This window comes from Streptomyces sp. NPDC051315 (assembly GCF_044455165.1).
Classification (GTDB): domain Bacteria; phylum Actinomycetota; class Actinomycetes; order Streptomycetales; family Streptomycetaceae; genus Streptomyces.
Window position 1 is genome coordinate 466,559 of sequence record NZ_JBITEN010000001.1, and the last position, 197,492, is coordinate 664,050.

Below are 197,492 nucleotides of genomic sequence, written 5' to 3' on the forward strand. Positions count from 1 at the left end.
ATTTGAAAGGTAGGCCAGACCGGTAGCTGCGTCAAGCGCAACCTTGAAAGGACTCGAAATGGCCCCTACTCTCAGGTCATGGCCCAGACCCTCGAGACCGCTATCGCCGCCGTCGCCAACGCCATTACCGAGCCCGACGACCCGGCCATGCAGTTCGAGAGGTTGCGCGAAGCCGAAGCCAAGATGAACCAGGCCTTCAAGGAAGCCCGACAGGTCATCGCCAACGGCTTCTACGCGCAGGGCAAACCCTGGCGAGAGGTCGGCGAAGCCATGGGGGGAGTCTCGGCCCAGAGGGCCTGGCAGATCGCCCGCGGCGAGTGAGGGTGCGTCCATGTCTTTGAGTCAAGCCGCGCCGTAGCCGGGCTGCCATGACCGCCCGGTGCAGTGCCGGTGCAGCAGCAGTGCAGCCGTGATGCAGTCCGCCCGAATCGATCACACAAGGGGCGCAAAGTGGACGTCATCGACACCTGGACAGGCCGGACGGCGTGCGCGCTCCAGTCGGCCCTCCGGATGACGAACGACGGCTTCGCCGACCACCTCGGCGTCGCGGTGCGCACGGTGGCCGGCTGGCACTCCTCGCCGGACATCGTCCCCCGCACTGAGATCCAGTCCGCCTTGGACACCGCCTACGAGAGGGCCTCCGCATCGGTGCAGCGCCGCTTCAGCCTCCTGACCCGCCCGAGCCCGGCCGCCATCGAAGCGCAGGCCCTGCGGGTAGCAATCGCCGTAGTCCTGCGCGGGGACGACGTTCTCCTCGTCTGCCGCCGCGGGGACGGTGAGCTGCACTGGCAGTTCCCGGCCGGCATGGTGAAACCTGGCGCAGACCCGGCCACGGTCGCGGTGCAGGAAACCCACGGCGAGACGGGGGTGCACTGCCGGGTCCGCGAACAACTGGGCGAGCGCGTCCACCCAGTGACGGGCGTGGTGGCCTCGTACTACCTCGCTGACCATCTCGCCGGCGACGCCACCAACCGTGATCCGCTGGAGAACGTCGACGTCGCATGGGCTCCACGCTCGTCCCTGACCCGCTTCATCCCCGAGCAGTCCATCTACCCGCCGATCCTGGAGGCGCTGGCATGACCGAGACCACCACCGAGAAGCCCGGCATCTCCGCGGCGATCATCGTCCACGAGGGCCGTGTTCTGTTGGTGCGACGCCGCGTGAAGGAGGGGGAGCTCTCCTGGCAGTTCCCCGCGGGCGCGATCGAGCCCGGGGAGGCGGCAGAGGTTGCGGCCGTGCGGGAGACGGTCGAGGAGACGGGTCTCGTCGTCGCCGCGGTTCGACTGCTCGGCGAGCGAGTCCACCCGAAGACCGGCCGGTCGATGAGCTACACGGCGTGCGAGGTACTCCAGGGCGAGGCCAAGGTCGCGGACGAGGACGAGCTGGACGCGGTCGCCTGGGTCACGCTCGACGAAATCCCCCAGTACGTGCCCTACGGGCTGTTCGAGCCGGTACAGCAGTACCTGGACCAGGCGCTGCAAGTCTGACCCTCCGCACGCGCGCCCCCGCTTTGCGCCCTTGTGGCCGCACTCCCCTCCCCCCGACCGTTGCTTGCAGGTGCAGTTGCACGGCGACGACAGGGGGACTTCTTGCGGCGTTGGTGGAACGACACGGCGGGCCGACTGCTACTCGCGCTGGCGGTGGCGTTGGAGCGGTCGACGGCGAGCAAGCAGGCAGTGAAGGCCTGGAAGCTGCGGCGGAATGAGGCGCTGCGGGCGGCGCACCGGAGAGGGGTGCCGGTCGAGGTGCTGGCCGCACGGCTGGGGCTGACGCAGTCCTGGGTCAGGTACGTGATCAAGAACCCGAAGAAGGCGGCCATCGAGGAGGCCGCCTGACCCCACCTTCGGCCCGGCCGACCACTAGGCTGGCCGAGCCCACCCCGAGAGGACTTTGACCCCGTATGCGCCCGTTGGACTACCGCGACCGCCTCGTGGACCTGCTGAAGAACACTCCTGACGTGCAGCGGGTGGAGGTGTTGGATTCCGGCCCGTACCCGTATGCGCTGGCTGCGACGGTGGCTGGCCGGGAGCAGCGGTGGCAGGTGATCGGGCAGCTGGCGGACGGCGCGAAGCACGACACGCCGACGCCGCCGGTCACGGCTGGCCCGCCCGCGTTCACGGCCGCCCCGGTGACTGCGGCGCCGGATGCGTGGCTGGCCGGGGCGATCGGCGCGTCAGAGCCGGCGGACACGGAGCGGCTCGAGGTGTGGTCGGCCGGTGGCGGCAAGGGCGGCCAGGGTGTGACCGTGTTCTTCCACAACGGCGAGCGGGCGTTCATTCGCCTGGCCTGACAGCATGCGTGAAGGCCCCACCCGTGTGATCGGGTGGGGCCTTCATACCAGGGCTCTGAGGACTTCCATCGTTCGTTCAGGGTCTCGCTGGTAGGCGCGACGTGCCATCGCCTCGACTAGGTCGACCAGTTCGTCGGGCATGAGTCGATCTTCCAGGATCTGGACGGATGCCTTGCTGTCGTCGTAGGGGAGCTTGGCGTAGGTCCCGTCGGTGCGCTCGTAGTAGATGTCGTCGTTGATGATGGTGAGTCCGTGCATGCCTGATCAACGCCGCGGGTGATCTGCCGTCACGCGGCTCGTGTGGCGAGTGCGAGTTCGATGAGGGCTTTGTGTCCGTAGTCGGTGCCGCAGCCTTTGCAGTGCCGCATCTGGGAGTCGAGGTGGAAAACGATTCGGGTGCCGCAGGGGCAGACCGCGGAGAGGTCGCGGGGCGGCCTGGCTCCGATGATCATCGCTTCGCAGGTGCTGCGGATGGTGCGGATGTCCTCTGCGAAAGCGTTGATCGCCTCGTGCTGGCGGACGGCGGTGTCGAGGTTGAAGCGGAGCGTGGCGACGGCCTGGTCCATGCGGTACTGGGGGCGGACCGCCCTGCAGCGGGTGGCGTAGCCGCGGTGCTCCCAGTCACGGACCCACTCTTCGAGGTCGTTGACCAGGCCTCCATTGGCGGAGTCGCTGAGTGGGCCCATGCGGGCGGGTATCGGTGCGCTCTTGCTGCCGGAGACGCGGGGCCCGTTGCTGCGGCTGCTCGGTTCGAGCTCGGTGGGGAGGGCGGCGAACAGGCCGGAGACGAGTCGGCGTTCCCGCCCGGTGCCTTGCCAGGTGACGGGTCCGGCGAGGGCTGCGAGGTCGGCGTCGATGCGCTGCTGGCAGGGGCGGCAGCAGTATCGGTCCCATTCGTCGGTGAACAGGTCGTGGTGGCAGACGATGCAGAGCGGCGGCTGGGCGTCGTTCACGGCTTGCTCCTTGCTGCGGTGCGGGCTAGCGGGGCTGGGCGAGGGCGGGTCGTCAGTCGTCGGCGATGATCAGGCTGGCGATGCCGAGCCAGGTGAGGACGGCTGCTATGGCGCCGACGATCGCGGCGAGTTGGCCGTCGGCGCTGAGGCCGTAGGTGACGCCTCCGGAGATGGCGCCGAGAACGATGCCGAGGATGAAGACGGGCATGATCACTGCTCCTTGCTGCGGTGCGGGCGGCGCGGGTCAGGCGGGGCGCTGCCAGCTAGGGCAGTTGGCGCGGAGTCCGCTGCTGATGTCGTGGCTTGCGGTGCAGCCCTCCGGCCATCCCGGGTGCTCGGGGTAGGGGCCGTCCTCGGCGGGTTCGAGGTGCCAGCAGGTCTTGCAGGCGCGGGCGGCGGGGTTCTGCCAGCAACGGGGGATGTGGGCGGTGGCTGCGGCCTTTTTGGCCCAGGTGCGGCGGCAGTGGGGGCACTGGTGTCGGGTGACGACAATCGGCGTGGGCAGGTCAACGCTCACGGTGTCTCCCGGTAGCGGTGGTCCCAGGCGAGGTGGGGGCGGAGGATCTCGACGGCGCGTTCGATGGGTGTCGGCCCGGGCGGTTCAGCGGGGATCAGCCCCCAGTCGATGGCGATCTCCCGGGCGAGGTGGACGGGCTGGGCGATGTGCTTGGCGTCGCAGGGGGTGGCGCTGGGCCCGATCCACAGTTCGGCGGGTCCGGTGTGGCCGTCGAGGGTGATGTCGGCGGTGCCGATGCTGGTGAGTTCGGTGACGCGGAGGCCGCCGCAGTCGGGGCACAGGTCGATTTCGGTGCGGTCGCTCACCGGGTCTCCTTCGAGGCTGTCCGGTCGGCGGGGCTGGTATCGGTGCACCAGGGGCAGCCGTGGACAGGCGTGCGGTGGTGCTGGGTGTGGATGTTCCGGTCGTGGGTGCAGCGGTCGCGGCCGAGGACGGCGACGGCGGCCTGGACGGCGGCTTCGACGGCGGCCGGGTGGTTGATGCCGTGGTCGGCGAGCGCCGCAGTGATCGCGGCGTGGAGGGCTGTCATTGCTCGCCCGCCTTCTCGGTTTCCCACCAGCGGCGGTCGTTGGCGGCTGCCTCACGGACAGTCGGGCCGTCGTTGTGGGCGGGCTCGGTCGCTTGGGCCGCTGCCGGGCCGGCCGAGGCGGCCTCCTTCACCGGGTTGGGGATGATCCCCTGCCGGATCGCGGCGCGGACGGCTGCGGGTCGGCGTTGGTGGCGGGGCAGGTGGGTGACGTCGAGTCGCCGGTAGGCGTGGGACAGGAGCATGGACACGTGTTCGCGGGTGATGCCGAGTTGGTAGCCGATCTCGGTGAGGGTGGCGCCGGTCGCGGCTGCGGTGAGGGCTTGGGTTTGTCTGGGGCTGAGAGGCATTCCGGCGCGGCTGGTCACGGCTTCCTCCGGTTGCGGTACAGGTGTACGACGAGTGCGAGTGCGGCGGTGAGGCTGATGCCGGGGCAGATGAGGCCGGCGGCGGTGGCGAGGGTCATGGGGTGGTCCCGAGGATCTGCCGGGCGACAGCGAGGGCGTGCCGGGTGCGGCCTCGGAGTTCAGCGCCAGGCATGCGGTCGATGAGGTCGGCTTCGAAATCGAGCCAGTCGGCGAGCGGATCTGCGAGCTTGAGAGTGAGGTGGCTGTTAGCGGCGCGCAGGCCGGTTGCTGCTGCGCGGAGTTCGTCGGCGGCGCTCATTCGTGGTCCTTCGTGGGCTCTGGCGGCCGGTGTGGCGGCGTGCGGGCGGGTGGCCGGGGCTCGGGTGGTGCGAGCCCCGGCGAGGCGGTCAGGCGGGCGTGTACGGCTTCGGGGGTGCTGCGCTGGCCTGTGAGGCTCTGTCAGGGCATGGAGGCTCCGGGAGTGCCCGGAGCGCCCGAACAAGCGGGAGAGCGCCACTGAGCGCCTTCTAGGGCCGCCCTGCGGTCACTGCGCCGCTTCCGTCGCGAACTCGATGACGATCTCGTCGTCGCGGACGTGGAACCGGAGCGCGTCACCGGGCAGGGCCTCCGTGTCGGACAGGCCGTGCGCCTTCCGGTAGGCGTCTGCGGCTACGACCCACGCTTTGTTGATCTCCTCGGCTGCCACGCCCCACGGTTCGGCGGCGGGAACAATCCACCGGCGGATGGTGCGGGTGACGGTCTCGGACGTGAACTCAGCCACGGCCGGCCTCCTGGGTAAAGCCGGGGCAGTGGACGGGGTCCATGCCGGGCTGCGGTTCCCAGCCGTGCGGGAGGTGCTCGGTTCGGGTGCGGGCCCAGTTGCACGGCAGGACGGTCCGATCCTCCTTCGGCTGCTGCGCCCCGCCAACGGCAGGCGCGTCGCGGTGCTTAGGTAGGCCCGACCACCAGCTCGAGTCCTTTCCCAGCTCGTCCAGATCGTCGCCCGGGTGGTCTTGGACGAACCAGCCCCAGCAGGACGGGCACTTGCACCATTCGCGCGCCTCGCCCGGCGTCTCGTCGGTTGTGCGGCCCGGCACGGCGGCCTCGTCGGCGGCGCGGCGCAGGCGGTGCTCAACGATGTTCGTGACGGTGTTCCAGATGGAGACCGCGTCGCTGGGCCAGTCGGCCGGGGCGATCGTGGCGCGGATCTCGTCGGCAGCGAGACGGTACGCGGCCGTCTGTTCGGTGGCGGGCGCCTGCCCGGCAGACGACACGGCGGGGGACGGTGCGGCCGGTTGGCTCGTGACGGTCAGCCGGGCGGCCAGCCAGCGAGCGGCCTTGCGGTAGTCGTCCTGGACACGGCGGCCGGGCTCGGCGCCCAGTTGCTGCCAGGTCGGGTGGGCGTCGCCGTACACGTGGACGTCGGCGGCGCACAGCAGGCGGGCGAGCACCTCGACGTAGGCGGTCTGGTCGGTGGTCATCGGGTTCCTCTCGTGGCCGGCCGCACGAGACGGCCGGCCGGGGATGGGGTGGTCAGGCGTGGTTGGGGCAGAGGTCGCGGCCGTCGCGGGTGCGGCGCCAGCCGCGGTGCTTCTTGAGGAGGCGGCGGAGTTCGCGATGCGTGTGCGGCTCGAACCGGACCGGCCAGTGGCCTTCGGGCTCCGGGCAGTCGGCGCCGTCGCAGAGGATCACGAGGTACGCGTCCGCGGTCACGGGTTTCCTCCGGGGTGTGTGGGATGGTGGGGCCGGCCGCCCCGCAACTCGACTGCGGGGCGGCCGTCGAACTTTCAGGCGGTGGGCTTGCAGCGGCAGGTGTCGTCCCAGTCGTCCGGTTCGCCTGCCGGGTAGAAGTCGGCGGGCATGGGGTGGCCGCGGTCGCAGTGGAAACGGGCGCCCTGCGAGTCACGGCAGAACGGGCCGTCGGCCTCGTGCCACTCCATGGCCGGGTTGCGGCGCGCGCCGTGGTCGGGGCAGTCGAGGGCGGGGATGATCCCGTAGCAGGCCTGCTGGGGGCAGAGGCAATCCGCCGTGGGGGCCGTGTAGGGGATGGCGTGGCGGATCATGCGGGCTTGCCGGTGGTGAGGAGCAGGTGGACGCGGGCGGCGATCTCCAGCGGGGTGGTCGCGTCCAGCGTCTGCGGGTCGCCGACCTGGTCGACGGCACCGAGGCCCCAGTCGACGCCGTGGCGTTCGGTCCAGCCGATGACGAGCTGCTCGCCGGGGTCGGCGTCCAGAACGCGCATCGCGTGCAAGTCGAGGTCGATGACGATCGCGGACTCGTGGCAGTCGACGACCTTGTGGTCGAACAGCTCGATGGCGGCAGCAACCTGAGCGACCCAGGTGTCGGGCATCTCATCGACGATGCTGGTCATGTTTTCTCCTAGTTGGCGTGGGTTTGGGAGGGTAGAGGCGGCCGGTGACAGTGACCGCGGCGTGGGATGGTGGGGTCGGGCCGCCCTCCTGATAGCTGCAGGAGGGCGGCCGCTTGTCGTCATGCGGCAGGCAGGGTCAGCGCGGACAGCCGTCGGGCCGCGGCCTCGCAGTACTCCTCGCGGGCCTCGATGCCGATGGCGCGTCGGCCGGACTGGCGGGCCGCGTCGAGGGTGCTGCCGGATCCGGCGAACGGGTCGACGACGAGACCGCCGGGCGGGCAGGCGTAGCGGATCAGCGGGTCGAGGACGCCGAGCGGCTTCTCCGTGGGGTGGATCGCCCCGTGATGCATGGACCGGACGCGGAGAACGGACGTCATGAGCCGACTGCCGTCGTCCGTCCACACGGTGCGCTCGGTGAACTTGCCGAGGTGCTCGGCTCGACTGTCCGGGCTGTGGCCGACGCGGCTCCGCCGGTCGACGCCAGTGACGACGCGGGGCGTGTCGTGGTGGACGCTGGCCCAGTCGCCGCGATACCAGTGCGTGGCGTACTCGTGGACGCGGCGGAATCGGTCGTTGGACCGGGAGCTGCCGTTGTGCTTCTCCCACACGACGTCCTGGCTCAGCTTCCAGGCGGTGAACTCGCTGGCCCTGTCGAGGAACATGCGCATGCTGCCGAAGCACCACATCGACGAGGTGACGGTGGCGGCGAGGGTGGGCCAGCCGTCGGGCCAGCGATCCCACACGAGGCTCGTCTCGGCGTAGGGCGGGTCGGCGACGACCAGGTCGGCCTGCAGGCCGAGCGTGGGGAGGATCTCCCGCACGTCGCCGTGGTAGAGCCGCAGGCCGGCTTCCTCGTCCTGCCAATACGGGGCGGGTGTGGTCATGTCGTCTCCTGGGTGTGTGTGGCGGGCGGGTGGGGTGTGCAGGCGGGGCAGGGGCGGGGCGTCGGACCGGTGGCGGCGGTCATGCGGCCTCGCCATCGATGACCCGCAGCTGCGGTCGCCGGTGGCGGGCCGGGGCGAGGGCAGCTTCAAGTTCGGCACGGTGCGCGGCCTGCTCCTCGGGCGTCCACGCGGGCGCCGTCTCGGCGTTGCGCAGGGTCGATGCCCGGGCGCGGCCGAACGTGCCGGTCGGGATCGCCTCCGCCATCAGGCGCTCGTAGGGGGTCATGCGGCGGTGGCCTCAGCTTCCTGGTAGCGGCGGGCGTGGACCGTCTGCCGGGCGCGGCCGTCCTCGTGACACGGGACGCCGGGAGTGACCTGGCACTGCGGGCAGCAGGCGGTGGTCTGCGCCCACTCGGACACCCGCTGCGGGTGCGGCTGGATGAGGACCTGGTTGCGGGTACGGAGGACGCACGGCCGGTGGGCGGCGGCCCCGCAGTGCGGGCAGGGCACGCAGCGGGCCGGGTGCTGCTTGGCGCGCAGGGCGTGGCGGATCGAGTCCGGCATCGGGGCGGCGGGGCGTCGGGTGGTCATCGGGTCTCCTCGGGGCAGTTGCCGCAGTCGCACGGCTGGTCGGGGCGGTGGATTTCGTTGCTGTGGTGGCGGGCGGCCGCGGCCCAGACGTGGGCCGGGATCTTCCAGTCGGGTGGCGGGCCGGGCGGGGAGCTGCCGGTGGGCCAGGCGCCGGGCCGGTGCCCGGGCGGCTTCGGTGCGGCCGGCTTCGGGGGCGGGGTGCGGCGGGCGCGGCCGATGTCGATCTGGGCGCGCATCAGGGCCCGCAGTTCGGCGCGGCCTTCAGCGCGGACGGCCTTGATGTCGTCGATGCTGATCTCGTCCGGTTCGCTCACGACGCGGCCTCCTCGTCGACGATCTCGGCGTCCGGGATGTCGTCGTGCTGGCGGGCGAGGTGCCGGGCGGAGGCGGCCTTTCGGCGCTCGGCTTCCGCCTGCTCGTCGCTGTTGCCGCCGTTCTGGCGGGCGGAGTGCGGGGCGCGCTCCTTTCCGCCGGGCGTCCGACACGGCCGGCCTATCGCCGCACCGCAGTTGGGGCACTCGATGCCGAGGGGGCCCGGCCGCTTCACCTCGGCGACCTCGTCCGGGATGGCGCGGCCGACGCCAGCGAGCAGCTGGGCAACCGGGCGGCGTTTCATCTCCAGGCCGTCGGCGGCCCGGGTGCGCTGGCCGCGGAGGGCGGCGAGGTAGGCCTGCACGTCGTCGGGGTCGGCGTCCGGCACCTCGGCCGACAGTCCGGGCCCCTGGAAGGCGGAGGCTCGGGCGTCGCGGACCTTTCTGATCTCGTCGATGATCTCGGCGGGGCTGACGAACGGCTGGCGGCGGGCGACAGCAGCCGCGGCGGCCCGGGCGTCAGCGAGGGCGAAGTCGCCGAGGACGTCATGCCAGGCGTCGGGCGTGTACTCGTCGAACTTCTGCTGGGGGCAGAGGGCTTTCACGTAGCGGGCGAGCACCACGGTCTCGTCGGGGGTCATGAGGACTCCTGGTTCATGCGGGCCTTGGCGCGGGCCATGGCGCGGTCGAAGAGGTCGTCGCTTGCCTGCTGCTGGCGGTCGCGGAAGGGGATGACGTCGCCGCCTGAGGTCGGCTTGCGGATCTCAGCGAGGGCGAACTGGAGCGTGCCGCCGGTGACAGGCTTGGAGAGGTCGCCGAGGCGTTCGAGGGCCTGCCAGAGTTCGTCCGCTTCGATGCCGTTGCCGAGCGCCTCGTCGATGGCGCGGCGGATGGTGCGCTTCCCCTGGGCGGTGCCTCGCCCGTACTGCTCCCACCACTTGGTGAAGATCCGCTCGCCGAGCGGCTGCTCGTCGGTGGGGGCTGGGGGGTGGTTCTCTGACGGTTCTGTTGGTGGTTCTACTGAGGGTTCGGGTGAACTTTGGACGGGGTTTCGTGTCGCAAAGTTCGGGGTTTCCGCCTCAAAGTTCGGGGTTTCGGGCGCAAAGTTCGGGGTTTCCGCGTTCGATACCCCGTCAGATGTGCGGGGTTCCTGGCCAGTAACCCCGTCAGATGTGCGGGGTTTCGGGACGATCCGATAGCGGTTCGATCGGTGCCGACCGCCCCCGTTCTCGACGTCCAACTCGCCGATCTCGACGAGCGCCAGAATGGCCTTCTGGACCGCTCGGGGGCTCAGCTTCGTGCGAGCGGCGAGGTCATCAATCGACGGCCAGGCGCAGCCGCTGTCGTCCGCCCGGTCGGCCAGGGCGAGCATCACGAGCCGGGCCCCGTTGCGGGACTCGGACCGGGCCCACACCCAGTTGGTGACCTTGAAGCTCACGGAAGCCTCTTCTCGATGTGCAGGGGCGGACGGGGATCAGGAGGCCGGCGCGAGAGGGCGGGCGGCGATCTCGAACACGGAGAGGTGGCGGGTCAGGCAGGTGCTGATGTCGGGGTCCTGGTAGGAACCCGCTGCCGCTGCGGCCGGATAGACGTCCTCGATGTAGATGTCGCCGTCAGTGCCGATACGACGGATGCTGTCGAGGAGGGCGGAGTGTTCGGCCTCGTTAGGCCAGCGCCGGGCCGCGGCATGGAAGGCTTCCCGCCATGTCTCGATGACCTTTGCGAAGTACTCGGTAACCCCAGTCACTTCGCGTTCGTCGTCGCTCAGGCCGAAATGGAGGAGGGCCGAGCGTCGGGATCCGGCGTAGGCGGCGGCCCGTTCAACACGAGTGACATACACGCCAGCGCCGAGCAGCTGATCGACCTGTTGGCGTACCCGCTCGCTGCGCTGTTCGTCCGGGTATTCGCCCGTGGTAGTGAGCCAGGACATCGTCCATGCCTGGGCAACGCGGTCGACTTCCAGCTCGCCGATGGCGTCCCCGATCTTGCTGAGGCCGTACCAGGCGGCGTACTGGGCGGCCTCCAGGATGAGGTGGGCGTCGACGTCTCGCTCGCGAGCCGACTTGGCAGTGGCGAGAATGCTTGCGCGCGTCTCGCCGCTGGCCTCATCGCCGGCGGCATCGGCCCAGATATCAAGGGCCGCCTGCACGACGGAATCGAGCGGGGCTGCTGCGGCACTCGGCTTGCCCCCGGCGATGGCCTTCGCTCGGTCCTGAAGTTCGCGCACCATGCGCCAGCCGATGCCGCAGCAGTAGCGGAAGGTGTTGCTGGCCGTGACCGTCTTGTTGGTCATGGCCTTCTCGATGATGTCCGGCCAGACCTCGACCGGCAGGCCGGCCTCGCGGAAGTTGTCGAGGCTGGTCTTCCACCCGTCGGGCAGGTCGAGGGTGTGCCGCTTCCCGCCGTTCTCGTAGGTCCACCCGTTCCAGGCCTGCTCGAAGGCGTCGCGGTAGGCGCGCTTGGGTTCGTTCTGGGCCCGGAGTTCCTCGGCGGCCTGCTGCATGGCGGCTGACCAGCGGAGGGCGTCGTCAGCCACGTCGGCAACGTGATGGGCGTCGGGGCTGGCGCTGCTCTTTCCGCTGTTGCAGGGTTCGCAGCTGGTGACGAGGTTGCTGGGTTCGTCGGTGCCGCCGAGCGCGATGGGGATCACGTGGTCGACGCGCAGCGGGGTGTCCGGGGCGGAGGCGCCGCAGTAGCGGCAGGTGTGGTTGTCCCTGCGGAGGATCTCGTAGCGGAGGCGTTTGGAGACGGCCATCGGGGCTTCTTTCGCTTGAGCTCGGACACGTCGGAGTGGTGCTGGGTCTGGCGATGCCGGGCCTGCATCTGCCACATTACTTTAAAGATTGGAAAGAATGGAAGGATTGGTAATGGCTTACACTCTGGACATGGCCTCGGACCTGGAACCCCGCATCGCCGACGACGGCGTGCAGGAAGTGCCGCTCACCAAGGCGCGCGCACTCCTGACGCGCCTTATCGAGCAGGCGCGAGAAGAAGGCCTTGTCAGCGCCCTCACCGTCAGGGGCCGGCGTCGGATCTACCTCGTCACACCCGACTACGTGCGCCGGGCGCAGCTGCACTCGGAGGTGACCGAACGGCTCCGGCGCTTGTCGGACAACAAGACGTTCATGGAAGGGCTCGAACAGGCAGACCCGGACCTGCACTATCTGCTCGACACGGGAACCATCTGACTCCATCTCTCCTCCTCTCCTCCGGGCCCCGCCGTGTGGCGGGGCCTTTGTCGTGGCTGGTGGTGTGGCGGGTCAGGGTCCGGCGCGCGGCCGGTGGGCGGCGGTCACGCGGCGGCTCGTCGGGCGCGGGCGTAGTAGACGGTCTGCCTGGTGCATCCGACGCGTGCGGCGATGGTTCGGGCAGGCAGGCCCCACTGGTCGCATTGGGCGATGGCTGCGCGCCGTTCGACCCAGGTCAGGGTTTCGGGAGGGTCTCCGGCAGCGGCTCGCTCGATGGCCGCCTCGTCGGGCTCCGGGGGCGTCCAGGTCCAGTCGTCTCCGGCGGCCCGGCGCTTGCTGCGGGCTCGGTGGACTGTGCGCGGGGAGCAGCCGAGCTGGTTGGCGATGATCCGGGCGGAGAGTCCCTGCCGGTCGAGCTCGGCGATGGCGTCGTGCAGCTGGGTCGGGATGAGGGTGCTCACGCCGCCTCCCTCATCCGCCGGTCGTCGCGCTGCTTCTTGCTGAGTGCGCCCCAGACGCCGGCCACGGCGATCCCGTCGTAGGCCTGGAGGGCGGCGGCGTGGGCTGCGCAGTCGGGCTGGACGGGGCAGCGCTGGCAGATGCGCTTGGGCACGGTCTGGCTGCCGCTTGCGCTGGTCCACTGGTCGGGGTCGGATTGGGCGCCCAGGGCGGCGCCCATCCACGCGTAGCGGCTCACGCGGCCACCTCCACGGCGTACTGGGGGTGCTCACGGAAGGCGTGGTCGAGGTAGGACTTGTGGACGCCGAGGCGGTCGGCAGCGGCCTGCCGGTCCAGGCCGCTGAAACGCATCAGCTCGTTGGCGTCCTGGGCGACGATCTCCCTCTTCGTGACGCCGTACAGGGGCTCGAAGTAGGGGTCGTCGATGTCGTCGGGGTGCTGGTCCCAGTAGGCGGGGGTGGGCCAGCGGTTGGCCTTGGCGCGGGCCCGGGCCCGGTCGGCGTGGCCGGGGTGGACGCCGTGCTTCTCCGGCTTCACGTGGCGCAGCTCGCCGTAGGCTGCGACGATCTTCTCGGCGTAGCTGATGAGGATGACGGCGTCGGGCCGCAGCTCGATCACCCACCGGTTGGACACGCCGGCATACGCGGCCACCCTGCGGGATGGCCAGCCGACGGCGACAAGGGCCTGGATGCGGCGCATCGTTCCGACGGTGGTGAGGGGCTTGACGGCGAGGATCTTCGCGGCGGTCTCGGGGGTGGTCTGCCGCTGCCGTCCCCGACGGCTGGAGGGGCGGCCGTGCAGGAAGTTGCCGACGGTGGTGTGTGCGACGCCGGCCAGGCGGGCGATGCAGGTGATGCTGTGTCCGATGGTCTGAAGGTCGAGGATGTGCTGGCGGACGGGTTCGGCGTCGACCAGGACGCGGGCGGGCTGGATGATTCCGGCCCGGATGGCGCGGCGGCGGGCGTTGTGGCGGTCCCGGCAGGCGGGAAGCTGGCACCCGTAGAGCTTGATGCAGACGGAGTTGTTGTGGTGGGGGGCTTCGTTGGTTGCGGTGGTCACGGCTTCTCCTTCCGGGCGTCGTTGTTGGCGATGTGCTGGCAGGCCGACAGCAGGTGGGGGTCGCGGCCGGGGGTGTTGTCGGGTGCGGCGGGCACGTTGTGGCGGGAGCCCCATCCGGTGATGAGCCGGTAGGAGAGGGCGGAGGCGCCGCACATGACGGCCAGGCAGGCGAGGAGCAGGACGACGTCGTTCACGCGGCCCTCCGCTGCTGGATGCGGGCGAGGTCGCGCTGGGCGGCTATGGCGAGGCCGCGCGGGGTCAGCTGCCAGACGGCGATGCGGTGGGCGTGGGTGTTTTCCTGCGTGGACGGCACCGTGCGGCCGGTGTGCTCGATCACCCCGCCGTTTCGCAGGCCGTTGATGGCGGCCCCTAGGAAGCCGTGGCCGAGCTCGGGGAGAACGTCGCGGAGGTCGTTGCAGCTGAAGGGTCCGCGCCGGCCGAACAGCAGGACGGCCTGCTCGACGAGGAGCAGAGACCACTCCGACTGCTTCACGATGTCGTCTAGGAGGAGGTTCTTCTCGTCGGCGGCGAGACGCTCGGCGAGAGACAAACGCTTCGTCACTGGTCGTCCTCCTCGTCGTCTTGGGCGGCCTCGGCGGCGGCCTGGGCGCAGCGGGATTCGTCGTCGTCGAGGAAGTCGAGGTCGCAGCCGGTGCCGCAGTCGGGGCAGCCCCAGCCGTTGCATCCCGGGGACTCGCATCCGGAGTCGTAGGCGGGTTCTCCGCAGTCGGGGCAGCCGCGCTCGTCTGGCACGGTGTGCGGGCGGTTCGGGTCAAGGAAGACGATCTCGGTCACGGTCCCGGCCGTGAGGTTGATCGGCTCGATGGGAATGCGGATCTCATCCATTGCGTGGTTTCCTTGCCGGGTGATGGGGCCGGCCCGATTCCCGCGGGCCGGCCTCCGCTGCGTGCGGGCTAGTTGGTGCCGGGGCCGAGTTCGGGGCGCTGCGGCTCGCTGAGGTACTCGGGCGGGACGTCGATGGCGTCCGGCTGCCAGTCGGTGCGCACGGTGCCGTCGTGGGCGAGGGCGCGGGCCAGCTCGGCGCTCTTCGGCAGGGCCTTGAAGTGGTTGCGCAGGACTGTCTTCTTGGCCATCTCGTCGTAGTTATTGCGCCAGGCCGGGCTGTTGGCGGACGGCATCTTCTCTCGCCGCTCTTCGATCTCCGACGGGTACATGACCTTGAAGGTCCGGCCGCCGTTGATCAGTCGGGCGATGGAGTAGTAGGCGACCGGGCGACCGCGCGGACCCGTCTTGCAGGGGCGGTGGACGAGCTTCTCCTCGAGGCCTTCCTCGTGTTCGAAGTAGTCGTTCTCGCGGACCGTCTCGACCTTCACCGACGACGCCATCGGGTGCTGGTAGAAGAGCGTCACCATGCCTTGGTAACCAAGCTGGAATTCGGCCTGGCCCTTGCGGGGGATGATGAACGCTTCCTGTGTCGGCGAGCCCGGCTCGAAGCCCAGCTGCGAGCACGTCATCAGCGCGCCGAGGAAGGACTCGGTGGTGCATTCGGCGAGGTCGGGGTTCTTGCGGATCAGCGTCAGGGCGATGCGGGCGATGCGGTCCGCGTCCATGTGCTTCGGGAGGGCGCGGGCGATCTCCGGCTTCATGCGCTCGATCTGCTGCGCCATGGTCGGCTTAGGCTGCTCGCCGGCCTGCTCGACCTGGCCGACGATCTCGGCGCGGCGGGCCACGGCGTTGCGGGCGGTGTTGGTCACTTGCTGCTCCTTGCTGCGTTCTCGCGACGGGTGTTCTCGGCTCGCGTCACGGGTTCGAGATGGGCTGGGTTGATGCACATGGGGACCCGACAGAGGTGATCGATGGTCAGGTCCGCCGCTATCGGGCCGACGAAGGTCTCGTAGGCGACGCGGTGGGCGTAGTGGAGGGTGTCGTTCAGGGAGATCCGGCCGTAGCCGTTCTTGCCGGTGCGTCCCTGCCAGATCCAGCAGCCGCCTCGCTTCACGTGGCCGGCCTGGAGTCGTTCACGGACCGAGAGGACCGGCTCCAGGTCGAGGTAACCCTTGCGCTGGACCCGGCGGTAGTGAGCGGTGCACAGGCCGCTTGAGTAGACCGGCTTGTCGCAGTCGACCGCCGCGCAGGTCGCCTTGACGCGGGGCTTCAGCTCGACGCTGCCTGTGGTCTTCCATCGCTGGTAGTGGGTGCCGCACCAGTTGCGGGCATGCACCCGGCGGGTGCATCCGGTGATGGAGCACAGTCGCTGGCCGGTCTTCACCGCTCCCCCATCACGATGTTGAGGACTCGGGTGTCGTCGCCCCGGTACGGCTCGGGGTCGAGGTCGGGGTCGAGGGCGAGAGCGGCGGTCTTCCAGCTGATCTGGCCTTTGCGGGGCCGCCACGTGTAGGCGAGTTCGCCGCGGATGTAGACGTCGGTGCCGTCGCCGGCCAGCGCTTTGAGGTGGTTGTCGGCCTCCGTCATGGCGATGTCGGCGGCCTGCATCTGCTCCTGGGCGGTGCGGCGGATGGTCAGCCACTTCTCGACCTCGGCGGCGTCGGCGACGACGTCCTTGCGGGTCGGGTGGGCGTGGAGCCGGTCGAGGAGCTGGCCGGTGGCGTGGCTGCCGTCGAGGGGCGGCTGGAGGCCGGTTTCGACCCGGCCCCAGAACTCGGCGGCGATGGCGAGGAGGTCTTCGATGAGCTTCTCGTCGCGTTCGATGCGGTGGACGATGGTGCGCTGTCCGCCGATGAGGGCGGCGGTGTAGCCGAACGACCAGCCGGTGACGAGGAGCTGCCACTGGGTCTGGACCTGGACGTCGACGGGCGGCTCCTCGAGCCACTCCTGCAGGGCGTAGCTGGAGCGCGTCTTGAGTTCGACGACGCCGGGCAGGCCGCCGTCCTCGGTGGTGCGGTCGAGGTTGACGAGCGCCCACGGGATGTCGGGGAGGCGCAGGGTGCCGGGGTTGTCGAAGATCGGCAGGCCGGTCTTCTTGGTGAAGCGGCTGGCCACGAACGGCTCCAGCTCGTGCCCGTGCTCCGCGGCCTCGCTGAGTACCTCGTCGATGCGCGGCGGGACGGTCTGGCCGGTCTTCTTCAGCCAGATTTCCAGCGGCGACGTCCACGGGTTGAGGCCGCAGATCGCGGCGATGTCGGAGCCGCCGATACCGGACTTGCGGACGGCGTGCCACTCCTCGCGCGGTGCATCCGGGCCGAGGACGACGGTCGCGCCGGACGGGTACGTTGTCGCGGTGGTCATGCCGCCGCCTCGCCGTTGGCGATGGCCTGCAGTTGGGTGACGATGCCCAGGTCGCCGTCTTTCAGGGCGGCGACGTAATCGGGGTAGATGATGCGGAGCTTCTCGGCGTGGACGCGGTCGGCGCGCTCGATGGTGGTCATGAGGCTCTGGGTGAAGCTGCCGGGCTGGCAGCCGCCGGGCTGGCCCCAGTGCCACAGGACGTGGCGGGCGGTTTCGGCGGGGATGGTGGGGCTGCTGGTGCTCATGTGAGGCTCCTGAGGGTGTGCTGATGGGCGGGACTCCGCCCCGGCAGGGGGGAGGGGCCGGAGTCCCTGGGATGCCGCGACGTGGGGGCCGCCAGCGGCGGGCTTGGTGCGCCGCCTCGCCGGCCGGTGTCATCCGGCGCGGCGGCGGGTCAGTGGGTGGCCAGCTCGGTGGTGAGGCTCACGACGCGGCCAGTCCCTCGCGGTCGACGTAGCCGGCGGCGAGGCTGTCGGCGAAGTCGCGGGCGACGACCAGTTCGAAGCGGCGTTCCCGCTGGAACTTGAGCTCCGCTTCCAGGCCGGCCGCGCGCTCCTCGAGCCGCTGGATCGCCGCCCGCACCTCGCCGTTGGACAGCGGCCTGCGGGTGGTGAGGGTGTTCGTCTCGGCGTGCCAGGTCTGGGGCCGGTTCCAGTCGGCGGCCGGGTAGGCGCCCTGGAGGAGGGTCGCGATGCGCTGGGAGCCGCCCGCGGCGAACTTGATGATGCGGCCCCGCCGGTCGAGGGCGCGGGCGAGGTAGTGGCGGACGCTGTCGCCGGTGCCGTCGGTCCAGATCGGGGTGACGAGGATGGTGGCGGCGCCGGGCGCGATCTGGTTCAGGCGGTAGGGCAGCTGCTGGATGTGGCGGCGGCGCCGGGAGGCGGACGCTTTGCGGGGGCGGACGGGCAGGTGCTCGACGACGGTGGCGGTCACGGCGTCTCCAGCGGTGTCGGGTAGGGGAAGGCGGGGGTGGTGGCGTCCTCGTCGGCGTCGTAGAGGAGGTGGCCCCACTCGGCGCGCTCCCCGACCGGCGCGGGCGTTCCGGCGGTCGCGTACTCGGGGTGGGCGAGGAGGTCGTCGAGGCGGGCCATGCGGTTGGCGAACTTCTGCCGGGCGATGCGGCGCCGCAGCTCGTGCAAGTCGACGTCCAGCTGGGCGATTGGCCGGGCCGGTCCGGCGGGCATCGGCAGGGCGGCCACGGCAGCCTCGACGGTGGTGATCGGCTCGGTCATGACGCCTCCCCGAGCCGCTGCTGGGCGGGGTAGCGGTCGGCGTAGAACTCGCCCCAGACCTTGTCGAACATGGGGCGGTCCGCCTCGGTGTACGACTTCACCGTGCGCTCCCGGCCGTCGACCAGCCCGATGGAGTCCTTCGGCTTCTCGCCGTGCTGCATCTCGTAGGCCAGCGACACCCGCCGGCCGAACGAGGAGCGGACGGAACGGCGCTCGTCCTTCGACAGGCCGCGGTCCTTCAGGTACATCTCGACCAGCAGGGCGCGGTCCTCGGGTGCGATTTCCGCGATCTCGCCGGCGGCTTCCGCGTAGTGGTGCAGCTGCCGAGACCGCTTCCACTTCGGGTCGACGGTGTCGTCCATCGCGGCGATCAACTGGACCAGTCCGAGCGCGCGGCGGATGCGGCGCTCCTCGATCTGCTGCTGCAGCGTGTCGAGCTGCTCGTCGGTGGCGCGCTCGTTGATGGCGCCGCCCTTGGTCCAGTACGCCTCGATTGCGTCCGCGGTCTCGTTCTGGAAGGCGATGAGCGTCGGACGGGTCTCGGCCTTGACGCGGTTCTCGTTGACCGTGGCCAGCAGCATCAGAAAGGTGCGGACTGGGGCGAGCGAGTGGACGCGGGCCTGCGTGTCGCCGGGAAGCTGCATGGTGCTCTGCACCACGGAGGCCCACGAGCGGGTCTTCAGCTTCTCGTGCTGGTTCTTCCAGTCGAGGCCGAGCGCCTCAATGGCCGGACGGAGGATGACGTGCGGCTGGCCGTCGACCAGCGTGGTGTGGATGGAGCCGGCCGACAGGTCGAGCTTGGCGACCTTGGTCGACTCGTGGGGCAGAATGGACACAGGCGGTCCCTTTCGCTTCGTGCGTTCTGGATGGGGGATCGCGAGGTCGTCCCTGGCTTGGCGGTAAGGGGCGGCCTCTTTGCTGCCGTCAGGCGGCAGCGCGGGCCGGCTCAGGCGGCGACGCGGGTGTGCGTCTTGGAGAACGGCTTGACCGTGTAGCGCTCGTTCAGCGAGAGGATCTGAGCGCCGGTGAGGTAGTTGTCGCGGCCGTTGAAGACGTACTCGATCTCGCGCGCAGCGATCCGGTCGCGGAGCGTCCGAGCCGAGAACGGAGTCCACTGCGCGGCCTCTTCGGGCGTGTAGTGGAAGAAGAGGCCCTCGGCGGTCTGCGGGGCGGGGAGGTTCTCGCGGATCTTCGGCGTCCGCGTCTTGGTGGCCCTGGGGGCGGTCACTGTCTCTCCTAGGGGTGGTCGTCGTGGGTGATGTCGTCGGGGGTCACGCCGTACACCTCCGCGAGCTTGTTGATGTTCGTGTCGCTCAGGCCGGCCTTGCCGTTCTCGACCCTGGACAGCTGGCCCTTGTCGATTCCGGTCAACTCATGGACTCGATCAAGGCTCAAGTTGCATGCCTTGCGAGCCGCCCTTATGGCGTAGGCGTGCGGTCTCACGCTTGAAAACTTAGCCGCCAGTTGAGCGCTAGGCAAGCCTTAGTCGCCCGCCAATGCTCGCCTTTTAAGCGCCAATTACGGGGCGCACGCCCCGTACTGCCCGGTAAGCCCGGTGCGCCTCATGCAACCCAAAAGCTCTGTTTAAAAGCTCAACCGCAGGTCAAAAGGCTGAGACTTAACTAGGGGGTTGAACGGAAGTAGTGCATGATGAGGGTCATGACGCGTGAGCGAGACTGGGAAGCACTCGGCAAGGCCTACGCCGAGGCTCGCAAGGCCGCCGACCTGACCCAGGCCGACGTGGCCGAGCAGCTTCACGTCAGCCGCACAACCGTCCAGGCGATCGAACGGGGCGCGCTGCCGAACAGCAGCCCCTTCACGAAGATCACGTCGACCATGAGGGCCTACGCCCGACTCGTCGGCTGGACTGAAACGTCCCCCGACCGCATCCTCAACGGGGAGGGGCCAGAACCGGCCACTCAACCCGTTTCAGCTCCAGCCCCGGAATCAAGCTCAGGCCTACCGACGGCCATCGACCGGGAGCTGCGCGCCGGCAAGACCCTCGACCACACCGTGGTCCATCTCGGCAGCGAGAGCGACGACGACACCCGCATCATCGTCGTCCTCAAGGGGGCCGAGGACATCAGCGAGGACGAGCTCGACGAGTTGTGGCACAAGTGGCGCCGGACGCGTCGGCACCTTCAGGCAATCCCCGGCGAATCAGACACCTCGCAGGAGACGTGAGGGTTTTCGGCCTCAACTGGTCGACTGTGACTCAAAAGTGTGCTTCGATCGACATACCGTCACCGAGGGGGGGCACTGCTCGGATCGGGGTTGCACGTGTGGGTTATGCACGTTGAGCGTGTCAAGGGTAAGTACGTAGAGCCCGAGATCATCGATCTTGAAGACGGTAGTGGTTGCCTGTTCCGGCTGCACGAAAGCGACATCCACGAGGACGGGCCGGCCTACCTGTCCCGCCTCCTCACCGACCAGGCGCAGCGCTGGGCTCCGCGCCCGCCTGGCTCGCCTATCGGCCCCGTGATCCCGGTCAGGTGGACGCGCACACCGGACATGCCGAATCGTTTCGCCATTGGCGTCGAGGACGGCGTCGGCTCCATCACCTACAAGTGCCACACCGAGCTGATCAGCCAGCGCGCCGCGGACTATCTCAGCCGTCTCGACACGGAGCGATCTCCGTACTGGCAGCGTGTACCCGAGGGCTACCACGAAGACGGCGCAGACGGCGCCGAGTAGCCGAGCGCAAGGGGGCACCGTGGCCTACGCCGAGAAGGTCTACAAGGTCCGCAACGGCAAGCAGACGAAGCAGTACACCTGGCGGGCCAGGTACAAGAAGCCCGACGGCACCTGGGGGAGCGAGCCCGGATTCCCGACGAAGAAGCTGGCCGAGGACTGGGGCGACCAACAGGAAGTCTCCATCCGGTCGGGCACGTGGATCGACCCGGAGAAGCTGCAGACGGCGTTCGGCAAGTGGGTGGAGATCTGGAAGACGGCGAACAAGAAGCGCCCTCGGACCCAGTCCAGCCGGGCATATCTGCTCGACAAGCTGCTGCTGCCCGAGTGGGAGCACACGCCGCTGACCGAGGTCAACAACGTCTTCGCCGTGAAGGCCTGGGCCACGCGGATGGCGAAGCCGCACGGCAAGCACGACCCGGACACCGTGGCGCAGGCCCGCAGCCTGCTCTCGACCATTCTGTCCGGCGCCGAGGATGCCGGCTACATCCCGGCGAACAAGTTGTACGGCAGGCGCATCCTCGTCGGCACCGACCATCACGAGGAAGAGGAGGAGGTGTGGGCCCAGCCCGACGAGATCTACCGAATCTACCGGCGTCTGGACGGCGTGCATGCGCTGATGCCGCTCGTCGACTGCTACCTGGGCCTGCGGTGGGGTGAGCTGGCCGGCCTACACCGGGACAACTGCCTCCTCAAGCGCGAGGACAGGATCGACGGAAAGCCGTTCGTGCGGCACGTCGTCCGCGTGGACGCCAAGCTCGGCTCGCTGCACGAGGACACCTTCGAGCTCGACGAGGACGGGCTGGCCGACTGGCACCGGGCGGAGGACGCCCGGCTTGAGGAGTGCCGGGCCAAGGGGTGGAAGGCGAACCGCCGCAAGCCGCCGAAGAACGTCGTGAAGCTTTACCTGGGCCCACCGAAGAACAAGTACTCGGCTCGGGAGGTCGACGTGCCGGAGTTCCTGGTGCGGCTGCTCGGCGAGCACCTCGAGGCCTGGCCGCATGAGCATCCGTTCTCCACTCCGGGCGGGCAGTTCTGGCGGCGCGGGAACTTCACCCGGGCGCAGCTGCGGCCCGCGGCGGACGGGCGGGAGGCGGTGGCCCGCAAGCGGGGGTTCGCGGGCCGGGAGGCGTGGGAGCCGATCCTGCCTGGGTTCACGATGCGGGGTGCGCGGCACACACACGACACGTGGATGAAGGACGACGGCGTGGACCGGGCACTGAGGTTCTTGACGATGGGGTGGGTGCCGAAGGACATTGAAGGGACCTACGAGCACGTGACGCCGGAGATGCGCAGGCACCGTCTTCAGCGCCTGGAGGCCAGGTGGGAGCGCGGGAAGCGCGTGGCGGGGCAGGGCTCGGCGGGAGACCCCAAGAAGAGTTGATCTCCTAAGAATCCCCTAAATGATCTATCAGAGGCCCCTTACGGATCATGTAAGGGGCCTCTGACCTGGGGTGGGCGCGGACGGTTTCGAACCGCCGACATCCTGCTTGTAAGGCAGGCGCTCTACCCCTGAGCTACGCACCCAGGACGAGTCGACAGCCTACCTTGCCCGGGGCACTGCCCCGCAAACCCGTCACGGGGGTTACCCCCACCCCGGATCCGGGAGGCCACCGGATCGTCCCGCGGACGGCGGCTCCCTACCGTCACAAGCGTCAGGAACAGCGGCGTCGACACGGACCCGCGGTCCGTCCAGGGGGAGCCCACCATGACCCGTCTCACCGTCCCGGCACGCGCCACGCGCGCCGCCCTCGTCACCGGTGCCGTGGTGGCGCTCGCCGCGACCGCCACCGCCTGCGCCTCCGCGGGCGACGACGAGCACCCCGACCGCAGGTCCTTCGCCCTGCGGGGCGACACCCTCACCGTGGACTCCGACGACTCCGCGCTGGAGATCGTCGCCTCGGACGCGCACACGGAGGGCACCGTCGCCGTCACCCGCTGGTTCGACGGGTCGGTCGTGGCCGGCGAGGCGCCGGAGGTGACCTGGGCGATGAAGGGCGACCGGCTGGTGCTGCGCATGCACTGCTCCGGCCTGGTCGCGGACTGCTCGGCCAGGCACCGCGTCGAGGTCCCCCGGGGTGTCGCGGTCACGGTCGAGGACGACGACGGCAGCGTCCGCGCGCGGGGCTTCCGGGACGCCCTGAGCATTCGCACCTCCGACGGCTCGGTACGGGTCACGGACTCCAGCGGGCCGCTGGACCTGCGCACCGACGACGGTTCGGTGCGTGCCGAGGTCGCCTCACGGAAGGTGAGCGCGCGGACCCGCGACGGTTCGGTCCGCCTCGATCTGAGCGCCGTACCGGACCGGGTGGAGTCGGTCACCGGCGACGGTTCGGTGACGATCGCGCTGCCCCGGGCCGCCTACCGCGTGACGACCCGCACCGGCGACGGCGCGGTCGATGTCTCGGTGCCCCGGGACGACTCCAGCGCGCACGTGGTGACCGCGCGGACGGACGACGGCGAAGTCACCGTCAGGAACGCGAACTGACGGGCCCGTGTGTTCGTCCCTAACCGGTGGGAGAATGACTCCGGGCAGGGCGAATCACAGCACGGGAGAGGGATGTGACGGCGACACCAGCGCAGCCGTACTCGCCGTCGGTGCCGCGTGCACGCCTCCGGGTGCTCGGGGACGCCCTCGCCCTGGTCGCCCTCCCGCTCGTCGCCGCCCTCGCGCTGCCCGCCGCGTTCGCCGGCGGCGGTACGCGGCGCTGGTTCGGCGGGCGGGCGGAGGGCCAGCGGGCGGAGGCGCAGGCAGCGAAGGACGCCGCCGCGGCCGCGTTCTACGAGCTGGACACCGCGCAGCGGGATCTGCGGATCTCCATCGAGACGATCATGGCGGTCGACGACTCCCCGGCCGCCCGGCGCGCGGTCGCCGACTTCGCGGCCATCGGCCGGCGCATCGACGAGGCCAGCCACCAGTACATCGAGGCGGTCGACGCCCATGACCTCGACCGGGACGACCTGGAGGCCTCGGCCGCCACGCGGGCGCGCGCCGAACTGACCCGGGCCAAGGACGAGCTGGGCCGCGTCAAGCGGGAACTGGACCGGTTCACCGACGGGCTCGGACCGCTGCTCGGGAAGGCCGAGACCCAGCTGGCCCGGCTGGCGCCCGCCGTGGAGCGGGCCCGGCAGGCACTGCTGGCCGCGTCGAACGCGCTGGACGCCGCACGGGGCACGGGACTGAAGGCCGACGACCTAGCGGCCCGGCTGGCGGCGCTCGCGCCCGAGCTGACCAAGCTCAACCAGGGCGCCGGGCAGCACGGCGTGCCGCAGACGCTGGAGCGGGCCGAGCGGGTATCGCGGGAGGCCGAGGCGGTCCGGGCGGAGGCCGAGCGGCTGCCGGAGCGGGCCGCGGAGATCGACCACCGGCTGGTGTCGCTCCGCACCCGCGCGCAGGCGCTGACGACCCGGGCCGGGCAGGTCGAGCCGGTGCTGAGCGAGCTGCGCCGGCGGTTCACCGCGGCCTGCTGGCAGGACCTCCAGCGCGTCCCCGACCAGGCCGTGGAGCACGTACGGCAGGCCGAGGCGAAGCTGGCCGAGGCGCAGGCCGCGCGGGACGCGCAGCGCTGGCCGGACGCCACCGCGCTGCTGTCGACGGCGCGGGCGCTGCTGAACTCCACCGACGAGGCCGTCTCGGCCGCCGGAGACCGGCTGACCAGGCTGAACGCCGTGCAGAAGGATCCGCGGCAGGAGATCGAGCGGACCCGGTTCGCGATCCGGGACGCGCAGCGGCTGGCCATGGCCGGACGCAACACGCCCGACCCGCGGCACGCGCGTCCGCTGGACGACTCGGTGGCCCGCCTGGAGCGTGCGGTCGCCACGCTGGAAGGCCGTCACCCCGACTACTGGCACTTCCTGACGGAGACGGAGGCCGTGCGGCGCACGGTGGCCGAGGTGGTGGCCCACATCCGTGAGGAGCGTGGGGCGGCGGCCGGCCACTGAGCCACCCCAGCCGTTGCCGCCGGGGCGGGTCGGGCGGATATTTGAGGTACGGACGGCCCTGCGCCGACGGCGGGAAGCCGACGGCACGGACGGCGTCCGCCCGCACGTCCCATCCACCGGGAGGCGTCGATGGCCACCCACGCAGCGCGTTCGAAGCAGCGGCGGAGGATCAAGTTCGACCAGCACCTTCCCGTCGACCACCGCCTGAACACGGTCTACCGGATCGGCGCCGGTCTGATGGGCCTCGGGCTGCTCGCCTTCGGGATCTTCGGCATCCTCGACAGGATCGGCTTCTTCGACACGGGCGGCGACACCGTCTGGGGTCTGAACACCAACGGCGCGCTCAGCTGGCTGTCGGTGGCCGTCGGGCTGCTGCTCCTCGTGGGCATGGTGATCGGCGGGAACTTCGCGTCCACGCTGAACATGACCCTGGGCGTCCTGTTCATCCTCAGCGGCTTCCTGAACATGGGCCTGCTGGAGACGGACTACAACTTCCTGGCCTTCGAGATCCAGAACTGCATGCTCAGCTTCGTGATCGGCATCCTGCTGCTCGTCTTCGGGATGTACGGCAGGGTCGGATCGGCCCTGCCGCACGACAATCCCTACTGGCGGGCCCGCCACCCCGAGCTGGCGGAGGAGCGGGACCCGGACCAGGAGCGGCGGCGGAACTTCCCGGCCTGATCAGGTGCGGTAGGCGTAGTACAGGGCGTTCGGGTACGACGCGATGATGCTCGCCACCGACCTGCTGTAGGTGTTGGTGGAGTGGTACGTCAGGTACGGCACGCCCCGGCTGCGGGACGTGACGATCATCGTGTGGTCCTTCGAGCCGTCCCGGTCGAAGTCCACCTGGAGCACGTCGCCGACGTCCATCTGGTAGACGTTGGTGAGGCTGGTCGTCCGCTTGGAGTTCTGGGCGAACCAGGACCACTCGTTGACGCCGACGAACGAGTGCGACTGGATGTCGGCGTTGCCGAACCACCTGGTGTAGTCGTACACGTAGCCGGGGACGTGCTTCCAGCCGCCCGCCTTCAGGGACTGGCTGACGAAGTTGGTGCAGTCGCCGCCGGCGCCCTGCCCGTTGAAGTCGGGGTAGGCGGGGTTGTAGTTCGACCAGTACTGCTTCGCGTACGCGGCCATCGCCTTGTAGTCCAGGCCGCTCGCGGTGAAGTTCTTCGCGTTGGCCGGGCCGGGGTACGACGTCGACGCCTTGGGCGCCGAGGGCGTGGTGCTGGTGGTGGTCGCGACCATGGGCGCGACGGACGGCTTGGCCGTCTGGTTCACGGCGAGGCCCTCGTCGGTGTCGCGGATGCCGGTCAGCTGCCAGTCGCCCTGCCGGTCGGCGGTGAACGTCAGCTCGTGGTGGGCCTGGAAGCCGGTGGTCTTCGGCTCGTCGCCCCGGACCTTCGCGTAGGTCAGGGTCGTGGTCTCGGTGACCGCGACCGTGGCCTTGCGGCCCTTCACGCGCGTGGCGTCCAGGGTGACGCGGGTACTGGCCTTGCTGTACTTCTCACCGAGCTGCGCGAGGCGGTCCTTGCGCCGGTCCAGCGCGGACAGGGCGGCGTCCTCGCCGCGGGCCGCGCCGGAGGACAGCCGGACGTCCCCGGAGAAGCCATCGGTCAGCGGCTTCTCGCGGTCGTCCTGTCCGTCGTCGACCAGGGCCTCCGTGCGGTCGGTGAAGAGCGCGTCGGCCAGCCGCTGGAAGGTGGCCTTGGTCCTGGCGTCCACGGTGGGGTCGTCGACGACCGCGGCGCCCGCGCTCCAGTTGGGCAGCAGCGCCACTCCGGCGACGAGGGAGGTGGCGGCCGCTCCGAGTATGGCGGCGCGCCGGCGCGTACGGCTCAATTTCCTTGACTTCACTGATGTTTCCCCTCTTGCCCCGGCGGAGGGATGCCGGGGTAGCGCATCCTTGCATGCCATGTGTGGCTGGTGTGAAGGGGGATGCGCCCATGAACCGCGGACGTTACTGAAGCGTCACTGCACCACCGTCGACCAGTCCGGCGACTGGGCCGGGTCCAGGGTACGCAGCCGCTCCAGGGTCTCGGGTTTCTGCACGTCCATCCAGTCGGCGAGCTCCTTGAAGGACACGCACTTGACGTCCTTCTTGGTGCAGACGGTCTCGATGACCTCGTCGACGGCCTTCATGTAGATGCCGCCGTTCCACTCCTCGAAGTGGTTGCCGATGAACAGCGGGGCCCGGCTGCCGTAGTACACGCGGTTGAAGCCGGCCATGTAGGCGTCGACGGTCTCCTGCTGCCACTGGGGGTACTGCGCCGGGTCGCCCTCGGTCTCGCCCTCGGACTGGTTGTAGAGGAAGTTGAAGTCCATGGACAGGCCCTGGTACTTGCCGCCCTCGTACGGCAGCATCTGGAGCGGGAAGTCCCAGATGCCGTTCTTCTTCGTCGGCCAGATCTGGAAGTCGCCGGCGGAGCTGGCGTCGTAGCGCCAGCCGTAGCTCTTGGCGGCCTTCAGCAGGTTCGCCTGGCCCTCCAGGCACGGGGCGCGGCCGCCGACGACCGCCTTCTTGAAGTCGAAGGGCAGCGGGTCCATGTCGGTGTAGCCGGTGTGGGTCTTCCACTTCTCCCCGAAGGCGAAGAACTGGTCGATCTCGCTCTTCCACTCCTCGACGCTCCAGTCGCCGCCGCCCTTCTCGCCGCAGAAGTGGCCGTTGAAGTGGGTGCCGATCTCGTTGCCCTCCTCCCACGCCTTGCCGAGTTGCTCGATCGTGGTGCGGATGTGGTCGTCGGTGGGGAAGCTGATCGCCGCCGAGCCCTTGGGGTGCTGGGGCGGGGCGTAGAGGTCGGCCTTGCTCTTGGGCAGCAGGTAGATACCGGTGAGGAAGAACGTCATGTGGGCGTCGTACTGCTTCGCCATCTCGCGGTAGTGCTCGAAGAGCCCGTCGTCCCCCGCCAGCGCGCCGTCCCAGGAGAAGACGACGAACTGGGGCGGCTTCTCACCCGGTTTGAGCGGCTCGGCCTTCAGCCCGCCCTTCTGCGGGCCGGTGTAGGAGGTGGAGCCGTCCCCCAGCACCTTGGTCTTGCCGTCCCACTCCGGCTCCTTGGTGGCCGTCGCCGCCGCCCTCTTCTGCTCCCCCGAGGAGGCGGTCGGCGCGGTGTCGTCCGTGCCGTTCAGCACCAGGTACCCCGCCGTCAGCGACGCGACGACGAGGAACGCCGCCAGGGTCAGGAACCCCGGATGGGCGGCGGCGGGGCGGCGCGGTTCCGGGGCCTTGCGGCGGCGGCCCGACGGTGACTTCATGTGCGGCTCATTCTCCAGGCGGTCGGTGGTCAGCCGAGCGGGCTCATGGCCCCGGACCAGATGCCGTAGGGGACGCTGTCGTCGGCGGTGCCGGCGACGCCCTCCAGCGGCAGTGGTTCGAGGCTCTTGGCCAGGTCGATGCGGTAGACGACGACCGCGGTCGAGACGGACTTGTGCGTGCCGACGTACCAGGCGGCGGTGTCGTTCTGCGTGGTCCCGGCCTTCCCGGCCACCTTCGCGGTGGCGGGCGCGGCGTCGGGGTGGGCGGTCCGGAAGGAGTCGGTGAGCGCTGAGGTGACCTCCTCGGCCACGTCGGCGCCGACCGCCCGGCGCGGGGTGGGCAGGTCCAGCGGGACCTTCGTGCCGTTGTGGGTGACCTGCCGCACCGAGTACGGCTCGGTGTGCTTGCCGGCCGCGGCGAAGGTGGAGTAGCCGCTGGCCATACGGATGGCGCTGGGTGTGGAGCTGCCCAGGGACAGCGCGGGCACCCGCGCCCCGATGCTGGAGGACAGCAGTCCGGACGCCACGGCGGTGGCGCGCACCTTGTCGAGGCCGGTGTCCATGCCCAGTTGCATGAACGGCGTGTTCACCGACAGCTCCAGCGCCCGGTGCAGGGAGATCTGCCCGTAGGACTTGTCGCCGTCGTTGCTGGCGGCCACCTTCCGGCCGCTGCGGTCCCAGTACGGCCCCTCCGGCGTGGTGACCGGCACGTCGTCGTCGCCGTTGTAGAGCGACTCGCCGGTGACCGGGGTCGCCTCCCCGTCGCGGGACTTGTGGACGCCGTGCTCCAGGCCGGCCGCGTACACGAACGGCATGAAGGCCGAACCGGCCGGGACGGTGGTGGCGTTCGACTCGTTGTAGCCCTGCGTACGGTGGTCGGGGCCGCCGTAGACGGCGAGGATCCGGCCGTCGGCGGCCACCGAGGCGGCCCCGTAGTGCGCGGTCTTCGCGGTCTTCGGGTCGTCCTTCAGTGCCTTGTCGCGGGCCTTGGTGACGGCGTCGGTGAGCTGGGCCTCCCGCTCGCGGTCGAAGGTCGTGTAGATCTGGTAGCCGCCGAGGTCGAAGTCCTTGTCGGAGATCTTCGCGGCCTTCTTGGTGTACTGCGAGGCGAGTTCGACCAGGTAGTCGCTCTGCTCACCGGTGTCGTACAGCGGGTTGCTCTTCAGCGGCTCCGGGAACTTCCGGTACGTGGCCCGCTCGGCCTTCGACAGCTTGCCGATGGCGACCATCCGGTCCAGGGTCCACGTCCAGCGCTCCACGACCCGCTCGCGGTTGGCGCTGCTCAGGGTCGGGTCGTACAGGCCGGCGCCCTTGAGCAGGGCCGCGAGGAACGCGGCCTCGCTGGCGTTGAGCTCGCTGACGTCCTTGCCGTAGTAGGCCTGGGCGGCGCGCTGGATGCCGTAGGTGCCGCGGCCGAACCAGCTGGTGTTGAGGTAGCCCTCGAGGATCTCGTCCTTGCTCATCTGGTTGTCGAGCTTGAGGGCGATCATCGCCTCGGTGAACTTGCGGCGGACCGTCTGGTCCTGGTTCAGGTACACGTTCTTGACGTACTGCTGGGTGATCGTGGAGCCGCCCTGGGTGTCGCCCTGGCCCAGTGTGCGGAACAGGGCGCGGCTGATGCCCTTGAAGGAGATGCCGGGGTCGCTGTAGAAACTCTCGTTCTCAGCGGCCAGCACCGCCCAGCGGACGTCCTCGGGTATGTCCTCCAGCGGCATCGCCTGCCGCTGCACCCAGCCGGTCCGGGCCATGGGCGTCCCGTCGGCCCAGAAGTACACGTTGTCCTGCTGGGTGGCGTACGTGTTGAGGTTGTCCGGGATGTCGGTGGCCGCGTAGGCGACGACCAGGAAGAGGGTGCTCAGCCCCAGGGAGGCCAGCACGCCGCCCAGCCACTGGCGCCAGGAGGGCATCCAGCGGCGCCAGCCGGTGTGTCCCGGCCGCGGGTACTGCGGCCGCATCCGGCGGACGTACGGCGTGACGCGTGCCGTCAGCGGGGCGAGGACGGCGAGCAGGGGGTCGAGACGGTCACGGAATGAGGGCCGGGGCGCTTTGCGCCGGTTTCCCGGAGCACGGGATGTTTCCGGTATTCGGCGGCCTTCCACCTCATCGGATATGCCTTGCCCAGGTATACCCTGTTCAGGTATGCCCTGTTCGGGTATGACCTGTTCGGGTACCCGCAGCTGCATGGTCTCGTCGGCCTTGAAGCCGGCCGGGACCTTCAACTGCATGGTGGCTTCCGGCTCCTGGGGCTCCTCCCCATGCCCCGCCTGGGTCACGATGCCTCCCTCCGCACTCGGTATTGCTCGCGTAGGCAGACGTACAGACGTACGAGGGTTTGACATGGTTGCCGTGAAAACGGCCGCAAACCCTGAATCCCCCCGACCTCGCGGTTCATCGCGGCCCCCTCAAATTACCAGCGCCCTTCGCAAATCCTCCACATAAGAAATCGACAGAAGCCAACACAGTCCAAACTGCCGGGCTCGCACCCGGCCGCACGGGGATTAACCTGGGGTCATGCCTCGTTACGAGTACCGCTGCCGGACCTGCGGCGACACCTTCGAACTGAGCCGTCCCATGGCGGAGTCCTCCGCCCCGGCCGCCTGCCCCGTCGGCCACGACGACACGGTCAAGCTTCTGTCAACAGTAGCTGTAGGTGGCACTGTTTCCGCCCCCGCGCCCAGGACGGGCGGCGGGGGCGGTGGCGGCGGCTGCTGCGGCGGGGGCTGCTGCGGCTGACGGCAGGAGCGCCGAGGGCCGCTGACGGGACGGTCCGGCGGCGGCTATCTCTCGCGGGCGGCCCTCAGGAACTCCCGCAGGATCCGCTCCCCGGCCAGGACACCCCGCTCGGGCAGGGCCGTGATGTGCGGCGCCGCCCAGGCGGCGTCGGCCAGCTCGCCGTGCCCGGGCCGCCAGCCCCGGTCCGCCGCGAGCAGCAGGTCGGCGTCGAGGAGGGAGTCGCCCGCCGCCAGCGTCAGCTCGGCGCCCGTGCGGCGGGCCACCTCGCGCACGGCCGCGCTCTTGGTCAGCGGCTTCGGCACGGCGTAGATCTTGCGGCCCTGCAGGGACACCGTCCAGCCGCGGTTCTCCGCCCAGACCGCCAGCTCCTTCACCCACTCCTCGGGCAGCAGCTCGCGCTCGACGACGAGGTAGGCGAACAGGTCCTCGGCGATGCGCTGCTTGCGCAGCCACACCGGGTCGGCGAAGGCCGCCAGATGGGCCTGCACCTCCGCGAGCGGCGCGCACTCGTCGGCGAGGCGCGCGGTCACGGACGCGTGCCAGTCCGGGTCGGAGACGCCGTCGACCAGCAGATGCCCGCCGTTCGCGGTGATGGCGTACGTCGGCGCCGGGCCCGGCAGATTGATCCGCAGGTACTGCTTGCGGGTCCGGGTGGTCGTCGGCACGAACACCGCCGCGTCCCCGAGTTCGGTGAGCAGCTGCGCCCCCGTCTCCGTCAGGTACGACAGCGGCCGGCTCTCGTGCACCTCCACACTCAGCAGCCGGGGCGCCCGCGCGTCCGGCATGGTCAGCGCGAGGGCCGCCGCGGAGTAGATGAGCGTCCGGTCGAGGTCGCTCGCCACCAGGACCGGCATCAGACCGCCACCGCCTTGCCGTCGGCACCCGTCGCACCGCGCGTGTAGCGCGGGTGGATCAGCCCCACACAGGTGTACGGCAGCTCCGTGACCTCCTCCACCGGTACCCCTCTCTGCCCGGCGAGCAGCCGGACGTGGTCCAGGTCGGCGCCCGCCCCGGCCCGCGCCAGGATCTTCCAGGGCACCCGGCGCAGCAGCACGCGCGTGGTCTCGCCGACGCCCGGCTTGACCAGGTTCACGTCGTGGATGCCGTACTCCTCGCTGATGCGCTCCACCGCCGCCCAGCCTTCCCAGGTCGGTGTGCGGTCGCTCGCCAGCAGTTCCTTCACCGCGCCGTCCACCGCGTCCGCCACCTCCGGGAAGCGGACGGAGACGGCGTCCAGGAAGACGTTCGAGAGGTCCGCGCCGGCGAGTTCGCGGTAGAACTTCGCGCCGTGGAAGTCGTCCGGGCCGACCAGGTCGGCGCGCAGCACCGTCCGTGAGATCAGGCCCGACACGGTGGAGTTGAGGCAGGCGGAGGGGATGAGGAAGTCCTCCCGGGTGCCGTACGTGCGCACACAGGAGCCCGGGTCGGCCAGCACCGCGATCTCCGGGTCGAAGCCGGCCGCGCCGCCCGCCGCCTCGAACTCCTCGATCGCGTCGGCCAGTTCCCGGGTGATGGCGCCCTTGCCGGTCCAGCCGTCGACGAAGACGACGTCGCGCGGGTCGTGGTGGTCGGCCAGCCAGCGCAGCGCGTTGGCGTCGATGCCGCGGCCGCGCACGATGGAGACGGCGTAGTGCGGCAGGTCGAGGCCGTGCCGGTGCTGGGCCCAGCGGCGCATCAGCACACCGATCGGGGTGCCGGCGCGGGCGAGGGAGACGAGCACGGGCCGGGGCGACCGCTCGGCGATCACGGTCTCCGTCACCACGCCCACCGCCTGCGCGAGCCGCGCCGCGGACGTCTCCAGGGCCGCGTGGAACAGCTCCTGGTACTGCTCGCTGGGCTGGTACTCCACCGGCAGCGACTCCGCGTAGTGCGCGCCGCCGCTCTGGATGGCCTCCTCGCGCTCCTCGGTCGGCGCCTCCAGCGTCACCTCGGAGAGGTCCTGGAGCAGCCAGCCGACCTCCTGCGGCGCGTACGAGGAGAAGGCGGGACCGCGGAGGGGCTCGGGCAGCATGGCTGGCCTTTCGGGTACGTACAGCGGCTCGGGGACGTACGAGGGGACGACCGCGAGGACGACATGCGGGGTGTGGGCGGTGAGCTGGGACAGCAGGCCGTCCGGGGCGTGCAGTTCCCCGGTGTCGGCCACGGAGTCCACGACGGCGACGACGGCGTCGAAGCCTCCGCCCGCGACGTTGTAGGCATAGCGCTCGCCGGGGCCGTCGGCCGGGTCGTCGTGCGCCGGGAAAACGATGCGGCTGCGTATCGCGTAGCCGGGGTCGTCGACGGCGAGGACGGGCGAGCGGGTGGTGGTGGAGTAGCGCACCTCGGCCGCCACGACCCGCTCCAGCTCACGCGCCAGCCGCAGCGGCGCGTACATCAGCTCCTCGAAGCCGAGGACGAGCACGCGGCGGGCGCCCTCGGGTATCGCCCCGGCGAGCCGGGCCGCCATCGCGGGCAACGCGCTCTCCAGCCGGGCCCGGTGGCGGGGCGTGAACCCGTGCCGGCCCCCGTCGGGCAGCCCACGCGGCCAGCACAGGTCGACCCGGACGACCCGCCCGCCGCCCGCGGGCGGCGCGCCGTCGGCGCAGGACGCCCCCACAGGCCGGTCGGCCGCCTCCTCGCCGGCGGTGGCCGACTCGTGGCGGGCCACCAGTTCCTGGCCCTTCTCCAGGACGCCCTCCGGAAGGATCACCGTGCCCGAGGCGGCCGCCACCAGGTCCACCCGGGCACCGATCTCGCGGGCGAACGCCTCCAGGCGGCCCGCGTCGGCCGACGAGCGCATGTCGACCAGGGCGACCACGACGTACCGGCGCCGGGGGTAGCGCTCGTGGAGGTCACGGATGGTGTTGAGGACCGTGTTGCCGGTGGAGAACTCGTCGTCGACCAGGACCAGCGGGCCGTCGCCGACCAGCAGCGCCGGGTCCTCCGGAAGCAGCAGGTGGGACGTGGCGTGCGAGTGGGACTCCTCGAAGCCGCCGGCCGGGGCCACGCCCGGCACCGGGCGGCGGGTGGAGTGCAGGTAGGGGGCCGAGCCGATGCCGTCGGCGACGGAGTGGCCGAGCCCGGTGGCGGTCTCCGCGTACCCGAGGACGACCGCCGTCCCGGCCTCCTCGCCCAGCAGGTCGCGCACCCGGCGGCCCAGGGCGAAGCCGTGGCCGTACACCACGGACGGCGACTGCGGGACGTGCTTGCCCAGCACGTGGGAGACGAGCAGGTGCGCCCGCTTGGGGTTGCGGCGCAGCGCCAGCCCCAGCAGGTCCGTCAGCCTGTCGTCGCCCACGAGCCGGACCCCGAGCCGCTCGGCGACCCAACTCCCTGACCAGACCCCGTTGTTCACTGCGTTGTTCATGCGTCCCTATGTCGTGAGGCCCTGTGTGGTGCCCTGTGTCGTGAAGCCCTGTGCCCTGAGGTGTTCAGCCGGGCAGCCCCGCGGCGAGCAGGTCGACGAAGCTGATGTCCTCGCGGGCGACTCCGAAGACCTCCGCGCGCAGCATGGTCCGCTCGGCCCATGCGCGGTGCGGCTTCACCTCGTTCATCTTGTTCGTGTACGCCGACCTCAGCACTCCCCCGCCGCCGCGTTCCGGCCGCAGGATGTCCGCCGCGTCGCTGTACTCCTCGTGACTGACGACGGACAGCGCGTGCACCGCCGGTACGTGCGAGGGGTGGATGCAGGTCTTGCCGAGCAGGCCGTTGGCGTGGTCCAGGGAGATCTCGCGCAGCAGCCCGTCCATCGCGTGCTCGATCAGCTTCTCACGCAGCTCCACGGCCTGTCCCTCCAGGAAGGGGCTGTGCCGCAGCATCGGCTTGAACATGCGCTCGGGGACCCGGAAGTACTCCCACACCGGCCCGGTCACCGTGAACCCGCTGCCGTCGGCCCGTCCCAGCATGTTCACCACGTCCGCTATCACGGAGGCGACGATCTGCACGTCGTAGGCGGTCATGTCGGGGGCGCGGCGCAGACCGTACGAGGAGCAGAAGTCGGTCACTCCGAGGCGCAGCGCGAGGACCCGGCTGCGGTACTTCTCGACCGCGCGGGCTATGCCCTCCAGGGCGTCCACCCGCGACTCGCGGTACATCAGCTCGGGCGTCTCCAGCACGGGCATGCCGAACAGCCGCCGCCCGCTCGCCACCTCGGCGCCCGCCAGCGCCTCCAGGAACGGGATGCCGCGCTCCTCGGTGAACTTCGGGAACACGAAGCCGCTCAGCAGCCGCACCGTGGGCCCGAGACGCCGGACCAGGTCGGGGATCTGCTCGGGCGTGCGGACCCGGATGAAGAGCAGCGGCGGCTCCGCGTCCGTACGTCCCGCGAGGTCGGTGAACTGCCGGACGAGGTTCTCCTCACCCTCCGCCACGTCCTCGTCACCGATGGAGTCCTCCAGGCAGAGCACCATGGACACCACGCCACGCCCGGCCTGCTTGAGGATGTCGTCGGCCAGCCGGGGCCGGGTGGCCGGGCTGTAGAGCGTGGCGCCCAGGGCCGCGGAGAGCAGACGGGCGGGGGAGTCCGCGTCGAAGACGCACGGCTCCCGGTGGAAGAGGCGCTCCCGCACCTCGGGGTCGAGGTGCCCGAAATGACGCATGAAACTCCCCGTGGCGCAAGGTGAGGCGGTGGATTCGGCAAGAGGTGGCCGGTAATAGTACGTAGATACCCGTGTCAGGGGTTCCCACCGGTCATGAATTCCAGGTAACGCGGGCCGGCACAACTGGGTTGGCCGTCGTGCAGCCCGTGTACCCCGCGTTGTCGTGAGCAGAACCGAGAAGGCAGGATGGCCGCATGACGCACGCGATGCTGAAGGGGTCGAACGTCCCGCTGAAGGCCACCACGGTGCGCGCCGTGCTGCGCTGGACACCCGGGCAGGGGGTCCCGGACGTCGACGCCTCCGCGCTGATCCTCGGCCCCGACGGTCGTGTGCGCTCCGACGAGGACTTCGTCTTCTACAACCAGCCCCGGCACCCCTCCGGGAAGGTGTGGCGGCTCGGCAAGAAGCGGGGCGCCGAGGGCCTCACCGATACGATCCAGACAGATCTGGCCGGTGTCGAGCCCGGCGTCAGCCAGATTCTCCTGGTCGCTTCGGCGGACGGCGTCACCTTCGACCGCGTACGTTCTCTCAGCATCCTGCTGTACGACGCGGCGGTCGCCGAGGGCGAGCCGCTGGCCACCTTCGACATCCGTCCGGAGACGGGTGAGGAGACGGCGCTGATCTGCGGCGAGCTGTACCGCCGCGGGGAGGGCTGGAAGTTCCGCGCTCTCGGCGAGGGCTACTCCAACGGTCTCAAGGGCCTGGCGACCGACTTCGGCATCTCGGTGGACGAGTCGGAGGAGGCCGGGGCCGAGGCCCCGGAGCCCACGCCCAGCCTCTCGCAGCCCCTGCCCCCGGAGCAGCCGACCACGACGGTTCCCCCGCAGCAGCCCCCCGCGTCCTACGGCTACCCGGCGAACCTGCCGACGTACGGCTACGGCTACCCGGACGCGCCCCAGCCCACGGGGGCGCCCGCCCAGGAGTTCCGCATGCCGCCGCAGGGGCCGCAGTTCATCGGCCGCTAGACGTACTGGTCACGCCACCCGGCGGCTCACGGGCGGCGGGCGGGCGCGGGCGCTACTTCTCCACCTTCGTCTTGTAACCCCGCCCCCACTGCAGTCCCCACCCGTACAGCCGGTCCAGCTCCGCCTGGAAGCCGTACACGAACTTCACCTCGCGCCGCACCAGCATCTCCCCCTTCACGTTCTCGATCATCACCACCGCGCAGGACCGGGCCTGTGGATGCCGCTCGTCGAGGCCTATCTCGATGCGCGGCCCGTTGCTCGGGTACAGCGTGACGATCGCGTGCGTACGGTCGAACGCCGGCGTCTGGTCGTAGATGTAGACGAACACCAGGAGGCGTTTGATGGTGTCCCGGTGGTCGAGGTTGACGTACATCGTCTCGCCGGACCCCGAGCCGAACCGGTCGTCCCCGCTGAGCTTCACGTACGGCGGTGCGTTGATGTCGCCGAGCAGTCCGCCCAGCGGCTGTACGACGCCCTTGGTGCCGTCGGCCAGCTCGTACAGGCAGCCGAGGTCGAGGTCGACGTTGACCATGCTCTGGCTGTGTCCCATGACCTCCGGCGGGCGCAGCGCCTTGAAGGGGTGGCGCAGCAGGCTCTCCCGGTGGGCGCCGCCGATGTCGGACGTGCGCATCCGCCAGGTCAGGTTGATGCGCAGGTGCCCCGTGGCGGCGTCCTGCTTGGTGAGGGAGACCTGGCTGTGCCGTTTGGTCAGCTCGATCGCGTTGGTCGCCGCGTTGCCCGAGTCGAAGTCGGCGGCCCGGCCGGGCCGCAGTCCGTCGAAAAAGCCCATTCCCGCCCCCAGTTGCGCTGACAAAGACCGGCGGGGCGGCCCGAGGACACGTCCTCGACGGCCGCCCCGCACAGAGCGTTCCTCATCGGAAAGCTGATCACACCCCGGACGAGACCTCAGTCTTGTCGTCCGAGTCGGCTTTTCCCTCGGCCGCCGCGAGCGCGCGGTTGCGGCGCACGGAGGACCAGAAGGACCAGCCGATCAGGACGACGCCGATCATGCCGGTGATGAGCTCGTGGATCTCGTACTGGATGGTGACCAGGAGGATCAGGGCGAGGGCGCCGATGGCGTAGTGCGCGCCGTGCTCCAGGTAGACGTAGTCGTCGAGGGTGCCCTGGCGGACCAGGTAGACCGTGAGCGACCGGACGTACATGGCGCCGATGCCGAGGCCGAGGGCCATCAGGACGATGTCGTTGGTGATGGCGAAGGCGCCGATCACACCGTCGAAGGAGAAGGACGCGTCCAGGACCTCCAGGTAGAGGAACATGAAGAAGGCGGCCTTGCCGGCCAGGACGACCGCCGACTTGGGCTTGCCCTCGCGCTCGGCCTTCTCCTCGGCCTCGTGCTCGCGCTCCTCCTCCTCTTCGAGCTTGTCCTCGAAGAAGCCGGAGAGGCCTCCGACGATCATGTAGGTGATCAGACCGGCGATGCCGGAGATGAGGACCGTCTCCGCCTTGTCGACGTGCGTGCCGCCGTGCTGGTGGGCGTGGGTGGCGAAGGTCATGGCGGAGATCATCAGGATGATCAGCGCGATGCAGACCGACAGCATGTCGATCCTGCCGAGCTTGGCGAGCGGCCGCTCCAGCCAGCCCAGCCACTTGATGTCCCGGTCCTCGAAGATGAAGTCGAGGAAGATCATCAGCAGGAACATGCCACCGAAGGCGGCGATCGACGGATGGGCGTCCGTGACCAGCTGCTGGTAGCGGTCCTTGTCGGTGAGGGCGAGATCGACGGCCTCGATCGGGCCCATCGAGGCGCTGACCGCGACGATGACGACGGGGAAGACCAGTCGCATGCCGAAGACGGCGATGAGAATGCCGATCGTGAGGAAGATCTTCTGCCAGAAGGCACTCATCTTCTTCAGGATTCCGGCGTTGACCACTGCGTTGTCGAAGGACAGCGAGATCTCGAGGACGGAGAGGATCGCCACAACACCGAAAGCGGTCCACCCCCCGTAGAGAACCGCCGCGACGAGGCCGAGCGCGGTGACCGCGAACGACCAGCCGAAGGTTTTCAGAACCACTGGCTACCCAATCCTGTATGTACGGGTCTCCCCCGCGCCGTACTCGGCTTTACGAAACGTTGACTCCGAAGTCTAGAGCGATGCCCCGCAAGCCCGACGCGTACCCCTGTCCGACCGCACGGAACTTCCATTCGCCCTGGTGGCGATAGAGCTCGCCGAAAATCATGGCCGTTTCGGTGGAGGCGTCCTCGCTCAGGTCGTACCGCGCGAGTTCCTGGCCGTCGGCCTGGTTGACGACCCGGATGAAGGCATTGCTGACCTGGCCGAACGTCTGGCCGCGCTCGTCGGCCAGGTGGATGGAGACGGGAAAGACGATCTTGTCACAGTGGGCCGGGACCTTGGACAGGTCGACCAGCAGCGACTCGTCGTCACCGTCGCCCTCGCCGGTGAGGTTGTCGCCGGTGTGCTCCACGGAGCCGTCGGGGCTCTTGAGCTGGTTGTAGAAGACGAACCACTCGTCGCCCAGGACCCGGTTGCCGGCACCGCACAGCAGCGCGCTGGCGTCGAGGTCGAAGGGGGCTCCGGTGGTGGAGCGCGCGTCCCAGCCGAGGCCGACCATCACCTGAGTGAGGTTCGGCGCGACCTTGGACAGGGAGACGTTTCCTCCCTTGGCGAGCGTGACGCCCATGATGCTGGTCCTCCCCTAGGTCTTGCCTCTTCGGTTGTCCTGCGCGTCCGGCGCCGCCCGTAAACGGTGCGGCGCCGGACGGTGAGCGGTCGGCTCGGGATCAGACGTTGACGCCGAAGTCCTGCGCGATGCCGCGCAGGCCCGAGGCGTACCCCTGGCCGATGGCGCGGAACTTCCACTCCGCGCCGTGCCGGTACAGCTCGCCGAAGACCATCGCGGTCTCCGTCGAGGCGTCCTCGCTCAGGTCGTACCGGGCGATCTCGGCGCCGCCGGCCTGGTTGACGACGCGGATGAACGCGTTGCGCACCTGGCCGAAGGACTGCTGGCGGTTCTCGGCGTCGTAGATCGAGACCGGGAAGACGATCTTCTCCACGTCGGCCGGGACACCGGCCAGGTCCACCTTGATCTGCTCGTCGTCGCCCTCGCCCTCACCGGTGAGGTTGTCGCCGGTGTGCTCCACGGAGCCGTCGGGGCTCTTGAGGTTGTTGAAGAAGATGAAGTGCGCGTCGCTCGCGACCTTGCCGGAGTTGTTCAGCAGCAGCGCGCTCGCGTCCAGGTCGAAGTCGGTGCCGGTCGTGGTGCGCACGTCCCACCCCAGACCGACGATGACCGCGGTCAGGCCCGGGGCCTCCTTGGTCAGCGATACGTTGCCGCCCTTGCTGAGGCTGACTCCCACGAGTCCTCCATTGGTGTCCAGGGGCGGGGAGCCCCGTCGTGCGTCGGATATCGGATCAACGAGTCGATCCTAGTGACGGGTTCCCGCCCCTCGCAGGCCCTGGAACCGAAGAATCCCAGGGTGTCGGGCTCGGCGCGAAGGGCCGGGTGTCAGAGGGAGTCGAGCGCCGAGACGTACTCGTCGAGGTCGCGCGCGTCGGGCAGCGCGTTGACGACGGTCCAGCGCACGACGCCCTCCTTGTCGATGACGAAGGTGCCGCGCACCGCGCAGCCCTTGTCCTCGGCGAAGACGCCGTAGGCGCGGGAGACCTCGCCGTGCGGCCAGAAGTCGCTCAGCAGGGGGTACTCCAGACCCTCCTGCTCGGCGAAGACGCGCAGGGTGTGGATGGAGTCGTTGGAGACGGCGAGCACCTGGGTGTCGCGGTCGGAGAACTTCGGCAGGTTGTCGCGCACCTCGCACAGCTCGCCGGTGCACACGCCGGTGAAGGCGAAGGGGTAGAAGAGCAGGACGACGTTCTTGCTGCCGCGGAAGTCGGACAGCTTCACGGTGGCGCCGTGGTTGTCCTTGAGCTCGAAGTCAGGGGCCTTGTCGCCGACCTGGATCGCCATCGTCGTGGAACCCTTTCGCTGGGGTTTCGCTGGGGCCGTTGCGGCGTTCGGGTGAGACCGCCACCCGGGCACGCCGGAGACAACCCTACGCAGCGCTCACGACGCACTCGCGGACGGGCCGACTGCCGGTCGGCCCGTCCGCGGCGATGAGACCGGGGTTTCTACCTCGACGAGGTCACTTCTTGGACTTTGCGGCCTTGGGCGTCACCAGCCGGCTGCCGCTCCAGTCCTTGCCCACGCTGACGCTCTTGCTGGCCGACAGACCCGCCGTCGTCGCGGCTTCAGAGATGTCACTCGGCTCCACGTACCCCGCACGGCCTGTCTTCGGCGTGAGGAGGAGGATCGAGCCGCCTTCTTCGATGTACGTGGTGGCGTCCACCAGCGCATCCGTCAGGTCGCCGTCCTCGTCGCGGAACCACAGCACCACGGCGTCGGCCACGTCGTCGTAGTCCTCGTCCACCAGGTCGCTGCCGATGACTTCCTCGATGGACTCGCGGAGCTCCTGGTCGACGTCGTCGTCGTAGCCGATCTCCTGGACCACCTGCTCGGGCTGGAACCCCAGCCTGACGGCAGGGCTAGTCCGCTCCTCCGCGTGGTCCGCGGTCGCGCTCACGGGTTGCCTCCTGATCATGTTTCGGGAATAACTCAGCCACGCGCGTGCGCGAAGCATTGGCCGTAGTCCACACGGGCGGGGCGGATCGCGCAAGTACCCGGCGGTTCAGACCGCCGAAACGGTGACGATCCTGGCCGTGTCGACGCAACTCCAGGCACGCGATCAGGGCCTCGGGTGACGTGCACCACACCCATCTGCCCTGTTTGCGCGTTTGGGAATCGTGTGGGGGTACGAGTTTCGAACTGATACCGGTTACCTCTCGGTAGAGATGACGTTTGCGCGCCCGAGGTACACGATGGGGATCGGTGCAGGCAGACGGAAGAAGCAGTGGAACCCCCATCAGACCACCGAGCGGGACATCCAGCGAGACAGAGCCCCACCCCCAGCCCCACACAGCCCTCTGACAGGTAAGGAACAGCGTGGCTTCCGGATCCGATCGCAACCCGATCATCATTGGCGGCCTTCCGAGTCAGGTTCCTGACTTCGATCCCGAGGAAACCCAGGAGTGGCTCGACTCCCTCGACGCCGCCATCGACGAGCGCGGCCGGGAGCGGGCCCGCTATCTCATGTTGCGCCTGATCGAGCGGGCCCGCGAGAAGCGCGTGGCCGTGCCCGAGATGCGCAGCACGGACTACGTCAACACCATCCCCACCAAGAGCGAGCCGTTCTTCCCCGGCAACGAGGAGATCGAGCGGAAGATCCTGAACGCGACCCGCTGGAACGCGGCCGTGATGGTCTCGCGCGCCCAGCGGCCGGGCATCGGCGTCGGCGGCCACATCGCCACCTTCGCCTCCTCCGCGTCGCTCTACGACGTGGGCTTCAACCACTTCTTCCGCGGCAAGGACGAGGGCGACGGCGGCGACCAGGTCTTCTTCCAGGGCCACGCCTCCCCGGGCATCTACGCACGCGCGTTCCTGCTCGACCGGCTCGGCGAGCAGAACCTCGACGCGTTCCGCCAGGAGAAGTCGAAGGCGCCGTACGGCCTGTCCAGCTACCCGCACCCGCGGCTGATGCCGGACTTCTGGGAGTTCCCGACCGTGTCGATGGGGCTCGGGCCGATCGGCGCGATCTACCAGGCGCGGATGAACCGCTACATGCACGCGCGCGGGATCGCCGACACGTCGAAGTCGCACGTGTGGGCGTTCCTCGGGGACGGCGAGATGGACGAGCCGGAGTCGCTCGGCCAGCTGACCATCGCCGCGCGGGAGGGCCTGGACAACCTGACCTTCGTCGTCAACTGCAACCTCCAGCGCCTCGACGGCCCGGTGCGCGGCAACGGCAAGGTCATCCAGGAGCTGGAGTCGGTCTTCCGGGGCGCCGGCTGGAACGTGATCAAGCTCATCTGGGACCGTACCTGGGACCCGCTGCTCGCGCAGGACCGCGACGGCATCCTCGTCAACAAGATGAACATCACGCCGGACGGCCAGTTCCAGACGTACGCCACCGAGACCGGCGCCTACATCCGCGAGCACTTCTTCGGCGACGACCACCGGCTGCGCGCCATGGTCGAGAACATGACCGACGACCAGATCCTGCACCTGGGCCGCGGCGGTCACGACCACCGGAAGATCTACGCGGCGTTCAAGGCGGCCGTGGAGCACAAGGGCCAGCCGACGGTCATCCTGGCCAAGACCGTCAAGGGATGGACGCTGGGCCCCAACTTCGAGGGCCGCAACGCCACGCACCAGATGAAGAAGCTGACGGTCGCCGACCTCAAGGGCTTCCGCGACCGGCTGCACCTGCCGATCTCCGACAAGGAGCTGGAGTCCGGACTGCCGCCGTACTACCACCCGGGCCGGGACTCCGAGGAGATCCAGTACATGCACGACCGGCGCCGGTCGCTCGGCGGGTACGTGCCGACCCGTGTCGTGCGGGCCAAGCCGCTGCCGCTGCCCGACCCGAAGACGTACGCGACCGTGAAGAAGGGCTCCGGTCAGCAGTCGATCGCCACCACTATGGCGTTCGTGCGGTTGCTCAAGGACCTCATGCGGGACAAGGAGCTCGGTAAGCGGTTCGTGCTGATCGCGCCGGACGAGTACCGCACGTTCGGCATGGACTCGTTCTTCCCGAGTGCGAAGATCTACAACCCGCTGGGCCAGCAGTACGAGTCGGTCGACCGTGAACTGCTGCTCGCGTACAAGGAGTCGCCGACCGGGCAGATGCTGCACGACGGCATCTCCGAGGCCGGCTGCACGGCCTCGCTGATCGCCGCGGGCTCGGCGTACGCCACGCACGGCGAGCCGCTCATCCCGGTCTACGTCTTCTACTCGATGTTCGGCTTCCAGCGCACCGGCGACCAGTTCTGGCAGATGGCGGACCAGTTGGCACGCGGTTTCGTGCTCGGTGCGACGGCCGGCCGGACGACGCTGACGGGTGAGGGGCTCCAGCACGCGGACGGCCACTCGCAGCTGCTCGCCTCCACGAACCCGGGCTGTGTCGCCTACGACCCGGCGTTCGGCTTCGAGATCGCGCACATCGTGCAGGACGGTCTGCGGCGGATGTACGGCGAGACCGCCGACGGCAAGCCGGGCGAGGACGTCTTCTACTACCTCACCGTCTACAACGAGCCCATCCAGCACCCGGCGGAGCCGGAGGACGTGGACGTCGAGGGCATCCTCAAGGGCATCCACCGCTTCAGCGAGGGCACCTCCGGCGCCATCCCGGCGCAGATCATCGCCTCGGGTGTCGCGGTGCCGTGGGCGGTGGAGGCGCAGCGGATCCTCGCCGAGGAGTGGAACGTGCGCGCCGACGTCTGGTCGGCGACCTCGTGGAACGAGCTGCGGCGCGACGCCGTGGCGTGCGAGGAGCACAACCTGCTGCACCCGGAGGAGGAGCAGCGGGTGCCGTACGTGACGCGCAAGCTCACCGGGGCCGAGGGGCCGTTCGTGGCCGTCTCCGACTGGATGCGGTCGGTGCCGGACCAGATCGCGCGCTGGGTGCCGGGCACGTACCAGTCGCTGGGCGCGGACGGGTTCGGCTTCGCGGACACCCGCGGGGCGGCGCGGCGGTACTTCCACATCGACGCGCAGTCGGTGGTCCTCGCGGTGCTGACCGAGCTGGCGAGGGAGGGGAAGGTCGACCGGTCCGCGCTGAAGCAGGCCGTCGACCGGTACCAGTTGCTGGACGTCGCGGCGGCCGACCCCGGGGCGGCGGGCGGCGACGCCTGACGCCGCGGTCCCGGCTCCCGGTCGAGGGGCGGTGAGGTCCGGCCTCGCCGCCCCTCGGCGTACCCGGGTTCCTTACGATGCGGGCATGCGCGAACCAACTGCTCAGGCCCGGTGGGAACAGCGGACCCAGCAGCCCCTGCTGGCACTCGCCGCGGTGTTCGCCGTCGCCTACGCCGTGCCGATCGTGGACCCGTCGGCCGGGCGGACGCTGACCGCCGTGTGCGTGGCGGTCGAGTGGGTGGTGTGGGCGGCGTTCACGGTGGACTACGCGGTGCGCCTGGCGCTGGCGGAGAACCGGTGGCTCTTCGTCCGGACGCACTGGCTGGACCTGTGCGCGGTCCTGCTGCCGCTGGTCCGGCCGCTCAAACTGCTGCGGCTCGTGTCGACGCTGCTGCTCGTGGGGCAGCGGGCGCGGATGGCCTCACAGATCCGGGTGACGACGTACGTGGCGGGGGCGGTCCTCGGACTGCTGGTCTTCGGGTCGCTCGCCGTGCTGTCGGTGGAGCGGGACTCGCCGGACGGGAACATCCGCACGTTGGGTGACGCCCTGTGGTGGTCGTTCACGACGATGACCACCGTGGGGTACGGGGACCACGCGCCGACGACCGGGCTGGGGCGGATGATCGCGGTCGGGCTGATGCTGTCCGGGATCGCGCTGCTGGGTGTGGTGACCGCGAACATCGCCGCCTGGTTCATCGAGCGGTTCGAGAAGGACGACGTGGAGGAGCGGCAGCAGACGGAGGCGATCCAGGCGCTGACCGACGAGGTCCGGGCGCTGCGGGCCGAGGTGGCGGCGCTGCGGCGGCCCGTCGAGAAGTGATCCGGGCGCCGCCGGGGGTGTCGGTCGGCACCCCCGCGGCACTCCCGGCCGGGATCGACGGCCTACAGCAGGCCGTTGCCCGGGCCGGCCGCCCCCACGAGCCAGATGAGCGCCAGCAGCGTGTCGATGGCACCCAGCACGAGGGCGACCAGGGCCGGGACCGGGCGGTCGCCCGCCCAGGTGCGGCCCATGGCGAGCCAGCCGCAGACGATCGCCACCGGGCCGAGGATGATCCCCAGCACGAAGAATCCGGCGATCGCGCAGATGACTCCGATGATTCCGAGCGTCGCGCGATCCGGCCCGGTCCGTGACCCCATCCGGCCACGTGAGCGGGGGTACCTGCGCGTTCCGTGTCCGAAGCCCGCCATCATCAACTCCCAGAACCCCGGGGTTGGTTGGAAGTGACTCGGGGTTCGGTGTCCGGGTACCCCGCGTGCGGCGGTTATGCCCGCGGCCGGCCCGGGCCGTCGGCGCGCTGTCCCCCTCCGGCAGCGCGCCGCAGCCCTGGCCGCCCTCCCATCCGGAGGGCTTGACCCACTGTGACCTGTGGCGCGTGCCGGAGGCGAGGGACCTTTAGCCTTGTCACCCTGATAGGGGAACTTGGTTGAAATGCCGTCAGGTTTCCCGGTCGTCCGGCCCCCCGGATCCGGCGGATCCGGCGGATCCACCGGCCCTCCAAGATCCCCGGATCCCCCGGGTTCCCCGGATCCCTCGGATCCGCCGGGCTCCGGACCCGGGATCCCACGGATCCACCCGACGGTGCGGGCCGTCAGATGTGGCCGACGCCCGCGCCCGCCTCCGCGTTCTCGCCGCGCTTGGTGAGCAGGGCGACGAGGACGGCCACGACCGCCACGCCGGCCGCGACCAGGGACGCGAGGCTCATGCCGGAGATGAAGGTGTCGTGGGCGACGTCCGTGATCTTCGCGGCGATCGCCTCCGGGGTGCCCTTCTCCACCGGCGCCACACCGACCTGGACGGCCTCGGCGGCCTGGTCCAGTTGGGCGGGGGTGAGCTCGGGCAGGCCCGCGTCCTTCCAGTTGACGGGCAGGTCGCTGTCGACCTTGGAGGCCATCACGGCACCCAGGACGGCCGTACCGAGGCTGCCGCCGATCTGCATCGCGGCCTGCTGGAGACCGCCGGCCACACCGGAGAGCTCCATGGGGGCGTTGCCCACGATGACCTCGGTGGCGCCGACCATGACCGGGGCGAGGCCGAGGCCCAGGAGGGCGAACCAGACGGACATGATGCCGCTGCCGGTGTCCGTCTCCAGCGTGGACATGCCGTACATGGCGATCGCGGTGGCCGCCATGCCGCCGGCCAGCGGGATGCGCGGGCCGAACTTGGTGATCATCGCGCCGGCCAGCGGGGACCCGACGATCATCATGCCGGTGAGCGGGAGCAGGTGCAGGCCCGCGTCGATCGGGCTCATGCCGTGCACGTTCTGCAGGTAGAACGTCACGAAGAACAGGCCGCCCATGAAGGCGATGGCCATCAGCACCATCAGCACGACACCCGCGGACAGCGGGACGGAGCGGAAGAGCCCCAGCGGGATGAGGGGCTCCTTGACCTTCGTCTCCCAGACGGCGAAGAGGGCGAAGCCCACGACGGAGGCGAGGATGAACGCCCACGTCTTGCCGTCGCCCCAGCCCCACTCCGGGGCCTTGATCAGGGCCCAGACCAGGCAGAACATCGCCGCCGACAGCAGGGCGATGCCGAGCAGGTCGAAGGAGCGCGGGGCGTTCTCGGCGCGGTGGTCGAGCAGGATCAGCACGCCCAGGACGAGGGCGATGGCACCGACCGGCACGTTGATGAAGAACACCGACTGCCAGTTGACGTGCTCGACGAGGACGCCGCCGAGGATCGGGCCGCCCGCGGTGGAGGCGCCGATGACCATGCCCCAGATGCCGATGGCCATGTTCAGCTTCTCGGCCGGGAAGGTCGCGCGCAGCAGGCCGAGCGCGGCCGGCATCAGCAGCGCGCCGAACAGGCCCTGGAAGACACGGAAGGTGACGACCAGCGCGATGCTGTCGGACAGGCCGATCGCGCCGGAGGCGGCGGCGAAGCCGACGACTCCTATCAGGAACGTCTGGCGGTGGCCGAAGCGGTCACCGAGTTTGCCCGCGGTGATCAGGGAGACCGCGAGGGCGAGGAAGTACGCGTTGGTGATCCACTGCACCTCGGCGAAGGTGGCACCCAGGTCGCTGGCGATCGCCGGGTTGGCGATCGCCACGATGGTGCCGTCGAGGGCCACCATCATGACCCCGACGGCGACAGTGATGAGCGTGAACCACGGGTGGCCGCGCAGCCCCTTGGCCGGTGGCTGGTCCGACGGAGTGAGCGGCGGCTTGCCGCCCGGCCCCGTCGTGTCGATGGTGGTCTGACTAGTCATACGATCGAGGCTAGTGACAGCCACTGACAGTTGACAAACCAATTCACTAGTCGGTAACTGTCACGTCACTCGCCCTTGGGCGCGAACCGGGCGAACGGCAGGAGTGAGGGCCGCCATGGAAACGAAGGCGCCAGGGGCGGCGGGCCCGCGGACCACGGACCCGGGAACGGGCCTGCGGGAACGGAAGAAGCGGCGCACGCATGACGCGCTGCTGCGGGCCGCCCTCGAACTGTTCACCTCGCAGGGGTACGAGGAGACCACCGTCGACGAGATCGCCGAGGCCGTCGACGTCTCGCAGCGCACCTTCTTCCGCTACTTCGCCGGCAAGGAGGAGGCCGCGCTCGCGCTGGTGGAGATGACGGTGGAGCGGTTCGTCGAGGCGGTGCGGGCCCGCCCGCCCCACGAGCCCCCGATGGAGGCGCTGCGCCAGGCCGTCCTGGAGGGCTGGTACTCGATCAACCAGGTGGTCGAGTCCGTCGTGCCGATCGAGCTGCACCTGCGCATGTACCGGGTGATCGAGTCGACCCCGGTCCTGCTCGCCGCCCATCTGCGGCGGTCGGTGGAGAGGGAGGAGGAGGTCGCGCGGGTGCTGGCGGAGCGCGAGGGGCTCGACGTGGACACCGACCCCCGGCCCCGGGTGGCGGTGGCCGTCTTCGGCGGGGTGATGCGGGTGACGGAACGTCAGTGGAGTCTCGGCGAGGACTTCAGCGTGTCGGGCATCCACGCGCTGACGTCCCGGTATCTCGACCAGGTGGGGCCGGCCCTGCTGGGCAGCTGGCGCACGGCCTGAGCGCCCGGTGGCCATGAGGGGCACCGGCGACTATGAGGACTCTCTTACCCCTTCACACGGTTATCGAAACGTGATCCCCGTCACTCAGGCCACGTGAGACCTTCTCGTTCTCCTAGTGTGTCCTCCCAGTGACTTCCTTCGACACCTCCCCGCAACTCAATATGTGGCGCGCGTTGCTCGCGCTCGCCGTGGTGTTCGTGATGCTGGCGACCACCGGCTGGACCGCCGTACGCCAGGACCGGGGAAGCAGCGCCCTGCGGGCCTCGCTCTCGGCCTGGGAGGACGGCCGGATCGGCGGGCGCCGGCTGCCGGACCCGCACGCGGCGCCCGCCCGGCTCGCCCGGTTCTTCGCCTCGCTCACCGCACCGCAGCGCACCGCGCTCGCCGAGCGCTACCCGCTCGCGGTCGGCAACATGAACGGCGCCCCCGTCGAGCTGCGCTACCGCGCCAACCGCCGCGCGCTCCGCGAGCAGGCGGAGATCGAGCGCACCCGGCTGCACGACCACCGCCTCTCGCCCGCCGGACAGCACGAGGCCGGCCGGCGCATGCACCGCTTCGAGGCCATGAGCGGCGCCGGCCGGCAGATCCTCGCCTTCGACCCGGAGGGCTCCGGACGTGCCGCCGAGGTCTTCGGCGATCTCGGCCGGGCCGAGCGGATCTCCGTCGTCGTCCCCGGTGTCGACACCGCGCTCCTCACCTTCCAGCGCACCCACCGCAAGTACTCGGCGCCCGTCGGCATGGCGCAGGCCCTGTACACGGCCGAGCACGAGGTGCGGCCCTGGACGCGGACGGCCGTGATCGCCTGGGCCGACTACACCTCCCCCGCCGGCCTCGGCATCGACTCGGCCACCGCGATGCGCGCCGAGTACGGCGCCGTACGGCTCAACGCGCTGCTGCGCGCCCTGCCCGGCGGCGCGCCCGTCTCCCTGTTCTGCCACAGCTACGGATCGGTGGTGTGCGGGGTCGCCGCGCACACGCTGCCGCGCCGGGTGACGGACATAGCCGTGGCCGGCAGCCCCGGCATGCGGGTGGAGAGGGCCGCGCAGCTGCGCACCTCCGCCCGGGTGTGGGCGATGCGGGACGCCGACGACTGGGTGCAGGACGTGCCCTACCTGGAGCTCGGCGGCCTCGGGCACGGCGCGGACCCGGTGTCGTCCGCGTTCGGCGCGCGGGTGCTGTCGGCGCGGGACGCCAAGGGGCACGGAGGTTACTTCGAGCCCGGCACCGACAGCCTGCGCAACTTCGCCGGCATCGGGACCGGCGCGTACCTGTCGGTGCGGTGCGCCGACGGGGTCGGCGCCTGCCGGGCCGGTTTGTCCGACACGACGGCGGCCGGACGCGCGTAGAGGCGCAGGAATTGCGGCGGGTGCGAGGAGGCGACGGAGGAGCGTGTGCCGCATACGATGAGCCGCATGGGTGACGTACTGGCCGGATTTCATGCCGCCTGGGAGTTCGAGTCCGACTCCGTCCTCATCCGCTACGAACGGGGCATGCGCACGCCCAAGCTGTTCCCGGCGCTCCGGGAACGCCGGATCCCCCTGGCCGCGATCGCGGGTGTGACGCTCGAGCCCGGCAGGCGGGGCACCGTGGTGCTGCGCGTCGAGCCGCGGCCCGGGGCCGATCCGCTGATCGAGGCGGCGGCGGGGCAGCTGAGGGAGACCAGCGACCCGTACCGGCTGGTGCTGCCGGCCGAGCGGGAGGTCCTCGCCGAGTACTACGCCGACGAACTGCGGGCGGGGCTGGGCGAGACCGGTCCGGCGGACCGGTTCCTGGTGGCCGCGCCCGAGGCTCCGCTGTCGTTCAAGGCGTACGACGCGAAGGCGTCCTTCGACGGGCGGACCGTGCGGTTCAGATGGTTCTGGACGGGGGCGTCCTCGGCGAAGTGGAAGGCCGGCGACCAGAGCTTCCCGGTGTCCGAGCTGAGCGGGGTGGAGTGGCGGTCACCGGAGGTCTTCGAGGGGCATCTGCGGTTGCTCCGCGGTGACGGCGCGCCGGAGCCGGTGGACCAGGATCCGGCGGCCGTGGTGTTCGGGCTGGGGTACGGGGCGGTGCACGAGTCGCTGCCGTTCGCGGCGGCCGTGCTGGCGGCGGTCCGCGGGACGCGCGGGGCGCCGGCGACGGTCCCGGCCGCGCCGCGCCGGGACCCCGCCGACGTCGCCGAGCGGATCCGTCACCTCGGGGAGCTGCACCGGGCCGGACTCGTCACCGACGAGGAGTTCTCCGTGAAGAAGGCGGAACTGCTGGCGGAGCTGTAGTCATTCGCGTCCGGCGGAGGTGAACGTCATGTCCGCGTACCGGTCGCCCGACACCTTGCCCGCGATCGGCTCCAGCAGGGCCAGGTCCTCCTCCGTCAGTTCGACGGCCGCCGCCCGCACGTTCTCCTCCACCCTTCCCGGCTTGCGCGTGCCCGGGATCGGGACGACCGGGAGCCCGTGCACCCGGGCCTGCTGCTGGACCCAGGCCAGGGCGATCTGGGCCGGCGTCGCGTCGTGGGCCCGGGCGACCGTGCGGACCGGCTCCAGCAGCGCGGCGTTCGCGGCCGCGTTCTCGCCCGTGAAGCGGGGCTGCTGACGCCGGAAGTCGTCGGGGGTGAGGTCCTGCTCGGCGTCGGCGAAGGAGCCGGTGAGGAAGCCGCGCCCGAGCGGGGAGTACGGCACGAGCGCCACGCCCAGTTCGCGGGCGGCCGGGACCACCCGCTCCTCGATGTCCCGGCTGAACAGCGACCACTCCGACTGCACGGCGGCGATGGGGTGGACCGCCTGGGCCGCGCGCAGCTCGGCGGCGGTGACCTCGCTCAGGCCCAGGTGCTTGACCTTGCCCTCGCGCACCAGCTCGGCCATCACGCCGACGGTGTCCTCGATCGGCACGTTCACATCGCGCCGGTGCATGTAGTAGAGGTCGATGACGTCGACGTCCAGGCGCTTCAGACTCGCCTCGACGGCCTGGCGGATGTAGGGGCCGTCGTTGCGGATGACGCGCCGGGTCGGGTCGTCCGGCGGGATGGAGAGGGCGAACTTGGTGGCGATGACCACCTCGTCGCGGTGCGCCTTGAAGAACGGGGAGAGGAACTCCTCGTTGGCCCCCGCGCCGTAGGCGTCCGCCGTGTCGTACAGGGTGACCCCCAGTTCCAGGGCGCGGTCGAGGGCGGCCCGGGACTCCTTCGCGTCCGAGGGGCCGTAGGCGAAGCTCATGCCCATGCAGCCGAGGCCCTGTACACCGACCTCCGGGCCGCCGTCGCCGAGTCGTGCCGTCGGGATCCTGCTGTCGGTCATCGGGTCCTCTCCGCTTCCAGGGGGTGGACGCGCGCGGCGTCCGAATAGAACGTGATCTTCCGGTCGAGCACCGCGAGCGTGTCCTGGAGTTCGGCGATCCGGGCCTGGACGTCCCGTCGGGTCTCCTCCAGCAGCTCACGCCGCTCGTGGTACGTGCCCTCGCCCTCGCGGACCAGCTCGGCGTACCGGACCATGTCGGCGACCGGCATGCCGGTCAGCCGCAGCTTGCCGACGAGGTCGAGCCAGTCCAGGTCGCGGTTGCTGTAGCGGCGCTGGCCGGTGTGCGAGCGGTCGACATGGGCCATCAGCCCGATCCGCTCGTACCAGCGCAGCGTGTGCGCCGTCAGGCCGGTGAAGGCGACCACCTCGCTGATCGTGTAGCTGTCCTGCCCGTCGGGGCGGGGATGCCGCCGCGGCGGGGCGGAGCAGACGTCTGCGGGGCTCGGGGCTTGCTCGGTGGTCACGGGCGTGGTCTGCAACACCGTCATGGCCTCCACGCTAGGACCTTGGAGTGCGCTCCAAGCAAGCGAAAACGGCAAGAAGTCCGAAGGTAGGCTCATGGGCATGTCGCTGAAGAGCTTTGCGCTGATCGAGAACTGGCCGGTTCCCTCCGCCGCGGCGGGGGTCGTCCGGGGCGACGGTACGGTCCTGGGCACCCACGGCCCGGCGGGGCGGCGCTTCCCGCTGGCCTCGGTCACCAAGCCGCTCGCCGCGTACGCCGCGCTCGTCGCGTACGAGGAGGGGGCGATCGAGCTGGACGAGCCGGCCGGGCCGCCCGGGGCGACGGTCCGTCACCTGCTCGCGCACACCTCCGGGCTCGCCTTCGACGAGCACCGGGCGACGGCCGCCCCCGGGGAGCGGCGACTGTACTCCAACGCCGGGTTCGAACAGCTCGGGGACCACATCGCGAAGGCGACGGACATCCCCTTCGCGGAGTACCTGCGGCAGGCCGTCCTGGAGCCGCTCGGCATGACGGCGACCTCGCTGGAGGGGTCTGCGGCGAAGGACGGGGTGTCGACGGTCGAGGACCTGCTGCGGTTCGCGGCGGAGGTGCAGGCGCCGCGGCTGCTCGATCCGCGGACGGTCGTGGAGGCGATGTCCGTGCAGTACCCGGGCACGAAGGGCGTCCTGCCGGGGTACGGGCACCAGAACCCCAACGACTGGGGGCTGGGCTTCGAGATCCGCGACTCCAAGTCGCCGCACTGGACGGGGAGTTCGTCCTCACCGCGGACGTTCGGGCACTTCGGGCAGTCCGGTACCTTCCTGTGGGTCGACCCCGACGCCCGGGTCGCCGCGGTGGCGCTGACGGACCGGGCGTTCGGGCCGTGGGCGATCGAGGCGTGGCCCGGGTTCACCGACGCGGTGCTCGCCGAGGTGAGGGGCTCGGGCACGGCACACTGATCCGCTCGGCTAACCTCCCTCTGCACAACACCCATACGGATCTCGGGGGAGAGCCATGGCAGGGGCACGACCGGGCGGCCAGTTCCGTCCCTTGGAGAGCGGCGACCCGACGGCGGTGGCCGGCTACCGCCTCGCGGCGCGGCTCGGCGCGGGCGGCATGGGCACGGTGTACCTGTCGTACACGCCCGGCGGGCACCCGATCGCCCTCAAGACCATCCGGCCGGAGCTGAGCGAGGACCCCGAGTTCCGCCGCCGGTTCCAGCAGGAGGTCAAGGCCGCCCAGCGCGTGCAGGGCCTCTACACCGCCCCCGTCATCGACTACGACACCGAGGGCACCCAGCCGTGGCTGGCCGTCGCCTACGTGGCCGGCCCCTCGCTGGCCTCGGCCGTCGCCGAGCACGGCCCGCTGCCCGTGCCGTCGGTCCTGCTGCTGCTCGCGGGGATGGCCGAGGCGCTGTCGGTCATCCACGGGGCGGGCATCGTCCACCGCGACCTCAAGCCGTCCAACGTGCTGCTCGCCTCCGACGGCCCGCGCGTCATCGACTTCGGCATCGCGCGGGCCGCCGACGCCACGGCGCTCACCGGTACCGGCGTCTCGATCGGCACCCCCGCCTTCATGTCGCCGGAGCAGGCCGCCGGGAAGCCGGTCACGCCCGCGTCGGACGTGTTCGCGCTCGGCCAGGTGGCCGCGTTCGCGGCGCGCGGCACCGGAGCGTACGGGGACGGGCCCTCGCACGCCGTGCTGTACCGGATCGTCCACGAGGAGCCCGATCTCACCGGCCTGCCGGAGCAGCTCGGGTTCATCGCGCGCTGCCTGGCCAAGGACCCGGCCGGCCGCCCCTCCCCCGCCGAGATCATCTCCCTGTGCCAGGGGGCGTCACCCACGCCGCTGCGCCAGTCCGGGTCGTGGCTGCCGGAGGCGATCGCCGCGCAGATCACCCAGCGGGTGTCGGCCTCGGCCGCGCTCGCGGGAGCCCCGACGGCCGCTCCGGCCGCCCCCTCGCCCACGGCGCCCGTCACCCAGCCCGACCTGACCCCGCCGCCGGCGCCGATACACGCGGCTCCCACGGCGGCGGCCACCCCCGTCCCGCCGGTGCCCTCGTTCGGGCCCCCCGTCCCGCCGCCCCAGCACCAGCCCCGGCCGCAGCCCACGTTCCAGCCGTCGTACGGCCCGCCGGCCCCGACCGCGCCCCGGCCGCCCTTCGTCCAGCAGCCCGCCTGGCGGCCGCACCCGCTGCCGCCGCCGAAGCAGAACAAGGCCGGCAAGTGGATCGGGATCACCGTCGGGGTGGTGGCCGGGCTGTTCTGGCTCGGCAGCTGCGCGTCGTTCATCCAGGGCCTCGACGACTCCTCGGACAGCTCCTCCTCCAGCGGCGGGAGCGACGGCACCGGCTCCTCCAGCGCCGAGCCGCTGCCGGACCCGAAGCCGGTCACCTACCAGGGCGTCAACATCCCCGACGGCTACTACGTGCAGTTCGCGGACTCCCCGCCCAAGCCGCTGAACGACGACGTCGACATCTACTACAGCGACCTGTACTACTACGACGACGCGCTGCGCAGCTCCGACGACAAGATCGTCCTGCTGAACAACGCCCAGCAGGGTTCCCTGCAGACCTGCCGCGAGGAGACCCGGTACGCCGAGAGCGTCTCGCTCTCCCAGCTCTCCAAGGGCTCGCAGTTCTGCGTGCACACCGGCTCCGGTCACATCGCCCTGGTCACCTTCCGGGGCACCGCCCCCCAGAGCGACCCGAGCGACTACGTCTCGCTGGACCTCACGATCTGGCGCAACGCGGAGGAGCCCAGCTCCGCGGGGTGAGCGCTCAAGCGGACATCTCCCAGACGAGCACCTCGGCCGGGCCCGCCCCGGCCACGAGCTCCAGGTCCCTCTCGTCCACGGCGCGCACCGCGTCCCCGGGCGCCAGCTCGTGCGGGCCGATCCGGGCGGTGCCGCGCACCACGTGCGCGTACACGTGGGCCCCGGCGGGCACCGCGCTCCGCTCCCCCGCCGCCAGCCGCCGTACGTGCAGCAGCGCGCCCGCCTCCGGGACGGCGTACGGCGTGGAGTCGGCGATGCCGCGCACGAGGTCGTAGGCGGGGTCGCCGCCGGGCTCCAGCGGGGCCAGCCACATCTGCACGAAAATCAGGGGCGCGTCGCCGTCGTTGCGCTCCACGTGCCGGACCCCGCCCGCCGCGCTGAGCCGCTGCACGTCGCCGGGGCGCACCCGCGTCTCGTGGCCCTCGGAGTCGCGGTGCGTGAGCTCGCCCTCGACCACCCAGGTCACGATCTCCGTGTGGCTGTGGGCGTGTTCGTCGAACCCGGCGCCGGGGGCCAGGCGTTCCTCGTTGCAGGCGATCAGCGCGCCGAAGCGGAGGTTGCCGGGGTCGTAGTGCGGGCCGAAGGAGAAGGCGTGACGGGTCTCGATCCCGGCCGCCGGGTCCCCGCCGCGGTAGCGCTCGTCGGCGCGCCGTACGTCCATCACGCTGACCACGGTAGACCCGCGGCCGTCCGCGCGAGGCCCCACCTGTGACCCTCCCCCGCACGCTCACGTCCCGATAAGGCAGTCTTGTCCCCGTGCCCGAACCCGAAGTCAGCAACACCCGAGCCACAGCGCACCCCGTCCACGCGCACTCCGCGACGCTGAAGCGGCTGGAGAGGTCCTCCGGCAGCCTCGCCGCCCAGGCGATCGCGCGCATGGACGAGACCCTGCCGTGGTACCGGGCGATGCCCCCGGAGAACCGTTCCTGGATCGGGCTGGTCGCCCAGGCGGGCATCGCCGCCTTCACCGAGTGGTTCCGGCGTCCCGACGCCCCGCAGGCCATCTCCACCGACGTCTTCGGCACCGCGCCCCGCGAGCTGACCCGGGCCATCACCCTGCGGCAGACGGTCGAGATGGTGCGCACGACCATCGAGGTCATGGAGTCCGCGATCGACGAGGTCGCCGCTCCGGGCGACGAGAGCGTGCTGCGGGAGGCGCTCCTCGTCTACGCCCGCGAGATCGCCTTCGCCACCGCCCAGGTCTACGCCCAGGCCGCCGAGGCACGCGGTGCCTGGGACGCGCGGCTGGAGTCGCTCGTCGTCAACGCCGTGCTCAGCGGCGAGGCCGACGAGGGGGCCGTCAGCCGGGCCGCGGCGCTCGGCTGGAACTCGCCCGAGCACGTGTGCGTCGTCCTGGGGACCGCCCCGGACGGGGACTCCGAGCTGACGGTGGAAGCCATCCGGCGGGCCTCGCGCCACGCCAAGGTGCAGGTGCTCACCGGGGTGCTCGGCTCGCGGCTCGTCGTCATCGCGGGGGGCAGCGACAATCCGCTCGCCGTGGCCAAGTCGCTGATCGGGCCGTTCGCCGCGGGACCGGTCGTCGCCGGGCCGGTCGTGCCCGACCTGCTCGCCGCGACCCGGTCCGCGCAGGCCGCCGCGGCCGGGCTGAAGGCGTGTTCCGCCTGGCAGGACGCCCCGCGGCCGGTGCTGGCGGACGACCTGCTTCCGGAACGCGCCATCGCGGGTGACCCGAGCGCGCGCGAGCAGTTGGTGGAGGAGATCTACAGACCGCTGGAGGAAGCGGGGTCCGCGCTCCTGGAGACGCTCTCCGTCTATCTCGAACAGGCGTCCAGTCTGGAGGGGGCGGCCAGGATGCTGTTCGTGCATCCCAACACCGTGCGCTACCGGCTCCGACGTGTGACTGACGTCACCGGTTGGTCGCCTTCGGATGTACGCTCGGCGTTCACCTTGCGCATCGCGCTGATCCTGGGGCGTCTGGTCGATGGAGATCCCCAGAGCTAGCGTTTTGTCGGGGGCCAACAAATCCCCCTGCCGTTCTTCGTCCTTGTCCCCACGGGCGGCCCGGGCCGCCCTCAAGAGAGAGTGTGAGAGTGCTCGTACTCGTCGCTCCCGGCCAGGGCGCCCAGACGCCCGGCTTCCTGACCCCTTGGCTCGAACTGCCCGGTGCCGCCGACCGCGTCGCCGCGTGGTCGGACGCCATCGGACTGGACCTCGCCCACTACGGCACCCAGGCCGACGCGGACGCCATCCGCGACACCGCGGTGGCCCAGCCGCTGCTCGTCGCCGCCGGGATCCTGTCCGCCGCGGCACTCGGTGAGGTCGCCCCGGGCGCCGTCGCGGGCCACAGCGTCGGCGAGATCACCGCCGCCGCCTTCGCGGGCGTCCTGGACGACACCGCCGCGCTCACCCTCGTCCGCAAGCGCGGCCTGGCGATGGCCGAGGCCGCCGCGATCACCGAGACCGGCATGTCGGCGCTGCTCGGCGGCGACCCCGAGGCCTCCGTGGCGCACCTGGAGAAGCTGGGCCTGACCCCGGCGAACGTCAACGGCGCCGGTCAGATCGTCGCCGCGGGCACGCTGGAGCAGCTCGCCGCGCTGAACGAGGACAAGCCCGAGGGCGTCCGCAAGATCGTCCCGCTGAAGGTCGCCGGCGCCTTCCACACCCACCACATGGCCCCCGCGGTCGAGACGCTGGCCACCGCGGCCAAGGAGCTCACGCCCGCCGACCCGGCCGTGCCCTACGTCTCCAACAAGGACGGACGGACCGTCGCCACCGGCGCGGAGGTCCTCGAGCGCCTCGTCGGCCAGGTCGCCAACCCCGTCCGCTGGGACCTGTGCATGGAGACCTTCAAGGAGCTCGGCGTCACCGCGCTGATCGAGGTGTGCCCCGGCGGCACCCTCACCGGTCTCGCCAAGCGCGCCCTGCCCGGCGTGAAGACGCTCGCGCTGAAGACCCCCGACGATCTCGACGCGGCCCGCGAGGTCATCGCCGAGCACAGTGCCTGACAAGGAGCCGACGATCATGTCGAAGATCAAGCCCAGCAAGGGCGCCCCGTACGCGCGCATCCTCGGCGTGGGCGGCTACCGGCCCACCCGTGTGGTGCCCAACGAGGTGATCCTCGAGACGATCGACTCGTCCGACGAGTGGATCCGCTCGCGCTCCGGCATCGAGACCCGGCACTGGGCGAACGACGACGAGACCGTCGCCGCCATGTCGGTCGAGGCGGCCGGCAAGGCGGTCGCCGACGCCGGGATCACCGCCGAGCAGGTCGGCGCCGTGGTCGTCTCCACCGTCTCGCACTTCAAGCAGACGCCGGCCGTGGCCACCGAGATCGCCGACAAGCTCGGCACGAACAAGGCCGCCGCCTTCGACATCTCGGCCGGCTGCGCGGGCTTCGGCTACGGCCTCACCCTCGCCAAGGGCATGATCGTCGAGGGCTCCGCCGAGTACGTCCTGGTCATCGGCGTCGAGCGGCTGTCGGACCTGACCGACCTGGAGGACCGGGCCACCGCCTTCCTGTTCGGCGACGGCGCCGGCGCGGTCGTGGTCGGCCCCTCGAAGGAGCCGGCGATCGGCCCGACGGTGTGGGGCTCCGAGGGCGACAAGTCGGAGACCATCAAGCAGACCGTGCCGTGGACGGACTACCGCACCGGCGAGGTCGCCAAGTTCCCCGCGATCACCCAGGAAGGCCAGGCGGTCTTCCGCTGGGCCGTCTTCGAGATGGCGAAGGTCGCTCAGCAGGCGCTGGACGCGGCCGGGATCACCTCCGGTGACCTGGACGTCTTCATCCCGCACCAGGCCAACGAGCGGATCATCGACTCGATGGTGAAGACACTCAAGCTGCCGGAAACGGTCACGGTCGCCCGTGACGTGCGCACCACCGGCAACACCTCGGCCGCCTCGATTCCGCTCGCGATGGAGCGGCTTCTGGCGACCGGCGAGGCGAAGAGCGGCGACACCGCGCTCGTCATCGGATTCGGGGCGGGTCTCGTGTACGCCGCGACGGTGGTTACCCTCCCCTAGGCACTCCGTGCCGGATCATGCGGTCCGGTGCGGCAAATGCACCACCTGCCGCTGCCGCGGCGGGCGCCACACCCTCTGGAACATCAACGAAGGAGCGCCAACATGGCCGCCACTCAGGAAGAGATCGTCGCCGGTCTCGCCGAGATCGTGAACGAGATCGCCGGGATCCCGGTTGAGGACGTCCAGCTGGACAAGTCCTTCACCGACGACCTGGACGTCGACTCCCTGTCCATGGTCGAGGTCGTCGTCGCCGCCGAAGAGCGCTTCGACGTCAAGATCCCGGACGAGGACGTCAAGAACCTCAAGACGGTCGGCGACGCGACCGACTACATCCTCAAGCACCAGGGCTGAGTGACCTCTCGGCCCTCGGGCCGAATGGCCCCGCCACCCGGCGGTGGCGCCGCTGAATCCCGATCGTTGGAGAAAGAATTCCCGTGAGCCCGACCAATCGCACCGTGGTCGTCACCGGTATCGGCGCAACCACACCGCTGGGTGGCGACGCAGCCTCTACCTGGGAGGGCCTGATCGCCGGCAAGTCCGGCGTCAAGCCCCTGGAGCAGGAGTGGGCGGCCGACCAGGCCGTCCGTATCGCGGCCCCGGTCGCCGTGGAGCCCACCGAGGTCATCCCGCGGCCGCAGGCCCGCAAGCTGGACCGCTCGGCGCAGTTCGCGCTGATCGCGGCTCAGGAAGCGTGGAAGGACGCCGGTTTCGAGGCCAAGGCCGGCGAGGACGCCTCGGTCGACCCCGACCGGCTCGGTGCGGTCATCGCCTCCGGCATCGGCGGTGTGACGACCCTGCTGGACCAGTACGACGTGCTGAAGGAGAAGGGCGTCCGCCGCGTCTCCCCGCACACCGTGCCCATGCTGATGCCGAACAGCCCGTCCGCCAACGTGGGCCTCCTCGTGGGCGCCCGCGCGGGCGTGCACACGCCGGTCTCCGCCTGCGCGTCGGGCGCCGAGGCCATCGGCTACGCCATCGAGATGATCCGTACGGGCCGTGCCGACGTCGTCGTCGCCGGCGGTACGGAGGCGGCGATCCACCCGCTGCCCATCGCCGCGTTCGGCAACATGATGGCGATGTCGAAGAACAACGACGACCCGCAGGGCGCCTCGCGTCCCTACGACACCGCGCGCGACGGCTTCGTCCTCGGTGAGGGTGCCGGTGTGATCGTCCTGGAGTCCGCCGAGCACGCCGCCAAGCGCGGGGCGCGGGTGTACGCGGAGGCGGTCGGCCAGGGCATCTCCGCCGACGCCCACGACATCGTGCAGCCGGAGCCGGAGGGCCGGGGCATCGCGCACGCCCTGCAGAACCTGCTGGACCGCACCGACCTGGACGCGGCGGAGATCGTGCACGTCAACGCGCACGCGACGTCGACGCCCGCCGGTGACGTGGCCGAACTGAAGGCGCTGCGCAAGGTCTTCGGCGACGACGCCGACCACATGGCGGTCTCGGCGACGAAGTCGATGACCGGTCACCTGCTGGGTGGCGCGGGCGGCGTCGAGTCCGTCGCGACCATCCTCGCGCTGTACCACCGGGTGGCTCCGCCGACCATCAACGTCGAGAACCTCGACCCCGAGGCCGAGGCCAACGCGGACATCGTGCGCGGCGAGGCCCGGAAGCTGCCGGTCGACGGCCGCATCGCGGCCCTGAACGACTCGTTCGGGTTCGGCGGGCACAACGTGGTGCTGGCGTTCCGGACGGTCTGAGACGCGCTGACACGTACGGGAAGGGGCCCCACCGCTCGGGTGGGGCCCCTTCCTGTGTACGCCCGTCTGTGGACGACCGCGTGTACGCCGTCCTGAGGACGGCGCGGCTCTCACACCACCTGGTGCAGCCAGCGCACCGGCGCTCCCTCACCCGCGTACCGGAACGGCTCCAGCTCGTCGTCCCAGGGCTTGCCGAGCAGCTTGGAGAGTTCGGCCTCCAGGTCGGTCTCGCCGCGCTGGCTGCGCAGCAGGGCGGCGCGCAGACGGTCCTCGGGGATGAGGATGTCGCCGTGGATGCCGGTGACGGCGTGGAAGATGCCGAGGTCGGGGGTGCAGCTGTAGCGCTCGCCCTCGGCGGTGGCGCAGGGTTCGGCGGTGACCTCGAAGCGGACCAGGTGCCAGCCGCGCAGTGCGGAGGCGAGCTTGGAGGCGGTGCCGGCCTCGCCCTGCCAGGAGAACTCCGAGCGCCAGGTGCCGGGGGACGCGGGCTGCCGGATCCAGTCGAGGTTGACGCGCGTGCCGAGCACCCCGGCGACGGCCCACTCGACGTGCGGGCACAGCGCGCGCGGCGCGGAGTGCACGTACAGAACTCCACGTGTCGTCACCGGGACCTCCGGGCAGAGCGGGACAGGCTTGCAGGCTGGCATGGCGGCGGTGGCAGGGCAGCCACGTTGATGGCGAGGCTACCGTGCGGCGGCGCAAGGAGTGTGACGTACCGTCGGTCCCGGTGCCGCGAAAGGCCCGCCATTCACCCGGCAGGACGCTTGTGCGGGGGCGTTCAGTTGCTTCGTGTGGGCTTCGGGAACTCCCGGACGTTGTCATGGATGGGGCCGGCGACTCGTCCGGCCGGGCACGTGCCGGACGACCGAGGGGACTCCAGGGATGCGGAAGCGAAGCCACGGCTCGCGGGCCGTCGTCGCCGTCACGGCTGCCGCCGTGCTGGGCGCGGCCGGCTGTGACGTCGTGGGCGGGGACGGTCCCGAGGCGTCGGACTCGCGGACGCGCCGGGCGACGCCCTCGCCGACCCCGGTGTGGGACAGCAGCCCGGCCTCGATCGCCGCGGTGGGCGACTCCATCACGCGCGGCTTCGACGCCTGCTCGGTCCTGTCGGACTGCCCGGAGGTGTCCTGGGCGACCGGCGGCAGCGCCGAGGTGAACAGTCTGGCCGTACGGCTGCTGGGGGCGTCGAAGGCGGCGACGCACAGCTGGAACTACGCGGCGACCGGGGCGCGGATGGCGGACCTGCCGGCGCAGATGGCGCTGGCGGCGACCCGGAAGCCGGAGCTGGTGACGGTGATGGCGGGGGCGAACGACGCGTGCCGGGACTCCACGGACGCGATGACGTCGGTGGTGGACTTCCGCGCGGGGTTCGAGGAGGCGATGCGCACGCTGCGCCGGGCGGCCCCGAAGACGCAGGTGTACGTGGCCAGCGTGCCGAACCTGAAGCGGCTGTGGTCGCAGGGCCGGACCAATGTGCTGGGCAAGCAGGTGTGGAAGCTGGGGATCTGCCCGTCGATGCTGGGCGACGCGGACGCGCTGGACGCGGCGGCGAACCTGCGGCGGGAGACGGTGCAGAAGCGGGTGGAGGACTACAACGCGGTGCTAAGGGAGGTCTGCGCGAAGGACCCGCGGTGCCGTTTCGACGGCGGCGCGGTGTACGCGTACCGGTTCGGCACCGATCAGTTGAGTCCCTGGGACTGGTTCCATCCGAGCAAGAACGGTCAGGCCCGGCTCGCCGAGATCGCCTACCGGCAGGTCACGGCCCGCAGCGCGTGACTTAGGGTTTCGCTCATGAGCGAACACTTCGGAACACTTTCCGACGGCACCCCGGTGCGCCGCTGGACCCTGGAGCGGGCGGGCGTACGGGTGCGGATCCTGTCGTACGGCGGGATCGTGCAGTCGGTGGAGGTCCCGGACCGGGCAGGGCGGACGGCGAACGTGGTGCTGGGGTTCGCCGATCTGGACGGCTATCTCGCGCATCCGGAGCCCTACCTCGGTGCCCTGGTCGGGCGGTACGCGAACCGGATCGCGCACGCCCGCTTCCCGCTCGACGGGGTCACGTACCCGCTCGCGCCGAACAACGCGCCCAACTCCCTGCACGGCGGTGAGCGCGGCTTCGACAAGCGGGTGTGGGAGGTGGAGCCGGTCGGGCACGGGCTGCGGCTGACCCGGGTCAGCCCGGACGGCGAGGAGGGCTTCCCGGGCCGCCTGGAGGTCTCGGTGACGTACCGTCTGGAGGCGTCGGGGGCGCTGCGGATCGCGTACGAGGCGGTCACGGACGCGCCGACGGTGGTGAACCTCACCAACCACAGCTACTTCAACCTCGGCGGTCCCGGCAGCGGCGGCGCGGGCGGGCACGAGCTGCGGCTGGCCGCCTCCCGGTACACGCCGGTCGACGCGGACCTGATCCCGACCGGGGTGGCGGAGGTGGCGGACACCCGCTTCGACTTCCGTACGGCCCGCGAGGTCGGCGCCGGCTACGACCACAACTTCGTGCTCGACAAGGGCGTCACGGACACGCCCGTCGAGGTGGCCGAGCTGCACGACCCGGTGTCCGGGCGGGTGCTGACGGTGGCGACGACCGAGCCGGGCGTGCAGGTGTACACGGCGGACCATCTCGGCGAGCCCTTCGCGCCGGGCGACGGCGTCGCGCTGGAGACCCAGCACTTCCCCGACTCCCCCAACCGCCCGGAGTTCCCCAGCACCGAGCTGCGGCCGGGCGAGGTCTACCGGTCGGAGACGGTGTACGGGTTCTCGGCGCGGTAGGCGCCGGCGGGAAGAGGATGAGCCCCGGTCCAGGGGTCAGGTCCCGGACCGGGGCTGTTCGTGGGGCGAGGAGTCCCGCGTCAGACGTTAATCGTCGCGGTGATCCTGCGGTCCGCGATCGACCTACCCACCTGGATTTCGTACGAACCCTTCACAAAGACCCACCGGTGGGCGGCCTCGTCCCAGACCTCGAAGGCGCGCCGCGGGAGGTCGACGACGGCCTCGGCGCTCTCCCCCGGTCCGGCCTCGACGCTCGCGAAGCCGGCCAGCAGGCGCGCCGGGCGGTCGGGGCCGGGCTCGCCGGGGGCGAGGTAGACCTGGACGACCTCGCGGCCGGGCCGGTCGCCGCGGTTGCGGACGCGGATCGTCAGGGACGTGCCGTCCGTCTCGACCGACTCGTACGTCCAGTCGGTGTAGCCGAGGCCGTGGCCGAAGGGGTAGGCCGGGGTGCGGCCCTCCTTCTCCCAGGCCCGGTAGCCGATGAAGACACCCTCCGTGTAGGGGAGTTCGCCGTCCTCGGGGGTGACCCGGGTGACCGGGGCGTCGGTCAGGGAGCCCCAGGTGGTGGGGAGGCGGCCGCCGGGCTCGTGGGCGCCGGTGAGGACGTCCGCGAGGGCCGCGCCGCCCTCCTGGCCGGGGAACCAGCTCAGCAGGACGGCGGCGACGTCCTCGCGCCACGGCAGCTCCACCGGGGAGCCGGAGTTGACGACGACGACCGTGCGGGGGTTGGCGGCGGCGACGGCCCGGACCAGGTCGTCCTGGCGGCCGGGCAGCCGGAGGTCCTCGCGGTCGAAGCCCTCGGACTCGACGCGGTCGGTGGTGGCGACGACGACCACGGCCGTGTCGGCGGCTCGGGCCGCCTCGACCGCCTCGGCGATCAGCTCGTCCGGGTCGCGCTGCGGCTCCTGGTGGGCGAGGGCGAAGGCGACGACCTTCAACGGGATGTCCTCGGGGAGCCGGAAGACATGGGTGAGGGAGACGTCGACCGGCTCGCCGGCGGTCAGTTCGGCCTCGGCGCGGGGCACCGGGGAGCCGAAGAACGCCTCGAAGGGGTCGCTGACGTCGGCGGGGAGCTGGACGCCGTCGTAGTACGTGGTGCCGGCGACGGTGAGGGTGAAGGCGCCGACGCCCTTGATGCCGAAGGCGTGCCGGCCGGTGGCGCGGGGGGTGAAGGTGCCGGTCAGCTCCACGGTGTGGAGGGTGTCGTGGGTGACGCCCTCGGGGAGGTCCGCGCCCATCCACTGGATCTGGCCGTTGGGCGCCGAGCCGGTGCCGATGACCCGGCCGTCGGCGTCCCGGCAGACGGCGCGCAGGGTGAACCCCTTGTCGGCGACGGCGAGTTCGGTGGTGGGGTCGGCGCCGACGGCGTAGGTGAGGGTGCCGTCGGGAAGGGCGGCGGTGAGGCCGTCGAGCGGGGAGACCGTACGGGCCGGGAAGACGGTGGCGGAGCCGCCGCCGAGGATGCGGGCGTCGCGGGCGGCGGCGCCGATGAGGGCGACCGTCCCGGACGTCAGGGGGAGGGTGTCGTTCTCGTTGCGGACGAGGACGAAGGAGCGGCGGGCCAGTTCGCGGGCCAGGGCCTCGCCGTCGACGGGGGCGGGCGGTGCGGCGACGGCGGGTTCGGCGCCTTCGAGGGCGCCGACGCGGGCGGCCAGGCGCAGGACGCGGCGTACGGCCCCGTCGACCTCGGACTCCTCGAGCCGGCCGTCCCGCACCGCCTGGGCGAGGGCCTCGCCGTACACGGTCCGCGGGCCGGGCATGGCGACGTCGAGGCCGCCCCGGAGGGCGCCCACGGTGTCGCGGGCGGCCATCCAGTCGGAGACGTTGAAGCCGTCGAAGCCCCACTCGCCGCGCAGGACCTCGTTCACCAGGTGGTGGTGCTCGGTCATCGTGGTGCCGTTGACCGTGTTGTAGGCGGTCATGACGCCCCACGGGTGCGCGTGCTCGACGATGGCCTCGAAGGGGGCCAGGTAGAGCTCGCGCAGGGCGCGTTCGCCGACCAGGTTGTTCACGGTGAAGCGGTCGGTCTCGGCGTCGTTGGCCACGAAGTGCTTGACGGTGGTGCCGACGCCGCCGGACTGGACCCCCTGGACGTATCCGGTGCCGATGCGGCCGGTCAGGTACGGGTCCTCGCTGTAGGCCTCGAAGTGGCGGCCGCCGAGCGGGGAGCGGTGGAGGTTGACGGTGGGGGCGAGGAGGACGTGGACACCCTTGCGGCGGGCTTCCTGGGCGAGCAGCACACCCGCGCGCCGGGCGAGGCCGGGGTCCCAGGTGGCGGCGAGGGCGGTCGGGGAGGGCAGCGCGACGGACGGGTCGTCGGCGGTCCAGCGCACCCCCCGCACGCCGATCGGGCCGTCGGACATCACGAGGGACGCGAGGCCGATCTCGGGCAGGGCCGGCAGGGACCACATGTCCTGGCCGGCCAGGAGCCGGGTCTTGGCCTCCAGGTCGAGCTTGCCGAGGGCCGCCTCGACGACCGCCTCGTTCTCCGCCATCGCGGCGCCTCCTCGTTGAGTCCGTGCAGTGCAGTGCCTCCATCGTGCATCGGTTACCTGTAGTTCGGTAGGTTTCGTTATCTTGCCGTTACAAGAGGGTCGATCGGATGTCGTACCGTGGCGCCATGAGTGCCAGGGTCAGGAGCGAGGCGCGGCGCGCCGAGATCGTGCGGGCGGCCCTGGAGGTGATCGCCGAGCGGGGTTACCGGGGGGCGAGCCTGGCCGCGGTGGCCGAACGGGTCGGGCTGACGCAGCAGGGGTTGCTGCACCACTTCCCGACCAAGGACGCGCTGCTGGTCGCCGTCCTGGAGGAGCGCGACCAGTGGGACGCGGTACCGGACACCCGGTGGCGGGTCGACCTGCTGGCCTCACTGGTCGAGTACAACGCGATGCGCCCCGGCATCGTCCAGACCTTCTCGGCGCTGCTCGGTGAGAGCGTCACCGAGGGGCATCCGGCCCGGGAGTACTTCACCGAGCGGTACGCCCGGGTGCGCGAGAACATGGCGGCGGTGTTGCGCACCGAGTACGGCGAGCGGCTGCCGAACGGCCTCACCCCGGAGCGGACCGCACCGCTGCTGGTGGCGGTGATGGACGGGTTGCAGTACCAGTGGCTGCTCGACCCGGAGTCGGTGGACATGCCGGGCGCGTTCCGGGACTTCCTGCGCCTGCTGGGCGAGCCGGTGGATTGAGGACGCGGCGGTGTCATCCGCCGGCCGCCACCGCCGCGACGACCTCGACCTCCACCAGGGCCTCCGGCCGGAAGAGGCGCGGTACCTCGAAGGTCATGCTGGTGGGCGGGGTTCCGGTGAGGAACCGCCGTCGTACGGCGCCGTATTCGTCGAGCCGGGTGATGTCGGTCAGGTAGGTCCGGACGTTGATGACGTCCGCGAGACCCGCGCCGTGGGCCTTCAGCAGGGCGTCGATCGTCTCGAAGACGCCCCGGGTCTGCTCGGCGAGGGTGGCGCCCTCGGCGATCTGACCGGAGAGGAACAACAGGGCTCCGCCGTCGGCCTGTTCGACGCGGGCGACCTGGGAGTAGTACGGGCTCAGGGGCTGGGGCGCGGAGGCGGGGCTGCCGAGGGTGATCTCCATGCGGCCGACGCTAGGACCGGCCCGGCGATGCGACAAGCGAATGTCTAGCATGGCCGCCATGCCGAAACCGCATGACGAGGTCTTCCCCGTGCCCGACCTCTCCACCGTCTGGCTGCGCGCGTTCCTGGAGGTCGCCCGGCACGGCTCGTTCACGGTCGCCGCGCGGACGCTGGGCTGGACGCAGTCCGCGGTCTCCCGGCAGATCTCCTCGCTGGAGGCGGCGTGGGGCGGCGGCCCGCTCTTCGACCGGCTGCCCCGGGGCGTGCGGCTGACGGAGGCCGGGCGGGTGCTGAAGCCGCACGCGGAGGCCGTCGCCGAGACACTGCGGGAAGCCGGGCGCGAGCTGGCGGCGCTGCGGGAGGGGACCGGCGGCCGGCTGCGGTTCGGGGCGTTCGCGACGGCCGACGCGGCGCTGGTGCCGCATGCCCTGGCCGCCTTCCGCGCCCGCCGCCCCGGCGTCCGTCTCACCCGCGAGGAGGGCCTCACGCCCGCCCTGCTGGACCGGCTGTCCGCGGGCCACCTGGACGTGGCCGTGGTGTCGACGACGGGCCGCGCCCCGCTGGAGGCGTACACCCTGCACCACCTCCTCGACGAGTCCCTGTACGTCGCCGTCCCGGCCGCCCACCCCCTGGCCGGCCACCCGGGACCGGTCCGGCTCGGCCGGCTCGCCGACGCCGACTGGATCTCCGGCGCCGCCCACCCCGAGGGCACCCTGCTCGACGCGGCCCTGCGGGAGGGCTTCCGGCCGCGTGTCGCCCATGTCGTCGGCGAGTGGACGGCCAAGCAGGGGTACGTGGCCGCCGGTCTCGGCGTGACCCTGGTCCCGGCGCTCGCCGCCACGGCCGTACGGCCGGACGTCGTCCTGCTGCCGGTCCTGGACGAGGGCGCGCCGGCGAGGGCGGTCTACGCGGCGACGGTACGGGGGCGGTCGACGACGCCGGCGCAGGAGGCGTTCGTGGCCGCGCTCCGGGAGGCCGCGGTGGCGCTCCCACGCCCCATGGCGTAGACCACACCCGTCACGCGATACTTCCGCCGTCCCGCACCACGCGCCCCACAGCGACGGAAGGACCCCAACCCCCATGTCTGCGACACGAGTTCGCGTCGGCGTCCTCGGCCTGGCCCTGGCCGCCTGCCTCTCGGCCCCCGCGACCGCGACCGCCGCGCCGCCCGCGCCCACCGTCGAGGAGCAGCGGCTCGACCGGGCGGTCCCGCGGGAGATCCTCGCGGCCTCCGGATTCGACACGGCCGCCCCGCGGTTGGCCCGGCTGCTCGGGGCCGCGCGCTCCTGTGCGCAGGCGCGCCGCGTGGTCGCCCGCGAGGGGGCGGCGCTGTGGCGGCGGGCCGTGGACCGGGCGCAGGGACGGGGGCCGGCGGGCGGGGAACTCAGCCGGGACGACGACCGGCCGCTGTACTGGGCGCGGCTGGCCATGGCGCGCGAACTGCGCGCGTGGCAGCCGGATTTCGGGTTGACCGATGCCGAACGGGCGGCTCTGCTGGCCGACTTGGAGCGCACCTCGCGCGGGCAGAGCGACCTCGGCCTCCGCCCCGCCGACAAGGGGCTCAAGCGCGTCCTCGTCACCGGCTTCGACCCGTTCACGCTGGACCGCGACCTCCGCATCTCCAACCCCTCCGGGGCGACCGCGCTCGCCCTCGACGGCACGGTGGTCGAGACGGCGGACGGGCCGGCCCGGGTGGAGACGGCCGTGTTCCCCGTGCGCTGGCAGGACTTCACGGACGGGACGGTGGAGCGGACGCTGCGGCCGTACCTGGGGCACGTGGACCTCTTCGCGACGGTGAGCCAGGGACGCGTCGGCCGGTTCGACGTCGAGCGGACCAACGGGGCCTGGCGGGGCGGCTTCCCGGACAACGACAACGTGAGCCGGACGGAGACGGTCCCGGTCGCCGACCCGGCCTCGCAGCCCCAGTGGACGACGACGACCCTGCCGTACGAGGAGATCGTGGCGGCGGACACCGGCCGCTTCCCCGTCTACGACAACACGAGCGTCACCGAGATACCCGCGGGCGGCTCCGCGGCCGTCGTACGGCCGGACGGGCCCACCGCCGGGTCGACCGCGCGGGCCGGGGGCGGCGGGAACTACCTGTCGAACGAGATCGCCTACCGGGCGACGCTGCTGCGGGACCGGCTCGGCCTGCACGACACCCTGCCGGGCGGGCACGTCCACACGCCGGTCCTCCAGTTCGGGACCGGGAACACCGATCCGGCGACCGGGACGGTGACCGATCCCGAGTTCGTGCGCAACCGGCTGTACATCATCGCCCAGGTGCGGGCGATCCTGGCGGTGGCGGTCGGCGCGACGGAGCCGGCCCGGGGCTGACGCCCGTACGGGCGGCTCGGTCGGTGCGCGTGAGCCGCCCCGGGGCCGACACCGGTGCGGGCGGCTCGGTCGGTGCGCTGGGGCAGGCCCGGGGCTGACGCCGGTGCGGGCGGCCTCGTCTCACACGCCGGACGGGCTGTCCTCACGACGCTCGTCGGCCGCCTCGGCGTCCCTGGTCTCCTCCCCGAGCAGTTCCCGCGCCATGAGCGTCGCGCCCGCGACCGCGCCCGGCATCAGGAACACCGCCACGAAGGGGACCAGGAAGGCCAGGCCCAGGGGGGTGCCGAAGCCCCAGACCAGGGCCCTGCGGGAGCGCAGGAGGGCGAGGCGGGCGCGCAGGTCGACGTTCCGGCGCTGGAGGGCGACGGCGGTCAGCTCCTCGGTGAGGAAGAAACCGGTGACGAAGAAGCCGATCACCGGGACGACCGTCTGCCCGAGGAACGGCACGAACCCGAGGGCGAACAGCAGCACACCCCACAGCAGCGCCCGGACCACGATGCGCAGACTGTCGCGCGCCGAGATCCACAGCTCGCGCCAGAGCGGCAGCCCCGACTCCGGTGCCGTGCCGTCGGGCGAGACGTCACGGTCGACCGTCTCGGAGAGGCTCTCGTAGAAGGGCTGCCCGAGGAGCAGCGTGACCGCGGTGAAGGTGATGACGGAGAGGAGCAGGCCGAGGGCGAACAGCACGACCGTGAGGAATCCGCGGAACAGTCCCGGCCACGGGCTGGACCAGTCGTCGGCGAAGGGCGTCGCCCAGGCCACGAAGTCCGCGCCCCACACCGCGAGCGCCACCAGCGCGCCCACGTACAGGACGAGGGTGATCAGCCCGGGCAGAAGCCCGAAGCCGTACTGCTTGCCGTGCCGGGCCACCCACCGCTGGCCCTCCAGGAGAAACGTGAAACCCGCCCCGAGATCGCGCATGCCGGAACTCTACCGGGCGTGTGCACATCATCCGCGGTCACGGACGGTCAGGCGTCCACCGCGCCCTGCGCCCCCAGCATCCGCCGCAGCAACTCCCGCAGTGCCACCCGCTCCTCCTCCGCGAGCCCCGCCAGCGGCTCGCGCGCGAAGCGCAGGGACTCCCGCAGCCCCTTGGCCACCCGGCGGCCCTCGTCCGTCGCCGCCGCCAGCTTCACCCGGCGGTCGGCCGGGTCGGGGCGGCGCTCCACCAGGCCCCGGGCCTCCAGTCGGTCGACGATGCCGGTCACGTTGGACGGTTCGCATCTCAGCCGGTTCGCCAGCTTCCGCATGGGCAGCGGCTCCAGGGACAGCAGGCTGAGCAGACGGGCCTGCGCGCCGGTGAGGGCGTACGCGGCGGCGGCCTCCTCGTAGTCCTCGTGGAAGCGGGCCACGACCTCGCCGATGAGTTCGAGGACTTCCATGGTCACGGCGTCGGGACGGGCGGTGTGAGGTGAGGTGGCCATGATCTCAGGGTACCCCGCTTACTTGACATCCTGAAATATTCAGGAGCATGGTTGTTTCAGGTAGTGAAGCATTTAGAAAGGCAGCCCCATGACCGACTCCGCCCTCCCCGCCACCGGCCGCGAATGGCGTCTGCTCAGCCGCCCCGTCGGCTGGCCGAAGCCCGAGGACTTCGAGCTGGCCGAGGCGGAGATCCGGCAGCCCCGCCCCGGCCAGGTGCTCGTGCGCAACGAGTACCTCTCCGTCGACCCCTACATGCGCGGCCGGATGAGCGCCGCGAAGTCCTACGTGGCCCCCTTCGAGCTGGGCAAGGCCATGCAGGGCGGCGCGGTCGGCGAGGTCGTCGCCTCCGAGGCCGAGGGCATCGCTCCCGGCGACCACGTCCTGCACTTCGGCGGCTGGCGCGAGTACGCCACCTTCGACGCCCAGCAGGCCGTCAAGGTCGACCCCGAGGCCGCGCCCCTCTCCACCTACCTCGGCGTCCTCGGCATGACCGGCCTCACCGCCTACGCCGGCCTGCTGCGCACCGCCTCCTTCAAGGAGGGCGACGCGGTGTTCGTGTCGGGCGCGGCGGGTGCCGTCGGCAGCCAGGTCGGCCAGATCGCCCGGCTCAAGGGCGCCTCCCGGGTCATCGGCTCCGCCGGCTCGGACGAGAAGGTCAAGCTGCTCGTCGAGGAGTACGGCTTCGACGCGGCCTTCAACTACAAGAACGGGCCGGTGGGCGAGCAGCTGCGCGACGCCGCGCCGGACGGTGTCGACGTCTACTTCGACAACGTCGGCGGCGACCACCTGGAGGCCGCCATCGGCAGCCTCAACGAGGGCGGGCGCATCGCGGTCTGCGGCATGATCTCGGTCTACAACAACACCGAGCCCGCCCCCGGCCCGAGGAACCTCGCCCGTCTCATCCAGACCCGCGGCCGCATCGAGGGCTTCCTGGTCGGCGACCACTACGACCTCCAGCCGCAGTTCGTCCAGGAGGTCGGTGCCTGGGTCCGCTCCGGCGAGCTGAAGTACCGCGAGACGGTCGTCGAGGGCATCGAGAACAACCTGGAGGCGTTCCTCGGGGTCCTGCGCGGCGACAACACCGGCAAGATGATCGTCAAGCTGTAGGACACCGGAGGGCCTTCCTCACGGTTTCCGACATGCGGTAACTTCTTTTCGGAATCCGCCGCGATCGTGGGCGCGAGTCGCGGCGGACCGAGGAGGAAGACAACCGCATGCCCATCCAGCAGACCGACGTCCTCTACACCGCCGTCGCCACCGCCGAGAACGGTCGCGACGGCCGGGTCGCCACCGACGACGGCAGGCTCGACGTGGTCGTGAACCCGCCCAGGGAAATGGGCGGCAGCGGCACCGGCACCAACCCCGAGCAGCTGTTCGCCGCCGGTTACAGCGCCTGCTTCCAGGGCGCCCTCGGCGTGGTCGCCCGCCAGGAGAAGGCCGACCTCACCGGTTCGACGGTGACCGCGAAGGTGGGGATCGGGAAGAACGACGACGGCTTCGGGCTCATCGTCGAGATCTCGGCCCACCTCCCGAACGTCGACGCCGGCACCGCGCGCGCCCTGCTCGAGCGGGCCCACCAGGTCTGCCCCTACTCGAAGGCGACCCGGGGGAACATCACCGTGACGCTCGTCTGACGGCGCTCGTTGCGTACGGCGAAGGCCGCACCCCTGGACGTGGGGTGCGGCCTTCACCCGTACGGGCCTGACCCGTACGGGCCTAAACCCGGACACGCCTCCGCCCCTAGGCCTTCACCCAGGGCGGTCGGCGCGCCGGGACCACCGCGGTCGGCGCGCCGGCCGTGCGGCGGTCAGCTCGCCGACGCCGCCCTGTGCACCGCCGCCACCAGGCGTTCGTTCTCCGGTGCCGCCCCGCCCGGGAAGGCGAACCGGCGCCGGGTGTAGCCGTAGGCGAGCCCGCTGCGCGGGTCCGCGAAGGCCTGGCAGCCGCCCGCCCCGCTGTGCCCGAACGCGCCGGCGCCCAGGAACGGGTACCAGGTGTCCGCGGTCGCCTGGAACCCCAGCCCGTACGACCTGTGGGCGCGGGCCACCAGGTCGTGGCCCACGGAGTGGAACTGCCCGAACTCCGCCGCCGTGTCCTCCTTCAGCAGCGGTGCCTTCCCGTCGACCTCGCTGATCGCCGCCGCGTACATCCCGGCGAGTCCGCGCGCCGACGCCACCCCGCCCACCGAGGCGGGGCCGTTGGCCCGGATCAGGGGATCGTTCGGCAGGAGCTCCAGGTCGGTCGGCTCGTCGCCGTGCCGGTTGAAGGCGATGGCGGCGAGCGTGTGCGGCCCGGCCGGCAGGGAGTCGAGGAGCGCCCGCTGCTCGGCGGTCGGCGCCATCGGCTGCGCGCTGCGGAACCGCGGCTCGTGCGCGGCCGGCAGTCCCAGGAAGAAGTCCAGCCCGTACGGGGCGCGCACCCGCTCCTCGTACACCTCCTGGAGCGTGCGGCCGGTCGCGCGCCGCACCACCTCGCCGGTGAGCGCGCCGATGACCAGCGCGTGGTAGCCGAAGGCGGTGCCCGGACGCCAGAACGGCCGCTGGTCGGCGAGCCGTTCGGCGATCTGCCGGTCGTCGGCCAGCTCCCGCGCCGAGAACCCGGTGTCGGCGCCCACCACCCCGGCCCGGTGCGCGAGCAGCTCGCGCAGGGTCAGCGCGCCCTTGCCCTCGGAGGCGAACTCCGGCCAGTAGTAGGTGACCTTCCGGTCCAGTTCCAGGGTGCCCTCCTGGACGAGGAGCGCGGCCACCAGGTGCGCGGCGCCCTTGGTGGAGGAGAACACGCCGTAGACGGAGTCGGCGTCCGTACCGTCCCCGGCCCACAGGTCGACGACCCGGCGGCCGTGCACGTACGCGCACAGCTGGCCCTCGTAGTCCGGTCGTTCCTCCGCCACGAACGCGGCGAACTCCTCCCGCACCGCCTCGTAACCGTCCGCGACGGTGCCGTGGATCTCTTGCGTCATCCGCTCTCCTCAACCAGACCGCTGCTTGCGTGTCCCATGGTGATCAAAGCCTGTGCGACCTGAGCGAACTCCCCCTTGGGATGGTCCCGGAAGAGGGGTTCGGTGCCGAACAGGACGGCGTGCGGCCCGCTCACGACCGCGGGCCGTCCGGCGGCGGCCGCGGGACCGCCCGAGCCGTCGGCCAGGGCCCGCCAGTGGCCGGAGACGAGCGGGTTCCCGGCGGCGTACGACTGCTCCACGCGCACCCCGGGTCCGAGACCGGTGAACCACACCGGCGCGTAGACGAAGCCGTGGTCCGGGGCGCCGGCCGTCACCGGGCCCGAGTTCACCACGCGCACCACGCCGTTGGCGTCCTCGTTGCCCTCGACGGCCGTCACCTCCAGCAGCCCGGCGCCGGTGCCGACCGCGGCCCCGGTGGCGCCCCGCCCGACCAGGCCGTGCCCGGCGAGGAAGGTGTCGAGGGCGGTCCGGGCCGCGCCGGTCAGGGCGGCCCGGTCCAGCCCGGTCGACACGAACAGCACGTCCACCGACGACCAGTCGAAGCCGGCGTTGAGGACGGCCGTGGAGACCGGTGTGACGTCGAAGTCCATCTCGCGCAGCGCGAACAGCTCACCCGGCGTGACGGCCGCGGCGACGCGGACGCGGTGCAGGGGGGTGGTGCCGGTGGGAGGAGCCACCGGGGCCGCCGTGAAGGGGACGTCGTACGTGCGGGCGAGTCCGGCGGCCCGGGAGCGGGCCGACGCGGGGACGATCACGCTCCCGTCCGCGGCACGCCGTACCGCGATTCCCTCCCGCAGCAGGGAGTTGAGGGCCGCGACCGCGTTCGGGTCGTCCAGGCGCAGCCGCAGGTCTCCCCGGGCGGCGACGGTACCGGCCGGCGCGGCCTCGGTGACCGGCCGCAGCGGGAGCCCGGCCGGGGAGCCGCCCGGGACGGCCACGACCTCCGCCCCCCACAGCCGGCCCAGGCTCCAGCCCGAGATGTCGTACATCACCGACACCTTGTCGCTGATGTCCCGCCCGTCCGCGAGCAGCGCGTTCGCCAGTCCCCGCTTGGGCTGGCGCATGTCCACGACGTAGGAGCCCCTCGGGTACGTCCGGCCGGCGAGCCGGAAGGGGAGGGCGGCGCGGGCGACGCGGACGTCGTTGGCGAGGAGGTGGTCGACGAGGCGGGCGGTGGCGGTCGTGCCCGCCGGGAGGACGTAGGCGCGCGGGAAGGTGGTCGTGTAGACGTCCTCCGGGCCGATGCCCGGCACCCCCGGAACGGTCTGTGCCGACACCGGCACCTGCGCGGCGCCGGCGGCCCCGCGCCGGAACACCTCGATCTGGTCGGCGATCAGGGAGGTCCGCCTGGTCCGGACGAAGTCGAGGGTGGCGCGCAGGGCGGCCCCCGCCACGGCCACGTTGACGGCGGAACGGCGCCGCAGCTCGCTCTGTGGCAGGCCGGTGTACGCCGCGTTGTTCACCTGGAGCGGGATCTCGACGGTGTGCGCGGCGACCGTGCCGTGGAAGGCCGCGTACTGCGGGGTGAAGATCGGGGGCCAGTCGTCCCAGCCCTCCTCCTGGTCCCGGAACGGGATCTGCGCGGGGCGCACGCCGTCCTCGCCGGGGGTGTACCCGAGGCCGTTGACGGCGGCCTCCATGCCGAGGGCGTTGGCGTAGGTGTTCTTCAGGAAGAGGTCGTACTCGTAGTTCTCGCCGTGCGGCGGGGTGGTCGGCTCGATGAGGGTGCCGTTGACGTAACCGTGCAGGTCGAGCATGACGGCCGGCTGCTTGTCGACCTCGATCTGCCGCAGCGTGCGCGTCTCGGGCTGCGAGGCGGTCACCAGGTCCCGGTTCAGGTCGAAGCCGTTGGCGTTCGGGCGGGTGCCGGCGATACGGCCGTCCGGGTTGGCGGTGATGTTGAAGTACAGCCGGCTGTGGGCGAGGAGGTCGCGCGTCCTGGTGTCGTTCGCGGTGGCGAGCTGCTCGATGAGCTTCAGGGAGGCGTCGGTGCCCTCCCACTCGTTGCCGTGGATGTTGCTGTTGAAGAAGACGGGCGTCTTGTACGCCGACTTGAGGACGGGGTCCTTGGCGGCGACGGCGGGCGCGTTCTCGATGAGCTCGCGCATCCGCTCCTGGTCGCGGGCCTGCCGGGCGGTCTCCGGGGCGGTGACGGTGACGAGGTAGAGCCGGCGCCCGCCCGCCGAGCGGCCCGCCACCTCGACGCTCACCCGGTCGCCGAGGGCCTGAAGGGCGTTCAGCTTCGGGGCGATCGCGTGGTACGGGACGAGGCCGAGCCTGAGGGACTTGTCGTCGGGGTTCTCGGGGTCGGGGGCGAGGACCTGCTGCCGGGGGTAGCCGAGGGGGGCGGAGAAGGCGGGGGCGGGGGCGGCGAGGGCCCGGTGGGCGGCGCTCACCGGGGTGACGGCGGCGGTGCCGGTGGTGTCGCGCTCGCGCGTGGGACGGGGTTCGGTGGCGGTGGCGGTGTGGGGGGTGAGGGCGAGAGCGCCCGTGATGAGGGCGAGGGCGGCGGTCAGGACGAGTCGGGCCGGGGTGGTTCTCGTGGAATGCACGCGTACCTCCTCTGACTTCCTGTGATCGGTGCTGCCGGAGATCGGTACGGCGAGGTGTACCTGTTCGACTCAACTGCAACAAGAGGGGGTTGGTGTCACCGATAGCCCGGATGGTCCAGGAGGGCTCCCGGAAAGGCCTGCGGGGGTGCCGGGGCGGGGTGCGCGGTGGCGGAGTGCGCGGTGGCGGGTTGCGCGGTGGCGGGTTGCGCGGTGACCGTGGCCGGTGCGGTGGGTTGTTCAGAAGGGCGGATGTCGCTCCAGCGCACCGCGGTGGGGTCGACGCGTCGCCCCAGGGGTTCCGACGCCCCCTGCACCTGCCCCTGACGCACCATCAACCCCCGCCGATCGAGAGGGTCGGCGGGGTCGAGGGCGAGGAGCCCCAGGACAGCCACGGCCTCGATGACAGGTGCGCGCCCCTGCGCCCCGCCCCCCGGCGCCTATGCTCCCGATATGACGGCGCAGGCAGGCTTCGGTGTGCTCCTCGGGCGGCTGATGGACCACCGGGAGCTCGGCGTCGGGCTGCTCTCCCGGCAGGCCGAGTTCGGGGAGGCCGGGCTCCGGGCCGTGCTCAAGGGCACGGCGCCGGATCCGATGCTGCTTCGGCGGCTCGCGCCCGCGCTCGGTTGGCGCACCGCGGACCTCTTCGCCCTCGCCGGTCCGCCGCTGCCGGAGGACCTCGCGCCGCTGGACGCGACGGCCGGGCGGCTGGTCCCGCACTTGGTGAAGCGTGCGGTGTCACTGGCCCCGGAGCGCAGACGCGAGCTACTCCGCCGTGTGCGCTCGTGGCCGCGCGAGAACCGCACGGTGCCCGTGCGGTCTCCGCGACCGTCCGAGCAGTACCCGCCGCTTTTCGGCGCCGCGCTGCTGCGCATGCTCGCCAACCGGAATCTGGACTGGACGGGCTCCGCCAGGGTTCTGCACCTGGTGTCGGGCCTGTACGTGAGTGCGGCCACGATCGGTGGGGTCGGCCACGGCAGGGTGGAGCCGACCCGCGACCTGCTGGCCGATGTCGCGGTCGTCCTGGGTATCCCCGTCGGCGACCTGGTGGCCATGGCCGGCCCGGTGGGTGAGGCCGGTCTGCAGTGGGGCGAGCGGCTCCCGGGGCGGCACCCGGCAGGGCCCGACGTGGCCGAACTGCTCGTGGAACTCGCCCGCCTGAGCCGCGACCAGATCCTCCGGCTCGGCGTCGAGACGGAAGCCGGGCTGCGCTGAGAGCCCGGCGACCGGGGACAGACCCCGGTACGGCACCGGCACCTCGGGCGGAGGGCTGCGGCACACGCAGCACAGCCTCCGGGAGATGACCGGGCGGCCCCTCCCCCATGGTCCTTCCGGTCGGCTGCGGCACGGTACCGGCGTGCGCTCACGCGCTTGCGCACTCATCCACGCGTTGACTCGCTCGCACGACATCCGCGCGAGGAAGCCGGCCCGTCTCCTCGCGCTCACGCGTTTAGCGGCCGTGAGCAGCGATGTCGACCTCGCGCTCGACGTGGCCGGAGTCGTAGCCGACCTGCGATCACTCGGCCCGGAACTCGTACTGCAACTCGTAGAGATGGCCCGCCTTCACCATGACCGTCACTTCGACGGGCTCCTCCCGATCGCTGTGCAGGACACGGAGGGTGCGCAGTACCGGCATGCTGCTGGTGAGGTGGAGCGCCCGGTACTGCTCCTGGGTCGGAACCCTCGCGGAGATCCGGTCCACGCTGCGGCGAGGAGGGTGACCGAGTTCCGTGAGCAGCGCTGGAGTTCCGCCCTTGATCCTGCGGCGGTCCGTCAGGGGCGTGGCTCGGGCGATGTCCCACGGGTAGTACGAGTCGACCAGTTCGGCGGGCTCGTCGTCGATCAGGAGGATCTGGCTGCGGAGCAGGGCCGTGCCTTCCTCCGGCAGGCCCAGGGCGGCCCGGACGTCGGCGGGTGGGCGGGTCTCGGCCACGTCGAGGATGACGCTGCGGGCGTGTGTGCCGTACCGGGCCGCCTCGGTGAGCCAGCGGTAGGGCTCGTCCGGGGCGCCGGGCGTCACGAGGTCGGCGGGGCGGACGGTGCGCTGCCGGTGCTCGCGGACCGTGACGGCGGCGCCCGCCCTGCCGACCACCAACTCCTCCTCCTTGAGGAGCTGGAGAGCCTTCTGCACCGTGGCGTTCGAGGCGTCGAAACGCTCCTTGAGCTGCGCGGTGGAAGGCAGCCTGGCGCCCGGTGCCAGTTCGCCGCTCATGATGTCATCGCGCAGATCGGCCGCGATCCTCTCGTGCAGCGAGCGGCGGTCGGCTGCTTCCGGTTCTGCCTTGGGCACGGTCATCCGATCCTGATCTGGTAGCGCAGTCTCTGCCGTAGGGCAGGCATCACCATACGGTCGACCTGGATGGGCCGGTCGTCGCGGTCCCGGGTCAGCCGAGCGATGCGCAGGACAGGCTCGCCTGCGGCCGTCCGGAGAGCCTCCGACTCCTCCTCGTCCGGGATCCCAGCGGTCACATCCTCGCTCACGAGGACCCCCACGTAACCGAGTTCGGCGAGGAGTGTGACGGCTCCGCCCGGAATCTTCGCGGCATGCGCGAGGCGGGTGCCCCGGGCGATGGCGGTCGGGTAGTAGGTGTCGGTCAGTTCGTTCGGCTGATCATCGAGGAGGATCAGGCGGCGCCGTACTACGACCGGCTCCCCTTCCGTGATCCCGAGCAGCTCCGCCACGTCCGCCGGAGCCGGCACCTCACCGGCGTGCACGATCCGCTGAGTGCCACGCCGGCCCTGGGCCGCCGCCTCCTCCGCCCAGGCGTCGCCCTGCCCTTGCCCCCTCGGCGTCAGGTACGGCAACGAGGTGCTGACCCATGTACTCGCGCTCACGACGTCCTCCTGTGCGGCCAGCCGTCCATTCGACCCTGGGCTCTACACGTTAGGCGACCGCACGCAGGACCTCCCCGAGAGCACCTTGCCGCTTTTCGCGAATAGCGGTACCGTGCTCGACGCCTGGCGCCCCGGATGTGCGGAGGTGGCCAACCGTGCCCTTGCCACAGCAACGTGGTTTCCCCCGCTCGCGCGCTTCGGTGCGTGACGCCCGCGCCTTCGTCCATCAGGTCCTGGTGGACTGGGGCTGCGTCGACCGGCTGGACGACATCGAGCTGTGTGCGTCGGAACTCGCCACGAACGCGCTGCTGCACGGAGTTCCGCCGGGCCGGGAGTACTGCCTGAGCCTTGAGCATGAGGGCACAGTGATGCGTCTCGGGGTCCGGGACACTGGCGACCGGCTGGTCGCCCCTGAAGCTTCGGAGCTTGACGCGTGTTCAGGACGAGGGTTGCACCTGACCAGAGAACTGGCCGACGACATGGGCGTCACAGAGCACGTCATCGGCAAGACCGTGTGGGCGACCTTCGCACGGAGTGCCGCCCCGAGACGCTCTGACGCCGCCCACCGCTGTCCAGCGGCAGCCACGAACGCCCATGAGCCCATCAGCGGACTGGAGTGCCGGGCCCGCGCAGGTCACGTACGCAGTCGGGACGGAAGCGAAGAAAGCGGTCCGGCGCGCGGGGTGTCGCGTGTGCCGGACCGCTGTGCGGGGGACGACGTCCCTGCCGGCTCAGGTCTTCTTGCGGCTCGTCATGAAGCGCTGGATCAGGATGAACGCGCACAGCAGCACACCGGTGGCGATCTTCGTCCACCAGGAGCTGAGCGTGCCCTCGAACTGGATGATGCTCTTGATCAGGCCCAGGACGAGGACACCGAACAGGGTGCCCAGGACATAGCCGGAGCCGCCGGTCAGCAGGGTGCCGCCGATGACGACCGCGGCGATCGCGTCGAGTTCCATACCGGTGGCGTGCAGCGGGTCACCGGACTGGATGTACAGGGTGAAGAGCAGTCCGGCCAGCGCCGAGCAGAACCCGCTCACGGTGTACACGGCGATCTTCGTGCCGCCCTGCGGGAGACCCATCAGCAGGGCCGACTGCTCGTTGCCGCCGATGGCGTACACCCGGCGCCCGAAGCGCGTGTAGTGCAGGACGTAGAAGGCCACGGCGAGGACGACCAGGGCGACGATCGCACCGATCGACAGGAAGCCCATCCCCAGTGACACCTGCGTCTGGGCCAGGCTGCTCACCGAGGAGTCACTGATCGAGATCGACTCCTTGCTGATGACCAGGCACAGGCCGCGGAAGAGGAAGAGGCCGGCGAGGGTCACGATGAAGGGCTGGATCTCGAAGTTCTGGATCACGTAGCCCATCAGGAACCCGCCGAAGGCGCCGACCGCCAGCGCGATGGGGATCACCACCGGGAGCGGCAGCCCCTGACGCTCCACCAGCCAGGCCGTGAACATCGTCGTGAAGCCGATCACCGAGCCGACGGAGAGGTCGATGCCGCCGGACAGGATCACGAACGTGACGCCGACGGCGGCGACCAGCAGATAGCCGTTGTCGATGAACAGGTTCAGGAAGACCTGGGGTTCGGCGAACCCGTAGTACTGGTACCGGGTCAGGCCCCCGATGTACATGGCGAGGAAGAGCAGGGCCGTCGCCACGACGGGCAGGCGCCGGTCGCCGAGCAGCCGCCCGGCCCTGGACGGGGTACGCCGGTCCGGTGCCGTGGGATTCTGGGTGGTCGCGCTCATCACGACACCTCCATCTTGGGAGCGGCCTCGGTCGCCGCGGCGGTGTCCGCCGGGGCCGGGGCCGGCCGGGCGCTGCCCTTCGCACCGGACCCGGCGCCGAACCTGGCGCCGAAGACCTTGGCGCGGAACTTCGGGGACTGCAGCAGGCAGACGACGATGACGACGGCGGCCTTGAAGACCAGGTTGGTCTGGGTCGGCACGCCGATGGTGTAGATCGTGGTGGTCAGGGTCTGGATGACGAGCGCGCCGACCACCGTGCCGCCGATGGAGAACCGGCCGCCCAGCAGTGAGGTGCCGCCGATCACCACGGCGAGGATCGCGTCGAGCTCGATCCACAGGCCGGCGTTGTTGCCGTCGGCGGCCGAGGTGTTGGAGCTGATCATCAGGCCCGCGATGCCCGCGCACAGCGCGCAGAACATGTAGACCATGATCTTGATGCGCCGGGAGCGGATGCCGACCAGCCGGCTGGCCTCGGCGTTGCCGCCGACCGACTCGACGAGCAGGCCGAGCGCCGTGCGGCGGGTCAGCGCCACGGTGACGGCCACGACCACGGCCACCACGAAGATGGAGAAGGGCAGCGTCAGCCAGTAGCCGCCGCCGATCAGCTTGTACGGCTCGCTGTTGACGGTGATGATCTGGCCGTCGGTGATCAGCTGGGCGACACCGCGTCCGGCGACCATGATGATCAGCGTGGCGATGATCGGCTGGATGCCCATCCGGGCGACCAGGAAGCCGTTCCACAGACCGCACACGACCGCGGCCAGCAGGCCCAGGCCCATGGCGAGCAACACCCCGGACAGGGCGCTCTGGTCGGCCTGGTCGCTGATGTAGGAGCAGGCCAGGGCCCCGGTGATGGCGACCACGGCGCCGACCGAGAGGTCGATGCCGCCGGTGGCGATGACCAGGGTCATGCCGACCGCCACCAGGATGAGGGGCGAGCCGAACAGCACGATCGAGACGAGGCTGCCGTAGAGGTGGCCGTCCGTCATCCGGACCGAGAAGAAGTCGGGCGTGAAGGGGACGTTGACGAGCAGCAGGACGACGAGCACCGCGACCGGCCAGAACAGGTGGTGGTGCGTCAGTGCTCGCCATCGGGACGGGGTGGTCACTGAGGGGGTGCTCACTGGTGCTCTCCGCTCGCGATGGTCTCCATGATCCGGCTGGTGGTGATCTCGGGCCCGTTGGTGAGCTGCGCCACCAGCCGGCGGTCGCGCAGCACTCCGATGGTGTGGCTGAGCCGGAGCACCTCCTCCAGTTCGGCCGCGATGTACAGCACGGACATGCCGTCCTCGGAGAGGGAGACGACCAGTTTCTGGATCTCCGCCTTGGCGCCGATGTCGATGCCGCGCGTCGGCTCGTCCAGGATCAGCAGCTTCGGCTGGGTGATGAGCCAGCGGGCCAGCAGCACCTTCTGCTGGTTGCCGCCGCTGAGCTGGCCGACGCGGGCCTCCGGGTTGGCGGGACGGATGTCCAGCGCCCTGATGTACTTGGCGACGAGTTCGTCGCGCTGGGCGGCGGGGATGGGCCGGGTCCAGCCGCGGGCCGCCTGGAGGGCGAGGATGATGTTCTCCCGCACGGTCAGGTCGGGGACCAGGCCCTCGGTCTTGCGGTTCTCCGAGCAGAACGCGACGCCGGCGCCGATCGCGTCGTTCGGGGCGCTCATCGAGATCTGTCTGCCGCCGATGGAGACCTTGCCGCTGTCGGGCTGGTCGGCGCCGAAGAGCAGCCGGGCGAGTTCGGTCCGGCCCGAGCCCAGCAGGCCGGCGAGTCCGAGCACCTCGCCCTTCTTGATCTCCAGGTCGAAGGGGGCGATGCCGCCCGTCCTGCCGAGGCCCTCCGCCCGCAGCAGCGTCTCGCCGACGTCCGCGTGCAGCTGGTGGTCGTGGAGCTCCTCCAGCTGGTCCAGGGCCTTGCCGATCATCAGCTGGATCAGCCCGACCTGGTCGAGGTCGGCGACCATGTGCTCACCGACGAGGGTGCCGTTGCGCAGGACGGTCATCCGGTCGCAGATCTCGTAGATCTGGTCGAGGAAGTGCGAGACGAACAGGATCGCCACGCCCTCGTCCCGCAGCCGCCGCATCAGGCGGAACAGCTCCTGGACCTCGTCACGGTCGAGGCTGGACGTCGGCTCGTCCAGGACCAGCACCTTGGTGCCCGACCCCTGGCCGTCGCTGTCGCCGGTGCCCACCGACCGCACGATCGCGACCAGTTGCTGCACGGCCAGCGGGTACGAGGACAGGGGCGCGGTCACGTCGATGTCGAGGCCGAGCCGGTCCACCAGCTGCGCGGCCTCCTTGCGCATCCGCTTCCACTGGATGCGGCCCATGCGGGTCGGTTCGCGCCCGATGAAGATGTTCTCCGCCACCGACAGGTTGGGGCAGAGGTTCACCTCCTGGTACACGGTGCTGATGCCGGCCTGCTGCGCCTGCAGCGGGCTGCCGAACCGTACGGACGTGCCGTCGAGGGTGATGGTGCCGCCGTCCAGGGAGTAGACCCCCGTCAGCACCTTGATGAGGGTGGATTTCCCCGCCCCGTTCTCGCCCATCAGGGCGTGGATCTCGCCGGGGAAGAGCCGGAAGTCGACGCCCGACAGAGCCCGTACCCCCGGAAACTCCTTGACTATGCCCGTCATCTCCAGGACGGGCCGCGGCTCTGCCATGGCAGCGCTCCTCATGGGATTGGTTCAGGCCCGCAGGGAGCCCCGGGACCGGTGGTCCGGTCGGCGGAGGCTCCCTGCCGGTGGGTGCGGTCGGTCAGTACTTGCGGTTCGGGAGCGCGGCGGCGGCCTGGTCCTGCATGAAGTCGCTCTCCTCGGTCTTGATCCAGCGCTCGACCGTCTCGCCGTCGTGCACCTTCTTCACGACGTCCATCAGCTGGGGGCCGAGCAGCGGGTTGCACTCGACGATGGCGTTGATCTTGCCCTCGGACATCGCGACGAAGCCGTCCTTCACGCCGTCGATGGAGACGATGAGGATGTCCTTGCCGGGCTTCTTGCCGGCCGCCTCGATGGACTGGATGGCGCCGATGGCCATGTCGTCGTTGTGCGCGAAGAGGACGTTGATGTCCGGGTTGGACTGCAGGAAGGCCGCCATGACCTGCTTGCCGCCGGCCCGGGTGAAGTCACCGGTCTGGCTGACGACGATCTTCCAGTCCTTGTGCTCGGCGTCCATGACCTCCTTGAAGCCCTTGGCGCGCTCGATCGCCGGGGCGGCACCGGTGGTGCCCTCCAGCTGGGCGATCTTCACGGCGCCCTTGTGGCCGGCCTTCTCCAGGACCTTCTGCAGGATCCTGGCCGCGCGCCGGCCCTCGTCCGTGAAGTCGGAGCCGACCAGGGTCGCGTACAGGGACTGGTCGGAGGTCTCGACGGAGCGGTCGGTGAGGACCACCGGGATCTTGGCGGCCTTGGCCTCCTTGAGCACCGCGTCCCAGCCGGTGACGACGACCGGCGAGAAGGCGATGACGTCCACCTTCTGCGCGATGTAGCTGCGGATCGCGGAGATCTGGTTCTCCTGCTTCTGCTGGGCGTCGGAGAACTTGAGGCTGTAACCCGCCTCCTTGGCGGCCGACTTCACCGAGTCGCTGTTGGCGGTGCGCCAGCCGCTCTCCGAGCCGACCTGGGAGAAGCCGAGCGTGATGGTCTTGCTGTCGCCCCCGGAGGAGCCGGCGGCGCCCTCGTCCTTCTTGGCGCAGGCCGCCAGGCCGCCCGCGGCCGCCACGCCGACCGCCGCAGTGAGGAAGTTCCGTCTGTTGAGCATGTTCTTCTCCTTTGAAGAGCCGGCCCGGAAAGGGACCGCTTGGTACTCGAGGGGACCGGCCGCACTGCGTCCAGCCTGTCGATCACTGTTCGGCATATCGGCCGCACTGCTGGGCAGGGGCGGCCTGTCGGTTCGTCAGAGAGGTACGCCCTCGGGTTGAGCGGCGTACGGGAAGGAGCTGGCGCGGACGACGAGTTGGGGTTCGATCGCGATCCGGGCCGTGGTGCCGGGCGGCCGGCCCTCGATCAGCTCCAGGAGCAGCGCGATACCTCGCTTGCCCACCGTCGCGAAGTCCTGCCGGACGGTGGTGAGCGGAGGAGCGAAGAACTCCGACTCCGGGATGTCGTCGAAACCGACCACGGCGACGTCCTGGGGAGTCCGGACCCCCGCCTCCCGCAGGGCCCGCAACACCCCGAGTGCCATCTGGTCGTTGGCGACGAAGACGGCGGTCAGCCCCCGGCCCACCCAGCCGGCCAGTTCCTGGCCCGCGCGGTAGCCCGACAGCGGACTCCAGTCCCCCCGCAGCAGCATGGGCGGCTCGACACCCGCCGCTTCGAGGGTCTCCCGCCAGCCGGCGGCCCGGTCGGCCGCCTCCTGCCAGTCCTCGGGCCCGGCGAGGTGCCAGACCGTACGGTGGCCGGCCGCCAGCAGATGACCGGTGGCCAGCCGTGCTCCGAGGTGCTGGTCGACGCTGACGCTGGGGATGTCCACGCCCGGCCCGCTGCCCACGACCACCGCCGGGAAGGGATACCGCAGTTCGGCCAGGGCCTCCACCGCCGACCGCTGCGGGGCGATGGCGACCACCCCCTCGACTCCGCCCTCGCTGAGGTGGTCCAGAGCCTCGGACAGCGTCTCCATGGTCAGTTCGCGCAGGCTGACCGTCGAGACGAGGTATCCCTGGGCACGCGCCGCCTCCTCCAGCGCGAACAAGGTGCTGGCCGGTCCGAAGAGGGTGGTGTCGGAGGCGACCACACCGAGGGTGCGGGTGCGCCGGGTCGCGAGGGCCCGTGCGGAGGAGTTGCGGCGGTAGCCCATCTCCTCGATCGCGCGCAGCACCCTGGCCCGGGTCTCCTCCCGCACGTTGGGGTGGTCCCCCAGGACGCGGGACACGGTCTGGTGGGACACGCCGGCCAGACGAGCCACGTCGGCCATGGTGGGCGGCCGAAGCTGTGCGTGGGTCACGGCCGCACCTCCTTGGCGGTCGTCTGCCGATAAGACCTGTGGTGTGGGCGGATGATCCCGCGCCGCCCGCGTCACGCCGGGGTTCCGGAGAGCCCGACGCCGGCGGCCGGGAGGGCGGGTGTGAGCTGTGCGGACATGACGCTCATTCCTCCCTTGCTGGCGTTGGACGCTGACTGGTGAACGCGGAGGTCATTGTGAGCGCTAACAATTCACGGCGGTCAAGAGGTGTGCACCGGAAGGTCGTCACGGTTGAATAACGCGCCCGGCGTTCGGGCTTCTCGACACGGCCGGCCACGACGGCAGGGCCGGCCGCGCGCCCCGCCTGAGGACGGCAGGCCGACCGCCCGGTGCGGCGCCCGGTTCTCCGGCGGTCGAGGGCGCCCGCGCCGACGGACGCCCCGACGACGGCCTCGGCGGTCAGAACAGCGAACCGTGACATGGTCCGGACTCCGGACGGCCGACGGCACGACCGAACTCCGGCCCGAGGCCGACGACCTCAGCGGCCGGCACACCGAACCACGACGCCGTCCGGACTCCGGACAGCCAACGGCACCACCGGACTCCGCTCCGAGGCCGACGACCTCAGCGGCCGGCCCACCGAACCACGACACGGCCCGGACTCGGGACGGCCGACGACAGCACCGAACTCCGGCCCGACGCGCGGACGCCGGCGGTGCCGGGAGGGTCCGGAACCGGCCCGGCCAGGGGGCGGGGCCCTACGAGCACCACCACAGGAAGCGCTCGCACGTCTCGGACGGCGACGGTTCCGGGGACGGTTGTGACGGCGTCGGGTCGGCGGTCGGGGTGGAGCCGGAGTCGGGCTCCGACGGGGGCGTCGAGTCGGCGGACCCGGGGAGGGTGCCCGACTGAACCTCCCCGGCCGGGGTCTGCGTGGCGGCACCCTCCTCGCCCGAGGACTCCGACGCCGACGGGGAGGCTGAGGCGTCGGCGGAGGGGGACGCGGAGGGGTCGGGGGAGGACGAGGCGGCCTGGCCCCCGCCCGTGTCCGTCCTGTCGTCCAGCGGCTGCCCGGACACGCTCGGCCCCGCCGTCGAGTCGTCGATCTCGGACGACTCGCCCCCGGCCACCGCCGGGTCCGGGGAGGAGGAGAACCCCGGCGCGTCCACGCCGAGTTCGGCCAGGCTGAGGCCGCCCGCCGCCAGGACGAAGCCGACGGTGATCAGCACCGTGCGCTTGCGGCGCCGGCGGTGGACCGCCGCCTTGCGGTCGCGACGACTCGCGTCCGGTCCGGCGGCCGTGCCCGCCGGGCTCCGCCTGCCACGCCGGTCCTGCTCGCGGCGGCGCGGCGCGCGGCCCTGCGGCTCGCCGCCCTCGTCCTCGCGGTCGTCGCGGTCCTCGCGGTCGCCACGCTCGTCGCTATCGCCGTGGTCGACGGGAGCCTGGTGGACGCCGCGATCGACGGGAGCGCCGTGGTCACCATGATCGACGGGAGCCTCGTGGGCGCCGTGGCCGGCGGGCACTTGGTGGTCGCCGTACGGTTCCGGCTCGGACGCGTCCTGCGGATACGCGCGTAGCTGTTCGGCAGGTGCGCCGCACCCCGGGCAGGCGAGGGCGCCGTTCAGGTGCCGTCGGCACGGGTGGCAGTAGTCCATGACGCGGGAAGACTAGGTGCCCGTACGGTCACGTTCCTAGGTTCGACGGGTGAAAGTTGTGTGGGAACCGGCCATACCGTCGCAGCGACACGAGTGACCTGGAGCACACCACTGCGCGCCATTTCTCGAAAGGGGGCGCGAAACTGTCGAAAGCGTTACCTGTTCGACCCATTGACACCTCGCGCGGGTCATCCTTACTGTCTGGCCAGCATTTCGAACATGTGACGAAATCTCGAACAGCCGAAAGGTAACTTCCGTGCGCATCACCGGAATCAGCACGCATGTGGTCGGGACGCCGTGGCGCAACCTGACCTACGTCCTGGTGCACACCGACGAGGGCATCACGGGTGTCGGCGAGACCCGGATGCTGGGCCACACCGACGCACTGATCGGCTACCTGCGAGAGGCCGAGCAGAACCACATTCTCGGATCCGACCCGTTCGCTGTCGAGGACCTCGTGCACCGCATGAAGTACGGCGACTACGGGCGCGCCGGCGAGATCGTGATGTCCGGCATCGCGGTCGTCGAGATGGCCTGCTGGGACATCAAGGGCAAGGCTCTCGGGGTGCCGGTCTGGCAGCTGCTCGGCGGGAAGGTGACCGACAAGGTCAAGGCCTACGCCAACGGCTGGTACACCACCGAACGGACCCCCGAGGCCTATCACAAGGCCGCCCAGGGGGTCATGGAGCGCGGGTACAAGGCGCTCAAGATCGACCCCTTCGGCACCGGCCACTTCGAGCTGGACCACGAGCAGACCCTGTACGCCGTCTCCCTCATCGAGGCCGTGCGCGACGCCATCGGGCCGGACGCCGAGCTGATGCTGGAGATGCACGGCCGGTTCTCGCCCTCGACCGCCGTCCGGCTCGCCAAGGAGATGGCCCCCTTCAAGCCCGCGTGGCTGGAGGAGCCCTGCCCGCCGGAGAACCTCAAGGCGCTGGAGAAGGTCGCCGCCAAGGTGGACATCCCGGTCGCCACCGGTGAGCGGATCCACGACCGGATCGAGTTCCGCGAGCTCTTCGACAGCCAGGCCGTCGACATCATCCAGCCGGACGTCGGCCACATCGGCGGCATCTGGGAGACGCGCAAGCTCGCCGCGACCGCCGAGACGCACTACATGCTCGTCGCTCCCCACAACGTGGGCGGGTCCGTGCTCACCGCCGCCTCCCTCCAGGTCGGCTTCACCTCGCCCAACTTCAAGATCCTCGAGCACTTCAACGACTTCGCGGACGCGGAGATCAAGAAGGTGGTCAAGGGGGCGCCGGAGGTCGTCGACGGGTACTTCCACCTGTCCGACGCACCCGGCCTCGGCGTCGAGCTGGACGTCGACGCGGCCGCCGAGTTCCCGCAGCAGCAGGCCCGCTTCGACCTGTGGGCCGAGGGCTGGGAGCAGCGCAAGCCGAAGGGCACCCAGAGGTGAGTACCGCCGTCGTCGTCGAGGCGCCCGGCGAGCACCGGCTCGTCGGGCACGAGCCCCGGCAGCCGGAGCCCGGTGAGGCGCTGGTCCGCGTGCACGCGGTGGGCATCTGCGGCAGCGACCGCGAGGTGTACCAGGGCAACCGGCCCGAGGGGTACGTCCGCTATCCCCTCGTCCCCGGCCACGAGTGGTCGGGGACGGTCGAGGCCGTGGGCGCCGGCGTGCCGGAGTCCCTCGTGGGCCGCAAGGTCGTCGGTGAGGGCTTCCGCAACTGCCAGGTGTGCGACCGCTGCCACGCGGGCGAGACGACACTGTGCACGGACGGGTACGAGGAGACCGGGTTCACCCAGCCGGGTGCGATGGCCGCCACGCTCACCCTTCCGGCCCGGCTGCTGCACGTCCTGGCCGAGGACGCCGACCTGACGGCGGCGGCCCTGCTGGAGCCGGCCGCCTGCATCGCGGCCGCCGCGATCAAGGCCCACGCCCTGCCGGGCGAACGGGTCGCGGTCGTCGGGACCGGCACGCTCGGCATGTTCGCCGTCCAGTTCCTGCGGGCGGGTTCGCCGAGCGAGCTGCTGGTCGTGGGCACGCGCAACGACCGGGAGGCCCTCTCCCGGCAGTTCGGGGCCACCGACTTCCGTACGCGCGACCAGGAGTTGCCCGACGACTTCGACGTGGTGATCGAGACCGCGGGGTCGGCGTCCGCCGCGCAGACCGCCGCCTCGCTGCTCAGGCGCGGCGGGCGGCTGGTGCTGACGGGCATCCCGGCGCCGGGCGCCGACGGGCTCGACCCCACGGATCTGGTCGTACGGCAGCTGGAGGTGCACACCGTCTTCGGGGCGCCGCCGGACGCCTGGTCGCACACGGTGCGGGTGTTCGGGGCGGGGCTGCTCGATCCGCTGCCGCTGGTCACGCACGAGCTGCCGCTCACCGGGTTCTCCGAGGCGATCGAGCTGGTGGGTTCCGGCGATCCGAAGGTGGGCAAGGTACTGCTCCGCCCGTAGGGAGTGTCCTGTGGATCTCGGCGAGGGTCGCGAGCCCTGGCACGCGCGTCTGCCGCGCGGTCGTCGGTTGCCCACTCCCCCACGCCCGGCCGCGCTCGCGCGGGAGGGAGCCCCATGGCGTCGACGCCGCTCCGCCGGGCAGCCGCACGCACCGGACCCCGCCCGGCCCGGCCGACTGGCACCCTCGCTCGAAACCGACCTGACCCACAGGACACCCCCCCAGACGTACGCCGGTACAGGGGTGACCTGACGGCCCCCGTACCGGCGTACACCCAAGCCCCGCATGCCCTGATCCCCGAATCTCGTCCGACATACCGAACACGAAGGACAGCTTGTGACGACCGACGCTTCCGCCACGGCCGCCCGCCGCCCCGGTGAGCAGGTACTCACCTCGCTCGGCCTGGGCGCGCCCGCCCTCGATCCCGCCGACGCCTCCCCGCACACCTTCCCGGGCGGCGGCCGCTGGCGCACCGAGATCCCCTCGTGCGAGGGTCCCGAAGCGCTGGCCGTCGTCCTGAAGGAGGCCTCGCGGCTGGACGTGCCGATCCACCGGATCAGCCAGGGCAGCGGCGTGTGGATGCTGACCGACGCCGAGATCACCGAGATGGTCGAGGCCACCGCCGAACGGGACATCGAGCTGTGCCTGTTCACCGGGCCGCGTGGCACCTGGGACATCGGCGGTTCGACCAGGACCGACTCGCGCGGCGCGGGGCTGAGAGCCCGCGGGCACGACGCGGTGGCCGGGTGCGTGGAGGACGCCCTCCGCGCCACGGAGCTGGGCGTGAAGTGCCTCCTCGTGGCCGACGAGGGCGTGCTGTGGACGCTGCACCGGGCGCGCGAGGCGGGCATCATCCCGGCCGACACCACGCTCAAGGTCTCGGCGCTGATCGGGCCCGTGAACCCGGCCGCCTACGCCGTGTACGAGCGGCTGGGCGCGGACTCGGTCAACGTCCCCAGTGACCTGACGCTCGATCACCTCACCGAGATCCGCCGGGTGTCCGGCGCCCCCATGGACATGTACATCGAGGCGCCCGACGATCTCGGCGGGTACATCCGGATGTACGAGGTCGCCGAGCTGATCCGGCGCGGCGCACCGCTGTACCTGAAGTTCGGCCTGTCCAAGGCTCCCGGCATCTACCCCTACGGGCACCACATGAGGGACCTGGCGCTGTCCACCGCGAAGGAGCGGGTGCGGCGAGGCCGGCTGGCCCTGGACCTGCTGGCACGGCACGGAGCCGACGGCGACATGGCTCCTCTGGGCTCGCGGCTGCCCGGCACGCTGAAGCGGTTCGAAACTTCCGCATAACGTTCCGGACAAAGCCCCTTCACAAAACGCGACGCAGGCGAACACAATCCCACACGCGCTTTTTTTGTCGGTCCTCCCCGCGCCGCCCCGAGCGGATTCACCTCCGGACCGAAGCACTCCCTCACCACATCAAGGATGATGATCATGCGTACTCGCAGAGCCGCCCTCGCCGCCGTAGCCGGAGCCGCCTCCCTCGCCCTGACCCTGTCCGCCTGCGGCCAGAGCGGTGAGGGCGGGAGCAAGGAGGACAAGGGCGACAGCAAGGGCGGGACCATCGGCATCGCGATGCCGACCAAGTCCTCCGAGCGCTGGATCTCCGACGGCAAGAACGTCGTCGCGGACCTGGAGGCCAAGGGCTACAAGACCAAGCTGGTCTACGGCGAGGACGACCCCGACCAGCAGGTCTCCCAGATCGAGAACCTGATCACCCAGGGTGTCAAGGCGCTGATCATCGCGGCGATCGACAACAAGTCGCTGAACAACGTCCTGCAGCAGGCCAAGGACGCGAACATCCCGGTCATCTCCTACGACCGCCTGATCCTCGGCTCGGCGAACGTCGACTACTACGCCTCCTTCGACAACGAGAAGGTCGGCCAGCTCCAGGCGAACTACATCGTCGACAAGCTCGGCCTGAAGAGCGGCAAGGGTCCGTTCAACATCGAGCTGTTCGCCGGCTCCAACGACGACAACAACACGAAGTACTTCTTCAACGGCGCGATGAGCGTCCTGAAGCCGTACATCGACAGCAAGAAGCTGGTCGTCCAGTCCGGCCAGACCAGCCTGAACCAGGTCACCACCCTGCGCTGGGACGGCGCCACCGCCCAGCGGCGCATGGACGACATCCTCACCAAGTCGTACAAGAGCGCCAAGGTCGACGCGGTCCTCTCGCCCTACGACGGCATCTCCATCGGCATCCTGTCGGCGCTGAAGTCCGACGGCTACGGCTCCGGGAGCAAGCCGCTGCCGGTCATCACCGGCCAGGACGCCGAGCTGGCCTCGGTGAAGTCGATCATCGCCGGCCAGCAGACGCAGACCGTCTACAAGGACCTGCGCGAGCTGGCCAAGGTCGCCTCGAACATGGTCGACGCGGTCCTGAACGACAAGAAGCCCGAGGTCAACGACACCAAGTCCTACGACAACGGCACCAAGGTCGTCCCCGCCTACCTGCTGGAGCCGGTGAGCGTCGACAAGACCAACTACGAGGAGATCCTCGTCAAGGGCGGCTACTACACCGCGGACCAGCTCAAGTAAGCGTCGACCCTTACGGATTGGAAGGCACGACCATGGCGGGACCCGTCCTGGAAATGCGCTCGATCGTCAAGACCTTTCCCGGTGTGAAGGCGCTGTCGGACGTCACACTGACCGTCCGGCAGGGCGAGGTCCACGCCATCTGCGGTGAGAACGGCGCCGGAAAGTCCACCTTGATGAAGGTGCTCTCCGGTGTCCATCCGCACGGCAGCTACGAGGGGGAGATCCTCTTCGAAGGGGAGATCTGCCGCTTCAAGGACATCCGGGCGAGCGAGCAGCACGGCATCGTGATCATCCACCAGGAGCTGGCGCTGGTGCCGTACCTCTCCCTCGCGGAGAACATCTTCCTCGGCAACGAGCACGCCAAGCGCGGGCTGATCAACTGGAACGAGACCCTGCGGCACGCCTCCGAGCTGCTGCGCCGGGTCGGCCTCAGTGATCACCCCGAGACCCGCGTCGCCGACATCGGCGTGGGCAAGCAGCAGCTCGTGGAGATCGCGAAGGCGCTGTCGAAGAAGGTGAAGCTGCTCATCCTGGATGAGCCGACAGCCGCCCTCAACGACGAGGACAGCGACAAACTCCTCGATCTCATCCTGGAGTTGAAGAAGCAGGGCATCACCTCGATCATCATCTCCCACAAGCTCAACGAGATCCGCAAGGTCGCCGACTCGGTGACGATCATCCGCGACGGCCAGTCCATCGAGACGCTGGACGTGAAGTCGCCGGAGACGACCGAGGACCGGATCATCAGCGGCATGGTCGGCCGCGACCTCGACCACCGCTTCCCCGAGCGCACCCCGCACGAGCCGGAGGCGGGCGCGGCCCCCGCGCTGGAGATCCGCAACTGGACCGTGCACCACCCGATCGACCAGCAGCGCAAGGTGGTCGACGACGTGTCGATCCACGTGCGGCGCGGGGAGATCGTGGGCATCGCGGGCCTCATGGGCGCCGGCCGCACCGAACTCGCGATGAGCGTCTTCGGGCGCACTTACGGCCGGTACGCGGGCGGCACGGTCCTCAAGGACGGCAAGGAGATCCGTACCAAGTCCGTCGCGGAGGCGGTCGCGCACGGCATCGCCTACGTCACCGAGGACCGCAAGCACTACGGCCTCAACCTCATCGACACCATCAACCGGAACATCTCGCTGACCGCCCTGGACAAGGTGGCCAAGCGCGGGGTGGTCGACGAGCACGAGGAGCGGCAGGTCGCCGAGGGCTTCCGCAAGTCCATGAACATCAAGGCGCCGACCGTCTTCGAGCCGGTGGGCAAGCTCTCCGGCGGCAACCAGCAGAAGGTCGTCCTCAGCAAGTGGATCTTCGCGGGTCCGGACGTGCTGATCCTGGACGAGCCCACGCGCGGCATCGACGTGGGCGCCAAGTACGAGATCTACACGGTCATCGACCAGTTGGCGGCCCAGGGCAAGGCGGTCGTCTTCATCTCCTCCGAGCTGCCCGAACTGCTCGGCATGTGCGACCGCATCTACACCATGGCCGCCGGGCGCCTCACGGGCGAGGTCCCGCGGGCCGAGGCGACGCAGGAAGTGCTGATGCGTCAGATGACGAAGGACAAAGAGGTAACGCGATGAGCACCGAAGTGACCGACAAGAGCCCGGTCGCCGCGCCGCCGGGCAAGAGCGGCGGGGCGGGGGGCGGAAACCTGCTCCAGCTGATGCTCGACGGCCTGCGCCGCAACATGCGCCAGTACGGCATGCTGATCGCGCTCGGCCTGATCGTCGCCCTCTTCGCGGTGTGGACCGACGGGGACCTGCTGCTGCCGCGCAACGTCTCCAACCTGGTGCTGCAGAACAGCTACATCCTGATCCTCGCGATCGGCATGATGCTGGTGATCATCGCGGGTCACATCGACCTGTCCGTCGGTTCGCTGACCGCGTTCGTGGGTGCCTTCGCGGCCGTCCTGACGGTCCAGCACGACGTGTCGTGGCCGGTCGCGGTCGTGCTCTGCCTGGTGGTGGGCGGTGTCGCCGGATCGGTCCAGGGCTTCCTGATCGCCTATCTCGGCATACCGTCGTTCATTGTCACCCTCGCCGGCATGCTCACCTTCCGCGGTGTGACGGAGATCCTCCTGGAGGGGCAGACCCTCGGCCCCTTCCCGGACGGGCTGCAGAAGATGGGCAACGGCTTCCTGCCCGAGGTCGGCCCGACCACGAACTACCACAACATCACGCTGCTGCTGGGCCTCGCCCTGATCGTCTTCGTGGTCCTCCAGGAGGTCCGCGACCGCAAGCGCCAGCAGGAGTTCGCGCTGGACGTGGTGCCCCGCAACATCTTCCTGCTGAAGATCGTCTCCATCGTCGCCGCGATCCTCGTGGTCACGATGCTGCTCGCCAGCTACAAGGGCGCCCCGATCATCCTGCTGGTCCTGGGTGCGCTGGTGGTCGGCTACGGCTACGTCATGCGCAACGCGGTGTTCGGCCGGCACATCTACGCGATCGGCGGCAACCTGCCGGCGGCGAAGCTGTCCGGCGTGAAGGACAAGAAGGTCACCTTCTACGTCTTCCTGAACATGGGCATGCTCGCGGCCCTGGCGGGTCTGGTGGTCGCCGCCCGTCTGAACGCGGCCGGCCCGAAGGCGGGACTGAACTTCGAACTCGAGGCGATCGCCTCGGCGTTCATCGGTGGCGCGTCGATGAGCGGCGGTGTGGGCACCGTCCTCGGTGCGATCATCGGCGGTCTCGTCCTCGGCGTGCTGAACAACGGCATGAACCTCCTCGGCGTCGGCTCCGACTGGCAGCAGGTCATCAAGGGCCTGGCCCTGCTGGCCGCGGTCGGGTTCGACGTCTGGAACAAGCGCAAGTCCGGTTCGTAAGTCAGCACACGGGCCCCGCCGGAGAAACCGGCGGGGCCCCCTTCTTGCCCGGGAGGCAGGACGCCGGTGAAGCACCTCTTCGGCAGGCTCGCCGACGGCACGGAGATCCACAGCTGGTCCCTGGAGAACGGCGGTACCCGCCTGAAGGTCCTCGACTACGGCGGCATCGTCCAGTCCCTGGAGATCCCCGACCGGCACGGCCGCCACGCGAACGTCTCCCTCGGCTTCGCCACCCTCGAGGACTACGTCGCCGGGAGCCCGTACTTCGGCGCGCTGATCGGCCGCTACGGCAACCGCGTCGGCGGAGGCCGGTTCACCCTCGACGGCGAGGCCTTCCAGGCCGACGTCAACGACGACGTGAACAGCCTGCACGGCGGCGCCCGGGGCTTCGACCGGCGGGTGTGGGACGTCGAGCCGTTCACCGAGGGCCAAGACGTCGGCCTGCGCCTGTCCCGCACGAGCGTCGACGGCGAGATGGGCTACCCGGGCACGCTCGAGGTGAAGGTCACCTACACCCTCACCCGGCAGGGCGACTGGCGCGTCGACTACGAGGCCACCACCGACCGGGCCACGGTGGTCAACCTCACCAGCCACGTCTACTGGAACCTCGCCGGCGAGGGCAGCGGCGCCGTCCACGACCACGAGCTGCGGATCGCCGCCTCCCGCTACACGCCCGTCGGCCCGGGGCTGATCCCCACCGGCGAACTGGCGGAGGTCGCCGGCAGCCCCTTCGACTTCCGCCGCGCCAAGACCATCGGCGAGGACCTCCGCGTCGCCCACCAGCAGCTGCTGTACGCCCAGGGCTTCGACCACAACTGGGTGCTCGACAAGGGCGTCACGGCGCAGCCGCTGCACGTCGCGACCCTGCGCGACCCCGCCTCGGGCCGCACCCTGCGCATCTCCACCACCGAGCCCGGTCTGCAGTTCTACTCCGGGAACTTCCTCGACGGCACGCTCGTCGGCACGTCCGGGCACGTCTACCGCCAGGGCGACGCGGTCTGCCTGGAGACGCAGCACTTCCCGGACTCGCCGAACAAGCCGTCGTTCCCCTCCACCGTGCTGCGGCCGGGACAGACGTACCGGACGACAACGGTCCACTCGTTCGGCCACTGACCGCCCCACACAGACGGCGCACAGGCTCCCACCGAATCCTCAGGGGTTGAACAGCGCCGCCCCAGCCTCCGTATGTACGGGTGGCCCGCGCTCCCCCGCGCGGGCCACCCACATGACGACGGGCCCGGTCGTCCCCAGCGGGCCCGCCCCATACGGAGGTTCCATGGCCGACAACGTCACCTCGTTGTTCCGCAGCACCGCGGCGCACAGCCCGTCGATGGCGGCTCTGACGCGTGAGGGCGGCGACGGGGCCGGGCCGGTGGACTTCTGCATCCCCTGCAACCCGTACTTCCCGACCCCGGCCATGCTCGACACCATGGCGGCGAAACTGCGGGACATCATCACGTACTACCCGAGCAGCGCCGACACGATCACGGCCGAGCTGTGCAACCTGCTCCAGCTCCCGCCGCAGGCGGTGGCCATGGGCAACGGGTCGACCGAACTGATCACCTGGATCGACCACCTGCTCGTCCGCGAGTCCCTCGCCGTCCCCGTCCCCACCTTCGGCCGCTGGACCGACCAGCCGATGGAGACCGGCAAGCGGGTCGACATGTTCCCGCTCCAGGAGTCCAGCGGATTCGCCCTGGACCTCGCCCAGTACGCCGAGTTCATCCGCACCCGCGGCACCCGCGTGGCCGTCATCTGCAACCCGAACAACCCCGACGGGGGTTTCCTGCACAAGCACGCGCTCGTGCAGTTCATGGACGCGATGGCCGATCTGGACCTGGTGGTCATCGACGAGTCGTTCCTGGAGTTCGCCGACGCCGAGGCCGAACCGAGCGTCGTGCAGGAGGCGATGATCCGGCCGAACGTGATCGTGCTGCGCAGCCTCGGCAAGAACTTCGGTCTGCACGGCATCCGTTTCGGCTACATGGTCGCCAACCCCTCGCTCGCCGGGCGGGTCCGCTCGATGCTGCCGAAGTGGAACCTCAACGCCTTCGCCGAGTACGTGGTGTTCATGCTCAAGGAGCACGGCCCCGAGTACGCGCAGAGCCTGCTGCAGGTGCGCCGGGACCGTCTCGACATGGCGAGCCAGCTCTCCGCGCTGCCCGGCCTGACTGTTTATCCCTCACAGGGGAACTTCCTCTTCGTGCGCCTTCCCGTGGGCGCCGAGGGCACCGTGGTCCGGGACCGCCTGCTCACCGAGCACCGCATCCTGGTCCGCGAGTGCGGCAACAAGATCGGCTCCTCCAGCCGCTTCCTGCGGCTCGTGGTGCGCCCCCAGGTGGACGTGCGTCGCCTGGTGTCCGGCCTGGAACAGGTGCTCTACGGGACCAGGAGGGGAGCCGCCGTGCCCGAGCTGGGCACCGGGACCAGCTACAGCTCGGGCACGGCGGCAGTGGACCGGCTGATCGGAGCCACCAACGGGGCCGGCATGCAGGGCCTTGCCGCTCAGGCCGTCGGCGCCGGGATGCCGGGGCAGGCAACCGCCCCGGCGGCCGGCGCCGGCATGCCGATGCCCGCCGCGGCCCAGACCGGCGGCACGGGCACGCCGCTGCCGGCGGCGGCCCAGGTCTTCCCGCCGTCGGTGCCGGCCCCCGCGCCCGCTCCCGCCCCCGCTGCGGCTCCCGCGGCGGCGGCCGCGATGGCCCCCGCCGCCATGAGCCCCGCGGCCGCCATGACGCCTGCCGCCATGAGCCCCGCCGCCATGAGCCCCGCGGCCATGACCCCCGCGGCCGCCGCGACCCCGCCCGGCGTCCCGGCCCGCGGCGGCCTCACCGCCGCCCAGGTCCGCGGCACCAACGGCCTCTCCCCCGCCGCGACGACCGGCTGGCCGAACCCGCAGAGCTGGCCGAACGCGGCGGGGATGGGTCAGGTCGGCTGAGTCACCGCGCCTCAGGCCGGATTCAGCCTCCACTGCTGACAGGCGTTGTTCAGCCAGGTCCACTGACGTACGTCGGCGGAGTCGGCCGTGGAGCAGTCGGCGACGTCGGCGACCTTGCCGGTGGCCTGGTTGACGATGCGGACGTGGCCGCTGTCGGTGGCCACGAAGCGGAAGCGCTGGCAGGTGTTGTTCAGCCAGGTCCACTGGCGCAGGTCGGCGCCGTCGGCGGTGGAGCAGTCGGCGGTGTCGAGGACCTTGCCGGTGGCGACGTTCACCAGGCGGCTGGTGTCGTCCCCCTGGTCCTCGACGCGCCAGCGCTGGTTGGCGCCGCCGTTGCAGGTGTACTGCTGCACGTTGGCCCCGTCGGCCGTCGAACTCCCGGCGACCTCCAGGCAATTGCCGCTGTTGCGGTTGGTGAGGGTGTACGTCGTCGAGGCGGCGGAGGGTTCTCCCGACGGGCCGGTCTGGCTCGCGCCGAGACGGACCGGCGTGCCGAGGTTCGGGGTGCCGTCGGAGTTCCAGGTGAACTTCTGCGCCCTCGCCGTCCGCCCGTTGTCGCAGCCCTCCGAGGCCGCGTCGTTGGCGTGGTAGACGATCCAGCTCTCGGTGCCGTCGGGTGAGGTGAAGAAGCCGTTGTGGCCCGGCCCGTAGACGCCGTTTGCGTCGTTGCGCTGGAAGACCGGCGTGGACTTCTTCGTCCAGGAGGAGGCGGAGAGCGGGTCGCTGCCCGTCAGGGTGAGCTGGCCGAGTTTGTAGTCGGGGGTCCAGCAGCCGCTCGCCGAGTAGATGAGGAAGGTTCTCCCGTTGCGCTGGAGGATCTCGGGGCCCTCGTTCACCGCGCCACCCGACGTCTCCCAGGAGAGGGCGGGCGTGGAGATGGTGGAGAAACCGGTGGCGAGGGTGTACGGGTTGGACATGCGGGCCGCGACGAGGTTCTGCGTGCCGCCGCTCGCGCTGCCGAACAGGTACAGCTGCCCGTTGATGGTCGCGACCGTCGGGTCCAGCATCCAGGCGGAGTTGAGCTGGTTCCTGTAGGTGTACGGCCCCAGCGGGTCGGAGCCGGCGCTCTCCAGGACGTGCGTGCGCTGGGTCGGGTTGTAGTCGGAGACGTTCTGTCCGGCGACGTAGTACAGGTACCAGCGGCCGTTGAGGAAGTGCAGCTCGGGCGCCCAGATGTTGCAGCAGCGGCTCGCCGCGTCGCCCTGCCACACCTGCACGTTCGGCGCGGTGGCCAGGCCGGCGAGGGTGGCGGACTTACGGATGGTGATGACGTTCGTCCAGCTCGTCGTCACCAGGTAGTAGTTGCCGTTGTGGTACGAGATCCAGGGGTCGGCGCCCTTCTGCGCCTTGACCGGGTTGGCGAAGGAGGCGGCGCTCGCGGAGGACTGTCCGAGGGACAGCGCCAGCAGCAGCGCGGCCAGCAGGGTCAGTAGGCGACGGGCCATCCGCTGCTCCAGTTCAGGAGGTTGATGCCGAGTTTGGGGGTGCCGTTGTCGTTGCCGTCGTAGTAGTGGTAGACGATCAGGTCACCGTCGGTGTCCTTCATGATCGACTGCCCGCCGGGGCCGATGTACCGCCCGTGCGACTCCAGTACCGGGGTCCCGCCGTTGTTCATGAGCGCGACGCCGTTCTTGTCGTAGTACGGCCCGGTGACGCTGGTGGCGCGGCCGACCTTCACCTTGTAGGTGGAGCTGGTGCCGGCGCAGCAGGTGTCGTAGGAGGCGAAGAGGTAGTAGTAGCCGCCCCGCTTGACGACGAAGGGCGCCTCGACGGCCTTGGTCCCGGTGGGCCGGGAGGCGAGGGAGTACCGGGTGGTGTTGGTGGAGAGCTGCTTCCCGGTGGAGGGGTTGATCTGGATCATCTTCAGGCCGGTCCACCAGCTGCCGAACGACAGCCACCACCTGCCGTCGTCGTCGACGAAGAGGTTGGGGTCGATGGCGTTGTAGTCGCTGGAGGTGGTGGAGGAGTAGACGACTCCGTAGTCGGTCCAGGAGCCGGGCAGGCCGGTCGTCGAGCCGGCCAGTCCGATGGCCGACCTGTTGGACCCGAAGGTGGAGACGGAGTAGTACATCAGGTACTTGCCGCCCTGGTACGAGATGTCCGGCGCCCAGGCCTCGGTGTTGCCGTACGACGACCACCAGCTCGGCCTCGTCGAGAAGGCGTCGCCGCCCGCGCCGAACGCGATCCGGTCGGTGGAGGTGCGGTAGGACAGGCCGCCTCCGGTGGCGTAGAGGAGGTAGCGCCCGGCGGAGGTGCGGATCATCGTCGGGTCGTGGACGACGGTGGATCCGGTGACCGTGCCGGGGTTGGGGTAGGCGGAGGCGGTGGTGGGGGTGAGGGCGAGTAACACCGCGGCCGGAAGGGCCAGGAGGGTGGTCCTGCGGGATGTACGGGAAGTGCGGCTCATGCGGACGCTCCTTCAGTGGGGTGCGCCGTTCGTGATATCGAACAGCAGTCGCGTCGTCGGACGGGACCGTAGAGTCGAACCCCTCGCGCGTCAATGGTCCGCGCGGTCACTCGAAAGTCTTCGAGAGCGGAGCAGGCGGGCTCGGAGGACTTGGAGGCAGCCTCCCGGACGGCCGTCCTCGCGAGCCGGCCGGTGGCCGAGGCGCTCGCCCTGTCCTTGCGGCCGGAGGAGTCCGCGGCCGCGCGGAGGCTGCTGGGGCGGTGGAGGGGACACGTCCGTTCCCCGGGCTGTGAACGGTGGGCGGACGGCGAAGCCCCCGGCCGACTGGCTGTCGGCCGGGGGCTTCGCCGCTTCTTCCGTCAGGTCACTCCCCGGAGACGGGGTGGCTGTCGAGCCAGAGGCGAGCGGCCGCCTTCTCCCGCGGGCCGCACAGGCCGGACTCCGACTCCGCCACTCCCGCCGCGAACTTCCGCAGGACATGGGACCGGTGGGGTTCCTTCACCACGACCGTGTCGATCGAGGACTGACCGGTGGTCGCGCCCAGCAGGACGTTCCCGTCCAGCGAGAGCATGCGGAACTCGGGACGGCAGGGGGCGCTGCCCAGCGGGCCGGCCGCGCCCTCTCCCATGACGTCCCAGTCGGGCCTCAGCTCCACGCAGACCCAGGACGAGCCGGTGGCGAGGAAGAACCGGGGGTCCTCCGCCCGGAAGAGCCCCTCCTCGACCGCCAGCCGGTACCAGTCGGCGTTCGCCTTTCGGTGCAGCTCGGGGTCGTCGACGTCCGCCGAGGCGCCACCGCTGATGTCCCAGGGCATGACGCCGGCCAGCTGGCCGGTCACCACGGGAGGGATGAACCCTTCCGGGTCACCGCAGTCGTCCCGGACCACGAGCCCGGCCTTCGCCAGGGCCAGCCTCATTCCGTCGGTCGCCACTTCGCACTCTCCTCGGATCTCCACGCCGGGAACCCTCACGAACGGCAGCTCCCCCGGGAGGTGTCTCCCGGGGGAGCTGCCGTCTCACTCAGCCCGCGGTGGTCCGGCGGAGCCCCGCGTCACGTCCTGTCACCAGGGCGGACACGGCACCCCACTCGCCTTCCTCGGGTCCAGGAACTCCTCCCTGAACACGTCCAGGGAAGCCCTGAGCAGAGGAATGTCGATCTCCGGACGGATGTAGCTCAGCCGGGCCGAACTGTCGTCCATACGGAATTCCAGCAGGAGGTCGCCCCGCTTCCCGTCGATCATCTCGACGACTTCCATCGACTCGTAGTCGTTGTAGTCGCTCAGGATGATCAGGGCCATGAACTCACGCCCTTGGACGGAGAACGATCTCATAGCCATCCCTCGAACTGGACTCGACCGCCGCGCATGCTCCATCGGGCACCACGTTTGGTCACATCATCCATGATCTCGAGCACCTCGTTACCGTAGTGCGCGGTCGACGGACTGATCGTTCGCCTCGCGTTCGGGTTGCCCAGGAGTTCACCCAGGAGATCCCTACCGCCGTCGTTCAGGGCCCGCCGGTCGGTCAGACGGTTGGCTCCCCGGAGGAACGGCGCGTACTTGGCGATGTGATCAGGAGTGCGCTTGACCGGGTCGGTGTGCTTCTGCAGGGACCTTCCCGCCTCGGTCAGGTGGTAGTCGTACTGCCACGGTTTGCCGCCCTTGGGCGGGATGGGCCGCAGCGCCGCGGCGGCCAGGTCCAGGTCCGTCGCGTCGGCGAGGCCGCAGTTGTGGGCGAGGACCGGCGTCGACCCGGCCAGCACGTAGTACGTGTGGACGTCCGTGACGGTCAGGTTGTGGACCGTCGCCTTCTTCGCCGTCCACGCCTGGACCGCGCCGACCTGGACCCACGTGCCCGAGGACGTCTGGAGCCACTGGCCCGGCTTCAGTTCACCGACGTCGATCCACTTCTTCAGGGACGGAACCCAGAAGGGGTGGCCGGCGGTGGCGGTGAACGTCATGTTCCGCGTCGGCTTGGCGGAACCGTCATGGACCGACAGCGTCACCTTCACCAGTCGTTTGGTGCCCTTGCCGATGATCGTCGCCGTGGCCGTCTGGACGGAGGTCTTCCCCGTCCTCGGGTCGGTGGCGACGACCTTGTCGCCGACCTTGACCTTCTCAATCGGCTTGGTCGAGCCGTCGGCCATCAGCACCCGGGTCCCGGGCTTGAAGCTGTTGGACTCGCAGGCTGCTCCCTGGACCTCTTCCTTGACGGTCTCCCTGACCTCCTTCGCGACCTTCTTCACCGCCCGCTTCACCTGCGACGGCTTCGGTCGCGGCTTCGGCTGGGAACGGGGCTTGGCGCGCGGCTTCGGACGGGCCGCCGCCTTGCGGGCCGCTGCACGGCGTGCCGCCGCCTTCTTGGCCGCCGCGCGGGCCGCACGGGCCCTCGCCTGGGCTGCCGCCCTCCTGGCCGCCGCTCGCTTCGCCGCCGCACGGGCCGCTGCCCGCTTGGCCGCCGCACGCTTGGCCGCCGCGGCCTTGCGGGCCGCCTCACGGCGGGCCTTGGCCGCAGCGCGCTTCGCGGCCTCGATCGCCCGCTTGCGGGCCAGGGCCGCTGCCCGGCGGGCCGCCGCCTGGGCCGCCTTGCGGGCCGCGATGATCGCCGCACGGCGGGCCGCCGCGCGGATCGCCGCCTGAATGGCGATACGAGCCGCGATGCCGACCAGAATCGGGAAGAACGCCCCGGACGGGTCGGAGAAGGTGGCCGGCGCGTTGTTGCTGTAGGCGTACGGGTTGATCGTGGCCGGGTTGGCGTAGTCGACCATGGGGTCGACCTGGATGAACCGGCCCGTGACCGGGTCGTAGTCACGGGCGCCCAGTCGGGTCAGGCCCGTGTCCTGGTCGACCGTGCCGCCGACAAATCCGCGCTGTCCGGGCCAGGCGGTGGGCTGCTGCCCGCGCGCCTCGCCGAACGGCATCGCCTTGCGCCGTGTGACGCCCATCGCCGGGTCGACCATGTCCACGACCGTGTGGGACGTGCCATGGTGGTCGGCCAGGATCATCTGCCGGACACCGCCGGTCGCACGGACCGTCGTCGAGCCGTCCGGGTTCCCGTAGAAACGTTCCGCCTTGGCGGTGGTGTTGGCCGCGTTGACGGTCAGCTCGGCGTCGGCGAGGTAGAGGGTGCGGCTGCCGTCCGCGGCAGTACGCACGAGGCGTTCGCCGTCCGCGCCGTAGAGGTACGACGTGGTCTTCGTGCCGCCGCCCTCGACCGGCTGGGTCACCTTGCGCAGCTGACCCTCGACGTCGTATTCGAGCGTCTGGTTGGTGCCGCCGTGCTGGCGTCCGGTGGTGTTGCCGGCCTTGTCGTAGGAGAAGGTGTTGAGACGTTCGCCCTGCGGGCCGACCGACTTGACCTCGGCCAGCGCGTTCGGGCCGCCCACGCCCTCCTTTCCGTACAGATACGTGCGAGTGACGTCCTTCGTGGTGTCGCCCGTCGGGTCGTGCTCGACGAGCTTCTTGCGGTTGCCCGCGTCGTCGTACTCGAACGACTGCCAGTACGCGTCCGGGCCGCCGACCGTGTCCTTGGACGGTGCCGCGGTGCAGTCCTCCGCCGTCTTCGACGTCCAGGCCGAGGTCATCTGCCTGAGCTGGTCGTAGACGAAGCACTGCGTGTCGGTCTTGCCCGCGTCGGGCGCCGCGCTGCCGGGCACGTCGGTGATCTTGGTGACGTTGCCGGCCTCGTCGTACCCGTACCGCGTCTCGCTGATGCGGCCCGGGTTGACCGAGCGGTCGAAGGTCGCCGTCTGCAGGCGACGGGTGAACTCGTCGTAGACGTACGAGCCGTACACCTTCTTGCCGGCGGGACCGGCGTCCGTGCGCAGGATCTCGCCGAACGCCGAGTACTCGACGTCCGCGAGGTACGTGGACGCGCCACCCATGAAGATCGGCAGGTCGTCGGAGTTGTAGCGGAAGACGACCTTCTCGGTCACCAGACCGCCCAGACCCGGCACCTCGACCCAGGCCAGCTTGCCGGTAGGGGTGTACTCGTACTTGTACTCGTACGTGCCGCCCAGGCCCGTCTCCTCGGCGGGGATCACCGTCTTCGTCGACTTCACCCGATAGGCGTTGTCGTACTCGGTGACCTCCTCCCGGTACTCGAGGCCGTTCTCGTAGCGGATCGCGGCCGTGGGCAGGCCCTTGCCGAGGGTGTCGTACGTCCACTCCACACGCTTGGGGCCGGTGGCGCTGCCCTCGCGCAGGGAGGTGGGGCGGCCGCCCGCGTCGTAGGTGGTGAACAGGGACCGCTTGAGCGGGTCGATCGTCTCGATCACGTTGTCCGCGTCGTCGTACCGCGTCTCGGTACGGCCGCCGTCGGGATCCGTGACCGCGGTCTGGCGACCACGCTTGTCGTACTCGAAGGTCGTGACGGCGCCGCCGGGAGCGGTCACCTTCCACAGGTTGTCGAGGTCGTCGTACTCGTAGACGGTGTCCCGCCACTTCGTACGCTCCTCGTTGGTGTACTCGCGCAGCCGCGACATGCGGCCTTCGGCGTCCTCGAAGACGGCCGTGACGGTGTCGCCCTTGGGCGGGATCGTCGTGGAGACGTCCCCGTCGCGGACGGTCGTCGTGCGCAGCTTCTCGACGCCGCGGTAGTACGTGATCTCGGCGGTGGGCTGGCCCATGCCGTCGAAGGTGATGCGGTGCTGGGACGGGACGTCCTGGTCGCCGACCGGGAGGAGCTCGGGCTCCGGCTCTTCGGTGTTGTAGTAGCCCTCGTTCTCCTTCCACTGCCGGCCGGCGCTGTCGTAGAAGGTGTCGTTGACGATCCGGCCCGCGCCGACCGCCTCGTCCTGCGTCTGCCGCTCGCGCAGCAGGCCGTCGAGGATCTCGTACGACACGGCGTACTGGCCGTTGTCCTTCAGCGTGCGGCTGGTGACGATCGTCGGGCCGTCGCGTCGGATGGTGTAGTCGTACGTGGCGGTCGGGGTCTGGGTCTCCGGGTCGCGGTCGATCTCCCAGACCTTCAGGAGACGGCCCAGCGGGTCGTACTCCATCGTGGCCTTCTTGCCGTTGGCGTCCTCCTCGGTCAGCGGCATGCCGCGGACGTCGTCGAACACCGTGGTCTCGGTGTGGCCGAGCGGATCGTGCGAGACCTGCTTGGTCGGCCGCGCGACGGTGGCCGGCACGTACTCCATCCACGTCTTGCGGTTGTCCGCGTCATAGGTCGCGGTCTCGCGGCCGTGGATGTCGTACTCGGTGCGGTCGATGGTGACGTAACCGTCGCCCGTGCCGTTCAGCTCCTGGACCTCGGTGGGCAGACCCTTGGTGGGGGCCGCGCCGAAGGCCAGGTTGTCGTACAGCGTGCGGGTGTCCTCGACGACCTCGCCGCCGGTGGTGCCGCAGGCGCCGAGCGTCGTCCTCTCGCGGGACTCCAGCTCGATCAGGTGCGCCGTGGTGTTGCGGGCGTAACTGATCGTGGAGCAGCGGAGCTTGCCGCCGGGCGTCCTCTCCTCGACCTGGTACGGCAGGCCGTAGCTGTCGTACTTGGTGGTCTCGGTGGAGGTCCGCCAGGTGTCGCCCTTGACGCGCTCGCGGGTGCGGACGGTCTCCGGGCGGGTCATCCACGCCTCGAGCGGGGTGGTTCCGGTACGCGTGCGCGTGGCCGTCCTCACCGCCCAGGGGGTGGTGACGGTCGCCGAGTCGATGGCTCCGCCGTCGGACTCGTAGCTGATCTGCTCCAGCAGCTGACCCTGGTACTGGGGCAGGTCCTGGTGGTCCGTGCCGTCACTGGTGGTGACGGTCGAGGTACGGGTGCCGGAGGGCAGCTTGTCGCCGTGCAGGCCGCGGAAGTAGCGGTGCTCGGTGAGCTGCTTGACGTCGTCGCCGGCGCCCTGGCGGGTGCGGACGCGCTCGTAGCCGCGGAACTGCGACCACGTGCGGTGCTTGTTCTCGGTGAACTCGCTGTCGTCGTAGGCCCACGCGGCGCCGCCGAGGAACTCGTACGAGGTGACCTTGGCGGGGCTGTCGGTGACCAGGTCCTCTTCGCGGACCTGGGTGACGACGTACTTGTGGAACCAGTCCTTCACCGGGTTGAGGGCGCCCTTGGGCGTCCAGTACTGCGGGAAGCAGCGCATGGTGTTGGACTCGGGGGACGCCGGCATCCGCTTCGGCTCCAGGGCCTGGCAGTCCTTGGCCGAGTAGGTGATGCCGATCCGGCCGCCGGTCTCGGTGTCGATGGCGTGGACACGCAGACGGGAGAAGGGCGGCAGGCCCTCCACCTTGTCGACGCGGTTGTCCATCTGGAGGCCGGAGAAGGTGACCTTCGGCATCGCCGCGGTGCCGCCCGCGCCATGGCCGGTGCGGGCGATCGACACCAGCCACAGGGCCGGCGAGGTGCCGTCACCGGTGGGCGGGTAGGACTGCTCCAGCGTCCAGGAGTCGACCGGCTTCAGGGCGCTGCCGGAGAGCACACTGGTGCTGATCTTCGTCAGGCGCTTGGTCGACCAGAACGTCGGGGAGTACTTGTCGGTGCACTTGGCACCGGAGGCGCACTCCTGGTCCAGCGGGGTGTCCGGCCAGAACTTGGCGTTGGCGGTGGTCCGCTTGGACTCGGCGCAGTCGAACGTCGAGCTCGGGATGCAGCGCTCGGCGGTGGTGAAGCCGACGCGGCCGGCCGGCAGGACACCGAACAGCTTGTCGTGGCGCAGGCCGTAGTCGATGCGCGCGAGCTGCGCGTTGCGGACGTACGCGGCCTGCTGGTCGGCCTTCATGTTCTGGCCGTAGTAATTGGTGTACTTGGTCCACCACAGGGTCATGGCGTCACCCAGCGGGTCGACCACGTAGTCCAGGTTCCAGCGGTAGGCCTGGGCGCAGTCGGAGTCCATGAACGCCGTGGCGTGGCAGGGCTCCTCGGGGTGGTTGCCGAACACCGGCACCGTGAGGGCCGAGTTGGTGACCGTGCCGTCCGGGGCACCGGGCAGCTTGTTCAGGCCGAAGTGGTACTGGGTGCCGTCGGTGGTGGTCAGGACCCAGTGCTCGCCGTCCTTGGTGCCGTTGGCGGCGCCGGTCTTGCGCTGCAGGCGCGAGCCGTCGTCGTCGGCGGGACGCCACTCGTCGGTGCCGTCCTTCTTGACGAGTTCGGTGGTGTTGCCGCCCAGCGACATCACGACGTGGTCGGAACCCCAGCACAGGTCACCGCTGTCGCCGGTGTTGTTGGGCTTGAGCTCCTCGCCCTTGGCGTTCTTGATGGCCGCCTTGTCGTCCGAGCAGGAACGGTACTTCCGCTCGATGAAGCCCGGCTCGTAGTCCCAGCCCTCGGCGATCCAGGAGGACTGCGCGTTGGTGGACGCGGTGCGGCCGTCCACGGCCTGCGAGGAGTAGGACAGTTCGACCTCGGGCTGCGGACCGCCGGGCACCTCGGGCGCCTCGATCGGGTAGGTCCACGAGAAGCCGCCGGAGGACGAGCCGGCCATCCAGGAGCCGGAGGGCGACAGCGAGGTCGCCTCGTGGCTGCCGCCCGGCCCGGAGGCCTCGGCGGCCGCGGCGAAGACGGTGGGCGCGGCGGACAGGTCCGCGGTGCCGGTGACCGTCTTCGCGGCCGGGTCGTTGGCGCCCGGCAGGGCGGTACGGGTACGGCAGCGGTCCAGCTCGGGCGTGGTCAGCGCACAGGCCGGAAGCGTGTAGAGCCGGAGCCGGGAGCCCCAGTCACCGCCGTAGGTGTCCTTGATCGACGCGTAGTCCAACTCCAGTTCGACGGAGCCGGAGGCGGCGGGTGCCAGGCCGTTGCCGGCGGGTGCCGCGGTGAACAGGACACCCTGCACGCCCGCCTTGCGGGCGGCGGCCGCGTCCTTCACCTGGACCTGGACGGCGGAGCCGGCGGCCGCGGTGGCCCGCTTCGGGGTCAGGCCGCGGGTGCGCAGGCTCTTCTTGGCGGCGGCTGCCGCGGTGGTGGTCTGACGGGCCTTCACCATGCCGGTCTGCACGGTGGTCCCGCCCTGGATCCCCGGGGAAGCCGGGGTGGCGCCGGTGGTCAACGGCGCCCGCTCGGGCAGCTTGTCGCGACTGTCGGTCACCAGCGTCGTGAACGTGCCCGTCGAGATCCGGCCGGCCGCGGGCTTGAACGTGCCCTTGGCATCGTCGCGGGTCTTGGGGCGCTTCTTCTCGAAGTCCCCTCCAGGAACGGACGGGTCGCGTTTCACGTCGGAGATCCGGGTGCTCCCATCGGCGGCGCTCGCGTCGTCGGGTATCAGCCCGACGAACAGAACAAGCCCGACGAAGAGGGAAACGGATCTGTGCCAGTGGCCGAAATAGCGCAGCTGTCTTATCAATTGGTCCACTAAAGGACCTCCCCCTCACTCACTCTGTGTGATCACTCTGTGTGATCGAGTGTTGAACGGTCAGACAGTAAGCGTTGTCGATCAGACTGACAAGCAAAGCCAAGGCAATGCGACTATCCCCACTTTGACTATCTGTTAGTAAGGAAATGTCCCTGTCGGCATGTACTGTTCGGCCTCGCGGCCCACGTGAAAGGGCTCGCAGCGAGCCCCCGTGAGGGGCTCGGCACGGCAACGACTCCGGGGGGATTCGCCCATGCCAGAAACATCCCGAAGACAGCGCCCGACCAGGCGCTCGGCGCGGGCCGCACTCGTCGCGGTGCTCGCCGGCGGGACGCTCGGGCTGACACCGCTTTCACCGCTCACGGCCGTCGCGGCCGACACCGACTCGACCACGGTGGCCGCGAACGCCGAGGAGCGCGCACTCCGGGAGGCCGCCGAGAGCGGCAAGCCGGTGGAGGTGGCGTCCGCCCGCACCGAGACCAGCGAGACGCACGCCCTGCCCAACGGCAACCTGCGCACCACCCAGCACACCCTGCCCGTCCGCGTGAAGCGCGAGGGCACCTGGACCCCGGTGGACACCACGCTCACCGAGGCGGCCGGCCGGATCGTGCCCAAGGCGGCACCCGGCCGCGTGACGTTCTCCGCCGGCGGCGACACCCGTCTGGTGAGCCTCGCCGACCAGGGCGGCGAACTGGCCCTGACCTGGCCGAAGGCCCTGCCCGAGCCCGTCCTCGAAGGCTCCACCGCGACCTACCGGGAGGTCTTCCCCGGGGTGGACCTGGCCGTGAAGGCCAGTGTGGACGGTTTCAGCCAGGCGCTGATCGTGAAGACACCCGAGGCGGCCGACCGTCCGGAGCTGGCGGAGGTCGGCTTCGGACTGCGGACCACGGGTCTGGAGGTGCAGAAGGACACCGAGAACGGCACGCTCCGCGCCGTGAACGCGGCGGGCCAGACGGTCTTCGCGTCCTCCACGGCCCGCATGTGGGACTCGTCGGGGACGTCGGAGGAGGAGGCCGGGACGGCACCGCAGGCCGTCACCAGGACGTCGACCGCTTCCGCGAAGACGCCGTCGGCCGCCGTCAGCACGGTCCGGACCGCCGGTGAGGCCACGGCCGCCGCCGACACCGAGCCCTCCCCTCTCACTCCCGGCACCAGGAGCAGCGAGGTGGGCGTCGAGGTCACCGATGACACGATCCTGCTGACGCCCGACCAGGAGCTTCTGCACTCCCCGGACACCGAGTTCCCGGTCTACATCGACCCGCGGATGACCGGTACCCGCGAAGCCTGGACGATCGCCTACAAGCCGCATCCGACCAGCAGTTACTGGAACGGCACCGGCTGGGACGGCGGCACGACGAGCGAGGCGCGCGTCGGCTACGAGAACTCCACGGGCGGCACGGCCCGTTCCTTCTTCCGCGTGGGCTCCAAGTTCCTCGCGGGCGTGAAGGTGATCGACGCGCAGTTCCAGATCACCGAGACCCACTCGTGGTCCTGCACGCCCAAGCCGGTGGAGCTGTGGCTGACCGGTTCCATCAGCTCGGCGACCACGTGGAACAAGCAGCCCTCCTGGTCGACCCGCCAGGACATCAAGAACTACGCCCACGGCAACGAGGACTTCGGCTGCGCGAACGCGGCCGTCGACTTCACGGCCACGGACGCGGCGGTCAAGGCGGCGGCGAGCAAGTGGTCGAACATCACCTTCGGTCTGCGGGCCCCGCAGAGCGCGGAGGACAACAAGGACGAGTACAGCTGGAAGAAGTTCAAGCCGGACGCCAAGCTGATCGTCGAGTTCAACCGTCCGCCCAAGGCGCCGTGGGCGCTGGACACCGTCCCCAGCACCAAGGTCGGCACCACCGAGTGCGGAAACGGTTCGTCGTACGTCACGCTCGGCAACACCGACGTGACGCTGACCGCGCAGGTGTGGGACCCGGACGGCGGTGACGTCTACGTCCAGTTCCATCTGTGGGCGACCGGCAAGCACGACGTCTCGCCCGGGGTCTTCTTCGACAAACGGGCGAAGGTCACCGTCAAGTCGACCGACCCCAAGGGGGCGCGGGCGAGGGTCACCGTGCCCAAGGACCTGCTGGCGAAGTACGTCACCGCCAGCAACGGGCAGTTCTCCTGGAAGGCGCAGGCCGAGGACGTCGCCAACGGTCTCGCCTCCGACTGGACGCCGACGCAGGGCGCGGCGGGTTGCCGCTTCGGCTTCGACCCGAAGGCGCCGACCGTGATGCCGACCGTCGCCTCCAAGGACGGTCTGTACCCCGAGACGACGGCCGACATGGAGCCCGTCGAGGGCGCGCTGGCCCGCACCAAGAGCGTGTTCCAGTTCGGCGCCAACGGCGAGACGGGCGCGACCGAGTACCTGTACGGCCTGGACCGCACCCCGCCGAGCAGCTCGGCCAAGCCCACGGCCAAGGGCGGTACGGCCACGGCCGAGATCACCCCGCTCACCCCCGGACCGCACACGCTGTACGTGCGGATCGTGGACGGGGGCGGCAACCCCGGCCCGATCTACCCGTACCGCTTCTACGTCAAGAGCCCGGGTGTGACGGACAAGCCCGGTGATGTCAACGGCGACGGCATGCCGGACTTCTTCGCGATCGACGGCTCCAGCAACCTGCGTCTGTACGGCGGTACGGGCGCCGGCAAGGTCGCGACGATGATCCCGCTGTCCTCCGGCGGCGGCTGGAGCGGCTCCCTGCTGACCCACCGCGGCGACTGGACCGACGACTTCTACGAGGACCTGGTGGCCCGCCGTCCTGACGGCAAGCTGTGGCTGTACCCGAACGACGGCCAGGGCGAGTTCACCGAGGACACCAAGCAGGAGGTGTACTTCTTCCCGGACCCGGAGACGGAGGTGGCGATCGACCCGGCGACGATCAAGCAGATCGTCTCGGTCGGCGACATCACCCCGGACAGCGAGTCGTCCAACCCCGACTTCGTCGCGGTCATCGGCGACCAGCTGTGGTTCCTGCCGGGCTACGCCTACGGCACGGTCGACTCGGGCTACCTCATCGGCAACGCGGGCTGGGGCAAGATGCAGCTCGGCTCGCCCGGTGACGTGGACGGCGACGGCTTCACCGACCTGATCGCCCGCCACACCGACACCGGCGAGGTGTTCCTGTACCACGGCCGCAGCCGCGGTGACACGGACGAGGACGGCATCCCCGACGGCGGGACCGACCCGGCCTCGCTGGGCATTCCGGCCAACCGCACGGTGTACGCGACCGGGTGGACGACGGCGGCCCGTCCGCTGATCACCGCCTCCGGTGACACCGACGGCGACGGCGTCTCGGACCTGTGGACGACGACGCCGAACACCTCGGCGGGCCTGGAGTTCGTCCCCGGCCGCAGGACCGGGATGGTGGGTACGCCGGTGGTCGTCGGCGGCCCCGGCTGGCAGGCGATCAAGCTGATCTCCTGACGTGAGCCGGGAGAAGCGGCCGGTCGCCCACCCGCGACCGGCCGCTTTTCCTTGCCGTGACGCGTCCTGCCGGGACCTGTCCGGCACGCGACTTGACGGAGTGTCACTTTGCCGAACTGACAGCTCTCCGACAGGAACCGTTCCTACGGTGCCGTGCTCATGACAGATACCTCGGATGCACGTTCGGACGCACGCACCCCCATCGGCCGCCGCACCGTGCTGGTCGCCACGGGCGCCACGGCCGCCACCCTGGCCGTGGGAGCCGTCGCCGCCACCGACTCCCCCACCACCGAGGCCCCGGCCACCGCCCCGGTGGCGGCCGCGGCCGTCTGCACCCTCACGAGGGAGATGACCGAAGGTCCCTACTACCTCGACGGACAGTACGTCCGCTCCGACATCAGCGAGGGCAAGGCCGGCATCCCGCTCAAGCTGACCCTCACCGTCGTCGACGACGACACCTGCGCGCCCCTCGGCAACGCCCTCGTCGAACTCTGGCACGCCGACGCCCTCGGCGAGTACTCCGGCTTCGTCGGCAACAACGGCCACAACGAGCCGGACAACGGCACCTTCCTGCGCGGCGGGGTCCTGACGAACTCCAGCGGCGTCGCGGCGATCACGACGATCTACCCCGGCTGGTACCGGGGCCGCTGCGTCCACATCCACGTCAAGGTCCACACGAACGTCACCCTGACCGCGGACGGCTCCTTCACCGGCGGCCAGGAGATCCACACCGGCCAGCTCTTCTTCAGCGAGACGATCACGACCAGGGTCGCGGCGGTCTCCCCCTACGCGACCAACACGGTCACCCGCACGACCCTCGCCCAGGACTCGATCTACGACGACGGAGGCGCCGCCTCGGGTCTGCTGACCCTGACGGCGCTGGGCAGCTCGACGTCGGCCGGGTACGCGGGGACGCTGACACTGGGGGTGGAACAGGGCTGACGCCCCCGCTCCTCGCTCCCCGCTCCTCGCGCCGCGGTCCGAGGACAGGTGATCACAGGAAAAAGGGGGCCGCCCGCCGTGCGGGCGGCCCCCTCTCTCAGGTGACCGGGCACTCCTTCCAGGCCATGTGGTACACGGTGCTGATGTCCCCGTCGGTCGAGTCCATCGTCATGAAGCTGACCCTGCTCGGCGACGACGTGCCGGCGTTCACGCGCAGCTCCGTGTTGATGTTGAAGTTGCGCTGGACACCGCAGGGCGCGTAGACGAGCTGGGCCCAGTCCGTGGTGTCGGTGGCCTGCCAGTTGTCGTTGTAGGCGCCGGTGAAGGTGTGGTTCTTGAACACCGTGCTGGACGAGCCCTGGAAGTAGTACGAGGCCCGCTGGACGGCGCTGGCGCCGGGCTGGAGCGAGGCGAAGCCCCGGTAGTCCGCGCTGGCGATGGCGTACGTGAAGCCCTGCGGGACGTGGACGACCAGGCTGAGCTGGCAGTTCTTGCGGAACGCCGTGGGGTCGGAGTTGCCGCCGACCTGGGCGAGGTAGTCGCTGTAGGTCACCGTGAACGCGGTGTTGTCCTCGGAGACGGCGACGGCGGCGGTGCCTTGGGGACAACCGGAGCCGTTGACCGTGGCGACGTTGATGACGATCTTGTCCGGGGGCGGGTCGACGAACCCGGAGGACGGGTTGTGCGCGGGCAGTGCGGCCGTGACGAGAGCGGCGGCGGCGCCGCCCAGGAGCAACCCAGCTGGCATGGTCTCTCCCCTTCGGTCGGATCGGTGGGGGGTGGACGCGCCCGGACTCCGCACACCAACTCTGTGAACAATCAATGGAGTTGCTGTGAAGAGCCGGGGCGATCGCATCGTAGGGAGACCACTGGGGCGCGCCCAGGCCGAACTCCGGCCATTCACCACGGCCCGTTCACACACCCGCTCAGGACACGAGGGGCTGCTCCCGCGACTCGGCCAGCTTCACGGTGCACAGACCGCCCCGCTCGGTCTTCACGTCCACCACCTCGAGCTGCGTGCCCGGCAGGAGGATGAACTCCTCCTCGCCCGTGAACGCCGAGAAGTCGCGGATGCCGACGGCCCGTGCGGGCCGCACCTCGAAGAGCGTCCGCTTGCCGCGACTGCCGAGGAACGCCCGTGCCACGCCGAGCTCGGAGGTGCAGGAGGACACGCCCCACCAGGTCACGGTCCGTCCCACCGGGTACTGGGCGCGCAGGTCCAGCGGCACCCCGCGCCACAACGGCTCCGTGCGGGCGGGAAGCTGCGACACCGCCGAGAACAGCAGCCGCAGATACGGGAGGTAGGGGACGACCTTCGACCGGTCGGGGGAGCGCAGGATGGCGTTGATCTCCCGGTAGAACGCGGACTCGCAGGTGTAGAGGTAGAGGGCGGCGATCGCGTCGGCGGACAGGTTCGCGGCCGCTTCGTCCACCCGCCGCTTGCCGAACTCGTGCGACCGCTGGACATGCCGGTCGAGTCCGGACAGCAGCGCGGCGACGGGACTGACGGCGTCACGGAAGTCCATGAGCGGGGTGTCGAACACGCCGGTGATGGCGGGGAGGACGAGCCCCTCGTCCTTGACGCTGGAGAGCCGCTCCAGATACAGCTGGTGCAGTTCCATGGTGGAGGCGATGAACGCGCCCATGCGCTCGGCGACGCCGCCGTCCGTGCCGCCGGCCTCCGTCGCGAGCGTGTCCCACCCTCTGCTCGGCAGCCAGTCGACCGCGTCCGCGCCCAGCGACGCCAGGGCGTCGTTCACCATGCCGAAAGGGTCGCCGTCGCAGAAGATGTCACCCTGCGCCGCGGGGTTGGGATGGTCGATGTGGCGGACCTCGACCTCGGGGTACTTCTTCTGGAGCTGGAGGACGACCTTCTTCAGGTTCCGGGCGTGCGCCCCCCACCAGGCGAAGACGACACCCCGGTCCTCCTCGTCGGCCTGCTGCTTGGCCTTGAGGATCTCCTCGACGATCCGCTCGGCGACCGGACGCCAGAACGCGGTGTGCGGGTCGGCGCCCCTCGGCCCGTCACTGCTGGCGGTGAGGGCCGCGTTCAGCAGCAGGACACCCTGCGTCAGCATCGCCTGGAACCATTCCGGCGGCTGGACGGTGTCCTGCTCCTTCAGCAGCGCGCGGAGGTCGGCGATCGGCGTCTTCTTGGGGATGCCGTACTTCCACATCGCCGCCGCCTTGATGATGCAGCGGATGCTGACGACCCGGCCGAACTGGCTGTCCTTCCAGTCGTGGAGGTGTTGTCGAACATGGCGATGCCGGTGGCGCTCTCCGGCCGCGGATAGGGGTTCTGGCCGAAGACGACCACCTTCCACTGGTGCGGCGGGTGGGGCTTGAGCGCCTGGAAGGTCAGTTCACGGACGGGAACGACGTCCGGGCCACGGCCCGGGCCGATGAACGAGGCCGCGTCCCGCTGCGCCTCGATGACCGGCTTCAGCAGCGGAAGCCACGGTTCGCCACCGCCCTGGAACAGCTCGGCGAGGGCCAGCGGATCGTCCGGGTCGGGCGCGGCGGGGGTGTGGGCGTCGATCATGGCCGGGAGGCTAGCAGCGGGGTACGACAACCCGATCGCCCAACTGCGGTGTCAGTGGGCCCCGGTAGCGTCGTGATCGCTGGAAGGACCGGGTCCCGATGGGAGTGTGGAAGATGACCGTGAACCGCGTGCAGCCGCCGCTCGAGGTCGTGTTGACCGATATCAACACCCAGGTGGTTCAGGCGTGGCGGGCGGCGTTCGCCGACACCCCCGGGATCGAGATCCGCAAGGGATCGATCCTCGACGAGACCGTCGACGCCTGGGTGAGCCCGACCAACTCGCGCGGTCTGATGAACGGCGGGGTCGACGCGGCCATCAAGCGGCACCTCGGAGCGGGGATCCAGCTGCGCGTGCAGCGGGCGATCCGCGACGGGTTCGCGGGCCGGCTCCCGGTGGGCAGCGCGGTGTGCGTGCCGTCCGGGGCGGTCAACCCGAAATTCCTGATCTCGACGCCGACGATGGAACAGTCCTCGCAGAACGTGAGCGAGACGCTGAACGTGGCCCTGGCGTGCGCCGCCGCCTTCCAGGCGATCCACCGGCAGAACGACGAGGCGCCGGGCAGCATCGCGTCGGTGGCGCTGGTCGGCATGGGCGCACAGACCGGCCGGGTACCGGCGCGGGTGTGCGCCAACCTGATGTGGACGGGCTGGACGCTCTTCAACGACCACCGCTTCGAGGACTACGACGACCTGCGCGGCACGATCGTCGCGCAGCTCGACGACATAGAGAACGCGCCCGCCGGACAGCGGGTGCGCATCGTCCCGCCCCGGCGCCCCGCCTCCCGTCGCTGACCGGCCGGCTCAGGGGTTCTCCCAGGCCGCCGGCTCCGCCGCCAGCCGCCGTACGGGGTCCGGGAGGGCGTCCGCCGCGATGTCGGCGACCGTGACCCCCTCCAGCACCTTGCGGACGTTGGCGCGCAGGGCGATCCACAGGGGCAGCAGGGGCTGGGCGGAGCCGGTGTAGGTGAGCCCCGTGGGGCGTTCGCCCCGGACCGACACGATCGGGCCGTCGACCGCCCTGATCACGTCCGCGACCGTGATCCTGTCGGGGTCGCGGGCCAGCCGGTAGCCGCCGCCCCCGCCGCGCCGGCTCTCGACGATCCCGGCGCGCCGCAGGTCGCCGAGGATCCCTTCCAGGAACTTGTGCGGAATGGCCTGCGCGGCGGAGACCGTCTCCGCCTTCACCGGGTCACCGCCCTGCCGTACGGCGAGCTCCAGTACCGCCCGTACGGCGTAGTCCGCCCGTGCCGAGATCCTCATACGGCCATTGTCCGGTGTGCCGCCGTGCGGCGGCACACCGGAGCCGGGGGTCAGGCCAGCCGGATCACGTTCCAGGACAGCGGCTCCAGCGTCGCCGTCAGCGTCCCGTCCGTCACCGTCGTGCCCTCGGCCGCGTGCGGGGCGACCCGCTCCGGGTCGGCGAGGGTGTTGCGGGCGTCGGGGTCGGCGTCGGCGAGCACGCTGTGCTCGACGAGCCGCGTCACCCCGAGGCCGTTCAGCGCCACCTCCAGCGGAAGCGGCTCGGTGCGGCCGCGGTTGACGGCGAACACGGTGACGGTGCCGTCCTCGGCGCGCACGGCGGTGGCGTGCAGCAGATCCGCCTCGCCGTACTTCTTCGTCTCGTACCTCGGTGAGTCGACCCGGACGTCGAGCACCTCGCCCCGGCCGTACCGGGACGCCTGGGCGAACGGGAAGAACGTCGTCTGCCGCCAGGCGGGACCGCCCGGCTCGGTGAGGATCGGCGCGATGACGTTGACCAGTTGGGCGAGGCAGGCCACGGTGACGCGGTCGGCGTGCCGGAGCAGCGCGATGAGCAGGGAACCGAAGACGACCGCGTCCGTGACGCTGTAGTTGTCCTCCAGCAGCCGCGGGGCCTCCGGCCAGTCGGTGGGGTCGCTGGTGCGGGCGTGCTCCTCCCACTTCGACAGGTACCAGACGTTCCACTCGTCGAAGGAGAGGTTGATCCTCTTCTTCGACTTCAGCCGCGCGCCCACGTGGTCGCAGGTGGCGACCACGTTCTCGATGAAGGACTCCATGTCCACGGCGGAGGCGAGGAAGGAGTCGACGTCGCCGTCGTGCGGCTCGTAGTAGGCGTGCAGGGAGATGTAGTCGACCAGGTCGTACGTCTCCTTCAGGACCGTCGCCTCCCACTCGGCGAACGTCGGCATCGACTGGCCCGAGCTGCCGCAGGCGACCAGTTCGACGCCCGGGTCGATCTGGCGCATGGCGCGGGCCGTCTCGGCGGCGACCCAGCCGTACTCCTCGGCCGTCTTGTGGCCGGTCTGCCAGGGGCCGTCCATCTCGTTGCCCAGGCACCACAGCCGGATACCGAAGGGGTCCTTGTCACCGTGGGCGATCCGCCGCTCGGAGAGCGCGGTGCCCGAGGGGTGGTTGGCGTACTCCTGGAGTTCGAGGGCTTCGGCGACGCCGCGGGTACCGAGGTTGACGGCCATCATCGGTTCGGCCTGGGGGCCGATCTTCTTCAGGAAGCCGATGTACTCGGAGAGCCCGAAGCGGTTGGTCTCCGTGGAGCGCCAGGCCAGGTCGAGGCGGCGGGGGCGGTCCTCGGCGGGGCCAACCGAGTCCTCCCACTTGTAGCCGGAGACGAAGTTGCCGCCGGGGTAGCGGATGGCGGTGACACCGAGTTCGCGGACGAGGTCGAGGACGTCCTGGCGCAGTCCGGCCTCGTCCGCGGTGGGGTGGTCCGGTTCGTAGATGCCGGTGTAGACGCAGCGGCCGAGGTGTTCGACGAAGGAGCCGAAGAGGCGGGGGTTGACGGTGCCGACGGTGAAGGCGGGGTCGAGGGTGAAGCGGGCCTTCTTGGACATGGGGTCCCTTCGAGGTGGTTCTGTGTCGTTGCCGTGTACGGGTGGTTCGTGGCGGGTCGCGCCCGGGCGGCGGAGCCGCACGGGGGCACGGCCCCGCGCCCCCGGGGAGTGCCTTGTGGAGCCTGTCGGGGGTCGCGGGCCCTAGCGGACGGTCGGCCAGCCGTCGCTCTGCCAGCTCAGCCGGTTGAGCCCGAGCTTGGGGATGCCGTCGTCCTCCGCGTCGTAGTAGTGGTACGCCAGCCAGTCCTTGCCCCGGTCGCGGAAGACGGACTGGCCGCCCGTGCCGACGTACCGGCCGTGGCCCTCCAGCAGCAGGTCTCCGCCGCCCTCCAGCAGGGGCTTGCCCGTGCTGTCGACGTAGGGGCCGGTGATCTTGGTGGAGCGGCCCACCTTGATCCGGTAGGTGGAGTTCACGCCCGCGCAGCAGGCGTCGTACGACGCGAACAGGTAGTAGTGGCGGCCGTGCTTGACGATGTACGGGCCCTCGACCGCGTACGGGGCGTCGGGGCGGGTCGCCAGGTGGTGGACCGTGGCGCCTTCGGCCGCCTTGCCGGTCCTCGGGTTCAGCTCGACCATGCGGATGCCCGACCAGTACGAGCCGAAGGACATCCACAGCCTGCCGTCGGCCCGGACGAGTGCCGGGTCGATCGCGTTCCAGGAGTCCGTGGGTGCGGAGGCGAAGACCTTGCCGTGGTCTGTCCAGGTGCCGGGGAGGCCGGTCGGGGAGGTGGCGACGCCGATCGCGGAGTGGTTGGAGCCCCAGGAGGAGACGGCGTAGTAGAGCCAGTAGCGGCCGTCCCGGTAGGAGATGTCCGGGGCCCAGGGGTCACCGGTGGCGTTGTACTCGTACCACCAGCTCGGCGGGGCGGCGAAGGCGTTGCCCGCGTCCTCCCAGTGGATCCGGTCCTTCGAGGTGCGGGCTCCGATGACGCCGCCCGTCGAATAGGCCACGTAGCCGCCCGGCTCGAGACGGATGACGGTCGGGTCGTGGATGATCCGCTGGCCGGTGACGGGCTGGGGGTCGGGGTACGTCACGTCCGCCGCGGCCGTGGTGGGCAGCAGGGCGAGGAGGGCCGCGGCGAGGGTGACGGCGATGCTGGGACGCTTCAACTGCGTAGCTCCTTCGGGGAAGTCACTGGCCGGCCAGGCCGGTGTGCGCGACACCCGCCACGATCTGGCGCTGGAAGAAGACGAAGACGACGATCAGCGGCAGGCCCGCCATGAGGCCGCCGGCCATGAGCTGGGCCCACTGGATGCCGTAGGAGTTCATGACGGTCGCGATGCCGTTCGGCATGGTCATCAGGTCGGGGTTGTTGGTCACCATGTACGGCCACAGGAAGTTGTTCCACGAGGCGATGAAGGTGAAGATGCCGACCGCCGCGAGGGAGGGACGGGAGAGCGGCAGGACGATGGTGAAGAAGACCCGCCAGCGGCCGGCGCCGTCGATGAACGCCGCCTCCTCCAGTTCGCGCGGGATGCCCTGGAAGAACTTGTAGAGGATGTAGACCATCGCGGCGGGCGCGCACTGCGGCAGGATCATGCCCCAGTAGGTGTCGACCATCCCCATCTGCTGGACGGTGGTGAAGAGGGGCACGCCGAGGACCGCCGGGGAGATCATCAGGCCCGCCATGACCAGGCCCATCAGCGCGCCCTTGCCGCGGAACTCGGTGCGCGCGAAGCCGTATCCGGCGAGCGCGCTCACGAGCAGCACCACGGACGTCACGCACACCGAGACGACCAGGGAGTTGACGAACCAGTTGGTGATGTTGCCGGTCGCGAAGAGCGCCGTCCACGCCTGGCCCGTCCAGTCCTCGGGCAGCCAGTGCGGCGGCACCGCCACGGCCTCGGTCTCCGACTTGAGCGAGGTGAACAGGGCCCAGGCGAAGGGTGCGAGGAAAATGGCGGAGACGGCCGTGCCGAGGAGGGTGAGCACGATCTGGCTGGGTGTCCAGGACGACCTGCGGGACCTGACACGGGTCTCTGCGGCGGTGGTCATCGGGCGCCCTCCTCACGGTTGCGCAGCAGCCACATCCGGGCGAGGGCGACGGCCGCGATGATCAGGAAGAAGATGACGGAGATCGCGGAGGCGTAGCCCACGCGGTAGCTGGTGAAGCCCGCTTCGAGGGTGTACTGGACGAAGGTGCGGGTCGATTCCTCGGGGCCGGGGCTGAAGTCCATCATCACGACGGCCTGGTCGAAGATCTGGAGCGAGGCGAGGATCTGGAGGGCGATGACGAGGCCGGTGATGTTGCGCAGCATCGGCAGGGTGATGTGGACCATGCGGTGCCAGGCGTTCGCGCCGTCCAGCCGGGCGGCCTCGTAGAGGTGGCCGGGGATGCCCTGGAGCGCGGCGAGGTAGAGGAGGAAGCTGAAGCCGACCGTCCACCACAGGGTCTCGATGACGATGGCGAGCATCGCGTACGCCTTGTCGGTCAGCCACGGCGTCTCGAGGCCGAAGAGGTGGTTGATCATTCCCGTGCCGGGGTTGAACAGCCACTGCCAGAGGTTCCCCGCGACGGTGGAGGGCAGCAGGAACGGGGCGAAGAAGCACAGCCGCCACAGCCATTTGCCGCGCTCGATGTGGTGGGCGAGCATCGCGAGGAGGAAGGAGAGGACCGTGATGCAGGGCACGACCAGGAGGGTGAAGTACGCGCTGTGGCCGAGCGCGTCCCACATCAGCGGGTCCTGGAGGGCCTCGCGGTAGTTGTCGAGGCCGACGAAGTGCGCGCCCTCGCCGGAGATGTTGGCGTCCGTGAAGCTGAGGTAGACGCCACGCAGCAGCGGCCAGATCACGAAGAGCGCGAACAGCACGAGGAACGGGGCGACGAACCAGCCGCCGTGCTGGAAGCCCTGCCCGCGGCGCAGGACGGCACTGCCCGCGGCGGACCTCGCGCGTGCCGGTGCGACGACGGTCTGGGCGCTGGTCGCCATCATGCGGCCGTACCTCCCTGCGCGGCGGTCCTGCCGTCCATGGGGTTCTTCATGGCGAGCAGCTGGGTGAGCGCGCCCTTCATGCGGCGGGCGGCGGCGTCCGGTCTGGCGGAGCCCATCGTCGAGGAGACGACGATCGGGCCGACGCGCTGGGCGAGGACGCCGGTGGAGCCGGCGAACCACACCTTCGGCTCGGTGGCCTGGTGGTCCATGGCCGAGACGTACTCGCTCTGCGGGGTCAGCTTCTTGTACGCGGCCGTGGACAGGGTCGGCGTGTACGCGGGGATGTGGCCGCCGGCCGCCCACTGCCGGGCGTGCCGGACGACGTAGGCGGCGAGCCGGTGCGCCGCCTCGTTGGTGGCGCCGCCGCGGTCGGACTGGTGCGGCAGGACGAAGGAGTGCGACTCGGCGTGGGTGGCCTGCTTGCCGAAGACGGGCGGCAGCGGGGTCGCGCCGTAGTCGAGTTCGGCGCCGTCGAAGACCGGCACCGACCAGTTGCCCTCCCAGGTGAAGGGCGCGCCGTTGACGAACTGTTCGGAGTTGGCGGCACCGGCGATGGTGTACCCGTCGGTGATGTGCCGCCTCAGGAACTCCAGGACCTGGACGGCCTTGTCGGTGTCGAAGGTGACCTCGGTGGCGGCGTCGTCGAACCAGGTGCCGCCGAGCTGGGTGTAGAAGGCGACGAAGAACCACCACTGGAAGTTCTGGTCGTTGGCCCACAGGCCGAGGGTCTGCAGGCCCTTCCTGGTGGCCTTCTTGGCCTCCTTGAGCATGTCGAACCACTCGCCGGTCGACGTCACGGGCACGATCCGGCCGTCGTCGCCGAGCAGCCCCGCCTTCTTCAGCACGTCCTTGCGGTAGAAGCAGAGCTGGACGTGGATGTCGAGCGGGAGGGCGTAGAGCCTGCCGTCGATGACGGCGCGCTTCCACAGCGTGGGGTTGAAGTCCTGTTCCCGTACGCCGTACCTGGCGAGCAGGTCGACGTCCCAGGCGTCCAGGAGGCGGCCGGGCGAGAAGCCGGCGATCCGGCCCAGGTGCATGACGCCGAGGTCGGGTGCGCGGTTGCCGGCGGCCGCCATGGCGAGCTTGGTGTAGAAGGGGTTGCCCCACTGGAGGGTGGAGTCCTTCACCGCGATGTCGGGATTGTCCTTACGGAAGGCGTCCAGCATCGCGATCATGTTGTAGCCGTCGCCGCCGCTGAAGAGGTTCCAGTAGCGCACCCGGGTCCGGGAACCGGCGGCGAGCGCGTCGGCGCCGGTTCCCAGCGCGGCGAAGCCGAAGGCTCCGGCGACCGTCAATCCTCCTGCGGCAGCGAGAAGTTGCCTGCGGTTCAGGACAGGTTGTCCCATACCTCGCCCCTGTCGTTCGACATATCGGATAGCGACCGTAACTTCGAACGGGACCGTAGGTTCGATGCGGCCGCGCGTCAATGGTTCTGACACGACTTATGACAGCGCTTTCCATTCCGGCCCGCCGGCGCCCGGTGATCGTTTCCGTGAACGGCTTCACGTGACGCGGACACATCCGGCCGCGTAGGCTCGAACAGGCTGCCGCAGGGCGGCGAGAAGGGGGAGCGGATGGACATCGCGGGCGCGCGCGGTAAGGCGGCCCGGATCGCCTCGGCGCTGCGGCGCGCGAGAACCCGCCCGGCCATGCGCGAGCTGGCCGGCGATCTCTCCGCCGCGCTGCGGGCGCGGCCCCGCCCCCCGGCCGGGGTACGGGAAGTGGCCCGGGCGTTGTGCGAGGAGATGGCCGCGCGGCGCGGCGGGCGGCCCGTGAAACTGCGCTTCGAGCGGTTCCCCGACGAGTTCGACGTGACCGGACTGTGGGTGGAGTTCCAGGACTTCGACCTGGTCATCGTCGAGGAGCGCGCCGAGGACGTGCAGCAACTGGTGATTCTCGGACATGAGTTGTGGCATCTGCACGCCGGTCACCGGCACCACCACCACGGCGTCGGCGCGGCCGCCGCGCACGCGCTGGCGGGGCGGCCCGGCTGGGACGACATCGCCCTGACCGTCGCCGCCCGCGACGGCTCCCGCAAGGACGACGAGGCCGAGGCCGACGCCTTCGGCCACCGGCTCGCCGCCGCCTTCCGGCCGTACCTGTCCGGACGGGCCCCGAGCACGTCCCCCGACCCGGTCCAGAGAACCCTCGGCTACCGGGGACGCAGGGGTACGGCGCGGTGAGGGACGGGGTGTCGGTGGACGGGGTGTCGACGGGCGGCTCGGTGGCGTACGGCGGATTAGGGACGGACGGCGGCTCGGTGGCGGACGGCTTTCTGACGCTGGCGAGCGACGGACTCACGACGGTCGGCGGCAACGTGTTGGCCGCGTTGGGGAGTCCGGTGACGGCGAGCAACCTGCTCGGCGGGATGTACGTGTCCTTCTGGCTGCCGACCGTGGTCCTGACCGCCGCCCTGGCGATCAAGCTGCCCAGCATCCTCAAGCTGTGGCGGGATCCGCTGCTGCGCGCCGTCGGCGGCCTGCTGGTGTTCGCCTGCGCGGTGTTCGTCTTCGCGGCGCCGAAGACCATCGCCTGGACCAACCGGGTCACCGGCGTACCGAACATCGCGGCACCCTGGGTGTACTCCCTGATCACCGCGCTCTCGGCGTCCTGGCTGCTGCTGATCATCGCCTGGCGCAACGGCGGCACCGAGCGCTCGCCGCAGACCCGGCGCGCGACCCGGTGGGTGGTCTCCGTCTACGCGGCGGTGGTCGTCGCGCTGTGGGTGCTGTTCGCGCTCGCCGACGTCCCCGTGGAACAGATCCGCGACCTGGACACCTACTACGCCAACACGCCGTTCATGCGCGAGGAGATCCTGCTCTACCTGCTCGCGCACACGGTGGCCTGCTCGATCACGGCCCGGCTCATCTGGAACTGGATCCGTACCGACGGCCTCGACGCCTGGCTGCGCTGGGGCCTGCGCTTCCTGGGCGTGGGCTACGCGACGAACCTGCTCTTCAGCGCGGCCAAGCTCACGGCCGTCGCCGCCCGCTGGACCGGGCACGACCTCGACTGGCTGAACACCAACCTGGCGCCGTCGGCCGCCTGCATCGCCGCCACGCTGGTCGCGATCGGCTTCATCGTGCCGCACGCCGGCCAGTACCTCCAGGAACGCTGGCTGGTCCGCCGCCGGCACCGCAGCCTGAAGCCGCTCGCCCGGCTGATGCGGACGGTCACCGCCGGCCGCGAGCCCTTCGCGCTGCGCGCCACCCCGGAACTGCGCCTGATCCTGCGCGAGACGTACATCCGCGACGCGCTCCTGCAGCTCTCCCGCCATCTCGACGAGGACCTGCGCGCACGGGCCCACGACGCCGCCCTCGCGCTCGGACACGACCGAGGGCGGGCGCAGGCGCTCGCCGCCGCCGTGACCATCCTGGACGCGGTCGCCGCCGGGGAGCGGGCCGACGGCGGGGGCGGCGCCGGGGACGGGGACGGCGTCAACACCTCCGCGACCGGTGGGCCGAACGGGCAGTCGGGGCAGTCGGGCCCGTACGAACCGTCCGAGCCGGACACCACCTACCTGCTGCGGGAGATCCAGGCCGTGTCCGAGGTCCTTCGCCGTCCCGACGAGATCACCGCGGTCCGCGTCCGCGCGGCCGCCCCGGCAGAGAGCGTGTCCACGCATGACTGAACCGTCCAACCCCGCCAGAACCGCCGTCGTCCTGGGGGGATCCCATACCGGCATGCTCGCGGCGCGTGCCCTCGCCGAGTTCGCCGACCGGGTCGTCGTCGTGGAGCGGGACGTGCTGCCGGAGGGGCCCGAGCCGCGCAAGGGCCTGCCGCAGGCACGCCACGCCCACATGCTGTGGTCGGGCGGGGTGCGGGCCGTCGAGGAGCTACTGCCGGGCGTCACCGGGGCGCTGCGGGACGCGGGGGCGCGCCGGGCGCCGGTCACCACCGACATGGTGGTGATGGCGTCCCAGGGCTGGTTCCGGCGCTGGTCCGAGTCCCACCACGTGATCCTGGCGGGACGGGACCTGTTGGACGCGACGATCCGCGCGGAGGTCCTCGCGGACGGGCGGGTCGAACTGCTCGGCGGCACGGAAGTGCTGGGGCTGGAGGGGACGGCGCGGGCAGTCACGGGGGTGCGGGTACGGCCGGGTGACGGCGGCCGGGAACGGGTGCTGGCGGCCGGGCTGGTCGTCGACGCGACCGGCCGCGGCTCGGGCGCCTCCCGGTGGCTCACGGCGCTCGGGCTGCCCGAGGTGGAGCGGCGTGAGGTCGACCCCGGCCTCGCGTACGCCAGTCGGCTCTTCCTCGCGCCCGAGGCGGCCCGGGACGGTTTCCCGGTGGTCAACGTGCAGACCGATCCGCCGGGCACGGGCCGCCCGGGGCGGTCGGGCTTCCTGCTGCCCGTCGAGGACGGCCGGTGGATCGTCACCCTGTGCGGCACGCGCGGTGGCGAGCCGCCCACCGGGGCGGACGACTTCCTCCGGTTCGCGCGGGGGCTGCGGCACCCGCTGATCGGCGAACTGATCGAGCGTGCGGAGCCGTTGACGGACGTGTCCTTCACCCGGACGACCGGCAACCGCCGCCACTTCTACGAGCGGCTGTCGGCCTGGCCCGAGAACTTCGTCGTCCTCGGCGACGCGCTGGCCGCGTTCAATCCGGTGTACGGGCACGGCATGTCGGTCGCGGCGCAGAGCGCCGTGGTCCTCCGGGAGGTCGTACGGCGGCAGGGCTGGGGCGCGCCGGGGCTGTCCCGCCGCGTCCAGCGGGCGGTGGCACGGCCGGTCGGTGCGGCGTGGGACCTGGCCATCGGACAGGACGTGTTCTATCCGGGCGCGGCCGAGGGCGGGCCGACGCTGCGCGACCGGCTGGTCGCCGCGTACGTGGGCCGGCTGATGTACACGGCCACCGGGAACGGGCGGATCGCGCGGCGGGTGACGGACGTGACGTCGCTGGAGCGGGGGGCGGAGGTTCTGCTGTCGCCGTCGGTCCTGCTCGCGGCGGTGGCCGGGCCGCTGAAGCCGACGCTGTCGGCTCCGCCGCTGACGGGGGACGAGCTGAAGCGGGCGGGGTTGCGGTAGCGGGGTCGGCGGCGCCGGGGCCGCGGGGCGGAGCCGGCGGGGTCGGCCGGGGCCGGGGGGCGGGGTCGGCCGGTGCGGGCCGGACGCAGGGCTGGTGCCGGCCGGGGTCACCGAACCGGAGTCGGCTGGTGCGGGCGGGTGGGCCGCGCGGCCCGGCGCCGACGGGGTGCCGCCCGTCACCCGAGCCGCGCCAGGCGGCACGCGTGCCCGCGGGTTGCCGGACCGCCGGCCCGGCACCGGCCGGGTCCGCCCGCACCCACCCGAGCCGCGCCAGGCAACCCGCGTGCCGCGGCTGAGCGGGTGGGGTCAGCCCGCGAACGTCGGTTGCGGGAGCCCCTTGCCCGCGGACGGGACCACCAGGAGCGACCCCGCGACCGGGTGCGGGGTGTCCAGGCCCACCCGGGCTGTCGTGATGTAGAGGTCGGTCAGGTCCGCTCCGCCGAAGGCGCACGCCGTGACCCGTGGGGTCGGCAGTTCGATCACCCGGTCCAGGGCACCCGCCGGCGTGTAACGCCGTACCGCTCCCCCGTCCCACAGGGCCACCCACACGCAGCCGTCCGCGTCGACGGTCAGGCCGTCCGGGAACCCCGCGCCCTCCTCGATCTCCACGAACGTCCGGCGGCCGGACACCCGTCCGTCGGCGTGGTCGAAGACGTCGACGCGGCGGGTCGGGGAGTCGATGTAGTACATGAGGCGGCCGTCCGGGCTCCAGCCCGTGCCGTTGCTCACCGCCACGTCGTCGAGGACCACCTCGACCGAGCCGTCACCGGTGAGACGGGACAGGGTGCCGCCGCCGGGCGCCTCGTCGTAGCGCATGGTGCCCGCCCACAGGGAGCCGTCGGGAGCCACGGCGGCGTCGTTGGCGCGGCGGCCGGGGACGGGCTCGTGGTGGAGCCAGCGGAAGCTGTCGTCCGGGTCCAGCAGGCCCACCCCGTCCCGCAGGTTCAGGACCAGGCCGCCGCCCGCGCGGGGCTTGGCCGCTCCCACGTGCTGGTCGGTGACCCGGACCGCGCGGCGCCCGGTGGCGGGGTCGTAGGTGTGCAGGCGGGAGCCCAGGATGTCGAGCCAGAGCAGGGTGCCGGTCGCCGGGTCCCAGGTCGGCCCCTCGCCGAGGCTCGCCTCGGCGCGGACCGCCACCTCGTACGTCCGGGTGTACGTCGTCGTCATGCCACGCTCCGGTAGCCCAGGAGCTCGGACAGCTCGGCGGCGCCCTTGGCGGCGAGCTGCTCCAGTTCGGCGCGGCGCTCGTCGCTCCAGCGGATCATGGGGACGGAGATGGACAGGGCGGCGACGACCTGGCCGGTGCGGTCACGGACCGGGGCGGCCACGCAGCTGACGTCGGGATTGGACTCACGGCTCTCCACCGCGATGCCCCGCTCCCGGATCTCCGCGAGGGCCTCCCGCAGGGCGCCCGGCTCGGTGATGCTGTTCGGGGTCATCCGGATCAGGTCCGCGTCGTCGGGGATGCGGGCGGACAGCTCGGACTCGGGGAGGGAGGCCAGCAGCATCTTGCCGACGGAGGTGCAGTGCGCGGGGAGGCGACGGCCGGCCGCGGACACCATGCGTACGGCGTGCGTGGAATCGACCTTGGCGATGTAGATGACGTCGGTACCCTCGAGGATGGCCACGTGGACCGTCTCGTCACAGGTCTCCGCGACGGTACGGGCCACCTGCTGCCCCTCCGCGGCCAGGTCGAGGTGCTCGGCGTACCGGCTGCCGAGCTGGTACGGACGTACGCCCAGGCGGTAGCGTCCGGGCTGTCCTGGCACGGGGACGATGTAGGACCGGGCGGCGAGCGTGGTCACCAGCTCGTGCACGGTGGTGCGCGGCAGCTGGAGCTTGCGCACGATGTCGGGGGCGGAGAGCGTCCCGTCCCCGTCGAGGAAGAGCTCGAGAATGTCGAGAGCCCGGGTCACGGCAGGTACGAGTCGTCCCACGACCGGCCCCCTCCCTTAGTCGTCTCAGGTGCCTGTGTTCGAAATTTCAACAGGCGATCGGCATGACGAACACAGGCTAGTCATATCGGTTGCGCCGGGCAATGGTCGTGAAAGGTACGCCTCACGGCCGGCGCGTGGATCGCCCGGCTCGCCACGGAGCCGACGGGCCGACCGGCCGACGGTTCCATCCGCCGACCGGCCGACGGTTCCGTCCCCGCCCACGGCCCGCTGTCCCGGGCGGGGCCCGGTGGGCGACGATGGACCGCATGCCGTCCGACAAGCGCCCCGCCGGCCCCTTCACGCCCTTCCACTTCCAGCTGGTGCTGCTGCGCCGCATGGCCGACCACAACCCCGGCCTGGTGGAGGGCGCCCGCCGTGAGCTGGGCGCCTCCCTGGCGGACATGCGCGAGGCCAACAAACGGTGGCAGGCGATGGTCCGCTCCCCGCGCGCCCGCGCCGCCGCCTCCCGGTACCGCTCGGTCCTCGGCGCCCCGGAGACCGCGCAGGCCCGCCGGATCGGCGACCTCGACTGCGAGGCGTGGCTCTGGCCGCTCCCCCTCTGGCCCGACCTGCGCTTCGAGGTTCTCCTCGCCCCGAACGGCGCCGTCTGGAACGAGTGGCTGGTCCGCGCCCCGGGAGCCGAGCCGCCGCTCCTGCGCACCCTCGACGACCTGGCCCCCTGGTCCTGCACGGTCGACGAGACCGCCCGCGCGTTCGCCCCCGCCCGACCGCTGGAGGGCACGGCCCCCACCCGCTGGGGCCTGACCTTCACGGCCCCGGACTCACAGGGCGTACGACGGGAGACCGTCGCCGAGTTCACGTGGGGCCTGCTGCAGCGGACGGCGGTACAGGGGCAGGGCGACGGAGCGTCCACGGGGACTCCACGGCAGTAGGACGGCACCCGGCACCAGGCCGGCCGGACAGCCGGCGCCGGAGTCCGGTGGCGGCCGACGGCAGTCGGACCACGGCCGCCGACGGCCGTCAGACCGCGGCCGCCACGATCGCCTCCGCCACCCGCGGCACCGACTCCGGGTGCAGCCACAGGAACAGGTTCGGCTCGACCAGTTCCAGCTCCATCAGGCGGGGTTCGCCCTCCTCGCCGTCGACGAGGTCGACGCGGGCGTAGAGCAGGTCGGGCGTGCCCGGGACGGCGGCCAGCGCGCGTTCGGCGACGGCCAGTTCGGCGGCGGTCGGCTGCCAGACCTCGAGGTCGGGATGGGCCACCTTGTCGGCGTCGTAGGGCGTGCCGGGGGCGAGGACGGCGCCCTTGCGGCTGGCGTGCAGCAGACGCCCGGCGAAGAACTGCAGGGCCCGTTCGCCCTTGACGTCGATGCCCTCGAGGTACGGCTGGAGCATCGCCGTGAAGCCCTCCGCGTGCATGCGCTCCAGATGGCGTAGGGCGGTGGCGTGCTCGTCGGGCCGGTAGCGGGCGGCGAACCGGGCGCCGGCGCCCGAGGTCGGCTTGAGGACGTACTCGTGGTCGGCGGGGAGGGCGGCCGGCTCGCCGGGGGCGAGGTACCGGGTGGGGACGGTGGGCACCCCGGCCTCGGCGAGCTGTCCGAGGTACCGCTTGTCGGTGTTCCAGCGCACCACCTCGACGGGGTTGGCGAGCCGGGTCAGCCGGGCGCAGCGGTCGAGCCACTCGGTGAACTCGGCCGCCCTCCAGCTGTAGTCCCAGGTGGAACGGATGACGGCCAGGTCGTAGGAGGCTCAGTCGGCGTCGGCGTCGTCCCAGTACACGGCCTCCGCCTCGGCACCGGCGTCCCCCAGCGCCCGCAGCAGGACCGGGAGATCGCGGTCCGCGCCGGGCTCCGGGCGGGGGTCATAGGTGACGAGGGCGATGCGGGGCACGGCGGATGACCTCCTCGGACGGCTGTACGACTCCCCGCAGGCTAACCGGGACCGTGACACCCTCGGCAACGGGTTTGACCTCGGCCTTCGGTGAAGCCCGGCATCGGTGGCGGAACGCGGAAGAGGGGTGCGGACGCACAGGGGCCTCCCCGGCCGTCGGCGTCTGCGCACGGGCCACCCGCCTGTCGCCGAAGGCCCTGCGCCTCCCCGACGACCGGGCCTGCTGCGTCCCGTACGGGTCGGCCCCGGCACGGGCTGCCGTCACTGCGCGGCCGGGCAGGTGGAGCGGGCCCGGCTCGTGGCGGGGCTGCGGCGTCCGGGGAGGCCGGGGAGGCCGGGGAGGCCGCCGAGACGGATGACGTGGGTGGTGCCGGGGACACCGCGCCGGCCTCCGCGGACGTGACGGGCGTCCATCCCCGCCGGCGCCGGATCGCGCCGGCCATGGGGTAGGAACGAGTCTGTCGTCCCCTGCCCGAGGAGTGTCCCGGTGTCGTCTCTCTTCCCGGCCCTGACGGAGCAACCGTCCGGCCACGTCGCCCTGCGGTTCGGTGAGCGGTCCCTGACGTACGCGGAACTCGCCGCCGCGGCCGGCGCGCTCGCGGGCCGCGTCGCGGGCCACGCCCGGGTCGCCGTCTGGGCGACACCGGAGCTGGAGACCGCCGTGGCCGTCGTGGCGGCGCTCGAGGCGGGTGTCGCCGCCGTACCGCTCAACCCGAAGTCCGGGGAGAAGGAACTCGGGCACATCCTCGCCGACAGCGCGCCCGCGCTGGTGCTGGCCGCTCCGGGCGCCGCGCTCCCGGCGCCGGTGGCGGCTCTGGAACGGGTCGACGTCGACGTGCACGGCACCGGCCCCGCCGCCCCCGGCCACCGGGCCTCCGCCGAGGCTCCCGCCCTCGTCGTCTACACCTCCGGCACCACCGGCCCGCCCAAGGGCGCGGTCATCCCCCGGCGGGCGATCGCCGCGACCCTGGACGCGCTCTCCGACGCCTGGCAGTGGACCGGGGACGACGTGCTGGTGCACGGGCTGCCGCTGTTCCATGTGCACGGGCTGGTGCTGGGCGTCCTGGGCCCGCTGCGGCGCGGCGGATCCGTGCGGCACCTGGGCCGGTTCAGCACCGAGGGCGTGGCGCGCGAGCTGGACGGCGGCGCGACCATGCTCTTCGGCGTCCCCACGATGTACCACCGGATCGCCCAGACCCTCCCCGACGACCCGGGGCTGGCCAGGGCGCTCGGCGGGGCCCGGCTGCTCGTCTCCGGCTCCGCGGCGCTGCCCGTGCACGACCACGAGCGGATCACGGCCGCGACCGGGCAGCGGGTGATCGAGCGGTACGGCATGACCGAGACGCTGATGAACACCAGCGTGCGCGCCGACGGGGAACGCAGGGCGGGGACGGTGGGCGTGCCCCTGCCGGGCGTGGACCTGCGGCTGGTGGAGGAGGACGGGACGCCGATCACCGCGTACGACGGGGAGACCGTGGGGGAGATCCAGGTGCGCGGGCCGAACCTGTTCACCGAGTACCTCAACCGGCCCGACGCGACCGAGGCCGCCTTCACCACCGACGGCTGGTTCCGGACCGGTGACATGGCGGTGCGCGAGCCGGACGGTTACGTCCGGATCGTGGGGCGCAAGGCCACCGACCTGATCAAGAGCGGCGGGTACAAGATCGGCGCCGGTGAGATCGAGAACGCGCTGCTGGAGCATCCGGGGGTGCGCGAGGCCGCCGTCACCGGAGAGCCGGACCCGGACCTCGGGGAGCGGATCGTGGCGTGGGTGGTGCCGCTGGACCCCCAGGAACCGCCCGGCGAGATGGAGCTGGCGGACCATGTCGCGCGGCGGCTCGCTCCGCACAAGCGGCCCCGGGTCGTGCGGTACCTCGACGCGCTGCCCCGCAACGACATGGGGAAGATCATGAAGCGGGCGCTGGCCTCGTGAGCGGCGCCCTGCGGCTCGGCGCGCGGGAGGTCGTCGCGCTCGTCTCCGACGCGTTCACCGAACTCCCCCACCCCGACCGGGATCCGGTGCCCGACGGCCCGCTCGCCTGGCCGGGCTACGACGACTCCCGCGCCCGTGCCACCGAACGCACCGGCGAGTCGGAGTCCGTGGTCTGCGGCACCGCGAGCGTCGAGGGCACCCGGGCGGTGCTGATCGCGTTCGAGTTCGGCTTCCTGGGCGGTTCGCTGGGCGAGCGCACCGGCGACCGACTGGAAGCCGCGTACACCTACGCCCGTGCACACCGGCTCCCCGTCGTCCCTCTCGTCGCCACCGGCGGCAGCCGGATGCAGGAGGGCATGCTCGCCCTCACCCAGCTCCAGCGGGTGGCCCGGCAGTCGGCGCTCACCCGGGAGGCGGGGCTGCCGCAGATCGCCGTGGTGCGGGACCCCACGACCGGCGGCGGCTGGGCCACCCTGGGCGCGGGCGCCGACGTCATCCTCGCGCTGCCGGGCGTCCAGGTCGGCTTCGCGGGGTCGCGGGTGCGGCCGGCGGACGCCGACCCGGCGGCCTACACGGCCGAGGCGCAGGTCGCGGCGGGGTCGGCGGACGCGGTCGTGGCGCCGGAGCGGCTGCGGGAGACGCTGGGGCGGTGGCTGCGGCTGCTGACCGCGCCGTCGGACGAACCGGCGCCCGTGCCGCGGGCCCTCGGGGCGAGGGACCTGCCGGCCTCGGGATGGGACGCCGTCCGGCGCGCCCGCGCGCCGGAACGCCCGCGCGCCGGCCGTTACCTGGACGCCTACTTCACCGACCGGGTCGCGATACGCGGCGACCGCTGCGGTGGCGCCGATCCGGACGGCATGCTCTGCGGCTTCGGCGAGCACGAGGGCCGTACGGTCGCGTACGCCGCCCAGACGGGTGCCGCGACCCGGCCCGCCGGGTACCGCACCGCCACCCGGCTGATCCGGCTCGCGGACCGGCTCGGCATCCCGGTGCTGACCCTGGTCGACACCCCGGGCGCGGCCAACGACGCCGAGGCGGAACGGCAGGGGGCGGGCGCGGCGATCGCCGAGCTGTTCGGCGCGGTCGCCACCGCGCGTACGCCGGTCACCACGCTGGTGATCGGCGAGGGCGGCTCCGGCGGGGCACTGGCGCTGGCCGCGCCGGGGCGCACCTGGGCCACCCCGGACAGCTACTTCTCGGTCATCGCTCCGGAGTCGGCCGCGGCGATCCTCAAACGGCCCCCGGAGGAGGTCGAGGCGACGGCGAACCAACTCCGCGTCCGCCCCCAGGATCTGGCGGAGCTGGGGCTGATCCGGACGGACGGGCCGTGAGGTGGCCGGTTTCCGTCGTCGTCGGCCGTCACCGGGGTCGGAAACAGGACAACCTCACGTACCGTCCGTAACAATGACGGTGCTCAGAGCCGCAGTAGGACGGTACGACGGGCATCGACGCGCGGGACACGCACGGACAGGCACGACGGGGACGACGGGGGCGCCGTGGCAGGACTGGTGGAGTTCAGGACGGACGACGGTGCCGTGGTCGCCGTCGAGGCCGTCGAGGAACAGCGGCCCGGATCCCGTCTCGTGGCCCGGGGCGACGGCACGGTCCAGGCCGCCCGCACGTTCGAGGGTGCCCTGGAGGGCGTGCGCTCGGCCGCGGAGTCCGCGCTGCGGGTGTTCCGGGACGGCGCGCTGCGGCCCGACGGGGTGGAGATCGAGTTCGGCGTGAAGCTGGCGGCCGAGACGGGCGCGATCATCGCCAAGGGCACGGCGGAGGGCCATCTCGTGGTCAGGCTGACCTGGTCCCCCTCCTCCCCCGGCCGGCCGGAGCCGTCCGCGGCCCCGCCGGAGCCGTCCGCCGCCTCATGAGGAGCGCCGAGTGGCACGCCCGGATCGAATGCGCCGGCCAGGTCGTCGGAGCGGGCTTCCTGGTGACCCCGCGCAAGGTCCTGACCTGCGCGCACGTGGTGCACGAGGGCCCGGCCGACGCGTTGACGGTGACCTTCACCGAGCGCCCCGGCTCAGCCCCCGTCCCGGCGAGGGTCGTCGCCGACGGCGGCTGGGCCGGCGGCACCACCGACCTCGGTGACCTCGCCGTACTGGAACTGGCGGACGAGGTCCCGATCGAGCCGGCCGCGCTCGCGCCCGTCGGCGCGGCACACGGCCGGCAACCGCGCAAGCTCGTCGTGTACGGCTTCCCGCTCGGCTTCGACGAGGGCACGCTCGCCGAATACCGCATCACCGCACCGCAGTTGCTGCGACGGGAGTGGATCCAGCTGGAGGCGTGGGCGCCCGGCGGGCAGCCGCTCGCCCCCGGGTTCAGCGGTGCCGCGGTCGCCCTCGTCGACACCGGCGAGGTCGTCGGCATGGTCACGGCGGCGGCCGGGGCGCAGGGAGTGCGCAACGGGCGGATGATGCCCACCGAGGTCATGGCCCGCTACTGGCCCGGCCTCACGGGGCTCGTCCCCACCTCCGACCACCGCACCGCCGACCGCGCCCGGCTGCGCGAGCTGGTCGAGCGGGCCGTGCGCGCCGGCCTGGAGTGCGACCCCGTACGGCTCTACCGGGCCGCCGCCGGCCCCTTCGACCCGGAGCCGCCGGAGGAGGGGTTCGACTCGCTGCGCTCGGCCGCCCTGTTCGTGCTGTGCGAGATCGACGGGGAGGACGCGGCCGGCACCGTCGCCCGCTTCACCTCACACGTCGAGGCCCTGTTCCGGGCGCCCGTCGGGACGCCCGCCGCCCCCGACTGGTCGCCCATCCTCGTCGACCTCCAGCACAGCGGCGCGGGCGACGGGCAGGTCCTCGTCGAGGTGTCCGCGTACAGCGGGGGGCGGCGGCATCCGGTCGGCTCCGACACCGTCCCGCGGGCCCGGTTGTCCGCGTACGTCCAGGACCGTATCGAGGCCGCCTTCGGCCATCTGACGCCGGGCTCCGACGAGTTGATCGCGTTCGCGCTGCCCCGCGACTGGATCGACCTGCCCGTCGACCGCTGGGCGAGCGCACCCGACGACGACACCCCGCTCGGCTGTGTGTACCCGCTGGTCGTCACCGACCAGGCGCGCCGCAGGGCCGGCGCCCGGCACCAGCTGACCCGCGTGTGGAACCGGCTCGACTCGCTGCCGGGGGCGCGCGTGCACCGCGTCGAGTGCGGCGGCGCCGAGGAACCCGCCCGGCTGCGGGTGCGGCTGCGCAAGCCCGACGCCTGTCTCGCCGGTTTCGCCACCGCCCCTGCCGCGGCCCGCACCCGCGCCCACTTCGACACCTCGCTCACCGCGCCCGCCCCGGTGGTCGTGTGGTCCCGGGGCGGCTGCGACAGCGGCCCGGAGGAACCCTGCGCGGGCGGCGACGGCTGCGCGGGCAAGACGTTCCTGGACGAGCTCGACGCGGTCGTGTCCGGCGTCCCGCCCGCCGAACTGCCGCGCCGCGTCCTGGCCCTGCGCGAGGAGGCCGATGCCGAGGACGGCCACTGGGCGCGGGACATCCAGCTGCTGTGGGACGACCCGCGCGTCTTCACCGACCCGCACGGCGACGCCCCCGCGCACGCCCGGTCCCCCGTGGCCTGACCCGGCCCCGGCCCGCGACCCGTCACCTCTCGTCCGCCCCCGCACCAGGCCCGCCCGCACCCGAGTTCGTCGCACGGAGAGATCCCCCATGCCGCACTGGTCCGTCTACACCGGCAACAGCCAGCCGCACGACGGCATCGACCGGCTGCCCGACCCGCCGCCCTGGCGGGCGTTCGACGGCGAGCCCGTCCTGCGTCCGCCCCGGGACGGCGAGGACGAGGCGGCCGTCTCCCCCGACCGCGTGCACCGCGCCCGCACCTACGTGGCGAGCCCCGAGAGCGTCCAGCTCGTCAACGCAGCGCTCGTCCTGCGCCGCCCCCTGCTGGTCACCGGCCCGCCCGGCACCGGCAAGTCCTCCCTGGCGTACGCGGTGGCGCGCGAGCTGCGGCTGGGGCCGGTCCTGCGCTGGAACATCACCAGCCGTTCCACCCTGGCCGACGGCCTCTACCAGTACGACCCGCTGTCCCGGCTGTACGCGGCCCGGCAGGCGGCGTGGCGGGCGGGGGACGGCGTCCCGGCGCAGGGCGTCACCGCGCGGGGCGGGCCCGCGGCCGCGTCCGCACGGGGCGTGCCCGAGCAAGGCGTCCCCGGGCACGGCGCCCCGGAAGGCGGCGGCGTCGAGGACCATCTGCGTCTCGGTCCCCTCGGCACGGCCCTGCTCCCCTACGAGCGTCCCCGCGTCCTGCTGGTCGACGAGATCGACAAGAGCGACCTCGACCTGCCCAACGACCTGCTGAACGTGCTGGAGGAGGGCCAGTACGAGATCCCCGAACTGATGCGCGCCGCCCGCCCCTCGGGCGACGGCGGCACCGCCCGGGTCCTCGCCGACGGCACGGACGCCCCGGTGACCGTCGCCCGCGGCCGGGTCCGCTGCCGTGCCTTCCCCTTCGTGGTGATGACCAGCAACGGCGAGCGCGAGTTCCCGCCCGCCTTCCTGCGCCGCTGCGTCCGTCTCAAGCTGCGCCGCCCCGACCGCGAGCAGCTCACCGAGATCGTCCGCGCCCACCTCGACACCCCGCCCGCCGAGGCGGACCACCTGATCGGCCGCTTCCTCGCCCGTGCCGCCGACGGCGAACTCGCCACCGACCAGCTCCTCAACGCCCTCTACCTCACCGGCGTCGCCGGCCTGGACGCGCAGTCCCGCGACGCCCTCGCGGACGAGCTGATGCCGTACCTGAGCGCCACGGCGGACGGCGATGGATTCTGAGGGGACACCGGACGGCGGCGGCACGGCCGTCAGCAGGCTGGCCGCGCTCCTGACCGCCGCCGGCCGGACCCCGCCCACCCCGCTGGAGCTGGCGGAAGTGCTCTGGCTGGCCCGGCAGCTGGAGGAGGAGCGGCGGGAGGCGGAGGAGCGGCGGGAGGCGGACGGGGCGACGGCGCCCGCCCGCCCGGCCGGCCCCGACCGGGCGCCGGATCCCCCCTCGGCCCCCATCGCCGGGACGCGGCACGGCGACGGTCCCGCCACCCTGAAGCCCGCGGCCGAGCCGTCCCCGCCGGCCCCGTCCACCGACCGCGTCCCCCTCCACCTCCCCCCACCGGCGCCCCCGTCGTCCCCGTCGTCCGGTGAGCCGGGGCCGGGCGGCGGCACACCCCTGCTGGCCCCCGCGCCCCCGATGCTCCCCCGCCCCCTGGCCCTCCAGCGCGCCCTGCGCCCGCTGAAGCGGACGGTGCCGTCGGCGCGCGCCCGGCTCCTGGACGAGCGGGCCACGGCGGACCGCATCGCCCGGCTCGGCGCCCATCCGGACGTCTGGCTGCCCGTCCTGCGCCCGGCGCGCGACCGCTGGCTGCGCCTCACCCTCGTGCACGACACCGGCCCCACCATGCCGGTCTGGCGGCCCCTCGTCCGCGAACTGCACACCGTCCTCGCCCAGTCGGGCATCTTCCGCACGGTCACCCTGCACCCGGCGGGGCCCGACGGCCGCGCCCGGCACGTCCCCGACCCGGCGGACGGCCGGACCGTCACGCTGGTCGTCAGCGACTGCATGGGCCCGCAGTGGCGCCCCGGCCCGGCGGGCGACCGCTGGTACGGCGTCCTGCGGCACTGGGCGGCCCGGATGCCGCTGGCCGTCGTCCAGCCCCTGCCGGAACACCTGTGGCCGACCACGGCCCTGCCGGCCGAACCGGGCGTGCTGTCGTCCCCCTCCGCGGCGGCCCCGCTCACGGCCCTCACCTTCACCCCCTACGCTCCGGACGCCGCCCCGCCGCCCCCCGCCGCCGTCCCCCTGCCCGTCCTGGAACCGGGCGCCCCCTGGCTCGCCCACTGGGCGGCCCTGCTGGCCGCTCCCGGAGGCGCGCGGACCCCGGGCTCGGCGGCCTGGCTGCCCCCGCGGCCGGCCCCGCCGCCGCCGGCCGGCACGGCCCCCGATCCCGCGTCCCTCTCCGCCCGGGACCTGGTCCTGCGCTTCCGCGCCACCGCCTCCCCGCAGGCCTTCCGTCTCGCCGGTCACCTGGCGCTGGCCCAGCCCTCCGTCCCGGTGATGCGCCTGGTGCAACGCGCCGTGGACCGCGACCCCCGCCCGCAGCACCTGGCCGAGGTGATCCTCAGCGGCATGCTCACGGCCGTCCCCGGCCCACCCGGCTCGTACGCGTTCCGCCCCGGCGTCCGCGACCTCCTGCTGCGCACCCTGCCCCGGACGGCACGGGGCCGCACCCGTGAGTTCCTGGAGCGGGTGGGCGCACTGATCGACGAACGCGCGGGCCTCGCGGCCGGTGAGTTCCGCGCCCGGGCGGGCGACGGCGACGGCCGGGACAGCGGTCCGGCGTTCGCGACGATCAGCCCGGAGAGCGTCCGACGGCTGTCCGGCGTCCAGGAAGCGGACGGGCGGCTGCTCGGCGGCCGGTACCGCCTGGTCAGGAGGTCGGGCCCGGCCGACGGCGACTGGCTGGCGGAGGACACGCGGGCAGACGGGGCGACGGTCCTCGTGCGCATGTACCCCCGCCCGCCCGAGTGGCTCCACCGCGGCTTCACCCGCATCGCGCACGATCTCAGCCTGGTCGACCACCCGGGCATCGCGGCGGTCGAGGACTACGGATTCGAGGACGGCGTCCCCTACCTGGTGCGCGCGTTCGTCGACGGCCGGAGCCTGCTCCACCGCCTGCGGACCGCCCCGCACGGCCTGCCCCCGGCCGAGCTCGTCTCCCTCGTCCGCGGGCTCGCCGCGGCCCTGTCCGCCCTGCACGCACAGGGCAGGCCGGCCGGCGGCCTGAACGCGTCACAGGTGATCGTCTCCGCCCGTGGACCGGTCCTGACCTGTCTCGACGTCGTCCGGGCCGGAACCGGAAGCCGAGCGGAGGACCTGCGGGACCTGGCGCTCCTCGTCCGCACGATGCAGCGGGGGACCGGCGACTCGGGCATGCAGCAGCTCGCGCTCCCCTTCTCGGGGCTGTCCCTGCCGGAGGAACTCACCGAGGAGCTCGACGCCGCCGTCGCCGACCTGACGTCCGACGCGCGCGAGGCCCAGCAGCGGGGTGTCGAACGGCTCCTTGACCTGCCCCCGCCGGAGCGACCGGGGCGCCTCCTCGGGGAGGGCACGCGCCACGACGAGCCGCGCGGCCCACGGACCGGCACCCCCCGGACGGACCACGCCACCCCGCCCCCGGCCCGCCCCACCCTCCTCTTCCGCACCGACACCGACCTCGGCACCCGTCCCGAGGCCCGCATCCGCCTCGAGTACGCGGTGCACCAGATCCTCGACCGGGGCGACCTCACCCCCCAGCAGTACGAGGTACTGGTACGCCCCGACGGGTACCACGTCCGGATCGACCCCGGCGCCTACCTCCTCCCCGTGCTCGCCGCCGCCCTGCGCTGGCTCCCCGGTCCCCTCTCCGACCTGGCCGAACCGCCGCGCCTGCGGGTCACGTTCCAGCACGGCGACGGCCCGGAGGCCACCGAGCCCCCCGAGGGGACGGCCCCCGTCCTGATCCTCGTCCCGCCCGCCCTCTACGAGGCCTTCGCCGACAGCTCCGCCGCCTCCGGCCCGCACCGCTTCCGCCCGCTGCACGGCGGCGCCCCGGACGCCCCGCCGGTCGCCTGGTACTGCCCGCTGGGCGAGCCCCGCGCCGGGGACGAGGAGCGGGACCTCGTGCGGGGCCCGTTCATCACCCGGGACCTGGGGGAACTGGGCATACCGGCGCCGGGCCGCACCGCCGTCGTGCACACGCGGGCCGACGGCCCGCTCACCCTCCTCGACCCGGCCCAGCCGCACGGCGGACGCCCGCCCCGGCTGACGACGTACTACGAGGTCGACCTCACCCCGCACCACGCCGTCCACCGGCTGTCCCTGCCGAGTTCGGGCAAGGGCGACTTCACGGCCGTCGCCGACCTGACCTGGCGGGTCGCCGATCCGGTGGCCTTCGTCCGCTCCGACACCGCCCGCGTCCGCGACCGGCTCGTCGCCCACCTGCTGGAGACCGCGCCCCGCGTCACCCGCCGCCACTCCCTGCGCCGGGCGGCCGGTGCGCAGCGCGCGGTCAACACCCAGCTGGGCAAGTGGCCGGTGCCGGGACTCACGGTGACCTGCGAGGTGCGGCTGGCACCGGAGTGGGCGCCGGTCACGGCCGACGGCTCCACCGGAAGCCGGCCGCCGACGCCGGCCGGTCTGCTCGGTGCGGCCGAGACCGTACTGCTCGGCTTCGACGGGCCCCTCACCCGCCTGTTCACGGCGACGACCGGGCGCCAGGCGGCCCTGGAGCTGCTGGCGCTCGCCGCCGAGCACCGCGATCCGCAGGACGCGCTGACCGGCCGCCCCCTGGCGGTGGCGGCGGCCCGGGAGTCGGTCGTGCATCCCCTGGACGTGCTGCGCGTCTTCGCCCGCGACCCGCTCGGGCCCTTCCTGCGGGACCGGCTCGACGCGCTGGAGCTGCGGGCCCTGCCGAACGCGCCGACCACGCACAACTCCGTCGCCCTGGCGCGCGCGCTGTACGCGGCGGGGCGGCGGGTGGCCGTGGTGGCGGACGTGTGCGAGGAGGCCGTCCGGCGGTATCTCGAGCCGTACCGGCTGCCTCTGGCCGGGATGTACGGCCGGGGCGAGGACCTGACCCTCCTCACCCCGCACCCGGACTGCCTGCGGCGGGCCCTGCGCGACCCGGGCGTCCCCGCCTCCACGGGCGTGCTGATCGGCTCCTCGGTGGCGGAGCTGACCGCCGCCCAGCGGATCGGCCTGCGGTTCATCGGCCTCGCCCGCAATCCGACCGTCGAGCAGGAGCTGCGGGCAGCGGGATGCGAGGTGACCGTACGCTCGCTCGCCCCGGTGCTGGAGGCGGCCCGCGCCCTGTGACCGACGGCCACCGCGAGGGCGACGACCGCCGCGGCCCCGCACCCGCCCGGAGCACCTCCTTGCTCCGGCGCACCTCCGGGTACCGGTTGTCCGTGTCGGGCCACCGCGGATACACGCGCCCTTTCCGCCGTCGCCCTCCCCACCGGCCGAACTATGATGCGGGCTGCGGCCTGCGGAATCCTTGGAGAAGACGCATGAGCGATGTGGGCATCGGCACCGGCAGAGTGGTCGTGAACAGGGCGATGTCGCTGGACGGGTTCATCGCCGGTCCTGGCCACGCGATGGACTGGATCTTCGAGTACCTGACCGCGGACGCGTCCCCGGAGGTCATGGCGGCCACGGGCGCCATGCTCATCGGCCGGGGCACGTACGAGGTCGCCAAGCGGATGGCCGACCAGGACACCGCCTACGACGGGGGAGCACAGTTCGTCCTCACCCACGAGCCTCCCGACGAGCCGGACCCCACCGTCACGTTCCTCACCTGCGGCATCGAGGAAGCCGTTGCCACGGCACGCAGCGCCGCGGGCGGCAAGAACCTGGAGATCCTCGGTGCCGACGTGGCCGCCCAGTGCCTGCGGCGCGGGCTCGTCGACGAGATCCTGGTGTACGTCCTGCCGGTGCTGCTCGGTGACGGTGTCCGCTTCTCTCCCCCCGGCCTCGGCAGGATCGACCTGGAACCTTTCAGCAACACCCAGTCGGGCGCCGTCACGATGCTCCGCTTCCGTGTGCGGAAGCGGGCGCGGCCCTCCAGCAGGTGACACCAGCACGCGCGGACACCCCGCCGCACGATGCGCAGCCGAGTGCGTCGCTCCTCGTCCGTCAGCCGACGGGCGCGTACCGGCCCGGCCCTCGCAGGTTTCTCCCAGCAGCAGACGGCGGAGACCTGCGCATGACCGGAAACCGAGATCACCACGCCTCCGCCCGGCCGTTCGCGGTCGACGCACTAGCACCTCGGAGCGCTTTCCCCCGTCACTTACCTCAGATAAAAGGGATAAAACCCCCATTTGGCGGCTCCCCGCCCGGACCCTTCCAGCGGGCGCCCGCCCTCCCGGCCCCGCACGATGCGAAGGAGGCCACCGCCCGGCGGCCCCACGCACGAAGGCCCGCCGGCCCGGCGGTCGCCACGCTCTGCGCTCTCGGGAGGACCCGCCATGACCGCCAGTCTGGAGCAGTTGCGCCGCTGCCACTTCGCCGTCGACCTGGGTGCGGCGCGCACGCGGGTGTACGTGAAGGGGGCCGGGCTCGTCGTCGACCAGCCGTCCGCCGCCGCCGTGAACACCCGGACCGGCGCGCTGATCGCGGTCGGCGAGCTCGCCGAGAAGATGACGGGCCGCACCCCCCACTACATCCGCGTCGTCCGTCCGGTCTCCGGCGGCACGGTCGTCGACATCGAGATGGCCCAGCGCATGCTGCGGCATCTGCTCGGCGACAAGATCCGCCGCCAGCTGCGCCGCAAGCCGTTCCTGCGCGGCGCCGCCTGCACCCCGCACGACGCCGATCCGCTGGCGCAGCGCGCGGCGGTCGAGACTTTGGTCGGACTGGGCGCCCGGCGGGTGGAGCTGGTCGACACGCTCATCGCGGCCGCCGTCGGCTGCGGACTGCCCGTCGAACGGCCCGAGGCCACCATGATCATGGTGTGCGGCGCGGCCGCGACCCAGGTCGCCGTCCTCTCCCTCGGGTCGATCGTGACCGCCGAGCGCGTTCCCGTCGGCGGCGAGGCGGTGGACCACGCGATCGTCCAGCACCTGCGCCACGAACACGAGCTGATGCTGCCGAGCCAGTCCGTACGGCCGCTCCAGCTCGCCCTCTCCGGCAACGGCCTCACCGCGCAGGGCCCGGCCTCCACGGAGATCCACGGCCGGGACGTCGCCACCGGCCTCGCCCGTTCCGTGCAGGTCGACACCGCGGCCGTACGGGACGCGATCGAGACGCCGCTGACCGCGGTGCTCGACGGCATCGGCCGGGTCCTGCGGGACTGCCCGCCCGACCTGGTGGCCGATCTCGCCGACCGGGGGATCATGATGGTCGGCGGCTCCGCGTTGCTCCCCGGCTTCGACCAGATGCTGCGGCAGGCCACCGGCATGCCGGTGCACATCGCCGAACGCCCCGACATCTGCGCCGCGCAGGGCATCGGCGCGATGCTGGAGGGCAGGATCGCGCCGCTGACACTGGACCCGATCTCCACCTGAGCCGTTCGAGGCGCGACCCGATCTCCACCCGAGCCGCTGACGCTCCACCCGATCTCCACCTGGGGATCCCCCTCCCCTCCCCTCCCTCCGCCCCCCGAGGGCCCAGGTCGCGCCGGGCGCGCCCGCGGTGCCCCCCGGCCGGCCGCCGCCGCGTGGCGTGCCGCCCGCCGACCCGGGCGACGTCTGGCGCGGGGGGGCACCTTGACGATCACTGTGGCGGGTGCCACGATTCCGGCGCCGCGATGTTTACGTAAACATCAGACCGAGAGGTCGGTTATGTCCGCGCGAACAAGAGGATCCCCGAAAGGCCAGGCCATGCGCGAAACCCCCGCCGGAACCCGCCGCCGCTCCCCCGCCTCCGCGCCACCACCGTGGCGCTCCTGATCGCCGGGGCGGACACCACCACCCTCGCCGGCAGCCCCGCCCAGGCCGCGCCGTCCACTTCGGCCAGGCCGTCACCGGCACCTTCCGCGAGCTGAAGACGGGCTCGGAGTACTGGCCGGGCCTGCGCACCGACGACATGTACTCGCTGCACAAGCTCGTCGGCCACCCGGCCCGCCCCTGGCTGGCCACCACCAACCGGTCCGGCGCCGACCGCCTCGCCTGGGCGTGGGGACGCGGCACGGCCGTCCGTCCCTGACCCGCTCCGGTCCGGGGGCGGCCCGGTCCCGGCTGAAGTCGGGGAATCCCTGACCGCACGCCGGGGCTGGGCTAGCCTCGTCTTCTCTTGAGGGCGAACTGGCGTACGCAGAACATCACTTCGGGGGATCAGTGACAGAACAGACGCCGGGGTCACCGGACTCGACGACGAGCGCGGCGGCCGCCCTCCGGCAGGCCGGCGCCGCACCCCTGCGGCCCGGCGACCCGGACCTGGTCGGCCCCTACGTGCCGCTGGGTGTCCTGGGCAGCGGCGGCATGGGCCGGGTCTACCTCGCCCGTCCGGTGGACAGCAGCCCCGGCCTGGTCGCGCTGAAGGTGATCAGGCCGGAGTACGCGGAGGATCCCCGCTTCCGGCGCCGGTTCGAACGGGAGGCGTCGGTCCACGCCCGGCTGCGCACACCGCACACGCCGCGACTGTGCGGGACGGGCTTCCGGGACGAACTGCTGTGGATGGCCACCGAGTACCTCCCCGGCCTCGACCTCGCGGAAGCCGTACGCGAGGACGGCACCCTCGGCCCGGCCGCGCTCTGGCGGCTGACGGCGGAACTGGCCCGGGCGCTGGCCGCGCTGTCCGACGCGGGAATCGTGCACCGGGACCTGAAGCCCTCCAACGTCCTGCTCTCCGTGCGGGGCGCGCACGTCATCGACTTCGGCATCTCCAAGGCCGTGGACTCCAGCGCCATCACCGGCACCGGCAACCGGGTGGGCACCCCGGCGTACATGTCGCCGGAACACCTGCGGACGGGCCACTCCGACACGGCCTCCGACGTGTTCTCGCTCGCCGGGACACTGGTCTACGCGGCGACGGGCCGGGCGCCGTTCGGTGACGGCACGGGTGTCGACGTGATGCACCGGGTGGCGTTCGAGGAACCCCACCCGGAGCTGCTCGGCGAGATCACCGCGACGGACCCGGTCCTCGGCTCCCTGCTCTCCGCCTGCCTGGCCAAGGACCCGTCCGAGCGTCCCACTCCCCGGGCCCTGGCCGAAACGGCCGGGACCCACACCGCGACCGCCGCCCCCGACCGGCCCGAGCCGCTGGGCTGGCCCGAGCCGCTGGGCGCCAGGGTGCGGGCCCGCGGGCAGGCGTACGAGACCCTGTACCGCCTCCCTGTCACCACGGACACCCCCGCCCCACCGGCGGACACCCCCGCCCCACCGGCGGACAGCCCCGCCTCGCCGGTGGACACCTCCGGCAGCCCCGTGGCGGCCGCGCCCCCCGGACGGTTACGCCGCCCCTGGTCCCGGCGGAAGCCCCTCCTCGCCGCGGCCGCGGCCCTCGCCCTGTGCACGGTGGTGGCGGCCGTCTCCGTCCTCACCCGCCAGGACGCCCCCGCCTCGGCCCACTCCCCGGCACCCGGGACGACGTCCACCACCGGCGCCGTACCCGACGACGCCTCCCTCACGCCGGTCCCCGGTGCCCCGGCCGCCGAGGGCGGCGCCGACCGCGGCGCCACCGGCCCCGACGGCGCCGCCGGTGAGATCTCGGTCCGGGAGCCGGACCCGGAACCGTCCGGCTCCGCCACCGGCGGCGACCGCACGGACCTCCCGGCCCCCGGCGCCTCCGGCACCCCGGCCCCCACCTCTCCCGACAGCCCCTCCTCCGCACCGGCCGCCCCGCCGTGGATCTCCGAATGCACCCACTACGACGGCAGCGGCCGCACCCGACAGGGCGACAGCGGCAAGCGCGTGTCACAGGTGCAGTGCATGCTGACGCAGCGCGGCTACCCCGTGGGGGACGGCGGCGTGGACGGCCGGTTCGGACCCGGCACGGACTCCGCCGTACGGAGCTTCCAGCACGACGAGGGGCTGGGCGTGGACGGCGTCGTGGGCCGGGACACCTGGGCCGCGCTGCGGGCCGTGGAGTAGGGCCCGCGCCCGGCGCCGGCGGGCCGGCTCACTTTGGGGCTTCGGGTGTGAGCCGGTGGGCGATGGCCGAGGCGTAGAGGTTGCGCGCCCGCAGACCGGCGACCAGGCCGTGCTGGGCGCACAGTTCGCGGAACGTCTGCCGTGCGTCTTCCATGACCTTTTCGGACACGGCCCTGACGGCCGCCTCCTCGTCTGTCAGGTCGTTCGCCTTCTTGCGCTGGGAGGCCTTCACGCTCTCCTTCTTGCCGGGGTCCGCCTCCGCCTTGTCGGCGGCGGCCCTCGCCTTCCTCGCCTCCTCCGCGGCGGTGAGAAGCCGCTGCTCGGCGGTGACGAAGTCACGGGCGAGCTTTTTGACGGCGCCGGTCAGCTCGGGCGCGAGTCCTTCCTCGCTCCGTCCGCTGACCAGATAGGCGTCGATGTTCGCGAGGTCCTCCTCGGCGAAGCCCTTGGGCAGGGAGCCGCCGTTCGGGCCCGTCCTCTTCAGGTCCGCGTACTGCGCCTTCTCCCCCTGGTGCCAGTCGGCGTGCTTCTGCGCGCCTGTCTGATCGCTGAGCGGCAGCGACTTCTGGTACTTGCCGGAGCGGGTCGGCGGCGCGCTGACCCGGAGACGTTCGTATCCCGGCGCCATCGCGCCGCCCTTCGTCCGGTCCGTGCCCTCGACCGCGTGCCACGCCTCCATGCGGCTGCCGCCGATGGCGCTGTCCGGCTCCTCCATGTACCGGACGGTGAACCCCATGAGGGCCATCGCCTCGAGATTGCCGCTGCGGAACCCCAGGTGGCGGGTGACTCCGCTGCGGTTCAGGTAGTCGAAGACCAGGAACTGGCCGGTGCGGGTGTCACCGCCCCAGTCCTTGACCGCCGGGTCCTTCCAGAACTCGGTGAGGTCGACCACCTTGGCGTCGAACTGCGGCACCCGCACCTCGTGCCCGGGCTCCGCCTGGTCCTCGTTGCCGTAACTGCCCGCGACCGACCGGTACTTGCGCTGCGGCTGGGACTTCGGCGCGGCGTCGCCGACGATCAGCACCGTGTCCACGCCGCCGAGCCCGGCGATGATCTGGGCCATGCCGACGTAGCTGGAGTCGTGCTCGATGTGGACCTCGCCCTTCTTGCCGCTGAACCTGGACCACAGCACCGCGATCGTCTTGCCCTTGGCGTCCACTCCCTTCCCCGCCAGCCACGCCTCGACCTGCGCGTCCTTGGCGTGCCCGGCCGCGCGGTCCCGGTCCAGCCCCCAGCCGGCCCGCACGTCCCCGCGCATGTCCTCGCTGAACTGCTCGCCCACGTACTTCGTCGCGTCGCCCACGGCGATGAACTTCTTGCCGAGCGCCGCCCCGGACATACGGTCCGCGCCCAGCTCCTTGAAGTCCTCCTTGTACCGCGCGCCCACCGCGTTCTTCGCGGTCACCGACGCGCCGACCTCGACCAGGTGGATCCGCTCCCGCGTGATGCCGGACTCGAGGTAGAACCTCTCGATGTTCTCGGCCGGCCTGCTCTCGCCCGGGGGGAAGGTGAGGTAGACGTGCCGCGCCGGGTCGTGCATCAGCATGGCGGCGACGGCGAACTGGTCCCCGGAGGCGTAGCCCGGCTGGATGATCGCCACGGGAGGCTCCGCGGCCGTCTGTTCGGACGGCATCCGCTGGACCGAGGGCGTGTGGGTGGCGCCGGGTTGCCGCGCCGTCCGGTCCGACGACCGCCGTTGCAGCGGCGCCGGACCCTGCAGCACCCGCCCCGCGTTGGCCTCCGCCTCCCGTTCGAACCGGTCGGAAGGGTCGGAGATCTTCAGTCCGGCTCCGTTGTCGGTACCGGCGACGGGACCCTGGCGCTGCTGGACGACATGGGTCAGCTCGTGGGCGAGGGTGTGCCGGTCGGCGCCGTCGTCCCCGATGACGATGTGGTTGCCGGAGGTGTAGGCGCGGGCCCCGACCTCCCCCGCCGACGCCCTCGCCGCGCCGTCGTCGTGGATCCGGACGTCGGAGAAGTCGGCGCCGAAGCGTGCCTCCATGTCGGTGCGGGTGGCGTCGTCGAGCGGCCGGCCGCCGCTGCGGAGGACCTCGTGCACGGCGGAGCGCTGCACGGACGGTGGTCCGGCCGGGTGCCCGCAACCGGGGCCGTGCTCGTGCCGTTCCTGTGCCCAGGGGTGCCCGGCCTGGCGGAGCAGCTGCACCACCGCCGTGTTTCCGGCGGTGCCCTGGAGAGCGAGTAACCCCTGGAGCTGCGCGCCGCCTCCGGCGGGCGTGCGGGCCGGTGCCCGCTCCTTGCCGGGGTCGGGGTGTCGGGCGTTGTCTCGGGTGTGCACGGGTCCTCTTCCGGAGTCGGAACGCGATCCTTCCTGCTTACGCGATGGACGGGGACCGCGACCAGGTATCCGAGGGCAGGACGGGCCGACCGAACGGGCAGGAACGGCTCCCGGGGCGCATCGGGCGCGGCCGGGTCCCGCAGGGGTGTCCGGTCGTCCCCCGCACGATCCGCGGTGACGACCCGCGCGGTGGCGGCCGCGGCCGCGATGGGCGGACAGCGCGAGGGGCCAGGGTGGTCACGCTCTCCAGCCGCAGCGGTGTGCCGCCCTCGTTGACCAGGCGCGCCCGGGCGCGCAGGTGACCGGCTCCGGCCGCCGTCTCCAGCATGACGTCGGCGGCGAGGCCGGTCGCGGTGTCCGCCAGCCGGATCGTCGTACGCTCCCGGCGTCCGTCGCGGACCGTCTCGTGGCCGCGGCAGGCCAGGCGGTCGCCGATGGCGGTCTCGATGAGGCGTTCTCCCGACCACAGGCGTCCGTGGCCGGTGGCGGTGACCTCGACGAGAGGGAGCGGGCACGCCCGGTCCTGGCCGGGTGTGCCCAGCCTGACCGAGCCGGCGGCGTCGACGACGGCGCGCAGCGCGAGCTCCGGGTGGGACCAGAGGGATCTCCCGCCCGTACCGACGGCAGCGGTCAACACGGCTCCCCCCCTTTCGGGACGGTTCGGTCGGCGGCGGGCCCGTGGGCGCGGGTCCGGGCATGCGTGCTCGGGAGGACGGGGGCGGGCCGCGCCGGCGGAGGTGCTCGACGAGTGGATCCCCCCGTCGCGGTCTCCTGACGCCCCTGATGTGAGCGCTCACCCGGCAGCGACCGGCGGCGCGAGCGTCGGCCGTGCGGCTCTCGATTCCGGACGGTGACGGGGAAGCGTTGCCGCCGGGGGCGGGGAAAGATTGCCGCCGGTGCGGGGGGAAGGATCGCCGCCGCCTGGCGGGGAAAGAATGGGCCGCCGGTGTCGCCGACGGCCCCGCGGCGCCCTTCTCACCAGGACGGCCGGAAGCGTTCCGGAAGCGGGCGATGGCTGTCGGCGGAAGCGGCCGGCGTCCTTTCCTGGGGGCATGACCAGGACACCACCGCGCCCGGCCGCGCACCCCGGGCGGTCAGCCGCCGGGGACGGGCACGCCGTCCGCACCGGCCCCGCCCGCGTCCAGCGGGCCGGACAGCCGTTCGTCCACGCCCCGCAGGAACTCCTCGACCGCCGACAGGTCGGTCCTCTCCAGCTCCTCGGGCCGCAGGACGACCCGCAGCTCCGGGGAGACGGCGGGGTCGTCACGGAGACTACGGGTGAACGTGTCCACGATCATCAGCAGCAGCTGGGTGTGGTCGAGTTCGACGATCCGGGCCAGTCCCGAGCCGATCAGCGGTATCGCCACCGGCTTGAACAGTCCGTGCAGGGCGACCGACGGCCACAGGCGCTCCAGGCTCAGCCGCAGGTCCGCCGGCGCGGACCGGGCGCGCAGGTCGTTGCCGAGCCGGGAGTAGGCGAGGGCGAAGACGCGCCGTTTGCCGACGGGGACCGCCACCGCCGTGCCGACCGGGTAGCGGGTGCGCCGGCCGCGTCGTTTCGCCCGGACGCTCTCCGTCGCCAGCGGGGTGAACTCCTTCAGGCCGCGGCGCAGATGGTCGTCCAGCACCCGGTGCCGGCCCGCGAAGAGACGGTCGACCAGCTGGCCCTGCACGCTCTCCCGGCTGATCACGACGTCCTGGTCGGTGGAGGTGTCGAAGGTGTCGGAGAACCCCACGACCAGATTGGCGTCCTCCTGGTCGAACAGGTCGCCGCGCACCACGACGACGTCCACCCGCAGCCCACGCAGGGTGTGGCGCAGCAGTTCGTTGCCGTGCCGTTCCCTCAGCCGGGCCTGCAGCCGGGCCAGCGTGGCGGCGGCCTCGGGGTCGTCGGGCCGTTCCCGGGCCGCCTGCTCGGCCACCGGCAGGGCGAGGTCGTAGCGGCCCAGCGCGGTGTGGCCCGCGACCAGGTCCCGCAGGGCCGCCTCACGCAGCAGGGTCAGCCGCCGTACGGGAACGGCGGCGAACTCCTCACCGTGCACCTCGACCAGCGGCCGGCCCTGCCACAGCCGCAGGGCCTCCGTCAGCAGCCGGACGGCGGAGGCCGGTGCCGCGTGCAGCGCGCCCCCCACCAGCTCCGTGAACAGGGCGCTGTCCAGCTCCTCGGTGCGCAGCTGAAGCCGGTAGGTGCTCTCCTCGCCCCGGGCGGTCGGCAGCCGCCCGGTCCGCACGATCCGGGCGCCGGTACCGGGCCCGGCGAGATCGAACGCGCGCCGCAGTTCCAGGATCCGCTTCTGCACCTCGTTGCGGTTGCGCAGGTCCTGGCGCGGCAGCTGCGCGGACTGCTGCCAGACGTCCCGGTACAGCTGACGTGCCGGGACGGCCTCGCCGTCGGCGGCGACCAGGCGGGCCAGCAGGCGCGCGGTGAGCGGCGTGAGACGTGCCGGGGTGCCGTTCACGTCCAGACGTACGGGTCCCAGAACGCTCACGCGGACGCACGGTGTGCGGGTCTCCACGCGCCTCGCCCCCTCCGTCGCGTGACGTCCCGTCAGCAGTGTCGTCAGCGTATCAAGGTGCCCTGGAGGGAACTGTGCGATCGATCGGCCCGCCGTCCTCGTCCCGTCGGCCCGCGCGGGCCCCGCGCCCGGGGCCGAGGACGCGCCCGCGCGTGCGGCTTCCGGGCTCACGGCGCGGTCGGCGCCTGTTCGCGGGCAGTGTGCTGGTGGCCTTCGGCGCTGTGTCGGCGGTCGTGCAGTTCGTCGACCAGATGTTCCCGGCGTTGCTCAGCCGCCCCGGCCTGGTGACGGCCGGCTCCGTGGCGCTGTGCCTGGCCTGGGGGCTGGCCCGCGCACGCCCCCAGGTCGCCGTACGACAGGAGTTCGGGCGCCCCGGCATGACGGTGGTGGTCGAGGAGGGTGACCTGTTCGACCAGCCCGGCCATCTCGTCGTGGGGTTCACCGACACCTTCGACACCCTCGTGGACGACGGTGTCGTCATCAACGACGACAGTGTGCAGGGGCAGTTGCTGGCCCGGCGCTTCGACGGAGACGCCCGACGGCTGGACGCCGAGCTGGACGCCGCGCTCGCCGGGGTGACCGCGGTGGCGCGGGAGAGCGCGCGGGACAAACCGCGCGGCAAACGCGACCGCTATCCTATCGGGACCGTCGCCGTCCTCGGCAGCCGGCCGCGGCTGGTCTTCGCCGTCGCCTACAGCCGGATGGGCAACGACTGTGTCGCCTCCTCCGGTGTCCAGGACCTGTGGCAGGGCCTGGACCGGCTCTGGGACGCCGTGCACCGCCACGCCCAACTGGAGCGGGTCACCATGCCGTTGGCCGGTGCCGGGCTGGCGCGGCTGCACGACCTCGACGAGGACAGTCTGCTGCGCCTGATCCTGCTGTCGTTCGTCGTCCACTCGTGGGAGCGGGCGGTCTGCCGGGAGCTGCGCGTGGTGATCCGCCCCGGTGAGCTGGGGCGGATCGACCTGGCGGAGGCCGGGGCGTTCCTGGCGAGCCTGGCGTCGGGCGCCCGGCGCCATGTCTGACCCCGGGCGCCCGCGGGAGCGGTACGGGCCCCTCCCCCGGCCGTGGACGACCACCGGGCCCGTACCGCGGCTCACTGGGTGGGCGGCACCCCGCGCCCGTTGCGGCCGTACGCCGCCAGACGGCGGTACGGCCAGGTCTGGCGCCAGTCGGAGCCGGTGTCGTCGACCTTGCAGCCGGCCAGCTTGAGCCGCTCGACGATCTTGCCCAGGGCGGTCTCGGAGCCGTCGAAGCGGATGACGTTCATGCCCGCGATGTCGGAGATCGCGCGCAGCTCACCGAACTCCACCATCAGCGTCCGTTCCGGGTAGGCCATCAGCACCAGCCCCAGCTCGATCAGTACGTTCGGCCGGGGCTGCCCGGTCGGTTCCCTCTCGTACGACGGCTCGTTCGGGCCGCGCAGCTCCGGGTGGAGCTGGACGATGTCGTCCGGGGTGAGCAGCACCAGGGCCGCCTGGGCCTGGGCGGGGGCCGCCGCGACGACCTCGCCGAGGAACGGCGCCGTCTTGCCGGTGGCCTTGACCAGGTCCTCCCACTCCAGCGGATGCAGGTCGAGCAGCCGCAGCAGGTCGAACATCTTCACCCGCACCTCCTCGTCCCGTCCGTGGACGACGAAGACGTTGCGGCTGCGGTCGGGGGAGGGCCCGTCCTCGCGCCGGTCGCCCGCCTGCGCCCGCTCGTCGGAGCGAGCGGGGCCGGCGGCCGGGGAACCGGTGGTGAAGTGCTGTGTTCCCGAGTTGCTGTTGTTCTGGTCCCCGGAGCCGAAGTTGCTGTGGCTGCCGAAGCTGTTGCCGTTGCCGAAGGTGTTGGTGCTGGTACGGGAACCAGCCGCGTCGGAGGTGCCGGCCATCGAAGTCATGCCCCCTGGTGGAAGGTCTGCGTCCCGGAGTTGCTGTTGTCCTGCTTGCCGGGACCGAAGTTGCTGTGGCTGCCGAAGGTGTTGTCGTGGCCGAAGTCCTGGTTGAGGATGTTCGTCTGGCGGGCCTCGTGCTCGGCCAGGTCCACGTTGTGCTCGTGCAGGAAGTCACGGATGACGTGCAGGAGCTGGCGCTCCACGATCTGCGTGTACTTGATCGTGTCCGTCTCCTGGAAGAAGTGGTGGAAGCCGCTGCTGGTGGCCATCTCCCGGATGCTGATGAGCGCCCCGCGGTTCACCACCGCCTCCGCGTAGCGCCCGAGCCGGAACTCGCTGGTGTCGCCCGGCTGGAGCACGTGGACGCGGGTCTTGTTCCACTGCCACGGCAGCAGGTTCGGCAGCCAGGCGCGCGCCCGCGTGAGGAGGGGTCGCATCGCGGCCTCGGGGGTGCTGCGCAGGGTGTCCCACGCGATGCGGCCCAGCAGTCCGGCGTCCAGGGCGGTCGGCAGCCGGTCCACCAGGTGGAAGTCCGCCTGGATGGGGGCCAGCACGTACGAGTAGAACTCGGTGTGCAGGGTGTTCCCCTTGAGGTCGAAGCCCACGAACGCCGTGGTGACCAGCTCCTGGTTCCACGAGCCCACCCGGACGCACAGGTACGCGCGCGCCGAGTCGTAGACGTCGTCCCAGTGGCCGTCGTCCTGCTCCGCCGTCCGCTCCCACAGGCCGGTGCGGGTGGTGACGGCCGTGGTGAACGTGGAGCGCTCGACGGCGAGACCGTCGATGCGCTCCGCCTGCCGCGCCTGGTCGCGCAGTTCGGCGGTCAGGCGATCGGCGACGTAGGCGGTGATCTCCTCGACGGTGAAGGGGACGACTTCCTTGCGCGCGGGTTCCTGGCCCCGCGCGCCCGTACCGCCCGCCGCCTGGTGCTGCTCGAACACCGCGACCGGCGCCCCGACCAGCAGCTCGGCGGTGGACCAGCGCCGCACCGGCTCACCGGCGCCGACGAACGGCTTGTAACCGCCGTAGCGGATCAGGCTGCCGTCCGCCGCCTGCTCCCGGTCGATCTTGGCGACCAGCTCGGCCGTCAGACGGGGGTTCTCGGGGTACGAGCCGGTGAACGCGCCCGCGCCGCCGGGGCGCCGCAGCCGGGTCATCAGGGTCTGCAGGGTGACGACCCGCCGCAGGTAGGCGGTGGCCCACATCAGCCACAGCAGCGCCAGCGTGCCGGTGAAACCGCCCAGGACGCCGACGCCCATGAGGAGGAGGACGAGGCAGGCGCCCGCGCCGAGGACGATCAGCCGGAAGCGGTGCAGTCGGCGTGCCGCCAGCGCGTGCGCGAGGACGGGGACCGCGTCGTAGCCGTAGGACGGTGCCACCACGCGGAACCGGTGGGTCAGCAACTCGCGGATGACGGTGGCTCGGTAGACCGGGTCGAGATAGGTGCCCGCGCACAGCAGCCGGGTCGCGTTGCTCGCCGCGTCACCGGCCGCGCGACCGGCGGCCGGGCCGGCCGGCTCCGACGACGGAGCGGGTACGGAAAGGGTGTCACTCGCCATGGCTTGGCTGCTCCGCTCTGGGGGGTTCATCCGGTACGGGTCATCGAGGCGGCGGTGATGACCCCGTCCACCACGGTGTAGGTGCCGCTGTACGACTCCTGTGTGCCGTCGGTCAGTTCGGCGCGGAGATCCACCGAGACGGTGTCGCCCTCGACGGAGTTGATGGTGACGACGTCCCGCTCGGTGGTGGCGAAACCCGCCCGGAAGGACGCGTAGTCGGGGTGGAAGTTCTTGCCCCCGAGCTCCCAGGCCGTCTGGAAGTCGCGCGCGTTGATGGCCTCGAAGTAGCGGGTGACCGTCGTACCCGGATCGTCCGCCTGCTGGTCGGGCGTCTGGCTCGTGGTCGGGTCGGCGCTGTCGGTGGGGTCCGCGCTCTCGGTGGGGCCGGTGGTGTCGCTGGGCCCCCACAGCGAGGTGTCGCCCTCGGCGGAGACCTCCGGTTCCGAGGGCGCGTCGCCCCAGGGGTCGTCGGCGGACGGCTCGTCGAACGGCGGGGCGTAGGAGTAGCCGTCGGTGCCCGTGGCGCCGGAACCGGCCTCCTCCGAGCTCAGCGAGGGCCAGAAGCCGATCAGCGCGATCAGCAGCAGGGGCGTCCCGGCGATGAGCAGCGCGAACGTCCGCTCCTGTCCGGGGGCGGGTAACAGCCCGGGTGCCCGGTGCGGTGCGCCGCGGCCGGCACGGTGGTTGACATGACTCATGGTCCCTCGCAACTCCCGGTGGTCGACCGGAATCTCGCTTGTCCTCGCTGGCACGACCAGAGTCACAGACCGCACACGCACCTTGACGCGCCGTCATCCAGCGGTGCGACAACCGTGCCCAGACCGTGTTCTTCCGGAGGTGACGCGGAACCGGGCCCGGCCCGATGCCGATCGGGCCGGGCCCGGTTCCGCATGACGAGATGCGACCAGATGCGCCGCTTCCCCAGCCACACTTTCCGCCTGCTGATCCGCTTCCGATCCACTTCCGGCCCACTGGCCGGCAACACCGGGCACCACGTCGCAAGACCCCATATACAACGGGCCAGGTATACTGATATACGCCGTCCTATATACAGGGAGTCGCCGTGAGCCGCACTGTCATCGACCTCGACGACGAGGCACTGGAAGCCGCCGCCAGGGAACTCGGCACCACCACCAAACGCGACACGATCAACACCGCCCTGCGCGAGGTCACCGCTCGCTACCGGCGCCTGCGCGCACTCGAAGACGCCCGGCAACTGGTGGCCGACGGAGCCCTGGACATCGACGTCCTCCTGGACAAGAGCCAGTACCGGCCGTGACCGTCGCCGACTACCTCATCGACACCTCCGCCCTCGCCCGCGTCCTTCTCGCCCAGAACACGGCCGAGTGGGACGACAGGATCGCTGCCGGCCTCGTCGCGATCTGCGACATCACGGAACTCGAGGTCCTCCACTCCGCCCGCTCCTCCGCGGACCGCGCACGACTGAAGGCGGCACTCGACGCCCACTACGCGTGGTGCCCGATGCCGGACGGCGTCTATCGCCGCTCCCGCGTGGTCCAGGAGCAGCTCACCGCGAAGGGCGAACACCGCAGCGCGGGCCCGGTCGACCTCCTAGTCGCAGCCGCCGCCGAAGAAGCGGGCCTCACCCTGCTCCACTACGACCGCGACTTCGAAACCATCGCCCGGACCACGGGACAGCCGGTTCGCACGATCGACCTCAGACAGTGATCCTTTTCCACCCTCACCTTGAGGCGTCGCAAGGGACGAGCACGGCCTCGACGAACGCGGTGACGGTCACCACCCTCCGGCAGCGAATCGCCTTCCGAGAGGGAGATCCGGCCCCTGCCCTGTCGTTCTCCCATCGCCGATGAGATCTCTGCCTGAGCCCTTTCACAGCCCGTGCCGGTCAAGGATGCTCATCAGCTTCCGCCTGCGTCTCAGTTCCGTTCGCAGGCCGTCGAGATACACGGTGAACGCGCCCTCGGTCCCCAGCGCGCGATGGCAGTCACGGGCCGCCAGGAGCAACCCGGCCAGGTGCTCGTAGGCACGGTCCCCGGTCGGCTCCTTCGACCGCTCGACCAGCCGCAGGTACACGCCGAGCGCCTCGGCCGGACGTATCTCGCGCGACAGATCGGCGAGTCGCTCCCACTGCCGGTCGTCCGCGCGGTCGGCCGCCTCGCGCCAGGCGGCGTCCAGGTCGCCGTCGTCGAGCAACGCGTCGATCAGCACGGGCCCGCCGTACCGGCCGCCGCGCTCACGACGGGCGCCCTCGCTCAGGACGGCCAGTGCGGCCGCTCGTTCGCTCTCCCAGCAGTCTGCCGCCTGGGCGGCGGAGCGCAGCTGCCGGTAGGCGGCGAGGGACCGCTCGACACGGAACCGGTCCCGGCGCACCGTGACCGCGTCCGCCGCCCGCCCCATCTTTGCGTACCGGACGCATACGTGCTCGACCAGACGGCCGTCGATGTACGTCTCGGCGGCGCAGTCCCGCAGTCCCCGCTCGGCCCAGGCGAGTGCCTCGTCCGCACGGCCCGCCGTTTCCAGTTCCTCTGCGATGAGCAGATGGGTGGCACCGGACGGGTCAAGGTCCTGCGCGTGCAGGGCGACCAGTGCGTCGACGTCGCCCTCCGCCTTGACCAGGCGCTCCATCAGGTACCGCTCCGCCCAGCCGGACGGCCTGCGCCTGAGCGCCTCGGACGCCAGCTGCCGCATGCGGGCCAGTCCGCTCGGCCCCAGCGAGTCGGCGTAGTCGAGCGGGTCCAGGTCTGTCACGTCGCCGCTGTCGTCAAGCACCGTGCCGACCAGCCACTCGGCCAGCCGAGCCGGATCAGGGCATGCGGCCCGGCAGGCCTCCAGATGAGCCTCGGCCACTGCAGCGGCGGCCTCCCCGACCGCACCGTCGGAGTCGTCGATCTCCCCGTATGCCTCCCCCAGCACCCGGATCGCCTCCTCGGCCGGACCGACCGCCTGCGCCGCCTGCCCGTCGGCGGTCAAGGCGCGCAGGGCGCTCACCGCCTCGGCGACTTGCCGCGCATACCCGGAGGCATCCGAGTACTCGATGTACCCGTACCGGGCGAACGGCCGTGGATCGATCAGGGCGATGATCCGATCCCGGACCGTACCGAGGTCGGAACGATCAGTGGCTGCCCGCAGCTCCAAACGCCGGCGTAGTTCCCGGTCCTCGGCGACCTGCTCCCGCACCAGCGCCAGGAGTTCGTCACGTGACAGCGCCGAGAGCCACGCCTCCAAGCCGGAAACTCGCGCCCGTGCCGCGGCTCGCTGATGCGGGATCGTCTTCGCCCGCCGCAGCACGGTCAGCCCGACCGCCACACAGTGCTTGCAGAAGTTGGCTTCCTGTCCGTACGGGCAGTCGCACCATCCCGAGATCCCCTCCTCGGCGCCGAGGGTGAGCTCCACCTCGTAGACACCCGTACCGTGCACCACGGCGGTGACCGAGCCCTCCCCCACCTCCAGCCCACTCACCGCGTCCAGATACCCCAGCCCCCGCTCGAAGGACCGAGCCCCGGCCAGCGCCCTCAGATCGTCCTCGTCGAATCCCACCACTTTCCGTGCCACGCCGGTATTCAACCGCGGGAGGCGCGGTGACGACCGAGCTGAACGACGATTGGATCGAGGCCCCCACGACATGGGACTCGACCTTGCTGACCAAGGCCCGCCTCCAACTCGTACTACACCTTGGATGGACGGACCAGCCGGACCGCTGCCGCCGGGCCGGAGTCCCGGGCGGCATCGGCCACCAGCAGGAATGGCGACTCGCGCTCGGCCTGCTCGACACGCTCGCCGACTGGCGGCTGGAGAAACGGGGCTGTCCTACGTCCTGGCGCTGACCGGCAAGGAAGTCGCCCACGCCCTGGAGGCCGAACCGCACCGGCCCGCCGACGGCGGGCTCGGACCGCCGACCCTGCCGCGCTACGCGAACGTGCCCGCCACCACACCCGTTGAGGTTCTGGTGCGTTGGGCGAAGACGCACTGGCGGATCGAGCACGACTACCGCGAACTCGAACACGGCCGCGGCGCCGCCGCCGACGGAGAGCACCCGTTGCTCGTCCCGTTCGCAGCGGTGGGCCGAGCCGGCAGCGGAGTGCGGGCGCTCCAGTGCGAACACGCTGACCGCCGCTCTGCCCGCCGGGAACTGCGGCACCCCGGCGTACGGAGGAGGCAGTACAGAGCCGAGGCGCTCGAAGCCTCCCATCCACGGCACCAATCAGGCGATACGGCCCATTTCGGCCATGACTCGCATGTCGCCTGGCCGTGTCCCCTGGGTGTCCCCTCACCTGGATCTTGATCTGAACGCATGAACGGGGTCGCCACCCTGAAGTGGTGACCCCCACTCTGGCGTTCCCGCAGGTAGAAACGGTTCTCTGGAAGAACCTCGGGGTGGGGCGGGTGGGACTCGAACCCACGGCCGACGGATTATGAGTCCGCTGCTCTAACCGGCTGAGCTACCGCCCCATAGCGGCGTGTCGCGTACATGTGTGCGCGCCGTCTGCCGCAGCATAGCCGCTCATACGATCTCACGCTCCGCCTGGTCCGACGTCGCACGACCATGAGGACCGCCCTGCGACCTGCGTGGTTCCCCGCCGGCGTGGAACCGACATGAAAAAGGACCCCTACGGGGTCCTCGATCACGCTGCTCCCCCGACTGGACTCGAACCAGTAACCTGCCGGTTAACAGCCGGCTGCTCTGCCAATTGAGCTACGGAGGACCGAGCTCCCCCGACTGGACTCGAACCAGTAACCTGCCGGTTAACAGCCGGCTGCTCTGCCAATTGAGCTACGGAGGAATGCCTCGTTGCATCGAACGTGCCTACCTGGGTATTCGCCAGGGGGCGGGCGCTCGCTGCGACACATACATTAGCGCAAGCAGGGGGGTGCTCCGCCAATCGGTTCCCCCCGGCACCGATGCCGCACCAGAGACTCATACGAGGGAAGGGTGGCCGCCATGCGCTACCGGCTCACGTTCGTCGTCGGACTCGCCCTGGGCTACGTGCTGGGCACGCGCGCCGGGCGCGAGCGTTACGAGCAGTTGAAGAAGTCGGCCCGGCAGGTCGCGCAGAACCCCGCGGTGCGCAACACCGCGGAGACCGCGGCACAGCAGGGCCGCCAGTTCGCCGGCAGGGCGTATCACGTGGTGAGTGACAAGGTCGGGGACCGGATGCCCGACTCCGTCGCGGACCGCGTGCGGTCCCTTCGGACGCGCTCCGCGCACAGCAACGGGGCGGACGACTGGGGCACCAGTAACACGTAGGGGTCCCGAGCCGACACGGTCACCCCCCGCGGTGCGGCAGAATTTTCGCCATGGGGATAGTCGCCGGGTTGGACAGTTCGCCCGATTTCACTCGCATCGTCGTCTGCGACACGGACACCGGGGCCGTACTCAGGCAGGGATATGCGCCGCATCCGGTGGAGAGTCCGGAGGGCGGGGGGCGGCCCAGCGATGTCGATCCTCAGGCCTGGCTGCTGTCCCTCGGGGAGGCGGCCGGCGGGGGCCTGCTCGAAGGCGTGCAGGCCATCGGGGTGTCCTCGCAGCAGAACGCGGTCGTGCCGCTGGACGCGCAGGGCAACACCGTGCGGCCGGCGATGGTGGGCGGTGACAAGCGGGCGCAGGTCGCGGCGGCCGACCTGGTCGACGCGCTCGGCGGGCGCGAGGCGTGGGCGCAGGCGGTGGGCTGTGTGCCGCAGGCCGCGCAGCCGGTGACCAAGCTACGGTGGCTGGCGAAGAACGAGCCCGACGCGGCCCTGCGGACCGCCGTCCTGCTGCAGGCCCACGACTGGCTGGTGTGGCAACTGCTCGGGCGTCCCGTGCGCCGGACCACCGACCGGGGCGGGGCCTCCGGGACCGGGTACTGGTCGGCCGCCACCGGCGGCTACCGGCCCGACCTCGTCGAGCTGGCGCTCGGCCACCAGGTCATGCTGCCCGAGGTGATCGGCCCCGCCGAGGCGGCCGGTACGACCCCGGAGGGCCTGCTGATCTCCGCCGGGACCGGCGAGACCATGGCGGCCGCCCTGGGGCTCGGGCTCGGCGTGGGCGACGCGGTCGTCTCACTCGGGGCCTCCGGGTCGGTGATGGCCGTTCATCCCGAGGCGCTCGTCGACCAGAACGGGATGATCACCTCACTGGCGGACGCGACGGGCATGCATCTGCCGGTCGTCACCACCCTGAACGCCGTGCGGACCCTGCGCGGGGCCGCCGAGCTGCTCGGGATGCCGGATCTGGAGAGTCTGTCCGAGCTGGCGATGAAGTCGACGCCGGGGGCCCACGGCCTGGTGCTGCTGCCCTATCTGGAGGGTGAGCGCACGCCGAACCTGCCGCACACCGCGGGCACGCTGGCCGGTCTGCGGCGCGAGTCGATGAAGCCGGAGCACTTCGCGCGGGCCGCCTTCGAGGGCATGCTGTGCGGGCTCGCCGACGCGCTGGACGTGCTGCGCGGGCGGGGTGTGGAGGTGCGGCGGGTCTTCCTGCTGGGCGCGGCGGCCGAGCTGCCGGCCGTGCAGGCGGCGGCGCCCGCGCTGTTCGGCACGCAGGTCGTCGTACCGCAGCCCGCCGACTACGCGGCGATCGGCGCGGCGCGGCAGGCCGCCTGGGCGCTCGGGGTGACGCAGGGGACGCTCGATCCGCGGACGCCGCCGGCCTGGCACGGGGCGGCGGCGCAGGTGCTGGAACCGGGCGAGGAACTGGCCGTCGGACAGGCGGTGCGGCAGCAGTTCGTGTCGGTGCGGGAGCAGACGCACCCGTCGGCGTTCCGCGGGTAGGGCCTGGCCCCAGCACGTCGCCGTCTCGTTAATCGGTTGAGGTAACGCGGGTGGAGTGTCCGACGATAGGGGCCAGGGGCAACCGATGCCCCTCCCCGCCGACTCCGAGAGACGTAGCGTGCTCATACGACTTCTGCGGACCTACCTCAGGCCCTACCAGAAACCCATCGCCTTACTGGTGCTGCTGCAGTTCCTGCAGACCTGCGCCACCCTCTACCTGCCCACCCTGAACGCCGACATCATCGACGACGGTGTCGTGAACGGGGACACCGGTCACATCCTGTCCTACGGCGGCCTGATGATCGGCGTCTCGCTGGTCCAGGTCGTGTGCAACATCGGCGCCGTCTACTACGGCGCGAGAACGGCGGCGGCGCTCGGCCGGGACCTGCGCGCCGCCGTCTTCGACCGGGTGCAGTCCTTCTCCGCGCGCGAGGTGGGTGACTTCGGCGCGCCCTCGCTGATCACCCGGACGACCAACGACGTCCAGCAGATCCAGATGCTCGCGCTGATGGCGTTCACCCTGATGGTGTCGGCGCCGATCATGTGCGTGGGCGGCATCGTCATGGCGCTCGGCCTGGACGTGCCGCTGTCCGGGGTGCTGGTCGCCGTCGTGCCCGTGCTGGGCATCTGCGTCACGCTGATCGTGCGACGGCTGCGGCCGCTGTTCCGGTCCATGCAGACGCGTCTGGACACGGTGAACCGGGTGCTGCGCGAGCAGATCACCGGCAACCGCGTCATCCGCGCCTTCGTCCGCGACACGTACGAGGAGCAGCGTTTCCGCAAGGCCAACGCCGACCTCACCGCCATCTCGCTGAAGACCGGCAACCTGCTCGCGCTGATGTTCCCGGTGGTCATGACGACGGTGAACCTGTCGTCGATCGCCGTGGTGTGGTTCGGCGCCCACCGGATCGACGACGGCGGGATGGAGATCGGTGATCTGACCGCCTTCCTCGCCTATCTCATGCAGATCGTCATGTCCGTGATGATGGCCACCTTCATGTTCATGATGGTGCCGCGCGCGGAGGTGTGCGCCGAGCGCGTCCAGGAGGTCCTGGACACGGAGTCGAGCGTGGTGCCGCCGGTCGCGCCGGTGCGGGAGCTGCGCCGGCACGGGCATCTGGAGATCCGGGGCGCGGGCTTCCGCTATCCGGGTGCCGAGGAGCCCGTCCTCAAGGCGATCGACCTGGTCGCGCGACCCGGTGAGACGACCGCCGTCATCGGCTCCACCGGCAGCGGCAAGTCCACGCTGCTCGGGCTGGTCCCCCGGCTGTTCGACGCCACCGACGGCGAGGTGCTCGTCGACGGGGTGCCGGTGGCCGACATCGACCCCGCGGTACTGGCCCGGACGGTCGGGCTCGTGCCGCAGAAGCCGTATCTCTTCGCGGGGACGGTCGCGACCAATCTGCGGTACGGCAATCCCGACGCGAGCGACGAGGAGTTGTGGCACGCGCTGGAGGTGGCGCAGGCCAGGGAGTTCGTGGAGAGGCTGGAGAGCGGGCTGGACTCCCCCGTCGCGCAGGGCGGGACGAACGTCTCCGGTGGCCAGCGGCAGCGGCTCGCCATCGCCCGGACGCTCGTGCAGCGGCCGGAGATCTACCTCTTCGACGACTCCTTCTCCGCCCTCGACTACGCCACCGACGCGGCTCTGCGCGCGGCGCTCGGGCGGGAGACCGCCGAGGCGACCGTCGTCATCGTCGCGCAGCGGGTGGCGACCATCCGCGACGCCGACCGGATCGTCGTCCTCGACGAAGGACGGGTGGTCGGCACCGGCACGCACCAGGAGCTGATGGCGGACAACGAGACCTACCGGGAGATCGTGCTCTCCCAGCTGACGGAAGCGGAGGCCGCCTGATGGCCGGGCCCATGGGGCGGATGATGACCGGCACCGGACCGGAGAACCGCTCGCTGGACTTCAAGGTGTCCGGGCGGCGGCTGCTCGCCCACTTCAAGCCGGAGCGGCTCACCCTCTACGCCATGCTGCTGTGCGTGGTGGTCAGCGTCGGCCTGAACGTCGTGGGGCCGAAGATCCTCGGCAAGGCCACCGACCTGGTCTTCGCCGGCATCGTCGGGCGGGAGATGCCGGAGGGGGCGAGCAAGGAGCAGGTCCTCGACTCGATGCGGCAGCGTGGCGAGGGCGAGGTCGCCGACATGCTGCGCAGCACCGACTTCACCCCCGGCAAGGGCATCGACTTCGACGCCGTCGGCAACGTGCTGCTGTTCGCGCTCGCGGTGTTCCTCGTCGCCGGGCTGCTGATGGCGGTGGCGACGCGACTGGTGAACGCGGCCGTCAACCGCACGATGTACCGGATGCGCGAGGACGTGCAGACGAAGCTCTCGCGGCTGCCGCTGTCGTACTTCGACCGGCGGCAGCGCGGCGAGGTGCTGTCCCGGGCGACGAACGACATCGACAACATCGGGCAGACCCTCCAGCAGTCGATGGGCCAGCTGATCAACTCGCTGCTGACGATCATCGGCGTGCTGGCGATGATGTTCTGGGTGTCGTGGATCCTCGCGCTGGTCGCGCTGGTCACCGTGCCGCTGTCGGCGGTCGTCGCCGCGAAGGTGGGCAAGCTGTCGCAGCCGCACTTCGTGCAGCAGTGGCGCTCCACCGGCAGGCTGAACGCCCACATCGAGGAGATGTACACCGGGCACACGCTGGTGAAGGTGTTCGGCCGGCAGGAGGAGTCGGCGCGGCAGTTCGCCGAGCAGAACGACGCGCTGTACGAGGCCGGGTTCAGGGCGCAGTTCAACAGCGGGATCATGCAGCCGCTGATGTTCTTCGTGTCGAACATCAACTACGTGCTGGTGGCGGTCGTGGGCGGGCTGCGGGTCGCGTCCGGCTCGCTGTCCATCGGTGACGTGCAGGCGTTCATCCAGTACTCGCGCCAGTTCTCGATGCCGCTGACGCAGGTCGCGTCGATGGCCAACCTGGTGCAGTCGGGCGTCGCCTCCGCCGAGCGGATCTTCGAGCTGCTGGACGCCGAGGAGCAGACGCCCGACCCGGTGACGGGCGTGCGGCCCGAGGAGCTGCGCGGGCGGGTGGCGCTGGAGCACGTCTCCTTCCGCTACGACCCCGACAAGCCGCTGATCGAGGACCTGTCGCTGGTCGTCGAGCCCGGACACACGGTCGCGATCGTCGGCCCGACCGGCGCCGGCAAGACCACCCTCGTGAACCTTCTCATGCGGTTCTACGACGTCTCCGGCGGGCGCATCACCCTCGACGGCGTCGACGTCGCCGCGATGTCCCGGGACGAGCTGCGCGCCGGGATCGGCATGGTCCTCCAGGACACCTGGCTGTTCGGCGGCACCATCGCGGAGAACATCGCGTACGGCGCCTCGCGCGAGGTCACCCGTGGGGAGATCGAGGAGGCGGCGCGGGCGGCCCACGCGGACCGGTTCATCCGCACGCTGCCGGACGGCTACGACACCGTGCTCGACGACGAGGGCAGTGGGGTCAGCGCCGGTGAGAAGCAGCTGATCACCATCGCGCGGGCGTTCCTGTCCGACCCGGTGATCCTCGTCCTCGACGAGGCCACCAGCTCCGTCGACACCCGGACGGAGGTGCTGATCCAGAAGGCGATGGCGAAGCTGGCGCACGGGCGGACGTCGTTCGTCATCGCGCACCGGCTGTCGACGATCCGGGACGCCGACACGATCCTGGTCATGGAGAACGGGTCGATCGTGGAGCAGGGGGCGCACGCGGAGCTGCTGGCGGCCGGCGGGGCGTACGCGCGGCTGTACCAGGCGCAGTTCGCGCAGGCGGTGGCCGAGGTGGACTGACGGGGTGCCCGGTGTCGGGGTGCCGCCGGCGGCGGCACCCCGCGCTCAGTCCAGGTAGCCCCTCAGCTGGTCGGCGAAGGCGTGGTCCCTGAGCTTGTTCAGGGTCTTGGACTCGATCTGCCGTATCCGCTCGCGCGTCACGCCGAAGATGCGGCCGATCTCCTCCAGGGTGCGGGGGCGGCCGTCGGCGAGGCCGTAGCGGAGCTGGACGACCTTCCGCTCGCGTTCGCCGAGGGTCGACAGGACGGCTTCCAGGTGCTCCCGGAGCAGCAGGAACGCCGCCGACTCGACCGGGCTCGCCGCGTCGCCGTCCTCGATGAGGTCGCCGAGGGCCACGTCGTCCTCCTCGCCCACGGGGGCGTGCAGGGAGACCGGTTCCTGGGCGAGGCGGAGGACCTCGCCGACGCGCTCCGGCGGCAGGTCCAGCTGGGCGGCGACCTCGTCGGCGGTCGGTTCGCAGCCGCGCTCCTGGAGCATGCGGCGCTGGACGCGGACGACCCGGTTGATCAGTTCCACGACGTGCACGGGGACGCGGATGGTGCGGGCCTGGTCGGCGAGCGCCCGGGACATGGCCTGCCGGATCCACCAGGTGGCGTACGTGGAGAACTTGTAGCCGCGGGCGTAGTCGAACTTCTCGACCGCCCGGATCAGGCCGAGGTTGCCCTCCTGGACAAGGTCGAGCATGGTCAGGCCGCGGCCGACGTAGCGTTTGGCGACGGAGACGACGAGACGGAGGTTGGCCTCGATGAGGCGGCGTTTGGCCATGCGGCCCATGACGACCAGCCGGTCGAGGTCGAATGCCAGTTCGCTGTCCAGGTCGGGGGTGTTGCTCAGCTTCTCCTCGGCGAAGAGGCCGGCCTCGACGCGGCGGGCCAGCTCGACCTCCTCGGCCGCGGTGAGCAGCGGGATCCGGCCGATCTCGCGCAGGTACTGGCGGAACAGGTCCGAGGACGGGCCGGCCGTCTCGGCGGCGCGGGGGGCGGGCGTCGCGACCGGCTCGGGGGCCTCGTCCAGCGCCTCGGCGGGCGGGTCCTGCGGCTCCGGGTGCTCGGTGGCCGGCTCCGGCTCCGCGCCGGACTCGAGGCCGGTCTCCGTCTCCGGGTGGTGCGCGGCACGGTTCTGCGGCGGGACCGCGACCAGGACGTCCGTCTCGGCGTCCGGTTCCGTGCCGTCGGTACGCGTGTCGGTCTGGGTGAGGGTCTGGGTCTGCACGGGGGCGACCTCCAGGATGATCGCTGCTGAGGTGTGCGGCAGCGCTGCTTCGGGAGCGGAGTCGGCGGCCCCGCCGCTGTCCGTCCCGTACGCGATGAGCGGAACCGCGGGGGTGTGGGACCCGCTGGGGACGGATCCGCCGCGCTCCGAGGACTCAGGCACCGGACCCAGTGTGGAGTACGACACATCGCCGCCACGAGGGGCGTGCGATGACTTTTTGCGTCCGGTCCGTGACCGCGTGGTGACCGTGCCGGTCGCCACGGGTCACAGAGCGGCGGCTCCGTGCTCGCGCAGTGCCTGGTCGTACTGCTGAAGCACCCACAGTTCGTTCTGCACGGCGGCCAGTTGGGCCGGGTCGCCGCCTGCGGAGAGGCGGGTCAGCTGGGACTGGATGTCGCGGATGCGGCGCTCCACGGCGCGGCGGCGGACCTGGACGAGGACCGTGCCCGCGTACACCTCGTCCACCGCGCGCCGCATGATCGGCTCCACGGCCAGCTCGGTGACCATGGCGCGGACGGTGTCGTCGGGCGCGGCCTCGCGGACCCGGACCAGGTACTCCTGTCCGTCCGGTACGCCGTACTCGGCACCGCCCGCGTCCAGGATGGCCTGGCGTACGGCGGCGTAGGGGGCGGCGGTGAACTCGTCGACGCCGTACGCGTCGAAGGCCGGGGAGACCAGCTCGGGGCGCTGGAGGGCGAGTTTGAGGAGTTCGCGCTCGGTGGCGTAGACGGGGTTGCGGAGGGTGAGGGCGGGGCCGGAGGTGGTGGGGCGGGGGGCGGCCTCGTACGGCTGCGCGGTGCCGCCGCGGGCCGGTGCCGGGCCCTTGCCGCCGCGGTCGCGGGCCCAACGGGCCAGCTGCGCCACGCGCTTGACGACGAACTGGGTGTCGAGGATGCCGAGCATGCCGGCGAGCTGCACGGCGACCTCGTGCTGGGCGCCGCTGTTCTTGATGCGGGCGACGATGGGGGCGGCCTCGTCCAGCGCCGCGGCGCGGCCGGCCGGGGTGTCGAGGTCGTAGCGTCTCACCATCTGGCGGAGCGCGAACTCGAAGAGCGGGGTGCGGGGTTCGACCAGGTCGGCCACCGCGTCGTCGCCCTTCGCCAGCCGCAGGTCGCAGGGGTCCATGCCGTCGGGCGCGATGGCGATGTACGTCTCGGCGGCGAACTTCTGGTCGTCCTCGAAGGCGCGCAGGGCCGCCTTCTGGCCGGCCGCGTCGCCGTCGAAGGTGAAGATGACGCGGGCGGAGCCGTTGTCCATCAGCAGCCGGCGGAGGATCTTGATGTGGTCGCCGCCGAAGGTGGTGCCGCAGGTGGCGATCGCGGTCGTCACTCCGGCGAGGTGGCAGGCCATGACGTCGGTGTAGCCCTCGACGACGACCGCGCGGGAGGTCTTGGCGATCTCCTTCTTGGCGAGGTCGATGCCGTAGAGGACCTGGGACTTCCGGTAGATCGCCGTGTCGGGCGTGTTGAGGTACTTGGGGCCGTTGTCGGCCTCGTAGAGCTTGCGGGCGCCGAAGCCGACGACGTCCCCGCCGATGTCGCGGATGGGCCACATCAACCGGCCGCGGAAGCGGTCGATGGGGCCGCGGCGGCCCTCCTGGGAGAGGCCGGAGAGGATCAGTTCCTTGTCGCTGAAGCCCTTGCCGCGCAGGTATCGGGTGAGGTGGTCCCAGCCCTGGGGGCTGTAGCCGACCCCGAAGTGGACGGCGGCGGCCTGGTCGAAGCCGCGTTCGGCGAGGAAGATCCGGCCGGTGTCGGCCTCGGGGCTGGTGGCGAGCTGTTCCGCGTACCACTCGGCGGCGATCTTGTGGGCTTCGACCAGCCGGATGCGCTCGCCGCGCTGGTGGGAGGGGTTGTAGCCGCCCTCCTCGTAGCGCAGGGTGATGCCGGCCTGGGCGGCGAGGCGCTCGACCGCCTCGGAGAAGGTGAGGTGGTCGACCTTCATCACGAACGTGATGGTGTCGCCACCCTCCTGGCAGCCGAAGCAGTGGAAGAGGCCCTTGCTGGGGCTGACCTGGAAGGACGGCGACTTCTCGTCGTGGAAGGGGCACAGGCCCTTGAGGTTGCCGCCGCCCGCGCCCCGCAGCTGGAGGTACTCGGACACCACGGCGTCGATCGGGACCGCGTCCCGTACCGCCTTCACGTCCTCGTCGTTGATCCGTCCTGCCACGCGTGAATTCTACGGGGGCGCGCCGACATCCCCGGGGCGTCGCGGCGCCCCGCCGGGGTGCGGGGAACGGCACCGGCGCCCCCGTCCGGCCCGCGCCTGCGAGACGGCGGAACCCGCGGACGCCTAGGCGCCCAGGCTCTCCAACGGCACGTGCGGATCGGCCAGCGCCTCCGTGTCCACCGCCGCTCCGGAGCGGATCAGCCGCTGGATCGGCTCTGTGACGTCCCACACGTTCACGTTCATCCCGGCCAGCACCCGCCCGTCCTTCAGCCAGAACGAGACGAACTCCCGCTTCCCCGCGTCCCCCCGGATCACCACCTCGTCGTACGTCCCCGGCGGCGCCCACCCGCTGTACTCCATGCCCAGGTCGTACTGGTCGGAGAAGAAGTAGGGCACGCGGTCGTAGGTGACGTCCCGGCCGAGCATCGCGCGGGCGGCGGCCGGACCGCCGTTCAGCGCGTTCGCCCAGTGCTCGACCCGCAGCGTCGTGCCGAACACCGCGAGCGGGAAGGACGCCACGTCACCGGCCGCGTGGATGTCGGGGTCGGAGGTGCGCAGCCGGGCGTCCACCGCGACGCCGCCGCCGTGGGCGCGGTCGGCCAGCTCCAGTCCCGCCGCCTCCGCCAGGCCCGTGCGGGGCGCCGCGCCGATCGCGGCGAGGACGCCGTGCGCCGGGTGCTCCTCGCCGTCGTCGGTGCGGGCCGCGAGGACCATGCCGTCCTGGCCGATGATCTCGGTGAGCCGGACGCCGAAGTGGAACCGGACGCCGTGCTCGCGGTGCAGCTCGGCGAAGACGTTGCCCAGTTCGGGGCCGAGGACACCGTGCAGCGGGGTCGGCTCCGGTTCGACGACGGTGACCTCGGCGCCGTACTCGCGGGCCGCCGCCGCGATCTCCAGGCCGATCCAGCCGGCGCCGGCGATGACGAGGTGGCCGTTGTCGCGGCCCAGGGCGGCCAGGACGCCCTTGAGGCGCTCGGCGTGCGCGAGGCGGCGCAGGTGGTGGACGCCGGCGAGGTCGGTGCCGGGGATGTCCAGGCGGCGGGGCTCGGCACCGGTGGCCAGCAGCAGCTTGTCGTAGTGGACGAGGGTGCCGTCGTCGCCGTAGCGGACCGTCCTGGCGGTGCGGTCGATCGCGTCGACGGTCTGGCCGAGGTGCAGCTCGATGTCGTTCTGCGCGTACCAGGCGGGCTCGTGCACGAAGACGCTCTCGCGGGTCTCCTTGCCGAGCAGGAAGCCCTTGGAGAGCGGCGGGCGCTCGTAGGGGTGGTCGCGTTCGTCGCAGATCAGTATCACGCGGCCGGTGAAGCCCTCAGCCCGCAGCGTCTCGGCCGCCTTGGCACCGGCCAGGCCGCCTCCGACGATGACGAAAGTCCGATCCGCGTCGACCACGTGATGCCTCCTCGTAAACGTGCCGCCACCTGAGCGTCCCGCACGGGACGTGAGGGGGGAAGAGGACGTGACCCGATCAGGCCAGGCACTCCCCCCTTCGCCCACTTTCGGGGTGATTCACTCCCTTGTGTCGCCGGGGTGCCGTCACCCGCGTCCGGTGAGACGCGCGTGCAGGGAGCGGGCGGAGGTGTCGGTGAGGGAGGCGATCTGGTCGACGACGACCCGCTTGCGGGCGCGGTCGTCGGGGGCCCGGTCGAACAGCGCGCGGAACTGGGGGTCCAGGCCCTCGGGGGCCCGGGCGGTGAGCGCCTCGGCCAGTTCACCGATGACGACGCGCTGGTCGGCGCGGAGCAGGGCCTGCTCGGCGCGCTGCATCACGTACCGGTCCGCGACCGCCTTGAGGACCGCGCACTCCATACGGGTCTCGCGCGGCACGACGAGTTCGGCGCCGTAGCGGGTGAGGCGCCCGGAGCCGTACCGCGCGCGGGTGGCGCCCTCGGCGGCGAGGCAGAAGCGGCCGATGAGCTGACTGGTGGCGTCCTTCAGGCGGGCCTGGGCGACCGCCGTGCCGTCGTAGCCGTGCGGCCACCACTGCTGGCCCTGGAGCCGGTCGAGGGCGGCGGCGAGTTCGGCCGGGTCGGTGTCGGCGGGGACGTACCGGCCGACGGCGACACGGAAGACGTCCTGGCGTTCGGGCTCGGCGTGCAGGCAGCCGGGGTCGATGTGGCCGGCGTGCAGGCCGTCCTCCACGTCGTGCACCGAGTAGGCCACGTCGTCGGACCAGTCCATGACCTGCGCCTCGAAGCAGGTGCGGGTGCCGGGGGCCGTTTCGCGGACCCAGTCGAAGACGGGGCGGTCGTCCTCGTAGACGCCGAACTTGGGGGACCCCGGATCGGTGGGGTGGGCGCCGCGGGGCCAGGGGTACTTGGTGGCGGCGTCGAGGGTGGCGCGGGTGAGGTTGAGGCCGACGGAGTCCTCGGCGACGAAGCGCTTGGGTTCGATACGGGTGAGGAGCCTGAGCGACTGGGCGTTGCCCTCGAAGCCGCCGCAGTCCTGGGCGAAGGCGTTCAGGGCCTGTTCGCCGTTGTGGCCGAAGGGGGGATGGCCGAGGTCGTGGGAGAGGCAGGCGGCCTCGACCAGGTCGGGGTCACAGCCGAGGGCCGCGCCGAGTTCTCGGCCGACCTGGGCGCATTCGAGCGAGTGGGTGAGACGGGTGCGGGGGGTGGCGTCCCAGGCCTGGGTGCTCTCCCCCGGCGCGACGACCTGGGTCTTGCCTGCGAGGCGCCGCAGGGCGGAGGAGTGCAGGACGCGGGCGCGGTCCCGCTGGAAGGCGGTGCGGCCCGGGCGTTTGTCGGGCTCGGGTGCCCAGCGGGCCACCGACGTGGGGTCGTAGGCGGAGGATGGGACGTGGTTCGCGTGGATCTGGGGGGTCTGGGTGCCTTCCATGTCTCGACAGTACGGGCCCGCGGTGACAATCCGCGGAGACCGCCGTCACGCCGTGTTCCCTGCCGGGGCCGGTTCCCGGGGCGCGGGAACCGGGGTCGGCCGCCGTCACGCCCTGTTCCCTGTTCCCTGCCGACGCCGGCTCCGGGCCTCGCTCACCGGGGTCGGCCGCCGGCACGCCCTGTTCTACGCCGAGGCCAGCTCGGGGGCCGCGCTCAGCGGGGTCGTCGACGCCTGGTCGTAGCGGTGCAGGACCAGGCGGGCCATCGCCTCGTGGGTGCCGAGGGGGGCCGAGGCGATCCAGGGGGCGGCCTGCGCGCACTCCGTGGCGAAGCGGCCGGGGGCCGTGAAGTAGGAGGCGATCGCGATGCGGTGGCGGCCTCGGGCGGTCAGGGCGCGTACGGCCGTGGGGACCGTCGGAGCGGCCGTGGTGGCGTAGGCCGGGACCACCGGGACGCCGAGGCGGTCGGCGAGGAGTTGGGCCGTGCGGCGGGTGTCGACGGCGGAGTCGGGGTCGCGGGAGCCGGCCGCGGCGAGGACGACCGCGCTCGTGCGGCGCTCGGACTCCGTCATGCGGGTGCGCCAGCCGGCCTCGACGAGGCGGGCGCACAGGGTGTCCACGAGGAGGGGGTGCGGGCCGAGCGGGGCCGCCACACGCGTGTGCACCGCCACCGCCGCCGCCATCTCCGGGATGTCCCTCTTGACGTGGTAGCCGCGGCTGAGCAGGAGCGGCACGAGGACGGCCTCCGCGGTGCCGCGGGCCTCGAGGCCGGCGAGCGTGTCGCTGAGCAGGGGCTCGTTCAGCTCGATGTGACCGAGGTGCACGGGCAGGTCGGGACGCAGCGCGCGCACACGGTCGAGGAGCGTGCGGACGGTGCTCAGGGCGCGCGGGTCGCGGCTGCCGTGGGCGACGACGACCAGGGCGGGCGGGCCGGGGAGCCGGCGGCCGTCGAGCGAGACGAGGCTGAGCTGGCTGGCGAGCTGGGTGCTGATCCGGTTCATGATGTGCGCCGTACTGTCGAGGTGGGCGCCACCGGGCAGCGGGCTGCCGGGGCGGGGGTCGGACTCGTCGTACATGGAGGGCGACGCCGTCATGTACCGATCCTGACGGCGCGAGGTTGCACTCCCGTTGCGCGACCGTCACGAGTATTTTCCGGGCGTTCACCGCGCGGGCGGCGGCGCTGTGAGGTGTGGATTGTGCGGTTTGCGCAGGTTTATCGGTGTGATCGGGGTGACGCGCGGCGAGGTGAACCGGTTCCTCCCGGAGCGCGTCTTCCCAGGCCGGAGGGGCACCGAACCGGGGGGACATCGCATGAGGATCCGTCGACCGCGGCTGCCGCGCACCCGTACGGGGTGGCGGCGGCTGGTGCAGGGCGTGATGGCCGGCTGCGTGCTCGGGCTGCTGCCGGCCACCTGGCTGCACGTGTCGACGGCGGACCGGCTGGGCACGACGGCCGACGCGCCGCGCACCGAGGTGGCCGTCGTCTTCGGCGCGGGTCTGTGGGACGGCGAGCCGTCGCCGTATCTCGCGCACCGGCTGGACGCGGCGGCCGAGCTGTACCGTGCGGGGCGGATCGAGGTCGTGCTGGTCACCGGGGACAACAGCCGCGAGGACTACGACGAGCCCGACGCGATGCGGACATACCTGACGAAGCACGGCGTCCCCGACGGGCGGATCGTCAGCGACTACGCGGGCTTCGACACCTGGGACTCCTGTGTACGGGCGAAGAAGATCTTCGGAGTGGACCGCGCCGTCCTCATCAGCCAGGACTTCCACGTCCGCCGGGCGGTCGCCCTGTGCGAGGCGGCGGGGGTCCGGTCGTACGGCGTCGGCGTGGCCGCCGTCCACGACGTGACCTGGTACTACGGGGGCACCCGGGAGATCTTCGCGGCCGGCAAGGCGGCGCTGGACGCGGTGTTCGAGCCGGATCCGCGGTTCCTCGGACCGAAGGAGCCGGGAGTGGCCCGGGCCCTGGCCGCGGCCGGACAGCCGGGCTGATCCGAGGGGTCCGCCCGTCCGTCCGCCCGGCCTCACGCCCGGCGGATGCCGTCGGGGAGGTCACCAGCACACCGCCGTAACAGGACGCCGCACGACGCGTAACACGGCCGAAGCACGCTGAAACGCATGCAGACCACCTCGACGCCCACCCATTGTCCCTACTGCGCCCTGCAGTGCGGGATGAATCTGTCGCCCCTGCCACAGGGGGGCGTCGAGGTGGTCGAGCGCGCCGACTTCCCGGTGAACCGGGGCGCGCTCTGCGGCAAGGGCCGTACCGCGCCGGCGGTGCTGTCGTCCCGGGTGCGGCTGACCTCACCGTTGGTGCGCTCCGGCGGCACGCTCGTGCCCGCCACCTGGGACGAGGCGCTCGACCGGATCGCCGGGGAGTTCGCCCGGGTGCGCGCGGAGCACGGGCCCGACGCGCTCGGCGTGTTCGGCGGCGGCGGGCTGACCAACGAGAAGGCGTACACGCTGGGCAAGTTCGCCCGGATCGTGCTCGGCACCTCGCAGATCGACTACAACGGCCGCTTCTGCATGTCGTCCGCGGCGGCGGGCGGGATCAAGGCCTTCGGCCTGGACCGCGGACTGCCGTTCCCGCTGGAGGACATCCCGAGGACGGGCTGTGTGATCCTCGTCGGGTCCAACCTCGCGGAGACCATGCCGCCGTCGCTGCGCTTCTTCAACGAACTGCGCGAGAACGGCGGGACGCTGATCGTCGTCGACCCGCGCCGCACCAAGACCGCCGAGCAGGCCGACCTCCACCTGATGCCCCGCCCCGGCACCGATCTCGCCCTCGCCCTCGGACTGCTGCACCTGGTCGTCGCCGAGGGGCGGGTCGACGAGGAGTACGTCCAGGAGCGGACCGTCGGCTGGGAGGACGCCCGGGCGGCCGCCATGGCCCACTGGCCGGAGTACGTGGAACGGATCACGGGGGTGTCCGTCCCCCAGCTGCGGGAGACCGTCCGGCTGTTCTGCGAGCCGGAGTCCGCGATGGTGCTCACGGCCCGCGGGCCCGAGCAGCAGTCCAAGGGCACCGACACCGTGGGCGCCTGGATCAACCTGTGCCTGGCCACCGGACGCGCCGGACGTCCACTGTCCGGGTACGGCTGCCTGACCGGGCAGGGCAACGGGCAGGGCGGGCGCGAGCACGGCCAGAAGGCCGACCAGCTGCCCGGCTACCGCAAGCTGGACGACCCGGCGGCGCGGGCCCACGTGGCCGAGGTCTGGGGTGTCGACCCGGACTCCCTGCCCGGGCCGGGGCGCAGCGCGTACGAGCTGCTGGACGCCCTGGGGACGGACATCCGCTCCCTGCTGCTGATGGCGTCCAACCCGGTGGTGTCCGCGCCGCGCGCCGCGCACATCGAGGAGCGGATCAGGTCCCTCGACTTCCTCGCCGTGTGCGACGTGGTGCTGTCGGAGACGGCCGCTCTCGCGGACGTGGTGCTGCCGGTCACCCAGTGGGCGGAGGAGACCGGGACGACGACCAACCTGGAGGGGCGTGTGCTGCTGAGGCGGCAGGCGATCACCCCGCCCGAGGGCGTGCGCAGCGACCTGGAGGTCCTGCACGAGCTGGCCGCCCGGCTGGGCGTGGAGAAGGGCTTCCCGACCGACCCCGAGGAGGTCTTCGAGGAGCTGCGCCGGGCCAGTGCGGGCGGCCCCGCCGACTACTCCGGGATCACCTATCGGCGGCTGGTGGAGGAGAACGGCGTGTTCTGGCCGTGCCCGGCGGCCGACGGGACGGGCGGCACGGACGCAACCGGCGGCACGGACACCGCCTCCGGTGGCACGGGTGGTTCCGGTGGCACGGGCGGTTCCGGTGGCACGGACGGTTCGGGCGGCACGTACGGTGCCGGTGACCCCGCCGACTGCGAGGACGCCTCGCTGGACGCGGGTGCGGACGACCCGGCGCGCGACGACGAGCGCGACGTCCCGTCCGCGCACCCCGGGACGCCCCGGCTCTTCCTCGACCGGTTCGCCACGCCGGACGGCCGGGCGCGCTTCGTGCCCGTCTCGCACCGGCCCGTCGCCGAGGAACCCGACGACGAGTACCCCGTGCTGCTCACCACCGGCCGGGTCGTCGCCCAGTACCAGTCCGGCGCCCAGACCCGGCGCGTGGACGAGCTGAACGCCGCCGCGCCCGGCCCGTTCGTGGAACTGCACCCGCGGCTCGCGGCCCGGCTCGGCGCGGCCGAGGGCGATCCGGTGGCCGTCGTCTCGCGGCGGGGCCGGGCGGTGGCGCCGGCCAGGATCACCACCGGCATCCGCCCCGACACCGTCTTCATGCCCTTCCACTGGCCGGGCGAGGGCCGCGCCAACACCCTCACCAACCCGGCGCTCGACCCGACGTCGCGCATGCCGGAGTTCAAGGTGTGCGCGGTGCGGGTGGAGGCGGTGAGCCGTAGCCGGGCCGGCCGGCCCCTGCGGCCGCGCCGTGCCGAGTCGTGAGCAGGGCCGGTGCCCCACGGGGGGACACCGGCCCTGTTCGCCCTCCTGACCAGGGCGTCTACACGGCGCCGGCCCGCGCCGTCAGCCAGGTACGGGTCGGGCGGCACTCCAGCTTGCCGTCCACGACCTTGCACCAGGTCTGGTAGCCGTGCGAGTACAGGCGCTCGCCCAGCCAGTGGTAGTCGTCGGCGTCCGGACGGGCCGACGGCGTGTACGCGACGAAGTTGGCGGCGTCGTCGATGCTTCCCGTGCCGTCGTAGCGGGCGACCCTGGGGTACGGGTACACCGGGCGGGTACGCGTCACGGATCCGTCCGTGACGTTGGAGGCGACGATCTTCCCGGGCTGGGTGGCGCTCTCCGCCCAGGCCATCACCGGGGTGAGGACGTCGAAGGTGTTGGGGCCCGCGCCGCCGCTGCAGTGGGCCACTCCGGGGAAGAGGTACAGCTTGGCGAACCGGTCGACCGTGGCGGCGCCCATCGTCTCGCGCATCGCGTCGTAGTAGGCCAGCGTGCCCTGCGGGGAGATGTGCTGGTCGTTCCAGCCGTGCCACAGCAGCAGCTTGCCGCCGCTCTTGCGGAAGGCGCTGAGGTCGGGGTCGGTCGCGGCGAGGTAGGAGGAGGACTGGACCGTCTTCCAGAACGACTCCGCCGTGAACTCGAGGTCGGAGAGCTGGAAGCCGGGGTTCGGGGCGTTGGTGTGGGCGAGGTAGCGGGCGAAGGACGTCACGAAGTTCTCGCTGGCCACGGTCTGGCCCTGCCTCGCCGGCACGAACAGCGTCCACTCCAGTTCGGAGCCCCACTCGTGGGAGATCGCGACCTCCAGGCGCCTGCCCTGCGCGTCCGTGGCGCCGTCGTGCAGCCGCTGGACCACGGCGGCCTGCGCCGCGGTCAGACAGGTCGACGCGTCCTGGCCCGCCGCGCACACCAGGGTCGTGGGGTCGAAGTCGCAGCGGCGCGGGTCGTCGAGGAGCCCGTCCGTCAGGCCGTCCAGCGCGTCGCAGGCGTCGAGCACGGCCCGGTGGATCAGGGGCAGCTTGTCGGCGAGCAGGATGTAGTCGCCGTTCTCGTCCTTGTTGGTGAGGACGTTCCAGGCGTGGTGGAAGGTGTTCTGGACGACCATGTTGTTCGCGGGCGCTCCGGCGGCGATGCCGTCGAAGTCGTCGGGATAGCGCTGCGCCTCCATCAGCGCCTCACGGCCGCCGTCCGAGCAGCCGGTGAAGTACGAGTACGCGGGCCGCCGGCCGTAGAACTCCTCGATGAGCGCCTTGGCGACCTGGGCGGTGACGTGGACGCCCCGGTAGGCGAAGTCGATCTGCGCCTGCGGGTTGTCCAGCGCCCAGGAGCCGTCGTTCTGGCCCTGGTGGCCCATGTCGGTGGTGGCGCTCGCGACCGTGCCGTCCTGGACGACCGGACAGCCGGCCGCCTGGCCGTAGTTGATGTTCGCGCTGCCGCACAGGCCGCCGCAGCCGGTCTGGACGTAGCGCTGGGTCCAGCCCTCGACGGGCAGGCGCACGACGATGGTGTTCGCCGGGGCGACGGTGCCGCGCACCTCGCAGTAGGGGGCGGCCGCGCCGGTGGTCACGACCGTCGCGGAACGGATGGTGACCGGTGCGTCGGTGACCCCGTCCAGGTCGAGGCCGGTCACGTCGGCGCAGGCCCGCACCGGCTTCACCGCGGGCAGTTTCTCCAGTCCGTCCGCCGTGTACACGCGGCGGGACTCCGGCGCGGCGGCGGAGCCGACGGCGGTGACCGGTACCAGCACCGCCGCGAGCAGCGCGGCCGCGCAGGCGCCGGCGACCGATTTCGCTCCGCCACGGACGAAGAACCGTCCGAAGGACCAGCGCATGGGTTCCCCTCTCGATGTGGGTGCGTCGCTCGGGGGAGCGAGGGTGCGTCGAGCGGGTAGCGTGGCCTACGCCAGAGATATCGTCAACAATTTACGCAACAATTTTTGGAACCGGTGCGCACCCGGCTTCCGTACGCCCCGCGCCACCGCGGCGGCGGCAGGGCCGGGCCGGGGCGTCCGGGAGGACGCCCGTGCCGCAGGCGCACTCCGCCCTCGCCGAGAAGGCCGGCGCCCTCGACAGGGCGCCGGCCTTCGGTGTGCCGTGGGTCGGTGCGCGCTCAGTTCACGTTGACCGCGCTCCAGGCCGCCGCGACCGCGTCGTACTCGGTGCTGCCGGCGCCGTAGAGGTCGCGGGCCGCGCTGAGGGTGGCCGTGCGGGCGCCCGCGTAGGTGGTGGAGGACGTCATGTAGACCGTCAGGGCCCGGTACCAGATCGCGCCGAGCTTGTCCCGGCCGATGCCGGTCACCGTGGAGCCGTTGGAGGTCGGGGAGTCGTAGGTGACGCCGTTGACGGTCTTCGTGCCGCTGCCCTCCGCCAGGAGGTACGCGAAGTGGTTGGCGACGCCCGAGGAGTAGTGGACGTCCAGGGCGCCCACCGCACTGCTCCAGTAGTCGGCGGATCTGCCGTCCCGGGAGGGCTTGTCCATGTAGCGCAGGGCGTCCCGGCCGAAGCCGGAGCGGACGATCTTCTCGCCGATCAGGTAGTCACCGGCGTCGGAGGCGTTGTCCGCGTGGAACTCCACCAGCGTGCCGAAGATGTCGGAGGTCGCCTCGTTCAGGCCGCCGGACTCGCCCGAGTAGGTCAGGTTGGCCGTCTTCGAGGTCACACCGTGGGTCATCTCATGGCCGGCCACGTCGAGCGAAACCAGCGGGCCGAGCTGGGTGCCGTCACCGTCGCCGTAGGTCATGCAGAAGCAACTGTCGTCCCAGAAGGCGTTGTTGTAGCTGTTGCCGTAGTGGACACGGTTGTAGGAGCCCTTGCCGTCGTTGCCGATGCCGTTGCGGCCGTGGACGTTCTTGTAGTAGTCCCAGGTCACGTCCGTGCCGTACTGGGCGTCGACGGCGGCCGTCGCGCGGTCGCCGGCCGCGCCGGTGCCCCAGTGGTTGTCGGCGTCCGTGAAGACGGTCGAGGGGGCGCGGCTGATGCAGATGCCGAAGATGCACAGGTCGGTCTTGTTGGCCGCGTCGCCGGTGTAGGTGTTGCCGCGGGTGGCGTCCTTGAGCTGGTAGGCGGAGCCCGAGAGGGTCGTCTCCAGCGGGACCGTGCCGCCGTACAGGGACTTGCCGTCGCCCGACGCGGTCTCCAGGGTGTCCCAGGCGTCGATCTGGGCGCCGGAGCGGGCGTCGGTCAGCACGGCGCGCGCGACCGGGTTGCCGGCGGAGTCCAGGGCCGCGACGTTCGTCTGCCAGGCCAGCCTGGGGGCGCCGTGCAGGGCGTCGACGACCAGGCGGGGCTTGGCGGTGAGCTTCTTCAGGGTCTCGCCGAGGTGCGCGGCGCGCAGGGCGTTCGCGGCGACGTCGGCGGCCTGCGGGGCGGAGAGGGCCGGGGTGACGGTGGCGAGCGAGATCGCGTACGTCGTCGCCCGGTTCGCGCCTCGGTAGGTGCCGTCGGGTGCCAGGTGGAGCACGAAGTCACCGCCGAGCACGGGGAGTTGGCGGTAGGTGCGGTCGTAGCGGACGTGCTGGGTGCCGTCCTTGTCGACGATGACGTCCCGGACGCCGGTCTTCTGGTCGGCGGTCAGCCCCAGGCTCGCGGCGCGCTCGGCCAGGACCGAGGCCGCGTTGTCGATCGCGGTGGCCCGGCTCGGCCTGTCGGCCGCGTCGGCGGCTGGGGTGAGTACGGCGGCCAGGAGGGTGGCGGTGGTGGCGGCGATGCCGGCGGTGGCGAGGCGGGAACCTCGGGCGTGCTGCCGTATCCGGCTCATCGGTCTCCTCGGTAGGGGCGCCGTGGGGGGCGCGTGGGGTGGCGCTGAGGTGGTCCTGAGATTTAAGAGGGCATGACATGTCATGTCCATAGCGCCCACGTGCGGGACCGGTGAGAGGAGAGAATCGTTTCCGTGACCGTTCCGGAACTGCCCTTCTTCGTCTACGGCACCCTGCGCCCGGGCGAGGTCAACCACGACCTGCTCCTGCGCGGCCGCACCCGCGCCGAGGAGCCCGCCCGCCTGCGGGACGCGGTGCTCTACGACGGCCCCGGCTACCCGTACGTGGTCGAGGAGCCCGGCGGGGTGGTCGCCGGCGACCTCGTCACGGCGCTCCCGAAGGCGTACGGGCGGCTGCTCGCCGAGCTGGACCGACTGGAGGAGTACCGGCCGGGTGACCCGCGCAACCTGTACGAACGGGTGGCGCGGGAGGTGGTCCGGGGCGGCGACGGGCGGCCGGTGCGGGCCTGGGTCTACGTCGCCGCGCCGGGAGTTGCCACGGGTCTGCGGGCGCGCGGGAAGCTGATCGAGGGAGGAGACTGGCGCGAGCGCGGTGGACCGGCGCGGTAAAGAAGAAGATGGCGCGGGCGCGGTGGACCGGCGCGGTGACGGCGGTCACCCGTTCACCCTCCCTTCCGCCGCTTTTCCGCCGACCCCTCTCCGTACGGTGATGACCTGCTGAAACGCCCGCGCCCACCCGCCTGCCGCACTCCGGTCCGACACCCGTTCATCCCCTTTCTGACAGATCCTCAGCAAGCGCGCTCGCGTCGCTGCCACTTATCTCGGAAGGGCAGGGACGCGACCGACGCAGCGGCGCACGGAGGTGCCGCGGGCCGTGCCCCTCGACGAGCTCATGAGGAGCACCGATGCCACGTACCGCCGCCCGACTGCTGACCGGCACCGCGTTCGCCGTCGCCGCCGCGGCCGGCCACGCCGTGCCCGCGTACGGCGCCGACGGCGGCACCGGCGGCCTGAAGGTGTCCCCCTCCAGCGCGGTGCCGGGCGACCAGGTCACCGTGACCACGGCGGCCTGCGGTGACGGCGGTTCGGCGGCCGGCGACGCCGGCGCGGTGGGCGCCGGACGCTTCACGCTGGCGCCCGGCGCGCACAAGGGTGAGGCGGTCGCGCGGTTCCGGGTGCCGCCGAGCGCGCAGCAGGGGACGTACGAGATCGTCGCGCAGTGCGCCGAGGACGGGCGGAAGATCACCGGGGACCTGGTGGTGACGCTGAGTCCCGTGCCGCAGCAGCAGGTGTATCCGCGAGGAAGTGTGAAGACGGGGGTCGGCGGCGCACTGGGCCCCGATCCCGTGCTGACCGCGGCCGGCGTGGCGGCGCTCGCCGTCGCCGCCGCGGGCGGTACCTGGCTCCTGCATCGCCGGGCGAGAGGCGACGGGATCTGACGGGCACCCTCCGCTGTCCGTCCGCCGGTACCGCATGTCCCCTCCCCCTCCGGGTCCGACGCCCCTCGCGGCCCGGAGGGGGGCACGGGGTCCCGCTCACCGCGAGGTTCTCCGGATGCCGGGGGCCTCGGACGCCTCGGATGCCTCACCGAGAGGGGTTTTTGGATGCGCAGGGTCGGCAACACCGCCATAGCCACCGTGACCGTGGTCTCCCTCTGCTCGGGCGCGTGGCTGCTGCACAGCGCCGCCGGGACACACGCACCGCCGCAGCCGTCCGCGGCCCAGGCCCACCCCGGCCAGCGCGACCCGCGCTCCGCGCCCGCGCTGCCGCCCTCCCCGCCCGACCGCATCCGCATCCCGTCGATCCGCGTGGACGCGCCCCTGACGGGCCTGGGGCTGACGGAGTCCGGCAGCCTCGACGTCCCGCCGGCCGACCGCGAGAACCTCGCCGGCTGGTACGAGGCCGGCACCACCCCCGGCGAGACCGGCACCGCGATCGTCGCCGGCCATGTCGACAACGCCGACGGTCCCGCCGTCTTCTACGACCTGGGCGCGCTGCGACGGGGCGCCACGATCGAGGTGGACCGGCGGGACGGCGGGGTCGCGGTGTTCACCGTGGACGCGGTCGAGGTGTACGACGCGCGCGCCTTTCCCGACGCGAAGGTGTACGGGGCCGCGGGGCGGCCCGAGTTGCGGGTCATCACCTGCGGCGGTGGGTATTCACCGGCGACCGGATATCAGGGGAACGTGGTGGTCTTCGCGCATCTCACGGGCAGTCGCCCGAGCTGATCGACGTTCTTTTCCGTCACCGCGACAGGTGATTTCAGCGGCTTTATCCTGGATGGGGCAGTTCATTGCAGCGGGGAGGCCCTATGAGGCCGACAGTCAGAATGTGGGGCGCTGCCGTATCGGCCCTCACCCTGGCCCTGGGGGTCACGGGGACTTCGGCGAGGGCGGACGATCCGGACGAGATCTTCGAGAAGGTCTCCCCCGCGACCGTCCAGGTTCTGGGGAACGACCTCAGCGGCACGGGCGTCATCTACGACGCCGACAACGGTCTCATCGTCACCAACGCCCATGTGGTCGTCGGCCAGAGCGCGTTGCGGGTCCGTATAGAGGACCGGGAACCCGTGCCGGTCCGGCTGATGGGCAGCGACCCGTGCGAGGACCTGGCCGTTCTGAAACTCCAGACACCGCAGGAGGACCTGGGCGAGGTGGAGTTCGGGAACAGCGGCGACCTGCGGCAGGGGGACGAGGTGACGGCGATCGGCTACCCGGAGGCGGCCGGTGAGACGAGCCGCCAGAAGGCCGTCCTCACGGACGGGGTGGTCCAGTCGCCGGACGTCGCCCAGACCGGCGAGATCAGCGCGCCCAACCTGCCGTCCACGGTGCAGCATTCGGCGACGCTCAACAGCGGCAATTCCGGGGGCCCGCTGCTGAACAGCGAGTCACAACTGGTGGGAATCAACACGTTCAGTCTCAGCGGCACCGAGGGGCAGTACTACTCCATCAGCAGTGACCACGCCGAACCCGTCGTCAAGGAACTGGCCGACGGCAGGAGCAAGAACAATCCCGGATGGGACCTGGTCGCCACGTCCGATCCTCAGTTCGCCTCGCACTTCGAGGAGGAAGCAGAAGCGAGGAAGCTGCAGAAGCGGCTCCAGAACAACGGGATCGACGGTCTCTACGTGGCGTACGTGGCCGGCAACTCCCCCGCGAGCGAGGCGGACGTGGCGAACGGCGACGTCATCACCCAGCTCAAGGACACGGTGGTGACGACCGTCCCGGAGGTGTGCGGCATTCTCCAGTCGTCCGCGGCCGGTGAGAAGCTCGGCGTCGACGGGGTCTTCACGACCGACATCACGTTCGACGACGGGACGAAGGTCTCGTTCGGCGACCCCTGGCACGTCGACATGACCCTCAAGGAATGAGCCCCGTCGCCCGACCCAGGGATGAGCCCCGCCGTCCGGCCTCACGCCACCCACTGCTCGTACGCCAGATCGGCCACCAGCGCGAACACCACCGTCAGCAGCACCACCCGCACGAACCCGCTGCCCTTCTTCAGCGCCGTCCGCGCGCCCAGCATGCCGCCCGCCAGATTGAAGGCGGCCATCGGCACGGCCAGTTGCCACAGCACGGCTCCCTGCCAGGCGAACATCGCGAGGGCGCCCGCGTTGGTGCAGCAGTTGACGATCTTGGCGGTGGCGGAGGCGGTCACCAGGTCGAGGTGGAGGACGGCGGTCAGGGCGAGGACGAGGAAGGTGCCGGTGCCGGGGCCGACCAAACCGTCGTAGAAGCCGATGCCGAGGCCCGCGAGGCCGATCGCGGCGAGGACGCGGCGGGGACCCGCCGGGCCGGTCGCGGGGGCGGTGCCGAAGGCGGGGCGCAGGATGACGAACGCGGCCACGCCGAGCAGCACCACCATGATCACCGGCTTGAGGACGTCGGTGCTCATCCCGGCCGCGAAGAAGGCCCCCGCCGACGAGCCGGCGAGCGCCGCCAGCCCGATCCGGACGGCCACGCCCACGTCGACGGGCGCCTTGCGGGCGTAGGTCACCGCCGCCCCGGCCGTGCCGACGATCGCCACCGCCTTGTTGGTGCCGAGCGCGTGCGCGGCCGGGGTGCCGGCCGGCAGACCGAGCAGCAGCACCGGGAGCAGAAGGAGCCCGCCACCGCCGACCACGGCGTCGATCCAGCCGGCCGCGAGGGCCGCGAGACAGAGGACGACCACCATGGTCAGGGGTATGTCGGGCATGCCCGCGACCCTACGGGAACGGATACATGCCCCGTCCATCGACCTGAGCGGATTCTGAGGTTGGACGCGACGCCGGGCACCCGCCCGCCCAGCACCTCACGCCCGCCCCGCACCGCCGCCCGAAAACCCTCACACCCCCCTCCCGTCGCCGCTGAGGGCAGCGTTCCTCGCGGGAAACAACCGTGATGCGGCCGGGAAACCTCCGCACCGCACGCTCGATCGCATGACCTCGAATTCGCGTGTGGTGGTGATCGGCGCCGGCCTCGCGGGCGTACGACTCGCCCGGCGGCTCGGTGAGCTCGGTGCGCCCGCGGTACTGATCGGCGAGGAGGAGCACGTCCCGTACAACCGGGTCCTGCTCGCCGAGGTGCTGGCGGGACGGTACGCCCCCGAGGTGATCGCGCTGCCCGCGCCCGCCGAGCTGGTCCGGGCCCGTGTCACCGGCGTCGACCGTGCCCGGCGCACCGTCGCCTGTGCCGACGGCTCGGAGATCGCATACGACACGCTCGTGCTGGCCACCGGCTCCAACCCGGTGCTGCCGCCGCTGCGCGGCCTGTTCACCCCCGACCACGTGCTGCCGGAGGGCGTCCACGCCTTCCGCACCATGGACGACTGCCTGGGCCTGTCCAAGGCGGTCCGGCCGGGGGTGCGGGCGGTCGTGATCGGCGGCGGACTCCTCGGGGTCTCCGCGGCCCGCGCGCTCGCCGTACGCGGCGCGCAGGTCGTCCTCGCCCAGCAGTCCGAGCGGCTCATGGAGCGTCAGCTCGACCCGGGCGCCTCCCGGCTCGTCCTGCGGCACCTGAGGGACCTCGGTGTCGAGGTGCACACCGAGTGCCGGGTGCGGGACGTGCGCTGCGTCGGCGGCGCGGTCCGCTCGGTGGAGATGGCCGACGGGTACGCCCTCGACGCCGACCTGGTGGTGCTGGCCTGCGGGGTCCACCCGCGCGCCGGTCTCGCCAAGGCCGCCGGGCTCGCCGTCGGCAAGGGCGTCCTCGTCGACGACGAACTGCGCACCTCCGACCCGCACATCCGCGCGATCGGCGACTGCGCCCAGCACGACGGGAACGTGTACGGCCTCGCCGCCCCCGCCCTCGAACAGGCGGACGTGCTGGCCGAGGCGCTGACCGGGAACACCGGCGCCCGTTACACCGGCACCCGTGCCCTGACTCGCCTCACGCTCCACGGACACACCGCCTTCGACCTCGCCGCGTTCGGCGAGACCGAGGCGCGCCCCGGCGACGACGTCGTGCAGCTCGCCGACGCCACCCGCGGCACCTACCGCAAGGTCGTCGTCCGCGACGACCGCCTGGTCGGCGGGGTGCTCGTCGGCGAACTCGGCACCGTCGGCGCGCTCGCGCGCGCCTGGGAGGGAGCAGAGCCGCTCCCGTCCGACGGCGGCCCCCTGCTCCACCTGCTCACCAACGATGGAGGCTCCTGATGACCGCCACCCTGGGGGCCACCCCCACGATCGTGCTCGTCGGCCACGGCATGGTCGGCCAGCGCTTCCTCGAAGCGCTCGCCGAGCGCGGCCTGACCGCCACGCACCGCGTGGTCGTGCTGTGCGAGGAGCCGCGCCCGGCGTACGACCGCGTCCAGCTCACCTCGTACTTCTCGGGCAGGACGCCCGAGGACCTCTCCATGACCGACATGGAGTTCATCAAGGACCACGGCATCGAGCTGTACGTCGGTGACCCGGCCGAGACGATCGACCGGGACGCCCGCAAGGTGACCGCCCGCTCCGGCCTGACCGTCGACTACGACGTCCTGGTCCTGGCCACCGGCTCCTACCCGTTCGTCCCGCCGGTCCCGCACAAGGACGCCGAGGGCTGCTTCGTCTACCGCACGATCGAGGACCTGCTCGCGATCGAGGAGTACGCGAAGACCCGCGCCACCACGGGCGCCGTGGTCGGCGGCGGTCTGCTCGGTCTGGAGGCCGCGGGCGCGCTGAAGGGCCTGGGCCTCAACGCCCACATCGTGGAGTTCGCGCCCCGGCTGATGCCCGTCCAGGTCGACGAGGGCGGCGGCGCCGCGCTGCTGCGCACCATCGAGGACATGGGCCTGTCCGTCCACACCGGCGTGGGCACCCAGGAGATCGTGGTCGGCGAGGACGGCGCGGTCACCGGCATGAAGCTGTCCGACGGCTCCGAACTCGCCACCGACATGGTGGTGTTCTCCGCCGGTGTCCGCCCCCGCGACCAGCTGGCCCGCGACTGCGGCCTGACGGTCGGCGAGCGCGGCGGCATCGCCGTCGACGAGCAGTGCCGGACGGTCGCCGACCCGCACGTCTTCGCGATCGGTGAGTGCGCGCTGGCCGCCGACGGCCGGGTGTACGGCCTGGTCGCGCCCGGTTACGAGCAGGCCGAGACGGTCGCCGCGACGATCGCCGCCGACGAGGCGTCCTTCACCGGCGCCGACCTCTCCACCAAGCTGAAGCTGCTCGGCGTGGACGTGGCCTCCTTCGGCGACGCGCACGGCGCCACCGAGGACTGCCTCGACGTCGTCTACTCCGACTCCCGCTCGGGCCTGTACAAGAAGCTGGTCATCGGCCGCGACGGCACGCTGCTCGGCGGCATCCTGGTCGGCGACGCGGAGGCCTACGGCACCCTGAAAGCCTTCACCGGCTCGGTCCCGCCGGTCTCGCCCGAGGCGCTGGTGCTGCCCGCCGGCGCCGGTGCCCCGGCCCAGCTCGGGCCGTCGGCCCTCCCCGACGACGCGATCATCTGCTCCTGCCACAACGTCTCCAAGGGCGCGATCCGCGGCGCGGTCACCGACCACCAGTGCACGACCGTGCCCGAGGTCAAGAAGTGCACCAAGGCCGGCACCGGCTGCGGCTCCTGCGTCAAGGTCCTCGGCCAGCTCGTCACCGCCGAGCTGGAGGCCAGCGGCGTCGTCGTCGACAAGGGCCTGTGCGCCTGCTTCTCGCAGACCCGCGAGGAGCTCTACGAGATCGTCCTCGCCCTGCGCATCAACACCTACCAGGACCTCCTCGACCGCTACGGCCGCGAGGACGCCCGGGGCGGCGACGGCTGCGACATCTGCAAGCCCGCGGTCGCCTCGATCATCGCCTCCCTCGCCCCGACGATCGGCGCGAGCGGCTACGTCCTCGACGGCGAGCAGGCGGCCCTGCAGGAGACCAACGACCACTTCCTCGCCAACCTGCAGAAGAACGGCTCGTACTCGGTCGTCCCGCGCATCCCCGGCGGTGAGATCACCCCCGAGGGCCTGATCGTGATCGGCGAGATCGCCCGCGACTTCGGCCTCTACACGAAGATCACCGGCGGTCAGCGGATCGACATGTTCGGCGCCCGCGTCGAACAGCTCCCGCTGATCTGGACCCGGCTGGTCGACGCCGGCTTCGAGTCGGGCCACGCCTACGGCAAGTCGCTGCGCACGGTGAAGTCCTGCGTCGGCCAGACCTGGTGCCGCTACGGCGTCCAGGACTCCGTCCGCATGGCGATCGACCTGGAGCTGCGCTACCGGGGCCTGCGCTCCCCGCACAAGCTGAAGTCGGCGGTCTCCGGCTGCCAGCGCGAGTGCGCGGAGGCCCAGTCGAAGGACTTCGGCGTGATCGCCACCGCCAACGGCTGGAACCTGTACGTCGGCGGCAACGGCGGCGCCACCCCGCGCCACGCGGACCTGCTCGCCCAGGACCTGTCCGACGCCGAGCTGATCCGCCTGATCGACCGGTTCCTGATGTTCTACATCCGCACCGCCGACCGCCTGGAGCGCACCTCCACCTGGCTGGAGCGGATCCCCGGCGGCCTGGACCACGTCCGGGACGTGGTCGTGGAGGACTCCCTCGGCATCTGCGAGGAGCTGGAGTCCCTGATGGCGGCGCACGTCGCGCACTACGCCGACGAGTGGGCCACCACCATCAACGACCCCGAGAAGCTGGCCCGGTTCGTGTCGTTCGTGAACGCGCCGGACACCCCCGACCCGGTCGTCGGCTTCGTCCCCGAGCGCGACCAGATCAAGCCCGACCTGCCGCTGCTCTCCATCGGCATGCGGCCCACGGAAGACGTCCTGGAAGGAAGCGCCCAGCGATGACCCTGGCACCCGAGACGACCGACCTGAAGGTCCAGCTGAAGCTGGACTCCGGCGCGGACGACTGGTTCACGGTCTGCGACCTGACCCGGCTCGTCCCCGGCCGTGGCGTGGCCGCCCTGCTGCCGGACGGCCGCCAGGTCGCCCTGTTCCGCGACCGGGCCGGCACCCTGTACGCCATCGACAACCGCGACCCGTTCAGCGGGGCGGCCGTCCTCTCCCGCGGCCTGACCGGCGCCCACCAGGGCCGCCCGTTCGTCGCCTCGCCCCTGCTCAAGCAGCGTTTCGACCTGCTCAGCGGGCAGTGCCTGGACGACGAGTCGGTACGCGTCGCCACCTACGAGGTGCGGGCGGCCTGACGGCCGGCTCCCACGAGGTGCGTACGGCCTGGCGGCCGGCCCCGCTTCACCACCGGCCCGGTGCCGCGGTCTGCAACGGTCTTCCCGACCGTGGCGGGCCCGCGCCCGGGCCGGTCCGGTCCGCGGCCGGCAACCGGACCACCGCGTCCAGGCCACCGCGCGGCGCCTGCCGCAGCACCGCCTCGCCGCCGCTGGCGTGCGCGAGCCGCTGGACCAGGGCGAGGCCCAGGCCGGTACCGCCCTTGGGGGCGTCCGGGGCGCGCCAGAAGCGGTCGAAGGCCCGGCGGCGCTGTTCCTCGGTCATCCCGGGACCCTCGTCCATGACGTGCAGTTCGACCCACGCCGACCCGGCCGGGCGGTGCGGGAAGCGGCGTTCGGTGGGCGGGTGACGGCGCGGGTCCACACAGACCGTGGAGCCGCGGGGTGACACGCGCAGGGCGTTGGAGAGCAGGTTGTCGAGGATCTGCTCGACCGCCCCGGGCACCGCCAGCACCTCGCCCGCGTGGTCCCCGGCGAGCGCGAGGCCCACGCCGTGCTGTGCGAACAGCGGCGTCCAGGCGTGGTGGCGTTCCGCGCACACCCGGTCCAGGTCGACCCGCTCCCGTTCGGCGGCGCTCTCGTCGAGCCGGGCCATCGCGAGCAGCCCCTCGACCATCCGGGCCAGCCGGTCCGTCTCGGTCAGCGCGGCGGTGAGGCCGCCCCGGGCGTGCAGGGCGATGTCGTTCTCCAGGTTCTCCAGCCGCAGCCTCAGCGCCGCGAGCGGGGTCTTCAGCTGGTGCGAGGCCTCGCCGGCGAAGGCCCGCTGGGAGGCTAGCAGGTGTTCCAGGCGGGCGGCGGTGCGGTTGAAGGTGGCGGCCAGGCTGCGCACCTCGGGCGGGCCCTTGGTGATCGCCACCGGGACGGCGGTGCCCCCGACCGCCAGCTCGTGCGTCGCGCGCTCCAGTTCACGGATCGGCCGGCCGGTCCAGCGGGCGATGGCGAAGCCGACGACGGCGACCGCGGTGAGCACCGCGAGCCCGCCGAGCGCCAGCAGCAGCCAGACGTGGCGGACGCGTTGGTGCACCGTCCTGGTCGGCACGGTGATCCGCACGGCCCCCTGGTCCTGGGCGCCGTGCCGTACCGGGGCGGCCACCGCCAGGTACTCCACCCCGCCGATGGTCGAGGTGCGCACGTCCGCCGTGGCGGTCCCGCGCAACGCGGCCGCGATGCCCGGCCAGGACGCGAGGTTGCGCTCCTCCCGCTCCGACAGCGGATGCGAACTCGCCAGCAACGCCCCGGACCCGTCCACGATCAGCACCTTGCCGCCGATGCGCTCGGCGCAGTGCGCGGCCCGCTCGGGCAGATCCCGCGCGGCCCGGCCCGCCGAGATGGACAGTGAGGCGAACGCCGACACCGACTCCGCCTCGTCCTTCGCCGCGTTGGTCACCCGCTCGCGCTCGCCCCGCGAGTAGACGAAGCCCAGCGGGATCTCCAGGCAGAGCAGGACCAGGGCGGCGAGCGTGAGGTAACTGAGCAGCAGCCGACGGGTCATCGGCAGGCCGCCGGGTGGGGACCCGTGGCCTCGTGGCCCGGGGGTGCGTACGAGGACGGCGGGTGCGCCGAGGCGTACCCCGGCGGCGTGGTCTGCACGGCCAGCCGGAAGCCCACTCCGCGCAGCGTCTGGATCCACGCCGGGTCGCCCAGCTTCCGCCGCAGGGTGGCCACATGGACGTCCAGCGTCTTCGTCGGCCCCTCGTAGTGCGGGTCCCACACCCGGTCCAGGATCTGCTGCCGTGAGTACACGGCCCCCGGGTCCTCGGTGAGCAGCGCGAGCAGCTCGAACTCCTTGGGCGTCAGCGCCACCGCCGCCTCCCCCACCCACACCTGCCGGGTCCGCCGGTCGACGACCAGGGGCCCCACGGCGGCGGGCCCGGCCTCGGGCGGCGGGGGGACCGGGTCGTAGGTGGTGCCGGCGGCGGGTGCGGGGGTGGAGGGGGCGCCGACGGTGCCGGCAGAAGGGGCGGGGGTGGAGGGGGCGCCGGCGGTGCCGCCGGTGGGCGCGGGGGTGAAGGGGGCTCCCGCGGTGCCGCCCGCGTAGGCCTCGCCGCCGAACGCCCGGCCCACCGGGACGTCCCCTCCCTGCGTGCCTGCGGGGAGGTCTCCCTGCGCACCTGCGGGCATGCCTCCCTGTGCGCCCGACTGTGCCCCGCGCCGGGTCCGCCGCGTCACCGCCCGCACCCGTGCCACCAGCTCCCGCATGCTGAACGGCTTCGCCAGATAGTCGTCGGCGCCCAGCTCCAGGCCCAACACCCGGTCGGCCTCCTCCCCCCGGGCGCTGAGGATGATGAGGGGGACGTCGGAGGTCTGCCGGATACCGCGGCAGACGTCGATGCCGTCCATGTCCGGCAGCCCCAGGTCGAGCAGGACGACATCGCCGTACGGCCCCCTCAACCCCTCGCCGCCGGTGCCGACGTGCCGCACCTCCAGCCCGAAGTGCCCGAGACCCTCGACGAGCGGTTCGGCGATCGTCTGGTCGTCCTCGATGAGCAGGACTCGTACGCCCATGCGTTTTCGTCTCTCCCGTGAACAGAATTCGCGCGTTCCGTGGACCCGACACGCTACAAGAATGGTCGAAAAACGTCGCGCGGATCCCGGCCGATGTGATCAGCGGCTCAGCACGGGACGAAAACTGTCCGCATTCTGTCGGCGATTTAGTGTTCCCCTAACCTTTGCCTGGCCAACGCTCCTCTACGGTGGTCGGGACCTGGCCGGAACTCCCCTCCGGCCAGGTCCTGACCTGCACCTATGCGGTCTTGAAAACCGGAAAACCCCCACCGGGAGGAACCGTGAAGGCTTTGCTGGACCGCGCACGCTCGTTCAGGCGACGGGTCGAATTCGAAAGCGGCGAATACCGGAGGCTGGCCGATGGCCAATATCCCGAGGCATTGTTCATCACCTGCTCGGACTCACGGGTGATACCCGCCCTGATCACGGGCGCACGGCCCGGGGAGATATTCGAGCTGCGCAATGCGGGCAATATCGTCCCGCCGCACGGCCGGCCGGGTGCCTCGGGCGAGGCGGCCACCATCGAGTACGCACTGGAGGTGCTCGGCGTTCAGGACATCGTGGTGTGCGGTCACTCCCACTGCGGCGCGATGGGCGCCCTGAAGTCCGGCGACGACCTGTCCGCCCTGCCCGGTGTGGACCTCTGGCTCCAACTGGCCCGCCCCCGGCTGGCTCCCGTCCTGGACGGCGTGATCGAGGATCCGCGCCTGCCGGACATCGCCCAGCTGAACGTCGTCAACCAGCTGGCCGCGCTGCGGAGTCACCCGGCCGCACGGCGCCGTCTCGACGACGGGCGGCTGCGGCTGCACGGCTGGTACTACGAGGTGGACACCGGTCAGGTGCACGAGCTGGACGAGGACGGCCTGTTCCGGGTGCACGCGGCATGAGCGGCGCACACGCCCGGCACGCCCGGGGCCGGGGCGGCACGGGGCCGGAGGAGACGGGCGGCGGCGCGGGCAGGGGGCGCACCTTCCGGGAGGCGGGCGGGACGGCGCGGGAGGGCGGACGGCCGGTCCCGCCCCGGCCGGTGAGCGCCCCCACCGCCGCACGGAGCTTCTCCGCACCGGACTTCCCCGAGGCGGATTTCCCCACGCCGGACTTCTCCGCGCCGAGTTCCTCCACACCGGACCTCTCCCCACCGGACTTCTCCGCACCCGGCTTCCCCGGGGCGGTGCGCGACAGCGCAGTGGCCCGCACCGCCGAGGGCGACACCACGCAGGCCGATGCCCGGGAGGCCGGCGCCGCGAAGCCCGGTTTCCCGCGGACCGCTTCCTCGCGAACCGGTGCCCCGGAGCGCGACGCCTCGCGAACCGGTCCCCGGAGAACCGGCCCCTCGGCATTCCGTGCCGCGAAGATGTCGAAGGCGGACCTGGCCACCGAGATCACCGCGTCCCTCGTCGTCTTCCTGGTGGCGCTGCCCCTGTGCATCGGCGTGGCCGTCGCCTCCGGGGTCCCCGCCGAGCTGGGCATCATCTCGGGTGTCATCGGCGGTCTGGTGGTGGGCGCTGCCCGCGGCAGCACCCTTCAGGTCAGCGGCCCGGCCGCCGGGCTCGCCGCGCTGGTCGCGGAGACCGTCCTGGAGCACGGCGTGGCCATGCTCGGCGTGATCGTGCTCTTCGCCGGCCTCCTCCAGATCGTCCTCGGCCTGGTGCGGCTCGGCCGGTTCTTCCAGGCGATCTCCCTGGCCGTCGTCCAGGGCATGCTCGCGGGCATCGGTCTGCCGCTGATGTTCAGCCAGGCGTACCCGGCGGCCGACGCGAAGGCCCCCGGCACCCCGATCGAGAACATGGCCGGCGTCCCCGGCCTGCTCGCGGACACGGTGAGCGACCCGCAGACGATGATCGCGGCCGGCCTCGGCACCGTCACCGTCGTCCTGAGCTTCCTGTGGAAGAAGGCGCCCGGCCCGGTCCGGAAGGTCCCGGCGGCCCTGGTGGCGGTGGGCATCGGCATCGCGGTCGCCGCACTGCCCGGCGTGGAGGTGAGGACCCTCCAGGTGGGCAACCTGCTCGCCTCCGTCGACGTACCCGGCCCGGAGCAGTTCGCGGGCCTCGCGGACGCCGGCGTCATCACGGCGATCCTCACCTTCACCGTCATCGCCTCCGCCGAATCCCTCTTCACGGCGGCCGCGGTGGACCGTATGCACGACGGCCCGCGCACCCGCTACAACCCCGAACTGATCGCCCAGGGCGCCGGCAACACCGTCGCCGGGCTCCTCGGCGCGCTGCCCGTCACCGCGGTGGTGGCCCGCAGCTCGGCGAACGTCCAGGCGGGTGCCAGGACCCGCATGTCCCGCACCCTGCACGGCCTGTGGCTGCTGGCCTTCGCGCTGCTGCTCCCGCAGGTGCTGGCCCTGATCCCGATCTCGGTCCTGGCGGGCGTGCTGATCCACAGCGGCTGGAAGCTCTTCGCACCCGAGGAGTTCCCGAAGATGTGGCGGCAGGACCGGGGCGAGTTCGTGGTCATGACCCTCACCACGCTGGTCATCGTGGCGACGGCGCTTCTGGAAGGCGTGCTCATCGGCCTCGCGGCCGGCATCGTCCTCGCCGCCGTCCGCATGTCGCAGACCGTCATCCGGCAGCACATCGAGGACGACACCGCGAAGGTGGTGATGGCCGGGAACGCGACCTTCCTGCGCCTGCCCCAGGTCATCGAGGCCCTGGAGTCCGCCGCCGAGGCCGGGAAGCCCCGGATCCGCCTGGACCTCACCGGTGTCACCCACCTGGACCACGCCTGCCGCAGCCAGGTGGAGGAGTTCGTCGGCCAGCAGCGCGGCAAGGGCCTGCGGGTGGAACTCCTCATGCCGGGCCCGGCGAAGCGACCCGCCGGGGACCAGCCGCTGGACCCGGCCGGGCCCCCGGCCACGGGCCTGGCGGAAGCGCACCCGGCCGGGGAAGCGCGGCCGCCGGCCGGCGGCTTCCGCCCGTCCACCCGCCCGTCGGCCCCCCTGCCCCGCCGCCGGACCTCCCAGCCGCCCTCCGCCGGCCCCGGCCCGACCGCCGAGTGGTTCTACCTGGACACCAGGCCGATGCCGGAGGACTTCGCGGAGCGCTACGCGCAGGAGTACGCACCGGCGTACGCGGCGGGGTACGAGCACACGCCGGAGTACGGGCAGGAGCACCCACCGGGACACCCGCAGGAGTACCCGCAGCGGGGCGCGCAGGAGCACCCGCCGGAGCACCCGCGGGACTACCCGCCCAGGCACCCCCAGGAGTACCCGCCGGGCGCCCCGCAGGAGTACTCGCCGGGCCACGCCTCCCGCTGACGGCTCACCCGAGCCCGGCCGCCGAGCTCGGCCTGAACGCCCGTACGGCCGCCGCGCGCCGGCTGCCCGCCGCGCGGGACGCCGTCACCCGTAGGTCACCCCGGTCAGCCGCTCCGACTCCGCCCACAGCAGCTCCCCCGCCCGGTCGTCGCGGGTCCAGGGCGCCCGCCACGAGGGGGCGGGCTCCCCGCGCCACATCGCGACGGACGGGCCGGTGAAGGAGTCGGGCGCCACGTCCGGCGCGGTCGCGGCGTACAGGACGGGCAGCGCGCCGGCCTCGGCGGGCTGGGCGACCACGCGGTTGCCGATCTCCATGAACCGTTCGGCACGCCGTCGCCCCTCCGCCCGCGGCCCGGCGGTCTGCAGGTTGGTGGCCGCGTACCCCGGGTGCGCGGCGGCCGCGACGACGCCGGCCCCGGCCGTCGTCAGCCGACGCGCGAGCTCGTGCGTGAAGAGCAGGTTGGCGGTCTTGGAACGGCCGTACGCGACCCAACGACGGTAGCGCCGCTCGGAGTTGAGATCCCGCAGATCGATGTTCCCGAGCAGGTGGGCCATGCTGGACACGGTCACCACGCGCGCGCCGGGCGTGGTGAGCAGCGTGGGCAGCAGCAGCCCGGTGAGGGCGAAGTGCCCGAGGTGGTTGACCCCGAACTGCGTCTCGAACCCGTCGGCCGTCGTGCCGTACGGCATCGCCATCACGCCCGCGTTGTTGACGAGCAGGTCGATCCGCCCGCCGGACAGGCCGGCCGCGACCTCCCGGACGGAGGCCAGATCCCCGAGGTCGAGCCGCCGGACCCCGACGTCCGCGCCCGGGACGGCACGGACCAGCCGTTCGACGGCCTCCCGTCCCCGCGCCTCACTGCGACAGGCGAGGACGACCCGCGCCCCCTTCCGGGCCAGCTCCCGCGCGGTGACGTACCCCAGGCCGCTGTTTGCTCCCGTGACCACGGCGGTGCGCCCGCCCTGGTCGGGGATGTCCCGCGCGCTCCAGCCGGTCATGGCCGTACTCCCTCCGCCGCCGCGGTCAGGTCACGGCCGCCGTGATGACGGCGGCCGTGAGTCTCGGCCGCCGCGGTCGTGGCCGCCACCGTCACGGCCGCCGCCGTCATGGCCGTACCCCCGTGGCTGCCGGTCCCAGCCTAGGCACTCCCTCGTCACGACGTGTCCACGACACGGCCACCCTGTTCTCCTAGCCTCCCTGACCGCACGACCCCGCGGCCGACCGGTGGCGGGGCGGTCACGACACCCCCTGGGAGTGAGCGTGGAACGTCGTACCCTCCTGCGTGCGGCCGCCATCGGCGGATCCTCCGCCGTGCTCGGCGGAACCCTGTGGCGCGGCGCCGCGTACGCCGCGCCGGCGCAGCCCGGCACCGGCCCGTACGGGGCGCTCGGCGCACCGGACGCCAACGGCATCCGCCTGCCGAGCGGCTTCACCAGCCGGGTCATCGCCCGCTCCGGGCAGACGGTACCCGGCACCTCGTACACCTGGCACAACGCCCCCGACGGCGGAGCCTGTTACGCGGACGGCACCGGCTGGATCTACGTCTCCAACTCGGAGATCAGCCCGGGCGGCGGGGCGAGCGCGGTGAGGTTCTCGTCGACGGGCACGGTCACGTCCGCCTACCGCATCCTCTCCGGCACGCGCACGAACTGCGCCGGCGGCAGCACCCCGTGGAACACCTGGCTCTCCTGCGAGGAGGTCGACCGCGGATACGTCTTCGAGACGGACCCCTGGGGCGTGAAGGCGGCGGTGCGCCGTGACGCGATGGGCCGCTTCAAGCACGAGGCGGCCGCCGCCGACCCGGTCCGCCGGGTGATCTACCTGACGGAGGACGTCACCGACGGCTGCTTCTACCGCTTCCGTCCGACGACCTGGGGCGACCTGTCGTCGGGCACGCTGGAGGTCCTGGTGGCCGGCACCGGCACGTCCGGCCCGGTGACCTGGTCCCCGGTCCCCGACCCCACCGGCGCCACCGCCACCCGCAACCAGGTCTCCGGCGCCAAGCGCTTCAACGGCGGCGAGGGGTGCTACTACGCCGACGACACCTGCTGGTTCACCACGAAGGGCGACAACCGTGTGTGGCAGTACAACGCCGCCGCCCAGACCCTCGAGCTCGCCTACGACGACTCCCTGGTGACGTCCGGCACGGCCCCGCTGACCGGCGTCGACAACGTCACGGGGTCGTCGTCCGGCGACCTCTTCGTGGCGGAGGACGGCGGCACCATGGAGATCTGCGTGATCACACCGGCCGACGTCGTCGCCCCCTTCCTCCGCATCGACGGCCAGTCGGCCTCGGAGATCACCGGCCCGGCCTTCTCCCCCGACGGCACCCGCCTGTACTTCTCCAGCCAGCGGGGCACGTCGGGCAGCTCGTCGGGCGGGATCACGTACGAGGTGAGGGGCCCGTTCCGGGTCTAGCCGCGCTGAAAGGAAACCGACAGCCGGATTGAAAGGAACCTGACAGCCACACGGAGGAACACGGTCGGACGGCGGCTCGTTCTCGCCAACGAAGTGCAAAGCAGAGGCAAAACTGAGCAGGACGAGTCCGCCGCCCGACCCACCCCCGGAGGCACCGACATGACTCCCTCCCCTTCCCCCTCCCCCTCCCGCCGCACCGTCCTGGGCGGAGCCGCCCTGGCCGCCCTCACCGTGGCCACCACGGCAGCCCCCTCGGAGGCCAGGTCCTCCTCATCCGAACCGACCTGGCCCACGGTCTTCCCCCTCCCCGATGGCTGGCTCCCCGAGGGCATCACCATCGGCAGCCGGCCGTACGCCTACATGGGCTCCCGCGCCAACGGCGGCATCTACCGCACCGACCTGCGCACCGGCGAGGGCGAGGTCCTCTACCCCGGCGGCACCGGCCAGATCGCCGTCGGCCTGAAGCTGGACCGCGACGGCCTGCTGTACGTGGCCGGCAACACGGGCGTGGCCCGAGTGATCGACTCCCGCACGGGCCGGTTGCTCACGACCCACCAGCTCACCCCGGCCACCGGCCACTTCATCAACGACGTGACCCTGCTCGGCGACCGCGCCTGGTTCACCGACTCCCGCGACGCCGTCCTCTACGGCGTCCCGCGCGGCCGCGCCGGCGACATCCGCGCCCTCCCCCTCACCGGGGACTGGACCCAGCTCCCCGACGTCAACAACGCCAACGGCATCGTCGGCACCCCGGACGGCAAGGGCCTGATCGTCGTCAAGAGCACACCGGGCGAGCTCCACCACGTGAACGTCCGGACCGGCCACGCCACGAGGATCACGCTGGTGGGCCAGGAGAACGTGGCCAACGGCGACGGCCTCCACCGCATCGGCCGCACCCTGTACGTGGTCCAGAACCGCCTGAACCTGATCAGCGTGTGGGCCCTCGACCGCACGGCCACGACGGCCACCCTGACCCGCACGATCACCTCCCCCGACTTCGACGTCCCCACCACGGCGGCCCGCTACGGCGACCGCCTCTACCTGGTCAACGCCCGCTTCACGAGCCCGCAGTCGCCGGAGACCACGTTCACGGGCGTGGCGGTGAGCCTGTGAGACGGGTGAGGCGGACACGGGGCGGCACCCGCACCGGCGGGAAGCCGCCCCGCGCCCGCCTCCCCCGGGGGCATGATGACCCCATGCCGACGAACACCACCCGCCGAAAGGCACATGCCGCGTAACCGGCCCGGCGCCCTGCGACGCGCCCTCCGCACCCCCGCCCCCCCGCACCCGCCCCGTGCCCCCGCCGCCCCCCGTCCCGGGCCTGTCCCCCCGCACCGGCCTGGCCATCCACCGCGCGGAACACGAACGCCACGACCACCACCACCTCTTCCCCGGCACCACGGCACACGCCCTGCACCGCTACCGCACCTTCCTGGCGCCCCCCGGCCGCAGCCCCCTCCACCCCCGCGCAGCGGCATGCCCCGCCTGCCCAGGCTGCGCCCTGGACGACGTCCGCACCGCCCGCGACGTCCTGGCGGAGACCCTGTCCCGCCTCCCGCCCCGAGCCCGCGCCGAACTCGCCCGCACCGTGGCCCGCCTGGACCGGCACTACCGCGCCCGCACACTGCCGGACCCACGGGCGGGCGACGACGCCCCGTGGTGGCACCGACGGCTGGGGGAGGGTGCGGAGGGCTCGTGACCCGCACACAGAACCATCACAGAATGACCACTCCCTCTCCACCGGCGGGATCGCGGCCGTACCGTCATCCCCTCGCATCACAGCCGCCCTGGGGGGACGCCATGAACAACCCGTACTCCACCGCACCCACACCCAAGTGGGCCCGGAAGCGCTACGTCCTGCCCGCGCTCGCCCTCGCGCTGTTCCTGGGCGCCGGCATCGGCGCCACCGACGACGGGAACACCACGACCGACGCGAAACCGGCCTCCGCCACGCCCCGCCCCACGGTGACCGTGACCACCACGGCCACCGCGACGGAGACGGCGATCCCCGAGCCTGCGAAGACAGTGACCGCCACGGAAACGGTGACCGTCACGAAGACGGTCACCGCGGCGGTCGACACCGACACCACGGACACCTCGGACACCTCGGGCGACGGCTCTTCCGACAACGTCACCTACGACAACTGCGACGCCGCCCGCGCGGCAGGCGCCGCCCCCGTCCACGCGGGCGACCCGGGCTACGGCCGCCACCTCGACCGGGACGGCGACGGCACGGGCTGCGAGTGAGGGCACGAGAAGGGGCGGCACCCTGGGGTGACCCAGGGTGCCGCCCCCAACCCACCACGGTCAGTGCCCCCCGGTGTGCAACGGGGAGATTGGGCGGCCGACCAGCGGGTGGG

At 71.7% G+C, this 197,492-nt stretch carries 183 protein-coding genes, 4 tRNA genes and 4 pseudogenes; 84 read left to right on the top strand and 107 right to left on the bottom strand.

The features are described 5' to 3' along the window. The first annotated feature begins 78 nt into the window (after positions 1-78). The 5 genes from ACIBBD_RS02120 (at position 79) to ACIBBD_RS02140 (ending at position 2,290) form a co-directional block, all read left to right on the top strand. Positions 79-321: a hypothetical protein gene (locus ACIBBD_RS02120; RefSeq protein ID WP_399417335.1), complete on the top strand. Its 243-nt coding sequence runs from the start codon at positions 79-81 to the stop codon at positions 319-321. 129 nt (positions 322-450) lie between these two features. After that, complete coding sequence (locus ACIBBD_RS02125) at positions 451-1,080, top strand: NUDIX hydrolase (protein ID WP_399417336.1); 630 nt, start codon at positions 451-453, stop codon at positions 1,078-1,080. Beyond that, positions 1,077-1,487, top strand: a complete 411-nt coding sequence (locus ACIBBD_RS02130; RefSeq protein WP_399417337.1) for an NUDIX hydrolase — start codon at positions 1,077-1,079, stop codon at positions 1,485-1,487. Before ACIBBD_RS02125 ends, ACIBBD_RS02130 begins: the two co-directional genes overlap by 4 nt. Positions 1,488-1,589: 102 nt before the next feature. Then, the gene (locus tag ACIBBD_RS02135) at positions 1,590-1,835 is read left to right on the top strand and encodes a hypothetical protein (RefSeq protein WP_399417338.1); all 246 of its coding nucleotides are present in this window, start codon (positions 1,590-1,592) and stop codon (positions 1,833-1,835) included. 65 nt (positions 1,836-1,900) lie between these two features. Further along, a complete protein-coding gene (locus tag ACIBBD_RS02140) occupies positions 1,901-2,290 on the top strand; it encodes a hypothetical protein (protein ID WP_399417339.1) in 390 nt (129 codons plus the stop codon). Positions 2,291-2,332: 42 nt separating this feature from the next. Here the strand turns inward: ACIBBD_RS02140 and ACIBBD_RS02145 are convergent, their stop codons facing one another. The 20 genes from ACIBBD_RS02145 to ACIBBD_RS02240 all read right to left on the bottom strand — a co-directional run bounded on the left by ACIBBD_RS02145 (position 2,333) and on the right by ACIBBD_RS02240 (position 11,545). Further along, a complete protein-coding gene (locus tag ACIBBD_RS02145) occupies positions 2,333-2,548 on the bottom strand; it encodes a hypothetical protein (RefSeq protein ID WP_399417340.1) in 216 nt (71 codons plus the stop codon). Positions 2,549-2,577: 29 nt separating this feature from the next. Then, on the bottom strand, positions 2,578-3,243 hold the full coding sequence (locus ACIBBD_RS02150) for a hypothetical protein (RefSeq protein WP_399417341.1): 666 nt from the start codon (positions 3,241-3,243) through the stop codon (positions 2,578-2,580). Between the two features lie 52 nt (positions 3,244-3,295). Beyond that, positions 3,296-3,451 carry a hypothetical protein gene (locus ACIBBD_RS02155; protein ID WP_399417342.1) on the bottom strand — a complete coding sequence of 52 codons (156 nt, stop codon included), beginning with the start codon at positions 3,449-3,451 and terminating at the stop codon, positions 3,296-3,298. Positions 3,452-3,487: 36 nt separating this feature from the next. After that, positions 3,488-3,760 carry a hypothetical protein gene (locus tag ACIBBD_RS02160; protein ID WP_399417343.1) on the bottom strand — a complete coding sequence of 91 codons (273 nt, stop codon included), beginning with the start codon at positions 3,758-3,760 and terminating at the stop codon, positions 3,488-3,490. Then, complete coding sequence (locus ACIBBD_RS02165) at positions 3,757-4,065, bottom strand: hypothetical protein (RefSeq protein ID WP_399417344.1); 309 nt, start codon at positions 4,063-4,065, stop codon at positions 3,757-3,759. Before ACIBBD_RS02165 ends, ACIBBD_RS02160 begins: the two co-directional genes overlap by 4 nt. Continuing rightward, the gene (locus ACIBBD_RS02170; protein ID WP_399417345.1) at positions 4,062-4,289 is read right to left on the bottom strand and encodes a hypothetical protein; all 228 of its coding nucleotides are present in this window, start codon (positions 4,287-4,289) and stop codon (positions 4,062-4,064) included. The genes ACIBBD_RS02165 and ACIBBD_RS02170 overlap by 4 nt, the downstream gene beginning before the upstream one ends. Beyond that, positions 4,286-4,654 (bottom strand): LuxR C-terminal-related transcriptional regulator, encoded by a 369-nt coding sequence (locus ACIBBD_RS02175; RefSeq protein ID WP_399417346.1) that lies wholly within the window; start codon positions 4,652-4,654, stop codon positions 4,286-4,288. The genes ACIBBD_RS02170 and ACIBBD_RS02175 overlap by 4 nt, the downstream gene beginning before the upstream one ends. Positions 4,655-4,748: 94 nt before the next feature. Further along, the gene (locus ACIBBD_RS02180; protein WP_399417347.1) at positions 4,749-4,952 is read right to left on the bottom strand and encodes a hypothetical protein; all 204 of its coding nucleotides are present in this window, start codon (positions 4,950-4,952) and stop codon (positions 4,749-4,751) included. Positions 4,953-5,177: 225 nt separating this feature from the next. After that, a complete protein-coding gene (locus tag ACIBBD_RS02185) occupies positions 5,178-5,414 on the bottom strand; it encodes a hypothetical protein (RefSeq protein ID WP_399417348.1) in 237 nt (78 codons plus the stop codon). Beyond that, positions 5,407-6,114: a hypothetical protein gene (locus tag ACIBBD_RS02190; RefSeq protein WP_399417349.1), complete on the bottom strand. Its 708-nt coding sequence runs from the start codon at positions 6,112-6,114 to the stop codon at positions 5,407-5,409. The genes ACIBBD_RS02185 and ACIBBD_RS02190 overlap by 8 nt, the downstream gene beginning before the upstream one ends. 52 nt (positions 6,115-6,166) lie before the next feature. Continuing rightward, positions 6,167-6,346, bottom strand: a complete 180-nt coding sequence (locus tag ACIBBD_RS02195) for a hypothetical protein (RefSeq protein ID WP_399417350.1) — start codon at positions 6,344-6,346, stop codon at positions 6,167-6,169. 74 nt (positions 6,347-6,420) lie between these two features. Further along, positions 6,421-6,696 carry a hypothetical protein gene (locus tag ACIBBD_RS02200; RefSeq protein WP_399417351.1) on the bottom strand — a complete coding sequence of 92 codons (276 nt, stop codon included), beginning with the start codon at positions 6,694-6,696 and terminating at the stop codon, positions 6,421-6,423. Beyond that, positions 6,693-7,004: a hypothetical protein gene (locus ACIBBD_RS02205; RefSeq protein WP_399417352.1), complete on the bottom strand. Its 312-nt coding sequence runs from the start codon at positions 7,002-7,004 to the stop codon at positions 6,693-6,695. The genes ACIBBD_RS02200 and ACIBBD_RS02205 overlap by 4 nt, the downstream gene beginning before the upstream one ends. A gap of 119 nt (positions 7,005-7,123) precedes the next feature. Continuing rightward, a complete protein-coding gene (locus tag ACIBBD_RS02210) occupies positions 7,124-7,888 on the bottom strand; it encodes a DNA-methyltransferase (RefSeq protein ID WP_399417353.1) in 765 nt (254 codons plus the stop codon). A 79-nt stretch (positions 7,889-7,967) separates the two neighbouring features. Beyond that, positions 7,968-8,174 (bottom strand): hypothetical protein, encoded by a 207-nt coding sequence (locus tag ACIBBD_RS02215; protein ID WP_399417354.1) that lies wholly within the window; start codon positions 8,172-8,174, stop codon positions 7,968-7,970. Then, a complete protein-coding gene (locus ACIBBD_RS02220) occupies positions 8,171-8,479 on the bottom strand; it encodes a hypothetical protein (protein WP_399417355.1) in 309 nt (102 codons plus the stop codon). Before ACIBBD_RS02220 ends, ACIBBD_RS02215 begins: the two co-directional genes overlap by 4 nt. After that, the gene (locus ACIBBD_RS02225) at positions 8,476-8,793 is read right to left on the bottom strand and encodes a hypothetical protein (RefSeq protein ID WP_399417356.1); all 318 of its coding nucleotides are present in this window, start codon (positions 8,791-8,793) and stop codon (positions 8,476-8,478) included. The genes ACIBBD_RS02220 and ACIBBD_RS02225 overlap by 4 nt, the downstream gene beginning before the upstream one ends. Continuing rightward, on the bottom strand, positions 8,790-9,431 hold the full coding sequence (locus tag ACIBBD_RS02230; RefSeq protein WP_399417357.1) for a hypothetical protein: 642 nt from the start codon (positions 9,429-9,431) through the stop codon (positions 8,790-8,792). The genes ACIBBD_RS02225 and ACIBBD_RS02230 overlap by 4 nt, the downstream gene beginning before the upstream one ends. After that, positions 9,428-10,228 carry a helix-turn-helix domain-containing protein gene (locus ACIBBD_RS02235; RefSeq protein WP_399417358.1) on the bottom strand — a complete coding sequence of 267 codons (801 nt, stop codon included), beginning with the start codon at positions 10,226-10,228 and terminating at the stop codon, positions 9,428-9,430. Before ACIBBD_RS02235 ends, ACIBBD_RS02230 begins: the two co-directional genes overlap by 4 nt. A gap of 36 nt (positions 10,229-10,264) precedes the next feature. Beyond that, the gene (locus tag ACIBBD_RS02240) at positions 10,265-11,545 is read right to left on the bottom strand and encodes an HNH endonuclease (protein ID WP_399417359.1); all 1,281 of its coding nucleotides are present in this window, start codon (positions 11,543-11,545) and stop codon (positions 10,265-10,267) included. Between the two features lie 130 nt (positions 11,546-11,675). On the opposite strand from ACIBBD_RS02240, the gene ACIBBD_RS02245 reads away from it, so the two are divergent. Next, the gene (locus tag ACIBBD_RS02245; RefSeq protein WP_399417360.1) at positions 11,676-11,978 is read left to right on the top strand and encodes a hypothetical protein; all 303 of its coding nucleotides are present in this window, start codon (positions 11,676-11,678) and stop codon (positions 11,976-11,978) included. 104 nt (positions 11,979-12,082) lie between these two features. Here the strand turns inward: ACIBBD_RS02245 and ACIBBD_RS02250 are convergent, their stop codons facing one another. From ACIBBD_RS02250 to ACIBBD_RS02320, 15 genes are all read right to left on the bottom strand, one after another. Next, complete coding sequence (locus tag ACIBBD_RS02250) at positions 12,083-12,439, bottom strand: helix-turn-helix domain-containing protein (protein WP_399417361.1); 357 nt, start codon at positions 12,437-12,439, stop codon at positions 12,083-12,085. Beyond that, the gene (locus tag ACIBBD_RS02255) at positions 12,436-12,675 is read right to left on the bottom strand and encodes a WhiB family transcriptional regulator (RefSeq protein WP_399417362.1); all 240 of its coding nucleotides are present in this window, start codon (positions 12,673-12,675) and stop codon (positions 12,436-12,438) included. Before ACIBBD_RS02255 ends, ACIBBD_RS02250 begins: the two co-directional genes overlap by 4 nt. Beyond that, positions 12,672-13,496, bottom strand: a complete 825-nt coding sequence (locus tag ACIBBD_RS02260; RefSeq protein ID WP_399417363.1) for a hypothetical protein — start codon at positions 13,494-13,496, stop codon at positions 12,672-12,674. Before ACIBBD_RS02260 ends, ACIBBD_RS02255 begins: the two co-directional genes overlap by 4 nt. Further along, positions 13,493-13,690: a hypothetical protein gene (locus tag ACIBBD_RS02265; protein ID WP_399417364.1), complete on the bottom strand. Its 198-nt coding sequence runs from the start codon at positions 13,688-13,690 to the stop codon at positions 13,493-13,495. Before ACIBBD_RS02265 ends, ACIBBD_RS02260 begins: the two co-directional genes overlap by 4 nt. Then, complete coding sequence (locus ACIBBD_RS02270; RefSeq protein WP_399417365.1) at positions 13,687-14,058, bottom strand: hypothetical protein; 372 nt, start codon at positions 14,056-14,058, stop codon at positions 13,687-13,689. The genes ACIBBD_RS02265 and ACIBBD_RS02270 overlap by 4 nt, the downstream gene beginning before the upstream one ends. Then, positions 14,055-14,342, bottom strand: a complete 288-nt coding sequence (locus ACIBBD_RS02275; protein ID WP_399417366.1) for a hypothetical protein — start codon at positions 14,340-14,342, stop codon at positions 14,055-14,057. Before ACIBBD_RS02275 ends, ACIBBD_RS02270 begins: the two co-directional genes overlap by 4 nt. Before the next feature lie 68 nt (positions 14,343-14,410). After that, positions 14,411-15,211, bottom strand: coding sequence for a recombinase RecT (locus ACIBBD_RS02280; RefSeq protein ID WP_399417367.1), 801 nt, complete (start codon positions 15,209-15,211; stop codon positions 14,411-14,413). Beyond that, positions 15,208-15,726 carry an HNH endonuclease signature motif containing protein gene (locus tag ACIBBD_RS02285; RefSeq protein WP_399417368.1) on the bottom strand — a complete coding sequence of 173 codons (519 nt, stop codon included), beginning with the start codon at positions 15,724-15,726 and terminating at the stop codon, positions 15,208-15,210. The genes ACIBBD_RS02280 and ACIBBD_RS02285 overlap by 4 nt, the downstream gene beginning before the upstream one ends. Beyond that, positions 15,723-16,703 carry a YqaJ viral recombinase family protein gene (locus ACIBBD_RS02290; RefSeq protein WP_399417369.1) on the bottom strand — a complete coding sequence of 327 codons (981 nt, stop codon included), beginning with the start codon at positions 16,701-16,703 and terminating at the stop codon, positions 15,723-15,725. Before ACIBBD_RS02290 ends, ACIBBD_RS02285 begins: the two co-directional genes overlap by 4 nt. After that, positions 16,700-16,948, bottom strand: a complete 249-nt coding sequence (locus ACIBBD_RS02295) for a hypothetical protein (RefSeq protein ID WP_399417370.1) — start codon at positions 16,946-16,948, stop codon at positions 16,700-16,702. Before ACIBBD_RS02295 ends, ACIBBD_RS02290 begins: the two co-directional genes overlap by 4 nt. 178 nt (positions 16,949-17,126) lie before the next feature. Then, positions 17,127-17,636: a hypothetical protein gene (locus ACIBBD_RS02300; RefSeq protein WP_399417371.1), complete on the bottom strand. Its 510-nt coding sequence runs from the start codon at positions 17,634-17,636 to the stop codon at positions 17,127-17,129. Continuing rightward, complete coding sequence (locus ACIBBD_RS02305; RefSeq protein WP_399417373.1) at positions 17,633-17,935, bottom strand: hypothetical protein; 303 nt, start codon at positions 17,933-17,935, stop codon at positions 17,633-17,635. The genes ACIBBD_RS02300 and ACIBBD_RS02305 overlap by 4 nt, the downstream gene beginning before the upstream one ends. Continuing rightward, positions 17,932-18,771: a phage antirepressor N-terminal domain-containing protein gene (locus ACIBBD_RS02310; RefSeq protein WP_399417374.1), complete on the bottom strand. Its 840-nt coding sequence runs from the start codon at positions 18,769-18,771 to the stop codon at positions 17,932-17,934. Before ACIBBD_RS02310 ends, ACIBBD_RS02305 begins: the two co-directional genes overlap by 4 nt. 110 nt (positions 18,772-18,881) lie before the next feature. Next, positions 18,882-19,163: a hypothetical protein gene (locus tag ACIBBD_RS02315; RefSeq protein ID WP_399417375.1), complete on the bottom strand. Its 282-nt coding sequence runs from the start codon at positions 19,161-19,163 to the stop codon at positions 18,882-18,884. Positions 19,164-19,171: 8 nt separating this feature from the next. Then, positions 19,172-19,378: a helix-turn-helix domain-containing protein gene (locus ACIBBD_RS02320; protein WP_399417376.1), complete on the bottom strand. Its 207-nt coding sequence runs from the start codon at positions 19,376-19,378 to the stop codon at positions 19,172-19,174. A 216-nt stretch (positions 19,379-19,594) separates the two neighbouring features. Between ACIBBD_RS02320 and ACIBBD_RS02325 the strand changes: the two genes are divergently transcribed. The 3 genes from ACIBBD_RS02325 to ACIBBD_RS02335 all read left to right on the top strand — a co-directional run bounded on the left by ACIBBD_RS02325 (position 19,595) and on the right by ACIBBD_RS02335 (position 22,010). Beyond that, positions 19,595-20,119 carry a helix-turn-helix domain-containing protein gene (locus ACIBBD_RS02325; RefSeq protein WP_399417377.1) on the top strand — a complete coding sequence of 175 codons (525 nt, stop codon included), beginning with the start codon at positions 19,595-19,597 and terminating at the stop codon, positions 20,117-20,119. A 105-nt stretch (positions 20,120-20,224) separates the two neighbouring features. Further along, entirely contained in the window at positions 20,225-20,629 is a 405-nt protein-coding gene (locus tag ACIBBD_RS02330; protein WP_399417378.1) for a hypothetical protein, read from the top strand. Between the two features lie 19 nt (positions 20,630-20,648). After that, on the top strand, positions 20,649-22,010 hold the full coding sequence (locus ACIBBD_RS02335) for a hypothetical protein (protein WP_399417379.1): 1,362 nt from the start codon (positions 20,649-20,651) through the stop codon (positions 22,008-22,010). 71 nt (positions 22,011-22,081) lie between these two features. Here the strand turns inward: ACIBBD_RS02335 and ACIBBD_RS02340 are convergent. Continuing rightward, positions 22,082-22,153, bottom strand: a tRNA-Val gene (locus ACIBBD_RS02340). Between the two features lie 181 nt (positions 22,154-22,334). On the opposite strand from ACIBBD_RS02340, the gene ACIBBD_RS02345 reads away from it, so the two are divergent. The 3 genes from ACIBBD_RS02345 to ACIBBD_RS02355 all read left to right on the top strand — a co-directional run bounded on the left by ACIBBD_RS02345 (position 22,335) and on the right by ACIBBD_RS02355 (position 25,249). Next, positions 22,335-23,114 (top strand): DUF4097 family beta strand repeat-containing protein, encoded by a 780-nt coding sequence (locus tag ACIBBD_RS02345; RefSeq protein ID WP_399417380.1) that lies wholly within the window; start codon positions 22,335-22,337, stop codon positions 23,112-23,114. Between the two features lie 74 nt (positions 23,115-23,188). Next, positions 23,189-24,568, top strand: a complete 1,380-nt coding sequence (locus ACIBBD_RS02350) for a hypothetical protein (RefSeq protein WP_399417381.1) — start codon at positions 23,189-23,191, stop codon at positions 24,566-24,568. 129 nt (positions 24,569-24,697) lie between these two features. Then, positions 24,698-25,249, top strand: a complete 552-nt coding sequence (locus ACIBBD_RS02355; protein ID WP_399417382.1) for a DUF4383 domain-containing protein — start codon at positions 24,698-24,700, stop codon at positions 25,247-25,249. Here ACIBBD_RS02355 and ACIBBD_RS02360 read toward each other — a convergent pair whose 3' ends face one another. From ACIBBD_RS02360 to ACIBBD_RS02370, 3 genes are all read right to left on the bottom strand, one after another. Continuing rightward, a complete protein-coding gene (locus ACIBBD_RS02360) occupies positions 25,250-26,425 on the bottom strand; it encodes an amidase domain-containing protein (protein WP_399417383.1) in 1,176 nt (391 codons plus the stop codon). It abuts the gene before it with no gap. A gap of 114 nt (positions 26,426-26,539) precedes the next feature. Next, complete coding sequence (locus ACIBBD_RS02365) at positions 26,540-27,823, bottom strand: hypothetical protein (protein WP_399417384.1); 1,284 nt, start codon at positions 27,821-27,823, stop codon at positions 26,540-26,542. A 29-nt stretch (positions 27,824-27,852) separates the two neighbouring features. After that, positions 27,853-30,048, bottom strand: a complete 2,196-nt coding sequence (locus ACIBBD_RS02370) for a transglycosylase domain-containing protein (protein ID WP_399417571.1) — start codon at positions 30,046-30,048, stop codon at positions 27,853-27,855. A gap of 286 nt (positions 30,049-30,334) precedes the next feature. On the opposite strand from ACIBBD_RS02370, the gene ACIBBD_RS02375 reads away from it, so the two are divergent. After that, positions 30,335-30,556 (top strand): zinc ribbon domain-containing protein, encoded by a 222-nt coding sequence (locus ACIBBD_RS02375; protein WP_399417385.1) that lies wholly within the window; start codon positions 30,335-30,337, stop codon positions 30,554-30,556. A 44-nt stretch (positions 30,557-30,600) separates the two neighbouring features. Here the strand turns inward: ACIBBD_RS02375 and ACIBBD_RS02380 are convergent, their stop codons facing one another. The 3 genes from ACIBBD_RS02380 to ACIBBD_RS02390 form a co-directional block, all read right to left on the bottom strand. Further along, complete coding sequence (locus ACIBBD_RS02380) at positions 30,601-31,410, bottom strand: HAD family hydrolase (protein WP_399417386.1); 810 nt, start codon at positions 31,408-31,410, stop codon at positions 30,601-30,603. Continuing rightward, a complete protein-coding gene (locus ACIBBD_RS02385; RefSeq protein ID WP_399417387.1) occupies positions 31,410-33,902 on the bottom strand; it encodes a phosphoribosyltransferase in 2,493 nt (830 codons plus the stop codon). The genes ACIBBD_RS02380 and ACIBBD_RS02385 overlap by 1 nt, the downstream gene beginning before the upstream one ends. 64 nt (positions 33,903-33,966) lie before the next feature. Beyond that, positions 33,967-35,133, bottom strand: a complete 1,167-nt coding sequence (locus ACIBBD_RS02390; protein ID WP_399417388.1) for an HpcH/HpaI aldolase/citrate lyase family protein — start codon at positions 35,131-35,133, stop codon at positions 33,967-33,969. Between the two features lie 194 nt (positions 35,134-35,327). On the opposite strand from ACIBBD_RS02390, the gene ACIBBD_RS02395 reads away from it, so the two are divergent. Beyond that, a complete protein-coding gene (locus ACIBBD_RS02395) occupies positions 35,328-36,098 on the top strand; it encodes a TerD family protein (protein ID WP_399417389.1) in 771 nt (256 codons plus the stop codon). A 52-nt stretch (positions 36,099-36,150) separates the two neighbouring features. Here ACIBBD_RS02395 and ACIBBD_RS02400 read toward each other — a convergent pair whose 3' ends face one another. From ACIBBD_RS02400 to ACIBBD_RS02425, 6 genes are all read right to left on the bottom strand, one after another. Then, positions 36,151-36,888 (bottom strand): Tellurium resistance, encoded by a 738-nt coding sequence (locus tag ACIBBD_RS02400; protein WP_399417390.1) that lies wholly within the window; start codon positions 36,886-36,888, stop codon positions 36,151-36,153. A gap of 97 nt (positions 36,889-36,985) precedes the next feature. After that, complete coding sequence (locus ACIBBD_RS02405) at positions 36,986-38,131, bottom strand: DUF475 domain-containing protein (RefSeq protein ID WP_399417391.1); 1,146 nt, start codon at positions 38,129-38,131, stop codon at positions 36,986-36,988. A 49-nt stretch (positions 38,132-38,180) separates the two neighbouring features. Further along, positions 38,181-38,759, bottom strand: a complete 579-nt coding sequence (locus ACIBBD_RS02410) for a TerD family protein (RefSeq protein WP_399417392.1) — start codon at positions 38,757-38,759, stop codon at positions 38,181-38,183. A 100-nt stretch (positions 38,760-38,859) separates the two neighbouring features. After that, the gene (locus tag ACIBBD_RS02415) at positions 38,860-39,435 is read right to left on the bottom strand and encodes a calcium homeostasis/redox stress adaptation protein (RefSeq protein ID WP_399417393.1); all 576 of its coding nucleotides are present in this window, start codon (positions 39,433-39,435) and stop codon (positions 38,860-38,862) included. Between the two features lie 149 nt (positions 39,436-39,584). Then, positions 39,585-40,043 carry a peroxiredoxin gene (locus ACIBBD_RS02420; RefSeq protein WP_399417394.1) on the bottom strand — a complete coding sequence of 153 codons (459 nt, stop codon included), beginning with the start codon at positions 40,041-40,043 and terminating at the stop codon, positions 39,585-39,587. A gap of 175 nt (positions 40,044-40,218) precedes the next feature. After that, positions 40,219-40,656: a DUF3052 domain-containing protein gene (locus tag ACIBBD_RS02425; RefSeq protein WP_365454746.1), complete on the bottom strand. Its 438-nt coding sequence runs from the start codon at positions 40,654-40,656 to the stop codon at positions 40,219-40,221. Positions 40,657-41,075: 419 nt separating this feature from the next. On the opposite strand from ACIBBD_RS02425, the gene aceE reads away from it, so the two are divergent. Further along, a complete protein-coding gene (gene aceE / locus ACIBBD_RS02430; protein ID WP_399417395.1) occupies positions 41,076-43,823 on the top strand; it encodes a pyruvate dehydrogenase (acetyl-transferring), homodimeric type in 2,748 nt (915 codons plus the stop codon). 85 nt (positions 43,824-43,908) lie between these two features. Further along, complete coding sequence (locus ACIBBD_RS02435) at positions 43,909-44,643, top strand: potassium channel family protein (protein ID WP_399417396.1); 735 nt, start codon at positions 43,909-43,911, stop codon at positions 44,641-44,643. Positions 44,644-44,705: 62 nt separating this feature from the next. Here the strand turns inward: ACIBBD_RS02435 and ACIBBD_RS02440 are convergent, their stop codons facing one another. Together ACIBBD_RS02440 and ACIBBD_RS02445 are read right to left on the bottom strand one after the other, a co-directional pair. Then, a complete protein-coding gene (locus ACIBBD_RS02440; RefSeq protein ID WP_399417397.1) occupies positions 44,706-45,014 on the bottom strand; it encodes a small hydrophobic protein in 309 nt (102 codons plus the stop codon). A 398-nt stretch (positions 45,015-45,412) separates the two neighbouring features. Then, positions 45,413-47,032 (bottom strand): MFS transporter, encoded by a 1,620-nt coding sequence (locus ACIBBD_RS02445; RefSeq protein WP_399417398.1) that lies wholly within the window; start codon positions 47,030-47,032, stop codon positions 45,413-45,415. A gap of 115 nt (positions 47,033-47,147) precedes the next feature. On the opposite strand from ACIBBD_RS02445, the gene ACIBBD_RS02450 reads away from it, so the two are divergent. The 3 genes from ACIBBD_RS02450 to ACIBBD_RS02460 all read left to right on the top strand — a co-directional run bounded on the left by ACIBBD_RS02450 (position 47,148) and on the right by ACIBBD_RS02460 (position 50,077). Further along, positions 47,148-47,822 (top strand): TetR family transcriptional regulator, encoded by a 675-nt coding sequence (locus tag ACIBBD_RS02450; protein ID WP_399417399.1) that lies wholly within the window; start codon positions 47,148-47,150, stop codon positions 47,820-47,822. Positions 47,823-47,950: 128 nt separating this feature from the next. Then, positions 47,951-49,168, top strand: coding sequence for an alpha/beta hydrolase (locus ACIBBD_RS02455; RefSeq protein WP_399417400.1), 1,218 nt, complete (start codon positions 47,951-47,953; stop codon positions 49,166-49,168). 57 nt (positions 49,169-49,225) lie between these two features. Then, entirely contained in the window at positions 49,226-50,077 is an 852-nt protein-coding gene (locus tag ACIBBD_RS02460; protein ID WP_399417572.1) for a DUF4429 domain-containing protein, read from the top strand. Here the strand turns inward: ACIBBD_RS02460 and ACIBBD_RS02465 are convergent, their stop codons facing one another. Beyond that, entirely contained in the window at positions 50,078-51,094 is a 1,017-nt protein-coding gene (locus ACIBBD_RS02465; RefSeq protein ID WP_399417401.1) for an aldo/keto reductase, read from the bottom strand. Beyond that, positions 51,091-51,582: a MerR family transcriptional regulator gene (locus ACIBBD_RS02470; RefSeq protein WP_399417402.1), complete on the bottom strand. Its 492-nt coding sequence runs from the start codon at positions 51,580-51,582 to the stop codon at positions 51,091-51,093. The genes ACIBBD_RS02465 and ACIBBD_RS02470 overlap by 4 nt, the downstream gene beginning before the upstream one ends. A 76-nt stretch (positions 51,583-51,658) precedes the next feature. On the opposite strand from ACIBBD_RS02470, the gene ACIBBD_RS02475 reads away from it, so the two are divergent. Both ACIBBD_RS02475 and ACIBBD_RS02480 read left to right on the top strand, forming a co-directional pair. After that, positions 51,659-52,495, top strand: coding sequence for a serine hydrolase domain-containing protein (locus ACIBBD_RS02475; RefSeq protein WP_399417403.1), 837 nt, complete (start codon positions 51,659-51,661; stop codon positions 52,493-52,495). A gap of 55 nt (positions 52,496-52,550) precedes the next feature. Beyond that, a complete protein-coding gene (locus ACIBBD_RS02480; protein WP_399417404.1) occupies positions 52,551-54,311 on the top strand; it encodes a serine/threonine-protein kinase in 1,761 nt (586 codons plus the stop codon). Between the two features lie 4 nt (positions 54,312-54,315). On the opposite strand, the gene ACIBBD_RS02485 is transcribed toward ACIBBD_RS02480, so the two are convergent. Next, the gene (locus ACIBBD_RS02485; RefSeq protein WP_399417573.1) at positions 54,316-54,972 is read right to left on the bottom strand and encodes a pirin family protein; all 657 of its coding nucleotides are present in this window, start codon (positions 54,970-54,972) and stop codon (positions 54,316-54,318) included. A gap of 95 nt (positions 54,973-55,067) precedes the next feature. Between ACIBBD_RS02485 and fasR the strand changes: the two genes are divergently transcribed. The 5 genes from fasR to fabF all read left to right on the top strand — a co-directional run bounded on the left by fasR (position 55,068) and on the right by fabF (position 60,001). Further along, the gene (gene fasR, locus ACIBBD_RS02490; protein WP_399417405.1) at positions 55,068-56,273 is read left to right on the top strand and encodes a fatty acid biosynthesis transcriptional regulator FasR; all 1,206 of its coding nucleotides are present in this window, start codon (positions 55,068-55,070) and stop codon (positions 56,271-56,273) included. An 89-nt stretch (positions 56,274-56,362) separates the two neighbouring features. Continuing rightward, the gene (locus ACIBBD_RS02495; RefSeq protein WP_399417406.1) at positions 56,363-57,277 is read left to right on the top strand and encodes an ACP S-malonyltransferase; all 915 of its coding nucleotides are present in this window, start codon (positions 56,363-56,365) and stop codon (positions 57,275-57,277) included. Positions 57,278-57,293: 16 nt separating this feature from the next. Further along, the gene (locus ACIBBD_RS02500; RefSeq protein ID WP_399417408.1) at positions 57,294-58,295 is read left to right on the top strand and encodes a ketoacyl-ACP synthase III; all 1,002 of its coding nucleotides are present in this window, start codon (positions 57,294-57,296) and stop codon (positions 58,293-58,295) included. A 102-nt stretch (positions 58,296-58,397) separates the two neighbouring features. Next, positions 58,398-58,646, top strand: a complete 249-nt coding sequence (locus tag ACIBBD_RS02505; protein WP_003989952.1) for an acyl carrier protein — start codon at positions 58,398-58,400, stop codon at positions 58,644-58,646. Between the two features lie 83 nt (positions 58,647-58,729). Then, on the top strand, positions 58,730-60,001 hold the full coding sequence (gene fabF, locus ACIBBD_RS02510; protein ID WP_399417409.1) for a beta-ketoacyl-ACP synthase II: 1,272 nt from the start codon (positions 58,730-58,732) through the stop codon (positions 59,999-60,001). A 110-nt stretch (positions 60,002-60,111) separates the two neighbouring features. On the opposite strand, the gene ACIBBD_RS02515 is transcribed toward fabF, so the two are convergent. Further along, entirely contained in the window at positions 60,112-60,606 is a 495-nt protein-coding gene (locus ACIBBD_RS02515; protein WP_399417410.1) for a DUF3145 domain-containing protein, read from the bottom strand. 277 nt (positions 60,607-60,883) lie between these two features. Between ACIBBD_RS02515 and ACIBBD_RS02520 the strand changes: the two genes are divergently transcribed. After that, positions 60,884-61,777 (top strand): SGNH/GDSL hydrolase family protein, encoded by an 894-nt coding sequence (locus tag ACIBBD_RS02520; protein ID WP_399417411.1) that lies wholly within the window; start codon positions 60,884-60,886, stop codon positions 61,775-61,777. 15 nt (positions 61,778-61,792) lie between these two features. Beyond that, the gene (locus ACIBBD_RS02525) at positions 61,793-62,767 is read left to right on the top strand and encodes an aldose epimerase family protein (protein WP_399417412.1); all 975 of its coding nucleotides are present in this window, start codon (positions 61,793-61,795) and stop codon (positions 62,765-62,767) included. An 80-nt stretch (positions 62,768-62,847) separates the two neighbouring features. Here ACIBBD_RS02525 and ACIBBD_RS02530 read toward each other — a convergent pair whose 3' ends face one another. Beyond that, positions 62,848-65,262: a beta-glucosidase gene (locus tag ACIBBD_RS02530; RefSeq protein WP_399417413.1), complete on the bottom strand. Its 2,415-nt coding sequence runs from the start codon at positions 65,260-65,262 to the stop codon at positions 62,848-62,850. 107 nt (positions 65,263-65,369) lie between these two features. Here ACIBBD_RS02530 and ACIBBD_RS02535 point away from each other — a divergent pair, with 107 nt between their 5' ends. Further along, positions 65,370-65,951 (top strand): TetR/AcrR family transcriptional regulator, encoded by a 582-nt coding sequence (locus tag ACIBBD_RS02535; RefSeq protein WP_399417414.1) that lies wholly within the window; start codon positions 65,370-65,372, stop codon positions 65,949-65,951. A 13-nt stretch (positions 65,952-65,964) separates the two neighbouring features. Here ACIBBD_RS02535 and ACIBBD_RS02540 read toward each other — a convergent pair whose 3' ends face one another. Next, the gene (locus tag ACIBBD_RS02540) at positions 65,965-66,354 is read right to left on the bottom strand and encodes a RidA family protein (protein WP_399417415.1); all 390 of its coding nucleotides are present in this window, start codon (positions 66,352-66,354) and stop codon (positions 65,965-65,967) included. A gap of 49 nt (positions 66,355-66,403) precedes the next feature. On the opposite strand from ACIBBD_RS02540, the gene ACIBBD_RS02545 reads away from it, so the two are divergent. Continuing rightward, complete coding sequence (locus ACIBBD_RS02545) at positions 66,404-67,360, top strand: LysR family transcriptional regulator (protein WP_399417416.1); 957 nt, start codon at positions 66,404-66,406, stop codon at positions 67,358-67,360. 73 nt (positions 67,361-67,433) lie between these two features. Continuing rightward, positions 67,434-68,690: a pyroglutamyl peptidase gene (locus ACIBBD_RS02550; protein ID WP_399417417.1), complete on the top strand. Its 1,257-nt coding sequence runs from the start codon at positions 67,434-67,436 to the stop codon at positions 68,688-68,690. A gap of 120 nt (positions 68,691-68,810) precedes the next feature. Here ACIBBD_RS02550 and ACIBBD_RS02555 read toward each other — a convergent pair whose 3' ends face one another. Next, complete coding sequence (locus ACIBBD_RS02555) at positions 68,811-69,611, bottom strand: EI24 domain-containing protein (protein WP_399417418.1); 801 nt, start codon at positions 69,609-69,611, stop codon at positions 68,811-68,813. 47 nt (positions 69,612-69,658) lie between these two features. Then, positions 69,659-70,114, bottom strand: coding sequence for a MarR family winged helix-turn-helix transcriptional regulator (locus tag ACIBBD_RS02560; protein WP_399417419.1), 456 nt, complete (start codon positions 70,112-70,114; stop codon positions 69,659-69,661). A gap of 88 nt (positions 70,115-70,202) precedes the next feature. On the opposite strand from ACIBBD_RS02560, the gene ACIBBD_RS02565 reads away from it, so the two are divergent. Both ACIBBD_RS02565 and ACIBBD_RS02570 read left to right on the top strand, forming a co-directional pair. Further along, on the top strand, positions 70,203-71,222 hold the full coding sequence (locus tag ACIBBD_RS02565; protein WP_399417420.1) for an NADP-dependent oxidoreductase: 1,020 nt from the start codon (positions 70,203-70,205) through the stop codon (positions 71,220-71,222). 107 nt (positions 71,223-71,329) lie between these two features. Then, the gene (locus ACIBBD_RS02570; protein ID WP_399417421.1) at positions 71,330-71,749 is read left to right on the top strand and encodes an organic hydroperoxide resistance protein; all 420 of its coding nucleotides are present in this window, start codon (positions 71,330-71,332) and stop codon (positions 71,747-71,749) included. A 173-nt stretch (positions 71,750-71,922) separates the two neighbouring features. Here ACIBBD_RS02570 and ACIBBD_RS02575 read toward each other — a convergent pair whose 3' ends face one another. From ACIBBD_RS02575 to ACIBBD_RS02585, 3 genes are all read right to left on the bottom strand, one after another. Then, entirely contained in the window at positions 71,923-73,074 is a 1,152-nt protein-coding gene (locus ACIBBD_RS02575; protein WP_399417422.1) for a serine hydrolase domain-containing protein, read from the bottom strand. Continuing rightward, positions 73,071-75,626 (bottom strand): M14 family zinc carboxypeptidase, encoded by a 2,556-nt coding sequence (locus ACIBBD_RS02580; protein ID WP_399417423.1) that lies wholly within the window; start codon positions 75,624-75,626, stop codon positions 73,071-73,073. The genes ACIBBD_RS02575 and ACIBBD_RS02580 overlap by 4 nt, the downstream gene beginning before the upstream one ends. A gap of 95 nt (positions 75,627-75,721) precedes the next feature. Further along, a complete protein-coding gene (locus tag ACIBBD_RS02585; RefSeq protein WP_399417424.1) occupies positions 75,722-76,018 on the bottom strand; it encodes a hypothetical protein in 297 nt (98 codons plus the stop codon). 58 nt (positions 76,019-76,076) lie between these two features. Between ACIBBD_RS02585 and ACIBBD_RS02590 the strand changes: the two genes are divergently transcribed. Beyond that, positions 76,077-76,838, top strand: a complete 762-nt coding sequence (locus tag ACIBBD_RS02590; RefSeq protein ID WP_399417425.1) for a hypothetical protein — start codon at positions 76,077-76,079, stop codon at positions 76,836-76,838. 301 nt (positions 76,839-77,139) lie between these two features. Here the strand turns inward: ACIBBD_RS02590 and ACIBBD_RS02595 are convergent, their stop codons facing one another. Together ACIBBD_RS02595 and ACIBBD_RS02600 are read right to left on the bottom strand one after the other, a co-directional pair. Then, entirely contained in the window at positions 77,140-77,919 is a 780-nt protein-coding gene (locus ACIBBD_RS02595; RefSeq protein ID WP_399417426.1) for a GntR family transcriptional regulator, read from the bottom strand. Beyond that, the gene (locus ACIBBD_RS02600) at positions 77,916-78,458 is read right to left on the bottom strand and encodes a GntR family transcriptional regulator (protein ID WP_399417427.1); all 543 of its coding nucleotides are present in this window, start codon (positions 78,456-78,458) and stop codon (positions 77,916-77,918) included. Before ACIBBD_RS02600 ends, ACIBBD_RS02595 begins: the two co-directional genes overlap by 4 nt. A gap of 155 nt (positions 78,459-78,613) precedes the next feature. Between ACIBBD_RS02600 and ACIBBD_RS02605 the strand changes: the two are divergent. Further along, a pseudogene (locus ACIBBD_RS02605) lies at positions 78,614-78,970 on the top strand (ATP-binding protein); the annotation flags it as partial. Positions 78,971-79,189: 219 nt separating this feature from the next. Here the strand turns inward: ACIBBD_RS02605 and yjfF are convergent. The 6 genes from yjfF to ACIBBD_RS02635 form a co-directional block, all read right to left on the bottom strand. Then, positions 79,190-80,212 (bottom strand): galactofuranose ABC transporter, permease protein YjfF, encoded by a 1,023-nt coding sequence (yjfF, locus tag ACIBBD_RS02610; protein ID WP_399417428.1) that lies wholly within the window; start codon positions 80,210-80,212, stop codon positions 79,190-79,192. Beyond that, positions 80,212-81,321, bottom strand: a complete 1,110-nt coding sequence (locus ACIBBD_RS02615; protein WP_399417574.1) for an ABC transporter permease — start codon at positions 81,319-81,321, stop codon at positions 80,212-80,214. Before ACIBBD_RS02615 ends, yjfF begins: the two co-directional genes overlap by 1 nt. Before the next feature lie 11 nt (positions 81,322-81,332). Further along, on the bottom strand, positions 81,333-82,871 hold the full coding sequence (locus ACIBBD_RS02620; protein ID WP_399417429.1) for a sugar ABC transporter ATP-binding protein: 1,539 nt from the start codon (positions 82,869-82,871) through the stop codon (positions 81,333-81,335). Positions 82,872-82,965: 94 nt separating this feature from the next. Beyond that, on the bottom strand, positions 82,966-83,967 hold the full coding sequence (locus ACIBBD_RS02625; protein WP_399417430.1) for an ABC transporter substrate-binding protein: 1,002 nt from the start codon (positions 83,965-83,967) through the stop codon (positions 82,966-82,968). Between the two features lie 135 nt (positions 83,968-84,102). Next, complete coding sequence (locus tag ACIBBD_RS02630) at positions 84,103-85,149, bottom strand: LacI family DNA-binding transcriptional regulator (protein WP_399417431.1); 1,047 nt, start codon at positions 85,147-85,149, stop codon at positions 84,103-84,105. Positions 85,150-85,865: 716 nt separating this feature from the next. Then, positions 85,866-86,336: a hypothetical protein gene (locus tag ACIBBD_RS02635; protein WP_399417432.1), complete on the bottom strand. Its 471-nt coding sequence runs from the start codon at positions 86,334-86,336 to the stop codon at positions 85,866-85,868. A 21-nt stretch (positions 86,337-86,357) separates the two neighbouring features. Here ACIBBD_RS02635 and ACIBBD_RS02640 point away from each other — a divergent pair, with 21 nt between their 5' ends. The 9 genes and pseudogenes from ACIBBD_RS02640 to ACIBBD_RS02680 all read left to right on the top strand — a co-directional run bounded on the left by ACIBBD_RS02640 (position 86,358) and on the right by ACIBBD_RS02680 (position 97,499). Beyond that, positions 86,358-86,684: a hypothetical protein gene (locus ACIBBD_RS02640; protein WP_399417433.1), complete on the top strand. Its 327-nt coding sequence runs from the start codon at positions 86,358-86,360 to the stop codon at positions 86,682-86,684. Between the two features lie 334 nt (positions 86,685-87,018). Beyond that, on the top strand, positions 87,019-88,179 hold the full coding sequence (locus ACIBBD_RS02645) for a mandelate racemase/muconate lactonizing enzyme family protein (protein WP_399417434.1): 1,161 nt from the start codon (positions 87,019-87,021) through the stop codon (positions 88,177-88,179). After that, positions 88,176-89,180 carry a zinc-binding dehydrogenase gene (locus ACIBBD_RS02650; protein ID WP_399417435.1) on the top strand — a complete coding sequence of 335 codons (1,005 nt, stop codon included), beginning with the start codon at positions 88,176-88,178 and terminating at the stop codon, positions 89,178-89,180. The genes ACIBBD_RS02645 and ACIBBD_RS02650 overlap by 4 nt, the downstream gene beginning before the upstream one ends. A 334-nt stretch (positions 89,181-89,514) precedes the next feature. Then, positions 89,515-90,486, top strand: a complete 972-nt coding sequence (locus tag ACIBBD_RS02655) for a hypothetical protein (RefSeq protein WP_399417436.1) — start codon at positions 89,515-89,517, stop codon at positions 90,484-90,486. Between the two features lie 144 nt (positions 90,487-90,630). Next, positions 90,631-91,737 carry a multiple monosaccharide ABC transporter substrate-binding protein gene (gene chvE / locus ACIBBD_RS02660; RefSeq protein ID WP_399417437.1) on the top strand — a complete coding sequence of 369 codons (1,107 nt, stop codon included), beginning with the start codon at positions 90,631-90,633 and terminating at the stop codon, positions 91,735-91,737. A gap of 32 nt (positions 91,738-91,769) precedes the next feature. Continuing rightward, positions 91,770-93,320, top strand: coding sequence for a multiple monosaccharide ABC transporter ATP-binding protein (mmsA, locus tag ACIBBD_RS02665; RefSeq protein WP_399417438.1), 1,551 nt, complete (start codon positions 91,770-91,772; stop codon positions 93,318-93,320). Further along, positions 93,317-94,561, top strand: coding sequence for a multiple monosaccharide ABC transporter permease (gene mmsB / locus ACIBBD_RS02670; protein ID WP_399417439.1), 1,245 nt, complete (start codon positions 93,317-93,319; stop codon positions 94,559-94,561). The genes mmsA and mmsB overlap by 4 nt, the downstream gene beginning before the upstream one ends. Positions 94,562-94,612: 51 nt before the next feature. Continuing rightward, a pseudogene (locus ACIBBD_RS02675) lies at positions 94,613-95,674 on the top strand (aldose epimerase family protein); the annotation flags it as partial. A 163-nt stretch (positions 95,675-95,837) separates the two neighbouring features. Then, complete coding sequence (locus ACIBBD_RS02680) at positions 95,838-97,499, top strand: pyridoxal phosphate-dependent aminotransferase (protein WP_399417440.1); 1,662 nt, start codon at positions 95,838-95,840, stop codon at positions 97,497-97,499. Between the two features lie 11 nt (positions 97,500-97,510). Here ACIBBD_RS02680 and ACIBBD_RS02685 read toward each other — a convergent pair whose 3' ends face one another. From ACIBBD_RS02685 to ACIBBD_RS02705, 5 genes are all read right to left on the bottom strand, one after another. Continuing rightward, positions 97,511-98,944 carry a family 43 glycosylhydrolase gene (locus ACIBBD_RS02685; RefSeq protein WP_399417441.1) on the bottom strand — a complete coding sequence of 478 codons (1,434 nt, stop codon included), beginning with the start codon at positions 98,942-98,944 and terminating at the stop codon, positions 97,511-97,513. Then, positions 98,926-99,906, bottom strand: a complete 981-nt coding sequence (locus tag ACIBBD_RS02690) for an arabinan endo-1,5-alpha-L-arabinosidase (RefSeq protein ID WP_399417442.1) — start codon at positions 99,904-99,906, stop codon at positions 98,926-98,928. Before ACIBBD_RS02690 ends, ACIBBD_RS02685 begins: the two co-directional genes overlap by 19 nt. A gap of 364 nt (positions 99,907-100,270) precedes the next feature. Beyond that, positions 100,271-100,837: a hypothetical protein gene (locus tag ACIBBD_RS02695; RefSeq protein ID WP_399417443.1), complete on the bottom strand. Its 567-nt coding sequence runs from the start codon at positions 100,835-100,837 to the stop codon at positions 100,271-100,273. Between the two features lie 129 nt (positions 100,838-100,966). Further along, positions 100,967-101,242 (bottom strand): hypothetical protein, encoded by a 276-nt coding sequence (locus ACIBBD_RS02700; protein WP_399417444.1) that lies wholly within the window; start codon positions 101,240-101,242, stop codon positions 100,967-100,969. Continuing rightward, positions 101,233-108,177: a polymorphic toxin-type HINT domain-containing protein gene (locus ACIBBD_RS02705; RefSeq protein WP_399417445.1), complete on the bottom strand. Its 6,945-nt coding sequence runs from the start codon at positions 108,175-108,177 to the stop codon at positions 101,233-101,235. Before ACIBBD_RS02705 ends, ACIBBD_RS02700 begins: the two co-directional genes overlap by 10 nt. A 262-nt stretch (positions 108,178-108,439) precedes the next feature. On the opposite strand from ACIBBD_RS02705, the gene ACIBBD_RS02710 reads away from it, so the two are divergent. After that, on the top strand, positions 108,440-111,613 hold the full coding sequence (locus ACIBBD_RS02710) for an FG-GAP repeat domain-containing protein (protein ID WP_399417446.1): 3,174 nt from the start codon (positions 108,440-108,442) through the stop codon (positions 111,611-111,613). Positions 111,614-111,772: 159 nt separating this feature from the next. Next, positions 111,773-112,555: an intradiol ring-cleavage dioxygenase gene (locus tag ACIBBD_RS02715; RefSeq protein ID WP_399417447.1), complete on the top strand. Its 783-nt coding sequence runs from the start codon at positions 111,773-111,775 to the stop codon at positions 112,553-112,555. A gap of 97 nt (positions 112,556-112,652) precedes the next feature. Here the strand turns inward: ACIBBD_RS02715 and ACIBBD_RS02720 are convergent, their stop codons facing one another. The 3 genes from ACIBBD_RS02720 to ACIBBD_RS02730 form a co-directional block, all read right to left on the bottom strand. Further along, positions 112,653-113,303, bottom strand: a complete 651-nt coding sequence (locus ACIBBD_RS02720) for a DUF4360 domain-containing protein (protein WP_399417448.1) — start codon at positions 113,301-113,303, stop codon at positions 112,653-112,655. Between the two features lie 178 nt (positions 113,304-113,481). After that, entirely contained in the window at positions 113,482-114,732 is a 1,251-nt protein-coding gene (locus tag ACIBBD_RS02725) for an ADP-ribosyltransferase domain-containing protein (protein ID WP_399417449.1), read from the bottom strand. Further along, positions 114,675-115,097, bottom strand: a complete 423-nt coding sequence (locus tag ACIBBD_RS02730) for a hypothetical protein (protein ID WP_399417450.1) — start codon at positions 115,095-115,097, stop codon at positions 114,675-114,677. The genes ACIBBD_RS02725 and ACIBBD_RS02730 overlap by 58 nt, the downstream gene beginning before the upstream one ends. Before the next feature lie 113 nt (positions 115,098-115,210). On the opposite strand from ACIBBD_RS02730, the gene ACIBBD_RS02735 reads away from it, so the two are divergent. After that, positions 115,211-115,888: a macro domain-containing protein gene (locus ACIBBD_RS02735; RefSeq protein ID WP_399417451.1), complete on the top strand. Its 678-nt coding sequence runs from the start codon at positions 115,211-115,213 to the stop codon at positions 115,886-115,888. A 9-nt stretch (positions 115,889-115,897) separates the two neighbouring features. Here the strand turns inward: ACIBBD_RS02735 and ACIBBD_RS02740 are convergent, their stop codons facing one another. The 6 genes from ACIBBD_RS02740 to ACIBBD_RS02765 form a co-directional block, all read right to left on the bottom strand. Next, positions 115,898-116,356 carry an RrF2 family transcriptional regulator gene (locus ACIBBD_RS02740; RefSeq protein WP_399417452.1) on the bottom strand — a complete coding sequence of 153 codons (459 nt, stop codon included), beginning with the start codon at positions 116,354-116,356 and terminating at the stop codon, positions 115,898-115,900. 50 nt (positions 116,357-116,406) lie between these two features. Beyond that, positions 116,407-117,924 carry an alpha-N-arabinofuranosidase gene (locus ACIBBD_RS02745; protein ID WP_399417453.1) on the bottom strand — a complete coding sequence of 506 codons (1,518 nt, stop codon included), beginning with the start codon at positions 117,922-117,924 and terminating at the stop codon, positions 116,407-116,409. Between the two features lie 141 nt (positions 117,925-118,065). Then, positions 118,066-119,034: an arabinan endo-1,5-alpha-L-arabinosidase gene (locus ACIBBD_RS02750; protein ID WP_399417454.1), complete on the bottom strand. Its 969-nt coding sequence runs from the start codon at positions 119,032-119,034 to the stop codon at positions 118,066-118,068. Positions 119,035-119,056: 22 nt separating this feature from the next. Then, positions 119,057-119,920: a carbohydrate ABC transporter permease gene (locus ACIBBD_RS02755; protein WP_399417455.1), complete on the bottom strand. Its 864-nt coding sequence runs from the start codon at positions 119,918-119,920 to the stop codon at positions 119,057-119,059. Beyond that, a complete protein-coding gene (locus tag ACIBBD_RS02760) occupies positions 119,917-120,858 on the bottom strand; it encodes a carbohydrate ABC transporter permease (protein WP_399417456.1) in 942 nt (313 codons plus the stop codon). Before ACIBBD_RS02760 ends, ACIBBD_RS02755 begins: the two co-directional genes overlap by 4 nt. After that, positions 120,855-122,204, bottom strand: coding sequence for an extracellular solute-binding protein (locus ACIBBD_RS02765; protein ID WP_399417457.1), 1,350 nt, complete (start codon positions 122,202-122,204; stop codon positions 120,855-120,857). The genes ACIBBD_RS02760 and ACIBBD_RS02765 overlap by 4 nt, the downstream gene beginning before the upstream one ends. Before the next feature lie 228 nt (positions 122,205-122,432). On the opposite strand from ACIBBD_RS02765, the gene ACIBBD_RS02770 reads away from it, so the two are divergent. From ACIBBD_RS02770 to ACIBBD_RS02780, 3 genes are all read left to right on the top strand, one after another. Further along, on the top strand, positions 122,433-123,041 hold the full coding sequence (locus tag ACIBBD_RS02770; RefSeq protein ID WP_399417458.1) for a toxin-antitoxin system, toxin component family protein: 609 nt from the start codon (positions 122,433-122,435) through the stop codon (positions 123,039-123,041). A 185-nt stretch (positions 123,042-123,226) separates the two neighbouring features. Next, on the top strand, positions 123,227-124,489 hold the full coding sequence (locus tag ACIBBD_RS02775; RefSeq protein WP_399417575.1) for an MAB_1171c family putative transporter: 1,263 nt from the start codon (positions 123,227-123,229) through the stop codon (positions 124,487-124,489). Beyond that, positions 124,482-125,888: an NAD(P)/FAD-dependent oxidoreductase gene (locus tag ACIBBD_RS02780; protein ID WP_399417459.1), complete on the top strand. Its 1,407-nt coding sequence runs from the start codon at positions 124,482-124,484 to the stop codon at positions 125,886-125,888. Before ACIBBD_RS02775 ends, ACIBBD_RS02780 begins: the two co-directional genes overlap by 8 nt. Before the next feature lie 306 nt (positions 125,889-126,194). Here ACIBBD_RS02780 and ACIBBD_RS02785 read toward each other — a convergent pair whose 3' ends face one another. Together ACIBBD_RS02785 and ACIBBD_RS02790 are read right to left on the bottom strand one after the other, a co-directional pair. After that, positions 126,195-127,055, bottom strand: coding sequence for an SMP-30/gluconolactonase/LRE family protein (locus ACIBBD_RS02785; protein ID WP_399417460.1), 861 nt, complete (start codon positions 127,053-127,055; stop codon positions 126,195-126,197). Further along, on the bottom strand, positions 127,052-127,825 hold the full coding sequence (locus ACIBBD_RS02790; protein ID WP_399417461.1) for an IclR family transcriptional regulator: 774 nt from the start codon (positions 127,823-127,825) through the stop codon (positions 127,052-127,054). Before ACIBBD_RS02790 ends, ACIBBD_RS02785 begins: the two co-directional genes overlap by 4 nt. A 257-nt stretch (positions 127,826-128,082) precedes the next feature. Here ACIBBD_RS02790 and ACIBBD_RS02795 point away from each other — a divergent pair, with 257 nt between their 5' ends. Then, positions 128,083-128,718 (top strand): hypothetical protein, encoded by a 636-nt coding sequence (locus ACIBBD_RS02795; RefSeq protein ID WP_399417462.1) that lies wholly within the window; start codon positions 128,083-128,085, stop codon positions 128,716-128,718. 88 nt (positions 128,719-128,806) lie between these two features. Here ACIBBD_RS02795 and ACIBBD_RS02800 read toward each other — a convergent pair. Beyond that, positions 128,807-129,676, bottom strand: a pseudogene (locus ACIBBD_RS02800) (RimK family alpha-L-glutamate ligase). A 487-nt stretch (positions 129,677-130,163) separates the two neighbouring features. Between ACIBBD_RS02800 and ACIBBD_RS02805 the strand changes: the two are divergent. The 10 genes and pseudogenes from ACIBBD_RS02805 to ACIBBD_RS02850 all read left to right on the top strand — a co-directional run bounded on the left by ACIBBD_RS02805 (position 130,164) and on the right by ACIBBD_RS02850 (position 145,165). After that, complete coding sequence (locus tag ACIBBD_RS02805) at positions 130,164-131,609, top strand: acyl-CoA synthetase (RefSeq protein WP_399417463.1); 1,446 nt, start codon at positions 130,164-130,166, stop codon at positions 131,607-131,609. After that, on the top strand, positions 131,606-132,940 hold the full coding sequence (locus tag ACIBBD_RS02810) for a carboxyl transferase domain-containing protein (RefSeq protein ID WP_399417464.1): 1,335 nt from the start codon (positions 131,606-131,608) through the stop codon (positions 132,938-132,940). The genes ACIBBD_RS02805 and ACIBBD_RS02810 overlap by 4 nt, the downstream gene beginning before the upstream one ends. A 165-nt stretch (positions 132,941-133,105) precedes the next feature. After that, positions 133,106-133,477 carry a CU044_2847 family protein gene (locus tag ACIBBD_RS02815; protein WP_399417465.1) on the top strand — a complete coding sequence of 124 codons (372 nt, stop codon included), beginning with the start codon at positions 133,106-133,108 and terminating at the stop codon, positions 133,475-133,477. Then, entirely contained in the window at positions 133,474-135,171 is a 1,698-nt protein-coding gene (locus ACIBBD_RS02820; protein WP_399417466.1) for a trypsin-like peptidase domain-containing protein, read from the top strand. The genes ACIBBD_RS02815 and ACIBBD_RS02820 overlap by 4 nt, the downstream gene beginning before the upstream one ends. Positions 135,172-135,259: 88 nt before the next feature. Then, the gene (locus tag ACIBBD_RS02825) at positions 135,260-136,378 is read left to right on the top strand and encodes an AAA family ATPase (RefSeq protein WP_399417467.1); all 1,119 of its coding nucleotides are present in this window, start codon (positions 135,260-135,262) and stop codon (positions 136,376-136,378) included. After that, positions 136,368-140,450, top strand: coding sequence for an SAV_2336 N-terminal domain-related protein (locus ACIBBD_RS02830; protein ID WP_399417468.1), 4,083 nt, complete (start codon positions 136,368-136,370; stop codon positions 140,448-140,450). Before ACIBBD_RS02825 ends, ACIBBD_RS02830 begins: the two co-directional genes overlap by 11 nt. Positions 140,451-140,644: 194 nt before the next feature. Next, entirely contained in the window at positions 140,645-141,208 is a 564-nt protein-coding gene (locus ACIBBD_RS02835; RefSeq protein ID WP_399417469.1) for a dihydrofolate reductase family protein, read from the top strand. Positions 141,209-141,601: 393 nt separating this feature from the next. After that, positions 141,602-142,639 (top strand): rod shape-determining protein, encoded by a 1,038-nt coding sequence (locus ACIBBD_RS02840; protein ID WP_399417470.1) that lies wholly within the window; start codon positions 141,602-141,604, stop codon positions 142,637-142,639. Between the two features lie 436 nt (positions 142,640-143,075). Next, positions 143,076-143,279, top strand: a pseudogene (locus ACIBBD_RS02845) (cellulase); the annotation flags it as partial. Between the two features lie 131 nt (positions 143,280-143,410). After that, a complete protein-coding gene (locus tag ACIBBD_RS02850) occupies positions 143,411-145,165 on the top strand; it encodes a protein kinase (protein WP_399417471.1) in 1,755 nt (584 codons plus the stop codon). A gap of 28 nt (positions 145,166-145,193) precedes the next feature. Here the strand turns inward: ACIBBD_RS02850 and ACIBBD_RS02855 are convergent, their stop codons facing one another. From ACIBBD_RS02855 to ACIBBD_RS02865, 3 genes are all read right to left on the bottom strand, one after another. Continuing rightward, the gene (locus ACIBBD_RS02855) at positions 145,194-147,461 is read right to left on the bottom strand and encodes a DUF4157 domain-containing protein (RefSeq protein ID WP_399417472.1); all 2,268 of its coding nucleotides are present in this window, start codon (positions 147,459-147,461) and stop codon (positions 145,194-145,196) included. A gap of 37 nt (positions 147,462-147,498) precedes the next feature. After that, positions 147,499-148,095, bottom strand: coding sequence for a hypothetical protein (locus tag ACIBBD_RS02860; RefSeq protein ID WP_399417473.1), 597 nt, complete (start codon positions 148,093-148,095; stop codon positions 147,499-147,501). A gap of 460 nt (positions 148,096-148,555) precedes the next feature. After that, a complete protein-coding gene (locus ACIBBD_RS02865; protein WP_399417474.1) occupies positions 148,556-149,950 on the bottom strand; it encodes a macro domain-containing protein in 1,395 nt (464 codons plus the stop codon). 179 nt (positions 149,951-150,129) lie between these two features. Here ACIBBD_RS02865 and ACIBBD_RS02870 point away from each other — a divergent pair, with 179 nt between their 5' ends. Beyond that, the gene (locus ACIBBD_RS02870; protein ID WP_399417475.1) at positions 150,130-151,002 is read left to right on the top strand and encodes a macro domain-containing protein; all 873 of its coding nucleotides are present in this window, start codon (positions 150,130-150,132) and stop codon (positions 151,000-151,002) included. Positions 151,003-151,073: 71 nt separating this feature from the next. On the opposite strand, the gene ACIBBD_RS02875 is transcribed toward ACIBBD_RS02870, so the two are convergent. From ACIBBD_RS02875 to ACIBBD_RS02885, 3 genes are read right to left on the bottom strand one after another with little or no spacing between them, the layout of a single operon-like run. After that, a complete protein-coding gene (locus ACIBBD_RS02875) occupies positions 151,074-151,859 on the bottom strand; it encodes a TIR domain-containing protein (RefSeq protein WP_399417476.1) in 786 nt (261 codons plus the stop codon). Then, positions 151,856-153,412 carry a hypothetical protein gene (locus ACIBBD_RS02880; RefSeq protein ID WP_399417477.1) on the bottom strand — a complete coding sequence of 519 codons (1,557 nt, stop codon included), beginning with the start codon at positions 153,410-153,412 and terminating at the stop codon, positions 151,856-151,858. The genes ACIBBD_RS02875 and ACIBBD_RS02880 overlap by 4 nt, the downstream gene beginning before the upstream one ends. A 26-nt stretch (positions 153,413-153,438) precedes the next feature. Next, positions 153,439-154,110: a hypothetical protein gene (locus ACIBBD_RS02885; protein WP_399417478.1), complete on the bottom strand. Its 672-nt coding sequence runs from the start codon at positions 154,108-154,110 to the stop codon at positions 153,439-153,441. 365 nt (positions 154,111-154,475) lie between these two features. Here ACIBBD_RS02885 and ACIBBD_RS02890 point away from each other — a divergent pair, with 365 nt between their 5' ends. After that, a complete protein-coding gene (locus tag ACIBBD_RS02890; RefSeq protein WP_014672540.1) occupies positions 154,476-154,691 on the top strand; it encodes a type II toxin-antitoxin system VapB family antitoxin in 216 nt (71 codons plus the stop codon). Next, positions 154,688-155,101 carry a PIN domain nuclease gene (locus tag ACIBBD_RS02895; RefSeq protein WP_399417479.1) on the top strand — a complete coding sequence of 138 codons (414 nt, stop codon included), beginning with the start codon at positions 154,688-154,690 and terminating at the stop codon, positions 155,099-155,101. Before ACIBBD_RS02890 ends, ACIBBD_RS02895 begins: the two co-directional genes overlap by 4 nt. A 162-nt stretch (positions 155,102-155,263) precedes the next feature. Here the strand turns inward: ACIBBD_RS02895 and ACIBBD_RS02900 are convergent, their stop codons facing one another. Continuing rightward, positions 155,264-156,934, bottom strand: coding sequence for an SWIM zinc finger domain-containing protein (locus tag ACIBBD_RS02900; protein WP_399417576.1), 1,671 nt, complete (start codon positions 156,932-156,934; stop codon positions 155,264-155,266). Positions 156,935-156,972: 38 nt separating this feature from the next. Here ACIBBD_RS02900 and ACIBBD_RS02905 point away from each other — a divergent pair, with 38 nt between their 5' ends. Next, positions 156,973-157,218, top strand: a complete 246-nt coding sequence (locus tag ACIBBD_RS02905; protein WP_399417480.1) for a transposase — start codon at positions 156,973-156,975, stop codon at positions 157,216-157,218. Between the two features lie 551 nt (positions 157,219-157,769). Here the strand turns inward: ACIBBD_RS02905 and ACIBBD_RS02910 are convergent. From ACIBBD_RS02910 to ACIBBD_RS02920, 3 genes are all read right to left on the bottom strand, one after another. Then, a tRNA-Ile gene (locus ACIBBD_RS02910) sits at positions 157,770-157,843 on the bottom strand. 181 nt (positions 157,844-158,024) lie between these two features. Next, positions 158,025-158,097 (bottom strand) — tRNA-Asn (locus tag ACIBBD_RS02915). Positions 158,098-158,102: 5 nt separating this feature from the next. Beyond that, positions 158,103-158,175: transfer RNA gene (locus tag ACIBBD_RS02920), tRNA-Asn, on the bottom strand. Between the two features lie 158 nt (positions 158,176-158,333). Between ACIBBD_RS02920 and ACIBBD_RS02925 the strand changes: the two genes are divergently transcribed. The 4 genes from ACIBBD_RS02925 to ACIBBD_RS02940 all read left to right on the top strand — a co-directional run bounded on the left by ACIBBD_RS02925 (position 158,334) and on the right by ACIBBD_RS02940 (position 163,924). Continuing rightward, positions 158,334-158,639 (top strand): YtxH domain-containing protein, encoded by a 306-nt coding sequence (locus ACIBBD_RS02925; RefSeq protein ID WP_399417481.1) that lies wholly within the window; start codon positions 158,334-158,336, stop codon positions 158,637-158,639. Positions 158,640-158,689: 50 nt separating this feature from the next. Then, complete coding sequence (locus tag ACIBBD_RS02930) at positions 158,690-160,144, top strand: FGGY-family carbohydrate kinase (RefSeq protein WP_399417482.1); 1,455 nt, start codon at positions 158,690-158,692, stop codon at positions 160,142-160,144. A gap of 118 nt (positions 160,145-160,262) precedes the next feature. After that, positions 160,263-161,996 carry an ABC transporter ATP-binding protein gene (locus ACIBBD_RS02935; protein WP_399417483.1) on the top strand — a complete coding sequence of 578 codons (1,734 nt, stop codon included), beginning with the start codon at positions 160,263-160,265 and terminating at the stop codon, positions 161,994-161,996. After that, the gene (locus ACIBBD_RS02940) at positions 161,996-163,924 is read left to right on the top strand and encodes an ABC transporter ATP-binding protein (protein ID WP_399417484.1); all 1,929 of its coding nucleotides are present in this window, start codon (positions 161,996-161,998) and stop codon (positions 163,922-163,924) included. Before ACIBBD_RS02935 ends, ACIBBD_RS02940 begins: the two co-directional genes overlap by 1 nt. 45 nt (positions 163,925-163,969) lie before the next feature. On the opposite strand, the gene ACIBBD_RS02945 is transcribed toward ACIBBD_RS02940, so the two are convergent. The 5 genes from ACIBBD_RS02945 to ACIBBD_RS02965 form a co-directional block, all read right to left on the bottom strand. Then, entirely contained in the window at positions 163,970-165,298 is a 1,329-nt protein-coding gene (locus ACIBBD_RS02945; RefSeq protein WP_399417485.1) for an RNA polymerase sigma factor, read from the bottom strand. A 102-nt stretch (positions 165,299-165,400) separates the two neighbouring features. Next, on the bottom strand, positions 165,401-167,305 hold the full coding sequence (gene dnaG / locus ACIBBD_RS02950; protein WP_399417486.1) for a DNA primase: 1,905 nt from the start codon (positions 167,303-167,305) through the stop codon (positions 165,401-165,403). Between the two features lie 123 nt (positions 167,306-167,428). Continuing rightward, complete coding sequence (locus ACIBBD_RS02955) at positions 167,429-168,694, bottom strand: NAD(P)/FAD-dependent oxidoreductase (protein ID WP_399417487.1); 1,266 nt, start codon at positions 168,692-168,694, stop codon at positions 167,429-167,431. A 144-nt stretch (positions 168,695-168,838) separates the two neighbouring features. After that, positions 168,839-170,140, bottom strand: a complete 1,302-nt coding sequence (locus tag ACIBBD_RS02960) for a deoxyguanosinetriphosphate triphosphohydrolase (protein ID WP_399417488.1) — start codon at positions 170,138-170,140, stop codon at positions 168,839-168,841. Positions 170,141-170,323: 183 nt separating this feature from the next. Continuing rightward, positions 170,324-171,232: a sirohydrochlorin chelatase gene (locus ACIBBD_RS02965; RefSeq protein ID WP_399417489.1), complete on the bottom strand. Its 909-nt coding sequence runs from the start codon at positions 171,230-171,232 to the stop codon at positions 170,324-170,326. A 217-nt stretch (positions 171,233-171,449) separates the two neighbouring features. Here ACIBBD_RS02965 and ACIBBD_RS02970 point away from each other — a divergent pair, with 217 nt between their 5' ends. Continuing rightward, a complete protein-coding gene (locus ACIBBD_RS02970; protein ID WP_399417490.1) occupies positions 171,450-172,136 on the top strand; it encodes a vancomycin high temperature exclusion protein in 687 nt (228 codons plus the stop codon). Between the two features lie 126 nt (positions 172,137-172,262). Next, entirely contained in the window at positions 172,263-174,581 is a 2,319-nt protein-coding gene (locus ACIBBD_RS02975) for a molybdopterin oxidoreductase family protein (protein WP_399417491.1), read from the top strand. A 58-nt stretch (positions 174,582-174,639) separates the two neighbouring features. On the opposite strand, the gene ACIBBD_RS02980 is transcribed toward ACIBBD_RS02975, so the two are convergent. Together ACIBBD_RS02980 and ACIBBD_RS02985 are read right to left on the bottom strand one after the other, a co-directional pair. Further along, complete coding sequence (locus tag ACIBBD_RS02980; protein ID WP_399417492.1) at positions 174,640-176,427, bottom strand: tannase/feruloyl esterase family alpha/beta hydrolase; 1,788 nt, start codon at positions 176,425-176,427, stop codon at positions 174,640-174,642. Between the two features lie 278 nt (positions 176,428-176,705). Next, positions 176,706-178,352 (bottom strand): M4 family metallopeptidase, encoded by a 1,647-nt coding sequence (locus ACIBBD_RS02985; protein WP_399417493.1) that lies wholly within the window; start codon positions 178,350-178,352, stop codon positions 176,706-176,708. Between the two features lie 132 nt (positions 178,353-178,484). Here ACIBBD_RS02985 and ACIBBD_RS02990 point away from each other — a divergent pair, with 132 nt between their 5' ends. From ACIBBD_RS02990 to ACIBBD_RS03005, 4 genes are all read left to right on the top strand, one after another. Next, positions 178,485-178,919, top strand: coding sequence for a gamma-glutamylcyclotransferase family protein (locus ACIBBD_RS02990; RefSeq protein ID WP_399417494.1), 435 nt, complete (start codon positions 178,485-178,487; stop codon positions 178,917-178,919). A 296-nt stretch (positions 178,920-179,215) separates the two neighbouring features. Then, on the top strand, positions 179,216-179,749 hold the full coding sequence (locus ACIBBD_RS02995; protein ID WP_399417495.1) for a hypothetical protein: 534 nt from the start codon (positions 179,216-179,218) through the stop codon (positions 179,747-179,749). A gap of 165 nt (positions 179,750-179,914) precedes the next feature. Continuing rightward, positions 179,915-180,538 (top strand): class F sortase, encoded by a 624-nt coding sequence (locus ACIBBD_RS03000; protein WP_399417496.1) that lies wholly within the window; start codon positions 179,915-179,917, stop codon positions 180,536-180,538. Positions 180,539-180,621: 83 nt separating this feature from the next. Continuing rightward, the gene (locus tag ACIBBD_RS03005) at positions 180,622-181,680 is read left to right on the top strand and encodes a S1C family serine protease (protein WP_399417497.1); all 1,059 of its coding nucleotides are present in this window, start codon (positions 180,622-180,624) and stop codon (positions 181,678-181,680) included. Positions 181,681-181,721: 41 nt separating this feature from the next. On the opposite strand, the gene ACIBBD_RS03010 is transcribed toward ACIBBD_RS03005, so the two are convergent. Then, the gene (locus ACIBBD_RS03010) at positions 181,722-182,504 is read right to left on the bottom strand and encodes a sulfite exporter TauE/SafE family protein (protein WP_399417498.1); all 783 of its coding nucleotides are present in this window, start codon (positions 182,502-182,504) and stop codon (positions 181,722-181,724) included. Positions 182,505-182,727: 223 nt separating this feature from the next. On the opposite strand from ACIBBD_RS03010, the gene ACIBBD_RS03015 reads away from it, so the two are divergent. Genes ACIBBD_RS03015 through nirD form a run of 3 tightly spaced genes read left to right on the top strand, consistent with a single transcriptional unit; the run spans position 182,728 to position 186,907 of the window. Then, a complete protein-coding gene (locus ACIBBD_RS03015) occupies positions 182,728-183,942 on the top strand; it encodes an NAD(P)/FAD-dependent oxidoreductase (RefSeq protein WP_399417499.1) in 1,215 nt (404 codons plus the stop codon). Continuing rightward, entirely contained in the window at positions 183,942-186,551 is a 2,610-nt protein-coding gene (gene nirB, locus ACIBBD_RS03020; protein ID WP_399417500.1) for a nitrite reductase large subunit NirB, read from the top strand. The genes ACIBBD_RS03015 and nirB overlap by 1 nt, the downstream gene beginning before the upstream one ends. Next, the gene (gene nirD, locus ACIBBD_RS03025) at positions 186,548-186,907 is read left to right on the top strand and encodes a nitrite reductase small subunit NirD (protein WP_399417501.1); all 360 of its coding nucleotides are present in this window, start codon (positions 186,548-186,550) and stop codon (positions 186,905-186,907) included. Before nirB ends, nirD begins: the two co-directional genes overlap by 4 nt. A gap of 46 nt (positions 186,908-186,953) precedes the next feature. Here the strand turns inward: nirD and ACIBBD_RS03030 are convergent, their stop codons facing one another. Together ACIBBD_RS03030 and ACIBBD_RS03035 are read right to left on the bottom strand one after the other, a co-directional pair. Then, a complete protein-coding gene (locus ACIBBD_RS03030) occupies positions 186,954-188,438 on the bottom strand; it encodes an ATP-binding protein (protein ID WP_399417502.1) in 1,485 nt (494 codons plus the stop codon). Next, positions 188,435-189,451, bottom strand: a complete 1,017-nt coding sequence (locus tag ACIBBD_RS03035) for a winged helix-turn-helix domain-containing protein (RefSeq protein ID WP_399417503.1) — start codon at positions 189,449-189,451, stop codon at positions 188,435-188,437. Before ACIBBD_RS03035 ends, ACIBBD_RS03030 begins: the two co-directional genes overlap by 4 nt. A gap of 281 nt (positions 189,452-189,732) precedes the next feature. Here ACIBBD_RS03035 and ACIBBD_RS03040 point away from each other — a divergent pair, with 281 nt between their 5' ends. Together ACIBBD_RS03040 and ACIBBD_RS03045 are read left to right on the top strand one after the other, a co-directional pair. After that, a complete protein-coding gene (locus ACIBBD_RS03040) occupies positions 189,733-190,338 on the top strand; it encodes a carbonic anhydrase (RefSeq protein WP_399417504.1) in 606 nt (201 codons plus the stop codon). A 467-nt stretch (positions 190,339-190,805) separates the two neighbouring features. After that, positions 190,806-192,713: a SulP family inorganic anion transporter gene (locus tag ACIBBD_RS03045; protein ID WP_399417577.1), complete on the top strand. Its 1,908-nt coding sequence runs from the start codon at positions 190,806-190,808 to the stop codon at positions 192,711-192,713. Between the two features lie 84 nt (positions 192,714-192,797). Here the strand turns inward: ACIBBD_RS03045 and ACIBBD_RS03050 are convergent, their stop codons facing one another. Next, entirely contained in the window at positions 192,798-193,712 is a 915-nt protein-coding gene (locus tag ACIBBD_RS03050; protein ID WP_399417505.1) for an oxidoreductase, read from the bottom strand. 262 nt (positions 193,713-193,974) lie between these two features. On the opposite strand from ACIBBD_RS03050, the gene ACIBBD_RS03055 reads away from it, so the two are divergent. From ACIBBD_RS03055 to ACIBBD_RS03070, 4 genes are all read left to right on the top strand, one after another. After that, positions 193,975-195,132 (top strand): alkaline phosphatase PhoX, encoded by a 1,158-nt coding sequence (locus tag ACIBBD_RS03055; RefSeq protein WP_399417506.1) that lies wholly within the window; start codon positions 193,975-193,977, stop codon positions 195,130-195,132. 159 nt (positions 195,133-195,291) lie between these two features. Next, a complete protein-coding gene (locus ACIBBD_RS03060; protein WP_399417507.1) occupies positions 195,292-196,245 on the top strand; it encodes an SMP-30/gluconolactonase/LRE family protein in 954 nt (317 codons plus the stop codon). 181 nt (positions 196,246-196,426) lie between these two features. Beyond that, positions 196,427-196,831 carry a hypothetical protein gene (locus tag ACIBBD_RS03065; protein ID WP_399417508.1) on the top strand — a complete coding sequence of 135 codons (405 nt, stop codon included), beginning with the start codon at positions 196,427-196,429 and terminating at the stop codon, positions 196,829-196,831. A gap of 101 nt (positions 196,832-196,932) precedes the next feature. Next, entirely contained in the window at positions 196,933-197,379 is a 447-nt protein-coding gene (locus tag ACIBBD_RS03070; protein ID WP_399417509.1) for an excalibur calcium-binding domain-containing protein, read from the top strand. Positions 197,380-197,492: the final 113 nt, after the last annotated feature.

Coding starts and splice junctions, on each gene's coding strand:
- ACIBBD_RS02120 (WP_399417335.1), top strand. CDS start 79: ATGGCCCAGACCCTCGAGACCGCTATCGCCGCCGTCGCCAACGCCATT.
- ACIBBD_RS02130 (WP_399417337.1), top strand. CDS start 1,077: ATGACCGAGACCACCACCGAGAAGCCCGGCATCTCCGCGGCGATCATC.
- ACIBBD_RS02140 (WP_399417339.1), top strand. CDS start 1,901: ATGCGCCCGTTGGACTACCGCGACCGCCTCGTGGACCTGCTGAAGAAC.
- ACIBBD_RS02145 (WP_399417340.1), bottom strand. CDS start 2,548: ATGCACGGACTCACCATCATCAACGACGACATCTACTACGAGCGCACC.
- ACIBBD_RS02155 (WP_399417342.1), bottom strand. CDS start 3,451: ATGCCCGTCTTCATCCTCGGCATCGTTCTCGGCGCCATCTCCGGAGGC.
- ACIBBD_RS02170 (WP_399417345.1), bottom strand. CDS start 4,289: ATGACAGCCCTCCACGCCGCGATCACTGCGGCGCTCGCCGACCACGGC.
- ACIBBD_RS02180 (WP_399417347.1), bottom strand. CDS start 4,952: ATGAGCGCCGCCGACGAACTCCGCGCAGCAGCAACCGGCCTGCGCGCC.
- ACIBBD_RS02190 (WP_399417349.1), bottom strand. CDS start 6,114: ATGACCACCGACCAGACCGCCTACGTCGAGGTGCTCGCCCGCCTGCTG.
- ACIBBD_RS02200 (WP_399417351.1), bottom strand. CDS start 6,696: ATGATCCGCCACGCCATCCCCTACACGGCCCCCACGGCGGATTGCCTC.
- ACIBBD_RS02205 (WP_399417352.1), bottom strand. CDS start 7,004: ATGACCAGCATCGTCGATGAGATGCCCGACACCTGGGTCGCTCAGGTT.
- ACIBBD_RS02210 (WP_399417353.1), bottom strand. CDS start 7,888: ATGACCACACCCGCCCCGTATTGGCAGGACGAGGAAGCCGGCCTGCGG.
- ACIBBD_RS02215 (WP_399417354.1), bottom strand. CDS start 8,174: ATGACCCCCTACGAGCGCCTGATGGCGGAGGCGATCCCGACCGGCACG.
- ACIBBD_RS02220 (WP_399417355.1), bottom strand. CDS start 8,479: ATGACCACCCGACGCCCCGCCGCCCCGATGCCGGACTCGATCCGCCAC.
- ACIBBD_RS02230 (WP_399417357.1), bottom strand. CDS start 9,431: ATGACCCCCGACGAGACCGTGGTGCTCGCCCGCTACGTGAAAGCCCTC.
- ACIBBD_RS02240 (WP_399417359.1), bottom strand. CDS start 11,545: ATGGCCGTCTCCAAACGCCTCCGCTACGAGATCCTCCGCAGGGACAAC.
- ACIBBD_RS02245 (WP_399417360.1), top strand. CDS start 11,676: ATGGCCTCGGACCTGGAACCCCGCATCGCCGACGACGGCGTGCAGGAA.
- ACIBBD_RS02275 (WP_399417366.1), bottom strand. CDS start 14,342: ATGGATGAGATCCGCATTCCCATCGAGCCGATCAACCTCACGGCCGGG.
- ACIBBD_RS02290 (WP_399417369.1), bottom strand. CDS start 16,703: ATGACCACCGCGACAACGTACCCGTCCGGCGCGACCGTCGTCCTCGGC.
- ACIBBD_RS02295 (WP_399417370.1), bottom strand. CDS start 16,948: ATGAGCACCAGCAGCCCCACCATCCCCGCCGAAACCGCCCGCCACGTC.
- ACIBBD_RS02305 (WP_399417373.1), bottom strand. CDS start 17,935: ATGACCGAGCCGATCACCACCGTCGAGGCTGCCGTGGCCGCCCTGCCG.
- ACIBBD_RS02325 (WP_399417377.1), top strand. CDS start 19,595: ATGACGCGTGAGCGAGACTGGGAAGCACTCGGCAAGGCCTACGCCGAG.
- ACIBBD_RS02330 (WP_399417378.1), top strand. CDS start 20,225: ATGCACGTTGAGCGTGTCAAGGGTAAGTACGTAGAGCCCGAGATCATC.
- ACIBBD_RS02345 (WP_399417380.1), top strand. CDS start 22,335: ATGACCCGTCTCACCGTCCCGGCACGCGCCACGCGCGCCGCCCTCGTC.
- ACIBBD_RS02355 (WP_399417382.1), top strand. CDS start 24,698: ATGGCCACCCACGCAGCGCGTTCGAAGCAGCGGCGGAGGATCAAGTTC.
- ACIBBD_RS02365 (WP_399417384.1), bottom strand. CDS start 27,823: ATGAAGTCACCGTCGGGCCGCCGCCGCAAGGCCCCGGAACCGCGCCGC.
- ACIBBD_RS02370 (WP_399417571.1), bottom strand. CDS start 30,048: ATGCAGTTGAAGGTCCCGGCCGGCTTCAAGGCCGACGAGACCATGCAG.
- ACIBBD_RS02375 (WP_399417385.1), top strand. CDS start 30,335: ATGCCTCGTTACGAGTACCGCTGCCGGACCTGCGGCGACACCTTCGAA.
- ACIBBD_RS02380 (WP_399417386.1), bottom strand. CDS start 31,410: ATGCCGGTCCTGGTGGCGAGCGACCTCGACCGGACGCTCATCTACTCC.
- ACIBBD_RS02385 (WP_399417387.1), bottom strand. CDS start 33,902: ATGAACAACGCAGTGAACAACGGGGTCTGGTCAGGGAGTTGGGTCGCC.
- ACIBBD_RS02390 (WP_399417388.1), bottom strand. CDS start 35,133: ATGCGTCATTTCGGGCACCTCGACCCCGAGGTGCGGGAGCGCCTCTTC.
- ACIBBD_RS02395 (WP_399417389.1), top strand. CDS start 35,328: ATGACGCACGCGATGCTGAAGGGGTCGAACGTCCCGCTGAAGGCCACC.
- ACIBBD_RS02400 (WP_399417390.1), bottom strand. CDS start 36,888: ATGGGCTTTTTCGACGGACTGCGGCCCGGCCGGGCCGCCGACTTCGAC.
- ACIBBD_RS02410 (WP_399417392.1), bottom strand. CDS start 38,759: ATGGGCGTCACGCTCGCCAAGGGAGGAAACGTCTCCCTGTCCAAGGTC.
- ACIBBD_RS02420 (WP_399417394.1), bottom strand. CDS start 40,043: ATGGCGATCCAGGTCGGCGACAAGGCCCCTGACTTCGAGCTCAAGGAC.
- ACIBBD_RS02435 (WP_399417396.1), top strand. CDS start 43,909: ATGCGCGAACCAACTGCTCAGGCCCGGTGGGAACAGCGGACCCAGCAG.
- ACIBBD_RS02440 (WP_399417397.1), bottom strand. CDS start 45,014: ATGATGGCGGGCTTCGGACACGGAACGCGCAGGTACCCCCGCTCACGT.
- ACIBBD_RS02445 (WP_399417398.1), bottom strand. CDS start 47,032: ATGACTAGTCAGACCACCATCGACACGACGGGGCCGGGCGGCAAGCCG.
- ACIBBD_RS02450 (WP_399417399.1), top strand. CDS start 47,148: ATGGAAACGAAGGCGCCAGGGGCGGCGGGCCCGCGGACCACGGACCCG.
- ACIBBD_RS02460 (WP_399417572.1), top strand. CDS start 49,226: ATGAGCCGCATGGGTGACGTACTGGCCGGATTTCATGCCGCCTGGGAG.
- ACIBBD_RS02465 (WP_399417401.1), bottom strand. CDS start 51,094: ATGACCGACAGCAGGATCCCGACGGCACGACTCGGCGACGGCGGCCCG.
- ACIBBD_RS02470 (WP_399417402.1), bottom strand. CDS start 51,582: ATGACGGTGTTGCAGACCACGCCCGTGACCACCGAGCAAGCCCCGAGC.
- ACIBBD_RS02475 (WP_399417403.1), top strand. CDS start 51,659: ATGTCGCTGAAGAGCTTTGCGCTGATCGAGAACTGGCCGGTTCCCTCC.
- ACIBBD_RS02480 (WP_399417404.1), top strand. CDS start 52,551: ATGGCAGGGGCACGACCGGGCGGCCAGTTCCGTCCCTTGGAGAGCGGC.
- ACIBBD_RS02485 (WP_399417573.1), bottom strand. CDS start 54,972: ATGGACGTACGGCGCGCCGACGAGCGCTACCGCGGCGGGGACCCGGCG.
- ACIBBD_RS02500 (WP_399417408.1), top strand. CDS start 57,294: ATGTCGAAGATCAAGCCCAGCAAGGGCGCCCCGTACGCGCGCATCCTC.
- ACIBBD_RS02505 (WP_003989952.1), top strand. CDS start 58,398: ATGGCCGCCACTCAGGAAGAGATCGTCGCCGGTCTCGCCGAGATCGTG.
- ACIBBD_RS02520 (WP_399417411.1), top strand. CDS start 60,884: ATGCGGAAGCGAAGCCACGGCTCGCGGGCCGTCGTCGCCGTCACGGCT.
- ACIBBD_RS02525 (WP_399417412.1), top strand. CDS start 61,793: ATGAGCGAACACTTCGGAACACTTTCCGACGGCACCCCGGTGCGCCGC.
- ACIBBD_RS02530 (WP_399417413.1), bottom strand. CDS start 65,262: ATGGCGGAGAACGAGGCGGTCGTCGAGGCGGCCCTCGGCAAGCTCGAC.
- ACIBBD_RS02535 (WP_399417414.1), top strand. CDS start 65,370: ATGTCGTACCGTGGCGCCATGAGTGCCAGGGTCAGGAGCGAGGCGCGG.
- ACIBBD_RS02540 (WP_399417415.1), bottom strand. CDS start 66,354: ATGGAGATCACCCTCGGCAGCCCCGCCTCCGCGCCCCAGCCCCTGAGC.
- ACIBBD_RS02545 (WP_399417416.1), top strand. CDS start 66,404: ATGGCCGCCATGCCGAAACCGCATGACGAGGTCTTCCCCGTGCCCGAC.
- ACIBBD_RS02550 (WP_399417417.1), top strand. CDS start 67,434: ATGTCTGCGACACGAGTTCGCGTCGGCGTCCTCGGCCTGGCCCTGGCC.
- ACIBBD_RS02555 (WP_399417418.1), bottom strand. CDS start 69,611: ATGCGCGATCTCGGGGCGGGTTTCACGTTTCTCCTGGAGGGCCAGCGG.
- ACIBBD_RS02560 (WP_399417419.1), bottom strand. CDS start 70,114: ATGGCCACCTCACCTCACACCGCCCGTCCCGACGCCGTGACCATGGAA.
- ACIBBD_RS02565 (WP_399417420.1), top strand. CDS start 70,203: ATGACCGACTCCGCCCTCCCCGCCACCGGCCGCGAATGGCGTCTGCTC.
- ACIBBD_RS02570 (WP_399417421.1), top strand. CDS start 71,330: ATGCCCATCCAGCAGACCGACGTCCTCTACACCGCCGTCGCCACCGCC.
- ACIBBD_RS02575 (WP_399417422.1), bottom strand. CDS start 73,074: ATGACGCAAGAGATCCACGGCACCGTCGCGGACGGTTACGAGGCGGTG.
- ACIBBD_RS02590 (WP_399417425.1), top strand. CDS start 76,077: ATGACGGCGCAGGCAGGCTTCGGTGTGCTCCTCGGGCGGCTGATGGAC.
- ACIBBD_RS02595 (WP_399417426.1), bottom strand. CDS start 77,919: ATGACCGTGCCCAAGGCAGAACCGGAAGCAGCCGACCGCCGCTCGCTG.
- yjfF (WP_399417428.1), bottom strand. CDS start 80,212: ATGAGCGCGACCACCCAGAATCCCACGGCACCGGACCGGCGTACCCCG.
- ACIBBD_RS02620 (WP_399417429.1), bottom strand. CDS start 82,871: ATGGCAGAGCCGCGGCCCGTCCTGGAGATGACGGGCATAGTCAAGGAG.
- ACIBBD_RS02625 (WP_399417430.1), bottom strand. CDS start 83,967: ATGCTCAACAGACGGAACTTCCTCACTGCGGCGGTCGGCGTGGCGGCC.
- chvE (WP_399417437.1), top strand. CDS start 90,631: ATGCGTACTCGCAGAGCCGCCCTCGCCGCCGTAGCCGGAGCCGCCTCC.
- mmsA (WP_399417438.1), top strand. CDS start 91,770: ATGGCGGGACCCGTCCTGGAAATGCGCTCGATCGTCAAGACCTTTCCC.
- mmsB (WP_399417439.1), top strand. CDS start 93,317: ATGAGCACCGAAGTGACCGACAAGAGCCCGGTCGCCGCGCCGCCGGGC.
- ACIBBD_RS02680 (WP_399417440.1), top strand. CDS start 95,838: ATGGCCGACAACGTCACCTCGTTGTTCCGCAGCACCGCGGCGCACAGC.
- ACIBBD_RS02685 (WP_399417441.1), bottom strand. CDS start 98,944: ATGGCCCGTCGCCTACTGACCCTGCTGGCCGCGCTGCTGCTGGCGCTG.
- ACIBBD_RS02690 (WP_399417442.1), bottom strand. CDS start 99,906: ATGAGCCGCACTTCCCGTACATCCCGCAGGACCACCCTCCTGGCCCTT.
- ACIBBD_RS02700 (WP_399417444.1), bottom strand. CDS start 101,242: ATGGCTATGAGATCGTTCTCCGTCCAAGGGCGTGAGTTCATGGCCCTG.
- ACIBBD_RS02710 (WP_399417446.1), top strand. CDS start 108,440: ATGCCAGAAACATCCCGAAGACAGCGCCCGACCAGGCGCTCGGCGCGG.
- ACIBBD_RS02715 (WP_399417447.1), top strand. CDS start 111,773: ATGACAGATACCTCGGATGCACGTTCGGACGCACGCACCCCCATCGGC.
- ACIBBD_RS02720 (WP_399417448.1), bottom strand. CDS start 113,303: ATGCCAGCTGGGTTGCTCCTGGGCGGCGCCGCCGCCGCTCTCGTCACG.
- ACIBBD_RS02725 (WP_399417449.1), bottom strand. CDS start 114,732: ATGTGGAAGTACGGCATCCCCAAGAAGACGCCGATCGCCGACCTCCGC.
- ACIBBD_RS02730 (WP_399417450.1), bottom strand. CDS start 115,097: ATGATCGACGCCCACACCCCCGCCGCGCCCGACCCGGACGATCCGCTG.
- ACIBBD_RS02735 (WP_399417451.1), top strand. CDS start 115,211: ATGACCGTGAACCGCGTGCAGCCGCCGCTCGAGGTCGTGTTGACCGAT.
- ACIBBD_RS02740 (WP_399417452.1), bottom strand. CDS start 116,356: ATGAGGATCTCGGCACGGGCGGACTACGCCGTACGGGCGGTACTGGAG.
- ACIBBD_RS02745 (WP_399417453.1), bottom strand. CDS start 117,924: ATGTCCAAGAAGGCCCGCTTCACCCTCGACCCCGCCTTCACCGTCGGC.
- ACIBBD_RS02755 (WP_399417455.1), bottom strand. CDS start 119,920: ATGACCACCGCCGCAGAGACCCGTGTCAGGTCCCGCAGGTCGTCCTGG.
- ACIBBD_RS02760 (WP_399417456.1), bottom strand. CDS start 120,858: ATGATGGCGACCAGCGCCCAGACCGTCGTCGCACCGGCACGCGCGAGG.
- ACIBBD_RS02765 (WP_399417457.1), bottom strand. CDS start 122,204: ATGGGACAACCTGTCCTGAACCGCAGGCAACTTCTCGCTGCCGCAGGA.
- ACIBBD_RS02770 (WP_399417458.1), top strand. CDS start 122,433: ATGGACATCGCGGGCGCGCGCGGTAAGGCGGCCCGGATCGCCTCGGCG.
- ACIBBD_RS02775 (WP_399417575.1), top strand. CDS start 123,227: ATGTACGTGTCCTTCTGGCTGCCGACCGTGGTCCTGACCGCCGCCCTG.
- ACIBBD_RS02780 (WP_399417459.1), top strand. CDS start 124,482: ATGACTGAACCGTCCAACCCCGCCAGAACCGCCGTCGTCCTGGGGGGA.
- ACIBBD_RS02785 (WP_399417460.1), bottom strand. CDS start 127,055: ATGACGACGACGTACACCCGGACGTACGAGGTGGCGGTCCGCGCCGAG.
- ACIBBD_RS02795 (WP_399417462.1), top strand. CDS start 128,083: ATGGACCGCATGCCGTCCGACAAGCGCCCCGCCGGCCCCTTCACGCCC.
- ACIBBD_RS02820 (WP_399417466.1), top strand. CDS start 133,474: ATGAGGAGCGCCGAGTGGCACGCCCGGATCGAATGCGCCGGCCAGGTC.
- ACIBBD_RS02825 (WP_399417467.1), top strand. CDS start 135,260: ATGCCGCACTGGTCCGTCTACACCGGCAACAGCCAGCCGCACGACGGC.
- ACIBBD_RS02830 (WP_399417468.1), top strand. CDS start 136,368: ATGGATTCTGAGGGGACACCGGACGGCGGCGGCACGGCCGTCAGCAGG.
- ACIBBD_RS02835 (WP_399417469.1), top strand. CDS start 140,645: ATGAGCGATGTGGGCATCGGCACCGGCAGAGTGGTCGTGAACAGGGCG.
- ACIBBD_RS02840 (WP_399417470.1), top strand. CDS start 141,602: ATGACCGCCAGTCTGGAGCAGTTGCGCCGCTGCCACTTCGCCGTCGAC.
- ACIBBD_RS02875 (WP_399417476.1), bottom strand. CDS start 151,859: ATGACTTCGATGGCCGGCACCTCCGACGCGGCTGGTTCCCGTACCAGC.
- ACIBBD_RS02880 (WP_399417477.1), bottom strand. CDS start 153,412: ATGGCGAGTGACACCCTTTCCGTACCCGCTCCGTCGTCGGAGCCGGCC.
- ACIBBD_RS02885 (WP_399417478.1), bottom strand. CDS start 154,110: ATGAGTCATGTCAACCACCGTGCCGGCCGCGGCGCACCGCACCGGGCA.
- ACIBBD_RS02925 (WP_399417481.1), top strand. CDS start 158,334: ATGCGCTACCGGCTCACGTTCGTCGTCGGACTCGCCCTGGGCTACGTG.
- ACIBBD_RS02930 (WP_399417482.1), top strand. CDS start 158,690: ATGGGGATAGTCGCCGGGTTGGACAGTTCGCCCGATTTCACTCGCATC.
- ACIBBD_RS02940 (WP_399417484.1), top strand. CDS start 161,996: ATGGCCGGGCCCATGGGGCGGATGATGACCGGCACCGGACCGGAGAAC.
- ACIBBD_RS02960 (WP_399417488.1), bottom strand. CDS start 170,140: ATGGAAGGCACCCAGACCCCCCAGATCCACGCGAACCACGTCCCATCC.
- ACIBBD_RS02965 (WP_399417489.1), bottom strand. CDS start 171,232: ATGACGGCGTCGCCCTCCATGTACGACGAGTCCGACCCCCGCCCCGGC.
- ACIBBD_RS02970 (WP_399417490.1), top strand. CDS start 171,450: ATGAGGATCCGTCGACCGCGGCTGCCGCGCACCCGTACGGGGTGGCGG.
- ACIBBD_RS02975 (WP_399417491.1), top strand. CDS start 172,263: ATGCAGACCACCTCGACGCCCACCCATTGTCCCTACTGCGCCCTGCAG.
- ACIBBD_RS02980 (WP_399417492.1), bottom strand. CDS start 176,427: ATGCGCTGGTCCTTCGGACGGTTCTTCGTCCGTGGCGGAGCGAAATCG.
- ACIBBD_RS02985 (WP_399417493.1), bottom strand. CDS start 178,352: ATGAGCCGGATACGGCAGCACGCCCGAGGTTCCCGCCTCGCCACCGCC.
- ACIBBD_RS02995 (WP_399417495.1), top strand. CDS start 179,216: ATGCCACGTACCGCCGCCCGACTGCTGACCGGCACCGCGTTCGCCGTC.
- ACIBBD_RS03000 (WP_399417496.1), top strand. CDS start 179,915: ATGCGCAGGGTCGGCAACACCGCCATAGCCACCGTGACCGTGGTCTCC.
- ACIBBD_RS03005 (WP_399417497.1), top strand. CDS start 180,622: ATGAGGCCGACAGTCAGAATGTGGGGCGCTGCCGTATCGGCCCTCACC.
- ACIBBD_RS03010 (WP_399417498.1), bottom strand. CDS start 182,504: ATGCCCGACATACCCCTGACCATGGTGGTCGTCCTCTGTCTCGCGGCC.
- ACIBBD_RS03015 (WP_399417499.1), top strand. CDS start 182,728: ATGACCTCGAATTCGCGTGTGGTGGTGATCGGCGCCGGCCTCGCGGGC.
- nirB (WP_399417500.1), top strand. CDS start 183,942: ATGACCGCCACCCTGGGGGCCACCCCCACGATCGTGCTCGTCGGCCAC.
- nirD (WP_399417501.1), top strand. CDS start 186,548: ATGACCCTGGCACCCGAGACGACCGACCTGAAGGTCCAGCTGAAGCTG.
- ACIBBD_RS03030 (WP_399417502.1), bottom strand. CDS start 188,438: ATGACCCGTCGGCTGCTGCTCAGTTACCTCACGCTCGCCGCCCTGGTC.
- ACIBBD_RS03035 (WP_399417503.1), bottom strand. CDS start 189,451: ATGGGCGTACGAGTCCTGCTCATCGAGGACGACCAGACGATCGCCGAA.
- ACIBBD_RS03045 (WP_399417577.1), top strand. CDS start 190,806: ATGTCGAAGGCGGACCTGGCCACCGAGATCACCGCGTCCCTCGTCGTC.
- ACIBBD_RS03050 (WP_399417505.1), bottom strand. CDS start 193,712: ATGACCGGCTGGAGCGCGCGGGACATCCCCGACCAGGGCGGGCGCACC.
- ACIBBD_RS03060 (WP_399417507.1), top strand. CDS start 195,292: ATGACTCCCTCCCCTTCCCCCTCCCCCTCCCGCCGCACCGTCCTGGGC.
- ACIBBD_RS03070 (WP_399417509.1), top strand. CDS start 196,933: ATGAACAACCCGTACTCCACCGCACCCACACCCAAGTGGGCCCGGAAG.